This window comes from Variovorax nivicola (genome assembly GCF_051216475.1).
Classification (GTDB): domain Bacteria; phylum Pseudomonadota; class Gammaproteobacteria; order Burkholderiales; family Burkholderiaceae_C; genus Variovorax.
Genome location: NZ_JBPJZK010000002.1, coordinates 1 through 225,210, shown reverse-complemented (window position 1 = coordinate 225,210; position 225,210 = coordinate 1). Strand labels below are relative to the sequence as shown.

Sequence of the window (225,210 nt, the reverse complement as noted above, 5' to 3'; positions counted from 1 at the left end):
GTTCAGGCAAAGCTGGGATGTCAGCAGATCGCTCGAGCGCACGTTCCGGCAAAGCAGGTCCAGAAGCACCGGCATTTCATGCGTTCGCTGCAAGCGCAGGGTGAAGAGCCAACGCCGCATCGCATCTTCCAGTACCGGAGCATGCTGCTCGAGCGCATCGATGTTCCGCGCAAGGAATTCTTCGATGCTCTCCTTCAGGTCGCTCAGATCGGTTCGACGCACGCGGTAGGCAAAAGCCAGCGCAGGCAGCGCTGACGCCCAATGCGCAACGAAATCGTCGCGCATGAAAACGGCAAGGCCCTGCTTTGCGGCACGGCGCACTTCGAGAACCCAGTCGCCGGCACACACGAGCAGCACCGCGATGGCTCGCGGCTCTACACGGCGCACCAGTTCCACGACGGCCGCTTCTCGCTCGTAACCGTCTATCGAACGAGCAAGCGCCATCAATGCATTCGCATCCAGCGCCGAAGCCTCGGGGCCCTGCGCTGCGTCGATTTTGTTTTTCCACCATTTCATCGCTCTGTCCTTTTCCCGGTGCTCATCAGTTGCACCGCCTCCACCTGCCAGGGCGATGATCGCGCCCTGGCTCTATCCCTTCACGCAGACAACCTGCTTGAGTGTGTAAACCACCTCCACCAGGTCTTTCTGCGCATCCATCACCGCGTCGATGTCCTTGTAGGCCATCGGGATCTCGTCGATCACGTCGGCATCCTTTCGGCATTCGACGCCTTCGGTCGCGGCGATCTGGTCGGCCACGGTGTAGAGCTTCTTTGCCTTGGTACGGCTCATCTTTCGACCGGCGCCGTGGCTGCAGCTCATGAAGCTCTCGGGGTTTCCCTTTCCGCGCACGATGAAGCTCTTGGCGCCCATGCTGCCGGGGATGATCCCCAGCTCACCGGCCTTCGCGCTCACCGCGCCCTTGCGGGTGACGAGCACGTCTTCACCGAAGTGCGTTTCGCGGCTCACGTAGTTGTGGTGGCAGTTCACTGCTTCCACGTGCGCCTCGAAAGGCTTGGTGATGACCTTGCGCACGGCCGCGACCACGCGTTGCATCATCACTTCGCGGTTCGCACGCGCGAACTTCTGGGCCCAGCCCACCGCACGCACGTAGTCGCCGAAGTACTGGGCGCCTTCCTCGAAGTACGCCAGGTCCTGATCGGGCAGGTTGCGCTGGTGCAGCTCTGCATCTTTCTTCGCAAGCTCGATGAAGTGCGTACCGATGGCGTTACCCACGCCGCGCGAACCCGAGTGCAGCATGAACCACACGGAACCCGCTTCGTCCAGGCACACCTCGATGAAGTGGTTGCCCGTACCCAGCGTTCCCAGGTGCTTGTGGTTGTTGGTGTTCTTCAGGCGCGGGTAGTCTTCGCAGATCGCGTCGAACTCGTCCACCAGCGCGGCCCACGCCACGTCGGTTTCGTTCGGTGGCGTTTCCCACGAGCCCTTGTCGCGGCCCATGCGCTTGGGGTTCGAGCCGTGCGGAACGGCCTTCTCGATCGCGCCGCGCAGCGGGCCCAGGTTGTCGGGCAGGTCGTTGGCATGCAGCGTGGTCTTGCACGCCATCATTCCGCAACCGATATCCACGCCCACCGCGGCCGGGATGATGGCCTTGAAGGTCGGGATCACCGAACCCACGGTCGCACCGATGCCGTAGTGCACGTCGGGCATGGCTGCGATGTGCTTGAACACGATGGGCAGGCGCGCGGCGTTCTCAAGCTGCTTCTGCGCTTCGGGCTCCACGGGCACGCCGCGGGTCCACATCTTCACGGGCACGCCGTTTTCCACTTCGTGCAGGTTGTAGTGAGTCTTTTCGATGTTCATCATTTTTCTTTCTTCGGTTTCTTCATCAGCCAGCAACCACCTTCATGGTTGGTCGCCAGAGCCAGTTCACCGGGAACCAGCGATACAAATCCCTCGAGCAGGCGCGTGTCGGACTTTGTGCCGCACAGCCGCTCCACGAGTGCCGACAACGGCACGTCTTCCACACATGGCGCGCTGTGACCACACGCCAGCAGCACACCGTTCTTCACCTTGCGGCTGGCCGCATCACGCGCGGCCATCTCCACCATCGCCGGCCAGGCCATGCCATCCGGCATGCTGCCGAAGACATCTACTGGCCATGCACGCCAAGGCTGGATCTTCTGCCAGCCGGCGGCCTTGCTGGCCAGCAACTTGCTCCACCTTTCCGCATACAGGGGAGCGAAGCTCTCGAACATCGCTCGCAGCTGGTTGTATTGTTCTTCGCTCACGATCATTTTCTTTTTCTCCGATGCTTCAGTAGCTTGGTGGACACGGCGGGATTCGAACCCGCATCAATACGGCGACCATGGTTCTTGAGTCCGATGGCCCAGTCGACGATTGGAAACGCGCGCCAGTGACAGACCCGTCATCGGAGCCAGCACCTGCGTCCTCAAACCTTGCTCGTCAACCGACTTTCCCGCCGTACCTGGTCTTACCCAGGCTGCCTGCAATATCAACATTTTTGGCAGTGGCGCTCCCTTCTGTGCCTGCGTGCCCAAAACAAAAAGAGGTGACCAGGAGCGGCGGGTTGTGAACTGAGCTATCTGCCGAAACAGACCGGGACTCGGACCCGGGACCTTCATGGCCAAGACCATGACGCTCTTACCTATAAACCCGCCTGCATTCACCTCAAAATAAAAAAACAGCGACAAGAATCGACGAAACGGCGTGCTCTAACCACTGAGCTACGGTCTTCCGACCGGCGGGATTCGAACCCGCGACCACGAGATCAGGAGTCTGTAGTTCCGTCAGCATTCGCTGCAAAAAAGAGTGTGACAAGGATGGCAAGACGTAGACCACGCCGGAGACCGGCGCCGGGATTCGAACCCTGGTCACACCATATGTAGTCCTGCCTGCATTCGCACTTCAACCCTTTGCCCCCGTCCGGCGACTAACGATCGATGTGAGGAGAACATGGTTGGATGTACTCACATCTGCATTCGCCGGACGACGACATCAATTCAATCCCTGGGTGGTGCCGCGAGCTGAGCCCGCAGCACCCTCCTCACTTTCAGATCGAGGTTTCCTCGATCACACCCACCCAGTGGTCGGCGCCCAGACCACCCGCGGCATACACCGCCAGCAGCTTGAACACTTCGTCGCTGAAGCCGCCGATGTTCAGCACATCGTCGCGCTCCTGCGCCTGGGTGGTCGCATAGGGCTGGATATCGATGCAGACCATCCGGGCCTTCGGGTTGCGCTCCTTGAACGCCGCCCATTCCTGCATGGTCGCGGTACCGCGGCCACGTGCAGGGTCAGCCCACGATTCGTTGTCCGACACCAGCACCACCAGATCGGCTTGCGCCTTCTCGCGGTTCAGCAACGCCAGCGGCGCGCTGCACGAAGTACCGCCACCGCCCACCGCCGCCAGCTTGGCTGCGTTGGTCATCACCGAATCGCAAGGATTCAGCTGCAATGACACCACCTTCGTCTCGAAGGGCAGCACACGCGCATCCGCATTGCGGCGCAGCACGGCGGCAGCCACCAGTGCGGCCACGTCGATGCAGCGCACCGCGGTGGTCGCCGAGCCGCGGTGGCCCGTCACGGGTGAGCTCATCGAGCCCGACACGTCAGGGCACACCACCACGCGGCCCTCGAACACCGGCACGTTGGCCAGCGCGAGTTCCATCGCGTCCTGCAGCGCTTCCTTCACCACGTGCGGCACCTCGGCGCCGGTTGCGGTGTAGGCCGCCATCAACTGGTACGGCAGCACGCGGGCCTTGGCCACAGCCTGCGGGTCACGCAGCTTGGTGGCCACCGCTTCTGCGAGGCCCGGCAGTGCGAACACGCCATGGCGGGCAAAGGTGTTCAGGTTCTGACGCACCATCTGCCACGAACCGCGCTGCGCGATCTGCGCCCACGCCTGCGTATCCAGCTCCAGCGCAGTCAGCATCTGAAACGGCACATCGGGCACCTCTTGCGCACGGTCGCGCTTGAAGCGTTCGAAGGCCTGCGTCACCGGAGGCAGTGCCTCCAGCGCGTACGGACGATCGATCAACCATGCAAACCACGCGGCGCGCCAGGCTTCGGCGGGCTTCGGGTGAACCATCTTCACCACGTCGGCCAGCGACGGCGTGTTGCCCACCGAGGCGCTCAGCAGCTGCGCTTCAGTCGCCTCGAGCAGCCATTGCTGCACGAGCTTCTTCGGACGTGTACCAAGCGACTTGCGGCCCACTGCGCCGGAACGCAGCATCTGCACGAAGTTGCGCAGCATCTTGCCGTTGTCCACCACACGGGGGAACACCTTGGCGAGCAGCGACACGTCGCGCACCGCCAGCGTGGCGGCCAGCAGCGCCGGCATGTCCTTCATGTGGCCAGCGCGGCGGGCGTACACGGCCGTCTTGGCCACGAACACCGGATCGACCTCGCGGGCCAGGGCCAGCACGGCGTCGAGTTGATCCTGCGCTTGTGCGTAGAAGGTGTTGTTCAGGCAACCGGTGGCTGCGAGCTGCGCCAGTTGGTGCTTGGGCGACAGCGCGTAGGCAGCGCCACCGGCTTCGTTGCGGGCCGCGGCTTGCGGCTGCAGTGCGCCGCGCAGGGTCTGGAAGAGTTGCAGGTTGGCCATTTGATTGCTCCTTGCGAGGTTCTTTTTGTTCAGTCGTTTCTTGTGTGTGATCCTTATTGCAACGGGTGTGCCAACTCCTGCTTGCTTGACTCCAAATATTTCAAGCTGTTGATTTGATTGAACTTTTTTCATTTCAGGCGCAATCAATCTCAAAGGGCTCGGTAAATTTATCCACAGTTCTTATAATTTTTGCTAGTTAATTAGCCAATCAATGAAGAAAAGCATCGTCGTCATCGGCTTCCTCGGCACCCAACTCGATGCCGGCCAGGGCGCCGGCCGCTGGAACAAGTGGCGCCCCACCGTCTCGCTCGCGCAGCACGAAGACATGGTCGTCTCGCGCCTGGAGCTGCTCTACACGCTGCGGCACAAGGCGTTGGCGGAAGTGGTGAAGGCCGACATCGCCACCGTGTCGCCCGAGACCACCGTCAACCTCGTGCCGCTCGACCTCGCGGACCCATGGGATTTCGGCGAGGTCTACACGCGCCTGTACGACTGGGCGCGCGCCTACAGCTTCGACACCGAGCGCGAGCAGTACTGGACGCACATCACCACCGGCACGCACGTCGCGCAGATCTGCATGTTCCTGCTGTCCGAATCGCGCGTGGTGCCCGGCGTGCTGGCACAGACCTCGCCACCCAGGAAGCAGCGCGAAGGCGAGGCCGGCAAGTGCACGCTGATCGACCTCGACCTGTCGCGCTACGACGTGATCGCGCGGCGTTTCGATGCGGAGCAGCGCGATGCGGTCGCATTCCTGAAGAGCGGCATCGCCACGCGCAACGCGCGCTTCAATGCGCTGATCGACGAGATCGAGCGCGTGGCCGTGCGTTCACGCGCGCCGATCCTGCTGATCGGGCCGACGGGTGCGGGCAAGTCGTTCCTGGCGCGGCGCATGTTCGAGCTGAAGCAGGCGCGGCACCAGATGACGGGGCCGTTCGTGGAAGTGAACTGCGCGACGCTGCGTGGGGACGGGGCGGCGTCCACGCTGTTCGGGCACAAGAAGGGCTCGTTCACCGGAGCGGCAAGCGACCGCGCGGGCCTGCTGCGCACAGCGCATCAAGGCGCCCTTTTCCTCGACGAGATCGGCGAGCTCGGCCTCGACGAGCAGGCGATGCTGCTGAAGGCGATCGAAGAAAAGCGCTTCTTTCCGGTGGGCGCCGACAAGGAAGTGGAGAGCGACTTCCAACTGATCGCCGGCACCAACCGCGACCTGCGCAGCGATGTGGCCGAGGGGCGCTTTCGCGAAGACCTGTTCGCGCGGATCAACCTCTGGACCTACGACCTGCCCGGCCTCGCGCAGCGCCCCGAGGACATCGAGCCCAACGTCGATCACCTGCTGGCCATTCACGCGACAGAGAACCATCGCGTGGTGCGCTTCAACGCCGAGGCACGCGCAGCCTACCTGCGCTTTGCGCAGAGCGGCGAGGCCATCTGGAGTGGCAACTTCCGCGATCTGTCGGCGAGCGTGACGCGGCTGGCGACACTGGCCGATGGCGGACGCATTCCAGTGGCGCTGGTGGAGGCGGAGATTGCGCGGCTGCGATGGCTGTGGAAGCACCAGGGGCCGACGGCTGCCGCGAGCGGCGACGTCGATCTCGACGCGCTGCTCGGCGAAGAACGCGCAGCAGCGCTCGACCTGTTCGACCGCCTGCAGCTCGAAGCGGTAGTGCGCATCTGCCGGCAGTCGCGCAGCCTGTCCGATGCAGGCCGACAGCTCTTTCAGGCCTCGCGCGCGCAACGCAGCGTGGTGAACGATGCAGACAGGCTGCGCAAGTACCTCGTCAAGCACGGGCTCGACTGGGGCCAGATCGCCAACGCCTGAGCTATCCTCCGCCGCGATGGCCATCTCCGCATTCGCCGTGAAAGTCCCCGCAGCCGAAGCTCTTGTCGGGGATCTGCGCTGCCGCTACGACGCGACCGTGGCACTCGGCGTACCGGCGCACATCACGGTGCTCGTGCCTTTCATGGACCCTGCATCGATCACTCCGGAAGTGCTGGAGCGAGTGCGGCAGGCGCTGCATCAAACGCCTTCGTTTGCCTTCTCCCTGGCCAAGGTCGGACGCTTTCCGGAGACCGCCTACCTCGTACCGGAGCCGGCCGCGCCCTTCATCGAAATGACGTTGGCGCTCGTGGGGGCCTTCCCCGATTTCCCGCCGTATGGCGGCGAACACCAAGGCGTCATTCCGCATCTGACGGTGGCGCACGGCAACTCGCTCGACGCGGATGCTGCAGCGGCTGAACTGCGGATTCGCCTCCTCGCGTCTGGTGCCTTGCAAGCGACGTGCACCGAAGTCACGCTGATCGAAAACTCGTCCGGGCTCTGGCAAGACATGCATGTCTTCCGGCTGGCTCCAGCTTCCAACTGATCCATGCGCAACGTCCTCTTCATCTGCAGCCGCAACCAATGGCGCAGCCCGACCGCGGAACAACTATGGCGCCGGCACCCGCTGATTTCCGCACGCTCCGCCGGCACGAGCCCGAATGCGCGGCACAGGGTGTCCATCGACGACATCGAATGGGCCGACGTGATCCTAGTGATGGAAGAAAAACACAAGTCGCGGCTGGTGGCCGAGTTCACGCGGATGCTGGAAGGCAAGCCGATCCATGTGCTCGACATTCCGGATGAATACAAATACATGGACCCGGAGCTGGTCGAAGAACTTCAACGCTCGGTCGGGTCCATCCTCGAAATCGATTGAACCCATGTCAGAAATCTACATAAGCACAGACGTCGAATCCGACGGCCCCATCCCCGGCCCGAACTCGATGCTCAGCTTTGGCTCGGCCGCCTACACGGCCGACAAGCAACTCGTCTCTACCTTCAGCGCCAACCTGCACACCCTGCCCGGCGCCGAGGCCGACCCCAAGACCGCTGCCTGGTGGAAGACCCAGCCCGAGGCCTGGGCCGCTTGCCGCACCGACCTGCAAGACCCTGTCCACGCGATGAAGAACTACGTGAGCTGGCTCAAGGGCCTGCCCGCGCGGCCGGTGTTCGTCGCCTACCCGGCGGGCTTCGACTTTCTTTTTGTCTACTGGTACCTGATGCGCTTCGCGGGCGAGAGCCCATTCAGCCACTCGGCGCTCGACGTCAAATCGTTTGCCATGGCAATGCTCAAGCTCGACTACCGCGACAGCACCAAGCGCGCCATGCCGCGCCGCTGGTTCGACAAGCTGCCGCACACGCACGTCGCGCTGGACGACGCCATCGAGCAAGGCGCCCTCTTCTGCAACATGCTCGCGGAGAACCGCGCGGCCACCGCAGGCAGCAAGCAGACATGACGAACAGCGCTGTCCGCCGGTGGTGCAAGAAGCTGGCGCTGTGCACGCTGCCGCTCATGCTGGCGGGCTGCATGCAGTCGATGTTCTATTACCCCGACAGCGTGCGCTACGAAACACCCGATGTGCTGGGCCTGCGCTACGAGAGCGTGCAGTTCACCAGTGCCGACGGCACACGCCTGAGCGGCTGGTTCCTGCCCGCGGAGAACCGCCGGAACCCGAAGGAGGCCAAGGGCACGGTGGTGCACTTCCATGGCAACGCGCAGAACATGAGCACGCACTGGCGCTTCGTGGCCTGGCTGCCGAAGCAGGACTACAACGTGTTCGTGTTCGACTACCGCGGCTACGGCCAGTCTGAAGGCAAGCCGGAGCCCAAGGGAGTGTTCGAGGATTCCAACGCCGCGCTGAACTACGTGCGCTCGCGCAACGACATCGATCCCGAACGGCTGTTCGTCTTCGGGCAGAGCCTGGGTGGCACCAACGCCATTGCGGTGGTCGGTGCGGGCAACCGGGCCGGCGTGAGGGCGGCCGCCATCGAGTCGACCTTCTATTCCTACTCGTCGATTGCCAACGACAAGCTGTGGGGCGCGGGCCTGCTGGTGAGCGACGAGTACGCGGCGTCAAAGTACGTAGCGGCCGTGTCGCCCATTCCGCTGCTGCTGATCCACGGCACGGCCGACCAGGTGATTCCGCTTGCGCATTCGAAGCGCCTGCTGGCTGATGCGCGCGAGCCCAAGCGGTTGATCGAAGTGCCGGGCGCCAGCCACCTCGAGCCGATGACGGCCCTGCGGTACCGTGCCGCCTACCGCAAGGCGCTGACCGCGTTCTTCGAATCCGCGCAGCATCCGCTGCAGCAATGAAGACAGCCATGAAGCATTTCGACGAAGCCGCCACTCGCGCACCACTGAGCTTCGAGCGGCTTGTGCCCGCGCTGCGCGCGGCCTTCGCGGCCGGGGCGCAGGTGCCACCGCGCCATGTGCACGCCATCGAGACTGCGGCAAGCAGCGGCAGCAGCAAAGGCACCGTGCTCATCATGCCGGCGTGGAGCGATGCGGGTTTCCTGGGCATCAAGACCATCAACATCTTTCCCGGCAACAGCGCGCGCGGCCTGCCCGGGCTGCATGCGACCTATGTGCTGTACGACGCGCACACCGGCGTGCCGCTGGCGATGATGGACGGCAACGAGATCACCGCGCGCCGCACGGCCGCAGCGTCGGCACTCGGGGCCTCGTTTCTGGCGCGGCAGGACGCGCATCGGCTGCTGGTGCTGGGCACCGGCCGCATCGCGCGCATGCTGCCGGCCGCGCACGCGAGCGTGCGGCCCATCGACGAACTGTGGGTGTGGAACCACCGGGCCGAAGGCGCCGAAGCGCTGGCCGCGCAGTGGCGCGCCGAGGGCTGGAACGCGCGGGCCGTCACCGACCTGGAAGCGGCCGTGCGCCAGGCCGACATCGTGAGCTGCGCCACGCTGGCCACCGCGCCGCTGGTGCACGGTGAATGGCTGGCGCCGGGCTCGCACCTGGACCTGATCGGCAGCTTCACACCCGCGATGCGCGAGGCCGACGTGCAGTGCTTTGCAGGCGCGCAAACCTTCGTGGACACGGAAGAGGCACTGCAGAAATCCGGCGATCTGCTCGACGCGATGGCCGCCGGCACGCTGCGCGCGGAAGAGGTCCGGGGCACGCTGGCCACGCTGTGCCGCGCGGAGTGCCCGGGCCGCTCGACCAGCGAAGAACGCACCGTGTTCAAGGCCGTCGGCAGCGCCCTGGAAGACCTGACCGCCGCCACCCTCGTGTGGCAATCGAGAGACATGACCTAAGCCTTATGGCCTAGTTTCTGGCCGCCAAAGCCCCTTGAGGGCGGGTTTTTCCTACATCTCGATACGTCGTGTGGCCAATAGCGCACACGGCGCATCGCGGATATCGTGCTCCTCACACCATCGACTGGGGGGACCACGTCATGCTCAGCACCGACCACAAAGCCAACATCCTCCACAAGGCCGGATACACCGTGCCAGCCAGGCCGGGAAGTGCCGACAGCATCTACCAGACGGCCCAGTGCTGGGAGAAAGCGATCGACACGCTTTACGTGTCGTACTCCGCCAGCCGGGCCGCCAAGAGCCTGCGGGATGCGGAGGAAGCGCGCATGCTGGCCTTGCTGCAATTGCGCTCGACCAAGGCCTACGCCTGAGCGTTCACGCTGCCTGCTGGCGGTCGCGCAGGTAGGCAAGGATCAGTCTGACAAGTTCGCTTCTGAGCGCGGGCAAGCCCAGGTCGCCACGATGCGCCGCCGCGTGGACAACCCCTTCGACGGCAGATGAGAGCACGCGCGCTGCCGTCTCGTCGTCACCGGCGCCACCGCTCGTGTTCGCGGTCGTTGCGATCAGCACCCGATAGCGTCGCTGGTATTCCGCCTCGAACTCCGCATAGCTCGACCGTGCCACGAGCGGCACCTCGTCGAGCAAAACCCGGTGCAGCGCCTCATCGACCGAATGGGCGGCAATGACACCGTCGGCAAACCGCGCCACCCGCTGGTCGAGCGGAATGGCCTCGTTGTCATCCCCAGCGCTGGACAACGCCACGAGCACCTCGTCGAGATGGCGCTGCCGGATCGCCTCGGCAATCGCCAGCTTGTTCGGAAAGTACTGGTAGAGCGAACCGACGCTGACGCCCGCGACGGCCGCGATCTCGTTGGTCGTGAACCGCGCCCATCCACGGCGCGCCAGAACGCGAGTTGCGGCTTCGACGATCACGTCCACCGTGACGCGCGAACGCTGCTGGCGCGGCGCTTTGCGCATGGTCCTGCGCGGCGGGGGAATGCGAGTACCCAAGTTCGAGGCTCCACTCAAGAATAGGACCGCACGCTGGCGGCCATCCGATGAAACGCGAAACGTGCATTTCATGGTTCAAGGGGAGATTGTGATGAGTACGCAGACGCTTCTGACTTCGCTGTTTCAGTACAAGGCCTGGGCCGACGAAGGGCTGCTTGCGGGTTTGGCTGACATGGCCAGGCAAGGCCCGCCCGACGAATACCGCACGGCGCTTCGCGTCTTCAATCACGCCTGCATCGTCGACCGCATCTTCGTCGCGAATGTCCAGCGCATGACGCATGCCTACACCGCTACTGGTGCGCAAGAGCCGCCACTGCTGCAAACGTTGGCCGAATCAGTGAGGGAAACCGATCGCTGGTACGCCGACTACGTCGCACGCCTGAATCCGCAGGAACTTGCGGAAAGCATCGAGTTCACGTTCACCGACGGAAACCCGGGGCGGATGTCGCGCGAGGAAATGCTGGCCCACGTGGCGACCCATGCGGGCTATCACCGGGGCGAAGTCGGCCGCATCCTGACCCGGCTCACGGGCTCGTCGCCGCCCGACACCTTCACCGGCTATCTGCATCAGGCCGAGCCCGTGCGCCGCGCGCGGAGCAGTGCGTAGCGGCGGCGCTTTCGGAGCTTGCTTACTTGCCCTGTGCCGACTGCAGCACGGGGTTCTGCATGGTCGAGACGACCCGGCTGTTGACGCGCGAGCCGCCGGTCACGTTCTGGTCGGGCGCCGCGGCGGTGGCCATGGCTTCCTGATAGACCTGGGCCGGGTCGCGGCTGGACGTGAACGGATCGGCGCCGCGCGAGCCGCGCGTCACGTTCTGGTTGGGCGCGCTGGCGGTTTCGACGGCCTGCTTGTAGACGGCTTCAGGATCGGCCACGGACTTGAACGGATCGGCGCCACGCGAGCCGCGCGTGACGTTCTGGTCTGGCGCATGGGCGGCGGCAATGGCTTCGGCTTCGACGGCTTCGCGGGTGCGTTGCTGCGCGTTGGCGGAAGCAACTGCAAGCACGGTGAGCGCTGCAGCGAGGGCGAGTTGGGTGGTCTTCATGGTTCGGCCTTTTCTGTGAGTTGGCTGACTGTCTGGATGAGGTCGCCCCGGAGATGCGGGAAAACCCTGAGCGAGACTATTCAGGCGAAAAGGCAGGTCAATGACGACCCTGTGGCGCTGCACAGCTCTTTGGCGCGCTCTGCAATCTTTGCGAACTTCTGTTAACCGCATCGGCGCCTGCCCTCAACCAGACGCGCCCGTGATGGCGCGCGGCGTGCGCGCGACGCTCATCCGAGGCCGGTGCAGCGGAGTCACAGCCGGCTGCTACCCGCTGCGCACTCCTCCTTCGAATAATGCGGCGACGGCCGGCGGCACCCCAGCGCCAAGCCGCATTCCAACCTCATTCGAAGGAGACAAGAGATGGCTCGCAAGATCCTGATGCTCTGCGGCGACTACGCCGAAGACTACGAAACCATGGTGCCCTTCCAGACCCTGCTCGCCGTGGGCCACACGGTGCATGCCGTGGCGCCGGACAAGAAGGCCGGCGACTGGATTCACACCGCCATCCACGACTTCGAGGGCGCGCAGACCTACAGCGAGAAGCCGGGCCACCGCTTCACGCTGAACGCCAACTTCGCCGACGTTCGCCCCGAGGCCTACGACGCTCTCGTCATTCCCGGTGGCCGAGCACCTGAGTACCTGCGCATGAACAGCCGTGTAGTCGAGATCGCGCGGCACTTCCTGGCCACCGACAAGCCGCTGGCGGCGGTGTGCCACGGCGCGCAGTTGCTCGCGGCCACGGGGCTGCTCAAGGGCCGCAAGGTCTCCGCCTACCCGGCCTGCCAGGTCGAGGTGGAACTGGCGGGCGCCGAGTACATGGGCATTCCGGTCGACCAGGCCGTGACCGACCGCAACCTGGTCACCGCGCCAGCATGGCCGGCGGACCCGGCGTGGCTCTCGCAGTTCCTGGCGGTGCTGGGCACGCGCATCGAGCACTGAGCCGCCGGCTCGCTTCGGCAGATGGGCGGCGCTACAGTGCGTGCGTCGCCCAACCACCCCACGCCCCCTCAAGGAGACGGCCCATGTGCGAAGTCTTCATCAGTGCCGACCCGCAGAGCTACGACGCGCGCACGCGCTCGGTACGGCTGCACGGGGTCGTCACCAGCATCCGGCTCGAAAACCTGTTCTGGCAGGTGCTCGAAGAAATCGCGCAGCGCGACGGCATGGTCGTGGTGCAACTCATCGAGCGGCTCTACGACGAGCTGGTGGCTGCGCGCGGCGAGGTCGGCAACTTCGCGTCGTTCCTGCGGGTGAGCGCCTTGCGCTACGAGGCGTTGCTGGCGCAGGGGCGGATTCCGGCCGATACCTCGGTGGCCATTCGCTCGCTCGATGCGGAAACCGTGCTGCATGAGCTGCCGCAGGGGTGGGGAAGATCGACGCCTGCGCAGCCGCCCGACGAGACGCGCGTGCGCACGCTCCACGTGGCCGCGCGGCGGCGGGCTTAGCCGCCGCCCCGGCCCGCGACTGCACACAGCAGCGCGAGGCCTATCTGCCAGAACCGTACTGGCGGATGTAGATGCGCGTTCCCGCAGCCGGGTCAAACTGTTGCCAGGCCAGGACCGCGTTCCCCAGTTCGTTCATGCCGATGTCGGGCGTCTGGGCCGCTTCATCGCTGCTTTCCTGCAGCGCCTGCGCGCCCCAAGCTCCGGCCAGCGTGTGGCGGGCTGCATAGAGGTCGCCGGTCCCCGCGCCGTTGGCCTGGGTCCACGCTGCCAGCGCATTCGTCGCGTCATCCACGCCCAGCGCGGGCAGGCTCGTCAGCGCCTGTGAAGCTGCCGGCCGGACCACGGTGTCCGCACCGAATGCCGCGCCCGGCGCCGCCGTTGCGGCCATGAGCGCGTTGTCCAGCCGCCCCCAGCTCACCACGGCCGCACCGGCCGCGTTCATGCGCAGCACGGGTGTGCTCAGCAAGGCCTGCGTCGACATGAACGGCGCGCCCACGCGTGCGGTGCCGCCCTGCCAGGCGCCTCCCGAGAACCGCTTGAACCACACGGCACTCTCCCATTGGTTGCCGCCGCCGGGCAGGTCGACCTGGCCCCAGGCCAGCAGCGCATTGCCGCCGGCATCGATCGCCAGATCGTGCGCGCCGATCGACTGCGCGGTGCCGGCGTCGGGCACGAGTTCAGCCGCCGCGGCCCAGGTGCCGCCCGCATCGGCGCGATTGGTCCAGAGCGAGGCGCTGCTGCCGGTGGAGCGCTTCCACACGGCCAGCGATTCGCCCGAGCCCGCCACCACGACCGCGGGGTCGCCGTCCACGGTGCCCACGACCTCGTCGGTCTCGATCAGCGCGGCCGTGCCCCAGCCACCCGCCGGCGTGTAGCGATTGGCATAGATACTGAAGCGGGTGGCAGGACCGATCTGCGACCACACGGCGACGGCATTGCCGTTGGCGTCGATGCCCGCGCTCGCGAAGCCGACCGTGCCGCTGCCGGTTTCCAGCAGCGCCGGCGTGCCCCAGCCGGTCGATGGGTCGACTTGCAGCGCCCACAGGTCATAGCCCGTTACCGAGCTCAACTGCGTCCACACCACGACGGCACGGCCGCTCGGCTTGTCGATGGCGACACGGACGTCGCGCACCGCACCGCTGTTGGCCTCGAGGCGCTGCGGCGTGCTCCAGCCGCCGCCGGGTTGGTAGAGGCTGCCCCACAGCCTGTCCGTCAGCGAATTGACCTCGAGTTGACGCCACACGACCAGCGCGCGCCCTTGCGCATCGACCGCCACCTTCGGCAAGCTGGCTCCGGCGGCGGACAGCGTGACCGCATCGCCCCAGCCGACCACCGGCGGTGCGGCGACGAACGCGGCCGTGACGGTGAGCGCGGCGTCCACGCGCACGGTGCAGGTGCCGGCATTGCTGCTGCACGCGCCGCCCCAACTGCCGAGCACCTGCCCCGCCCCCGGCGTGGCCGTGAGCGTGACCTGCGTGCCCGATGCGAAGTCCGCGCCGCAGCTGTCGGCGCAGTCGATGCCCGCAGGCTGCGACGCGACACGACCGGCGCCGGTGATGCTCACGTCCATCCGATGCGTCACCGCAACGGGTGGCGGAAAGCCGATGGGTGGAAGCAAGCCGCCACCGGCCCCGCCGCCGCCGCCGCCCCCACAGGCCGTCAACAGGGCCAGGCTCCACACACAAGCCATCCATCGCCTGCAGGCGCTCTTCTTCGTCATAACTGCCATTCCTCGTTCGCTGACACCGGGGCCCGGCGCCTTCTGTGCTCGTTCAAGAGGGTCGGATCGTAGGAAGGAGGTTCGGCGCGGGCCATAGCACCATCGGGCACCTGCCCGATGGTGCTGTTTCCCGCAGTGCGGTGTTTGGCTAGGCTGGGGGTTCCAGTGCGGGTTCGCTCGCATCCCTGAACTTCCCGGCGTTGCATGACACCTTCACCCACCTCCCTCTTCTTCGCGCTTCTCGCTGCCACCGTCCTCGCGGGCGGGTGCGCATCGCATGCCGTGACCGACGACGCCATCGTCACCAACACCTCGCGTGCGTTGGGCCTGCCGCCCTCTGCGTTCACCATCTCGAACCGGGCCGACAGCGGCGTGCAAACGACCTTCCTGGCCAAGACCGACGGCGGCCGCACGTACAACTGCTACGTGGAAGGGTCGGTGTCGGTGGTGGGCCGGGTGGTCAGCGACGCCATCTGCCAGGAGATGCGCCAGAGCGATGCGCCCGCGTCCGCGCGTCGTTCCAATGCCAGGCCGGCGACCGGCACCGCACCAGCACCCGCTCCTGCCTGCAACGCGCTGCTGCGCGCCGCCGGTCGTTGCAACTGAGAACTGAGGCGCGGGCTCGCGCCACACCCACCGGTGTGGACAATGGCGCCCTACGAGGAGATGGCGCGGCCTGCCGGGCTCGCGCCGAGGATCACGGCACCATGAAACTCCTGCTTGTCGACGATCACCCGCTGTTCGGTGTCGGCTTTGCGCATGCACTGACGCACGCGCGGCCCGACTTCGAGGTGGAGACCGCCCTGTCGCTGGGGCAGGGCGTGGAACGCGCCTCGCAGTGCCCGCCTGACATCGTGCTGATCGACTACCGCCTGGGCGGCGAAGACGGCCTCGAAGGGCTGCGCCTGTTCGGCGCCCGGCACCCCCTCGTGTCCCGCCTGATGATCTCGGGCGACGAAGAACCGGCACTCGCCGCGCGCGCACGTGCCGCAGGCGCGGCCGGCTTCATCGGAAAGTCGCAGTCGGTGGCGCGCATCGCCGCCGCGCTGGACGAAGTGGCGGCGGGCGGCGAGGCTTTCGATGTGCTGCAGCCGCGCGCCGGCCTGCCTGCTTCCAACCTGACGCCGCGGCAGCTCGAAGTGCTGCTGCTGGTCGCCCAAGGCCGACAGAACAAACAGATCGCCGCCGAGCTGAACATCGCGGAACGCACGGTCAAGCTCCACATCACGGCCCTGCTCGACACCATGGACGCGCGCAACCGCACCCACCTGCTGGTGCAGGCGCGGCGCGCGGGGCTGATGCTGGATTTGCGATGAGGCTGGAGCCCTCCACTTCCGACTCTTTTTCTCCCGCGCAAGCGCCGCGCGCACGCGGCTTCATCGCCTCGCGCCTGTCCTTCTCGGATCTTCAGTTCCAGCAACTGGAGCAGATGATCCGCTCCACGCCCTGGGCGTGGATCCTGGCCGCCGCCGCGGGGTTTCTGTGCTACCTCGAATACAAGGACGGCGTGGACGGCCAGCGCGTGAAGGCATGGTTCGCCGTCTACTGCGTCATCGTCGCCGCGCGCATGGGCATTTGGCTGGCTTGGGCGTTGCGGCCGGGGCTTCGCGCGAACCTGCCGGCGATGGTGCTTCCCATCATGGCCACCAACCAGCTCATGGCCTTCTCGTTCGGTGTGCTGTGCGTGCTGCTGCAAAGCGACGGGCCGGCGCAGGCCGAGGCCATTCTTCACATCACCATGGTCACGGTCTCGCTGGGCGGAGCGATCCGGCTCTCCACGATGGGCCGAGCGGCCACTGTCTATGTGGTGCTCATTCTCGGGCCGCTGGTATTGCGCGACATCTGGTTCGGCGGCAGCTATCACGTGGCCATGGCGTCGATCGTGTCGCTCATCGGCGTCTACACGTTGCTCAGCGCCAGGGAGCTGTCCTCAGCGCTTCACGAGATCCAGGCGCAGCGCCGGCGCAATGCCGAACTGGTGATTGCGCTGAGTGCCGAAAACGAGCGCAGCAGCTCGGCCCGGCGAACAGCCGAAGAGGCCGTGGCCGCGCGCATGCGCTTCTTCGCCTCGGCCAACCACGATCTTCGGCAACCGCTCAATGCGATGGCATTGCTGGCGCAGACTGTGCACACCGTCAGCACCGAGCGCCGCGTGAAGGAGATGTCGGAGCAGTTGGTGGCCTGCGCCGACGGCATGACCGACGTGGTGGACGACCTGCTCGACATCACGCGCGCCGACGCCGGCTCGCTCAGCCCGCAGTGGTCGACCTTCGCCATCGACGAACTGCTGGCCGACTGCTGCCGGCCGCACCAGGCGGTGGCCGTCGCGAAGGGGCTGTGCTTCGAAATCTCCGCCGGCCATGTGGCCGTGCGCAGCGACCGGGCCTTGCTGGCCAGGGTGGTCACCAACCTGCTGGCGAATGCCATCCGCTACACGCGCGAGGGACAGGTGCGCATCAGCAGCCAAAAAATCGACGGCGACCGGTTGAAGCTGACCATCGAGGACACGGGCATCGGCATTTCTTCCGAGCATCTGCCGCACGTTTTCGAGGAGTTCTACCAGGTCGACAATCCGGCGCGCGACCGGCGGCTGGGCTACGGCCTGGGGCTGGCCACCGTCAAGCGGCTGAGCGAACTGCTGGACCTTCAGGTGACTGCCCGCTCGGTACAGGGGCAAGGCAGCGTGTTCGAACTTCATCTCCCCTTGGCCGATGCCGCCATGAGCGAACAGAGGGAGGATGTCGAGCGACCCGCCGCATCGTCATCGGCCACCCCATTGGCGGTGCGAATACTGGTGGTCGACGATGACCCGAGCTCGTTGCAGGCGCTTGACGGGCTGCTCGCTTCATGGGGAATGGACGTCCGATCCGCAAGCGATGTCGGGGGTGCACTGGACGTGCTCCACGCCGGCTTCAGGCCCCACGCGCTGGTGGTGGACTTGCGACTGGGGCCGCAAGTGAGCGGCATCCAGGCCATCGAGGATCTGCGGTCAGCACTGAACGAGGCCGAACTGCCCGCGTTGATCGTCACCGGCGATGTGGGAGGCGACTATCTGGATGCGGCGCGCGCGGCGGGGCTGCCGGTCATCGTGAAGCCGGTGCGGCCCTCCCAGCTTCGGGCGTTTCTGGGTCACATTCAGGCACTCGGTCGGCAAGGCGTTGCCGAGTGATGCCGCAAACAAAAGCGGCCCCGGCGCTTTCGCGGGGGACCGCATGGCGGTCAGATCGGCGCAGGCTGCCTGCGCAACCCGATCAATCCAGCGAAACGCTCGCCTTGCGGATCACGTCGGTGAACCGCTTCGTCTCGCTCGCCACGAACTCATCAAACTGCGGGCGCGTGGTCGGGAAGGGCTCATAGCCGAAGCTCTTGAACTTCTCCAGCACATCGGGCTCGGCCAGGCCCTTCTCGATGTCGCGCTTGATCTTCTCGGTGACCGATGCGGGCAGGCCCTTCGGCACCGCAATCGCATTCCACCCGATCACTTCGAAGCCCTTCGGACCACCTGACTCGGACACCGTCGGCACGTCGGGGAAGGCTGCCACGCGTTGCGGCGCGGCAGCCGCCAGGAAGCGCAGCTTGTTCGCGCGCTGCAGCGGGCCGGCCGTGGCGCTGCTGCCCAGTGCAAAGGCCAGCTCGCCCGTTGCCACGGACGTGTAGAGCTGCGTGGTCTCCTTGTAGATCACGTGTTCCATCTGCGTGCCAGTGGCCGACTCGAAGAGCTCGGAGCCCAGGTGCACCGGGTTGCCGACCGACCACGAACCGTAGTCGAGCTTGCCGGGGTTGGCCTTGGCGTCGGCGATCATGTCGCCCACAGTCTTGTACTTGCTGTTGGTGGCAACGGTGAAGAAGAAATACGTCTTGAACAGCGGCAGCAGCGCGTCGAAGTCCTTGGCCGAGTCGTACGGCAGCTTCTTGAACAGCGCGGGATACGCGGCCAGGTGCACGTTGTCGAGCACGATGATGTCGTGGCCGTCCTTGGCGCCGCGCTTGAAGGCGTCGATGGCGATGAAGCCGTTGCCGCCCGGGCGGTTCTCGACCACCACGGGCTGGCCCCAGGCGCGCGAGAGCTTGTCGGCCACCAGGCGCGCCACGCCGTCGGGGCCGCCGCCCACGGGGAACGGCGTGATGATGCGCACGGGCTTGCTGGGAAAGGCCTGCTGTGCCGGTGCCGTTGCAGGCAGCAGGGCTGCAGTTGCCAGCGCAAGCGCAGCCAGGCCGGCGCTGCGGCGCGTTGTCTTCGACGTGTGGTTCTTCATCCTCTGATCCTTTTCTCTCTGTCCTCTTGGGTTAAAAAAATGCCATCGGGCCGCTATATCTGCGGCTTCCGATGGCCTTGTCTTCTTGCTTCTCTGGTTATCTTTTTGTCGTCGTGTGTTCGCGGCGCGATCAGACGCGTTCGAGAATCACCGCAATGCCCTGCCCCACGCCGATGCACATAGTGCACAGCGCGTAGCGGCCGCCGCCCTTGTGCAGCTGGTTGACGGCGGTGGTGGCCAGACGCGCGCCGCTGGCGCCGAGCGGGTGGCCCAGCGCGATGGCGCCGCCGTTGATGTTGACGCGAGCGTCGTCGTCCTTCAGGCCCAGCAGGCGCAGCACGGCAAGGCCCTGGGCGGCGAAGGCTTCGTTGAGTTCGATGACGTCGATCTGGTCGATGGTGAGGCCGGTGAGCGCCAGCACCTTTTGCGTGGCGGGCGCGGGGCCGATGCCCATGATGCGCGGCGCGACACCGGCGGTGGCCATGCCGACCACGCGGGCGCGCGGCGTCAGACCGTGCTTCGCTGCGCTGGCTTCGTCGGCCAGCAGCAGTGCGCAGGCGCCGTCGTTCACGCCGCTGGCATTGCCGGCCGTCACGGTGCCGTCAGGGCGCACAACGCCCTTGAGCTTGGCGAGCGATTCGAGGCTGGTCTCGCGCGGATGCTCGTCCTTGTTGACGATGATCGCGTCGCCCTTCTTCTGCGGCACGCTCACAGGCACGATCTCGGCGTCGAAGAAGCCCGACTTCTGCGAGGCCACGGCGCGCAGCTGCGAGTTCAGCGCCATCAGGTCTTGCGCTTCGCGCTCGATCTTGTAGTCGGTGGCTACGTTCTCAGCCGTCTCGGGCATGGAGTCGACGCCGTACTGCGCCTTCATGAGCTTGTTGACGAAGCGCCAGCCGATGGTGGTGTCGTACACAGCGTTGTTGCGGCTGAAGGCGCTCTCGGCCTTGGGCATGACGAAGGGCGCGCGGCTCATGCTTTCAACGCCGCCGGCGATCATCAGGCCGGCTTCACCTGCACGGATGGCGCGTGCCGCGGTGCCCACGGCGTCAAGGCCCGAGCCGCACAGCCGATTGATGGTGCCGCCGCCGATTTCGAGCGGCAGGCCCGCCAGCAACGCCGACATGCGCGCCACATTGCGGTTGTCTTCGCCCGCCTGGTTGGCGCAGCCGTAGAGCACGTCGCTCACAGCCTGCCAGTCGACATTCTTGTTGCGTTCCATCAGCGCCTTGAGCGGCACGGCGCCCAGGTCGTCGGCGCGCACGCTGCTGAGCGAACCGCCGTAGCGGCCGAAGGGGGTGCGAACGGCGTCGCAGATGAAGGCTTGATTGGTCATGGAGCTGTCTCTCTTTGATTGCTTGAAAAAGGATCAGGCTGCGATCGGAAGTCCGACGAGCTTTTCGAGTTCTTCGCGGCTAAGGCCGTCGACGAGGTCGACCAGCTTCAGGCCCTGCGGCGTGCATTCGAGCGTGGCGAGGTCGGAGTACACGCGCTTGACGCAGGCGATGCCGGTCAGCGGATAGGTGCATTCCTTCACCAGCTTGCTCACGCCCTGCTTGGTCAGCAGATCCATCATGACCCACGTCTGCTTGGCACCGATGGCGAGGTCCATTGCGCCGCCGACTGCGGGAATGGCGTCTTTCTCGCCGGTGTGCCAGTTGGCGAGGTCGCCCGTGGCAGACACCTGGAACGCGCCGAGCACGCAGATGTCGAGGTGGCCGCCGCGCATCATCGCGAAGCTGTCGGAGTGGTGGAAGAACGAGCCGCCCGGCAGCAGCGTGACGGGCTGCTTGCCGGCGTTGATGAGGTCGTAGTCTTCTTCGCCGGCCTCGGGCGCGGGGCCCATGCCGAGGATGCCGTTCTCGCTCTGCAGGATGACCTCGCGGCCCTTGGGCAGGTGGTTGGCCACCAGCGTGGGCTGGCCGATGCCGAGGTTGACGACGGCGCCGTCGAAGATGTCCTGCGCCACGCGGGCGGCGAGCTGGTCCTTGGTGCGACGTGTGTACGTGGTGGTCATGGTCATGCTGCCTTCTTGAAGCCGCCGGCCTGCGTGGCGACGCGTTCGATGCGCACCACCTGGTGCACGAAGATGCCCGGGGTGACGATGGTCTCGGGGTCGAGGGTGCCGAGTTCGGCGATGTCGTGCACTGTGGCGATGGTCTTCTTCGAGGCCATGGCCATCACCGGACCGAAGTTGCGTGCGGCCTTGCGGTAGACCAGGTTGCCCCAGCGGTCGCCGCGCTCGGCCTTGATGAGCGCCACGTCGCCGTGGATGGGGTACTCGAGCACGTACTGCTTGCCGTCGATCTCGCGGGTCTCGCGGTTGCCCGCGAGCTGCGTGCCGTAGCCGGTGGGGCAGAAGAAGGCGCCGATGCCGGCGCCCGCGGCACGGATGCGCTCGGCCAGGTTGCCCTGGGGCACGAGCTCAAGCTCGAGTTTGCCGCTGCGGTAGAGCCCGTCGAACACCTGGCTGTCGGCCTGGCGCGGGAAGCTGCAGATGATCTTGCGCACGCGGCCGGCCTTGAGCAGCGCCGCGAGGCCGGTCTCGCCGTTGCCGGCGTTGTTGTTGACGACGGTGAGGTCCTTGGCGCCCTGCTCGACGAGGCCCTCGATGAGTTCGTTGGGAATGCCGGCGGTGCCGAAACCGCCGATGAGAACCGTGGCGCCGTCTGGGATGCCTGCCAGGGCATCGGCGACCGAGCGCGCGATCTTGTTGATCATGAAGCCTGTCTCCGGGAGTGAAGAAAAAAGAAAGCGAGGAAGGCGAAGAAACGAACCGCCTGAACACGCCGACTGATTCTGCGAACCGCCGATTTGTTCGTCTAAAGAACATTTGTTCGTATAATGAATTTTAGAGAGGATCGCGCACCATGGCAACCCGCCCCACACAACCCGATACACCCGCGCCCGGCGACAGCTACGTGCAGTCTTTTGCGCGGGGGCTGCAGGTGATCCGTTCGTTCAGCGCCAATGCACCGCACCAGACACTCAGCGAGGTGGCCGCCGGCAGCGGGCTGACGCGCGCGGGAGCACGGCGCATCCTGCTCACGCTGCAGACGCTCGGCTATGTGGTGACCGACGGCAAGCTCTTCACGCTCACGCCGCGCATCCTCGACCTGGGGTTTGCGTATCTCTCGTCCATGCCGATCTGGAACCGCGCGGAGCCGGTGATGGAAGCGCTGGTGCAGCAGGTGCAGGAGTCGTGCTCTGCCGCCGTGCTCGATGCGACGGACATCGTCTACGTGCTGCGCGTGCCGACGAAGAAAATCATGCACATCAATCTGGGTGTGGGCTCCCGCCTGCCGGCCTACTGCACGTCACTGGGCCGGCTGCTGCTGGCGGACCTCGATGACGACGAAGTGCGCGCGCGGCTCGAAGCCTCGAACATCGAGGCGCTCACGAAGCACACGTTGACCGACATCGACGCGCTCATGGCCAAGGTGGCGCAGGCACGCAAGCAGCAGTGGTGCCTGGTGAACCAGGAGCTCGAAGAAGGCCTGATCTCCGTGGCCGCACCCATCGTCGACCGGCAAGGGCGCATGGTGGCCGCGCTCAACATCAGCGGACAGGCGAACCGCACCAGTGCGAAGGCAATGCAGGAGACGATGCTGCCCGCGCTGCGCGAAGCGGCGGATCGGATTTCTCGAATGCTCTGATCGAATGGGTATTCATGGACACGTCACACCGGCTTTTTAGATTGCGCTTCGCACTAAAAACCATGGGAGGGTCCATTCATGTCCGTTCGCTTCGCCTCGTCCAACTTGCCGCGTCACTTGATGCTGGCAGTCGTTTCTTCTGCTGCCCTCGCCGCGTGCGGTGGCGGTAACGGAGGCGGCATCGCCTTACCTCCGGTGGCGGCAACGCCCGCTCCGGCGCCTGCGCCCGCACCTGCTCCGCAGCCACCGCAGGACAACACTGCAGGATTGCCTCACAAGCTGACCGGCTGGGCCTCCTTGGCCGATACATTCCGCTGGCCCGGCCCGACCACAGGCCAGTTCATCACCGCCGCGCTCGGCGTGACGCCGCCCTTCGTCGATGGTCAACCGCTCCCAGGGTTCTCGGCACTGCTGAAGAACGACGACGGCACCTGGACCGCCATGCCCGACAACGGCTACGGCAGCAAGGGCAACTCGGGCGATTTCGTGGTCGGCTTCTACAACGTCAGCATCGACTTCCGCACAGTGCCCAACGGCACGACGGTTCCCGGCACCATCAAGGTGAACAGCCACGTCAATTTCAACGACGCCAACGGCTTCCTGAAAGACGGCAAGGGCGTCGACCTGAAGATCACCGCCGACTACGCCAACTACCAGAAAGTCACGGACAACAAGCTCGTCGATAGCGGCACGCCCGTGGATTCGCGCATCGTCAGCGGCCGGCTGCTGACGGGCTTCGATCTCGACGTCGAGTCGATCGCCCGCGCGAAAGACGGCACCTACTTCGTGGGCGAGGAGTTCGGCCCCTACATCCTGCACTTCGACAAGAACGGCACGCTGATGGGCGACCCGGTGCCCCACCCGTTCCTGCGCAGCCCCTCCAACCCGCTGGTGATGAACGACGGCGCCACCGTGACCTCGCTCTCGAGCCGCGGCTTCGAGAGCCTGGCCTTCAACGGCGACAGCAGCCGCCTCTACGCGGTGCCCGAAGCGGCGCCTTCGCTGGCCTCGCTGCGGCCCGTGGCAGACGACGAGCGCTATCTGAACTTCTTCGAGTTCGATCCCGCCTCGATGCTCTACACCGGCAAGAACCCGGTCTACAAGAAGGATGGTCCCGCCAAGGACAACCAGATCGTGATCGGCGACATGACCAACGTCGGCGGCAACAAGTTCGTGCTGATCGAGCGCGACAGCCTGTTCGGCTCCAAGGCCGTGGTCAAGCGCCTGTACATGGTCGACCTCGACGTGAAAGACGCCGACGGCGTGCTGAAGAAGACGCTGCTGGTCGACCTGCTGAACATCTCCGACCCTACGGACATCGGCGGCCCGCTGGCCGGCGTGGTGGCCGGCAAGTTCAGCATGCCCTTCGATTCGGTCGAGAGCGTCGAGGTGGTGGACGACAACACGCTGGCCGTTGCGATCGACACCAACTTTCCGACGGAAGACGGCCGGGTTCCCGGCAAGCCGGACGACACGGAGGTCATCACGATCCGCTTCGACCAGGCGCTGTTCAAGCGCGTCGCGTCGAAGACGTAAAGAGAGCCGGGGCTCCCTCGGTCAACTCTCCGAGTGGATGCCCTTCATGATGATCACGCCGCCCAGGCGCGTGGTGTCGGCGCGCATGCGCTTGGCCAGCGTGTCGGGTGAGCCGGGCTGTGCCTGCCAGCCCGTCTTCAGCAACGCCTCGCTCACCTCGGGCGAGCTGATCACTTCGACCAGCGCGGCGTTGAGCTTGACGACGGCCGCGGGCTTCATGCCGGCGGGTGCGGCCAGCGCGGTCCAGATTTCGAGATCAGCGCCGCGCACGTCCGCGTCGCGAATGGTGGGCAGCTCGCTGGCCAATGGGCTGCGTTCGGGCGAGGTCACGCCAATGGCCTTGATCTTTCCCGACTTGATGTGCGGCAACGCGAGGCCGGGCGGCAGCAGCGCCAACTGGATCTCGTTGGCGAGCAGACCCGCAATGACCTGCGGGTTGCCCGTGTAGGGCTTGTGCTGCGCGGTGATGGCCGCGCGGCTCTTGATGAGTTCCATGCCCAGGTGGCCCACCGTGCCCACGCCCGGCGTGCCGTACTTGCCGCTACTGCCGAGGTTGCGCACCCACAGCAGTTGGTCGGCCGCGGTCTTGCCCGTGGCGCTGCCCGAGACCGCCAGCACCAGCGGCGCGGTGCCGATGAGGCCGACGGGCGCGAAGTCTTTCTCGGGGTCGAAAGGCAGCGCCGGGTTGAGCAGCTTGGCAATGGTGAGGTTGCCGTTGATCAACGCACCGATGGTGTGGTCGTCAGTGGCCTTGGCCACCAGATCGGCCACGGTGTTGCCGCTGGCGCCGGGCTTGTTCTCGACGACCACCGGCTGGCGCAGGATCTTCGAAAGAGGTTCTGCAATGGCGCGAGTCGCGAGGTCGGGCGATGCGCCAGCGGGAAAGCCCACGAGGATGTGGACGGGCTTGGTCGGCCAGGCGTCGGCACCGGCTGCCGGGCGCTGCTGGGCCCAGGAACCCGGTGCGAACAACGAAGTGGCAACGGCTGCAGCGCCGCCTTCGAGCAAGCGGCGTTTGGTGATCGTCAAGGGAGGCTCCAGAGCGATGAAAAGAAGTGGTGAAATGTCACCACTTTGTTTCAAACGTTACAGGATCATGCTGTATTGCGCAAGTCAGAAGGAGGTTTGCGCAGGGCCTTTTCCGCATCGGACGCGACAGCACTTCACCTTCGCGATGAAGCCCCTAGCAACCGCCGCTGCGTCGGAAAAAGCGACCAGCCCCAACGCTGCTGCGCATAACCCCACAACCCCTGCTTGAAGAACAGCGTGACGAGGATCGCCAGCAACCCCAGGCCCAGCAGGTACCAGGTGCCGTAGTCGCTCAGGAACTTGTTGAGCGCCCAGAAGATGAGCGCGCCCACCAGCGGCCCCTCGATGCGCCCGATACCGCCGATGACCACCATGAAGATGGCGAAAGCCGTCCAGTTGACGCTGAAGGCCGCATCGGGGCTGATGCGCAAGTTGCCCACGAAATACAGCGCACCCGCGAGCCCCGCGCCGAAGGCCGCAACCACGTACACCGCCAGCTTCATGCGCGCGACCGGAATGCCTTGCGACTCGGCCGCCACTTCGTTGTCTCGTATCGCCAGCAGCGCCAGGCCGCGCTTGCTGCGCAGGAACAGGTACACCAGCGCGATGGCCGCGACCACACAGGCCAGCGCCATCCAGTAGGTGGTGCTTTCGCGCGTGGCCTTCTCGATGCCGCGCAGCGCGGTCAGCGTGGTGCCCGAGCCGCCGCCCACCGCCGACACGTTCGCAAAGCTGAGTCGAAACACCTCCGCGATGACCCAGGTGCCGATGGCGAAGTAGCCGCCCGACAAACGAAACGCGACAAAGGAAACGGGTATGGCGATGAGCCCCGCCGCCAGCGCGCCCAGCGGTATCGCGATGAAAGGGTTGATGCCCGCGAAGTTGCCGAGCATCAGCATCACGTATCCGCCAAAGCCGAAGAAGGCCTGCTGCCCGATGCTCACCATGCCGCCATAGCCGGCAAGCAGGTTCCACATCATCGCGAAGATGAAGTAGCAGGCGATCTCGACGAACTCGCGCATCCAGCTCGACTCGCCCCACCACGGGAGGCTGGCGGCAACGAGCACGAGGGCGACGCCGACGAAGAGCGCGGCACGGCTCGCGGCGGTGGCGCGTTCGACGGCGATGAGAGGGGGAGGCATGTTTGTCATCCGCTTTATCCACGCGTCTTCGGAAAGAGCCCCTGCGGCCGCAGCACCAGCACGACGAGGAACACGATGTGCCCGAACCAGATGCCCCAGCCCGGATCGAGCCTGAAGCCGATCTGCTGCGTGATGCCGAGAATCATCGCGCCGGCCAGCGTGCCCCAGAAGGACCCCATGCCGCCGATGATCACGGCCTCGAACGCGAAGAGCAGCAGCAGCGGCCCGTCGGAAGGCGACACGGTCGTTCGCATGCCCTGCAGCGCGCCCGCAATGGCGATCAGCACGAATGCGATGGCCGTGGCAAGCGCGTAGACCTTCTTCGCGTTCAGCCCCATGAGCTCGGCGATCTCGCGGTCGTCGGACACCGCGCGAAACGACCGGCCCAACGCCGTGCGCGCAAAGAGCCACTGCAGCGCGCCCGTTGCAACGACCGCGATGGCCAGCACGATGAGCGGCAGCACGCCGAGCGACATCGCATCGCCCAGCGCAATGCCCTGCGTGTTGAGCCCGCCGGTCTCGATGGCGCGCGGATCGGCCGAGAACAGTTCGAGCAGCAGGTTTTGAATGACGATCGACAGGCCGAAGGTGACCACCAGCGAAGGCAGCGGGTCCTTGCCGAGCGTGCCGTTGAGCACGTAGCGCTGCAGCGCATAGCCGAAGCCGAAGGCCACCGGCAGCACCGCGAGCGCCACGAGCCAGGACATGGCATCGCCCGTGAGCGACACGCCCGCGATGACCGCGAACGCGCCGAGGATGATGAAGTCGCCCTGCGCCGTGTTGGTCAGCCGCATCACGCCGAACATCAGCGACTGGCCCAGCGCAAACAGCGTGTAGAGGCCACCGAGCAGAACGCCTTGAACGAGGGTTTCAAGCATGAGTAGCCTCGATGCCGAAGTAGGCCTGCGAGATCTGCTCGCGCGTGAGGTCGGCGGAATTGCCTTCGAGCGACACGCGGCCTTCCTGGAAGCAGTAGATGCGCTGCGAGACCTGCCGCGCCATGGTCACGTCCTGCTCGACAATGACCACGGTCATGCCCTCGCCGGTGATCGTCGGCATGGCGGCATAGATCTCTCGGATGACGATGGGCGCGAGGCCGAGAGACAGCTCGTCACACAGCAGCAGCTCGGGGTTGCTCATGAGCGCGCGGCCGAGCGCGACCATCTGCTGCTGACCGCCCGACAGCGAGGTGCCCGGCTGGTGCCGCTTCTCGGCGAGGATGGGAAACAGCGCGTACAGGCGCTGAAGGTTCCACGGCCCCTTGCGCGCAGCGGTGGCGCCCATGAGCAGGTTCTCCTCGACGCTGAGGCTGGGAAACAGGCGACGGCCTTCGGGAACCATGGCGAGGCCGCGGCGCACGATGTCACCGGGAGGCAGCCCACCGATGGGCTCACCCTTGAAGCTGATCGCTTCACGCGGCGCACGCACGAGGCCCGTGAGGCTCTTGAGGAAGGTCGACTTGCCCGCGCCGTTGGCCCCGATGATGGCAACGAGTTCGCCCCGGCTCAGCGAGAAGTCGATGCCGAACAAGGCCTGGGCGTCGCCGTAGAAGGCCTTGAGGGCGTGGGTGGAGAGCAGCGCGCTCATGCCTCCATCCCCATGTACACCCGCCGCACCTCCGGGTCGTTCATCACCACGCGCGGCGCCCCCTCCGCCAGCTTCTGCCCGAAGTTGATGACGAACAACCGGTCCGCCAGCGACAGCAGCGCATGCACCACGTGCTCGATCCAGATCATCGTCACGCCACGCGCCTTGATGCGCTTGAGCTCGCCGACCAGCACCGCCGCTTCGGGCTCCGTCAGCCCGCCCGCGATCTCGTCGAGCAGCAGCAACTGCGGCCGCGTCGCCAGTGCGCGCGCCAGCTCCAGCCGCTTGCGGTCGAGCAGGGTCAGCCCGCCCGCGGGCTTGTTCGCATGCGCCATCAGCCCCGTCTGCTCCAGCACCTCGTGCGCCGTCTGCCAGGCCTCGCGCTCGGTCTGCTGCCCGCCGAAGCAGGCGGCGGTCACGAGGTTCTCGAACACACTCATGTTTCCGAAAGGCTGCGGCACCTGGTAGCTGCGCCCGATGCCCGCGTGGCAGCGCTGGTGCGGCTTGAGCCGCGTCACGTCGCGGCCCGCGTATTCGACGCGCCCCGCATCGACGCGCACGTCGCCCGAGATCAGGTTGAACAGCGTGGTCTTCCCCGCGCCATTGGGCCCGAGGATGCCCAGCGTCTCGCCTTCGGTCACCGACAGCGTGATGTCGTCCGTGACCTTGAGCGCGCCGTAAGACTTGCTCACGGCATGCAGTGCCAGCAGCGTCATGTCAGAGCAGCCGCAGCTTGCCGCCGGTTGGAATGTTCGTTGCCGCCTCGTTGTTCACGATGGTCAGCTCCACCTTGTACTTCTTCCCCTTGCCCCACTGGCCGAGCACCAGCGGCGTCTTGCTGACGTTCTTGAACGGCCCCTGCCCGCCCCACTTCACCGGGCCGACCACCGAGTTGATCGACGTCGATGCCACGGCGTCGCGCACGTCCGAAGCCTTCAGCGACTTGGCGCGCCCGAGTGCGTTGGCAGCCACCTCGAAGAGTGCATGCGCGAAGCCGATGGGCTGCGTCCACTGCTTTTTCGCACCGGCTTCATAAGCATCGGCCAGCGCCTTCGCGCTCTGCTGTGTGAGGCTAGAGGTGAAGGGATGTGAAGGGCTCCACCACACCTCGGTCGAGAGGCCATCGCCAAGCTCACCCAGCGCCTCGATCGCACCGGGGAACAGCAGCGCCTTGCCGAGCGTGATGATCTTCGGCTTGAAGCCCTGCTGCCGCGCCTGCGTGAGAAAGGTCTTGGCGTCGGGCGGAATCACCACGCCCGTGACGATCTCGACGCCCTCTTTCTTGAAGGCCGCGATCTGCGCGCTGAAGTCCTGCGTGCCGTTCTGGAAGCGGCCGGGGTCGGTGAGCGTGAAACCCATCTGCGCGAGCGGCTTGGGGAAGCCCAGTTCCTTGTCGCCCCAGGCGTTGCCGTCGCCGTCGTTCGGAAACAGGCCGCCCACCTTCTTGTTGGTGGCAAGCGTCTTCCAGCCGTTGGTGAAGTTGGCGATGACGTCTTCGAGCCCCCAGAACATGTGGTACGTCCAGTTGAAGCCCTTCGCCGGGTCGCCCTTGCGGCCGAAGAACCAGGGCTGCCACGGCACCACGCTGGAGATGCAGGGCACCTCGTTGAGTTCGCACGCATCACTCACGGGGTTGGCGGTTTCGGGCGTGCCGGCGGTGAGCACCAGCGCAACCTTGTCCTTCAGGATCAGGTCGTTCGCCACCTCGCCCGCGCGGTTGGGATTCGACTGGCTGTCCTTCAGCACGATCTGCACCGCGTACTTCTTGCCGCCGACGCTGATGCCGTCCTTGAAGGCGGTCTTCATCTGGTCGATGACCCATTTGTCGGCCTCGCCGAAGGGCGCGAGCGGGCCGGTCTGCGGCGACACGTAGCCGATCTTCAGCGTGTCGGCCGCGAACACCAGCGGCGTCGCGCCCGAGGCCACCAGCGCGGCCGTGGCCTGCGTGAACTGTCTGCGATTGAATGTCATGGTTGTCTCCGTCTCTTGTGTTTTTGATGCCGCCCGATCAGGGGTCAGCGCGCGAAGTGCGGCGGTATCTGCGCGTCGACGTTCACCCACACGCTCTTGACCTGCGTGTATTCGCGCATCGCATCGAACCCCATCTCGCGGCCGTAGCCGCTCTGGCCGACGCCGCCGAAAGGCGAGCCGGGGTTCACGCGCTTGTAGCTGTTGATCCAGACCATGCCGGCGTGCAGGTCGCGCGCGACCTTGTGGGCGCGCTGCAGGTTGTTGGTCCACAGGCCGCTGCCGAGGCCGTAGTCAGTGCCGTTGGCGATCTGCATCGCTTCTTCGTCGCTCTTGAAGGTGAGCACGGTGACGAAGGGGCCGAACACCTCTTCCTGCGCGACGCGGTCCTTGTACGACTTCGCACGCATCACGGTCGGCTCGACGTAGCAGCCCTTGGCCAGATCCCCGCCGGGCGACTTGCCCCCCGCGAGCAGTTCGCCGCCTTCGCCCTGCGCCACTTCCACATAGCTCAGCACGCGTTCGCGATGCTGCGCGCTGGTGAGCGGGCCCATCTCCGTTGCCTCGTCGAGCGGGTTGCCGAGGCGGATCGACTTCGCAAGCGGAATGAACTGCTCGAGGAACGCATCGGCGATCTTCTCGTGCAGCATCAGCCGCGAGCCCGCGATGCAGGCCTGCCCCTGGTTATGGAAGATGGCCCACGCGCTGCCGTTGATGGCGGCCTGCAGGTTCGCATCTTCGAAGACGATGTTCGGCCCCTTGCCGCCGAGTTCGAGCTGCACCTTCTTCAGGTTGCCCGCGCTGGCCTGCACGATGCGCCGGCCCGTGGCGGTGCTGCCGGTGAAGGCGATCTTGGCGATCTCCGGATGCTCGGCGATGTACTGGCCCGCCACGCTGCCCAGCCCCGGCAGCATGTTGACCACGCCGGGCGGCAGGCCGGCCTCGGCCATCAGCTCGGCGATGCGCAGCGAACTGAGCGGCGTGATCTCCGCCGGCTTCATCACGATGCAATTGCCGGCCGCGAGCGCGGGTGCCATCTTCCAGCTGGTGAACATCAGCGGGAAGTTCCACGGCACCACCTGGCCGACGATGCCGACGGGCTCGCGCAGCGTGTAGTTGAGAAAGCCCTCTTCGACCGGAATGGTCTCGCCCTGGAACTTGTCGGCCATGCCGCCGAAGTAGCGGAAGCACGCCGCCGTGCGCGGCACATCGAGCCGTCGCGAATCGCGGATCGGGTGGCCGGTGTCGAGCGATTCGAGGCGCGCGAGTTCTTCGCCGTTGGCCTCGATGAGATCGGCGAGCTTCAGCAGGATGCGGCCGCGGTCGGCGGCGGCCATGCGGCTCCATCTGGGGAAAGCGCGCTTCGCCGCGGCGACAGCCTTGTCGACGTCGGCCCTGCCGGCCAGCGCGACGTGGGCGATGGGCGTGTTGTCGTGCGGGTTCAGCGTGGCGAGGGTCTCGCCGGATTCGGCGTCGACGAAACGGCCGTCGATGAAGAGCTGGTGGCGAATGGACAGTGCAGGCATGGTCGTTCCTCTCCCTCCCCCGCTGGGGGAGGGTTGGGTGGGGGCATCTTCAAAGGGGGCGCGGGCTCGCAGAGCCCCCACCCCTGCCCTCCCCCAGAGGGGGAGGGAGAAAGACAGTTCAGAACTGCACGGGAATCTCGGGCGACTCGCCCTTCTGAATCTCGAACACCAGGCTCGGCGACCCGTTCTCCCACACCAGCAGCATCGAGCGCTTGGGGCTGAAGCCCTGGTGGCGGCAGTAGGCGGGCATGGCGGCCATGTCGCCGGCCTTCATGATCACGCGGGCCATGGGCCTGCCGGTGTTCTTGTCGCCGCAGTCCCAGTGGATCTCGTCGGTCATCTGGAAGAACCACTCGACGCGGTCGTTGCCGTGGATGATCGGCAGGATGTGCTCCTCGGTCGTCGGGCACATGTAGCTGTGCTTCACCACCGAGGTGAAGCTCGGGTTCCACGTGACCTGCGAACGGCTCAGGAAGCCGAAGAGATTGAAGGCGTGCACCTCGTTCTCGAAGCCGGGCTCGGGGTGCAGCTCGGGCTGGCCCTGCGGCACGTCGGCAAAGGCGCGGTTGACGGGCGCACCGCGTTCGTCGCTGCGCAGGTCGAGGTCGCCCTTCAGGCCCACGCAGCGCTTGGCGAGTTCACGCGCCCTGGTGATCTTGGCGGTGTTGTTGCCGTTCTTGCGGCCGTAGGGCGAGCCGGTTTCCTGCGGCGCGGCGAAGGGGTCGAAGCTCTCGTTGGTCCAGTCGTCGAGCATGGCCTCGAAGGTGGCGCGGATCTGCGCGGTGGGGAAGTTCTCGAGCAGGTCGATGCCGGCGTCCTTCATGGTGCCGTTGAAGCTGCCGGCGTACAGGTCGACCGACTCGTAGTGGTTGACGGTGCCGAACACGTCGTCGAAGTTGACCCAGCCGTAGAAGAAGCCCCAGGCCACGTCGCGCATCAGCGCGCGCAGGTAGCTGCCGGCGTCCATGGTGTGGCTCATGGGGCGGCCGTCACGGGTCTTCCAGCCGATGTGCACGAAGTATTCGTCGCGGCGAAAGCTGAAGCTGCCGAGCGAAAAGTCCTTGTAGCCGAGCGTGGCGTCGGGCTGCGACGCGATCACCTTGGCGAGTTCTGCGGGGGCGTTCATGGTGTGTGGCTCCTGGGTTCGGGTGCGTTCAATGCACTCAGTGCGATTGGCAGATGTCGGCCCACTTTTCGATGGACAAGTCGCCCTTGCAGCTTTGCAGGACGATCACGCCCGGCTCGCCGGCGCTGCGGAACTGGTAGGCGGTGTTCTTCGGCAGCAGGCCCTGGTGGCCGCGCGAGAGCTTCATCCAGCCCATCTTCTTGCCCTTGGGCTCGCCCTTGACGAGCACGGCGCCGTTCTTTTCCTTGTCGGCAACGGTCTGCGCGGCGTCGAGCTGCACGAGATGCACCTCTACGTCGCCGTCCATCACCAGAGCGAACTCGTCGTGCGCACAGGTGTACCAGGGCGAAGCGCCTTCGGCGCGCAGCGTCTCCAGCACATAGATCTGGTTCTGGCCGAACACGACCTTCTCGTAGGGCTTGCTGATGCTCGCGATTTCGAAGCAGTTGGAAAACGCGTAATGGCGCACGTCGTCGTCGATGGGCTCGACGTGGCCCTTCTCGAAGTGCTTGAGTGAACCGAAGCGGGTCTTGTAGGCGGTCGCAGTGGTGGCTGTCATGGCTTGTCTCCTGTTGTCTCCAGTGATGGGTGAACTCTAGGAGTCAAGCGGCGGCACCGGTAGGGACCAGTTTGGAAGAGGATTATTCGGAGCTTCCGAACAATCGCAGGGGTTTACCCCCGTTCGGGCGCTATCCGCTCGAACGGCTGAACTCGATGAGCTCAGCAGGAATAAGGCCTCGCTCGATCAACGTGGCGTCCCACGGCGGCACGCGCGTGAAGCGGGTGGCGATGTGCTCGATGAACAGCCGCAGCTTCAGCGCATTGCGCGAGGTGCCCGCATACACCGCGCTCAGCGAAAACGACGACAGCTGGTGCTCGGCCAGCACCACGCGCAGTTCGCCGCGCGCAATGGCGTCACCCGCCACCAGCGTGGGCAGGCAGACGATGCCCGCATGCTCCAGCGCATATTCGCGCAGCAGGTGCACGCTGTTGGTCAGCAGCGCGGCGTTCAGGTAGATGGTGGTCTGCTCGCCTTCATGGTGAAAGGTCCATCGGTCGCGCGTGGGATAGCCCGAGTAGAGGCCCAGCTTGTGCCGGTGTAGGTCGCGCGGCGCAGCGGGCGTGCCGTGCGCTTCGAGGTACGCCGGCGTGGCGCAGAGCACCCGCCGCACCGGAAAGAGCGGCCGCGACACCAGCTCCTGCGAGGCCGCGGGAAAGATCTGCAGCGCGCAGTCGACGCCGGCCTTCACGGGGTCGGCCACCGCGTCGCTCACGATCAGCTCGAGGTGGATGTCGGGGTAGGTCGTCTGGAACTCGCGCAACAGCGTGGCGAAACGGCCCAGCACCATGCCGGTGAGTGCATGCACGCGCAGGATGCCTGAGGGCGTGCCGCGCGCGTCGCGCATCTGGTCGACGATGTCGTTGGCGCGGCCCACCAGCTCGGTGCAGTCGCGCAGAAAGGCCTGGCCCATGTCGCTGAGCCGCACCACGCGCGTGCTGCGGTGGAACAGCGGCGCGCCCAGAAACTCTTCGAGCTGCTTGACCCGCGTGGTGACGACCGAATTGGCCACGCGCAGCTGCCGCGCCGCTTCCGCAAAGCTCTGGGTCTGCGCGACGCGAACGAAAGTTTCAATGCTTTGGAGGCGGTCCACGGCGGCACTGTACTGCGGGGCCGGTCAGCGCGGGGCGCCACGGGACGTTGCGAGCAAGCCTAAAGGCCGCGAAAGACAGTTATCCCTGTGTCGGGGAGTTACGTGCCCCACTTACAATCCCTGCCGCATCACCCACCCCTACGAGGTCTTGTCCGCAATGCCCAAGAGCCCCCGGCCACGCGCCCGTTTCAGCTTCTCCCCCACCGTGCGCGCCCTGTTCCTGGCCGCAGCAACCTGTGGCGCCGTGCTTCCTGCGCTGGCCGCCATCGAGCATGAGGAGGTCGACAAGCTCATGCAGGCCGGCAAGCTCGACGAGGCGCTGACAAAAGCCGACGCCTTCCTCAAAGACAAGCCGCGCGATCCGCAGATGCGCTTCCTCAAGGGCGTGATCCAGCTCGACACCGGCAAGCGCAACGAGGCCATTGCCGCCTTCACGCAGCTCACGCTGGACGCGCCCGAACTGCCCGAGCCGTACAACAACCTCGCGGTGATCTACGCGAGCCAGAACCAGTTCGACAAGGCGCGCAGCGCGCTCGAAAGCGCCATTCGCACCAACCCCAGCTACGCCACCGCCCAGGAAAACCTCGGCGACGTGTATGCACGGCTGGCCAGTCAGGCCTACAGCAAGGCCCTGCAGCTCGACCAGAACAACACGGCCGTGCAACCCAAGCTGGCGGTGATCCGCACGCTCTTCACGCCGACGCCGCCGGGCGCCAAGCCAACGGCCCTGGTGGCCTCGGCAGCACCTGCTCCCGCGGCAAAGGCACCGGCTCCCGCGCCAGCCCCCGCTGCGCCGCCACCGCCAGTCAAGGTTGCTGCCGCTCCCGCACCGGTGGCCGCCGCGCCCAAGGCGCCCGAGGCAAAGGCACCCGAAGCAGCGCCGGCTCCAGCACCCGCACCGGCCCCCGCCGCCAGCGCCGCTTCCAATGCCGAAGTCGAATCCGCCGTACGCGCGTGGGCTTCGGCCTGGGCCAGCCAGGACATGGACCGCTACCTCGCGGCCTACGGCCCCGACTTCACGCCCACGGGCGGCCAGAGCCGCAAAGGCTGGGAAGAAGACCGCCGCGCCCGCATCGTCGGCAAGTCGAGCATCAGCGTGAACATCGAAAACCTCGCGATCAAAGTCGACGGACAGAACGCGACGGCCAAATTCCGCCAGATCTATCGCGCGGACAACCTCAACGTTTCGAGCCGCAAGACGCTGGACCTGCAGCGCTCCGGCAATCAATGGCACATTCGCAAGGAAAGCGTCGGCGGCTAGTGGCAGACATCGTCCGGCTCGGCCGGCTTCAGAATCCCCCGTTTCGTCTGCGCAGCGGACAACTGCTCGCAGCGCTGATGACCGCATCGGCGCTGATGCTGGCGGCGCCCGGTGCGGCGCTGGCGTCGAACAACAGCACCCACAAGGCAGGCAGCGCCAAGGCCGCTAGCGGCAGCACCAAGGCCAAGGCTGCGAGCAGCAGCCGTTCCGCCGCACGCGGTGCAACCGGCCGGTCTTCTTCCGCCAAGGAATCCCGCAGCGCCGCAGCCAAGGGCAAGAAGGGCGTGGCCGTTGCAGAGGCCCGAACAGCTGCCGCGACGGCAACAAGGCCCGCACGCAGGTCGGCATCCGCCACCTCCATCCAGGAAGCCAGCAACGCCGAAGCCCGCCTGATCGCAGTCTATGAAATGTTCGGCCGCGGCCAGGCCCGCCCCGCGCTGGCCAAGGCCCGCGACCTGGTGCGCGACTACCCGAACTTCCAGCTTGCGCAGCTCGTCTACGGCGACCTGCTCGCGGCACAAGTGCCCCCGTCGAATGCCCTGCCCGACACGACCAGCATCGCAAAGATGCGCGGCAACCCCGCCATGGCCGAGCTGCACGAGGAATCGAAGCGCCGCCTGCAGGCCCTGCGCGAGCGTCCGCCGGCCAACACCGTGCCGTCGCAATTCCTGACGCTGTCCACCCGCAGCCGCTACGCCATTGCCGTCGACGCCTCGCGCTCGCGGCTGTACCTGTTCGAGAACTCGGACAAGGGCCTGAAGCTCACGGCCGATTACTACATCTCGGTCGGCAAGTCGGGCACCGACAAGGTCACCGAGGGCGATGCGCGCACCCCGCTGGGCGTGTACTACATCACCAGCAGCCTCGATCCGAAGTCGCTGAAAGACTTCTACGGCGCGGGCGCCCTGCCCATCAATTACCCCAACCCGTACGACGTGCGGCGCGGCAAAACTGGCGGCGGCATCTGGCTGCACGGCACCCCGCCCCAGCAGTTCGCCCGGGCGCCGCTGGCAAGCGACGGCTGCGTGGTCATGGCAAACCCTGACCTGAAGCAGCTTTTGCGAAAAGTGCAAATTGGCGCCACCCCGGTGGTGACCGCGCGCAGCCTGCAATGGATTTCACAACCGCAGGCCGAAAAAGAAACCCAGTCAATTACAACCGCTATCAATGGCTGGAAAGATGCGCGAGCCAATGGAAATGAAGAGCAATTAAAGAAATTCTATTTGCCCGATTTCCAGCGCAGCAGCAAAAAATCCACCGAAGGAATTTCAGCTGTCGACGAAGAAGTGAAATACGCGCAGGGCAAGCGCGTGCAATTCAAGGACATGTCGTATCTCCACTGGCGGGACGGCGACGACACCATGATTGTTACCTTCGGCGAAGTGTTCGAAGGCGAGAAGAGCGGACGTTCCCGGCGCCAATACTGGTTACGCCAGGGTACCGACTGGAAGCTCTTTCACGAAGAAATCCTGGGCTGAGGCCCAGTCGAATCCCTCTCGGCGACGAGGTCACCCCCTCAAACCCGTGACTTTTTGCTCACGGGCTTGTGCTTTTTTCACTGTTACATCTACCCCTTTGGGGCCCCGTGCTACGTAACACGTAACGCATTTGTTCCCGTAACAGCCCCATTTCGCGCGTTCCCGGCGGCGTAACGTCCCATCCCCTCTTCATGGGAGGTGTCGTGCGCCCTACAGAGGGAAAAATCAGTCTCCTAACTTTCGACCAGCTGACCAGACCTTTCCTGGTTCGGGCTGGCAAGAGGCTGGCCGCTATCCTGCTATACCTCTTTTGGCTAGCACGCTCTGAGCGGAAGTCTTGCGGGTTTGCCTAGTTGATACACAGAGTTACGCTGTATAACATCCACCTCGCAAGCCTTTGTTAACACTTCCTGAAAGGGGAAATCATGCTTAGCTCTATTACTCGTTTTCTGCGCGACGAAGAAGGTGCAACCGCAATTGAATATGGAATTATTGCGGGGCTTATTTCTGTCGCGATCGTGGCTGTTTTGGCCGGAGACGACGGCCTGGGCAAACGACTGGCCAAGGTCTTCCAGGACATTACCGACAAGCTGACGACCACCGTCACGCCAAAGTAAATAGAAACAAGTGTCGGCATTGGCCTGTTTGCTCTGGTTGCTCTGTGTCGCTGTCTATGACTTCCGAAAGCGGCGTGTGCCCAACTGGCTGGTCCTGTCCGGAGCCATCGCGGCCCTGGCAGTCATCGGCTTCGAGGCACAGCCCTTCGGCGTCAGTTGGACAGCGGCACTCGCAGGCGCCGCATCGGGTTTCGGTTTCCTGTTGCTCTTTTATGCAATGGGTCTCATGGGAGCAGGCGACGTGAAATTCGCTGGCGCTCTCGGACTTTGGGTCGGCCTGTGGGCACTGGCGCCGATCTGGATTGGCGCGGGTCTGCTGGCCGGGGCGCATGGCGCACTCTGGTACGCCCTGCAGCGTTGGCCCGTCTCCCCACGGCTTGCCCTGATCCTGTCGGGCCAGCCCTCTTCAGCCGCCGGCAGCGCTTCGTCGAGCCGGGCCCGCTTCATTCCCTATGCGGCCTACCTTGCGCTGGCCACGGTGGCGTGGATGTTCTGGGGGAGACAGAGCTAGCAGACCGCTGCCTCTGTCCATGCAGGCCATTCATTCCTCACTTTTCATGATTGCTTGCCCTCATCCCTCAGTCCGCCGCCCATGATCAATCTCTCAAAAATCCTCGCAGCCGTCCTGGTGCTCCTGGCCATCGCATTGGGCGTCTATGCCTGGATGCTGAGCCGCCAGGCGCCCGCACCGGCAGTAGCGGCTACCGGCACTGCGGCCACTCCCACCAAGGCCCAGCAGGTGCTTGTCTACCCGGTCGTGGTGGCGGCCAAACCGCTGCCCGCGGGTCTGGCGATTCCGGCGGACGCGCTGCGCGTGGAACGGCTGACGATCAACCCCACCGGCGCCTTCCAGGACGTGACCGTCGCCGCTGGCCGCGTGCCGGTGCTCGACCTTGCCGAAGGCACGCCGGTGATGGAGAACCAGTTGGTCTCCGGCCTCGCACTGCGCATCGGCGAGGGTGAACGTGCCGTAGCAATCAAGGCCGACGAAGTCATGGGCGTGGGCAACAAGATCCAGCCCGGCGACTTCGTCGACGTCTTCATCATGCTCAAGTCGGACGGCAAGGATGTGGACCGCAGCCAGGCCCGCCTGCTGCTTGCACGCAAGCGCGTGCTGGCCTTCGGCAGTGCCTCCGTCGACGGGCTGCCTTCCAAGTCGCCTGACAAGGCGGCCGCGCAGCAGGCCCAGCGCAGCGAGCAGGCGCGCACGGCCGTGCTCGCCGTGCCCCTGGACGACGTGAACCGCCTGACCATCGGTGACGCCAGTGGCCGCCTGATGCTCGCCCTGCGCAACCCGACCGATCTGTCGGAGCCCGATCCGAAGCTCTTCGCCGAACTGCCCACGGCCCTGCAGCTGCCACCGCCCAAGACAGGCGAACCGCGCCGCGCACCGCTCGAAGGACTCGACCGCGCCCAGGCCGGCCTGACCGCCGCCGACCTCGTCACCGGCGGCAAGGGCCCCAGCGTCCGTCCGCAAGCAACCGAAGTCCGCACCGCCGCCGGCGCGCCCCGCGCCGCCGGTCCTGCGCGAGGCGGGCTCCAGGTCGAGGTCATTCGCGGCGAACGCAGTGAAACCGTGAACTACTGAGCACGCAGCCAGCCGACACCCGTCATCCAGGAAAAACAAATGCCCTACAAGCCTCGCGAGCAGTCGACCCGTGCCATTCGCAGCCCCATGAATGTCTCGTCGCGGCTGCTGCGCCCGTCCCTGATCGCCCTGTGCGCGATGGCTCAAACCGTCTGGCCGGTGGCATCGACGGCTGCGGATGCACAGCCGGTGCGCCCGCAGCTGCAACGCCCCCTGGTGCTGACCGCCGGCACGCAGCAAGAGCTGCTGATCGACAAGGGCATCGACCGGATGGCCATCGGCGACGAGGCGGTGGCCGGCGTCACCATCACGCGCAAGACACAGAATTCGCCGGGGGCACGGCTCATCGTGACAGGCAAGGCCGCGGGACGCACCTCGCTGATGGTCTGGGAAAAGGGCAACTCCGCAGCCACGACCTACATCGTCGAAGTGCGGCGCCGCACGTCCACGCTCGCGGGGTCGATGGACAGCATGCCCGCCCACCAGCAGGCACGCGAGACCGCACTGGCCAGCAGCGCCAGCGACAAGGCCGAGTTGATCGACCGCTCCGTCGTGAACGTGCGAAGCAACACCGTGCAGGTCGAAGTGAAGGTGGTGGAGTTCAACCGCAGCGTGCTCAAGCAGGCCGGCCTGAACATCTTCAGCACGCGCCCCAATTCGAATGGATTCAGCTTCGGCGTGTTCTCGCCCTCCTCGCTCGGATCCACGACGACCTTCGCGGCCAACGGGCAAATCAGCGGCGAGTACGCAAATCCCCTGGCACAGGCCTTCAGCCTCCTCTTCAACTTCAGCAAGGCCGGCATCGGTCTGAATGTGGGCTTCCTCGAAGGCAACGGCATGGCGCGCGTGCTCGCCGAGCCCACTCTGGTGGCGTTGTCGGGCCAGAGCGCGAGCTTCCTGGCCGGCGGCGAGTTGCCAATTCCAGTGCCACAAGGCCTGGGCACCACCAGCATCGAATACAAGCCCTTCGGCATCGGCCTCACGCTGACGCCCACGGTGCTGTCGAACGAACGCATCGTGCTGAAAGTCGCCCCCGAAGCCAGCGACCTCGACTACACAAATTCCCTGACCCTCAACGGTGTCGCCGTGCCGGCGATCACCACACGCCGTGCCGATACCACGGTGGAGCTGGGCGACGGCGAGAGCTTCATCATCGGCGGGCTCGTGAGCCGCACCACCACATCGAACGCCGACAAGGTGCCGCTGCTGGGCGACCTGCCGATCATTGGCACCTTCTTCAGCAAGACCAACTACAAGATGAACGAGAAGGAACTGGTGATCCTGGTCACGCCGCATCTGGTCAAGCCCATTGCGCGCGGCACCGACCTCACACCGTACCTGCCCGGCAGCGCCGAGCAGCGCGACGGCGCAGTGTGGCGCTCGTATTTCCTTGGCGGCGCAGTCGACACACCCGTGCCCGGCTTCTCCCGCTGACGGCAACAACGATGACCCGGAACATGCATCGCAGGCTGGCACCATGAACGCACCACGCGACAGCATCCCTGAAACAGGCAGCGAAACCTACCTGTTCGCTTCGAGCAACGGCGGCCACATCACCTGGCTGACCGATGCGCTCGGCACCCTCGGCTCCGTGGTGGTACTGCCCCCGGAAACGAAGTCGATCGACGAACGCATCGCCCTGCTGGGGCCGGTGGCGGTCTTCATCGACTTCTCGCCCGACCAGGCCGCCGCCGCCAACCAGCTCCACCAGCGCCTCAAGCGCGACTGGCCGACCCTGCCCGTGCTGGCCACCGGCGTCTCGGCCGAGCCCGCCGCCATGCTCTCTGCCCTGCGCGCGGGCGTGGACGACTTCATCGACATTGCCGCGCCTCCTTCAGATGCGGTGACCACGCTGCGCACGCTGCTGGAGCGGCGCAGCACGCTGCAGGGCGGCACGCGCGGCAGCACGCTGGCGCTGCTCGGCGCGCGCGCCGGTCTCGGCGTGACCACGCTGGCCACCAGCCTTGCCCTGACGCTGAACGACCAGCTCACACAGGCACCCGCGCGCCCGCCGGGCCGCAGCACGCGGCATGGCGTGGCACTGCTCGACCTGGGCCTGCCGGCGCGCGACGGCCTGCTCTACCTCGACACGCAAAGCGGCTTCAGCTTTGTCGACGGCGTGCGCAACCTGCGCCGGCTCGACCAGACGCTGCTGCACACCGCGCTCGCGCATCACACCAGCGGCGTGGCCATCCTGCCGCTGCCCGCGAGCCTGGCCCAGGTGCGCGAGATCTCGCATGCCGACTCGGTCGCACTCATCAAGCGCCTGGCCGACTTCTTCGATTTCCAGATCGCCGACCTCGGCGGCTTCTCGACCATCGACTTCATGGCGCAGACCGTGCGCGAGGCGCAGCAGGCCTGGGTCGTGTGCGACCAGAGCATCGGCGGCATCGTGTCCACGGCCAACATGCTCAAGGAGCTGCGCGCGCGCGGCGTCGAGACCGAACGCCTGTCGCTGGTGGTCAACAAGTTCGACGGCCACGTGGGCCTGTCGGCCAAGGACATCGCCGAGCGCCTCGAACTTCCGCTGCGGCATGTGCTGCCCGCGCGCAGCGCGCAATTGCTCGCCGCTGCCAGCCGCGGCGAGATGCTGGTGCGCACCGCGCGCAGCGACCCCTACGCGCAGGCCGTGACGGGACTCGCCCGCAGCCTGCACCAGGAATACATGTCTGCCACGGGCCAACCCCCGGCCAAGGATCCACGCTGGGTTGCGCTCATGTCGCAAGTTACCGGCCTCTGGAAGAGTTCACACGAAGGTTGAGCCCATGTCCACCGATATCGAATTTGCCGACGACGACCAGGCGTTCATCAACTCCCAGCAGTTCCAGGACATCAAGAGCTGGACGCATGACCACCTGCTCAGCCGCATCGAGGAGCTGGGCGCGGAGTTCGGCCGCTGGTCGCGCGCCTCGATCCAGCAGTTCGTCGAACTGGAGGTCGACAGCTTCGTGCGCCTGCGCCGCGTGCCGATCAACGACCGAGAGATGCAGCTCATCTCCGATGCGCTGACGAAGGAGCTCGCGGGCTTCGGCCCGCTGGAAGACCTGCTCAACGACCCGGCCGTTGAAGACATCCTGATCAACGGCTACCAGAACGTGTACGTGTCGCGCCACGGCATGCTGGAGCGCGAGACCGTGCGCTTCGCCGATGCCGAGCATGTGATGCGCATCGTGCGCCGCATCCTCGCGCCGCTGGGCCGCCGGCTCGACGAATCGAACCCGATGGTCGATGCGCGCCTGCCCGACGGCGGCCGCATCAACGTGATCATCGAGCCGCTGGCCATCGACGGCCTGTCGGTCTCGATCCGCAAGTTTCGCAAGGAGCCGCTCACGCCGGCCGACCTGGTGAAGCTCGGCACCTTCGACGCGGGCATGGCGCAGCTGCTTGAGATCGCGGTACGCGCGCGCTGCAACATCCTCGTGAGCGGCGGCACCAGCTCGGGCAAGACCTCGCTGCTGAACGCGCTCGCCAGCTTCATCCCGGCGCGCGAGCGCGTCATCACCATCGAGGACACGGCCGAACTTTCGCTCGGCACCAGCCACGTGGTGCGGCTCGAAAGCCGCCCCGGCGGCTTCGACGGCACAGGCGTGGTGTCGATCCGCGACCTGCTGCGCAACAGCCTGCGCATGCGGCCCGACCGCATCATCGTGGGCGAGGTGCGCGGTGCCGAAGTGATCGAGATGATGCAGGCCATGAACACCGGCCACGAAGGCTCGATGGGCACCATCCACGCCAGTTCGCCGCGCGAATGCCTGTACCGGCTCGAAATGCTCGCGGGCTTTGCCGGCTACCAGGGCAGCGAAGTGAGCCTGCGTCGGCAGATCGCCAACGCCATCGACTTCATCGTGCAGATCGGGCGCCTGTCCAGCGGCCAGCGCCGCATCATCTCGCTGAGCGAGGTCACGGGCGTCAACGACAACGTGGTGGCTATGCAGGAGCTGTACCGCTACGAACCGGTCGCATCGCCCGACGGCGAGGAGCGCGACCGCTGGGTGTCACTGGGCATCGCGCCGCATTCGCCCAAGATCACGCGCTTCCGCCAGTCGCTGCAGCGTGCGTCGCAGCATGGGGGAGACAACCGTGCGTGAAGTCTTGCTCGCGGTCGCCTGCGTCGCGCTGTTACTGGCAGCCGCCGGAGTGCTGCTGTGGCAATGGGCGAAGGGCCGGCAGGCGCGGCAGGCGACGGAGCGGCATCTGAATCAGCAGATTCTGGCCACCAGCACGGCCGCCGCGGCAACCGCCGTGCCGATGCCCCTGCGAGATCTCCCTGGCGAGGGTCTTGCCTCCAGCCTGACCACGGACCCGTGGTTCGACGGTGGGGCGGGGTCCGCCACGCCCGCTCGCACCGGTCTGCTCGAGCGCGCGGTCCCTGGGTGGATGGTGGGCGTGATCGAGCCGCGCACCATCGTCTTCGCGCTGATCGCCATCGTCGCCATCTGCCTGCTGGTCGGCGTTTTCGTCGGGTGGCTCGCGGCGCTGGGCGTGCTGTTTCTTCTGCTGCTGATGGCGAGCTTCGCCCTGTGGCTGCAACTGCAGAAGTTCCGCCGCAAGCTGATTCACCAGCTCCCCGGTTATATCGATGCCATGGTGCGCCTGATCACCATCGGCAACTCCACGCAAGCGGCTTTTCAGCTGGCGATTGCCACCACGCAAGCGCCGCTGCGCGGTCATCTGGATCGCTCGGCGGCCCTGGTGCGCGCGGGGGTGGACCTCGACCGCGCGCTGCACCAGACGGCGGACAACGTGCGCATCGAAGAGATGTACCTGCTTGCCTCCATTCTTGGCCTGGGCGTGCGCTATGGCGGCCGCGCCGACCTGCTGCTGGAGCGCGTTGGCAACTTCATGCGCGACCGCGAGCAGGCGGAGCAGGAGCTCAGCGCCCTGTCCTCGGAGACGCGCCTGTCAGCCTGGATCCTCGGCCTGCTGCCCGTGGGCGTGGGCGCCTTCCTGATCTTCACCAACCCCAGCTATTTCATGGGAATGTGGAACGACGGCACGGGCCGCATCCTGATCTTTTCGGCGGTGGGCCTGCAGCTGACGGGCGCTGCGCTGCTCTACCGGCTGGCGAGGCTGGCATGACGTTGACGCCCAATCAACTGGCCATCTTCAGCCTCGTGCTGCTGGCGCTGGGCCTGCTGGTCGGCGCCGGCGCGCTCGTCGCGGCCGAGCTGCGCCGCACGCGCAGCGGGCAGGTCATCGGCCGGGCCATCCGGCAGGCGGCCGTCGCGCCCGATCCGAAATCCGCCGTCGAAATCGCGGACCCCGATGCGCCGCCCAAGCCCGAGCTCGACCTGCCCTTCCACTGGCTGGACTCGCGGCTCGGCCGGGCGCTGGTGGCGGACGAAGACCGCAACCTCATCGACCAGTGCGGCCTTCGGTCGAAGCGGGCGCAGCTGGTCTTCCTGGTCACGCGGATCTCCCTCGCCTTCGCGCTCCCGCTGCTGGCCTATGTCTTCTGGAGCAGCGGGCACACGCGGAGCACCGTCACCATCGTTCTCACGGCGGCGGCGGCCGTCGGCTTCATGGCGCCCAAGTGGTTGCTCGGCCGCTTTGCCGCCAGCCGGCGCGAGCGCGCGGCCCGGGAGCTTCCCCTGTTCATCGACCTGCTGCGGCTGCTGCAGGGCGTGGGCCTGAGCCTGGACCAGAGCCTGCAGATCATGGCAACAGACTTCTCGCACGTGCTGCGCGTGCTGGGCTACGAACTGGGCATCGCCAATTCGCAATACAGCCAGGGCCGCACCCGCGAGCATTCGCTGCATCGCCTCGCGACGCTGCACAAGAACGAGAACATGCGCGGCCTCGTCTCGCTGCTGGTGCAGGTCGACCGGCACGGCGGCGCGGTGCAGGAACCGCTGCGCATATTCAGCGACCGGCTGCGCGAAAGCCGCCGCTCGGAGATGAAGGAGCGCATCGGAAAGATCACCGTGAAGATGACCGGCGTCATGGTGATCACGCTGCTGCCGGCGCTGGTCATCGTCACCGCGGGGCCGGGCTTCATCGCCATATTCCGTTCACTGGGAGCCATCGGCAAATGAAAACACTAGCTCTTCCCAAGCGCGCGGGCTCTGCCGTTCGCCTGCTGGCCTGCACCGCCGCTGCCATGGCCATCACCGGCTGCGGCGCGCTCAAGGACCAGTACGCAGCCGCTGCCGATGCGCAGCAGCGCGCGTCCGCCGAAGCTGCCGCCGACACCAAGGCCGGTGCCGCCGTCGACACCAAGGCAACCTACCTCAAGCTCGTCGAGCAGATGCAGAAGGAAGGCCTGTGGTTCGCATCGCTGGCGCACATCGATGCACTCGAACAGCGCTGGGGCGTGTCGCCCGAGTCCACCCGCATGCGCGCCGACGCCCTGCGCCAGACCGGCCAGGCCAACTTGAGCGAACAGGCCTACAAGCGCCTGCTGGGCACGCCGCTCGAAAGCGCCGGCTACCGTGGCCTCGGCCTGCTGGCAGGCGCGCGCGGCAGCTACCCCGAAGCCGTGCAGCTGTTGAAGCAGGCCCAGCGCCTGACACCGACCGACGCCCTGCTGCTCAGCGACCTGGGCTATGCCAACCTGCGCGCGGGACAGATCGCCGACGCCCGGCTGCCGCTGATGCAGGCGCTGCAGCTGCGCCCCGACAGTGCCCAGGCCCAGTCCAACCTCGCGCTCTACCTCGAAGTCACCGGCCAGAGCGAGCAGGCGAACAGCCTGATGGAAGCCAACCGCATGTCCCCCGCTGCGCGCGCAGCAGTGCGGGACGCTGCGCAGCAACTGCGCGCAGGCGGCGCGGTGCCCCTCGCGGCGACTGGCGCCATGCTGCCTCTTGTTGACGCAGTGCGCCCGCTTCCCAACACCACCACAGAGCTGGCGCGCGAAGACCTGGCGCCGCAGCAGCCTCCCCTGATGCTCAAGGCCTCGCGCTGGTCCGGCACCGGCGGCATCCGAACGGCCAGCCAGCGCAATCCGTCTACCGCGGATGCCGCGGTCTCCCTTTCGCCGAACTCGACCTCACAAGGCACCCCATGAGAAAAGCAAACGCCACCCGTCTCGCCGCGCTGTCCGCATTCGGCCTCGCCGTCGCGCTGATGGCCGCCACCCCCACGGCACTCGCGCAGCAGGCGGTATCGCCCAAGGCGCCGGAGCCAGCGGCCGCGCCAGTGCCCGTGCCGCCGCAGGGCCAGGAAGAAATGGCCGGGGCGGAAGAAGAGTTCGTGTACGGATCGCCGCAGGTGGGCGACGCCACGCAAGGCCTGCTCGCATGGCAGCGCAGCGGCGAGATCGCATCCGCCACGCCGCGGCCCATTGCCGGCGAGATCGCGAGTCGCAGCTACCAACGCTATCTGAAGAGCTTCGAGTTCCCGATTCCGGAAAGCATGGGCTCGATCGTCAAGCAGACGGCGGTCGGCGGCGGCGCTGCGCCGACGAAGTAGGCAGAGGCAGACACGCCAGGCATCGCCATGAACACCTATCGCCTTCGCACCCGAGCGCACGCCCAGCGCGGCGCTTACGCGGTCGAGTTCGCCATGGTGTTCCTGATCTCCTTCTCTTTGCTCTACGGAATCATCAGCTACGGCATGCTGTTCGCGTTTCGCCTGGGGCTGCAGAACGCGGCAGAAGACGGCGCGCGCGCGGCGCTGCGCTACCAGCCCACCCTGCCGGCACGCGCCACCCTGGCCCAGACCACTGCCACAACAAGCAGCAGCTGGATGCCGGCCACCGTGACGCGCAGCGTCAGCGCTACCGTGTGCGGGGTGGTCACCAACAACTGCGCCGCCCCCACTTGCGGCGCCACCTGGGACACCCGCTGCCAGATGGTCGTAACCGTCACGGCCACCAACCTGAAGCTCCTGCTACCGCCCTTTCCCAGTTTTGCCATGCCTGACCAGATCGTCGGCAAGGCCAGCATGCTTCTCGACGGGAGGGCGCCATGAGCACCGGGCGCCGTTCGAACGGCAGCAAGGGCGCGGCCATGCGTGGCCGGCAGCGCGGCGTGGCCGCCATCGAGTTCGCGATGGTCTTCCTCATTTTGTTCAGCGTGCTGTACGCGCTCGTGACCTTCGGGGCGGTGTTCTATCTGCAGCAGTCGGTCACGCGCGCGTCGGAAGAGGGAGCGCGGGCCGTGGGCCTGCTGACGCCGGCGCCGACGGCAGGCGACCAGCGGGTCAAGGACGCCGTGTACGACTCGCTGGCCAACTCGCTCGTGGTGCCCGCATCGGCCAACAGCAGCGTGGCGACACGGCGCAGCTGGATCGTCACCAACGTTCCGGTGGACGTGGCCCGCAGCAACCCGAGCGGCCCGGGGGCCTATATCCGCTATGACGTCACCGTGAGCTATCCGTACAGCGCGAACCAGCTGCTGCCGAAGATTCCACTGGTGGAGCAGTGGATGCCCACCCAACTCCAAAGCCGGACGAGCGCCGCGCTTCGATCGTCCTGAAGAGGACGCCATCGCCATGAACGCCGCATTCCGGAGCCACTCCCGCCGCACGCGATCCCGCGGGTCGGTCCTCATCAACACGGCCATCGCGATGAGCCTTGTGGTCATCACACTGATCGGCACCGAGATCGGCTTCATGTACTTCATGAAGCGGGAATTCCAGAAAACGGCGGACCTTGCCGCGCTGGCGGGTGCACAGCAGATCCGCGGCGGCTGCGCGGCCGCGATCACGGCCGCGCAACTGAACGCCAACGGCGCACCGGGCGGCTCGGCCGCCAACATGCCAGTGGGCCTCACACTGGCCGCGGGCGAGGTCCAGTGCGGCTACTGGGACAAGGACACGAGCTTCCAGACGCCCGCCGTCACGGGTCCGGCGAACGCGGTGCGCGTGGCCTTCCAGAAAGCGTCGCCCACGCTGCTGTCTTTCTTCACGGGCAACCGGCTCATCAGCGTCAGCGCCGTGGCAGCGCTCAGCGCGCCGCTCGCCGAGTTCTCCGTGGGCAGCAAGCTCGTCACCGTCAGCGGCGACTCGACGCTGGGGCGGCTCCTCAAGGGCATCGGGCTCGACCTGTCGGGCACCTCACTGGTGACCTACGATGGCCTCGCCCAGGCCAAGATCACGCCGGGCGGACTGCTGGCCGCACTGGGCATTCCGGTCTCCGCCGACATTGGCGTGGGCGAGTTGAACACGCTGCTCGCGGGCCGCTCCGTGGCGCTGGGCGACCTGCTCAACGCCATCGTGACGCTGGCGGGCCAGAACAGCCTGCTGAGCAGCAACATCGCGCTGCTCCAGGCCATCCAGACCAAGCTCGGGCTCAGCAACCTCATGGTGCAGCTGGGTTCGCTGGCCGACGGTCCCCGCGGCCTGTTCGCGCAGATCATCTCGCCTGGCGGCAGCGGAAGCGGCGCGCTGAACGTGGGCGTGAGCGCACTGGACCTGCTCTACACCTCGATTGGCGTGGCGACCTCGCAGCATGCTGTTGATGCGGGGCTCAACATCAACCTGCTGTCGCTGGCGAAGGTCACCACCAAGGTGACGGTGATCGAGCCGCCTTCGATAGCCATCGGCGGCATCGGCGCCAAGGCCTACAACGCGCAAGTTCGCACCTTCATCCACGTGACGACCGACGCCGGGCTGCTTGGTTCTCTGCTTGCGCCGCTACTGAAACTCGACCTCCCGATCGTGCTCGACGCGGTGACGGGTATCGGCACGCTGGTCGATATGTGCACGCCTGCGCTCCAGCAGCCGACCACCGGCAAGGATCGCGCGAAGTTCCAAGTGACCAGCAAGATCGCGAACGTATGTGTGGGGCAGATTGCGACGAGCGATCTGTTTTCCAAATCAACGGTCTGCAGCTATCCGACAACGCTGAAGGACATGGAGCTCATCAACGTGCTGGGGCTGCTCAGGGTGAACAACCACCTCGATCTAGGCGTGTTGCCCGGACCCAACTCCGAATTGACTCTTGCGGAAGGCGAGACTGGTACGACGCCAGTCAACAACCTGCAGGTGGGCACACTGGTATCGGACCTCCTGGCCCAGCTGACCAATCTCCTCTTCGGCAGCCAGACGCCGACGGGCACACCCACCAGTGCCCAGCTGGACAACCTGACCGCGCAGATCTGGAACAACACCGCAAGCATCTGCACGGCAAACACCACGGGCTGCTGGGGCCAGCGCTACGCCAGTGCCCTCAACACCATTCGCCAGAATTCGAACCAGAGCGGTCTGCTGACAGGCCTGCTGAACGGCGTTTTGGATCTCCTGACCGGCGTGCTGAATCCGTGCACCGGCCTGCTCGGACTGGGCGGCAGCGAAGCAGGCTGCAAGAACATGATCAAGGATGCGCTGTCAGCCAACAGCAGTGGAGCCGGCGGCGCCATCTCCAACGCGGTGTCGGTCCTGGCCGGCCTGCTCAAGCCGCTGCTCGACGCCATCGGCGCATCGGTCCTCACCCCTCTCCTGACAAACGTACTCGGCATCAACCTCGGCCAGGTCGACGTGAACCTGAAGTCGCTCGACTGCAAGGCCCTGCCCATGCTGGTGTATTGACGCTCCTCCCCGATGAATTCCCCCGCCTCCAACTTCGACGAACTCGACCTCTTTGTCTGGGAAGGCAAAGCCGACATCCTCGACCGCATCGCGCGGTGCATGGCGAGCTTCGACGTGGAGGTGATCCGGGCCGATGGCCTGCCGCCTCCGCCGCAGGATCGCGGTGCCGCGCTGCGTCCCTCGGTGGCGATCATCAGCGTCACGGTCATCGACAGCGGCGGGCTGGCGCATGCCACCGAGCTGCTGCAGGGCATGCCGGTGATCTGGGTTGCGGCGGGTTCGCGCGAGCGCGACTCGCGCACCTATCCGCCCGAGTACCTGCACGTGCTGCCGTACGACTTCACCTGCGCGGAGCTGCGCACGATGGTCGCGAAGCTGGTGCGGCAGTTGCGCGCGCGCGAGGTGGCGCCGCAGCCGCCCGATGTGCTGGTGGCGCACTCCGAAGCGATGAAGGCGCTGCTGGCCGAGGTGGGCGCTTTTGCCGACTGCGATCACAGCGTGCTGGTGCGCGGCGAAACGGGCGTGGGCAAGGAGCGCATTGCGCAGCAGTTGCACCTGGGGCACCAGCACTACAGCAAGGGCGCGTTCGTGGCGGTGAACTGCGGCGCGATTCCCGACGGGCTTTTCGAGTCGCTGTTCTTCGGCCACACCAAGGGCTCGTTCACGGGCGCGGTGCATGCGCATCGCGGCTACTTTGAGCAGGCCACGGGCGGCACGCTGTTCCTCGATGAAATCGGCGACCTGCCGCGCTACCAGCAGGTCAAGCTGCTGCGCGTGCTGGAAGACAGTGCGGTCACGCGGCTGGGCGCGACGGCGCCGGTGCGGGTCGACTTCCGGCTGGTGGCGGCCACCAACCGCAACCTGCGCGAGATGGTGGCGAGCGGCGAGTTCCGCGCCGACCTGTTCTACCGGCTCGCGGTGATCGAGCTGCACGTGCCCAGCCTCGAAGAGCGCGGCGAGGTCGACAAGATCGCGATCTTCAAGGCGCTGCTGACCAACGTGCTCGGCGACGAGCTCGAAACGCTCGGCGAAACGCCGCACTGGCTCAGCGACGCGGTGGCCGAGACCTACTTTCCGGGCAACGTGCGGCAGCTGCGCAATCTTGCGGAGCGCGTGGGCGTGATCGCTCGGCAACTGCACGCCTGGGACCAGAACCTGATTCAGCGCGCGATCGCGCTCACGCGCGGCACGCCCGCGCCGGCGATCTTCGCCGACCGCAATGGCATGGGCGGCGGCAGCAACGGCAATGGCGGCTCGCTCGACGGCAGCGCCGACCGCAAGGGCTGGAACAGCAGCGAGCGCAACCGCATCATCGCGGCGCTGGAGATCAACGACTGGAAACGCCAGGACACCGCGCAGCACCTGGGCATCAGCCGCAAGGTGCTGTGGGAGAAGATGCGCAAGTACCAGATCCTCGACGGCGAGCCAGGCATCCCCGAAGACGCCTGACCGACGACGGTCAACCTCAGGGCGTCGAAAGGCGCGGGGTCCTGCGCAGCGGCGGGTTCGCTCCCGCCGCGCCCATGCTGCGTTCTGCAACGGGCTCGCTCGCGCACGCCGTGTTGCTCGAAATGCACAGCGCAGCCAGCAGGCCATCTTCGGTCAGCACTTGCCGGCTGGGCGCGCCGAAGAGGCGGTCGATCCAGCCGTTGGTGCCTACCGGGTCGATGCGCAGTTCGCCGGTGGTGCGCGCCAGGCGCAGCTCGGAAATGCGCAGGTCGAACACGCCGTCGACGTAGTCGAACAGCAGCGTGTAGTAGTCGAGTTGCGCGTCGAGCACCTTGGGCAGGGTCTCGCGGCCGAACTCCATCAGGCGGCGGCGGCCGCGAAAGGCCTGGCCGGCGGTGCTGACGGCTTCCATCAGCTGCTTCTCTCGCTCGCGGCCGGAGACGGTGCGCGCCCACGACGCCGACGTGAGCTCGAACAGGTTGAGCTTCACGCCTTCGAGCTTGGCTTCCTGGTTGGCGACTTCGGCCAGTGCCGACTTCAGGCGCAGTTGCCGGTCGAAGCCGTTGCCGAAGTTCCAGTTGAGTTCGACGGCCGCGCGCGTCGGGTCTTGCGGCGACACGCCGCGCGGGTCCTTGCTCTTCACGAGCACGGCGTCGAGCGACGGATAGAGGCTCGCGTCCTGCTGGTCGGCCAGCGCCTTGGCGCGGTCGATGCGGCCCTGCGCCTCGGCGATCTCGGTGCTGCGCGACTCTGCACGGCGCAGCGCCTCTTCCTGCGAGCCGATGCGCCACTGCGCCGGCGCCGCGAGCACGGGCAGCGACTCGGGATTGGGCGAGAACTTGAAGTAGTTGCGGAATTTGGCGAGCGCCTCGTCGCGCTGCGCCTCGAAGTCGGACTCGCGCGCGGCCACCAGCGCGCGCCGCGAGGCCGCCATGTTCAGGTCGTTGTCGCCGCTCACGCCCAGCGCCACGCGGCGGGCCTCAGCCTTGGAGATTTCGGCTACAACCTCGGTGGCCTTGTGCGCAATCTGCTTCTTGAGATCGAAGCGCTGCACCTGCAGGTAGGCGGTGAGCGCATCCAGCACCACCTTTTGCGAGGTGGTGATGACAGCCTCGTCGTCCGCCTGGTTGCCCGCTTCGGCGGCGCGCTGCGCGGCGCTCATGGCACCGCCGTCGATCAGGCTCATGCGCGCCTCGGCGGTGAGCACGGTGTAGCTCTGCGTCTTGGCGTTTTCCGCGCCGCTGTTGTAGTTGCCGGACGAAGTGCCGAGCTTGAAGCGCGGGTAGCGCGCCTGCTTGGCCGCGTCCACGCTGTAGCTGCTGGTGTTGGCGGCCGCCTGCGCGGTCTGCACTTCGGGGTATTCCTGCGACAGCGTTATCAACGCCTGCTTCACCTGCTGGGTGTAGCTCGCGGCGCCGAGCGACGGCGGGGACAGGCGGCGCGCAAGCATGAGCGTGGCGCCCGCCTCTTGCTGTTGTTGTTGTTGCTGCTCTTGCGCAAAGGCGGCGGGCGGCAGCGCGAAGCTCGCGCACAACGCTGCGCAGACAGCGCCGGAGCCCATGCGGCGCAGGTCGACCGGTTTGCGGTACTTCATGGTTCGCGGAAGGCTTCGCGCCGCAGCTTGAGCACAGGTCGCAGGATGTACCAGATGAACGGGTCGGTGCCCACACGCAAGTCCACTTCGGACTCCATGCCGGCGGTGATGCGGTTCTCGTCGCGCCCCACGTGGGACTGCGACATGCTGATGAGCAGCCGGTAGTACGGCGCGCCGCTGGAAATGGCGGGGTCGCGGTCGGCGTCGGCCGCCACCAGCTTGACCTTGCCGTCGACCGCGCCGTAGCGCAGGTAGTCGTAGGCGGTGATCTTCACGCGCGCCTGCTGGCCCACTTCGATGAAGCCGCGGTCGTTGGGGTTGAGCCGCGCCTCGACCATGATCTCGTCCTCGTCGGGCACCACTTCGAGAATCGACTCGCCGGGCTTCACCACCCAGCCCGGGCTGGAGTTGCGCAGGCCCTTGACGATGCCATCCGACGGCGCCTTCACCACCGTGCGCGAACGTTGGGTGCGCGCACGCGCCAGGTCTTCGCTAAGGCTCGCGAACTGACGCTCGACCGTGGCCAGTTCGTCCGATGCGCGGCGGCGAAAGCGCCCTTCGGCCTCTGCCATCTTGGCCTGCGCCTCGGTGATGGAAGCGTTGGCTGAAATCACGCCCTGGCGCGCCACCGCGAGTTCGCTGCGCGCGCTCTCGGCCTGGCGCCGCTTCTCCAGCACCTCGACCTGGCCGACCAGCTTCTCGCTGAGCAGTTGCTCGGAGATTTCGAGTTCCTTCTGCGCCAGCACCAGCCGGTCGCTCAGGCCCTTGACCTTGGCCTGCTGCTCCAACTGCTTGCTGCGCGCCTGCTCCAGGCCCGACACAGCGCCGGCCATCACGCCGCGTTGTTCGAGCGCGCGCGCCTGGTAGGCGCCGGTCTCGCCTTCGAACACGGCTTCGTCGATGTCGGTGGCAAAAGATTCGCGCTTGAGCGGCTGGCCGCGGCTCTCGGCCATGAGGCGCACGCGGGTGGCCTGCGTGGCGGCATAGCGGGCCGTGAGTTCTTCAAGGTTGAGGCCGCTGCCGCCAAGGTCGATCTCGACCAGCGACTGGCCCTGCTTGACCTTGTCGCCTTCCTTCACCAGCACGTTGCTGACGATGCCGCCTTCCAAGTGCTGGATGGACTTGACGCGATCCGAGGGGATCACGCGGCCGGGTGCGACCACCACGGTTTCCATCGGGAAGCCAAGGCCGACCAGGGCCAGCACGCCGATCGCACCGCCGATGATCCACTGGCGCCGCCGCCCCTGCGGCGAGGTCTGGGCCGCGCGCTTCTCGTTCTCGTCCTGAAGAATCTGCGGCAAATCTGATTTCAAGTCGCGTCCCCGGTCACTCGTCATTCGTGTATCACGCCATCGAGCGGGAGGCCGCGGCCCCCGCTGCACCGTCTTCCGCATCGCCCAGCGCGACCAGCGGTTTCTTCACGCCGAACAGCTTCGGCACCATCACCGCGGCCGTGCCCTGTTCCACATTGCCCTGCCCCGTGACGTGATAGACCACGCTGGCGGCGGAGACGATGCGCAGCGAATGCGTGACCACCACCACGGTGCGCACCTTGGCCACCGCGAGCAGCGTGGCGAGCAGGTTGCGCTCGCTCTGAAAGTCGAGGTCGTTGCTGGGCTCGTCGAGCACCAGCACCGAGGGCTTGCGCAGGAAGCTCATGGCCAGCGCCAGCTTGCGCCGCTCGCCCACCGACACGCCGGTGCCGCCTTCGCCGACCATGGTGCGGTAGCCGTCGGGCAGCCGCGAGATGAAGTCGTGCGCGCCCGAGAGCTTGCAGGCCGCAACGATCTGCTCGTCGCTCTGGCCCGGGGCCGTGCGGCGCATCACGTCGATGAGCGAACCGCCAAACCAGTAGACCTCCTGCGAGAGATAGCTGATCCAGTGCGACAGCTCTTCGCGGCCGAACTGCGAGAGGTCGTACTCGCCGATGCTGACGATGCCGCGCGTGGGCGTGTACAGGCCCGACAGCAGCTTCACCAGTGTGGACTTGCCCGCGCCGTTGCGCCCGACGATCACGTGCAGCCCGCCCGGGCCGATGTCGAGGTCGACGTTTTCCAGCACCGGCTGCTGCGCGGTTTCGGTGAAGCTGAAGCTCACGTCCTTCAGGGTGATGCGGCCCAGTGGCTGCGGCAGCGTCATGCCCGTGGGCGGCTTCTCGACCGGTTCGCGCAGCACGGTTTCGAGCCGCTTGGCGGCTTCCTTGGCGGTGGCCAGCGAGCGCCAGTTCGACACCAGCCCCGCCACCGGCTGCAGCGCCTTCAGTGCCAGCATGTTCGATGCGACGAGGCCGCCCACCGTCATCCACTGCTCCATCACCGAGACCGCGCCCACGGTCACCACGACGACGGAGAACACGGTGAGCAGCACGGTGGTGCCGTCGCGCGCGGTTTCGATCTGGCCGTTCTTGCTGAAGCTCTCGGTGAGCCATGAGTTGTAGGTCTTGCGCCACATCTCGATGGTCGGCGCGTCGTTGGCCTGGGCCTTGAGGGTTTCGCGCGCGTTGCAGATCTCGGCGGTCACGCGCTCGAGGCCGCGGCCGCGCTGCACTTCCTCGACGCGGCCGGAGCGCACTTCGTCGGCCCACCACCACGCCAGGAAAGACATGATGGCCAGGAACAGCGCCACCACCGGCAGCACCGGCAGCGCGACGATGCCGATGACGATGAGCGCGAAGATGGCCATCGGCAGGTCGAAGATCGATTGCGCGAGTCCGCCGGTGACGGTGCCGCGCACCGAAGCCACGTCGCGAAAGTACAGGTGCCACACAGAAGCCGGCCGTGCTTCGAGCGCGCGCAGCGGGCGGCCCAGCATCGAGTTCAGCAGCGCGCCAGACACACCGTGGTCGATGATGGCGCCCGCGTTGCGCAGCAGCCGCGAGCGGCGCGTGCGCAGCCAGAACTCGATGCACAGGAAGAACAGGATGCCGCTGACCAACGCAGCAAGCGTCGAGGTGCCGCTGCGCGAGAGCACGCGGTCATACACCTGCAGCAGGAAGATCGAGGGCAGTAGCCCGAACAGGCTGATGGGCAACGAGCGCCACGCCGCGCTCTTCACGAGCGGATAGGCCGCTCGGAATGCGGCGTTCAAAGCGCCCGCATAGGGACTGGCGCCAGGTTCGTCTGGCGTGTCGGCAACCAACTGACTGGGCAAGAGGAACTTGATCATGGGAAAGAGCCGATCCGTCGTGCAATGACGCCTGCGTCATTATCAACTGTTACCCGGCTGTTACAAGGCAAAAATTCACTCGCCGTGCACATCAACACGACAGCTTTCGCCCCCCATGAACCGGCTCCGGTTGCGCGGCGCTTCCCTTAACCGCGCAACCGGCCGGACTCCCTGCTTTGGCCTCCCTGTTTGATTGGGGCAAACCCTCTGCAAACACCAATGCGATGTTGGCGCACAGCAGCATGCAAAGCACCCATGCGCACAGCAGTTGCAGCCAGCCCAGCCACCAGCGGCGCAACGGCTGCCGACGCAGCGGCGCCTCATGTTCGAAGGGCGAGTGCGCAAGTACGTTCCATCTCATGGCAGTGCTTTCAAAACCCGGGCCAACCGGGACAGGCCGACGCCCGCTGAACTCTTCGCCAGCACCCAGTCGCCGGGCTGCAGCAGGCTGCCGAGCGCAGTCGACAGATCGGACACGTCGACGAACCAGTGCGAGCGCACCTTGGTGCGAATGCGCGTGTGCAGCGCCCGCATCAGCGGGCCGCACAGCAGCACGCGGTCGGGTTGGGAAGCCAGCAGCTCGGCTTCAAGGTCGAGGTGGTGGCGTTGCGCGGCGGGGCCGAGCTCCTGCATGTCGCCGAGGATCGCCACGCGGCGCGACGGCTCGCAGGGCGCCTGCGACAGCAGCTCCAGCGCGGCGCGCATCGAGCTCGGGTTGGCGTCGTAGGTCTCGTCGATCAGCTTGAAGCTGCCGCCGCCGATGTGAATGGTGTGCAGCGCACCGCGCCCGCCCGGCGGCTCGAAATGCGCAAAGGGCTCGACCGCAGCGGCCAGCGGCAGGCGCATGGCCTGCAGGGCCGCGAGCGCTGCGATGGCGCTCGCGCCCATGTGGCGCCCCGGCGCATTGAGGCGCAGCTGAAAGGGCTCGCCCGCCACCATCGCCTGCACCTCGCCGTGGTCGAAGGCGAGCAGGCGCACATCGGCGTCCTTGTGCTCGCCGCAGGTCACGATCTGCAGTTGCTGCGCCATCGCCGCTTCGGCAAAGGTTGCGAACTCGGGCATGTCGCGGTTGAGCACCACGCTGTCGCCCGGCGCCATGGCCTGGAAGATCCGGCTGTCGAGCCGCGCGGCGGCCTCCGACGGGCCGCGGTGTTTCTGCGATGCGGCCGACAGCCCCGTCACCACCACCAGCGAAGGCCGCACCAACTGCGCCGACGCAGGCATGTGCGAGGTGCCCATCTCCAGCACCCAGTAGGCCGCGTGCCGCGGCATGCAGGTCATGTTCCAGGCAATGCCCGATGGCAGGCTGACGTTGCCCTCTGGCTGGCCGACCTCGCCCCACACGGTGAGTGCGCCGGCCAGCATGGCGGCGACGGTGCCGCTTGCCGCGCCGTTGGTCGCGCCGCTGCCGAGCACGCCGCACACGCGGCCGGTGAACTCGGCGCGCGCATGGTCGCCCAGCTCCAGCACGGCCTGCAGCACGTTCGGCACCTTGAGCACGGGCACGCGCTTGTCGAGGTGCGGCTTGGGGTCGGTGCACAGCACGGCTGCCGCCGGTTGCAGCACGCCCTTGAGCGTGACGGCGGCCAGCGGTGTCTTCGACGGCCGCGTCTGGTGGTCGAACACCACGCGGCCCTTGCGCATGAAAGAGCGCTGCGCCACGCCGGTGGCGCGCCAGCCGTCCTCGGGCTTGACGACCCATTCGCCACCGGTCACGCGCGCCATCTCGCTGGCGGTCCAGACGGCGCCGTCGTCGCGCGCGCCGCCCACGCCGGTGCTGCCGCCGCCGCCCGTGCCGGCCGCGCCGGGCGAGGCGCGCCGCTCCACCAGGTAGCGGTGGTAGGCGACGAAGCCCGACACGTACTGCTCCACATCGTCGATGCGCACGCGGAACGAGTGATGGCGGATGAAGAACGAGCCGACGATGGTCGACGGCCGGCGGAAATACATCGCCATCTCGGGCCAGAAGAAGCCGTTGAGCAGGTAGTGCGCGCGGTAGTCGAGCGCACGGTAGAACTTCTCGACGTCGAGCTCGTCGAGCAGGTGCCGCATCGCGGGCATGCCCTCGAGCCGCTGGAGCATCTGCTGCGCGGCCAGCATGAGTTCGAGCAGCGTCGGGAAGGTGGTCTTCCGGTCGAGCACGAAGTCGAGATACCCCGCCACGTTCTGCAGGCCGAAGCGAAAGTACTTCTCCTGCGGGCTCCAGTGCGTGAGCTCGTACACGCAGCAGCTGAGCCAGTGGTCGTGCGCCTGCCAGTGCTGGCTGGCAATGAAATGGTCAAAGGCCTTCTCGACCACGGCCAGCCATTGCGGATCGCGCGTGAGGGCATACAGGCGCATGAGGCCGTAGGCCGCTTCGCCGTCGTAGTAAATGATGCGCGAGGCCTGCTTGACCGTGAGGTCGGCCGCGTGCAGCACGTGGTTGAAGCGGCCGGTGGCCGGGTCTTGCAGCGAGGCAATGCCGAGCGCGAGCTTTTCCAGCAGCGGCAGCCAGCGGCGCGTGTCCGTCAGCTCGCAGTACTTCACCAGCGCGAGCACGCAGGCCGCGTTGCCGCCGAGCTTGATCTCGCCGCCGGTGTCGACCAGGAACGCCACCGCGCGCCCGTCCACCAGCGTGTAGTCGCGGATCAGCGAAGTCGTGAGATGGTCGAGCGAGCGGTCGATGGCCGCGCGCAGCGTTTCGTCGCGCGTGAGCTCCCACGCTTCGATCATTGCGTAGAGCGCGCTCGCATGGCGCATCGCGTCGTAGGTCGGAATGCGACGGTCGAAGCACGGGAAGTAGCCGTACACGAAGAGGCCGTCGCTCTGCACCTGGCGCGCGAGATACGACGAGCCGCTGCGCACGAGGTCGAGCACCGACTGCGGGTTCAGCGCCGGCAGTTGCCGGCGGCCCGCGTCGAGCCCCGTGCCGACCAGCTTGTGCACCACGCCGTCGGGCTGGCAGAACACGCCCACCGTGGCGAGCAGGTAGACCGGCTGGTCCGAGGGCATGTCCAGCGGCGGCGAACTCTGGAAACGCGCCTGGCCGTAGACCTCGAAGTTGCGCGCGTTCACCACCGAATGCGGAATGGTCGAATCGCCGCACAGCATGGCGTTGGCGTTGAGCTCCTGCTCGGTGAAGGCCAGCGCGAAGTCTTTGTCGAAGGCCAGGCCGAGGCGGAAGTAGTTGCGCTTGACGGCGGTGAGCTGGGTCTTGAACTGGGCCCAGTCCATCGGGCTCGCGCCCTCGACCCAGTCGATGCGCAGCCACGGCGACACGATGCCGCGCTCGCGCACCCAGCGCTCGGCATGCTCGGCGCCTTCGCGCCAGGCGGTCTCGAAATCGTCGGCCCGCGCGTGCACGACGTGTGCTCGCTGCGAGCCATCGCTCACGGAGAAGAACAGCGTGAACGCCGGGTACGGGGCAGGCAGCGCCGCGCACACCGACACCAGGCGTTCGTGGCAGGCGTGGAGCTGGTCTGGGAAGGACATCATTCGGCTCCGGACGAATGCGGGAGACCGGCCACGCCCGTCATCAGCTCTCGCCTTGATGACGTGTGCGCGGGCCGGAAACCGCCGTCGTCGAAGTCATCGCGGTGATCCGGTTCAGCGGTAGCTGAATTCGGCTCGGCGATTGAGCTGATAGCCCTCCTCGGTGGTTTCGAGCGATGCTGGTTTTTCCAGGCCCCAGCTGATGGCTTCGACGCGCTCGGCGGGTACGCCGAGCTGCGTGAGCGCGCGCTGTACCGAATCGGCACGGCGCTGGCCCAGCGCGAGGTTGTACTCGCGGCCGCCGCGCTGGTCGGTGTGGCCTTCGATCACGACCCGGCTCGCCGGCCGGTTGCGCAGGAAGCTCGCATGCGCCTCGACGATGTTGCGATCGCCCGGCCTGATGTTGTATTTGTCGAAGTCGAAGTAGACGATCTTCGGCACGCCGGCCGGTCCGTTCTGCACCGGTGGCGGCGGTGCCGGCTCCACCTTCGGCACCGCGGTTGCGGCCTTGTTCGAGTAGTAGTACGTCGCATCGTCGCGCCCTGCTTTCGGAGCTGCGCAACCCACGAGGGCTGCGCCGAGAGCGACGATGGTCAGTGTCCGGAAATTCTTTTTCATATCGGTCCTTTCGCGGGACAGGCCGGTGGTGGCCTGTCCCTGGTGCTGCAGCAGCTACTAGCTCCCTCGCCCCTCTTCCTTCTTTGTCTTTTCGTGATCAGCCCAGCAGACCGTGAAGGATGTTCGTCACGGGCGACACGGTGTGCTCGACCAGGCTGGTGATCGGGGTCACGACATCGGTCACCAGCGGGGTGACTGCATGTTCGACACCGTTCACCACGCTGCTGACAGCGTCTGCCACCGGAGCGGCCGCCGTCGTGGCACCGGCCAGGATGTCGGTCACCGGAGCCGTCACGTCGTGCACTGCGCTCGTCGCGTTCGAGACGATCGGCGCCACGGTGTCGGTCAGGCCGCTGGCGATCGAGGTCACCGGCTGCAGGATGTTGGCCACCGGGCTGTCGGCGCCGGTCAGGCCGCCGAGCAGGCCACCCACCAGGCCGTCCTGACCCAGGAGGCTGCCGACGAGACCGTCGCTACCGAGCAGGCCACCGACCAGGCCGTCATTGCCAAGCAGTCCGCCCACCAGGCCATCGCTGCCGAGCACGCCGCCGAGGAGGCCACCGGCGTCGCCACCAGTCACGCCGCCAAGCAGGCCACCCACCAGGCCGTCGTCGCCGAGGATGCCGCCGAGCAGGCCGCCGGTGTCGCCACCGGTCACACCGCCGAGCACGCCACCCAGCAGGCCGTCGTCACCGAGGATGCCGCCGAGCAGGCCGCCAGCGTCGCCACCGGTCACGCCGCCGAGCACACCACCCAGCAAGCCGTCGTCGCCGAGGATGCCGCCGAGCAAGCCGCCGTCGCCGCCGGTCACACCACCGAGTACGCCGCCCAGCAGGCCGTCGTCACCGAGGATGCCGCCGAGCAGGCCACCGTCGCCACCGGTCACACCGCCGAGCACGCCGCCCAGCAGACCGTCGTCACCGAGGATGCCGCCGAGCAGACCGCCGTCGCCGCCGGTCACACCGCCGAGTACGCCGCCAAGCAAGCCGTCGTCACCAAGGATGCCGCCGAGCAGGCCACCGTCACCGCCGAGTACGCCGCCCAGCAGACCGTCGTCGCCCAAGACGCCGCCGAGGAGACCACCGTCGCCACCGAGCAGACCGCCCAGCAAGCCGTCGTCACCCAGGACACCACCAAGGAGGCCGCCGTCGCCGCCGAGTACGCCGCCAAGCAGGCCGTCGTCACCCAGGACACCGCCGAGGAGACCACCGTCGCCACCGAGCACACCGCCCAGCAAGCCGTCGTCACCAAGAACACCACCAAGGAGGCCGCCGTCGCCGCCGAGTACGCCGCCAAGCAGACCATCGTCACCCAGCACGCCGCCGAGGAGACCACCGTCGCCGCCGAGGAGGCCGCCGTCACCGCCGAGTACGCCGCCCAGCAGACCGTCGTCGCCCAAGACGCCACCAAGGAGACCACCGTCGCCGCCGAGCACGCCGCTCAACAAGCCGTCGTCACCAAGGATGCCGCCGAGGAGACCGCCGTCGCCGCCGAGCACACCGCCCAGGAGGCCGTCGTCGCCCAAGACACCGCCGAGGAGACCGCCGTCGCCGCCGAGCAAACCGCCCAGCAGACCGTCGTCACCCAGGACGCCGCCGAGGAGACCACCGTCGCCACCGAGCACGCCGCCCAGCAAGCCGTCGTCGCCCAGAACACCGCCAAGGAGGCCACCGTCGCCGCCGAGCAGGCCACCCAGCAGGCCGTCGTCACCCAAGACACCGCCGAGGAGACCGCCGTCGCCGCCGAGCACGCCGCCCAGCAGACCGTCGTCACCCAGGACACCGCCAAGGAGACCACCGTCGCCACCGAGCAGACCGCCCAGCAGGCCGTCATCACCCAGGACGCCGCCGAGGAGGCCACCGTCACCGCCGAGCAAACCGCCCAGCAGGCCGTCGTCACCCAGGACTCCGCCAAGGAGACCGCCGTCGCCGCCGAGCAGGCCACCCAGCAGACCGTCATCGCCCAGGACTCCGCCAAGGAGACCGCCGTCGCCACCGAGCAGACCGCCCAGCAGGCCGTCGTCACCCAAGACACCGCCAAGCAGGCCGCCGTCACCACCGAGGACGCCGCCTAACAGGCCGTCGTCACCCAGCACCCCGCCGAGCAGGCCATCGCCCCCCAGCAGGTTGGCCACGCCGTCCGTCAGGTAGTCGACTTGAGCCGTGACACCGTTCAGCAGCGCGGCGGTCGTATTCGCGCCGAGCAGTTGATCTGTCAGCGGGCTCAGCAGGCCGCTCACGCCGCCCGCAACCTGGCCAACGAGGCCGTCGACCGGGTCGAGCACGTTGGGGTCGTTCTCCGTGAAGCTGGTGCCGAGCACCGGGCCCAGCAGGCCGTCGACCGTGTCGGTCAGGCCGTCCGCGACGCCGACAACCGGCCCGAGTACGTTGCCCAGGCCAAGCCCGCCCAGCAGGCCGGTGTTCAGGCCATCGACCAGGTTGCCGAGCACGCCGTCGGCCGGGTCGAGCAGCGCCGCGCCGGTGCCCGGGGTGCCGCCACCGCCGATGCCGTCCAGCAGGCCGCCGAGGAGACCGCCAACGAGGCCGTCTTCACCCAGCAGGCCGCCGACCAGTCCATCGTCGCTCAGCAGGCCACCAACGAGGCCATCCGGCCCGAGCAGGCCGCCAGCAAGGCCGTCGCCGCCGAGCACGCCGCCCAGCAGGCCATCGTCGCCCAGCAGACCACCCACCAGACCGTCGTCGCCGAGCAGGCCGCCCACGAGGCCGTCGCCGCCCAGCAGGCCGCCGACCAGACCGTCATCGCCCAGCACGCCGCCCAAGAGGCCATCGCCACCGAGCAGGCCACCCACCAGACCGTCGTCGCCCAGCAGGCCACCGAGCAGGCCGTCGTCGCCGAGCACACCGCCCAGCAGGCCGTCGCCACCCAGCACGCCACCCAGGAGGCCATCGCCGCCGAGCAGGCCGCCGACGAGGCCATCGTCACCCAGCAGACCGCCAAGCAGGCCGTCGTCGCCGAGCAGGCCACCTACAAGGCCGTCATCACCCAGCACGCCGCCAAGCAGTCCGCCGTCGCCGAGCAAGCCGCCCAGCGGGCCGTCGGAGATAAGGCCGGAGATCGCGCCGTCCTGGCCGAGCAGGCTGTCGACCAGGCCTCCGTGGCCCAGCAGTTCGCCGGTGAGGCCGCCGCTGCCGAGCAGACCCGAGAGGGCGCCGTCGCCGCCGAGCAGACCGCCCACGAGGCCGTCGTCGCCCAGAACGCCGCCCAGTACGCCGCCGTCGCCGAGCAGGCCACCCAGCAGGCCCTCTTCACCCAGCAGGCCGCCGACCAGGCTGCCCACCGCGCCTTCGCCGAGCAGGCCACCGACGATGCCGTCGTCGCCGAGCACGTTGCCCAGCAGGCCGCCCAGTGCGCCGTCTTCGCCCAGCAGGCCGCCGACGATGCCGTCTTCACCAAGCAGGCCGCCTACCAGGCCGTCTTCGGCCAGCAGGCCGGCCACCAGGCTGCCTTCGCCGAGCACGTTGTCGAGCACGCCGCCCAGCAGGCCGTCGTCGCCCACCAGCTGGTCGGTGAGGCCGCCGAGGCCAAGGGCGTCGGTCAGGCCGCTGATGATGCCGTGGTCACCGATCAGGTTGGTCAGGCCGTTGTCCAGCGCGTCGGTCAGGTAGTCGACCTGGCCCAGCACCGTGCCGAGGATGGCGGTGGTGGCACCGGCGCCCAGCAGGTTGTCGAGCGTCGGGCTCAGGGAGTCGCCCAGCAGGCCGGTCACGCTGCCGACAGTGTTGTCGATGGGATCGAACTGGTTGGGATCGTTCGGCGTGAACTCGCTGCCAAGCAGCGGAGCCAGCACGTCGTCGAGCGTGTCGGTCAGGCCGTCGACCACGTTGGTGACCGGCGTGAGCGAGTCGCCAAGGCCGAGCGCATTGCCGAGGCTGTCGGTGATGTGGCCGACGGCGCCGTCGCCTGGATCGAGGAGGTGGTCTGCGTCTGCGTCTGCGTCTGCGTCTGCGTCTGCATCGGCATCGGCATCTGCGTCGGCATCTGCATCTGCATCTGCATCTGCATCGGCATCGGCATCTGCGTCGGCATCTGCATCTGCGTCGGCATCGGCATCTGCGTCGGCATCGGCATCTGCGTCGGCATCGGCATCTGCGTCGGCATCTGCATCTGCATCTGCATCTGCATCGGCATCGGCGTCAGCGTCGGCGTCGGCATCAGCGTCGGCATCGGCATCGGCATCAGCGTCGGCATCCGCATCCGCATCCGCATCCGCATCCGCATCAGCATCAGCATCAGCGTCGGCATCGGCATCGGCATCGGCATCGGCATCGGCATCCGCATCCGCATCGGCGTCAGCATCGGCATCGGCATCACCGTCCGCATCCGCGTCGGCGTCGGCATCTGCGTCCGAGTCGGCATCCGCGTCGGAGTCGACCGGCGTGGTGGGCGTGGTCGGATTGCCCGTACCGACGAGCAGCGGAACAACGTTGTCGCTGCCGCCGCCACCGCCGCTGAGAGCGGCGCCAAGCGCTGCGGCGCCCAGGGCGCCGAGTGCGAATTCACCCAGCCCGATGCCGCTGCCGGCAGCGAGCTTCTTTGTCACGGCCAGGGCAGCGGCATCTGCGTCGCTGTCGGGCGGGGTCACTTGCAGGTCGCCCGAGGCGACATCCACATTCACTTGTTCGAGGCCGCCCGGCAGCTTGGTCGAGCCGATGGTGGCGTCGGTGCCGCCGGTGAACACACCGGCCAGCGGGGCCTTGTTGGTGGCCGATCCGGGGAAGAGAACATTGGCGTGGCCGTCCTGCGGAACGATCACGCGGTCGCCGGCCATCAGCGTCTGATTGCCATCGACGGGAATGCTGACACCGTCGCGCATCACTGCGACACCCGGCGTGGCATTCGATAATGTGCCGATGCTGGACGGGCCAGCAACTGCGGCGGGAGCCGCCGAACCCAGCGAGGCAGGAGCGCCTAGCGGAGTGACGGTGGCTTGGGCAAGGACCACAGGAGCAGCGCTGGCGGCTGCAAGTCCTTCGGTCGAATTGTTCGATGCTTGTGGAGCGGTCATGGCAGCCTCTGTGACAAAAGATGCCTACTAAGGGGCAACTAGCGTGCCGCTTTTTTCGCGCCCCATGCCAAAGCGGTCCAGAGCAATGCAACCTGTTGATTCGTATGGAAATTTTTCTTTAAATGGGGCTTCCACCGGGGTGTGGAAACAGCTCGTAAGAAGGTCATTTGGCGATTCGTTACGTAACGATGTAACGCCCTGTACCCGGAACATCCGACACATCCCGAGGTCCCCGAAGCCGCTTGCGAAGCGGCTCGCGCACACGGCCCCATCCTTCTTTTCTTCTGCTCTATCTATATATGTTCAATCCCTCCCAGGAAGACGTGCGCCGCTTCTTCTGCGACGTGTACGCCAAGCATCGGCAGGGCCTGCCGATGGAAGCGCTCGAGACCATCGCGGCCGGCTGGATCGACGAACACCCCGAGTACCACGAGGACCTTGCCGATGCCGATGCGGCGGTGGCGCGTGTCTACGACGGATCGAACGGGCGCGAGAACCCGTTCCTTCATCTGTCGATGCATCTGTCGATCAGCGAGCAGTGTTCCATCGACCAGCCGCGCGGCATCCGCCAGGCTGTCGAGCTGCTGGCCGCGCGCCGCGGCTCGCTGCTGCATGCGCATCACGAGGCGATGGACTGCCTGGGCCAGATGATGTGGGAGAGCCAGCGCGCGGGCCGGCCGCCGGATGGCGAGGGCTATGTGGCCTGCGTGCAGCGCCGGGCCACGAAAGACTAGTTAAGTCAGTTAGCTGCGGGAGGTTTTCCTGGGCCGTTGCGGCACCGCGCCCTGCTGCTTCGCAGCCTCGCGCAGCAACGCGGCCATGGCGCCGCGCAGCGCCGAGGGCTCGGCATCGCTGCGCTGCAGCAGCCCGACCGGCTCTTCAGTGCCGGCCGTCTCGATGCGCAGTCGCACGAGGCGCCCGTCCGCCAGCTCGCCGCGCGCGGCACCCAGCGGCGTGATCCACACCGCATCGGACACCGTCACCAACCCACGCGCCACCGCCACGTCGAGCGTCTGCAATGCATTGGCCGGCAGCACGAGGCCGCGCGCCGACAGGAAGCTCTCGGTGTTGTGGCGCGGGATCGTGCCCTCGCCGTACACCACCAGCGGATAGGCCAGCACAGCCTGCACCGACGCAGCCTTCTGCGCCAGCGGGTGGCCCGCGCGCACGGCAAACACCAGCGGCTCGGTGTACAGCAGCTCGAAGCTCAGGCCGCCCATCAGGCGCGGATCGCTCATGCGGCCGACCACCAGGTCGAGCTCGCCGGCGCGCAGTTCGTCGAGCAGCGTGGGGTTGGCGGCGCTCTTCACCACGATCTGCACCGAGGGCCGGCTGTCGCGCAGCCGTGCCAGCGCCACCGGCAGCAGCGCCGGCGCCACGCTCGGCAGCGCGCCGATGCGCAGCCGCTCGATACGCTCGCCCGTCATTGGCGCCACGGCCTGCGCGCTGGCGTCGAGCGCCTCGAGCACGCGCAGCGCATGCGCAAGCAACTGCTCGCCGGCGGCCGTGAGGCCCTGCACGCCGCGCCGGCCGGCCTTGCTGCGCTCGACCAGCCGCGTGCCGACGATCGCCTCCAGCTCGGAGAGCGTCTTGGACACCGCCGGCTGGCTCAGCGCCAGCCGTTCGGCCGCGCGCGCGAGGTGGCGCTCCTGCGCCACGGCAACGAGGCAGCGCAGGTGCCGCAACTGCACGTTGCGCACGAAGTCCTGGCGAAGATCGGCGGAGTCTTTCAATGCCTTCTGGTTATTGAGAACGGAGCAATCTTCAATTTACATCATCGGATGCCGCTTCTAAAGTGGCGGCTTCCGGATTCGTCCCACGACAGGAGACAACGTACATGTTGACCAAGACCAAGGGCCCCTCGCCCATCCTCACCCCGCGCGACTGGGAAGCCCACCCCAGCTACGTGTATCCCGGCTACAAGTCGACCGTGAAGCGCGGCCCGCAGAAGCCGCTGATTCCGCTGAAGGCCTCGCTCGGCGAGCTGCAGCAGCCGGTGTACGGCCACGACAGCATCGGCGAGCTCGACAACGACCTCACGCGCAACGCGCGCCGCAACGGCGAGCCGCTGGGCGAGCGCATGATCCTCACGGGCCAGGTGCTCGACGACCGCCGCCGCCCGGTGGCCAACACGCTGGTCGAGCTGTGGCAAGCCAACGCCGCCGGCCGCTACGTGCACAAGGTCGACCAGCACGACGCGCCGCTGGACCCCAACTTCCTGGGCGCAGGCCGCTGCCTGACCGACAGCGAAGGCCGCTACCGCTTCCTCACCATCAAGCCCGGCGCCTACCCCTGGGGCAACCACCCGAACGCCTGGCGCCCGCAGCACATTCACCTGTCGCTGTTCGGCCAGAGCTTCGCGAGCCGACTGGTCACGCAGATGTACTTCCCCGGCGACCCGCTGATGCAGTACGACCCGATGATCACCGGCACGCCCGAGCGCTACCGCAACCGGCTCATCGCCGACTTCAGCCTCGACATCACCGAGGAAGGCTACGCACTGGGCTACCAGTTCGACATCGTGCTGCGCGGCGCAGACGAAACGCCTTTCGAAAACCGCTGAGCCAGGAGACACACACCATGTTGATGACCGCACAGGAAGCCGACTTCGGCCAGACCCCTTCGCAGACCGTGGGCCCCTACTTCGCCTACGGCCTCACCGCCACGCAGTACGGCTACGACTTCGACCAACCCTTCGACGCCGTGCTGGCGCTCGACAAGGCCGCAGGCCAGCGCATCCGCCTCGAAGGCCGGGTGATCGATGGCGACGGCAACCCGATCAACGATGCGCTGGTCGAGATCAGCCAGCCCGACGGCGAAGGCCGCTATCCGCAGACGCCTGAAGAAGCGCGAGCCATCGGCTTTCGCGCCTTCGGTCGCGTCGGCACGGGCACCGCCGAAGGCAACCGCTTCGTGTTTCACACCGTGAAGCCCGGCGCCGAATCGCCCGGCGAAGCACCGCACATCAACCTGATCGTGCTGATGCGCGGCCTGCTGCTGCATGCGTTCACGCGCGCGTACTTCAGCGACGAAGCCGAAGCCAACGCGAAAGACGCAGTGCTGCAGAGCGTGCCGGCCGATCGCCGCCACACGCTGATCGCAGAGCGCGTGGAGCAAGGCGGCGCGGTGACGTATCGCTTCGACATCCGCATGCAGGGCACTGACGAGACTGCCTTCTTCGACGTCTGATCTCAGGGAAATCCCGGACGCAAAAAAGCCCGCTCGCAGCGGGCTTTTTTGTTATGGGCGAAGTGCTTATTCAGCGCCGTGGTGAATGCGCGATTCGGGCACCGTCTTCAGTTCACCGGGCAGCGAGCTGATGTAGCTGGCCAGCGTCTTGAGTTCGGCGTTGGTGAACTTCTTGTCTTCGACCTGCTGGCCCATCACCGCATTCGAGCGGCCAAGGTGCGGGTTGTTCTTCACGCGGTACGACTTGAGCGCGACGAACAGGTAGTCGGCATGCTGGCCGGCCAGCTTGGGCACGGTGCCGTCGTTCGGCGTGTTGAAGTTGGCACCGTGGCACTTGGTGCAGTTGTTGTCGGCGTTGCGGGTGACGAGCGCCTCGATGTTCGAGGGCGTGGCCTTGGCAAGCGTGGCCGGTGGTGCGCTGCCGTCCTTCAGACCCAACTGGCTGTAGTAAGCAGAGAGGTCGGCGATGTCCTGATCGGTGAGCGTGTCGGCAATGGCACGCATGGTGGGATGCTTGCGGTCGCCGCCCTTGTATGCGGTGAGCGCGGCCGTGATGTACGTGGCGCTCTGGCCGGCGATCATCGGCACCTTGTGGATCTCGGGGAAGCTGGCCTGGTAGCCAATGATGCCGTGGCAGCCCACGCACATCGCAACCTTCTTTGCTCCGTCCTGGGCCTTGCCAGTGACTTGCTGGGCTTCAGCCGAGACCGTCACGCAAGCGACAGCAAGGGCAAACATCGTGGTCAACAACTTGTTCATTTTGCGCGCACAATCTCGTGGAGAGTACAGTTTTTCGAATCAACATTCGATTATATGCAGGGGTCCCCTGGAACCCTGTGCAGGCCAACCCTGAGGCTGCACAACGCGTGTCGAGTGTGTTCTTTTCTCCACCCCAGCCTCCGTCTCACTCATCTCACTCATGAAATTCCAGGGCTCAGACAATTACGTCGCCACGCAAGACCTGATGCTCGCGGTCAATGCGGCCATCACTCTCAAGCGCCCGCTGCTCGTCAAGGGCGAGCCCGGCACGGGCAAGACCATGCTGGCCGAGGAAGTGGCCCAGTCGCTCGGCCTGCCGCTGCTGCAGTGGCACATCAAGTCGACCACCAAGGCGCAGCAGGGCCTGTATGAATACGACGCCGTGAGCCGCCTGCGCGACTCGCAGCTCAAAGACGTCGACGGCGGCGAGCGCGTCAAGGACATCCAGAACTACATCATCAAGGGCGTGCTCTGGCAGGCCTTCACGGCCGACCAGCCGGTGGCGTTGCTCATCGACGAAATCGACAAGGCCGACATCGAATTCCCGAACGACCTGCTGCGCGAAATCGACCGCATGGAGTTCTATTGCTACGAGACGCGCGAGCTCATCCGCGCCAAGCACCGCCCGGTGGTGTTCATCACCTCGAACAATGAGAAGGAGCTGCCCGACGCCTTTCTGCGCCGCTGCTTCTTCCACTACATCAAGTTCCCCGATGCCGAGACGATGAAGCACATCGTCGCCGTGCACTTCCCCGGCCTCAAGCAGGAGCTGCTCACCGCCGCAATGAAGACCTTCTACGACGTGCGCAACCTGCCCGGCCTGAAGAAGAAGCCCTCGACCTCCGAACTGCTCGACTGGCTCAAGCTGCTGGTGGCCGAAGACATTCCGCTCGAAGCGCTGCAGAGCAAGGACGACAAGGTCGCCGTACCACCGCTGGTGGGCGCGCTGCTCAAGAACGAACAGGACGTGACCTTGTTCGAGAAGCTCGTCTTCATGCAACGCAACAACCGATAGACGGGTGAGCCGATGAGCCAGACGCCGCATCCCACCGGGCAGTTGATGAAGCTGGGCATCGCCCAGGCAGTGCTGTTCGTGCTGGGTGCGCTGCTCGGCCGCGGGCTCGGGCTGCTGCTGGGCCTCGATGCCTTCGGCGCCGCCGGTTACGGCAACAAGGAAATCTTCGGGATCCTGCTGATCGGCCTGGGCGGCGGTGGCGGGGTGCAACTGGCGCGCGCCTGGTACGTGCGCAAGTATGGCGACCCCAAAGGCTGATGAGAACACAAGAGAGTTTGAAATGGCGTTCGTCGAACCCGTCACGCTGAAGGCCCGCGGCATCGCACTGGTGCCGCTGTCGCTGGCCCACGAAGAAGGCCTGCGCGCCGCAGCTGCCGACGGCGAGCTGTGGAAACTGCGCGTCACCTCCGTGCCCGAGCCACAGGACACACGCGCCTACATCGAGACTGCGCTGAAAACGGCTGACCGCTTCGCCTTCGCAGTGACCGACGAGGCCACCGGCACCGTGCTCGGCAGCACCAGCTTCCACGACATCCTGCCGGGCGTGAAGCGCGTGGAGATCGGCTACACGTGGTACGCCGCGCGCTGCCACCGCACGCACGTCAACACCACCTGCAAGCTGCTGATGCTCACGCACGCCTTCGACACGCTGGGCTGCAACGTGGTGGGCTGGCGCACCGACAACTTCAACTACGCCTCGCAGCGCGCCATCGAGCGCCTGGGCGCGAAGAAAGACGGCGTGATCCGCGGCCACGTGATGCGCCGCGACGGCACCATCCGCGACACCGTCATGTACAGCCTGCGCGCGGGCGAATGGCCCGAGGTGAAAGCCCAGCTGCTGTACCTGCTCGACAAGCCGCGCGGCTGAAACACAAGGAGCGCTCCATGCTCATCGACTTCTTCTACACGCTGCGCTCGGCCAAGCTGCCGGTGTCGGTCAAGGAATACCTCACGCTGCTCGAGGCCCTGCAGGCCGACGTGGTGGGGCCCAATTCCGACGGCGCCTACGGTATCGACGACTTCTACTACCTCTCGCGCACCGCGCTCGTGAAGGACGAGAAGCACTACGACAAGTTCGACCGCGCCTTCGCCGCCTACTTCAAGGGCGTCGAGATGCTGACCGACTTCACGAAGGAAGTGCCGCTCGACTGGCTCAAGAAGACGCTGGAGCGCGAGTTCACGGCTGAAGAGAAGGCCAAGATCGAGAAGATGGGCTGGGACGAGCTCATGGAAACGCTCAAGAAGCGCTTCGAGGAGCAGAAGGAGCGCCACGAGGGCGGCAGCAAGTGGATCGGCACCGGCGGCACCTCGCCCTTCGGCAACGGCGGCTACAACCCGCAGGGCATCCGCATCGGCGGCGCGGGCAAGAACAGGAGCGCCGTGAAGGTGTGGGACCAGCGCGCCTACAAGGACTACGACGACACGCAGGAGCTGGGTACGCGCAACATCAAGGTCGCGCTGCGCCGGCTGCGCAAGTTCGCGCGCGAAGGCCATGACGAAGAGCTGGACCTCGACGACACCATCCATTCGACCGCGGCCAACGCCGGCTTCCTCGACATCAAGATGCGGCCCGAGCGCCACAACAACGTCAAGGTGCTGCTGCTGATGGACGTGGGCGGCACGATGGACGAGCACATCCAGCGCGTCGAAGAACTGTTCTCGGCCGTGAAGACCGAGTTCAAGCACCTCGAATTCTTCTACTTCCACAACTGCGTGTACGACTTCATGTGGAAGAACAACAAGCGCCGCTTCTCCGAGAAGTTTGCGACCTGGGACATCCTGCGCAAGTACAACAAGGACTACAAGCTCATCTTCGTCGGCGACGCCACGATGAGCCCCTACGAGATATTGCAGCCCGGTGGCAGCGTCGAATACAACAACGAAGAGGCCGGCGCCGAGTGGATCCAGCGCCTGACACACACCTTTCCGAAGTTCGCGTGGATCAACCCTGAGCCGCAGGGCGTGTGGCAGTACCGCCAGAGCATCGCGGTGATGCAGCAGCTCATGTCGAACCGCATGTACCCCCTGACCCTGCGAGGCCTCGAAGAAGCGATGCGCATGCTGTCCAAGTAGGACGAAGCCATCTGTATCCGGACGCTTCAGGAACCGGCGAATCTTGCTGTCAGAATCCGCCCATGGTCAGGGTGGTTTCAGTTTCCTTGCCGGCGTGGTGGCCGGCTTTGCTTTTTTCCGGCGTCCTGCTCTTGCAAGGCTGCAGCCTGCTGCCGAAAAAAGAGGCCGCTGAAGACAATAAGCCAGTGGCCGGCCTCGTGCGCAGCGGCGCCGCAGCCGACAGCGCAACCACCAGGAACGACGACAAGGACGACGGCAAGGAAAAGGCCGACAAGCGCGACGCCTTCACCGTCGACGTGCGCGGCCCAGAGGCCGTGCGCGACTACCTCAAGCTGCACCTCGAAATCCAGCGCTACCGCGAACTCGACGACCTCGGCGCCACGGAAATCTCCCGCCTCATGGTGGCCGCCGAAGCCAATGCGCGCGAGCTGCTCGGCACCATGGGCTACTTCTCGCCCACGCTGACACTCGAACTCAACGAGACACCCGAAAGCACCAAGGCCCCGCGCGAGATCGTCATCACCGTCTCGCCCGGCGAGAGCACCAAGGTGAGCAACGTGCAGATCAGCTACGGTGGCCCGATCGCAAACGATGCCACCGCCGAGTCGCAGCGCGATTCGATCCGCACCAACTGGGCCCTGCGCGCCGGCCAGCCCTTCACCCAGCAGGCCTGGGACGATGCCAAGACCACCGCACTGCGCAGCCTCACCGCCAGGCGCTTTCCCACCGGCAGCATCGAGATCAGCCGCGCTGAAGTGGACGCCGACCGCAGCGAGGCCCGCCTCAGCGTCACCTACCAGTCGGGCCCGGCCTACAAGTTCGGCCCGCTCATGCTGCATGGCATCCAGCGCTACGACCCCGACGGCGCGCGCCGCATCGCGCGCCTGCCCAGCGGACAGGACTACGACCAGCAGAAGCTGCTCGATGCCCAGCAGCGCCTGGCCAGCAGCGGCTACTACGACTCGGTGTTCCTCACGCTCGACACCGAGAGCGGCAACCCGCTGGCCGCGCCCGTGATCGCGCAGCTGCGCGAGGCGCCGCTGCAGAAGGTGGTAATGGGCGTGGGCTTCACCACCGACAACGGCCCGCGCCTGTCGATCGACCACATCCACAACCAGATTCCGCTGCTGGGCTGGCGCTCCGTCTCGCGGCTGTCGGTCGACAACGACATCAAGTCGCTCGGCACCGAGTGGAAGGCGATTCCCGACGACCGGGGCTGGCAATGGTTCTCGGGCGCCGAGCTGAAGAGCGAGCAATCGGGCAGCTACGTGGTCGACAGCGGGCGCCTGCGCGGCGGGCGCAGCAAGTCGGGCGACCACATCGACCGCAGCTACTTCCTGCAGTACGACTATGCGCAGAACCGCGGCATCAACGCACCGCCCTCGGCCTCTGCCGTGACGGCCAACTGGGGCTGGACCGGTCGCTATTTCGACGACAACGCAGCGCCATCGCGCGGCTACGGCCTCGCGCTCGAAGTGGCCGCGGGCTACACGCTCACCGGCGAGCAGACGCCCTTCACGCGCACCTACGCGCGCTGGCTTGGCGTGCTGCCGCTGGGCTCGGCGGACGACAAAGAAGCGCGCGCGCGCCGCAGCCGCCTGCAGCTGCGCGTGGAGGCCGGCGCAGTGTCGGCCAAAGACAGCGCGCAGATCCCGTCCACGCTGATGTTCCTGACCGGCGGCGACACCACCGTGCGCGGCTACAGCTACAAGCAGATCGGCACCGTGCGCGCCGATGGCCAGACCGTTGCGGGCCGCTACCTCGGCGTGGCCAGCGTGGAGTGGCAGCGCCCCTTCGTCTACAACGGCAAGCTCACCGAATGGGAGAGCGTGGTATTCGCCGATGCCGGCGCCGTGGCCGACAAGCCCGGCGAGCTCAAGCCCAAGGTGGGCGTGGGCGTGGGCGCGCGCTGGCGCAGCCCCGTGGGACCGGTGCAGGCCGACCTGGCCTACGGCGTCGATACGAAGAAATTCCGCCTGCACTTCCGCCTCGGTTTCACTTTCTGATTTTTTTCTTGATGCAGACCGACGCCGATCCCACGCCAACGCCACCCATCTCCCGCCGCTCGCGCGCGCGGCGGGCGATGCGCGCCCTGGCCTGGACCGTGGCCGGCCTGCTGCTCGCCGTGGTGCTGCTGGTCGCGGGCGCGTGGTGGTGGCTGGGCTCGAACACTTCGCTTGCCTTCGCGATCGCTCAGGCGGCGCAACGGCTGCCGGCCGGGCAGACGCTCGAAAGCCGCGACGTGAGCGGCTCGCTGCGCACCGGCGGCCACATCGGCTGGCTCAAGTACCAGAGCGAGAGCATCGTCGTCGAAGTGAACGACGCCACCATCGGCTGGCAGCTAGCGCCGCTGCTGCAACGCAAGGTGCAGCTCGGCGAGGTGCACGCGAAGCAGGTACTCATCGAAAAGCGCGGCCCGCCCAGCGACAAGCCCACCGAGCCGCTCGAACAGCTCGCGCTGCCGATCGAGGTCGAGCTACCCTTCCGCATCGACGAACTGCGCTGGGCCGGTCCGCCCGTGCTGCAGGCGCTCAACCTCTCGGGCAGCTACAGCTACAAGGCCGCCGAGCATGTGCTCGAGGTCAAGGGCGTGGACATTGCCGACGGCCACTACAGCACCCGCGTGAAGCTGCAAGGCCCCGCGCCCATGGCCATCGACGCGTCGCTCGACGGCCGCGTGAAGGCACCTCTGGCCGAGGACCACAACATCGACGTGCTCGCCACCGCCACCGTGAAGGGCACGCTCGCCGGCACCGCCGCGCGGCTGCAGGTAGCAGCCGAATTGAAGCCGGCCGAAGAGAACGCCGACGCGCCGATGGAAGCCAGCCTGCAAGCGCAGATCGCGCCCTGGCTGCCCCAGCCGGTGATCGACGCGAAGGCCGACCTGCGCAACGTCGATGCGTCCAGTCTGTGGCCCGGCGCGCCCCAGACGCAGCTCACCGGCACGGTCGAACTGCAGCCCGACGCCGACACCGGCCCCGCCGCATGGAAGGCCTCGGCCGACATCCGCAACGCCGTGCCCGGCCCGTGGGACAAAGAGAAACTGCCGCTCGAACAGATGCAGGCCAAGGTCGGCTTCGACGGCACGAGCTGGACCGTTCCCGAAGCCACCGTGCGCGCGGGCGGCGGACGCATCGACGCGGCCGGCAAGTGGAGCCCCGCACCGTCGCCCTGGCAGGCGCAGGCCACCGCGCGCGGCGTGCGGCCCGGCGCGCTGTACAGCGAACTCTCCGGCGCGCCAGTCAGCGGGCAGCTCAAGGCCGAACAGAAGGAAAGCACCATCACCTTCGACGGTGCCTTGCGCGCAGAGGGCGGCGCCGGCAGCAAGGCCCTGCCCGGCTTCGCGCTCGACCGCGCGCTGGCCCAGGGCCAATGGAAAGACCAGGTGCTCGACCTGCGCACGCTGCGCATCGAGGCCCAGCGCGCCAGCGTCGACGGCCGCCTGCAGGTGCGCGTGGCCGAGCAGGCAGCCAGCGGCAAGCTCAACCTCGTGCTGCCGGGCGGCAGCGCGCAGGTCGATGGCCGCATCGCGCCCAGCGCAGGCGGCGGCGACATCAAGGTCAGCATCGACGACGCTGACACCGTGCAGCGCTGGGTGCAGGGCTTGCCTGAGCTGTCAGGCGTGTTCGGCAACGCCAGCGCCAAGGGCTCCGCGAAGCTCGACGCCAGCTGGCAAGGCGGCTGGCAGACCATCCAGCACCGACTTGAAAACCCCAACGCGCCCGCGCAGCGCGGCAGCGCCGAGCCCAGCCTCAAGGCCATGCTCGGTGTACCGCGACTCGACCTGAGCCTGCCCTCGGCCACGCCCGGCGGTACGACAACCGCCGTGCAACTGCGCGACCTGCGCGCCGACTTCGAAGGCAGCCTCGCGCAGGCCTCGCTCACGCTGAAGGGCGAAGCCGCCACCGGCACGCAGAAGTTCAACATCGACACCCGCGCCAGCGGCGGCATCGCAGGCGCCGGCCAATGGCGCGCGGCGCTTGCCAGCCTGAAGCTGCAGGCACAAGACAGCGCCCGCCCCGGCGACCCGTGGGTGCTGGAGCTGAGCCGCGAGGTCACGGCAACCATCCGCACCACCAGCGGCAACGCGCCCCGCCTCGACGTCGAAGCCTCCGCTGCCGCGGCCACCTTGCGCGGCCCGGTGCCCGGCACCGTGCGCATCGACTGGCAGCCGCTGCGCTTCAGCCAGAGCGGCGCGGCGCCCAACCGCGTGTTCCGCGTGCAATCGAAGGGCCAGTTGCAGGGCTTGCCGATGGCCTGGGCCGGCGCGTTCGGCGCCAACACCACGCTCGGCGAATACGGCATCAGCGGCGACCTGATGTTCAACGGCGACTGGGACATCGACGCCGGCGACACGCTGCGCGCCAAGGCCCGCATCGGGCGCCAGAGCGGCGACATCCGCGTGCAGGCCGGCGAGGCCGCGCTCGTCACGCGCATCACCAGCACCGGAACGGGCACTGCGAGCGAACGCACGATGAACTCCTCCTCCGGGAACGGCGACGCACCCAGCACGCCGGCCGGCCTGCGCCAGGCCGAGCTGCGGCTCGATGCCGAAGGCGACGCGGTGCACGCCGTTCTCGCGTGGGACAGCGAGCGCGCCGGCAAGATCGACGCCGACATCAACACCCGCGTGCAGCAGCGCGCCGGTGGCTGGCAGTGGGCACCCGACGCACCGCTGGGCGGCACCATCAAGGCCGCGCTGCCGAACCTCGGCGTGTGGTCGATGCTCGCGCCGCCGGGCTGGCGCATTGCCGGCACGCTCGACGCAGGCGCCACGCTGTCGGGCAACCGCGCCGTGCCGCGCTGGAACGGCACGCTGGGCGCCGACAAGCTCGCACTGCGCGCACCGGTCGAAGGGCTGGACCTGCGCGACGGCCGCCTGCGCGCCACGCTCAGCGGCGAGCGCATCGAGATCACCGAATTCACGCTCAAAGGCGGCACCGGCAGCTCCGCGCGCATCGCCGGCCAGAGCGGCAACCGCAGCACCTCGGCCAGCGAGGCCCGCAGCGACGGCGGCACCCTCTCGGCCAGCGGCGACCTCAGCTGGGGCCCCGCCAGCGGCACGGCCTCGGGCATCCGCATGGCCCTGCAGGGCCAGCTGCGCGCGTTGCGCGTGCTGGTGCGAACCGACAGGCAGGTCACGCTCTCGGGCGATGTGCAGGCGCGGCTCGACAACGGCCAGTTCAATGTGCGCGGCAAGCTCAAGACCGACCGCGCCGTCATCATCCTGCCCGACGAAACTGCGCCCAGCCTGGGCAGCGACGTCGTCGTGCGCTCCACCGCCAAGGACCGCGAGGCCACCGAAACGGCGCAGCGCGAATCCGCCCAGGCCGACGCACAGGCCGCCAAGCCGCAGACTGCCAAGCCGCCGGACATCGTCGTCAACTTCGACCTGGGCGACGACTTCGCGGTGCAGGGCCGCGGCATCACCACGCGGCTCGAAGGCAACCTGGAGATCCGCAGCACGAGGCTGAATGCTCCGCCGCGCATCACCGGCGAGGTGAAGACCGTGAAGGGCCAGTACCGCGCCTACGGCCAGCAGCTCGACGTGGAAACCGGCGTGGCGCGTTTCAACGGCCCCTTCGACAACCCGGCGCTGGACGTCCTGGCGATCCGCCCGAACCTGTCGCAGCGCGCGGGCGTGCAGATCACCGGCACCGCGCAATCGCCGCGCGTAAAGCTCTACTCGGAGCCCGCGCTGTCCGATGCCGAAACGCTGTCATGGGTGATCCTGGGCCGCGCGTCGGCCACCAGCGGCGGCGAATCTGCGCTGCTGCAGCAGGCCGCGCTGTCGCTGCTCGGCAAGATCGGCGGCGGTGGCACCGGCGGCAGCCTGGCCAGCCGCTTCGGCCTGGACGAACTCGGCTTCAAGGGGCCGGGCAGCGGCGGCGACCTGCGCGAGTCGGCGGTCACGCTGGGCAAGCGGCTCTCGAAAGATTTCTACATCACCTACGAACGCAGCATCGGCGGCACATTCGGCACGCTCTTCATCTTCTACGACCTGACGACGCGGCTCACGCTGCGCGGACAGGCGGGACAGACCAGCGGGCTCGACCTGATCTACACCGTGAAGTACGACTGAGCGCGGGTTGTCCCGCAGTGGCCGGACTTCGGTCTTGACCCGCTTGACCTGTTTCGCGCGCGCGTGATAAGAACCGTCTTCGCCTTCACCGAGGAGCGACGACGATGAAAAAAGATGGAGACAAGGGCGAGGGCCTTCAGAGCTTTCCGCAAGGCCCTCGGACATACGCCCCACCGGGGCTCTCGCGCATCGCGTTCATGCGCGGTGCGCTGCGCGGCGTGATCACGTTGATCGCCGTCATCGCGGCGGTGGCTTCCATACCGTACTGGGACGACATGCAGTTCCCGGTCACCAGCCTCGTGATCTACGTCGCGGGCATGGTGTTCGTCGCGATGCCGCTGTGCCTCTACTACGAGTCGCTGCTCATGGCGCAGCAGGCAGCAGCGTCGCCCGATGGCCGCGAATCGCTGATGCCACGATAGGCATCAGCAGCGGTGTCTTGCCGGCGTCGAAATCGCGTATCAGCTGGATGCGCATGCTCGGCGCCCAGAACGACTTCAGGTGCCCGGCAATCGCCTTCGTGGCGGCGCCGGCGTCGCTCGGCGATTGCGCCTGGAAGAAGGTGCCGATCTGATTGGCCATCTTGACCAGCTGTGCCGAATGATCGTGCTCCATGGGGCCTTCGAGAAAATGAGTTGTTTGTTGATGAAGCGTCAGCGCACGCGCTGCGGGTCCGCCGTGCGCAGCCGCTGCGGATGGCTGTAGACGCCCAGGTCCTGCTGCCGCACGAAGCCCACCAGCGTGAGGCCCGCGCGCTGCGCCGTGGCCACCGCGAACGAAGTCGGCGCAGACACCGCGGCGAGCAGCGGCGCGCCGGCCATCGCGGCCTTCTGCACCATCTCGAAACTCGCGCGGCTGGTCACGGCGATGAAGCCGATGGAGGCATCGACGTCATTGGCCGCGAGCGCGCCGACCAGCTTGTCGAGCGCGTTGTGGCGGCCCACGTCCTCGCGCAGCCACATCACTTCGCCTTCGGCCGAGCACCAGGCGGCCGCGTGCACGGCGCCGGTGGCTTCCTGCAAAGTCTGCTGCGATGGCAACTGCGACATCGCGCGGCCGATGGCCTCGCGGTCGAACTGCGCGGTGCCATCGCTGCGCAGCACCGGCAGTTCGCGCGAAACCTGCGTCAGGCTCTCGGTGCCGCACAGGCCGCAACCGGTGCGCCCGGCCATCGAACGGCGGCGCAGCTTGAGCCGCGCAAAGGCGGCGCTCGACACCTGCAGATGCACCGTGACGCCAAGCGCCGACGGCTCGGCTTCCACCGAGTAAAGCTCGTGCGCCGCATCGAGGATGCCTTCGCTGAGCGAAAAGCCGAGCGCGAAGTCTTCCAGGTCGAGCGGCGTCGCGAGCATCACCGCGTGCGAGATGCCGTTGTATTCGAGCGCCACGGGCACTTCCTCAGCCACCCAGTCCTGCACGTCGAACGGCCTCCCGCCGCGGACGCCGCGCACGGGCAGCAGCTGCGCGCCTTCGCAGAACTGGACGGCGTCGGTGACCAGGTTCATGCGGCAAACATCCTCACTTCGCCGGCACCGTCTCGCCGCCCTGCTGCGCCGATGCGGCCGCGAGCAAATCTTGCTGAGTCTGGTTGAAGCGGCTGTACTCCTGCTGCCAGGCGGAAGGCTGCATCACCGGCATCACCTGCACCGCCGTGACCTTGTACTCGGGGCAATTGGTGGCCCAGTCGGAGTTGTCGGTGGTGATGACGTTGGCGCCCGACTCCGGGAAGTGGAAGGTGGTGTAGACCACGCCCGGCTGCATGCGCTCGGACACCGTGGCGCGCAGCACCGTCTCGCCCGCGCGGCTCTGGATACCGACCCAGTCGCCGTCGCTCACGCCGCGCTCCTCGGCATCGTGCGGATGGATCTCCAGCCGGTCTTCGCTGTGCCACTGGTTGTTGTCGGTGCGGCGCGTCTGCGCGCCCACGTTGTACTGCGAGAGGATGCGCCCGGTGGTCAGCAGCAGCGGGAACTTGCGCGTGACCTTCTCGTCGGTCGCCACATACTGCGTGACGATGAACTTGCCCTTGCCGCGCACGAAGTGGTCGATGTGCATCGTGGGCGTGCCGTCGGGCGCCTCGTCGTTGCAGGGCCACTGGATGCTGCCGAGCTCGTCGATGCGCTTGTAGCTCACGCCGTGGAAGGTGGGCGTGAGCGCGGCGATCTCGTCCATGATTTCTTCCGGGCTCTTGTAGTCCATCGGATAGCCGAGGGCCTGCGCGAGCTTCACGGTCACTTCCCAGTCGGCATAGCCGGCCTTGGGCGGCATCACCTTGCGAACGCGCGAGATGCGGCGCTCGGCGTTGGTGAAGGTGCCATCCTTCTCCAGGAACGACGAGCCTGGCAGGAACACGTGCGCGTACTTGGCTGTTTCGTTGAGGAACATGTCCTGCACCACCACGCACTCCATGCCCATCATCGCGGCCGCCACGTGCTGCGTGTTCGGGTCGGACTGCACGATGTCCTCGCCTTCGCAGTACAGGCCCTTGAAACTGCCACCGATGGCGGCGTCGAACATGTTGGGAATGCGCAGGCCCGGCTCGGGGTTGATCTGCACGCCCCAGGCGGCCTCGAACGAGGCGCGCGTGGTGCTGTCAGACACATGGCGGTAGCCCGGCAGCTCATGCGGGAACGAGCCCATGTCGCAGGCACCCTGCACGTTGTTCTGGCCGCGCAGCGGATTCACGCCCACGCCTTCGCGCCCGACGTTGCCGGTGACCATCGCGAGGTTGGCGATGCCCATCACCGTGGTCGAACCCTGGCTGTGCTCGGTCACGCCCAGGCCGTAGTAGATGGCGCCATTGCCCGCCGTGGCGAACAGGCGCGCGGCGGCGCGCAGTTCGGCCGCTGGCACGCCGGTAGCGTTCTCGGTGGCTTCAGGCGACTGCTCCGGCTGCTCGACGTACGACTTCCATTCCTTGAACGAAGCCGTGTCGCAGCGCTCTGCAACGAAGTCATCGGCCATCAGCCCTTCAGTGACGATGACGTGCGCCAGCGCCGTCACCACGGCCACGTTGGTGCCGGGCTTGAGCTGCAGGTGGTGCGAAGCCTTGACGTGCGGCGACTTCACGATGTCGATGCGGCGCGGGTCGACCACGATCAGCTTCGCGCCCTGGCGCAGCCGCTTCTTCATGCGCGAGGCGAACACCGGGTGCCCGTCGGTCGGGTTGGCGCCGATCACCATGATGACGTCGGCCTTGTCGACCGACGCAAAGGTCTGCGTGCCAGCCGATTCGCCCAGCGTCTGCTTCAGGCCGTAGCCCGTGGGCGAGTGGCACACACGTGCGCAGGTATCGACGTTGTTGTTGCCGAAGGCAGCGCGCACCAGCTTCTGGACCAGGTAGGTTTCCTCGTTGGTGCAGCGCGACGAGGTGATGCCGCCGATCGAGTCCTTGCCGTACTTGGCCTGCAGGCGCTTGAACTCGCCCGCGGCGTAGTTGAGCGCGGTGTCCCAGCTCACCTCTTGCCACGGGTCGGTGATGTTCTTGCGGATCATCGGCTTGAGCATGCGGTCCTGGTGCGTCGCATAGCCCCAGGCGAAGCGGCCCTTGACGCAGGAGTGGCCTTCGTTGGCCTTGCCGTCTTTCCACGGCACCATGCGCACGACCTCGTTGCCTTTCATCTCGGCCTTGAAGGCGCAGCCCACGCCGCAGTAGGCGCAGGTGGTGATCACGCTGTGCTCGGGCTGGCCGAGCCAGATCACCGACTTTTCCTGCAGGGTGGCGGTGGGGCAGGCTTCGACGCAGGCGCCGCAGCTCACGCATTCCGAATCCATGAAGGCCTCGTCCTGGCCCGGCGACACACGCGACTCGAAGCCGCGACCGCTGATCGTCAGCGCGAAGGTGCCCTGCGTTTCCTCGCAGGCGCGCACGCAGCGGTTGCAGACGATGCACTTCGAGGGGTCGTAGCTGAAGTACGGGTTCGACTCGTCCTTCTCGCTCTTCAGGTGGTTGGCGCCGTCGAAGCCGTAGCGCACGTTGCGCAGGCCGGTGACGCCCGCCATGTCCTGCAGCTCGCAGTTGCCGTTGGCCGAGCAGGTGAGGCAGTCCAGCGGATGGTCGGAGATGTAGAGCTCCATCACGCCCTTGCGCAGGTCCTGCAGCTTGGGCGTCTGGGTGCGCACCTTCATGCCGGCTTCGGCCGGCGTGGTGCAAGAAGCCGGAAAGCCCTTGCGCCCCTCGATCTCGACCAGGCACAACCGGCAGGAGCCGAAGGGCTCCAGGCTGTCGGTGGCGCAGAGCTTGGGCACCTGGATGCCCGCATCCACCGCCGCGCGCATCAGCGAAGTGCCCGCGGGCACCGTGACTTCGTTGCCGTCGATCTCCAGCGTTACCTCGCGCGTGGATTCGCGCTTGGGGGTGCCGTAATCGGTTTCCTTGAGATGGTCCAACATGTCTTGCCTTGCTGCTTTCTGTGTTCGGTCCGCGGGCTCAGGCGGCCTTGCGGTCCGGCACGGTGATGCCGAAGTCCTGCGGGAAGTGGTCGAGTGCCGAGAGCACCGGGAACGGCGTCATGCCGCCCATGGCGCACAGCGAGCCGTGAACCATCGTGTTGCACAGGTCGCGCAGCAAAATCACCTGCTGCGGACGGTTCTGGTTGCTGCGGATCTTGTCGATGACCTCGACGCCGCGCGTCGATCCGATGCGGCAGGGCGTGCACTTGCCGCACGATTCGAGCGCGCAGAACTCCATCGCATAGCGCGCGAGCTTCGACAGGTCGGCCGTGTCGTCGTGCACCACGATGCCGCCGTGGCCCACCGTGCCGCCGACGGCCGCGTAGGCCTCGTAGTCGAGCGGCAGGTCCCATTGCGATTCGGGCAGGTATGCACCCAGCGGGCCGCCAACCTGCACCGCCTTGATCGGCCGGCCCGAGGCCGAGCCGCCGCCGTAGTCGTACAGCAGCTCGCGCAGCGTGACGCCGAAGGCCTTCTCGACCAGGCCGCCGTACTTGATGTTGCCGGCCAGCTGCATCGGCAGCGTGCCGCGCGAACGGCCGACGCCGTAGTCACGGTAGAAGGCCGCGCCGCGCGCCAGGATCAGCGGCACGCTGGCCAGCGTGATGACGTTGTTGATCAGCGTGGGCTGGCCGAACAGGCCCTCGATGGCCGGCAGCGGCGGCTTGGCGCGCACGATGCCGCGCTTGCCTTCGAGGCTCTCGAGCAGCGCCGTTTCTTCGCCGCACACATACGAGCCCGCGCCCTTGCGCACCGCGAGCGAGAAGCGCTTGCCCGAACGCAGGATGTTGTCGCCGAGGAAGCCCGCTGCTTCGGCAATGCGAATGGCTTCGTTCAGCGTCGCTATCGCGTGCGGGTATTCAGAGCGCACGTAGATGTAGCCCTGCGTCGCGCCAGTGGCGAGGCCGGCGATGGTCATGCCCTCGATCAGCATGAAGGGGTCGCCCTCCATCGTCATGCGGTCGGAGTAGGTGCCCGAGTCGCCCTCGTCGGCATTGCAGACGATGTACTTCTGCGCCGCAGCCGTGCCCAGCACCGTCTTCCACTTGATGCCGGCCGGAAAGGCCGCGCCGCCGCGACCGCGCAGGCCCGAGTCGAGCACCTGCTGCACGATCTCTTCGGGCGCGAGGGCCAGCGCGCGGCGCAGGCCTGCGAAGCCTTCATAGGCCTGGTAGTCGGTCAGCGACACCGGGTCGGTGATGCCCATGCGCGCGAAGGTCAGGCGCTCCTGCTTCTTCAGGTAGGGAATGTCTTCGGTCAGGCCGAGTGCGAGCGGGTGCTTGCCGCCGGTGAGAAAGCCGGCATCGAACAGGCCGGCCACGTCGTCGGGCGTCACCGGTCCGTAGGCGATGCGGCCACTCGGCGTGTTCACCTCGACCAGCGGTTCGAGCCAGAACATGCCGCGCGAACCGTTGCGCACGAGCTCGAGCATGAGGCCGCGCGCGGCGGCTTCCTTCGCGATGCATCGGGCCACACGGTCGGCGCCGGCTGCGAGTGCGGCCGAGTCGCGCGGCACATAGACGGTGATGGTGCTCATGCGCGGCCTCCACCGGTCTGCGCGACCAATGCATCGAAGCTCTTGGCGGTCATGCGCGCATGCGGCTGGTCGTCCAGCGTCATCGCGGGCGACGAGGCGCACAGGCCGAGGCAGAACGCAGGCTCCAGTGTGAAGGCGCCATCTTTCGAGGTGCCGTGCGCGTTGCACCCCAGGCGCAGTTCCGCGTGGGCGAGCAAGGCGTCAGCGCCCATCGCCTGGCAGGCCTCGGCGCGGCAGATCTGGATCACGTGGCGGCCCGCCGGCTCGGCACGGAAGTGGTGGTAGTAGGTGACGACGCCATGGACCTCTGCACGCGAGAGGTTCAGCGCATCGGCAATCACCGGCACCGTGTGCGCGGGGACGTAGCCCAGCGCGTCCTGCACGTCGTGCAGGATCGGCAGCAGCGCGCCGGGTTCGTCCGCATGCTGCAGCAGGCTGCGATGCACGGCGGCGAGTTCGTCTTCCTTGTCGGTAGGGCCGGAGGCCGGATGCGGTACCTCGTGCCCCTGCTGCGCTTGTTGTAGTTTCATGATCCCGTCCGATCTGGTCCGTTGCCGGCGCCGCTGCTGCATTGCTGTCTGCTTGCAAGCGGAGCTGTTTTCATCGTGGTTCTGTCACGGGACCAACGTCATGAAATTCGACGTGAATCCCGCGGCCATCCGCTTGAGGATCAATGTCGATGAATCGGGCGCCGGGGGCCTTGACGCAAGTCAATTTCCGCCGAAACAAGCACGGTGCCAATGCGCACAAACCCTGCGGGCGCGCAGGGTTTCAGGAGGGTGCGGAAAGGCCCTAGTGAGCGGAGGGACCGCCGCCGCCGCGCGCCCTGCGCAGCAGCGCTTCGGCCTCGGCGTCGTCGACCTCGCCCGTGACCTTCGCGGGCCTGCCCGCGATGCGCGAACGATCGGGAAAGACCTTGCCCTCGGTCAGCAGCGAGCCGGACTCGACGATGCACGCACGGCCGACCACCGAGCCGTTGAGCGCAATGGTGTGCTCGCCGACCACGGCGCCGTCGCCAACGGTGCAGCCGTGGAGCATCACGTGCGGCTCCACCGTCACGTCGTCGCCGATGGTCAGCGGATAGCCCGGGTCTGCATGCAGCATCACGCCCGCCTGCACATGGCTGCCGCGGCCGATGGTGATGGGCTCGTTGTCACCGCGCAGCACCGCATTCGCGCCGACGCGGCTGCCGGCTGCGAGCACGACCTGTCCGATCACGCTGGCGCTCTCGGCCACGCGGGCGCTGGCGTCGATGACCGGTTCATGCGCGTCAAGTCGGTAGATGGTCACTGCGGGCTCCTGTGCATCGGCGAAAAGCCCTGCCATCTTCATGGCAGGGCTGCGTGGGCGGAAGAAAGCCGGATGGTACCGGCTGACGGAAAGCCGATGGTCTGTTTATTCGGCGACGCGGCTCGCCTCGATGTGCTTGCGGCGCATCGGCCGCAACACGAACCACGCCATCAGTGCCGCGAGCGCATTGACCGCGCTGGCCACAATGAAGACCGCCTGCCAGCTGCCTGTTGCGGCCGCGAGCACGCTCGACAGCGGCACCAGCAGCGAGGCCGTGCCCTTCGCGGTGTAGAGCATGCCGGCGTTCGACGCCGCGTACTTTGAGCCGAAGGTGTCGGCACAGGTCGACGGGAACAGGCTGTAGATCTCGCCCCAGGCGAAGAACACGATGCCGGTCAAGATCACGAAGAGGATCGGGTTCTGGCCGTAGTGATAGAGCATCAGGATGCCGACCGACTCCATCGCGAAGGCGATGAACATGGTCTGCTCGCGGCCGATCTTGTCGGACACCCACCCGAAGAAGGGCCGCGTCAAGCCGTTGAGCACGCGGTCGATGGCGAGCGCGAAGGTCAGCGCGGGCAGCACCAGGCCCATGATGTTGACCGGCACGTCCATGATCTTGAAGTCTTTGGCGATAGGCGCGAGCTGTGCCGTAGCCATCAGGCCGCCGGCGGCCACCATCACGAACATCGCGTACATCACCCAGAACACGGGCGAGCGCAGCACCTCGGACGGCGCGTAGTCGCGGCCCGCCTGCTGCACGTTGCGGCTGTTCGATGCCTTGGAGTGGCTCGGTGCGCGGGTCAGCATCCATGCGAGCAGGAACACGATGAGTCCCTGCCCGATCCCAAAATACAGAAACGCCGATTCATAGCCGCTCGACTTGATCATCGCGGAGATCGGAATGATCGTGAGGGCCGAGCCGGCGCCAAAGCCCGCTGCGGTCATGCCCGCGGCAAGCCCCCGGCGATCGGGGAACCACTTGAGCGCATTGCCCACGCAGGTGCCGTAGACAGCACCGGCGCCGATACCGCCAACGGCCGCCGCGATGTACAGCAGCGGCAGCGAGTCGGCCACCGAGTTGAGCACCCAACCCAGGCCGCACAACACGCCACCCACCAGCACCACCGGACGCGGGCCGAAGCGGTCGACCAGGTAGCCTTCGATGGGCACGAGCCATGTCTCGGTGAGCACGAAGATGGTGAACGCGACCTGGATCGCGGCGCGGCTCCAGCCGTGCTTGTCTGCGATCGGATTGACGAAGAGCGTCCATCCGTACTGCAGGTTGGCGATCATCGCCATGCAGACGATGCCGATCAGCAACTGACCCCATCGGAACGCCTCGGACCGCGTCGCGGTGGCGCCATAGGTTTCGGACGGGGGGTACATCGCGGGGTTGGAACCCGCGGTCGTGGAGGTGGGCCGAGTCATGGAGTTGTCCTTGGTGTTTTGGTTTAAATCCGACAGGCTTCGAATACGGAGCAATCAGTCGAGCGATCGGTGCGCATCGAAAGGCGACGAGGTTTCCTTGGCATCGCTACACGGCATTGGGATCACCAGTTTTCTGCGCGTGAATGACTGTCGGACTGAGCGACTCAAAAACTCTTGACCTCAGTCAAGTTCACACGAATCGCGCCCTCGTGGGACCCCCGTGATATCCCTAGCACGAGGCCCCGTTGCGCGCGCACTTTGCGCGTGTCGATGCCGTTCGAAACACGCAGCGATGCGTGCACGCATCGCGCTGCATGCGATGTGCATCGCGCGATGCGGCGGCATTGCGACGGCATTGCGACGGCGTGGTGCGATGAAGAAAAAATCGCGGAAGTCTTCGCGCGAACTTTCGATGGCCCGTGCGATGGCCTTCATGAATTTGCGATGCGCGTTGCGCGCTCGCTCATGTGCTCCGGAAGCGCTCCTGCAGACGGGTTGCAGGCCTACGCAAGAACCTGTCTGTCTCCGAAAAAATTGACCTAGGTCAAGAAACGCGAAAATGGCGTTTGCTCTCGTCTAGGGTAAACCCTAAAATTCAGGGTAATCCCTTCAGTCTTTTAGATTCAATCTTCTTGGAGCCCTCAATGAGCCACACCACCCTGAATTCCAACGCCCTCCGCACCCCGGCCTCGTCGTCGACCGCCAACGACGCAATGCGCGAACTGTTCGCCGCAATGCCCATCGTGATCTTCTACAAGGCCGCACGCGCCGCGCTGATGCAACGCCGCAGGGCGGCCGTGCAGCGTTGAGCCGCCGCACCAGACCCCTCCTCCACAAAGAGCGCGCGCGAGTTACTCGCCGCGCTCTTTTTCTTTGTGGTTCCCGAACGGCACGATCTGCGAGATCAGCGACGGCCCGTCGCTCAGCAGAAAGTCCTTGAAGGCCTGCGCCACCGGCGGCAGGCGCTTGCTTCGGCGGTGCACCACGTACCAGTTGAGCATCAGCGGAAAGCCTTCGACGTCAAGCACGCAGAGGCTGCCAGCGCGCATCTCCTGGCTCACCGTGTGGGCCGACACAAAGCTCACGCCCATGCCCGCGATCACCGCCTGCTTGATGGTTTCGGTGCTGCGGATTTCCATCGCGATGTTGATGCCGCTCAGGTCGCCGCCAAAGCCGTCTTCCATCGAATGCCAGGTGTCCGAGGCTTTCTCGCGCACCACGAAGGGCTCGCGCATCAGCCGTGCCATCGGAATCTTCTTCACGCCCACCAGCGGATGCTTCGGCGCCGCGACGATCACGTAGGGGTGCGGCGCGAACGGCTGGTTGACGGTGTCCAGATCGGTCGGCGGCCGCACCATGATCGCAAGGTCCGTGAGGTTCTCTGCAATGTGGGTCAGCAGCCCCGCGCGGTTGTGCACCGTGAAGTTCAGCGTCACGCCCTGGTGGCGGCTCGCGAACTCGACCAGCAGGCGCGGAAAGAAATAATCACCCGCGCTGATCACGCCCACGTTGAGCTTGCCGCCCGAGACACCCTTGAACTGCATCATCGCGTTCTCGGCCGCCTCGAACTGCTGGATGATCGCGCGGCTGATCTGCAGCAGCTCGGTGCCCGCGGGCGTGAGGTAGATCTTCTTGCCGAACTGTTCGAACAGCGCATTGCCCGCGTGTTCCTCGAGCTTGCGCACCTGCGTGGAGACTGCGGGCTGCGTAAGGTGAAGCTCCTCGGCCGCGCGAGAAAAACTCAGCAGCCGCGCCACTGCCTCGAAGACTTTCAACTGGCGCAGGGTCGCATGCTTCATCGGAAAAGAGGGTGGCTGCAGTCGAGCGGCATCGTACAGCGCATCACCTGCGCTGGCGCCGCGCGCTCAGTCCGCTTCAGTCCGGTATCCGCGCGACGTGCAACAGGTTCGTCGTGCCCGATTGCCCGAAGGGCAGGCCCGCGACCACCACCACGTCGTCGCCCGCCTTCGCGAAGCCTTCGGCGCGTGCCGTGCGGCAGGCGCACTCGATCATCTCGGCCACGTCGTGCACGTCATCGACGAGCACCGCATGCACGCCCCACACCATCGCCATGCGACGCGCCGCGACGACGTCGGGCGTGAGGCTCAAGATGGGCACGGCCGGGCGCTCGCGCGCCGCGCGCAGGCTGGTGAAGCCCGAGGAGGTATACGTCACGGTGGCGGCCGGCGCGAGCAGCGCGGCCACCTGGCGCAGCGAGGCGCAGACCGCGTCTGCCGTGGTCGACAGCGCCGCATCGTGCGTGGCGTCGATGCCCGCGCGGTACGAAGGATCGGCTTCCACGCGCACGATGATGCGGTCCATCATCGCGACCGCTTCGAGCGGGTACTTGCCTGAAGCCGATTCGGCCGAGAGCATCACCGCATCGACGCCGTCGTAGATGGCGGTCGCAACGTCTGACACTTCGGCACGCGTGGGCACCGGCGAAGCGATCATCGATTCGAGCATCTGCGTCGCCACCACCACCGGCTTGCCGCCCTTGCGGCAGGCGCGCACGATCAAACGCTGCAGCTCTGGCACCTGCTCGGGCGGCAGCTCCACGCCAAGGTCGCCGCGCGCCACCATCAGGCCGTCGCACAGCGCGACGATCGCATCCAGGTGCTCGATGGCGGCGGGCTTCTCCAGCTTGGCCATGATCCAGGCGCGCGTGCCGATGATGGCGCGCGCCTCCTCGATGTCCTCGGGCCGCTGCACGAAGGAGAGCGCAACCCAGTCGACGCCCATCGACAGGCCGAAGTCGAGGTCGTCGCGGTCTTTCGGCGTCAGCGGCGATATCGGCAGCAGCACGCTCGGCACGTTGACGCCCTTGCGGTCAGAGATCGGCCCGCCGACCAACACCGTGGTCTCGGCGAAGTCGGCGCCGTGGCTGTCCACGCGCAGCCGCAGCTTGCCGTCGTCGAGCAGCAGCTCGGTGCCGTCCTGCAGCGCGGCAAAGATTTCCGGATGCGGCAGCGGCGCGCGGCGTGCACTGCCGCTGGTCTTGTCCATGTCGAGCCGGAAGCGCGCGCCCGCATCGAGCTGCGCGCGGCCGCCTTCGAAAGTGCCCAGCCGCAGCTTCGGTCCCTGCAGGTCGAGCAGGATGCCGATGGGTCGGTTGAATTCCTTCTCCAGGCGGCGGATGGTCTCCAGCCGCCGCGCGTGGTCGTGCTGCGTGCCGTGGCTGAAGTTGAGCCTGAACACGTCCACGCCACGCTCGAACAGCGCGCGGATGGCCGGCTCGTCGGTGGTGGCCGGGCCGAGCGTGGCGACGATCTTTGCGCTGCGTGTGCGTCTCATGCTGTCGTCATTTCATGGAGTTTGACGCGGCCGCGCTGGTCTTCCATGGTGCGCGCGAGCAGCTTGACCAGGCTGTAGACGGTGTCGATGTGCGGCGTCGGGGTTTCGGTGAGCCGGGCCAGTTCGACCACCGCGCCCACCAGTGCGTCGATCTCCGGTGCGCGCCCCGCTTCCACGTCTTGCAGCATCGATGTCTTGTGCTTGCCGACCTTCTCTGCGCCCGCAATGCGCTTTTCGAGCGTCACGCGGAATTCGATGCCGAGCTTGTGCGCAACAGCCTGGGCCTCGCGCATCATCGCGGCGGCGAGCTCGCGCGAAGGCGGGTACTGGCAGATGTCGACGAGCGTCGAATGCGAAAGGCTGCTGATCGGGTTGAAGGTCAGGTTGCCCCACAGCTTGAGCCAGATCTCCGAGCGGATGTTGTCGAGCACGGGCGCCTTGAAGCCGGCGCCGGTGAAGCAGGCAGAGACACGGTTGACGCGCTCGCTCGTAGAGCCGTCAAGCTCGCCGACCGGGAAGCGGTCGCCTTCGATGTGCTTGACCACACCGGGCGCGATCAGCTCCGACGCCGGGTACACCACGCAGCCGATCACGCGCTGCGCGGGGATCTTCGAGGCCACCAGCCCTGATGGGTCGACGCTGCGCACCGGCGTGCCCGCGAGCGCGCCGCCGTGCTGGTGGAAGTACCAGTACGGAATGCCGTTCTGCATGGTCACAACCACCGTGTCGGGCCCGAACAGCTTGGGCACGTCGTTGGCCACCGCCTCGACCTGGTGTGCCTTCATCGCGAGGACGACGATGTCCTGCGGGCCGGCTTCGTCATAGCGGTCGGTGGCCTTGACGTTGCGCGCAACCTGTTCCTCGCCTTCGGCCGAGATCAGCTTGATGCCGTTCTTGCCTATGGCATCGAGGTTGGCGCCGCGCACGATGAACGTCACGTCCTCGCCGGCCAGCGCGAGCTTCGCGCCGACCAGTCCGCCGATGGCGCCCGCGCCGATGATTGCAATCTTCATGTCGATCCCCAAGAGTTGAATTCGTTGCGCGACCCTTCGGCGATGTGTCAGCCGAAGCGGTTGCTGAGCTTGCCGATACCGTCGATCTCGATCTCCACGAGGCTGCCGGGCTTCATCGAGCCGACGCCGACCGAGGTGCCGCAGAGGATCACGTCGCCGCGGTGCAGCGTCATGTCCTGCGAGATGAGGCTCACGAGTTGCTGCACTGAAAAGCGCATGTCGCTTACGGGATAGTTCTGGCGCACCTCGCCGTTGAGCAGCGTGGTGACGGTGAGCGTCGCGGGGTCGAGGCCGGTGGCGACCACCGGGCCCATCGGGCAGAAGGTGTCGAAGCCCTTGGCGCGCACCCACTGCGCGAACGAGGCATCGCGGTTGAGGATGTCGGCCACGGTCACGTCGTTGGCGCAGGTGTAGCCGAACACATGATCGAGCGCATCGGCTTCCGACACGGCGGTGGCGGTCTTGCCGATCACGATGCCGAGCTCGCCCTCGAACACCACCTTGCCGTCGCACAGCGGCTTGCGGATGGGTGCGCCGGGCGCGAGGTAGGAGTTGGGCGTCTTCAACAGGTACAGCGGCTCGGCCGGCACCGGCAGGCTCAGCTTCGCGCCCAGTGCGTGGAAGTTGTTCCACAGCGCGATCACCTTGGTCGGCTCGGTGGGCGTGAGCAGCTGGAGGCCGGCCAGCGCAAACACGCGACCTGTGAGCTCGGAGCTGCCGAACATGTCGCCCTGCCGCTCGTGCACGGCATCGCCCTCCAGCGTGCCGAAGCCGATGCCACCGGCGTGCTCGAAGCGGACCCATTTCTTCTGCTGCTGTTCCATGTTGTTATCTGCTTTCTGGATTGATGAAAATTCTGGGCGGCCTGCCGTCGGTCAATCAGTCAGTCGAACGGGAGGTAGTCGGGGATGACGAGCGAGGCGAGCAGCTTTCCCATCTCGGCCGGATTGCGCGTCACGTGGATGCCGCATTCCTTCATCACCGCGAGCTTTTCCTCGGCGGTGCCACGGCCGCCGGAAATGATGGCGCCCGCATGGCCCATGCGCTTGCCGGGCGGCGCGCTGGCACCGGCGATGAAGCCGACCACGGGTTTGCTCATGTGGTCGCGTATCCAGCGCGCGCACTCCTCTTCGGCATCGCCGCCGATCTCGCCGACCATGATCACGGCGTCGGTGCGCGGGTCGTCGTTGAACATCTTCAGCACGTCGATGTGCCGCAGCCCGCCGACCGGGTCGCCACCGATGCCGACGACGGTCGACTGCCCGATGCCGAAACTCGCAAGCTGGCTCGCAGCCTCGTAGGTCAGCGTGCCCGAGCGCGACACCACGCCGATGCGGCCGCGCTGGTGGATGTGGCCCGGCATGATGCCGATCTTGATTTCGCCGGGCGTGATGAGCCCGGGGCAGTTGGGGCCGAGCAGCAGCGTCTTGCGGCCCTGCATGCGGTGGCGGGTGCGGATCATGTCGCGCACCGGGATGCCTTCGGTGATGCAGATGACGAGGTCGAGCTCGGCATCTACCGCCTCGTCAATTGCCGCTGCTGCGAAGGCTGGCGGAACATAGATCACTGAGACGGTGGCGCCTGTCTCGGCCTTTGCTTCTTTCACGGTGCCGAAGATCGGGATGCCGGCCATCGACTGGCCCCCCTTCAACGGATTCACGCCGGCGACGAAGCAGTGCTTGCCGTTGCCGTATTCGAGGCAGGACTGCGTGTGGAACTGGCCGGTCTTGCCGGTGATGCCCTGCGTGATGACGCGGGTGTGCTTGTTGATCAGGATGGACATTTCATTTGCTCCATCTTGGGGTTGCTTGGCTTCGGGGTGCGTGCGAATGACACCGGGTACTCCCCTCCGCGAATGTCCCCCGCCTTCGGCTCCTCCTTTATTTCGCTGCGGGGAGCACCCGATGCCATTCGCACATGGACGCGGCTGTTGTGCTGGCCGATCAACCACCGCTGCGAACAACGCTCACGTCGATGGGGTGCCTTGCGCAGCGAAATAAAGGAGGAGGCCGCAGGCCGGGGGACATTCGCGGAGCAAGGTACCCCGTCGGCGTGAGCGCGCCCCGAAAAACAGCGAATGAGGAAGCAGGCTTTCATACCTAGCGCATCCAGTTCCGAGCCGCACCGATGGCCCGCTGCGCAGCCTCGGCCATGTCGTCGGTGTTGATGATCGACAGTCCAGACTGCGCGAGGATGGTCCTTCCCAGGTCCTCGTTGGTGCCCTTCATGCGCACGATGAGCGGCACAGTGAGACCGGTCTCTCGCGCCGCAGTGACGACACCGTGCGCGATCACGTCGCACTTCATGATGCCGCCGAAGATGTTGACGAGCACTGCCTTGAGCTTCGGGTTGCGCAGCATCAGCTTGAAGGCCTCGGTCACCTTCTCGGCCGTTGCGCCGCCGCCTACGTCGAGAAAGTTTGCTGGCGAGCCGCCGTAGAGCTTGATTGCGTCCATCGTTGCCATCGCAAGGCCCGCACCGTTGACGAGGCAGCCGATGTCGCCGTCGAGCGCGATGTACGAAAGGTCGAACTTCGAGGCCTCGACCTCCACCGGATCTTCCTCATCGAAGTCGCGCATCGCGGCAATCTCGGGCTGGCGAAACAGCGCGTTGGCGTCGAAGTCGAACTTCGCGTCGAGCGCGATCACGCGGCCGTCGCGGGTCAGCACCAGCGGATTGATCTCGGCCAGCGAAGCGTCGCTGCCATCGAAGGCCTGGTAGAGGTTCTGCATGAACACGCGCGCCTGCACCACCGAGCGCTCGGAGATGCCGATGCGGCGCGCGATGCCGTCTGCATCGACAATCCGCAGGCCGGTGTCCGGGTCGATGAAGAGCTTGTGGATCTTCTCAGGCGTGCGCGCGGCCACCTCCTCGATGTCCATGCCGCCTTCGCTCGACGCCATCAGAGCCACGCGCTGCGAATTGCGGTCGACCACGAAACCGAGGTACAGCTCCTTGTCGATCTCGACGCTCTCTTCGACCAGCAGCTGCTTCACCACGCGGCCTTCGGGGCCGGTCTGCGGCGTCTTCAGCGTCATGCCGAGCATCTGGTCTGCGTGGCGCCGCACTTCGGCGACGGACCACGCGGGCTTCACGCCGCCGCCCTTGCCGCGGCCGCCCGCATGGATCTGCGCCTTGACCACCCAGGCCCGGCCACCGAGCCGGGTGGCGGCGTCTGCCGCCTCGTCGGGCGAGCGGCAGACGAATCCACGGGGTGTCGCCACGCCGTACTGGCGCAACACGTCCTTGCCCTGGTATTCGTGGATGTTCATGGTCGAAGCAGGCTGTTTATTTGCAAAGAATTTCAGGCGCCAAGCTCGACGCCGTGGCTTTCCGCCCAATTGAAATAGCTCGACGAAGCCATTTCCCGCTTTCTGTGCAATTCCTTTTTCTGCTCGATCGCTTCGGCCAGAAATTCGGCGTCGTAGGCCTTCAGCAGGTGCGGCTGATGGGTCTTCAGGTAATGGCCGATCCGCTCGTTGGCGCTCTGGTTCAGGCCCATCAGGCGGTCGTAGGTTTCGCCGTCCCAATGCCAGCGCAGTCCTAATTCGAAGAATGCTGCGTTATAGGCATTGCGCTCGATTTCGTCGCGCCAGTACTGAATGGGCGAATGGTTTTCCATGACCTTCTCCTTGAATGAATGCCGAATGGGTAAATCGGATGAAAAATCCCGGCGAGTTCAAAATGTAGAGTCGATGGACAATAAATAAAAATTAAATGAATTTATAAAAACCATTCGCTATGAGTTATGCATTGAAGGCGCCAAATCCACGCGCCCAAGGGCCTTCCGCGCCACCCGCAGGCAGCGCTTTCTTTTCAACTCACGATGGCAACGGGCCTGCGCCCGCCGCGCCTTCTCAGATCACGCGTTCGGCCCGCAATGTCTCCAGCTCGTCCGCGCCGTAGCCGAGCTGCCGCAGCACTTCCTCGGTGTGTTCACCGAGCAGCGGCGAACGCGTCACCACCGTCGGGCTGTCGGACATCTTGATGGGGTTGCCCACCGTCAGGTACTTGCCGCGCACCGGGTGGTCGACCTCGACGATGGTGCCGGTCTCGCGCAGCGATTCGTCCGCGGCGATCTCCTTCATCGAGAGGATCGGCCCGCAGGGAATGTCGTACTCGTTAAGGATGTCCATGGCCTCGAACTTGGTCTTGGTCATGGTCCATTGCTCGATGCGCGCGAAGATCGGCTTCAGGTGCAGCAGGCGCGCGGCCGGCGTGGCGTAGGCCTCGTCGTTGATCCAGCCCTCTTCGCCGATGACCTTGCACACCGCAGGCCACACTGCGGCCTGCGTGATGAAGTAGATGTATGCGTTGGGGTCGGTCTCCCAGCCCTTGCACTTGAGAATGGAACCGGGCTGGCCGCCGCCCGATGCATTGCCCGCGCGCGGCACCGCATCGCCGAACTTGCCGTCGGGGTACTGCGGGTACTCGTGCATGGTGCCGGTGCGCTCCAGACGCTGCTGGTCGCGCATCTTCACGCGGCACAGGTTGAGCACGGCGTCCTGCATGGGCGCGAGCACCTGCTGGCCGCGCCCGGTGCTGTTGCGCTGGAACAGCGCGGCAAGAATGCCGAGCGCCAGGTGCAGGCCGGTGCCGCTGTCGCCGATCTGCGCGCCGGTCACGAGCGGCGGACCGTCCTCGAAGCCGGTGGTCGATGCCGCACCGCCGGCGCACTGGGCCACGTTCTCGTAGACCTTGCAGTGCTCGTACTTGCCGGGGCCGAAGCCCTTGACCGAGGCCACGATCATGCGCGGGTTGAGCTTCTGGATGTGGGCCCAGGTAATGCCCATGCGGTCGAGCGCGCCGGGCGCGAAGTTCTCGACCAGCACGTCGCAGGTCTTGATCAGGCTGTCGAGAACTTCCTTGCCCTTGGGCTTCTTGGTGTCCAGCGTGATCGAGCGCTTGTTGTGGTTCAGCATCGTGAAGTAGAGGCTGTCCGCACCGGGAATGTCGCGCAGCTGGCCGCGCGTTGCGTCGCCTTCGCCTGCACGCTCGACCTTGATCACGTCGGCGCCGAACCAGGCCAGCAGTTGGGTGCAGGTGGGGCCGGACTGCACATGGGTGAAATCGAGGATTCGAACGCCCTCGAGTGCTTTGCTCATTGACTGTCTCCTTCTTTGATCATCGTGGCTTCGACTTCTACCAGACGGGCGCGCAATTTGCGCTCCTCGGCAAAGCGGACGGTCTCGTCGCGAACGATGGCAACGATGCCCGTGACCTCGTGATCGGCGGAGAACAGCATCGACACCGTGAAGGCAATCGACAGCGTGTGCCCGTCCTTGTGCAGCGCCGGTACGCGCAGCAGGTCGGCGCCGTACTTGGTGACGCCGGTTTCCATCGTCTTGTTGTAGCCGTCCCAGTGCCGCTGGCGTTGCCGCTGGGGAATGATCAGGTCGAGCGACTTGCCGAGCGCCTCGGCTTCGGTGAAGCCGAAGATGCGCTCGGCGGCGCGATTCCACAACGTGATCGCACCTGCCGCATCGCACACCATGATCGCGTCGCCGGCGCCTTCGACGAGCTGCTTGAAATCCAGGTTCGTTTGCATACGTGCCTCCCGGCGCTACCTGTCTACATGTCGTTCACTGCGCGGGGGGAGGCCCCCCCCTCGCGCAGGTCTGGGTCTGGCCTACACAGCCTTGGCTTCGCGCAGGTTGGAGATCTGGTCCTTGCTGTAGCCCAGCTCCGCCAGCACTTCTTCGGTGTGCTCGCCAAGCAGCGGCGAGCCGGTGATCTCGGGCTTGAGGTCCGAGAACTTGATCGGGCTGCCCACGGTGAAGTAGCTGCCACGCTCCTTGTGCGGCACTTCGACGATGGAGCCGCTGGCGCGCAGCGACGGGTCGTGCAGCAGTTCCTTCATCGTCAGCACCGGTGCGCAAGGGATGTCGAACTTGCGCAGGATGTCGACCGCCTCGAACTTGGTCTTGTCGGCCAGCCAGCCTTCGATGGTCGCGAAGATGTCGGTGATGTGCGGCTGGCGTGCCTTCGGGGTCGTGTAGTCGGGGTCGGTCTTCCACTCGGGCTTGCCGATGGCGTCGCAGATGGGAGCCCAGGCATGGCCCTGCACCGTGAAATAGATGTAGGCGTTCGGGTCGGTCTCCCAGCCCTTGCACTTGAGCACCCAGCCCGGCTGGCCGCCGCCGCCGGCATTGCCGCCGCGCGGCACCACGTCGCTGAAGGTGCCGTGCGGGTACTGGGGGTATTCCTCCAGGTAGCCGAGTTTGTCGAGGCGCAGCTGGTCGCGCATCTTCACGCGGCACAGGTTGAGCACCGCGTCCTGCATCGCGCAGGCCACGCGCTGGCCCTTGCCGGTCTGCTGGCGGCCGATGATGGCCGTGAGGATGCCGATGGCCAGGTGCATGCCGGTGTTGCTGTCGCCCAGGGCTGCAGCGCTCACGGTGGGCGGGCCGTCCCAGAAGCCGGTGGTGGAGGCGGCACCGCCGGCGCACTGCGCAACGTTCTCGTACACCTTCAGGTCGTCGTAGTGGTGGCCGTCGCTGAAGCCCTTGACCGAGGCGACGATCATCTTCGGGTTGAGTTCCTGGATGCGTTCCCAGGTGAAGCCCATGCGGTCGAGCGCGCCGGGGCCGAAGTTCTCGACCAGCACGTCGGATTCGCGGATCAGTTTTTCCAGCACGATCTTGCCTTCGGGCTGCTTGGTGTCCAGCGTCAGCGAGCGCTTGTTGCTGTTGAGCATGGTGAAGTACAGCGCGTCGACATCGGGAATGTCGCGCAGCTGCGAACGCGTGACGTCGCCTGCGCCGGGGCGCTCGACCTTGATCACGTCGGCGCCGAACCAGGCCAGCATCTGCGTGCAGGCGGGACCGGCTTGCACGTGCGTGAAGTCGATGATCTTGATGCCGCTGAGTGGTTTGTTGTTGCTGCTCATTTGGATATCTCCTTGAATGATGGAAATCGGGTTACTTCTTCTTCGCCGTGCTGGGGTTCAGGCTCGTGATGCGGCCGCTTTCGGTGCCTGCGGTCTCGTCGATGACGGCATTGATCAGGGTCGGCCGGCCTGAGGCGACGGCCTCGGCCAGGGCCTTCTGGAGTTCATCGGCCGTGGTGGCGTGCACGCCGACGCCACCGAAGGCTTCCATCAGCTTGTCGTAGCGCGCGTTCTTGACGAACACGGTGGGCGCCACGTCGGGTGTGCCGCTGGCGTTCACGTCGGTGCCGCGGTAGACGCCGTTGTTGTTGAAGACGATGACGCAAATGGGCAGGTTGTAGCGGCAGATGGTTTCCACCTCCATGCCGCTGAAGCCGAAGGCGCTGTCACCCTCGATGGCAATCACCGGCTTGCCGGTGACCACGGCCGCGGCCACCGAGAAGCCCATGCCGATGCCCATGATCCCCCAGGTGCCCACGTCGAGGCGCTTGCGCGGCTCGTACATGTCGACGATGCTGCGCGCGAAGTCCAGCGTGTTGGCGCCTTCGTTGACGACGATGGCATCGGGCCGCGCCTTCACCTGGTCGCGGATCACGCTGAGCGCGCTGTGGAAGTTCATCGGCGAGGGCCGTGCGGCCAGCGTGACGGCCATCTTCGACAGGTTCTTGTCCTTGCGCTCGGCAATCGCGCCAGTCCACTCGGCCGGGGGCTTGGCCCACTTGGCATCGATGCCGGCCAGCAGCGCGGCAACGCAGGAGCCGATGTCGCCGATCACGGGTGCTTCGATGGCAACGTTGCTGTCGATCTCGGTCGGCGCGATGTCGATTTGAATGAACTGCTTGGCGCCCTTTTCCTGCGCCCAGGTCTTGCCCTTGCCATGCGAGAGCAGCCAGTTCAGGCGCGCGCCGACCAGCAGCACGACGTCGGCTTCCTGCAGCACGTAGGAGCGCGCGGCCGCGGCCGACTGCACATGGGTGTCGGGCAGCAGGCCCTTGGCCATCGACATCGGCAGGTAGGGAATGCCGGTCTTCTCGACGAATGCGCGAATGTCGGCATCGGCCTGCGCATAGGCGGCACCCTTGCCGAGCAGGATCAGCGGGCGCTTTGCGCCCTTGAGCAGGTCGAGCGCGCGCTTGACGGCGTCGGGCGCGGGAATCTGGCGCGGAGCCGGGTCGACGACCTTGATGAGCGACTTCTTGCCGGCTGCTGCGTCCATGGTCTGCGCGAACAGCTTGGCGGGCAGGTCGAGGTACACACCGCCCGGACGGCCCGACAGCGCGGCACGGATGGCGCGCGCAATGCCCACGCCGATGTCTTCTGCGTGCAGCACGCGGAAGGCAGCCTTGCACAGCGGCTTGGCGATAGCGAGCTGGTCCATTTCCTCGTAGTCGCCTTGCTGCAGGTCGACGATCTCGCGCTCGCTGGAGCCGCTGATGAGGATCATCGGAAAGCAGTTGGTGGTGGCGTTGGCCAGCGCAGTCAGGCCGTTGAGGAAGCCGGGGGCCGACACGGTCAGGCAGATGCCGGGCTTTTGCGTGAGGAAGCCTGCAGCGGCTGCGGCGTTGCCGGCGTGCTGCTCGTGGCGGAACGAGATGACGCGCAGGCCTTCTGCCTGGGCCATGCGCGTGAGGTCGGTGATCGGGATGCCGGGCAGGCCGAAGATGGTGTCGATGTCGTTGAGCTTGAGCGCATCGATGACAAGATGAAAGCCGTCGATGGTCTCTGCGGCCGGCGTTTCTTCCGTCAAGCTCTTGAGGGAGCGAACCACAGGTTCGCCATCGGCATCGCGGGTTTTCACGGGCTTGAGGGCATCGTCCAGCGTGGTTGTTGCCTCTTTCTCTGTTCTGACTGAAGACATGTCTCTCCTTCTGCATGGGTGAATGGCCAAGGCCCGAGCCAAGACTATGATTCGGGCTCAAGCTTTCGGCCGTTGACCTCGGTCAACTTTCCCGAAAACGGCGCGCCCCGATGAATGGCGCCGGCAGCGAAAAAATCGAGCAAGACGGTGACCATGACGTTGTTGGAAAACCACCCGGAGAAAAACATCATTCGTGCCCAGCTCCGGCAGAACATCCTTCTCAAGGACCTGAGCGAAGCCGACCGCGCCGAACTGGAAACCCATCTCGTCATCGTGGACGGCAACAAGGGCGAGTTCCTGTTGCATCAGGGGGTGCGGGAGATGGAGCAATACTTCATCCTCGACGGCATCCTCAAGCGGGTGGTGAGCAACCCGGAGGGCAAGGAAATGATCCTTCGCTTTGCCGACGAGAACGACATGGAAACGAGCTACGCCGCGCTGCGGCTGGGCACGCCGACGCCCTACGGCATCGTCTGCGTGACGAAGGCGCGGGTTGCGAGCCTTCCGCTGAAGGAATGGATCGCCTTTCTGAACCGGCATGCGGAAACCAAGGAACTGTTCGAGTTCCTGGTGATGCGGGGCATGAGCGAGATCATGGCGCACACGATCACGCTGCATTTGCTCGATGCGGCAGGGCGCGTGCATCGGTTCATCCGAAAGCATCCGGAGCTTGAGGACCGGATTCCGAGCAAAGAGCTGGCTTCGTATCTGAATCTCTCAGCAGAAACCCTTAGTCGGCTGAGGAAGCGCGGGAAGATCTAGGCGCGGCTGAGGGATTGGTTCCCTCTCCCGCTTGCGGGAGAGGGTCAGGGTGAGGGTGCAGCGGCCTCGAGCGCAGCACTGCGGTGAGTTCTTGCGCCGTTCCCTCACCCCAGCCCTCTCCCGCAAGCGGGAGAGGGAGCAAATCGGGAATTCAGAGCCTCGCGCTCAGGTCTGCTTCGCCGAAGCAAAGCGCCTCGTGCTTGCCATCAACCTAAGCTGGTTGTGGACGCCACTGACGCCCGACACGCCCGCCGCAACCGCCTCGGCCTGCGACCGCTCGTCGGAATTGAGCACGATGCCGCGCAACATCACCTCACCCTGGTTCGCAGTGATCGTCACGTTGATGTCGCGCGTCGCCTCATGCTCCTTCAGCGCGGCGCGCACACGCGCTTCCAACGCCATGTTGGCGAGCAGCGCACGCGACGCGGGCGTTTCGGCGAACTCGGGGCGGTTCACCATCAGGCGGATCTGCTCGACACAGCTCTCGACGGACAGGCGGTCGGTGTTGAGTACCAGGTCGTAGAGCACCGGGTCACCCCAGGTCACGCCGAACTGCGAGTGCATGCGCGCGGCATGCGCCTGGTCGCTTCGGCGGATCTCGGCCTCGGCGAATTCGGCGTCGTCGGTTTCGAGGTCGCCCATCAGCCACTCGACGCGCTTCTTCAGCGAACGCGTGATGCGCACGCACACCACGTGTGGCACCGGCCGCAGCAGGCAGGTGGCGCCCCAGCCGCGCAGCACCACGTTGCCACGGTCGGCCAGCGCGAACAGCTCTTCGGCGGTGTAGAGCGCGACGCTGCGCGAGTCGGTGGTCAAGCGTTCTACCAGACCGGCCTTGCCGCCACGCAGCCGGCCGATCAGGCTCGTGGAGACCTGCATGCGGTCTGCCACGTGCTCGATGACTTCATGGCGCATCACGGCGAGGCCGAGGGTCTCGGCGAGCTTCAGCGAAACGTCTTTCGCGAGGGAACCCATCTCCTGGGTCAGTGCGATCACAGGCATGTCTTTGGCTCCTCGTTGTGTTTCAGTCCACCGGCCGTTCGACCGCGAACTCGTCGGGCTTCTTCGGCTTTCTGTTGAGCAGCGCCAGCGCCTTGGAGATCAGCGGCCAGAACAGCAGCACCAGTGCCAGCGTGGTGATGCCGCCGACCAGCGGGTTCGAGAACATCACCATCACGTCGCCCTGCGACACCAGCATGGCCTGGCGGAAGGAGTCTTCGGCCTTGTCGCCGAGCACCAGTGCAAGCACCAGCGGCGCGAGCGGAAAGTCGAGCTTCTTGAAGAGATAGCCCATCACGCCGAAGCCGAGCATGAACCAGATGTCGAGCATCGCGTTGTGCACGGTGTAGGCGCCGATCGCGCAGATCACGATGATCACCGGCGCGATGATCGAGAACGGAATGCGCAGGATCGACGCGAACAGCGGCACGGTGCTGAGCACCACGATCAGCCCGACGATGTTGCCGAGGTACATGCTGGCGATCAGGCCCCAGACGAAGTCTTTCTGCTCGACGAACAGCAGCGGGCCGGGCTGCAGGCCCCAGATCAGCAGGCCGCCCAGCAGCACGGCAGCGGTGGGCGAACCGGGGATGCCCAGCGCCAGCATCGGCAGCAGCGCGCTCGTGCCCGCTGCATGCGCGGCGGTCTCGGGTGCGACCACGCCTTCCATCTCTCCGGTGCCGAACTTGGCGCCCTTCTTCGACATCTTCTTGGCAAGGCCATAGCTCATGAACGAGGCCGGTGTCGCGCCGCCGGGCGTGATGCCCATCCAGATGCCGATGAGCGAGCTGCGGATGGAGGTCACCCAGTATTTGGGCAGCTGCTTCCACGTTTGCCACACGACCTTGGGATCGATCTTCGCGCTCTTGCCCGAGAACTTCAGGCCCTCTTCCATCGACAGGAGAATTTCGCCGATGCCGAACAGGCCGATCACCGCAATCAGGAAGTCGAAGCCGCGCATCAGCTCGGGCTGGCCGAAGGTCAGGCGCAGCTGGCCGGTGACGGTGTCCATGCCCACGCTCGCCAACGCAAAGCCCAGCGCCATCGACGCCAGGATCTTGAAGGGCGACCCTTTGCCCATGCCGACGAAGCTGCAGAAGGTCAGCAAGTACACCGCGAAGAATTCGGGCGAGCCGAACTTGAGCGCGAATTTGGCGACCAGCGGCGCGAGGAAGGTGATCATCACCACCGCGAGGAAGGCGCCCACGAACGACGAGGTGAAGGCCGTGGTCAGCGCCGCGCCGGCCTGCCCGTTCTGTGCCATCGGATAGCCGTCGAAGGTGGTGGCCACCGACCACGGCTCACCCGGTATGTTGAACAGGATCGAGGTGATGGCCCCGCCGAACAACGCGCCCCAGTAGATGCACGACAGCATGATGATGGCCGAGGTCGGCGACATCGTGAAGGTGAGCGGCAGCAGGATGGCCACGCCGTTGGCGCCGCCGAGGCCGGGCAGCACGCCGATCAACACGCCGAGGATGATGCCGACGAACATCAGGCCGATGTTCATCGGCGTGAGGATCACTGAAAAGCCCTGCATCAGGGCACTGATTTCTTCCATTTCGCTTGTGCTCCGTGAGTAGGTTCAGTAGCCGAGGAATCGAAGCGGATCGAGAGTGCCCTTGAACAGCGGCACCTTGAACCAGACCTCGAACATGAAGAAGAACAGCGTGTTCACGCCCAGCGCGGCAAGCACGCTCTTGAACCACGCGTACTTGCCCAGCACCACCATGAACAACGCGATGTAGATCGCCGAAGCCAGGTAGATGCCGAGGAAGGTGATCGCCAGCACGTAGACCGTGGCCGGCACCAGCACCGACAGCACGCGCTTGAGCTGCACCGAATCGACGAACACCGCGGTGTTGCGGTTCTTGCCGAGCAGTGCCTGGTAGAGGATGCCGGCGCCGGAGATCGTGATGATCACGCCGATGAAGAACGGAAAGTAGCCCGCGCCGGGGCCGTCGCTGGTCCAGCCCGCGCCCAGCTTGCGCGCCTCGAAGACCACCACCAGGCCGATCACCAGCAGCGCCAATGCCACCGCCGCTTCGACCAGGTGGGTGGAGATGCCCGAACGCGCCGGGCCCTCGGATGTTTCGTCGTGCTCCATGGAGCCCCCATCGTGGTTGTGTGTGAGAAAGAAAGAAGGGACGGATGCGGCTCGCCCGCAGTCCGTCAGGCCGCCGACGCTCCGGTGGCGCCGTGCGGCTCGTGCAGCCGTCGCGGCCTGCCGGCTACTTGTTGCTCGCGAGGAAGCCCGCGTCAGCCATCAGCGTGCGGTGCGTGGCCTCGGCCTCGGTGAGCCATTTCGCAAAAGCGTCGCCGGTCATGAAGGTCGGGTTGAAGGCGCCCTTCTCCATGTACTCCTTCCACTCCGGCGTGGCGGCCACCTTGACCAGCAGGTCCTTGTAGAACGCGAGTTGGTCGGGCGTCACGCCGGGTGGCATGAAGATGCCGCGCAGCATCGTGTACTTGGTCGGCACGCCCGCTTCCTTGCAGGTGGGGATGTCGTTCCACGACTGCGTGTCCGTGACCTTGGCCTTGAACGGCATGCGCTCGTCGTCGAACACGCACAGCGCGCGCAGCTTGCCAGCTCGCCACTGCGCCACCGCCTCGATCGGGTTGTTGACGGTCGAATTCACATGGCCGCCCACCAGTTGCACCGCCACCTCGCCACCGCCCTTGAACGGCACGTAGATGAACTTGGTGCCGGTGGCTTTCTCGAGCGCGACCGTGATGATCTGGTCTTCCTGCTTCGAGCCCGTGCCGGCCATCTTGAACTTGCTCGGCCCCGCGGTCTTCACCGCGGCGATGTACTCGCCGGCGTTCTTGTAGGGCTCGGCCGCGTTGGTCCACAGCACGAACTGGTCGAGCGCCAGCATGGCGACCGGCGTCATGTCTTTCCAGTTGAAGGGCACTCCGGTGGCCATCGGCGTGGTGAACAGGTTCGACAGCGAGATGACGATCTTGTGCGGATCGCCCTTGGCTTCCTTCACCGCCAGAAAGCCTTCGGCGCCCGCGCCGCCCGACTTGTTGACGACGATCAGCGGCTCCTTCATCAGCTTGTATTTGATGACGATGCCCTGCAGCAGGCGCCCCATCTGGTCGGCACCGCCGCCGGTGCCGGCGGGAATCACGAACTCCACCGGCTTGGTGGGTTCCCATGCGAGGGCGGGCGTGGTGGCTGCCAGCGCCAGAACGGTCGCGGCAACGACCTTCGTACGGCCCAGAACGAGCGAAGCGATCTTCTTCATCAGGTTGTCTCCTGTGTAGTGTTTCGCTCTTTTTTGTTCTTGGATCTGAGCAGAGATACGGACCGGCACGATGGTGCGCGCCACTGATTCACGCCGGCTTGATCGCGGTCAACTTTTCGAAGATTTCGTATTCGGGTTAGCCCGCGCTGGCGGCCCTGCGCGTCCTGTCATCCCGAAGCCTATAAAATCGCGGCGCGCAGCGGGCTCCAGCCTCCCTGCGCCTCAATCCGTCTTCGTAGTTCAATGGATAGAACGGGGTCCTCCTAAGACTCAGATACAGGTTCGATTCCTGTCGAAGGCACCAATAACCCGTTGATTTTCAACGGGTTATTTTTTAACCGGGACAGGACCGGGACAAAACCACGAACAGCGCGCATCAAAACAGCCGATTTCGGCCGTTAGCTGCTGAGACGTGGGCCCGAGCCACCGGCGCTTACAGGACTGGATTCTCTTTGGCGCACATTTCCTAGGAAAATGGCTCGCGCGTCAGCCCCAGCAGTCCTGATAATCTCGCGCGCGACCTACGGAACATCAAAAGGAACAAACGACTTCATGCCAACCGCAGTCTCTCTTTTCTCGGGTTGTGGCGGCTCTGACACGGGCCTTACCGAAGCCGGGTTTGATGTCGTCATGGCAAACGATATGCTTGCCTATGCAGCAGACGTCTATCGAGCGAACCTGCCTGAAACAGACTTCAAACGGTGCAATATTGAAGAAATAAAAAGCTTTCCAAAAGCAGATCTTTTGGCAGGCTGCTATCCGTGCCAAGGGTACAGCCAAGGAGGTGCTCGCGAGGCCAGTAGAGGTATTAATTATCTCTTCAGAGAATTTGGTCGTGCACTACGCGCAATAAAGCCTAAAGCGTTCATCGTTGAAAACGTATCAGGGCTGACTCGTGCAGACAATATTGCACTTTTTCAAATGCAGCTTCGGAATTTCAGACAAGCTGGCTATCGCGTGACTTGGAAGCTGCTCAATGCGGCCGATTTCGGGGTTGCACAAGAGCGTTTCAGGGTTCTTATCGTTGGCATCCGGAGCGACCAAGGACTTACCTACTCTTTTCCTGATTCAACTCACGGCGACGGCACCGGTACGCCATACGCAACAATTCGCGAAGCAATCAAAGGCCTTCCTGAATGGCCTGAAGGCGAATTCAACGACGAACCTTTTCACTGGTACTACCTTTCCAGGAATCGCCGCCGCGATTGGAATGAAGTCTCCAAAACAATCGTGAGCCGTGCTCGGCACATGCCCTTGCACCCTTCCAGCCCGGCGCTGATTTGCAAAGGACCAGATAAGTTCGAATTTGAAACCGATGCGCCTGCGCGGCGGTTCAGCTATCGCGAAGCGGCGAGACTCCAAGGTTTTAAAGGAGACCTAGTGTTCCCAGATTCTGCGGGGATGCACTCGCGCTACAAAGTAATCGGAAACGCCGTCCCCCCCCCCATGTTTCAGGCAGTAGCGGCCGCCTTGCCAGCCGTCTTTTGAGTGGGCAAATTGTCCCAAACAACCTTAGTCAGGCTGGGCAAACTCAAAGCCGCAGAAACAGTAGTGAAAGAATCTTCATGGGCCGCAGCGATTAGCGTAATTCTTGTTCTATCAAACGTGATGCCGGCCTGCTGATTGCAATAGGGGAAAATGTGCTGCCCACCGATATGAATGGGCACACTGAAGGCAGTTGTATATTTCGCGACGGTTACGGGGTTCAGCCATCTTTTAAGTTGCCCCTCGTTGATGTCGTTCAGTTTGGTATCCCAGTTATCGCCGCAGGCGCACTGTCCTAGCATGAATAGCTTCCCGGCCCGCTTATCGAGCATGGGAAGCCAAATCACGTAGTCCACTCCCTCATCTTTTACATCTGTATGTGGAGGATCATCTGCATTTCCGGGAGAAGGTTGCCATATCCATTCGCCACACAAGTCGAAGACAATCTTCGACAAGTCCTTGAACTTCACTGGACGCTCAGCGTGGTTGTGTGAGGGCCAACCCGTCCGGACAGCAAGCGCTGCATCGCCTAGGTAGGTCCTCGCCACCTCGGTTGCCAAGCGCTCGAAGCCTACTCCAACCTCGACAAAGGGCTTGACATTGATGCTGGGAACCAAGGAAGTCGCGAGACAAAACTCGTAAACCCCGCTATTGCTCTTCGCGTAAGTTATCCCACCGTCTTTCAGCCGAAAGGGATAAGCACTCCCCAAAAAGTATGCGCGCCTTTCCAATTCTGAATAGACTTCGCCTGCAGCAACTTCGATAGCCTCTTCCCGTTCGTTCCAAGAGGCGTCTGCATCAGAGGATGCATCATCGTCAACGGTGCCGGCTAGCTGGTCATCCTCGACACCTGAAGCGGCCGGCGCTGTCCCATTAAAAATTGCTTGCATCTCTGCTTGGTCGGCATTTTTGCCGCGGCGCCGCATCTCATTTCGGTCACTCCAACCCAGTCCGTCGTCCAGCATACAAAGTTATTAAACGAGTTTATTGATCAGCTCTTGCAATATCGATTTGGTCTGACTCAATTTTTCCAGCATTTTGAACGCCTCTGCTTTTGGAAGTCGCTGCCCACTGACGAGCGCGTCAGCGTTTATTAGTGAATCTAAAGCACTATTCACATAATCTGCAAACAGATCTCCAGCCGGTCTGGAAGCAAGATCAATGTCTCGAGCATTTTTCCCTTGGCGAAGCTGTGATCGTTTATCAGGGTCGCTAAGGGCCGAGGCAAGAAGTCCGATTTCTCTAGAGTCCGCAATCGCTGGATTTTTACTTTCACTTTTATCTCCAAGCAGATATCGCATCGTCTGCGCGGCATCATCCATTCTTGCTGCCGCAATCACCTTGGGCGTAGAGACCTTCCGCTCACCCAACGCCAGCCATTCACGAACACCAGAATTATCTAAAAGGGTGTACACCCACGAAAAAGGATATTCTGGATTGCTCCCACGTCCTTTTCGAACACTATTTCGGGTATCGTACTTTCCGCTGGCCGCTATTTGGTTAACAAAATAGTACCCCTCCAAGAGGCGTTCGATAGTTCCATTTTTGTCCCCAATAACCTCTACTATTTCACTCATTGTCATCTGTTTTGAATTGATGACATCCGCAATCCACTTAGCCTTCGCATACGAATCCCAAGGCTGAGACGCGACCAGATGTCGCACGCCCAGATATGGCAGCAAAGCCTCGTTCGTCGTTTTGGCATCGAAGACCCGTACTGGAACTTCGGTGTCGCTCGACCATTTGGACTTCGCCTTCTGCTGCCATAGTCCGATCCGCGTCGTTTGATTCGCGGCGCGGTCATCGCCTGCAAGGATCAGGCATGCAGCCAAGCGCCGATTTCCCTCGACGACTGTGTACCTGCCATCAGCTTTGGGCTGCACGATGAGAGGCTCGGCATCGAAAAAGCCGTTGATGCCCAACGAGGCCAGGAGATTGTCAACACCGAAGCTATCGACGATGTAGTCCAGCGAGGCCTTTTGAGAACTCATCGTCCCAGCTCGTTTTCCGAAGCGAGGATTGCTCTCGTCAAGATCGAGCACACGAAGCGGCAAGGTGACGGGTTGACCAGGTGGTGCGCTCTGCACAATCGCAGGTCCAGCACTCGGCGGATTCTTGGTCGGGGGAGATGTAGACACGTCGCTTCCTCTGAAATGCGCAGAGTGCTCAATACCGCAGCGGTAAGGGGACTCGGGCTATACGCGCATTGTGTCCTACTCGCGTTAGTTTGAAATCGACGACCGCCTCAGCTGGGATTCCAAACAACGTCTTCGGGTGTACCCCCCTTTGCGCTCGACAGCGAGGGGCACAGTCGGCCGCTACGTCCCTCGATGCACCCTGCTCGCCGGCATCTCGGGAACTCGCTCTGGCTGGATCGCGGCTAAGGCAGCCTGCGCCACCAGCGACCCTCGGACGAACTGGGACGAAACGTGGGACAAAACCCCAGAAAACGACTTACTTCGGTGGACCCGTTCGAGGGGAGGTCCGCCCGGTTGCGCTGCCAAAGTGAGCCGATTTCACTCGAAATCAGGTTCGATTCCTGTCGAAGGCACCAGCAAGCTTTTATTCAGATACCCGTCGCCGAAGCCTTCGGCGACTGCTGCGGCGGGCGCATTGGCCTTGCATGCGCCGGACCTGAAAGCAACCCGGCCACCCGCCATTGCGCGAGCACTCGTTACGGCCCGAGTGCGTAACAACGCTACGTAACAAGCGCCAAAGAGCGCCCGACCGGGGCCTCCCGTCGATCTGCATCGCAGGGCCGTCACGGCAAGAAACTCCATATAAATCAACAGCTTGCACGCTCGACGCTTCAGCGTCAGAGATATTGCAAGAAGGCGGCACACAAGTTGCCCCGTCAGAGAGTCCCACCACCGAGGAGACTGCCATGACGGATGCCAATGCATCGATTTCTTCGATCGCCGGAGGCGCCGACAACGGTGCTGCGCCGGTGGTCATCGCCCAGGCGACAGTGAAGCCGATTGCGCCCATGGGGACTGGCGCCGCCGCAGTTCAGCCTGCGGCGCCGGCCGGCATCGGGTCAATTTCGAACGCCACGCCCGGCACGGTCCTCATGCGCGACGGCGTCTCGATTCCCGTCGACGGCAACCAGGCGCTGATGGCCGGCGACCGCGTGATCGTTCCGCAGGACGGCCACGCCAACGTTCTCTTTCCCGGATCGGCCACCAACAAGGCACCGCTGGCCGGCATCTTCACGGGCGGCACCGACGCCACCATCAGCACGACCAAGCTGGCCAGCGGCCTCGAGCAGGTGAATGTGGACGTGGCCTCGGGCGACCTGGAAGTGACCTCGCCCGACAGCGACGCGGAAGCCGCGGCGCTTGCGGTGAGCAAGAAGACCGCTGCCGGCAGCGGCATCGGGCTGGGTGAATTCGCTCTCGGTGCACTGGGTGCCGTCGCGCTCGGCGCCGCGCTGAGCGGTGGTGGCGGCAGCGACGGTGGCGCGGTTCCTTTCTTCGTTCCGGGCGTTGGCGACAGCGATGCCGACGCAGATGCGGATGCAGATGCCGACTCGGATGCGGACGGTGATGCTGACGCTGACGCGGATGCAGACGCCGATGCGGACGCAGATGCCGATGCCGATACAGACGCTGATGCGGATGCAGACGCCGATGCAGATGCGGACGCTGATGCCGACGCGGATGCCGATGCCGACCACCTGCTCGATCCAGGCGACAGCCTCGCCGGCCATCTGCTCGGCTCCCTGGACAACGTTCTCGGCCTCGGAGGTGGCAGCGCCGCCGCGGCCAGAAGCGTCGCCGCCAGTTCATCCGGCACATTGGCATCGCTGATGCCCGTGGCCGACGGCCTCACGGATCTGGTGGACGACGTGCTCTCGCCGATCGCGGGCAACGAGTTCAGGCCCGACGATCCGAATGCGTTCGATCCGCTGGACAACACCGTCGACAACCTGGCCGTCAACATCGGCGGCGTGCTCACCCCCGTGGTGGACGGCCTGCTGGGCGACGGCCTGACGGACGCGCTCGTCGGGTCGCTGATCGGCCAGGTCGACTACCTGACGGATGCGTTGAGCAACATCCTCGAAAACGTGCTCGGCAGCGAAGGCCTGCTCGGCGGCGTGACCACCGGCCTTGGCATCGACGGCCTCGTGGACGAACTGGTCGGCACCGACGGCGTGGTCGGGCAGGTGCTCGAAGGCCTGCTGGGCGACGGCAGCCTGTTGGGCAGCGTGCTCGGCGAAGACGGCCTGGTCGGGCAACTGCTTGGCGATGACGGGCTCCTTGGCGGTCTGCTTGGAGGTGACGGCGGGCTGCTCGGTGGTGTCCTGGGTGATAACGGCCTGCTGGGCGGCCTGCTCGGCGGCGATGGTGGCTTGCTTGGCGGCGTACTGGGTGACGACGGTCTATTGGGCGGTCTGCTCGGCGGTGACGGTGGCTTGCTTGGCGGTGTCCTGGGTGACGACGGTCTGCTGGGCGGTCTGCTCGGCGGCGACGGCGGCTTGCTTGGCGGCGTGCTCGGCGGTGTTGACGGCCTCCTTGGCGACGATGGCCTGCTGGGCGGCGTGCTCGGCGGCGACGGCTCGCTCGCCGGCTTGCTGGGCAGCGAAGGCCTCACCGGCGGCCTGCTCAGCGGAGGCGGGCTGGTCGACAGCCTGCTCGGACCCGACGGCGTGGTCGGCGACCTGTTGAGCGAGACACCCCTGGGCGGTTTGCTCGGAGGAGATGGCGGCCTGCTCAGCGGCGTGCTGGGCGATAACGGCCTGCTGGGCGGCCTTCTCGGTGACGACGGCCTGTTGGGTGGCGTTCTGGCCGACGACGGCCTTCTCGGAGCCGAAGGCCCGCTCGGCAGCCTGTTGGGCGGCGACGGCGGCTTGCTCGGTGGCGTGCTGGGCGACGGTGGTCTGTTGAGCGGACTGCTCGGCGGCGACGGTGGCCTGCTTGGTGGTGTTCTGGGCGACGATGGCGTGCTGGGCGGACTGCTTGGCGGCGATGGCGGCCTTCTTGGTGGCGTGCTGGGTGGCGACGGTGGTCTCCTCGGCGGCGTCTTGGGCGAGGGCGGTCTGCTGGGCGGAGTGCTCGGTGGTGACGGCGGCCTCCTCGGCGGCGTCTTGGGTGACGACGGTCTGCTGGGTGGCGTACTCGGCGGCGACGGCGGTCTCCTCGGCGGCGTCCTGGGTGACGATGGTCTGCTGGGTGGTGTGCTCGGCGGCGACGGTGGCCTCCTCGGCGGCGTCTTGGGCGAGGGCGGTCTGCTGGGTGGTGTGCTCGGCGGCGACGACGGCCTCCTTGGCGGCGTACTCGGTGGCGGCAGTGGCAGCGGTGGCGGCCTGCTCGGTGGCGTTCTCGGCGAAGACGGCATCGTGGGCAACCTCCTGGGCAGCGACGGCCTGGTCGGCGGTCTGCTGGGCGCGGACGGTCTCGTCGGCAGTCTGCTCGGCGCGCTGGGCGGCGACGGCCCCGTGGCCAACGTCCTGCAGCCGGCGGGCGACGCAGTAGCTCCGGCAGTCGAGACCGCGGGCAGCACGGTCTCCCACGCCTCGGCTCCGGCGACGGACATCCTGGCCGGGGCCACGGGTGTCGTGGCGCCGGTGGTCGACACGGTGGCCAGCGTGGTCGAAGGCGCGGGCCATGCCGTCGGCTCGGGCCTGACCGAAGTGGTGACGCCGATCACCAGCCAGGTCGAGCAAACGGTGAACCACGTCGTGAGCCCGGTCACCAACATCCTGCACGGCCTGCTGGGCTGACTGTAGGCAAGCACCCACGCGCCCGGCCTGCCTTATCCCGCAGGCACGGGCCGCGCACACGGTCAAAGTAGAAGCCTGAAGTTCTTCGGGCAGGCAGCATTTGCCGAAGGGCTCTCGGTTCCTCCTCACGGCGCATTCCTGCGTCGTTAAGCGCTCCCTCGAGGAGCGCTTTTTTTGGCCTCGCCTTGCCTGGCGCAGGGGCAGTCAATTCCGCGTAACAAGGCATCGATCCAATGCAGCGCGGAAAGCCTCCCCCTCCCACATCGTCCCTCGCCGAATGCGACGGGAGAAACCGCTCCGTGACCACAGACCTCCACCCTCCCCGCTCCAGCAACATCCTCGGCCGCCGTCTGCTGGCCACTTTCTGCGTCGTCCTGCTGCTGACCCTTGCGGGGTCGGGCATCGGCATCTGGTCGCTGTCCAAGGTGGACGAGGCCACGCGCGAAGCCATCCAGCAGCACGGTGTTTCCGAGCGCCTGGTGGTGGACGCCTACCGCCTGCAGTCCATCAACGCCGAGCGCTACAAGGCCATGGCACTGAGCTCCGAACCCGAAGTCGGCGAGATCCTTTCAGCGGACATCCAGGCGACCGAGAAGAAGTACGGCGAACTGCTGCAGCAGGTGTCGCAGCGCCTGCAGAAGGACTCGGACCGCGCGCTGCTCGAACGGACCCAGGCCGCGGGCGAGAACTTCAAGGCTGCCGTCAAGGAGCTGATCGCGGCGCGCGACTCCGGCCTCACGGAGCGCATCCGCACGGTCTACGCGCAGCGCTTCCAGCCCGGCTCGACCGCGCTGCTGGAGGCCGTGTCGCAGCTCGCCCAATCGCAACGCGAGGCCATCGACGCAGCCGGCAGCCGCATCGAGGCGCTCAGCGCCTCGGCCCGGCTGGCCCTGGTGGTGTTCGGCGCAACCGCCCTGCTGCTCGGCGCGGTGCTGGCCCAGTGGCTGGTGCGCAGCATCAGCCGGCCGATCCGGGCGGCCAGCGAAACGGCCGGGCGCGTCGCCAGCCTGGACCTGCGCCAGGACATCGAAGGCCATTCGCGCGACGAAGCCGGACAGATGCTGCTGGCGCTGGGCGCGATGCAGGGCGCCTTGCGCGAGCTGGTGCTGCGGGTGCGCGAGTCGGTACAGAACGTGCGCGTGGCCGCCGGCGAAATCGCACACGGCAATTCGGACCTATCGGCGCGCACCGAAGACGCGGCGTCCAGCCTGCAGCAGACCGCTGCGGCGCTCGAGCAGGTGATGCGCAACGTCGAACAGTCGAGCTCCGCCGCGGGCCGCGCCGAGCAGATGGCCGGCGCTGCGGCGGCCGTGGCGGCACAAGGCGGCGAGGTGGTGTCGCAGGTGGTCGGCACCATGCAGGACATCCATCGCGCATCGCGCAAGGTGGCCGACATTACCGGCGTGATCGACGGCATCGCGTTCCAGACCAACATCCTCGCGCTCAACGCCGCCGTCGAAGCTGCGCGCGCCGGCGAGGCGGGCCGGGGCTTCGCGGTGGTCGCGTCGGAAGTGCGGCAGCTGGCCACGCGCTCGGCCACGGCCGCGCGCGAAATCAAGGGCCTGATCGACGACTCGGTGCGGCGCATCGAGGCCGGCACCGTGCTGGCCGACGGCGCGGGCCAGACCATGGGCCGCATCGTGGCCTCGATCGGGCAGGTCGCCGACACCGTGAGCGCGATCACGGCGGCAACGCAGTCGCAGACGCACGACATCGGGCAGATCAACGCCGCCGTCACGCGCCTGGACGAGATGACGCAGCAGAACTCCGCGCTGGTCGAGGAATCGGCCGCCGCATCGGAGGGCCTGCGCGACCAGGCACGCAGCCTCGACGCGCTGATCAGCCAGTTCGTGCTGCCCGGCGACGCCGTGCAGGCACCGAAGGCCGACGACACATGGCCGCGGGCGCAGCGGGATCTTCCCCGCGTGGTGCCGCTGGCTGAAGGCCGCCTGCTGCCGGCCTGAGTCCGCGCTTTTGCCTTAGCGGCGAATCAGGTCAGTGCGTCTCGCGGCGCAGCTGCTGCACGTCTTCATGCAGCGAGTGCGCCCAGTCGCGGCGGTCGCGGCCGTGCGGGTCCTGCGGCTCGCCGAAGCGCACGATGGCCAGCAGCGGCGGCGCGCGCAGCGTGTTCCACAGCGAGGCGGCGAGGCTGTCGTCGTCGATGTAGCGCGGTGCCTGGCTGGTCTCGCCGGTGGCGGCATCAGCAAAGCGCAGCGCGGCGGGCAGCACCGGGGCGCCAGAGGAAATGGCCGCCTGCAGCAGGTTGGCATGGAACGGCAGCAGGCCGCGGCCGTCGCTGGTCGTGCCTTCGGGGAACACGCCGATCAGGTCGCCGTTGCGCAGCGCCTCGGTCATGTGGTGCACCACACGCAGCGCGTCGCGGCGGCGTTCGCGCTCGATGTAGAGCGTGCCCGAGCCGTTGGAGAGTGTGCCGATCAGCGGCCAGTTCTTGACGTCCGACTTCGACACGAAGCGCACATGGCGTGCCGCATGAAGGCAGGTGATGTCGAGCCACGAAAGGTGGTTGCAGATGAGCAGCACCGGCCCCTCGGGCGGCGGCGTGCCCTGCACCTTGAGCGTGATGCCCATGATTTCGAGCATGCGCCTCGACCATGCCTGCACGCGCGCATTGCGCTCTGCCTGCTCGAGGCTGGGAAAGGTGAAGCGGATCGTCCACCAGCCGACCAGCGCATGCCCCACCGCGTGCAGCAGGCGCCAGCAGGCTTTCAACGAATGAACCATCGGGGCGTCGTTCTTTCTTTCGATCTGTCAGCCGTGCACGACCCGGCCCGCCACCAGCGTGTGGCGTGCGCGGCCCTGCATCGGATAGCCGGCGAACGGCGTGTGCTTGCCCTGGCTCTTGAGCGCATCGGGCAGCACCTGCCATTCGAGCCCGGGGTCGGCAATGCACAGGTCGGCCACGCCGCCTTCCACCAGGCGGCCGATGCCGGTGCCTGCGTCTTCGGCGGCCAGCAGGCGTGCCGGCGCGGAGGTGATGACCTCGATGGCGCGCGCCACGCCCGCGCCGCTGCGCTCGCCCCATTGCAGCGCGAGCGGCAGCAGCAGTTCGAGCCCGGTCGCGCCGGCTTCACTCTCTGCAAAGGGCAGCGTCTTGGCGTCGGCCTCGACCGGCGTGTGGTCGGACACCAGCGCGTCGATGGTGCCATCGGCCAGCGCGGCCGAGAGCGCCTCGCGGTCGCCCTGCTGGCGCAGCGGCGGGTTCAGGCGCGCGCGGCTGTCGAAGTAGCCGATGTCTGTGTCGACCAGGTGCAGCGAGTTGATGCTGACGTCGCAGGTCAGCGGCAGGCCTTGCGCCTTGGCTTCGCGCACCAGCGCCACGCCGCGCGCGCTGGAGATGCGGCACAGGTGCACTCGCGCGCCGGTGGCCTTCATCAGCTCGACGATGGTGAAGATGGCGATGGTCTCCGCCGACACGGGCACGCCCGCGAGGCCGAGCCGCGTGGCGAGCGGGCCGCTGGCCGCGACGCCCTTGCCGAGGTCGCGGTCTTGCGGGCGCAACCACACGGTGTAGCCGAATGTGCTGGCGTACGACAGCGCGCGCTGCAGCACTTGCGTGTCGGCCAGCGGCACGTCGGCCTGGCTGAAGCCGATGCAGCCGGCCTCGGTGAGTTCGGCCATCTCGGTCAGCACGCCGCCGGCGAGGTTGCGCGTGAGCGCACCGAGCGGAAACAGGCGCGCGCACTGCAGCTTCTCGGCGCGGAACTTCAGCATCTCGACCAGGCCAGGCTCGTCGAGCACGGGGTCGGTGTCGGGCGGGCACACGAGGCTGGTAACGCCGCCGGCGATGGCCGCGGCCATTTCGCTTTCGAGCATGCCTTCGTGTTCGTAGCCAGGCTCGCGCAGGCGCGCTGCGAGGTCGACGAGGCCGGGGGCAACGATGCAGCCCGTGGCGTCGATGGTGCGCTCGGCCTTGAAGCCGGCAGGGATGCTGCCGATGCCGGCGATCTTGCCGTCGACGATGGCGATGTCGGCCTTCCTGTCGGTGCCCGAAGCGGGGTCGACGACGCGGCCGTTGGTGATCAGTGTGTTCATGCTTCGTTACCTGCCACGATGCTCATCACCGCCATGCGAACCGCGATGCCGAAAGTGACCTGCGGGAGGATCACGCTCTGCTTGCCATCGACCACGGCGGAGTCGATCTCCACGCCGCGGTTGATGGGGCCCGGGTGCATCACGATGGCGTCGGGCTTGGCCAACTGCAGCTTCTCCGGCGTGAGGCCGAAGGTCTTGAAGAACTCCTGCGACGACGGCAGCAGCGCGCCGCTCATGCGCTCGTTCTGCAGGCGCAGCATGATGACGACGTCGCAGTCCTTGATGCCCTCTTCGAGCGTGTGGCACACGCGCACGCCCATGCCGGCCATGTCGCTCGGCACCAGCGTCTTCGGGCCGACCACGCGCACTTCGGCGCAGCCGAGCGTGGTGAGCGCATGAATGTCGGAGCGCGCCACGCGCGAATGCAGCACGTCGCCGACGATGGCGACTGTGAGGTTCGAGAAGTCTTTCTTGTAGTGGCGGATCGTGTACATGTCGAGCAGCCCCTGCGTCGGGTGCGCGTGACGGCCGTCGCCGGCGTTCACCACGTGCACGTGCGGCGCCACGTGCTGCGCGATCAGGTAGGGCGCGCCCGACTCGCTGTGGCGCACCACGAACAGGTCGGCCGCCATCGCGCTCAGGTTGGCGATGGTGTCGAGCAGCGACTCACCCTTGGTGGCCGAGGAACGCGCGATGTCGAGGTTGATGACGTCGGCGGACAGGCGCTTGGCCGCGATCTCGAAGGTGGTGCGGGTGCGGGTGCTGTTCTCGAAGAACAGGTTGAACACGCTCTTGCCGCGCAGCAGCGGCACCTTCTTCACCTCGCGGTCGCTCACGCTCGTGAAGTTGGCGGCGGTATCGAGGATGTGCGTGACGATGTCCTTGGGCAGGCCCTCGATCGACAGCAGGTGGATCAGCTCGCCGTTCTTGTTGAGTTGGGGGTTTCGCTTGTAGAGCATTAATTGCTTTCCTCCACCTTGAGGCTGAAGGCGCCGTCGGCGGCGCGGGCCAGGGCAAGCAGTTGAGTATTCGGCAGCGTGAGCGTGGTGGCGGCGAAGTCGGCGGCCACGGGCAGTTCGCGGCCACCGCGATCCACCAGCACCGCGAGGCGCACGCTGGCTGGGCGGCCGAAGTCGAACAGCTCGTTGAGCACCGCGCGGATGGTGCGGCCGGTGTAGAGCACGTCGTCGAGCAGCAGCACGTCTGTGCCGTTCACGTCGAAGGGCAGCACGGTCTGCGCGCTGGCCGCGAGGCCGCGGCGTGCGAAGTCATCACGGTGCATGGCCGACGAGATGATGCCGGGCGCGCCGGGCAGGCCCAGGTCTTTCTGGAGCCGCTCGACCAGCCAGGCGCCGCCGGAGGTGATGCCCACAAGCTTTGTCTCGGGACGCATCAGCGCCTTCACGCCGGCCAGCAGCTTCGTGTAGAGCGCTTCGGCATCGGGAATTGAACTCACGGGAGACTCCTCAAAAATTGCTCCAGGATGATGCAGGCCGAGGCGGCATCGGCATCGCGCGCGCCCGATGACAGGGCCTCGGTGGTGCTGTAACGCTCGTCGACCTCGAACACCTGAAGATTGAAACGGCCGCGCAGCTGGCGCGCGAACTTCTGCGCGCGGCGGGTGTTCTCGTGCGGGGCGCCGTCGGGGTGGTAGGGCACACCGATCACCAGCGCGTCAGGCTGCCATTCCTTGATGCGCGCCTCGACCAGCGCAAAGCGCGCGTCGCCTTCGGCCTTGATGGTGGGCTGCGGGGTGGCCGTCTGCAGCAGCCGGTTACCGCTGGCCACGCCCGTGCGCTTCAGGCCGAAGTCGAAGGCCAGGAAGGTCTGAAAATGGGCGGGAACAACGGCAGGTGCTGGGGACTGAGCGCTGTCAGACATCGCCGGTCCACTCACAGGGGGCCGCCGCGCAAGGCCGCCCGAAGCGGCCGGCCCGCCCCCGGTAGGGGGTAGGCGAAGCGACACGAAGTGCGCGCAGCCTGGGGGCGAGCCAAGTTCATCATGCGTGTCCGGCGTCCGGGGACAGCTTCCACGCTTCGAGGCCCAGCAGCAACAACGCCCTGTCGTAGCGCTGCTCGACCGGGGTGTCGAAGATCACGGCCGGGTCGGCGCCCACGGTGAGCCAGCTGTTCTCGGCCAGTTCCGATTCGAGCTGGCCTTCGCCCCAGGCCGCGTAGCCCAGCGAGACCAGCACCTTGCGCGGGCCCGCGCCGGTGGCCAGGGCCTCCAGCACGTCCTTGGAGGTGGTCATTTCGAGCCCGCCGGGGATGGTCATGGTCGAGGCGTAGACCGATTCCTCGGGCTTCTCGGCCTGGGTGAAGACCGGCTCGTGCAGCACGAAGCCGCGTTCGGTCTGCACCGGGCCGCCCTGGAAGACGGGGGCTTCGCCCAGCTCGGGGCGGGCCAGGTGGAGCTCGATTTTCTCGAACAGCACCTTGAGGTTGATGTCGCTGGGTTTGTTGATTACCAGGCCGAGCGCACCGCGCTCGCTGTGTTCGCAGAGGTACACGACGCTGCGGTTGAAAGTTTTGTCTTCCATCCCGGGCATCGCTATCAAAAAGTGATGCGTGAGGTTCATCGGGGCAGAATCGGCGGCCATATGCCCCCGATTTTACTGGCCGTTGACAAGACCTATCCCAAAGGGCTCATGTGGTTCCGCCGGGACCTCCGGGTGGACGACAACGCGGCCCTGTATCGCTCGCTGCGGGCCTGCCGCCAGGTGGTCTGCGTTTTTATCTTCGACAAGGCCATTCTCGACGCCCTGCCCACGGTCGACCGCCGGGTCGAATTCATCCGCGAATCGCTGGTGGAGCTCGAAGCCGAGCTGCGCGCGCTGGGCGGTGGGCTGATCGTGCGGCATGCGGCGGCGGTGCAGGAGATTCCGGCGCTGGCACGCGAGCTCGGCGCGCAGGCGGTGTTCGCCAACCGCGACGACGAGCCCGACGCGCTGGAGCGCGACGCCAAGGTGCTCGGCGCGCTGGCCAATGCCGGCGTGGCCTTCCACACCTACAAGGACTCGATCGTCTTCGACCGCGACGAGGTCATGACCAAGACCGACCAGCCCTACACGGTGTTCACGCCTTATAAGCGGGCCTGGCTGGCGAAGGTCGATGCGTTCTTCCTCAAGTCGTACCCGGTGCGCAGCCACGCCGACGCGCTGGCACCCTCGCCGCAGGCCTATGGGGAGCCGGTGCCGGCGCTGGGGGATATCGGCTTCGAGAAAAGCAACCTGTCGGCGCTGGAGATTCCCACCGGCACGCGCGGCGCGGGCCTGCTGTTCGAGGATTTCTTCGAGCGCATCGACCGCTACGGCGAGGCGCGCGACTTTCCGGCGGTGCGCGGGCCCAGCTACATGGGCGTGCACCTGCGCTTCGGCACGGTGTCGATCCGGCAGATGGCAAGCCTGGCGCACCAGCTCTCGCTGCAGGGCAACGCCGGGGCGACGACCTGGCTGAGCGAGCTGATCTGGCGCGAGTTCTACTTCCAGATCCTGGTGCACTTTCCGCACGTGCACAGGGGCGGCGAGTCGAAGAGCTTCCGGCCCGAGTACGACAAGATCGCCTGGCACCACGGCAAGCACGCCGACCAGCTGTTCGACGCCTGGTGCGAAGGCCGTACCGGCTACCCGCTGGTGGACGCGGCCATGCTGCAGATCAACCAGAGCGGCTACATGCACAACCGCCTGCGCATGGTGGTGGCGAGCTTCCTCTGCAAGGACCTGGGGCTGGACTGGCGGCGCGGCGAGGCCTACTTCGCGCTGCACCTGAACGACTTCGAGCTGGCGTCGAACAACGGCGGCTGGCAATGGGCCAGTTCGAGCGGCTGCGATGCGCAGCCCTACTTCCGCATCTTCAACCCGGTGACGCAGAGCGAACGCTTCGACCCCGAGGGCAAGTTCATCCGCCGCTACCTGCCGCAGCTGGCGGGGCTGTCGAACGCGGCGATCCATGCACCGTGGATGGCGTCGCCGGTGGAGCTGGAGGCGGCCGGCATCAAGCTGGGCGAGACGTACCCGAAGCCGGTGGTGGACCATGCCGAGGCGCGCGAGAAGACGTTGCAGCGCTACGGAGTGGCGCGGGCGAAGGCGCTGCAGAAATAGAAATAGAAAAAGAAAAGGGCCCGAAGGCCCTTTCCCTGATCGCTGCCAGAAAACCGCGCGTCAGGCGGCGGCAGCCAGCGTCGTCGACTCGCTCGTGTACGCACGCACCAGGCGCAGCAGTTCCTCTTCCGAGTACGGCTTGCCCAGGTAGTGGTTCACGCCCAGTGTGCGCGCGTAGTCGCGGTGCTTCTCGGCGATGCGCGAGGTGATCATGATGATCGGCAGCTCGGCCAGCGCGGCGTCGGCGCGGATGTTGCGGGCCAGGTCGAAGCCGTCCATGCGCGGCATCTCGATGTCCGACAGCACCACCGCCGGGCGTTCCTGCTGCAGCCGTTCGAGCGCCTGCAGGCCGTCGGCCGCGAGCGACACGCGATAGCCTTCGCGCTGCAGCAGACGCTGCGTGACGCGGCGCACGGTGATGGAGTCGTCCACTACCAGCACCAGTGGAACCTGCGGGGCCACCGGGGCCAGCACCGGCAACGGCTCCTGCGGCGCGCCCTGCCCGGCCGTGGCCGATGCGCCATGCGCCGGCGCCACCAGCGCGGCGGCCTGGCGCTCGCGCGCCTGTTCGCCGTGCACCGCGGCCAGCGCCACGGGGTTGTAGATCAGCGCGACCGCGCCCGAAGCCAGCACCGAGATGCCGGCCAGGCCGGGCAGCCGCGCGAGTTGCGGGCCGAGGTTCTTGACCACGACTTCCTGGTTGCCCAGCACTTCGTCCACGTGCAGAGCCACGCGCTGCGCGGCGCTTCGCACGACCACGATCGTGTTGTTCTTGGCGCCTGCATGCTCGCTGCGGGTCGAGGCCTGCAGCAGCGCGCCGGCCCAGTAGAACGGCACCTGTTCGTGGCCGAAGGGATGGCTGTTGTGCAGGTAGGCGGCCTCGAGGTCGGTTCCACCCACGCGCTGCACCAGTTCCACCAGGTTCGACGGCACGCCGACCGACACCTCGCCCGCGCGCAGCATCACCACGTGCGTCACGGCGGTGGTCAGCGGCAGCACCAGCTTGAAGATGGTGCCCTGGCCCGGGTTGCTGTGCGTTTCGATGCGGCCGCCGAGCGCCGCGATCTGCGCGCGCACCACGTCCATGCCGATACCGCGGCCGGCCAGTTCGGAAACTTGCCCCGCCGTCGAGAAGCCGGGCTTGAAGATCAGCTCGGTGGCTTCTTCGGCCGACAGCTCCTGGTCGTGGCCAAGCAGGCCGAGGGCGCGGGCGCGCTCGGCGATGCGCTTGTTGTCGAGGCCGGCGCCGTCGTCGCGGAAGCTCACCGAGACGTCGTTGCCTTCATGGTGCAGGTCGATGACGATCAGGCCGCTGGCGTCCTTGCCGGCCTTCTCGCGCACGGCCGAATCCTCGATGCCGTGGGCCACGCAGTTGCGCAGCAAGTGCTCGAAGGCGGGCGTCATGCGGTCCAGCACGCCGCGGTCCATTTCGATCGAGCCGCCGACGATGTCCAGGCGCACCTGCTTGCCGGTGTCCTTCGAGGCCTGGCGCACCACGCGATAGAGGCGGTCGGAGATGCCTTCGAACTCCACCATGCGCGTGCGCAGCAGGCCGCGCTGCAGTTCGCGCGTCTGGCGCGCCTGCACGCTGAGGTCGTCTTCCGTCGCCTGCACGGTCTTTTGCAGCGTGCGCTGCACGGTGGCCACGTCGTTCACCGACTCGGCCATCATGCGCGTGAGTTCCTGCACACGGGTGAAGCGGTCGAACTCCAGCGGGTCGAAGCCCTGCTGCGAGTCCTTGGCTTGCGCCAGGCGGGACTGCATCTGGCTTTCGGCCTGCACTTCGATGTCGCGCAGCTGCTGGCGCAGGCGGTCCAGGTTGCCCGTGAGGTCGGACAGCGAGCCGCGCAACTGGCCCAGTTCGGCCTCCAGGCGCGAACGCGTGATGATGACCTCGCCGGTCTGCGCGACCAGGCGGTCGAGCAGCTGGGTGCGAATGCGCACGGCCTGGCCCGTTGCGGCACGCAGGGGCGTGAGCAATGCGGGCGCTGGGCGCGGCTGCAGCGTCGTGGGTGCGGCCGGTGCGGCAGCGACGGATTCTTCGTCTTCCAGGCTCGCCACGGGGGCGGCGGTTTCGTCGTTCGCCGGCACGCCGGCTTCGGGCGCCACCTGCAGCAGTTGGGCAGCGGATGCGGTCGCGGTGGCCGCGGCCACGATCTGGGCCAGTTCGACCTGCGTGGCATCGTCGGCCGCGCGCAGCGCGTCGAAAGTGGCCTGCAGGGCGTCGAGGCGCGTCAGCAGTTTTTCGATGTCGGCCCGTTCCGCGCCCTGGGAGCCCAGGACTTCGATCTCGGACTCCATGCGGTGCGCGCGTTCGCCCAGGCGCATGGCGCCGGCCAATCGTGCGCTGCCCTTGAGCGTGTGCAACGTGCGCAGCACCGAGGCGCGCGGCGCGCTGTCGTCGGGGTGATGCGCCCACTGGCGCAGCGCTTCGCCGAGCTGGGGCAGCAGTTCGGCAGCCTCTTCCTCGAAGATCGGGAACAGGTCGACGTCGACCGCGTCGGCCAGGTCGATGGCGTCTTCGGAATCGTCCAGCGCCACGTCGGCAACGGATTCGCTGACCACCACCTGCTGCAGCGGCCGGACTTCGGCACGCATGGCAACTTCGGTCGGCATCGGCGAATTGGCAATGTCGCGCAGCGCCTGCAACGTGCCTTCGGCCGGATCGCGCAGGAAGCCAACGGCAAACTGGTGCAGCAGGCGGCGCAACTCGTCGGCCGCGGCCACCAGCACCATGCCCTGCTCACGCGTGCCGCTGCCCTGCATCTGCAGATGCTGCAGCGCGGCTTCGAACAGGCGGGCCATGCCCGACAGGCTGTGGAAGCCGACCGTGGCCGAGCTGCCGGCCAGCGAGTGGGCCAGCGCAACGGTCGAGTCGGGCAGGCGTTCGTGCGATTCGAGCGCCCACTCGCCGACGTCGGTGGCGAGCTGGCGCGACCACTCATCGGCCTCGTTGAGGTAGACGTTGTAGAGCTGGATGCCGATGCGCAGCGGGCCGATGACCTTGACCTGGTCTTCGGCGCTTTCCTGCGGTGCGACGGGCGCAGCCGCCACGACGGGTTCGGGCGCTTCTGCTTCTGTTTCTTTGTCGGCAACGAGGATCTGCGGTTCTTCGGGCACAGGGAGTGCTTCGAAGATGGGCACGACCACTTCGGCGACCGTTGGGGCGGGCAGTTCGGGCTCTGGCTCCGGCTCTGCTTCGGCCACCGGTTGCGGCTCGGGTGCGGCGACCGGCTCTTCTGGTTCTTCTTCGTGCAGCGGCAGTGCCGCTGCTTCGATGACTTCGGGCTCGGCAGCAACAACAGCAGCAGGCTGCACGGGCAGCGGTTCGGGCGCCCACTCCAGGTCGGGCAGGCCGGCCGTGGTCGGCACGGTGGCTTCGATCGATTCGATGGCAGGTGCGGGCGCTGCCGGCTCCGGCTCCACGGCCGCGGGCGTCTTCGCAGGGGGCGCCAGGAAATCGAACTCCTCGCCGCTCGGCAGGGCCATCAGCGGCGCGGGCTCGGTGGTCGACTTCGCTTCGAAATCGATGAAGTCGGTCGATGCGAAATCGTCGTCGGGCTCGGGCGTGGCAGCCTTCTCGGGCTCTTGCCAGGCCACGGTTTCGAACGGCATCTCGGGCGCCGCAACCGGTGCGGGTGCAGGCGCTTCCGAGGTGAGCGACAGATCCGGCAGATCGGGCAGTTGCAGGGGCGGCAGCTCTGCCGCCACCGGCGCCGCAACCTCGAGCGGTGCGGGCGCGGAGTGAGGTGCTTCAGCGGCGATGTGGCGCGCAGCGACCGCCAGGGCCTCCGCATCGGCCACGCGCACCGGCGGGGGCACGGGCTCGCCGGCCAGCAGCGCGTTGGCCACGCGGCTGAACGGTGCCGACTGCCAGCCGTGCGCGGAGCCCGAGGCGATGGCCTCGACCCACTGGCTGAAGTCCTTCATCGTGCGTTCGGTGGCCGACAGCAGTTCCGGCGTGGCGGCGCGCTGGTCGGCCAGCCAGGTGTTGAGCACCTGTTCGAGCGACCAGGCGGCGTCGCCGAAGTCGGTGAGGCCGACCATGCGCGAGCTGCCCTTGAGCGTGTGGAAGGCACGACGCAGGATCGTGAGTTCTTCGGTGTCGTCCGGGTAGCTGGCGAGTTCGGCGATGGCGGCCAGGCCGTTCTGCACCACCTCGCGGGCCTCGTCGAGGAAGATGTTCTGCAGGTCGTCTTCTTCGAGCTCGGTGACCTCGGTGTCGGGCAACGCGGACGGGCCGGAGATCTTGTTCGTCCAGCTGTCGGCCTTGCTGCTGAATTCCTCGATCGGCGAAACCTTGGCCTTGCGGTTGGGCGTGGCGAGCGCGGCGAGCTTCGAGGCGATCTGCGCGTCGACTTCCTCGATGCTGAGCACGGCTTGGGCGACCGGAGCCGGGCTCGGCGCGGCGCCGTCGGCAACCGCGCTGTCGGTGGCCTGGCGGCCCATCAGCGGCTTGAGTTCGCCGGCTTCGGCGTCGAACACGAACAGGCGCTTGGCCAGTGCGGGCTGGTAGCCCAGCATGTCGATCAGGAAGCCCAGCGCGCCGAGGTTGTTGCCCAGCGCGTCGAAGCCGGCCATTTCTTCGGCCGGCGAGGTGCTGACGAGCATCGCCTCGACGTCGTCGCGCATGCGCTGCACGGTGAGCGCGGCCTGGTCGAGGCCGAGCACGGAGAACACGCCGCGCATCTGCAGGAGCTGCGTCGGCACGGTGCGCAGCAGGCCCTTTTCGGCCGGGCGGCGGAAGTACTGGTCTAGCGATTTCTCGAGTTCGCTCAGGTGGCTGCGTAGCTCGTCGACCACGGTGCCCATGGTCTGGCGGTCGCTCACGCGGCGGTAGAGGTCTTCCATCCACGGCTCGAGCGGCTCGGAATGGCCGCCTGCGCGCACGCGTTCGATGCGGCCCGCGAGTTGCAACGTGCGGGAGGTGAGCTGCGGATCGCTCGGGTCCAGGTCTTCGAGTGCGGCCTCCAGGTAGAGCACCGAGGTGGCGACTTCCATCGCGAGTTCGGTGCCTGGGGCCTGGCCGGAGCTCACGGAGGCTTCGACCGAATGGGTCAGCGCCTGCACCATCGGCAGGCTCGGCGGGTGCAGCTTCTGCAGCGATTCACCGAGCTGCGCGAAGGTGTCGGCCACCTGGCGCGTGCGGGTGATGTCGCCGCCCGAAAGGCCCGACCACATTTCCTTGGCGGTCTCGATGCGCTTGCGGGCTTGTTGCAGCACCAGCGGATCGAAGCGGCCGAACTGTTCGACGGTGTAGTCGATGCGCTGTTCACCGGTGATGCCCCAGGCGCTGCGCACAGTGCGCAGCGTGGCGGCGTCGTCGCTGGCGGTGGGCACGGCCTGCGCGCAGAAGAACAGCAGGTCTTGCCCGAGGCGGTCGGACACGAGGCTGTCGCCGCGCGCGAGCGTGGCGTACTGCAGCAGCACGCGCGAGGCGGCGCGCTTGACGTAGGAGTCGGGCGTGATCAGCCCGGTGGCCAGGGCTTCGAAGAAGCCTGCGGCCAGGGTCCAGAAGCTGGCGACGCGGGGCAGCAGTGCACCGCGGCCGAGCCCCAGGCACAACGCATTCAGCCGCCGCGCGGCCTGCACGTCGCTAGTCTTGACGAGTTGCAGCACTTCGCGGTCGAGTTTCGAGCGCACGGCCGGGTCATAGGCGATGGCGGCCTGCGTCAGCGCAGGCTTGATCTCGACCCAGCGCCAGACGGTGCTCCACAGGTCGGCCGGGTGCACGCGCTCGTTGCCGACGAGCTCCAGCACGTCGCGGTATTGGGGAAACAGCGCCACCGACGACACGGGCTTGCCGGCCAGCAGGGCGTTGAGGAAATCGGTGACGGCGAAGCCGGCACGCTCGATCTTGACCACCGCGGCGTCGGTGCAGCGCTGCGGTTCGGCAATGAAGCCCTGCACCGCAAACTCGATGGCGCCGAGCACCAGCGCGGGTGAGGAATGCCCCACCATCTGCAGCGCGCCAACGGCCTGGTGCAGTTGCTGGCGGGCCATCTGCAACGGACCGGCCTCGGGCTCGGCTGCAGCGTCCACGTCGCGCACGAAGCGCCGCAGCGACTTGCTTACACCGTCGAGGGATTTCTGGATTTCTCCCAGCACCCAGGCCAGCGGCCCGAGGTCTTCGGTGGCCGGCACATTGCCGGCGAGGGGGGCCGTGGCAGGGGTTTGAATCGACACGTTGGGTGCTCGCCGTTCTTATCTATCTTGTGGGTCAGGCAATCTTGAAACGAGCCACCGAACGACGCAGTTCTTCGGCCATCTGCGACAGTTCGCGCACCTGCTGGGCGGTGGTGCGCGTACCTTCTCCGGTCTGTTCCGTCACGGCAAAAATGTGCTGGATGTTCGCAGCCACCACGTTGGCCGAATCGGCTTCGCGGGAGGCGGATTGCGAAATCTGCTCAATCAGGTCGGCAAGGCGGCGCGACACGCGGTCGATCTCGGACAGCGCGGTACCCGCGTTGTCGGACAGCTTGGCCCCTTCGACCACACCCTGCGTGGAGCGCTCCATGGCGCCCACGGCATCCTGCGTGTCGGTTTGAATGGCCTTCACCAGCGCCGAGATCTGGCGCGTGGCGTCTGCGGAGCGTTCGGCCAGTCGCTGAACTTCTTCCGCCACCACCGAGAAGCCTCGACCGGCTTCACCGGCCGATGCGGCCTGGATGGCGGCGTTCAGGGCCAGCACGTTCGTCTGTTCGGTAATGTCCGAGATCAGCTCGGTGATTTCGCCAATCTCTTGCGACGATTCACCAAGGCGCTTGATCCGCTTGGAGGTTTCCTGGATCTGGTCGCGGATGGAGTTCATACCGCCGATGGCGTTCTGCACGGCCTGCAGACCCGAGGATGCGGCCTGCAGCGACTGGCGCGCCACCGTGGCGGACTCTTGCGCCTGAGTGGACACGCCGTTGATTCGCTCGGCCATGGTCAGCACCGACTGGCCGGTTTCGCGAATTTCGCGCAGCTGTTCGGTCGAGGCGGCCAGCAGCTCGGTCGAGGTGCTTTCCACCTGCGACGTCGTCTGCGCCACGCGGGTAGCCGTGTTCTGCACGTTGCCCACCAGCAGTCGCAGTTCTTCCACCGTGTAGTTCACCGAGTCGGCGATAGCGCCGGTGATGTCCTCGGTCACGGTTGCTTCCTGCGTCAGGTCGCCTTCGGCCACTGTCTGCAGTTCGTTCATCAGCCGAAGAATGGCGGCCTGGTTGGCGTTGTTGACGCGGCCGGCTTCTTCGGACGTTTGCTCGGCCGCCAGACGTTCGCGTTCGGCGGTTGCGGCACGTTCGCGGCCTTCGCGCACCTGCACGAAACCGATGGCGCCGGCCAGAGCCAGAGCGGCCAGCGACAGCACGAACAGCAGCACGATGGTGCCGGCGCCCAGGCCGGTGCGTGCGGACAGCTTGTCCTGCAGGTCGCCGAGCGACTTACGCAGCGGCTCGCTGTCGGTCAGGATCGAGGCCTGCGCTTCGCGCGCCGCCACCAGACCCTGCAGGTTGCCCAGAATGGCCGAAGCCTGTGTGCGCATCTGCTCGTAGGTCTTCAGGATGGCTTCGAGCTGCTGGCGGGTCTGCGGGTCTTTCGAACCGGGGAAGCGCTGCTGCGCATTGCCATCGAGCAGGCCGCGGGTGGTTTCCTGGAAGGTGTTCAGGTCCTTGCCCAGCAGGAACACGGCGTCGGGGTTCACACCCTCGACCGTGAAGAACTCGTTGGTCGACTTGCCGATGCGCTGCGTCAGCATCACGAGCTGGCCGGCGGCCGAGATTTCAGGCAGCGTGGCGTTCTGCTGCATCTTCAGCGACGCGACGGTTTCCGTCATTTCGAGCAGCGTGGACGACTGCTGGTTGATGTCGCGCAGAGCGGCACCCACCTGCGTCAGGATCTGGCGCTGGGCCAGCACGGCCTTGGCGCTGGCGTCGGCGCGGGTGACGAGAGGATTGATCTTGTTCATCTCCTCGTCGTACTGGTTGCCCACGCGTTCCAGGCGCAACGAGTCGTCGCCGTTGGTCAGGCCCTGCACGCGGCGCGAAAGGTCGTCGGCGCTGTCCTTCACTTCGACGAACGCCGAGGCGCTGCCGACGAGGGCCTGCGAGATCGACTTGGCAAGACGCTGCGACTGCATCAGCGACTGGCCGGTGGCCGCCACCTGCTGCGCCAGGCGTTCCGCGCGAAGAATGGCGGAGCCGGCAACCAGCAACAGCAACAGCACCACGACGGCCAGCAAGATGGCCAGGATCCGCTGCTGCCTCGCCGGGTTGGAGCCCGCGCGGCCGCCGGTGGTGTCGGGCACCGCTTCGGCAACCGTGGCGCCCGGCTCGTTGGCGGCGTCGCCGCCGCCCGGCAGATCGAGCTCGCCGAAGCTGGTGTCCGTGGTCGCGGCACCTTTTCGGGCGAGGCGCACGGTTTTCTCGTCCGGAGCCTGGACGGTGTCGACATCGTCAAGCGATATCGTGGAACCGGAGCCATCGACGCGGGCCTTGTCGTTCCCGTTGGTCACGGGCAGTAATTTCTTGAACTTGTCGGCGATCGAGCTCACGGTCGGTCCTTCAGGTGGTTTCCGGTACGGCGTGCGGGAGCACTACGCACCAATACTCAAAAACTGGGGTTGCTGCGAAAGCGCTTGCAGGTTGACTTCCTGCCAGCGCTCCCCTGCTGCGTCGGTAAACAGATGCCCATGCCAGGCAGGTGCTTCTGCGCCCGGAGGCTCGGAAGCCGTGAAGGCCTCCGCACCCCGCAACCCCGCCAGTCGATCGACCAGCAATGCGCAGTTGACTTCGAGCAGCTCGTTGAAGGCAACGAGCCGCGACTGGATGCGCGCCACCTCGGTGGCGGCCAGCGCGACTGGAACGCCGGAGGCGAATGCCGACAGCTGCACGACGCCATAGAGGCCGCCGCGCAGGTTGGCAACGCCGAGGAACCACGGCTCCGTGTAGGGCACGGGCTGTGGCGGCGTCCAGGGAAAGATTTCGCCGGCGTGTCCCAGCGGAAAGAGGTATTTGCCCTCGCCCGCCTCGACCGCCAGCCACGTGGCGGCCACGCCCGTCGTGCGAGCGGCCTGCAGGCGGCTCGCCAGCCGGGACTGGAAGGCTCTCAGAGCATCGCGATTCGCCATGGACTCGGCAGGCTTTCGCTCAGTTCAGCGCGCTGATCTTGGACATCAGGTCGGCTGCGTTGACCGGCTTCACGATGTAGTCGCGTGCGCCTTGGCGCATGCCCCAGACGCGGTCGGTTTCCTGGTTCTTGCTGGTGCACAGGATGATCGGGATCGCCGCGTACTTCGGGTCGCGGGCGATGGCGCGCGTGAGCTGGAAGCCGTTCTGGCCGGGCATCACGACGTCCATGAGGATCAGGTCGGGATGGTCTTCTTCCAGGCGGCGCATGGCGTCGTCGGCATTTTCGGCCGTCTTGACGGCAAAGCCGTTCTTCTGGAGGAGGTCGGTCAGGAACACCAGTTCCGTCTTGGAGTCGTCGACGACGAGGATTTTGCGAATAGGCATTACTGCACTTCCTGTTGAACGATGCCAAACTGCTGCACGGCCTGCAGCAGCTGGTCTTTGGTGAAAGGCTTGGTCAGGTAGTCTTGCGATCCGACCATACGGCCGCGGGCCTTGTCGAATACACCGTCTTTCGAAGACAGCATGACGACCGGAACGTTGGAAAAATGGGCGTTGCGCTTGATGATGGCGCAGGTCTGGTAGCCGTCGAGCCGCGGCATCAGGATGTCGCAGAAAATCAGATGCGGCTTGTGGTCGTTAACCTTGGAGAGCGCGTCGAAGCCGTCTTCCGCGAGAAGAACCTCGTGCCCACCCTGCTTCAGAAAAATCTCGGCACTGCGCCGGATGGTATTGCTGTCGTCGATGACTAGCACCTTGTAACCTGATCCATTCGGGCCCATTGCAAACGCTCCTGCTCAAGAGACTTGGAAGCCCGCCGCGCCGAACATCGACGCAGACCGCGTAGCTCTATCTATGCCATGCTTTCAGATTTCAACCATTTCGAAGTCTTCCTTGCGCGCACCGCACTCAGGACAGGTCCAGTTCATCGGGACATCGGCCCAGGCCGTGCCTGCCGCGATGCCATCTTCCGGTACACCAACCGCTTCGTCATAGATCCACCCACAAATCAGGCACATCCAAGTTTTCGTATTCATCGGAGCTTAAAGTCCTTGTTCATTAAATGCAACGAGTGTATCTATGCGTATCTCACTGGCAGACGGTAAACGTCGCGCCTATGCCACCATCCAGGGGATTCCGCCCGGCGTATGACCATCTACTTACTTCCAGCAGACAAAACCCGCAAACCGGGCGATCTTAACGACCCCTCGCAGGATGAAGGCGAGCTGGCCGAACGCGACCTGAATCCCCCCTGCGTGCTGGTCTTCAACGCCAGCGACCCCAGCGGTGCGGGCGGGCTGGGCGCCGATGCCCTGGCCATGGCGTCGGTGGGCGCACACGTCCTGCCCGTCGTCACAGGCGCCTACGCCAGGGACACGGCCGAGATTTTCGACCACTTTCCCTTCGACGAGGAAGCCATCGCCGAGCAGGCGCGCGCCATCCTGGAGGACGTGGAAGTCCAGTTGATCAAGGTGGGCTTTGCCGGCACCCCCGAGGCCCTGAGCACCATCGCCGAGACCGCCGCCGACTATCCCGAAGTGCCCGTGGTGGCCTACATGCCCAACCTGTCATGGTGGGACGAGAACCTGATCGAGCCCTATCTGGACGCTTTTCGGGAGCTGGTTTTGCCCCAGACAACGGTGTTGGTTGGAAACCACAGTACTCTGTGGCGCTGGCTGCTTCCGGACTGGAACGGCGAGCGTCCGCCCGGCGCGCGCGACATTGCCAAGGCCGCCGGCGAGTTCGGCGTGCCCTACACGCTGGTCACCGGCATGGTGCTGCCCGAGCAGTTCATCGACAACGTGCTGGCCTCGCCGCAGTCGGTGCTGGCCAGCGAGAAGTACGAACGGCTCGAAGCCGTCTTCGCCGGCGCCGGCGACACCCTGTCGGCCGCGCTGGCCGCCCTGCTGGCGAGCGGCACCGACCTCGTGGCCGCGACCACCGAGGCGCTGGCCTACATGGACCGCTGCCTCGACGCGGGCTTCCGCCCCGGCATGGGCCACGTGCTGCCCGACCGCCTGTTCTGGGCCGAGCCCGAGGACGACGAAGACGATGAAGACCCGGACGCCGCACCCGACTTCGCCCTCCCCCCACACGACACCCGACACTGATGACTGACCGCAACGACATTCTTTTCGAGCGCGCCCGCGCCGTGATCCCCGGGGGCGTCAACTCGCCCGTGCGCGCCTTCAAGGCCGTGGGCGGCACGCCCCGCTTCATCCAGCGCGCGCAGGGCGCCTACTTCTGGGACGCCAACGACAAGCGCTACATCGACTACATCGGCTCCTGGGGTCCGATGATCCTGGGCCACGGCCACCCTGCCGTGGTCGAAGCGGTGCAGAAGGCCGTGCTCGAAGGCTTCTCGTACGGCGCGCCGACCGAGCGCGAAATCGAACTGGCCGAGGCCATCCTCGCGCTGGTGCCGTCGATGGAGATGGTGCGGCTCGTGAGTTCCGGCACCGAAGCCGCCATGAGTGCATTGCGCCTGGCGCGCGGCGCCACCGGTCGCAAGAGCATCGTCAAGTTCGAGGGCTGCTACCACGGCCACGCCGACGCACTGCTGGTAAAGGCTGGCTCCGGCCTCGCCACCTTCGGCAACCCGACTTCGGCCGGCGTGCCGCCCGAGGTGGTGCAGCACACCATCGTGCTCGAGTACAACAACCTGCAGCAGCTCGAAGAAGCCTTCGCCCTGCATGGCAGCGACATCGCCTGCCTGATGATCGAAGCCATTGCCGGCAACATGAACTTCGTGCGCGCCACGCCCGAGTTCGCCAAGCGCTGCCGCGAGCTCTGCACGCAGCACGGCGCCCTGCTGATCTTCGATGAAGTGATGACCGGCTTTCGCGTGGGTCTGCACGGCGCACAGGGCGTGCTGGGCATCAAGCCCGACCTCACGGTGCTCGGCAAGGTCATCGGCGGCGGCATGCCGCTGGCGGCCTTCGGTGGCCCGCGCGCGATCATGGAGCAGCTCGCGCCGCTGGGCCCGGTCTACCAGGCCGGCACGCTGTCGGGCAATCCGGTGGCCACGGCTTGCGGTCTTGCCACGCTGAAGGAAATTGCAAAGCCCGGCTTCTACGAAGCGCTCGGCAAGAAAACGCGCACGCTGGTCGATGGCCTGAAGGCCGCCGCCGCGGCCGAAGGCAAGCCCTTCAATGCCGACAGCGAAGGCGGCATGTTCGGCTTCTTCCTGATGAAAGACCTGCCGCAAAACTATGCCACCGTGATGACAACCGACAACGCGAAATTCAATGCGTTGTTTCATGGTTTGCTGGATCGCGGCGTGTATATTGCCCCCGCGCTTTACGAAGCAGGCTTCGTGAGCGCAGCCCACAGCGACGACGACATCGCCGCCGCCATCGAAGCTGCAAGACAAATCTTCAGGACGCCCTAGCCCATGAACTCCCTGCGCACGTTGCCGGTCCTGAGCATCGCTCTTCTCGTTCCCGGCCTGGCGTCAGCGCAGGAGTCCTTCGATCCGAAGAACATCTGGATCAACCCGGGCTTCTATTCGGCGCACTTCGACAGCGGCAAGGGCCTCGAAAACGTCAACCAGGGGCTGGGCTTCGAGTACCCGCTGAACGACACCTTCCGGGTCACCGCGGGCACCTTCCGCAACAGCGATCGCCGGCAGTCGAACTACGTGGGCCTGTACGCGCTGCCCTTCGAGTTCTACGGCGTGAAGTTCGGCGCCGTGGTCGGCGGCTTCGACGGCTACCCGAACTACCGCAACGGCAACTGGTTCCCCGCCATCCTTCCGGTGGCTGCCATCGAAGGCAAGAACTGGGGCCTCAACATTGCCTACGTGCCGACCATCAAGAACCGGCTGTACGGCGCGATCACCTTCCAGCTGAAGTACCGGTTCGGCAACCACGAGTAAGTCTCGCGGCCGCCGAACCCTGTGTTCCGCCGATCAGTGGCGGAAGTGGCGTACGCCCGACAACACCATCACCACGCCGCGCTCATCGGCGGCATCGATCACTTCCTGGTCGCGCATCGAGCCGCCCGGCTGAATAACGCAACTCGCGCCCGCATCGACCACCACGTCGAGGCCGTCGCGGAACGGGAAGAATGCGTCGCTGGCCACTGCGGTGTCTTTCAGCGACAGGCCGGCGTGCTCGGCCTTGATGCTGGCGATGCGCGCCGAATCGAGGCGGCTCATCTGGCCCGCGCCCACGCCCATGGTCATGCCGTTGGCGCAGAACACGATCGCGTTGCTCTTCACATACTTCGCGACCTTCCACGCGAACAGCAGGTCTTGCAGCTGCTGCGGCGTGGGTTGCTTCTTGCTGACCACCTTGAGGTCGCTGGCCGCGAGTTCATGGTTATCGGCGGTCTGGATCAGCAGGCCCGAGCCGACGCGCTTGACATCCATCGCATTGCGGCCGTTGTCCCGGTCGCTGGTGCCGCCCTTGGGCAGTGCAATTTCGAGCACGCGCACATTGAGCTTGGCCTTGGTGGCCTGGAACACTTCGAGCGCCTCGGGTGTGTAGCCCGGCGCCATCAGCACTTCGACGAACTGCTTGGCAATCTCTTGCGCGGTGGCGCCGTCGACCGGGCGGTTGAAGGCGATGATGCCGCCGAAGGCCGAGGTCGGATCGGTCTTGAAGGCCTTGCCGTAAGCCTCGGCCGCGTCCTTGCCGATGGCCACGCCGCAGGGGTTGGCGTGCTTGACGATCACGCAGGCCGGCACATCGAAGCTCTTCACGCATTCCCACGCCGCATCGGCATCGGCGATGTTGTTGTAGCTCAGCTCCTTGCCCTGCAGCTGCTTCGCCGACACGAGCGAACCGGGCGCCGGATGCAGGTCGCGGTAGAACGCGGCCTGCTGGTGCGGGTTCTCGCCGTAGCGCAGGTCCTGCACTTTCACGAAGCGGCCGTTGCTCTGCGCGGGGAAGAGCGAGCGCTTGGGCGCAGGCTGGCCGATGCTGGCGTCGAAGTCGATGGCCGAGAGGTAGTCGCTGATCGCGCCGTCGTAGTCGGCGATGCGGTTGAACGCGGCCACCGAGAACGCGAACTTGGTCTTGTCGCTGAGCTTGCCATCGGCCTTCAGCTCGGCGAGCGCCACGGCGTACTGCGATGCGTCGGTGAGCACGCCCACGTCCTTCCAGTTCTTGGCCGCGCTGCGCACCATGGCCGGGCCGCCGATGTCGATGTTCTCGATCGCGTCTTCGAGCGTGCAGCCGGGCTTGGCCACGGTGGCTTCGAACGGATAGAGATTGACGATCAGCAAGTCGATGGTGTCGATGCCGTGTTCCTTGATGGCCGCCACGTGCGCGGGCAGGTCGCGGCGCGCGAGCAGGCCGCCGTGAATCTTCGGGTGCAGCGTCTTCACGCGGCCATCGAGCATCTCCGGAAAGCCGGTGTGGTCGGCAACTTCGGTGACGGGCAGGCCGGCATCGGCCAGCAGCTTGGCGGTGCCGCCGGTGGACAGCAGCTTGATGCCCAACGCATGCAGCGCCTGGGCGAATTCGAGAATGCCGGTCTTGTCGGAAACGGAGATGAGTGCGGTCTGGGCCATTGGATATGCCGTGGAGTTATTTCAAAAGTTTGTGTTCAACGAGCTTCTTGCGAAGCGTGTTGCGATTCAGGCCCAACCATTGCGCGGCCTTGGATTGATTGCCTTCTGCGCGCGTCATCACGACGTCGAGCAGGGGTTTCTCGACCACACGCACGAGCATTTCGTACATGCCGTCGGGTTCGGTGCCACGCAGATCGCGAAAGTAGCTGTCCAGACTGGTGCGCACGCAGTCCTCGATATGTTTCTTGCTCATTGCTTCTTCTCTTTTTCTCAATCGACGGCGCAAGCCGCCTCCTCTTCACCTGGCGACGCCTCTTCGTCCGCCAGATGCTGCACGGGCATGCGGTCCATGCGGTCCGCCAACCCGTCGAAATAGTCGCCGACCGCGCGCAGCTGCTCGGCACAGTCCTCTATGGTGTTCATGCGTGCGCGGAACGCTTCGCCATCGGGCAGCGTGCGCACGTACCAGCCGATGTGCTTGCGCGCCGTGCGCACACCGCTGTAATCGCCGTAGAGCGCATAGTGCTCCACGAGGTGGTCGAGCAGCAAGCGGCGAACTTCCGCAACCAGCGGTGGCGCGCGGTGCGTGCCGGTTTCCAGGAAGTGCGCGATCTCGCGAAAGATCCACGGGCGGCCCTGCGCTGCGCGGCCGATCATCACCGCGTCGGCGCCGGTGGCCGCAAGCACGTCGCGTGCCTTCTCGGGTGAACGGATGTCGCCGTTGGCCACCACCGGCACGCGCACCGCGGCCTTCACGGCGGCGATGGTGTCGTACTCGGCAAAGCCCTTGTAGCCCTGCTCGCGCGTGCGGCCGTGCACCGTGAGCATCTGCACGCCGGCCGATTCGAAATCGCGCGCGAGCTTCACCGCGTTGCGGTGCTCCTGGCTCCAGCCGGTGCGCATCTTGAGCGTGACCGGCACGCCGAAGGGCTGCGCGGCATCGACTACCGCCTGCACGATTTCAAGCGCCAGCGGCTCGTCGCGCATCAGCGCAGAACCCGCCCACTTGTTGCAGACCTTCTTGGCCGGGCAGCCCATGTTGATGTCGATGATCTGCGCACCACGCTCGATGTTGTAGACCGTGGCCTCGGCCATCATGGCCGCATCGGTGCCTGCGATCTGCACCGCAATGGGGCCCGGTTCGCCATCATGGTTCGCACGGCGCGATGTCTTGAGCGTGCCCCAGAGTTCCTTGCGCGACGTGACCATCTCGCTGACCGCGTAGCCGGCGCCGAGTTCGCGGCACAGCATGCGGAAGGGCCGGTCCGTCACGCCGGCCATGGGCGCGACGAACAGGCGGTTTTCCAGCGTGTGGGTGCCGATCTGCAAGGTCATTGGAAAGAGGAGCGTGCGCGTTCGGCTGCTGAAAAATGAGGCACGATTGTAGCCACGCTGCATTTCAGCGACTGAAACGATTTGCGCCCTGGGTACCCGTACAAACACCGGTGCATTCCGGGGCTTTCTCACGTGGGGTTGCGAAGCACGCGCTGCCTATACTGCGCCGACCTTATGCAAGCCTGGCTCGACTCCCTCATGGCGCTGCTGGCGCTGCCGCAGTACGGTCTCTCGACCTTGTTCGTGGCGGCGTTCGTCTCCGCGACGCTACTGCCGGTGGGCTCCGAGCCCTTTCTTTTCGGGCTGCTCAAGCTCAACCCCGAGATGTTCTGGCCAGCCATCGCGGTGGCGACCATAGGCAACACGCTGGGTGGCGCAGTCGACTGGTGGATGGGCTACGGCGCGCACAAGGTGGCCGACAAATACTCGCACTCGAAACATCATGTGCGCGTTCTGGGCTGGCTGGAGCGGCTCGGCCCGAAGGCCTGCCTGCTGAGCTGGCTGCCGCTGGTGGGCGACCCGCTGTGCGCGGTCGCGGGTTGGCTCAAGCTGCCGTTCTGGCCATGCGTTGCCTACATGGCCGTGGGCAAGTTTCTGCGCTACATCACCATGACGGTGGCGCTGCTGCAGATCTTCTGATCAGTTCAACAAGGCGTAGGGGCCGCCGCGTTCGAGCGCGCGCTTGTACGCGGGACGCGCGTGGATGCGCTCCAGGTACGCCATCAGCTTCGGCCGCTTCGCATCGAGCCCGCCGCGCGCCTGCGCGGCTTCGACCACGAAGCTCATCTGGATGTCCGCGCCCGTGAACTCATCGCCGGCGAACCATTCGCTCTTGCCGAGTTCGGCTTCCATGTAGCTCAGGTGGCTCGCGATGTTCGGGTTGATGAACGCCGACTTCGCCTTGGCCGAAATGGCCTTGGCGATCGGCTTCGCGAAGAAGGGCATCTTGCTCGTCTCGATGCGATCGAACACCAGTTTGAGCAGCAACGGCGACATCGCCGTGCCTTCGGCGAAGTGCAGCCAGTAGCGGAAGCGCAGCGCATCCGGCGAACCCGCCGCAGGCGCGAGGCGGCCGTGGCCGTGGCGCTCGATGAGCGTCTCGATGATCGCGCCTGACTCCGCCAGCGTGAGCCCGTCATCCGTCGTTACCACCGGTGACTTGCCCAGCGGATGAATGGCCCGCAGCGAAGCGGGCGCCAGACTGGTTTGCGGATCGCGCTGGTAGTGGACGATCTCGTACGGCAGTTCGAGTTCTTCGAGCAGCCAGAGCACACGCTGCGAGCGCGAGTTGTTGAGGTGGTGAACGGTGAGCATGAAGGCGGGCCTTGTGGAGGAGAAATCGGGCGCGCGGAGTCTACCCAACAACAGCCTCGAAACCCACGAAGCTCTTTTCGTGAGACACCGAGGAACCGGCTCCGCCGGGCCTCAGGTGTCGCCCCCGGCAGGGGGAAGGCGAAGCGACACGAAGTGCGCGCAGCCTGGGGGCGAGCCTTTTTACGAACTGAACAGGAAGTTCATCACGTCGCCATCCTTCACGACGTATTCCTTGCCTTCCGAACGCATCTTCCCCGCGTCCTTCGCGCCCTGCTCGCCCTTGAAGGCGATGTAGTCCTCGAACGCGATGGTCTGGGCGCGGATGTAGCCCTTCTCGAAGTCGCCGTGGATCACGCCGGCAGCCTGCGGGCCGGTGTCGCCGATGTGGATGGTCCAGGCGCGCACTTCCTTCACGCCGGCGGTGAAGTAGGTCTGCAGGCCCAGCAGCTTGAAGGCCGCGCGAATCAGGCGGTTCAGGCCGGGCTCTTCCTGGCCGATCTCGGCAAGGAACATCTTCTTGTCTTCGTCGTCCATCTCGGCCAGGTCGGCTTCGATCTTGGCGCAGATGGCGACCACGGGCGCGCCCTGCTTGGCGGCGTATTCGCGCAGGCGATCGAGATACGGGTTGTTCTCGAAGCCGTCTTCCGCCACGTTGCCCACGAACATCGCGGGCTTGGCGGTGATGAGCGTGAAGCTCTTGACCAGCGGCACCTCCTCCTTGGTGAAGTCGAGCGCGCGCACTGGCGTGTTCTCGTTCAGCGCGGCCTGGCAGCGCTCGAGCAGGCCGACCAGCTTCTGCGCTTCCTTGTCGCCCGAGCGGGCGACCTTGGTGTGACGGTGCAGCGCCTTCTCGACCGTGGCGAGGTCGGCCAGGCAGAGTTCAGTCTGGATCACTTCGATGTCGGAGATCGGGTCGACCTTGCCGGCCACGTGGATCACGTTCTCGTCGTCGAAGCAGCGCACCACGTTGACGGTGGCGTCGGTCTCGCGGATGTGCGCCAGAAACTTGTTGCCCAGGCCTTCACCGGTGCTGGCACCGGCCACCAGGCCGGCGATGTCGACGAACTCAACGATGGCGGGCACCACGCGCTCGGGCTTGACGATCTCGCTCAGTTGCGCGAGCCGAGGATCGGGCACTTCCACCACGCCCACGTTGGGCTCGATGGTGCAGAACGGATAGTTTTCCGCCGCGATGCCGGCCTTGGTCAACGCATTGAAAAGGGTGGATTTACCGACGTTGGGCAGGCCGACGATGCCGCATTGCAAACTCATGGGAGGTCCTCTTGGGTAACCCGCGATTTTAGGCGAGCATGGTTGCAGGCCCGTCCGGCAGGTCTTCGAGCCCGCATTTGCTTGCTCAAAACCTCAGGGTTAGCACCGACTGGCAAACGTTTGCGCAAACGTTTCCCTCAGCTAACATCGGAGCCCCCGGCAAAGACCGGCGCACCGTTCTGATCAACCACCTCAGGAGACATTCACCATGAAGTTCACCCGCCGTACCCTGCAAAGCGCTGCCGCACTCACGCTCCTGGGCGCCATGGCCGGAACGCCCGCCTTCGCCCAGGACAAGCCCAAGGTCGCGCTGGTCATGAAGTCGCTGGCCAACGAGTTCTTCCGCACCATGGAAGACGGCGCCAAGGCGCACCAGAAGGCCAATGCCGCCCAATACACGCTGGTGGCCAACGGCATCAAGGACGAGACCGACACCGCCGCCCAGATCAAGATGGTTGAGCAGATGGTGGCGCAGAAGATCAACGCGCTGGTCATCGCGCCGGCCGATTCGAAGGCGCTGGTGCCGGTCATCAAGGCGGCCATCGACAAGGGCATCCTGGTGGTCAACATCGACAACCAGCTCGACGGCGCCGCGCTCAAGGAAAAGGGCATCCTGGTGCCCTTCGTCGGTCCCGACAACCGCGCCGGCGCCAAGCTGGTGGGCGACGCGCTCGCCAAGGAGCTGAAGGCAGGCGACAAGGTCGGCATCATCGAAGGCGTGTCGACCACCTTCAATGCGCAGCAGCGCACGCTGGGTTATCAAGACGCCATGAAGGCCGCCGGCGTGACGGTGGTGGGCGTGCAGTCCGGCCAGTGGGAAATCGACAAGGGCAACACGGTGGCCGCCGGCATGATGCGCGAGCACCCCGACCTGAAGGCCCTGCTCGCCGGCAACGACAGCATGGCGCTGGGCGCCGTGGCTGCGGTCAAGGCCGCTGGCAAGACCGGCAAGGTGCTGGTGGTGGGCTACGACAACATCGGCGCCATCAAGCCGATGCTGAAGGACGGCCGCGTGCTCGCCACGGCCGACCAGTTCGCAGCCAAGCAGGCCGTGTTCGGCATCGAGACCGCGCTGAAGGCCATCGCCGACAAGAAGAAGCAGTCGGAGATGCCCGCCGAAGTGAAGACCGACGTGGTGCTGGTCACCAAAGACTCGAAGTAAGTAAGCAACCAGAAAGAGCAGACGTTGACAGCATCCGCCGCCATGAATCTCACAACGGCCATGCCCGTGCTCTCGCTGAGCGCCATGGGCAAGGACTATGCGGCGCCGGTGCTTGACGACGTCTCGCTCGTGCTCAATGCCGGTGAAGTGCTGGCCCTCACGGGCGAGAACGGCGCCGGCAAGAGCACGCTGTCGAAAATCATCTGCGGCCTGGTGCAGCCCACGCGCGGCCAGATGCTGCTCGACGGCCAGCCCTTTGCGCCCGGCTCGCGCCGCGACGCCGAGCGGCTGGGCGTGCGCATGGTCATGCAGGAGCTCGGCCTCGTCACCACGCTGTCGGTGGCCGAGAACCTGCTGCTCGACCGGCTGCCCAACAAGACCGGCTGGATCCGCCGCAGCAAGCTGCACGAGCTGGCCGCGCGCCAGCTCGCCAAGATCGGCATGGAGAACATCGACCCGGCCACGCCTGTGGCGCGGCTGGGCATCGGCCAGCAGCAGATGGTGGAGATCGCGCGCAACCTGCAGGACGACACGCGCGTGCTGGTGCTCGACGAGCCCACCGCCATGCTCACCCCGCGCGAAACCTCGCACCTGTTCGAGCAGATCGAGCTGCTGCAGGCGCGTGGCGTAGCCATCGTTTACGTGTCGCACCGCCTCGAAGAACTGCAACGCATCGCCGACCGCGTAGCGGTGCTGCGCGACGGCCGGCTAGTGGACGTGCGCGCCATGGCCGGCGTGCGCGAATCCGAACTGGTGCAGCGCATGGTCGGCCGCGCGGTGCACGAGCATGAAGGCCGCGACCGCCGCGTGGCCGGCCCCGTGCTGCTGAGCGCGCGCGGCATCGGCCGGGCGCAGGTCGTGCGCGACGTCGACATCGACCTGCGTGCGGGCGAAGTCATGGGCCTGGCCGGCCTGGTCGGCTCCGGCCGGACCGAACTGGTGCGGCTGCTGTTCGGCGCCGACCGCGCCGACCGAGGCGAGATCACCCTCTATGAAAACGGCCAGCCCACGAAGCACGCGCGCAAGGGCTGGCGCTCGCCGATGCAGGCCATCCGCGCGGGCATTGGCCTCGTCACGGAAGACCGCAAGTCGCAAGGCCTGCTGCTGACGCAATCGATCCGCGTCAACGCCACGCTGAGCGACCTGGGCGCTATCTCGCACGCCGGCTGGCTGCAGCGCGCCAAGGAGCGCAGCATTGCGCAGAAGCTGGTGGAGTTGCTGCGCATCCGCTCGCGCAGCATCGAACAACCGGTGGCCACGCTCAGCGGCGGCAACCAGCAGAAGGTGGTGTTCGCGCGCTGGCTGCATCGCGAATGCAAGGTGCTGCTGCTCGACGAACCCACGCGCGGCGTGGACGTGGGCGCGCGCGCCGACCTGTACGCCGAACTCGACCGCATGACCGACGCCGGCAAGGCGCTGCTGATGGTGTCGAGCGACCTGCGCGAACTGATGGCCATGTGCGACCGCATCGGCGTGATGAGCGCCGGCCGGCTGGTCGCGGTGTTCGAGCGCGGCGAGTGGACCGAACAATCGCTGCTGGCCGCAGCATTCAGCGACGCGACAGGACGCGCCGCCAGCCCGCCGACGGTATCCCCCGTTTCCGATTCGACCCCGGTCACCGCCGACACACAATGAACGCCGAAGCCGCCACCAAACAAAACCCACCGTCCTCGCCCTCCGCACTCAAGGGCCAGCTCGGCACCTACCTGGGCCTGACGGTCGTGCTCGTGGGCATGATCGCGCTCTTCGGCTCGCTGAGCGAGTACTTCCTGACGCGCGAGACCTTCGTCTCCATCGCGAACGAGATTCCCGCGCTGGCCGTGATGGCGGTCGGCATGACCTTCGTGCTGATCATCGCGGGCATCGATCTTTCAGTCGGCTCGGTGCTGGCGCTGAGCGCGGCCGTCACGGCGGCGGCCATCCTCGAATGGAAGCTCTCGGTGCCAGTGGCCGCGGTGCTCGGCCTCGTCACCGGGCTCATCTGCGGCACGGTCACGGGCGCGGTGTCGGTCGCATGGCGGCTGCCGAGCTTCATCGTCTCGCTGGGCATGCTCGAAGCGGTGCGCGGCGGCGCCTACCTCGTGACCGACTCGCGCACGCAGTACGTGGGCGACGCCATCTCGGGCCTGGCCGCGCCGTGGATCGGCGGCATCTCGGCCGCTTTCGTGCTGGCGGTGGTGCTGGTGGTCGTCGGGCAGATGGTGCTCACGCGCACGGTGTTCGGCCGCCACGTGGTGGGCATCGGCACCAATGAAGAAGCGATGCGCCTGGCGGGCGTCGACCCGCGCCCCATTCGCATCATCGTGTTCGCCGTTACCGGGCTGCTGGCCGGGCTCGCGGGGCTGATGCAATCGGCGCGCCTCGAAGCGGCCGACCCGAATGCCGGCGTCGGCATCGAGCTGCAGGTGATCGCGGCGGTGGTCATCGGCGGCACCAGCCTCATGGGCGGGCGCGGCTCGGTGATCAACACCTTCTTCGGTGTGCTGATCATCGCGGTGCTCGAAGCCGGCCTTGCGCAGGTTGGCGCGAGCGAGCCGAGCAAACGCATCATCACCGGCGCCGTGATCGTGGTCGCGGTGATCATCGACACGCTGCGCCAGCGCCGCGCCGACCGCCGCCTGGCCTGACGACGACAGCATCCCGCCCCACCAGGAACAGGAAAAGCAATGGCCACCATCAAGGACGTCGCACTCAAGGCGGATGTGTCCGTCACCACCGTGTCGCACGTGGTCAACGACACCCGCCACGTGAGCGCCAAGGTGCGCGAGCGCGTGGAGCTCGCCATTCGCGAGCTGGGCTACGTGCCCAACGCGATGGCGCGCAGCCTGAAGAGCAACACCACATCGACGCTGGGCATGCTGATTCCCAACAGCTCGAACCCCTATTTCGCCGAGATCGTGCGCATCGTGGAAGACCGCTGCTTCGGCGCAGGCTACACGCTGGTGCTGTGCAACACCGACGACGAGCCCCACCGACAGAGCGTCTACCTGCAGGTGCTGGCCGAACGCCGCATCGACGGGCTGATCGTGGTGTCGACCGGCGCGGGCGACGACGACTCCCTCATGAAGCAGCTGCGCGGCCTGCGCATGCCGACCGTGCTGGTCGACCGCGAGATCGCCGACCCGGCCTGCGACCTGGTGGAAACCGCGCACATGCAGGGCGGCCTGCTCGCGGTGCGGCACCTGCTGTCGCTGGGCCACAAGCGCATCGCATGCATCGGCGGGCCGGTGGGCGTGATGCCGAGCGAGCAGCGCATCGAGGGCTGGCGCATGGCGCTGGCCGAGACCGGCGCAACGCCCGACATCGCGAATGCCGAAGCTCTGCTGTGGCGCGGCGGCTTCACGAGCCAGGGCGGCTACGAGGCGATGCATGCCATTCTGCGCACCGAGCGCAAGCCCTCGGCCGTGTTCGTCTGCAACGACCTGATGGCCATCGGCGCGCTGCGTGCCGCGCATGAAAGCGGCGTGCGGGTGCCCGACGAACTCTCGATCGTCGGCTTCGACGACATCGAACTCTCAGCCTACACAAGCCCCCCGCTCACCACCGTGGCGCAGCCCAAGGAGCGCATCGGCGCGCTGGCGGTCGACATGCTGCTCGAGCGCGTCGGCGGCAAGCGTCGCGATGCACGCAAGGTGGTGCTGCAGCCCGAGCTGCGCGTGCGCGCCTCGACCGCGCGGCACGCGAGCTTCCGCGAGCCCACCGCACCTGTCGCAAGCGAAACGCCTTCAACGGAAACCCGAAAGTCCCGCACCCCGTGAGCCTGAAGCCTTCTTCTTCCACCAGTTCCTCCCAGGCACCGCGCATCGTGGTGCTCGGCAGCCTCAACATGGACCTGGTGTTGCGCGTGCCGCACGCGCCGGCCGCGGGCGAAACCCTGCTGGGCCATTCGATCGCCAACATTCCCGGCGGCAAGGGCGCCAACCAGGCCGTGAGCTGTGCGCGCGAGGGCGGCCAGGTACAAATGATCGGCTGCGTTGGCGACGACGCGCACGGCCAATCGCTGCGTCAGGCATTGGAGCGCGATGGCATCGACACCGCCGCGCTGCGCACCGTGGCGGGCGAGCCGACCGGCACGGCGCTGATCCTCGTGGAGGACAGCGGCCAGAACCGCATCGTGATGATTCCCGGCGCCAACGCCCGGGTCGAGATCGACGAAGCCGCGCTGAAGCAGCAGGTGCAGGGCGCGGCCTTCCTCGTGACGCAGTTCGAGACGCCGATGGACCAGGTCGCGCGCGCCATCGCGGTGGCGCATGGCGCGGGCTGCAAGGTGCTGCTCAACCCGTCGCCGGTGCAGGCGATAGCTGAACCGCTGTGGCCGCAGATCGACACGCTGGTCGTCAACGAGATCGAGGCGCAAACGCTGTGCGGCCAGTCCGCCGACAGCCCACAGGAAGCGGCCCAGGCCGGCCAGGCCCTGCGCGCCAAGGGCATTGCGCGCGTGGTCGTCACGCTCGGCGCGCGCGGCGCCGTGGCAGTCGACGCCGACGGCGCGCGCCACCATCCCGCGCCGAAGGTGCAGGCAGTCGACACCACGGCCGCTGGCGACACCTTCCTGGGTGCGCTCGCAGTCGCGCTGGGCGAAGGCCAGTCCTTCGATGAAGCCGTGCGCCTGGGCATCCGCGCTGCCGCGCTGTGCATCCAGCAGCCCGGCGCCCAACCCTCCATTCCGCAGCGCGACGCCGTGCTGCGCAGCCCCCTGCCTCCCGACTGGATCACGCTGTGAAACGCTCTCCCCTGCTGCACGCCGAACTGTCCCATGTGATCGCCTCGCTGGGCCATGGCGACATGCTCGTGCTCGGCGACGCCGGCCTGCCGATTCCCGACGGCCCGCGCCGCATCGACCTCGCAGTGGCGCGCGGCGTGCCGCAGCTCACCGACGTGCTGCAGGCCGTGCTGTCGGAAATGCAGGTGGAAGGCATCGTGGTGGCCGACGAAGCGCTGGATGGCGATGCGAAGAAGCTGCCGGGCTGGTATCCGCAGTCGCTGGGCATCGCGCCGCAGACTGTGTCGCATGAAGAGTTCAAGCGCCGCAGCGCAAAGGCTCGTGCCATCGTGCGCACGGGCGAATGCACGCCCTACGCCAACATCATCCTGATCGCCGGCGTGAAGTTCTGAAGCGCCGACCCGGCGCCGGTCTTCATTCGAACTTGTAGTTCGCGCCCACCGCCTGCCCGACCTTGAGCACGTGCTCCACGCCCTGGATCACGATGCAGTTCATGCCGAAGGTGATGCCGCCATCCACGCGCGCGTCGGCGCGGTAGGTGCGCAGCGTGTCGCCGACCTCGGGGCTGCTGAGGGCTGTGGCCGGATCGATATCGGGAATAGGGCAGCGCGTGCAGGGCTTGACGGGGCGCAGCTCGGCTTCGCCTTCGCCGGTCGTGATGTGCAGCGCATCGACCCGGTCTTCGTCGTGCGACTCGATGCCCGCCAGCACGATGTTGGGACGGAAGCGCTCGATGCCCACTGCCCCGTGGCCTTGCGCCGCGAGGCGTTCGTTGAGTTCGGCCAACGAGCCTTCGCTCGCCACCAGCAGCGCGTAGCCGTCGGCGAACTGGGTCTGCGCCTCGACGCCGTCGGTCCACTTCATGCTCGACAGGCGCTTGTGCTCGGGGTCGAAGCGCACGAGGCGCAGGGTCTGCGGCTTGCCGGGCTCGGAGAGAAAGTCGCTGAACCACTGCGCAGCGATGTCGCCCATGTCGTAGGCAGCCACGTCGTCCTTCCACACGCGCACCCGCACCGGCTTCTCGACCCGGTCGAAGGCCAGGTGCAGCGCCAGCATGCCGGGGGCGCGCAGCACCACTTCCATGAGCTTCATCTGCGGCTTGATGAGCGCCATGCGCGGCAGTTGCCGCTGGGAGACGAACTCGCCCTGGGCATCGACCACCATCCAGGCCCGGTCGAACTCCAGGCCGGTCTCGGTCAGCAGCATTTCGGGAAGCTCGACCCCGGCGCAGGACTTGACCGGGTAGACGAACAGGCGCGCGATGGTGGCTTCGAGGTCGAAAGCGGGCTGGGACACGGTGGGGTTCCTTGGAATTCGGTCGCAATTGTCCCGCAGCTTTCAAAAATACCCGGCTTCTTCCAGGGATACCGCGGAACCGGCTTTGCCGGGCCGCTGGTATCGCCCCCGCGAGGGGGTGGGCGAAGCGACACGAAGTGCGCGCAGCCTGGGGGCGGGCGTAGTCCATACAATCCTTTGATGGCCCTCCCCCCTGAAGTTTGCATTCGCGGCGCCGGCATTGTTGGCCGTACGCTGGCCCTGCTGCTCGCGCGCGAGCGTGTGCGCGTCGCGCTGGTGGTGCCGCCGGCCACGCAGGGCAAGGAAGACATCCGCGCCTACGCGCTCAACACCGCCTCCCGCACGCTGCTCGAATCGCTGCGCGCCTGGCCCGATGCGGCCCATGCCACGGCCGTGCGCGAAATGCTCGTGCATGGCGACGAGGGCGGGCGGGTGCAGTTCAGCGCCGCGCGCCAGAAGGTCGACGCGCTGGCCTGGATCGTCGACGTGCCCGCACTCGAACAGCAACTGGCCGACGCGGTGCGCTTCCAGCCCCTGATCGAAGTGGTGACCGAGCCGGTGGCCGCCCCGCTCACCGTGGTGTGCGAAGGCAAGGCCAGCACCACGCGCGAAGCCCTTGGCGTGAGCTACGAAGTTACGCGCTATCCGCAGCACGCGATCGCGGCGCGCCTGGAGGCCGAGCAGTCGCACGACGGCATCGCGCGCCAATGGTTCAACGACAAGGGCGAAGTGCTCGCGCTTCTGCCGCTCGGCGGAACGCACGGCAAGACGGTTGCGCTGGTGTGGTCGGTCGACCAGTTGCGCGCGCCCGAACTGCTCGCGCAGGGCAACGACGAATTCAACGCCGCCATCACCGAAGCCAGCCACAACGCGCTCGGCGCGCTCAAGCTCACGAGCGAGCGCGGCGCCTGGCCGCTGGCCCGCGCCATTGCCGACCGCTGGACCGGTGCCATGCCCGGACAGCCGACTCGCTCCTGGGCACTGGCGGGCGACGCCGCCCACACGGTGCATCCGCTGGCCGGCCAGGGCCTGAACCTGGGCCTGGCCGATGCAGCCGCGCTGGCCGACGTGATCAAGAACCGCGACTACTGGCGCAGCGTGGGCGACGCACGCCTGCTGCGCCGCTATGAACGCGCCCGCCGCGCCGACGTGCTGCAGATGAGCCTCGCGACCGACGGGCTGCAGCAGCTTTTCGCGCACAACCTGGGCCCGCTTCCTGCATTGCGCAACTGGGGCATGCGCGGCTTCGACCGCACTCGCCTCGTCAAGCGCTGGATCACGGCGCAAGCGATGGGTCTGAAGGCCTGACGCGCCCCGCACCTCTTTTAGAACCGAACCAACGGATCTCCCGATGACACTCGTACGCAACCTCCTACTCGCCGCCTGCACGCTGGGCGCGGTCGTGGCCGCCACAGCCGGCGAAGCCGAGATCCGCAAGAACCTGCCCGCGCGCATTCCGCAGTTCCCAGCCATCGACGAAGTGTCGAAGTCGCCGATTCCGGGCCTCTACGAAGTGCGCGTGAACGGCTCGCAGATCTTCTACACCGACGAGCAGGGCAACTACCTCATTCAGGGCAACCTGATCGACGTGAAGTCGCGCAAGAACCTGACCGAAGAGCGCGTGGAAAAGCTCAGCGCCGTCGCCTTCGACCAGCTGCCGCTGAAGGACTCGATCAAGATCGTGCGCGGCAACGGCAAGCGCAAGCTCGCGGTGTTCGAAGACCCGAACTGCGGCTACTGCAAGCGCTTCGAGAAGGACATGAAGACGGTCGACAACGTCACCGTGTACCTGTTCCTGTACCCGGTGCTCGGCCCTGATTCGAACATCAAGTCGCGCGACATCTGGTGCAGCAAGGACAAGGGCAAGGCCTGGGGCGACTGGATGGAATCGAGCACCCGGCCCACCACCGCGCCCAACGGCTGCGACGTGACCGCGCTGCAGCGCAACGTCGAGTTCGGCCGCAAGTACAACATTACAGGCACGCCCACGCTGATCTTCAGCGACGGCACCCGCACGCCAGGCGCCATTCCCGCAGAGCAGGTCGAGAAGCAACTCGCCGCTTCGTCCAGCTGATGGCGACGAAAGCCGTTTCGCGGCGCGCCGCCGCTGTCGCCGCACCCGTGGCGGGCGTGCGCTATCGCGTCGAATGCGCGGACCTGCACGCGCATCTCTTCAGCGTGACGCTCACCATCGACGCGCCCGCCGCGCAGCAGCACGTGTCGCTGCCGGTGTGGATTCCGGGCAGCTACCTGGTCCGCGAATTCGCCAAGAATCTGCAGGGCCTGCGCGCCACGCAGGGCCGCCGCAAGCCGGCGCTGATGCAGCTCGACAAATGCAGCTGGCTGGTCGAATGCACGCCCGGCCAGCCGCTGGTGCTGCACTATCAGGTCTGCGCGTACGACAACTCAGTGCGCACCGCCTGGCTCGACGCCGAGCGCGGCTTCTTCAACGGCACCAGCGTGTGCCTGCGCGTTGAAGGCCAGACCGAGGCGCCGCATGCGCTGGAGATCGTCGCGCCCACGCTGGCCGACGACGCCGCGCGCTGGTCGTGCGCCACCGCACTCGTGCCGCTGAAGGCCGACAAGCACGGCTTCGGCAGCTACCAGGCCTCGGGCTACGACGAGCTGGCCGACAGCCCGGTCGAGCTGGGCGCCTTCTGGAGCGCCGAGTTCGAAGCCTGCGGCGTGCCGCACCGCTTCGTGGTTGCCGGCGCCGCGGCCTCGTTCGACGGCGAAAAACTGATCGCCGACACCAAGGCGATTTGCGAAGCCGAGATGCGCTTCTGGCACGGCGACAAGGTCGGCAAGCGCGGCGGGCCGAAGCCGCCGATCGACCGCTACGTGTTCATGCTCAATGCGGTTGACGACGGCTACGGCGGGCTCGAACACCGCCATTCCACCGCGCTGATCTGCAACCGCCGCGACCTGCCCCAGCGCGGCGAGAAGAAGAAACAGCCCGATGGCTACACCACGCTGATGGGCCTCATCAGCCACGAGTACTTCCACACCTGGAACGTCAAGCGCATGCGGCCGGCCGAGTTCGCGCGCTACGACTACAGCCAGGAGAACTACACGCAGCTGCTGTGGTTCTTCGAGGGCTTCACCAGCTACTACGACGACCTGCTGCTGCGGCGTGCCGGGCGCATCGACGACGCAGCCTACCTGCGCCTGCTGAACAAGACCATCAACCAGGTCATGCAGACGCCAGGCCGGCTGGTGCAGCCGGTGGCCGACGCGAGCTTCGACGCCTGGGTCAAGTACTACCGCCAGGACGAGCAGACGCCCAACAGCACGGTGAGCTACTACACCAAGGGCGCGCTGGTGGCACTGTGCTTCGACCTCACGCTGCGCCATGAAGGCAAGGGCTCGCTCGACGACGTGATGCGCCACCTGTGGACGCACAGCGGCGGCGGGCCGATCGGCGAGGCCGACATTGCCGCGGCGCTCGAGACCGTGAGTGGCCGTTCGTACGCAGCGGAGCTGGCGCGCTGGGTGCATTCGACCGAGGAGCTTCCGCTCGCGCAGTTGCTGCGCGCGCACGGCGTGGCCACGCTCGAAGACCCGTCGCAGCAGGCGCAGGCGCTCGGCCTGCGCGTGGCCGAGGCCAATGGCAGCGTGCAGGTGAAGGTGGTGTTGCGCGGCGGCGCGGCCGAGAAAGCCGGCTTCTCCGCGAACGACGAGTGGATCGGCATCGAGCTGCCCGCTGTCGGCAAGAAGAGCCAGCAGCAGCCTGCGCAGGCCTGGCGCATCGCCAAGCTCGACGACCTCGCTCTGTACCTGGGCGATGCGACGAAGTGCACGGCCATCGTGGCACGCGACCGCAAGCTGATCAGGCTGCCGTTGGCGCTGCCCGTCGGCGTGACCACCTGGCGCCTGTTCTCGCACGACGCCACGAAGGTGGCTGGCTGGTTGGCCGGCTAGGCGTTTTCCGCCGCGGCGGGGTTTCGCACGAACAGCATCGGCTGCGGCTCGCCCACCAGCACGCAGGGCTTGCCGGTGCGCCGGCAGTGGTCTTGCACACGCCAGTAGGCGCCGTGGCTCACGCAGCCGGTCTGGCAGATCACGAGGTCGGCCGCGCGCAGGCTGGCTTCGAGCGCGGGATCGTCCGCGTCATCGCCGCCGTCGTGATGTAAATAACGGCCGCCGGCAATCTCGACCAGCTGGCGCGCGAGCGAGGGCGCTTCTTCTTCATGGCCGACGCACAGCACGGCCTTCTCGCGCAGATCGGCGGGCGCCTGCGGCTCGGGCGGCATCATCAGATGGCGCTTGCTGCCCGGCGACAGCAGCGCGCTCAGCCGCTTCGGCAGTGCACCGCCCGCGGCGGCACGCACCGCAAGCTCTTCGCGCACGATGGCAATGGCCGAGTCGCGCGCCACCAGCGCGCCACGCAAACGCACGATCTGCGCTTCCAGCCTTTCGACGAGCGCGGCCTGCTCGACCAGCAGGCGCGAGCAGCGCTCCTGCACGCGGGCATAGGCCCGCAGCAACACGGCATGTTCTTGCATCGGGAACTCCATGGCAGGCATTCTAGATGAGAACAATTCTCAACTAAAGGCCGCGCGGCGTTCAGTGGGAAACCGACTTGGAAAACACGTTCACCACCACCACGCCCGCGATGATCAGCGCCAGCCCCGCAATGGCCGGCCCGTCGAGCTTCTGCCCGAACCACAGCCAGCCCACCAGCGAGATCAGCACGATGCCCACGCCGGACCAGATCGCATAGGCGATGCCCGTCGGGATCGTGCGCAGCGTGAGCGAGAGAAAGAAGAACGCGATCACATAGCCCACCACAGAGGCCAGCGTGGGCCACAGCCGGGTGAAGCCTTCGGAGCCCTTGAGGAAACTGGTGGCGATCACTTCGGCCACGATGGCGACGAACAGGTAGGCGTAGTTGGAAGTCATGGCGGGCACTCTATGGGAACTCGCAATGCCCCGCCACCCGCGCCGGCCATGCTGGGTATAGTGAAGCGCGTTTTTCCCCCTCTTCCCCCGTTCCCCCCGGAGACACCATGAGCTACGAAAACATCGAAGTGCGGACCGAAGCAGGCAAGGTCGGCATCATCACCCTCAACCGCCCGAAGGCCCTGAATGCGTTGAACGACGCGCTCATGACCGAACTGGGCCAGGCCCTCAAGGCCTTCGATGCGGACGACGCCATCGGCTGCATCATCCTCACGGGCAGCGAACGCGCCTTCGCGGCCGGCGCCGACATCGCCGCGATGGCCAAGTACAGCTTCATCGACACCTACAAGGGCGACTACATCACGCGCAACTGGGAAACCATCCGCTCGATCCGCAAGCCCGTGATCGGCGCCGTGGCCGGCTTCGCGCTGGGCGGCGGCTGCGAGCTGGCGATGATGTGCGACTTCATCATCGCGGCCGACAACGCGAAGTTCGGCCAGCCCGAAATCAAGATCGGCGTGATCCCCGGTGCCGGCGGCACGCAGCGCCTGCCGCGCGCAGTGGGCAAGAGCAAGGCCATGGACATGGTGCTCACGGCCCGCATGATGGACGCGGCCGAAGCCGAGCGCGCCGGCCTCGTGAGCCGCGTGGTGCCCTTCGAAAAGCTCGCCGACGAGGCGCTGGGCGCGGCGCTGATCATCTGCGGCTACTCGCAGATATCGGTGATGGCGGCGAAGGAATCGGTCAACCGCGCCTTCGAAAGCGGCCTGAGCGACGGCGTGATGTTCGAGCGCCGTCTGTTCCACGCGCTGTTCGCCACGGTCGACCAGAAGGAAGGCATGGACGCCTTCCTCAACAAGCGCGCGCCGGATTTCAAGAACGCCTGATCGATCCGATCAGCGCGTCAGCAGAGAACGCAGCGCGTCGAGCGCCTGGGCCGGTGGCGTGCCGACCAGTGCTGCGCCGCCGGGCTGCGATGTCCAGCGCACCTGGCCGCCGGCGATTTCCAGCACGGCGACCAGCGCATTGCCCCGATACAGCTCGAGCCGCGCCTCGACCGGTGCGGCCAGCGGTTCATCGGGCGCCGTGGCCGAACGCGCCACGGTGCTCACGAGAGCCGGCAGGCCTTCGATGTCGCCGCGCTCGTGGCGCACGCTGGAGCCTGAACGCGTGAAGTTGAAGGACGTCCATCGCTCCAGCGCGGAGAAGGACGTTGCCGCGCTCCGAGGCCTTGTTATGGCCTTGGCGGCAGCGCCCGGCGCGGTCGAACTCAGTCCGCCGGAAAGTTCGGCGCTGTCCTGGTTCGCGGGCGCGGCGGCTGGTGGCGGTGGCGCTGCCGGCGCGGGAGCTGCTGCTGCAAAGGCGCTTCGCCGTTCGTTTTCCACGCGAGCTTCGCGGCGTTCATCGCGCAAGACGGGTGCGGGTGCGGATTGCTCGGCCACGATGGCAGGCGGCGTCGAAGGTGCGACCGGCTCGGCGGGCGCAACGGACGCAGGGGCCGCCTGCTTGAGAGATGGCTTCGGCGCAGCACGCTGGAGAGCATCTGCGCTCGCCGCATCGGCGGCCTTCTCCTTCTTGATGGAAGAAGAATCGCGCGGAGCCTTCGCGCGTTGCTCGGCGGCGGGCGCTGCAGGCGCTTGCGCAACGACTGGTGGCGGTGCCGCGGCTGCTGCCGGCGCTTCCGCTGGAGGCGCAGCCTCCGCGGACGATTGCGCCGGAGCCGGTGCAGGCGGCGCCACTGGAGCCGGCGCTTGCGCAGTCGCCCCGCCCACGCGCGCTTCGCCATCGAGCCGCGCATCGGGCACAGGCTCGCGATGCCACAGCACCGCCACGAAACCAGCCACCAGCACCGTCGCGAAAGCCGCGTTCCACGGCATGCGCGCACGCGGCTCTCCGCCGCCGCCGAAGAGGCGTCGCCACCACGGCGCAGCGCTCGTGCTGTTGGCGGCAGGGCGCGCGACCACCGACGCGGGAGCCAAGTTGTGCGCCATCTTCAGGATCGCGTCGCGCGTGCGCGGATCGGGCCTGGCCTCGCTGTCGGGTGCGTGGTCCAGCGCGCGGCGCAACGCCGGGTCGCGTAGATCGCCGCCGTTGTCGTCGTCGAATTCGGTGTTGTTGCCGCTCATGCCCGTTGCTCCAGCACCGACAGATAGCGCTCCATGCAGCCGCGCAGTTTTTGCAAGCCGTAGCGCAGCCGGCTGCGCACAGTCTCGAAACCGATCTCCAGGCTCGCGGCCAACGCCTCGACGGTCAGGCCGTCTTCATGGTGCAGCAGGAACGCGGCACGCTGATCGGCCGGCAGTTCGTCAAGGCAGGCCAGCAGTCGACGGCCCGCGGCACGCCAGAACGCCAGCTCTTCGGCCGACGGATGCGCCGCCGCATCGACTGCGCCACGCACGCCGCGGTCGAGCGTGGGCATGGGTTCGCTGTCATCGTCTGAGTGCGCATCTAGCGTCACTTCGCGCCCGCTCACGCGCAACCGGTCCATCGCCAGGTTGTGCGCGATGGTGAAGGCCCAGGTGCGCCACGTCGCGCCCTGCGGCGAGAAGCTGTCGCGCGCCGAGATGATCCGCACCCAAGTGTCCTGGAACACCTCGTCGGCCTGCGCCACGAGCCGCGCGCCCAGCAGCCGTTTGACGAAGCGGAACAGTCCGCCTTCGTGGCGCGCGTAGAGCACGTCGAACGCGGCGGCGTCACCCTGCGCGTAGGCCAGCATCAACTGGTCGTCGGGCATGGCCTGGCGCTCGGGGGCGTTCTTGGCGGAAGGGGCGCGAGGAAGCGCGGACATCTAAGGATTTTCACCCCAGCTTGTACGGGCGGCGGACCGCGCCGGGGTTCGGGGCGGCAAAAAAAGTCGACGAGGCTCAACCCCGCTGGCGGTGGCCGGCCGTATCAGCCTGCACCCAACAACCCGGAGTGCTTTCATGACCCAAGCTTTCGTTCCCCGGTTTCGCCGCCCGCTCGTCGTGCTGCTTTGCGCCCAACTGCTCCTGACCGCCTGTGGCGCCACCGAGCCCCCTGCCGTTGCCGGCGCCACGCGCTGGCCCACGCCCGCGCCCGACAGCCGCTTGCAGGTGGCGCAGACGGTGCCGAACTTCGAGGCGCCGTCGGCCACGCATTGCGCGAGGCCAGTCCAGACCTACGAGACGCCGGGCATGGCGCGCGTTTCCGAAGCCCGGCGCGAGCCCGCGGGCGCCGACGCGATGAAGGACTACAGCCTGCGCCGGCCCGGCTCGCCGTCGGTCTCGGCTGCTAAATCAATGCCGGCACCCGCCGCCGAGCCCCTTGCCAGCGCCATCGCGGAAGCTGCCGCACCCGCCGCGCCGCGCGTGAGCGGCGGCCTCCAGCCACCGGCCCAGGCTCCGCGCCCCGCCAACGAGCCCGTCACCGCCGGCATGGTCGACGACAACGCCGACTTCAGCGAATACCTGGCCTTCCGCGGCCGTACCCAGGTCGTCCACCGCGAGCGCGACATCGGCGCGCGCTATCTGCTCCAGGTGCGCGATGCACGCGGCACGGTCGTGCCCGATGCCGAAGTGGCCGTGCAGGCCGCGAACGGCGCCGCCATGTGGGCCCGCACCGACGCGGGCGGGCGCGCCTGGCTGCATCCGAACGCCTTCGACAAGGCACAGAGCGCGGTGTACGAAGTCACCGTGCGCAAGAACGGCCGCCAGAGCACCGCCTTCCTGCAGCGCGGCCAGAAGAACGCCGTCGATGTCGTGCTCGACGGCAGGCCCGGCGCTGTGCCCGCGCGCGCCGGGCTCGACCTGGTCTTCCTGATCGACGCCACCGGCTCGATGGACGACGAGATCGCGAAGCTCAAGACCACGCTGCGCACCATCGCCGACCAGGTAGCAAGGCTGCCGAGCCGCCCGGACACCTGCTTCGGCCTGGTGGCGTACCGCGACCGCACCGACGATTTCATCGTGCGCCGCCACAATTTCACCAATGACTTGAACGCCTTCCAGGGCGTGCTCGATGCGCTGCGCGCCGCGGGCGGCGGCGACTACCCCGAGGCGATGAACGAGGCCCTGAACGAAACCGTCCACAAGCTCAGCTGGCGCGGCAACGGCACCACCCGCCTCGTGGTGCTGCTGGCCGACGCCCCGCCCCACCTCGACTACGGCGGCCCGCAATACGACGACGACATGGTCGCCGCGCTGGGCAAGGGCATCAAGGTGTTCAGCGTGGGGGCGTCGGGGCTCGACAAGCAGGGCGAATACATCCAGCGCCAGATCGCGCAATACACCAGCGGGCGCTTCGTGTTCCTGACCTACAAAGAGGCGATGAACCCCGCGAGCGGCCCGGGAACGCAGACCGTGCACGACGTCGGCAACTACTCGGTGCAGACGCTGGACAAGCTGATCGTGCGGCTCGTTTCCGAGGAATTGGGCAAGTTGCCCGCAGGTGGTTGAACTGGGCCCTCAGCCTGGGCTATAATTTTGGGCTCGGTGCAAATCAGCACTGACGGCTCTTTAGCTCAGTCGGTTAGAGCGATGGAATCATAATCCACAGGTCCGCGGTTCGAGTCCGTGAAGAGCCACCAACACTACTTTTGCGGTTGTCCGCTCAAGTCAAAAAGCCCTAAGTAAATCAACTACTTAGGGCTTTTTTCATTGCGCCTTGATGCCATGGGAGTGCATCGGCATCCGTGATTGTTTGCTATTGCTGTAATTGTTCCGGGGTGTCGAATTTTCTAGACTCCGATCGATTTACGAGGCATCAGCCATGCGATCGAGCCAGTCGACTTTCTTTGCTCGTTCACGGTCTGTTGGCTTTCGCCGCCTGGCTCGCGGGGTTGTCCTGACGGGCCTGCTGGCCGCTCTGGCTTCCTGTGGCGGTGGCTCGGGCAGCGGCGAGGGTTTCGTTCCGAGCCTTCCCGTCTCGGTCTCGTCTCCTTCACCCGCAACGACCTACGCCATCGGCGGTAGCGTCTCTGGCCTGGCCGGCACGGGTCTGGTCCTGCAGAACAACGCGAGCGACGACCTGGCCGTGAACGCCAATGGCGGGTTCAGCTTTCCGGTGCCTGTGGCCAGCGGTGCCAGCTATGTCGTCAGCGTGAAGACCCAGCCGTCCGGGCCAGCCCAGACCTGCGCGGTAAGCAACGGCAGCGGCACGGCGGTGGGCGAAGTGACCGGCGTGACGGTGGCATGTTCGACGCCACAGCCCCAGGTCTCGACACTGGCGGGCTCCGACGCCCCGGGCTCGAACAACGGCACCGGCACTGCAGCGTCGTTCAACCGTCCCGCAGCCTTGACCGTGGACGTCAGCGGCAATGTCTATGTGGCCGACGACGTCAACAAGCTGATCCGCAAGATCACCCCGGCGGGCGTTGTCTCGACGCTGGCGGGCTCCGGAGCCGCAGGCATGGCCGACGGCCCCGCCGCCATCGCGTCGTTCTTCGGTCCCTCAGCCATAGCCGTGGACAACGCCAGCGGCAATGTTTATGTGGGCGACGACAACAAGGTCCGCAAGATCACGCCAGCGGGCGTTGTCTCGACGTTCGCGGGCGGAAATCCAGACTGGGTAAACGGCACCGGCACCGCCGCGGGGTTCAACGGTGCCACAGGCTTTGCCGTGGACGCCAGCGGCAATATCTATGTGGCTGACCAGTACAGCAGCCTGATCCGCAAGATCACCCCAGCGGCCGTTGTCACGACATTCGCGGGTTCCGGAAACTACGGCTCGGCCAACGGCCCCGCCAGCACCGCATCGTTCAGATATCCCACAGGCGTGGCCGTGGACACCAGCGGCAATGTCTATGTGGCCGACAGCAACAACAACATGATCCGCAAGATCACCCCGGCGGGCATTGTCTCCACGCTGGCGGGCTCCGGAGCCGCGGGGTCGGCCAACGGCATCGGCGTCGCCGCGTCGTTCAACCGTCCCCAGGGCGTGGCCGTGGACGCCAGCGGCAATGTCTATGTGGCCGACGGCGGCAATGTCTTGTCGCCCAACGAGGGAAACAACCTGATCCGCAAGATCACCCCGGCGGGCGTTGTCTCGACGCTGGCGGGCTCCGGAGCAATGGGATCGGCCGACGGCCCTGGCCCTGACGCGTCGTTCCACACACCCCGCGGCGTGGCCGTGGACGTCAGCGGCAATGTCTACGTGGCCGACTATTGGAACTACAAGGTTCGCAAAATCACACCTGTGGCTGGCCGATAATCCGCGCCGATGCCCGCGCCTTCCCTCGCCACACCGAACCGGTCCGCCGCCCGCGCGGGCTTGCGGCGTCCGGGCGTGGGCCTGATCCGCTGGGTGCTGCTGTGGTTCGCGCTGTCACTCGGCGTGGCCATCGCTTCTCCAGTCGTGCATCCGCAGACCGTGGAGCTGGTCTGCTCGAACGCCGGCTCGGTGAAAGCCATAGTGCACACCGACGACGGCGCACAAGAGATGGGCGCGGGCCACATGGACTGCCCGCTGTGCGTGCTCAACGGCGCTCCACCCGAGACGACGCCCACCGTCGAGCTGCCCGTGCTCATGCCGCTGGCCCGTGCAGTCCAGCCGATTCCGTCCGCGCACATCGCCGCGGTCACCGCAGCGCCCTTGCCGGCACGCGGGCCTCCTTCGCTCTCCTGACGCTTCTTCTTCAGTTCTTGCGCGCGTGATGCATGCGGCCTCCAGGCGAGGCTTACTCGTCGCGTGCATTCCTGCAATGAATCCGTCGGCGCCCGCATCGGTGCCGCAGAGAGCTTTTTCAATGATCCACACACCCCATCCAACAAGGCGATTCCTGTTGCTGTCCGCCGGCAGCCTCGCCACGCTCACGACCCTCGCGGGCTGCGACAAGGTGCTCCCCGCCAGCTTCAACGGCATCGACATCACCGGCGCCCAATACGCGCAGGACTTCCGCTTGACCGACGCGGACGGCCATGAACGCACGCTGGCCGACTACAAGGGCAAGGCCGTGATGATGTTCTTCGGCTTCACCCAGTGCCCCGACGTGTGCCCCACAGCACTCGTGCGCGCGGCAGAAATCAAGCGACTGCTCGGTGCCGACGGCGAGCGCCTTCAGGTGATCTTCGTCACCGTCGACCCCGAGCGCGATTCGCCAGTCGTGCTCAAGGCCTACACGCAGGCCTTCGACCCCAGCTTCATCGGCCTCTACGGCGACATGCAGCGAACCAGCGAGACCGCGAAAGACTTCAAGGTGTTCTACAAGAAGGTGCCCACGGGTTCGTCGTACACCATGGACCACTCGGCCTTCAGCTACGTGTTCGACCCGAAGGGAAAGATCCGCCTCGTGCTGCGCCACGAGCAGAGCGCGGAAGAATGCGCGCAAGACCTCCGCCAGATCCTCCAAACCGCATCCGCCTGACTTCCATCGTTTCAACCTCAGGAGATTTCATTCATGAAGAAAACCATCGCACGCACCCTCCTCATCGCCACCGCCGCGTTGCTCGCCGCGCAAGCCCACGCCCAGGTCACCGTCAAGGACGCATGGGTGCGCGCCACCGTGCCGCAACAGAAGGCCACCGGCGCGTTCATGCAGCTCAGCGCCGCGAAAGATACGAAGCTGGTCTCGGCCAGCTCGCCCGTCACGCCCGTGGTCGAAGTCCACGAAATGGCCATGCAGGACAACGTGATGCGCATGCGCCAGATTCCCGCGCTCGACCTGCCCGCGGGCAAGACCGTCGAGCTCAAGCCCGGCGGCTATCACGTGATGCTGCTCGACCTCAAGCAGCAGGTGAAGGAAGGCGACACCGTGCCGCTCACGCTGGTGTTCGAGGGCAAGGACGGCAAGCGCGAATCGGTCGAGGTGAAGGCGCCGGTGCGGGCGCTGAATGCTTCAGCACAGCCTGCGGGGCATGGCGGCCACAAGCACTGAACGACGACGCACACCGGAGCGATGCCGTCACCAACAGTCGGAGGCGGTCCCTGTTCCGCTATTGCTCTGCGTACCCAGTTGGTCGACGGTGTACGTGCCGCACAAGGTGTCGCTGGCTTGCACGCCCACCGGCGTGGCGGTAGCGGTGAATGCCGTCGCGGAAGACGCTGTCACCTTGAGTTGGTAGAACGCCGTACCGCTCGTCAGCACGTCGATCGGAAAGGTGCCGCCGTAGCCGAGGTTGGCCGCCGTACCGGCGTAGGCGTTGTTCATGGTGAAGAAGCGCTCTTCGCGCGTCGCCAGGTCCAGCAGCGCGGTCTTGGCATCCGTGCGGCGCGACTTCTGTACCTGCTTCAGGTACGACGGGTATGCAATGGCAGCCAGGATCGCCACGATGGCCACCACGATCATCACTTCGATCAGTGTGAAGCCGGCACCGGCGCGCTGGCTGCCTCGGAGGGGTTGGATTCTTTTCATGACGATCAGCGCAGCTGGACCCACGTGAGCCGGCCGCCCTTGCCGTTGGCCGCCGGATTGATCTTGGTGACGACGCCTGTGCCGCCTGTGGTCTGCTGCACGAGGTAAGGCCACTTGTTCGCCGTGACGATCGAAGGCGTACCAGTCGCGCTCAGGCCGATGCCGCTCACGACGCCGCCGTTGTACGCGACGAAGTTGCCGTTCTGGTCTCCGAAGAACGACGCGTTGGGCGCACCGCCGCTGTCCAGTGACACGGCCATCGTGTAGCCCGCCGCCGGCTGCGTGTCGCAGGTCAACGCCTGAGACACTGCGGGAATGGTGGTGTTCACCAGGAACATGCCGTAGGCCGTGGTCGGGTTGTAGATCACCTGCTCGTTGCCGGTGGCGGGCAGCGGCAGCGTCCAGCCGAACTGCGTGTTGGCGCTGGCGCCGCCCTTGCAACTGCTCGAGCCTTTCCAGCAGACCTTGTTGGTGCTGAGCGTGCGGTAGCCCGAGATGGAGCCGCTGCCCGGCGCGGTGGCCGTGATGCTCTGCGTCTGCAGCGTGGTGGTGTCGACGGTCTGCGGCGCGGCGAGCGAAGCGTACTGGGCCGACGCCCCGCCCTTCGCGTTCCACGCGCTCATGTTCCAGTCCCACACGCCGTACAGGGCCTGCGCACCGGGCGCATAGCTGGCGGAGCTGGTCTGCGTCTGCGGAAACTGCTGGCCCGTGCCGAAGCTCACGACCACACCGGACTGCCCGGAGGGGCCGATGCCCTGCACCGACGACACAGTCACCCGCGTGGTGATCGGCTGGCCGGCGGCGGTCTTGAAGATGGGCGCTGACGAAGCCGTCCACAACGCCGGGTCGGAGCTGGTCAGGTCGAAGCGCCATACATTGCCCAGCGCATCGCCGGCATACGCGTAGTCGGTCACGTGGTCGCCGTCGAGGTCGGCCGACGCAACGTATGCAATGCCGTTGCGCGCGGTGATGGTGGTGCCGCTCTTGGTGGGCCCAGCGCCGGTGTCGATGAAGCGGAAGCTGGTGGCTCCAGTGGCCGGATCGACCAGCATCGCGAACAGGCCCGCCGTGCCGGTGCTGCTGTTCAATCCGTTGCCGAACAGCGCGGCCCACTGGCCGTTGTGCAGGCGCCGGATGATCGGCGTGCCGTAGGTGCTGCCCAGGTTGTTGCCGCAGGTCGCGTTGCCCACGCAGGTGATGGCACCCGTGCCCGTGCCCGAGGTCCATTCGCCGCGCACCAGCGAGTTCGCGTTGCTCTCGGAAAACTGCGTCGGGTCGGTCACGTCCAGCGCGTAGATCACGCCGCCGCCTACCGTCGTCTTGTCACCGATCGGGCCCGTGGCGCTGCCCCCGGGGCCGGTGCCGCCCACCAGCCACGTGTGCCATGCGCCGTTGTAGTACAGGTCGCCAGTGCCGGGCGTGGCGTCGGTGTAGAGGTTGTGCGAATACTGCGTCGAGCTGAAGTCCAGCGCCGGCGTGGTGGAGTGGATCATCTTCATGATCGCCGCCGGCATGTACGCCAGCACCTCGTTGCCGTCGTTCGTGGCGTTCACGAAGTTGCTGCTCGCGTCGTAGGTGCCGCTGCGAAAGCCGTGCAAGAAACCGTCGTTGGCGCCGATGTACACCACGTTCTGGCGGCCGCCCTGCGCGGTGGCACCGCTCGAACCGGCAAAGGCCGCATAGCTGCCCGCGGTTTCGGGCGCGGTGGCGGAGGGGTGCAGCACATCGCTCCACGGTCCCGTGTACGGCAGCGACGGCGGGCCGACCCAGGTCGGGCTCGAATCGATGATGTCACCGAGCACCCCGGTGCGCGTGCGCAACGTGCCGCCGGTGCTGGCCAGCTCGTTGCTCCGGTCGCCGCGCAGATAGCGCAGCCGGATGTCCGACTGGCTCGCATCGCCCGCGCTCAGGGCGGTCTGCTGCGCGGTGGTCAGGTTGGTCCATTGAAATGGAATGCCTGCCGTTCCGTTCCAGCTCAGCATGGCCCGGCTGCCCGGCGTCTGTGCCGTGTTGGTGCCCTTGGTGGCCTGGCAGGTGCCGCCAGTCAGCACGCAGCTGGCATCCCAGTTCGCGATCGGGTTGATCGAGACGATGCCCGTGGTCGGGTCGCTCACCAGATCCTGTGCGGTCATTTCCCCCCATGAGTTGGTGGGGTGGTAGTAGGCCAGGTACACCTGCGTGCCAGCCTCCACGCGCGCCGACTGCTGCACGTTGGTGCCCGCCGAGCTGCTCGACTGGTTGACTGGTGCCGCCTTGAAGCAGGTGATCTCGTGCACGTTGCTCGAGCCGCCGGTACCGGCTGAAAAGCCGAAGCGGAACGACGAGGGCAACGGCCCGTTCGAAGCCGTGATCGACTGCTTGCTGATCACCGTCTGCGAGGCGCCGCCATTGACGCTGTACGACAGGCTCAGCAGGCCGTCCTGCGTGACCTGCAGGCCGTAGGTGATCGGCGTCGCACTGCCACGCAGCGGCTTGTTCACGCCCTGCTGGTTGGAGATGGAGACGCCCGAGGGCAGGTCGCTGTACGCGGTGCCGTTGAGCAGCAGGGGGTAGTCGAGCAGCGAGGTCGAGGTGGCGTTGCCGCTGGGCCCCGTGGTGGTGGTCGTGCAATTCGCTCCCTTCCTGTTGCAGGTCGTGGTGGTGGTGATGCTGTAGTCCATCACCTTGCCGGACTTGCACGTGGCCTTGACCGCGGCGATCTGCTGGTCACCAGTGAGCGCCGACGGATAGTGTGTCGGGTCGAGCGCATGCAGCGATGCCCAGGTGATGTCGCCCGCGCCTCGCGCGCTGATGCGGCCCGCCTTGAAGCCCGGCCCCGTGCTCGTGTTGTCGCCGGGGTTGGAAAAGTTGCCGTACTCGTCGATGCCGATGCCGAGGTAGCCACCCACCACGCCCTCGTACTGGCTGTTCACGTTGGAACAGCTGTAGCCCAGGCTGCCGCCGAGGCCACCGACCGAAGGGTCTTTCGAGCCGTCCGCCAGGAAGAAGCTGATGCCATCGGCACCAGTGCCGTTGTCGCCGTCGCCGCCGTAGGTGACGGTGGTGAAGGTCACCTGCAGGCCTTCGTTGGTCGGGAAGGTGAAGTTCGACACCACCGCACCGGTCTGGTTGTCGCCATTCGAACCGCCCTTCGTGGTGTCGCCGTTGGTCAGGCGCAGCGCGCCGGAACCCACGGCGTCGGGCAGGCGCCCCGTGGTGCCGCCCACGAGCAACGAATTCTTGCCTGTGTAATAGGTCAATTTGCCGATACACGCCGGAATGGACCCGGTGTCGTTGCCTGCCGTGAGGCAGGCACCGTTGAGCGCCTTCCAGTCATAGGACGACGACGTGCCCGTGAGCGTGTCGCTGATGATCAGCTGCGCATGCGCCACCCAGGGCGCACCGGCGAGCACGCACAGCAGCGCGCCCAGGAATTTCCGCGAACGTTTCATGCCCGTCTTCCCTCAAGGTTGGTCGAGCGGCTTGTTGCCGCCAGTGACCTGGTAGGTGCTCTGCACCACGGCCGCCGCAGTGGTGCTGCCGCCGTACCCGAAAGCCGAGACCTGGTAGAGCAGCGACTTGCCGTCCGGAGACAGCCCGAGGTAACCGATGCTCAGACCCGGCTTGGCGTTGTAGTTGATGTCGCCGCTGGCCGCGACGCCGCCGCCCGCGGCCACCGTCATGTTGGGTGGCAGGTAGTCGGCACGCGCCGACCAGGGCAAGGTGGCGGGCTTGGCCAGCATGTTCGAACACACCTGCATCTGCGCCAGCGTGTTGGCGTTGAGCACGCCCGAGCAGGCCGTGCCCGTGCTGCCGTTGCCCTGACTCAGCCACCACTCGCCGTACTGCAGTGCGCTTTGCGCGGCTTCCACCGCACGCTCTTTCTCGCGCGTGTTGCCGGCAATGCGCTCCTGCAGGTTGAAGCTGCGGAACATGCTGACGGAGAGCACCGTCAGTACGATGAGAAACAGCATCGCCACGATCAGCACGAAGCCCCGCTCGCGCGAGCGAGCGAGCGGCAACGACGCAGCGAATGGCGAAAAAGAAAGCGGCGTGCGCGCGAGCATGCTCATGTCTTGTTCATCAGGTTGACGACCTGCGTCCAGGCGACGCTGGCGGGCTGGCCCGGCTGGGCGGCGAAGGGGTTGGCCAGCGTGACGGTGATGCGTGCCGTGCGCACCTGCGGCCACCATGAATGCGAGGTCACGGCGGCGGCGTCGAGGTACTGCAGCGCGGTGCCGTCGCCCGCGGTGTCGGTGGCATAGAGAACCTTGAGCGAGGTCACGCCGCCGACCAGCGGCGTGGTCGTCGTGCCTCCGTCGGTGGAACACAGCAGTTCGTTGGCCGCACTGACCGTGAAGGTGTTCATCACCAGCTTGTTGGCGCCCGAGGCGGCCGGGTTCACGTTGCCCAGGCAATCCATCAGGCCGTCGCCGCTGGCCGTGACGTAGCGTGAAGTAATGGTGTCGCTCGCACCCGAACTGCCGGTCAGCCCCACCACGCCTTGCCCCGCCGCGAAGCTGCCATAGCCGGCCCCTGTCGCTGCCGGCAGGTCGGTGGCGGGTGTGTTCACCAGCGGGTCGGGGTAGTAGCCCGCGGCCTGCACCGTGGTTGTCAGCACCGTGAGCACCAGCCGCTCGTTGTCCTGCAATTGCGACAGCTGGTCCTGCGAGGTGAAGGCCTGCTTCATGTTCAGGAACAACGCGCCCAGCCCGGCCAGCAGGAACAGGCCGATGAGAAGCGCGACCATCAGTTCGACCAGCCCGAGGCCGCGTTGGGCGTGCTCGCGGTCCTGGCGGCGCGAGCGCTTCATCGGGGAAAGCGTGTGGCGGTTCATGGTTCGACGTAGAGGCTGTATTGCAGGGTCGAGGCGGTCTGCGCGGCGCCGAGCGCGGCGGCCGTCGTGCGGTTGACCGCGATGTACTTCTCGGACCAGTTCAGGTTGATCACGCAGCTGATCGGCGTACCGATGGCCGTGGTGCACTGGATGGTTGCCGCGTACGAAGGAAAGCGCGCATTCATGCCGGCCATCCATGTCTGCAGGTCGTAGGCCGCCAGTTGCGCGGGCGTGCAGGTCGCAGTGGCCGCAGGACTGCAATCGACCGTCGCGCTCAGGATGCCCGAGGCGTCCGTCACCGTGGTGCCCGTGGCGCTCACGCTGGCCGGCGCGGTGCCTGCTGCCCAGAAGCCGCGGTTGCCGTGCATGGCTTCCGCAAGGCTGGAGGCCTGCAGCGCAATCAGCGCGCGCGCACGCGAGTTCTGCGTGTTCGACAACGCCGCGGCCTGCATCTTCGACAGCCCGATGAGCCCGAGCGACACGATCACCAGCGCCACCAGAACTTCCAGCAGCGAGAAGCCCGATGAGCCCAGTGAGCCCGAGGTGCGGTGCAAGGTCGCGGTCTTCATGCGCATGCTCCCTTGCCGCCTTGCAGCACCGTCTCATGTCCCACCCTGTTGATGGATACGCAGCGCGTGGCCGCCGCGTTCACCGGTTCCGTGCGCAGTGCCAGCAGGATCGACGCGGTGGGGCTCGCCACCGGCAGGTTGGCGAAGCCATCGCGGCTGAAGGTCACCGCGGTGATCGAAGGTGCCGCGGAAAATGTGTCGCCGCCTGACCAGGCCGGTCGCTTGCGCAACACGATGTCGCCGGTGGTCACCGTGCCCGAGCCGTCCAGATCGGAGAACACGATCCACCCGCTCTGCCAGGTATTCGCCCCGAGGCAGCTCGTGCCGTTCGACGAGGCGCACACACTCACCGGCACGCCCTGCTTGATCGCTTCGGAGCGCGCAAACTCCAGGTCACCGGTGAAAGCGTTCACCTCCGCGCTCACGCGATTGCTCTGGATCAGGCTGACGAACGAAGGCGTGGCGAGCATGGTCAGGATGGCGACGAGCGCGATCACAACCATCAACTCGATGAGCGTGAAACCGGTCTGCTGGCGATGCGACAAATTCATGGACCATCCGCTTGCGTGGGCTCCGCAGGCGCCAGGACGGGCGGTGCGGGATCTCAATCAGACGTAACAATTGTTTCCAATCGCTCTGACGAACCACTGACCGGGTGGAAGGTTTTGCCGACGAACGGCTACGCACGCCGGTCCAACGGTTTTGCCAACAAGAAAAGATTCGCCTACGCGCAGACTGCCCAGGAGTTGGCGGCCCCGCCAACGCAGCCATTCCTGAAACCCCAGAACCTAGCCAGAGGAAATACCCTGTTTCGGTGATGGCGCTCCACCGGCCGTCCTACAAGAATTGTTGACAAATATTCACAATTCACACCCTTCCCGACCAACACCCTCACGGGCTGGATTGGTCCCGGGGCGCATGAGTTGTCCAGGAAGTCGGGGGGCGTTCTTGCTGCCCCTGCTTTGGCTGGACGGCATGACGCGGCATTGACGGCCGGGGAAAACGTAGACAGGGGATCTTCGGTGCCGCTCAGTTACCTTCTCCAGTTGGAACATGCTCGCCTGCCAATGCACGTGACGGACCCGCAGGACGTGCGACGCGTCTCCGTCCTGAAAGCAACCGGCCTGATCGAGGCAGCCATCGACCCGGCTTTCGACACCGGGGGCAGCTACAGGCTGGCGCAGGCGGCGCTGGTGGTCTGCATCACCGACGAGGGGCACGCCGAGATCGACAACCTGCGCGGCCGCAACGGCAGCACTGACGCACCACCGAAGCCGGCCCGCACGGGCATCGAACCGCTCCACTACCTGCGCATGATCGAGCGTTCGACATTCCCGCTTCGCGTGGACGACGCGCAGGAGATCAACTGCATCGAGGCGCTGAAGCAGGCCGGGTTCGTCGATGCCGCGATCAGCCCGGTGCTGGCGTGGAAGGACAGCAGCGAGCCACAGGAACTGGCAGTGATCCGGCGCATCACGCCGTTCGGGCGGGCTCAGCTGGCGCGGGGCACCAGATAGTTTCGCGGTGTCCAGTTATAGGAGGGAGTCGACGCCGACCGCCCCCCTTATTTGTATACATACGCGCCCACCCTATGCCTTTCGACCTCCCCCATCGAAGGGCTGCCTATTCAACAGGCAACGTGGTGGGAAGCCACGCCAATCCTCGCTTCGCCTCTGCGCCTCCACCCACAACTCACAGAGTTGTCCACAGAAATATCGAACAAGTCATCAAACCGTCAAACAGATGTCGTTGCAACGTAACCTTTGAACTGCTCGCGCAGCTTGGTCTTGAGCAACTTGCCGGTGGCTGTATGCGGCAGCGTGTCGACGAAAGCCACGTCTTCCGGTAGCCACCACTTCACGACGCGCTGCGCAAGGAAAGTGAGCAGTTCCTCGCGCGTCACCTCCGCGCCCGCACGCTTCACCACGATGAGCAGCGGACGCTCCTGCCACTTCGGATGCGCGATGCCGATCACCGCTGCTTCGGCCACGGCCGGGTGCATGCTCGCCGCGTTCTCGAGGTCGATGGAAGAAATCCATTCGCCGCCCGACTTGATGACGTCTTTCGCGCGGTCGACCAGTTGCACGTAGCCGTCTTCGTCGATGTTGGCGACGTCGCCTGTCGGAAAAAAGCCCTCGGCGTCGAGCACCGGGCCGCCCTCGCTCTTGAAGTAGCCGCTCGCAATCCATGGGCCGCGCACGTGCAGATGGCCGAAGGCCTTGCCGTCGTGCGGCCGGCGCTGGCCGTCCTCGCCGACGATCTTCAGTTCCACACCCCACACGCCGCGGCCCTGGCGCATCTTCACGCGCATCTGTTCTTCCTTCGGCATCGACAGGTGCTTGGGCAGCAGGTTGCCGATCACGCCGATGGGGCTGGTCTCGGTCATGCCCCAGCCCTGCACGAAGTCGGCGCCGAAGTCGCGCTCGAAGCGTTCGATCATGCTGCGCGGCGTGGCCGCGCCACCCACGCCGATGCGCTTGAGGCCGATGGCGCGCGTGTCGATTTCGGGGTGCGCATCGAAGTACTGGAACAGCATCAGCCAGATGGTGGGCACGGCCTGCGAGAAGCCGACCTTCTCGTCGCGCATCAGCTCGTACAGGCTTTGTCCGTCCATGTGCGGGCCGGGCATGACCAGCTTCATGCCGGTCATCGCGGCCGCGTAGGGCATGCCCCATGCGTTGGCGTGGAACATGGGCACCGCGAGCAGCAGCGTCATCTGCGAGTTGACGCCGAAGGTGTCGGGCGCGCACTCCATCAGCGAGTGCAGCACCGTGGAGCGATGCGAATACAGCACGCCCTTCGGGTTGCCGGTGGTGCCCGAGGTGTAGCAAAGCGACGAGGCGGTGCGCTCGTCGAACTCTGGCCAAGCGTAGGTCTCGCTTTGCGCGCCGATGAGTTCGTCGTAGCACAGTAGGTTAGGCACATCGATGGCCGGCATGTGCGCGCGGTCGGTCATGGCGATGAAGGCGCGCACCGACTTCAGGCCGGGCGCGAGCTTCTCGACCAGCGGAGCGAAATTTGCATCGAAGAACAGCACCTTGTCTTCGGCGTGGTTGACGATGTAGTCGATCTGCTCCGGAAAGAGCCGCGGGTTCACGGTGTGCAGCACCGCGCCCGAACCCGACACGCCGAAGTACAGCGCCAGGTGGCGATACGTGTTCCACGCGAGCGTGCCCACGCGGTCGCCGGGTTCGATGCCAAGCGTCTTCAGCGCGTTGGCCACCTGCTTGGCGCGGCGCTGTATCTCCGCGTAGTTGGTGCGGTGCACCGGCCCCTCCACCGTACGGCCCACGACTTCGGCGTGCGGGTGGAAGGTCGCTGCGTGGTCGATGAGCGACGAGATCAGCAGCGGGCGGTCTTGCATCAATCCGAACATGTTTTGTCTCCTGTACGCTGGGGCGATGCTAGGCAGCCGCCACTCAGCGCCGCATCGTCGGAACAGACGATTGAGGTCGTTCGAGGGTTGCCCCTAGCATGGCCCTTCAAGAGGACTTTTGCATGAACGTTCAGGACGCCATCGCCACCCGCCGCTCGGTGCGCGAATTTCTCGACACGCCGGTGCCCGGCGATGTCATCCGCCGCGTCGTCGAGCAGGCGCTGCGCGCGCCTTCGGGCGGCAACCTGCAGCCGTGGCATCTGCATGTGGTGGGCGGAGAAAAACTCACCGAGCTCAAGGCGATCATGCGCACGCGCGTGCAAGAGGCGCCCACCGGCGAAGGCAGCGAGTACGACATCTACCCGCGCGAGCTTGTCGCGCCGTACCGCGACCGCCGCTTCGCCGTGGGCGAGGCGATGTATGCGCGCCTGGGCATTCCGCGCGAAGACAAGGCCGCGCGCCGCGAATGGTTTGCGCGCAACTACCAGTTCTTCGGCGCGCCGCTCGCGCTGTTCTGCAGCGTCGACCGCCGCATGGGCCCACCGCAGTGGTCCGACCTGGGAATGATGCTGCAGAACGTGATGCTGCTGCTGCGCGGCGAAGGGCTCGACAGCTGCCCGCAGGAGTGCTGGGCGATCTACCCGCAGACCATCGGCCGCTTCATCGCGCTGCCGCCCGAGCGCATGCTGTTCACGGGCATGTCCATCGGCTATGCCGACCGCAGCCGGCCGCTCGATGCGCTGGTGACCGAGCGCGCGCCGCTGGCCGAGGTGGCCGAGTTCGTCGGCATCTGAATCCAGCGGGGAACGAATCGTGCTTGATGATGCGGCATGCTCATCGCACAGATCTCCGACCCCCACATCCGCCCAGCCGGCCAGCTCTACCAGGGCGTGGCCGATTCGAACCGCATGTTCGAGGAAGCCATCGACCACGTGCACGCGCTCGACCGTAAGCCCGACCTGCTGCTGCTGACCGGCGACCTCGTCGACGAAGGCCAGCCCGAGGAATACGCGCAGGTGCGGCGCCTGCTCGCGAAGCTGACGATTCCGTACCTCGTGATTCCCGGCAACCACGACCACCGCGAGAACTTTCGTGCAGCCTTCGCGGACCATGCGTACCTGCCGGCCGAAGGCGCGCTGCACTACTGCATCGACGACCACCCAGTGCGCATCGTGGCGCTGGACTCGTGCATTCCCGGTCTTCATCACGGCGGCATCGATGCGCAAGGATTGGAGTGGCTGCAGCGCACGCTCGAAGCCGACCGCATCAAGCCGACACTGCTGATGCTGCATCACCCGCCCTTCATGAGCGGCATTCCCTACATGGATACGTACCGCTACATGGACACGGCGCCGCTCGAAGCCATTGTGCGCAGCGCCCCCAACATCGAGCTGGTGCTGTGCGGCCACGTGCACCGCACCATGCTGCGGCGCTGGGCGGGGACGGTCGTGTGTTCGTGCCCGAGCAGCACGACCGAGATCGCGCTGCAGCTGGCCGCGGGTGCAGCACCGGCCTCCTACATGGGCCGGCCGGGCTGCATGCTGCACCTGTGGAACGAAGCACACGGCATGGTGAGCCATGTGAGCCACATCGGGAAGATGGAAGGGCCTTACCCGTTTGCATGAGGCAGAAGCTCAGGAACTCTTCAGGCAAGGCGGACAGAATCCCGCCATTCAACGAGGAGATGTGATGCAAGAGCACCCCTACTGGTTTCCCGCCAAACGCTACGGCTGGGGTTGGGGCCTGCCCACATGCTGGCAAGGCTGGGTGGTGGCGGCCGTGTACGTTGTGCTGCTGGTGACGGCGGTGTGGTCCATCCACCCCGGGCAGGAACCCCTGCTGTTCTTCACGGCCGTCGCAAGCCTGACCATCGCGTTTGCCGCAGTCTGCTGGATCAAGGGCGAGCCGCCGCGCTGGCGCTGGGGCGACGAGTAATCGGCGGCTGTCCAATCATGCGCGCGCGCAGAATGCCGCCATGCCCCAGGAACGCACCCTCCTCTACGCCGGACACGAGTTCACCGTGGAGCACGTGCGCTCCCACACGCATCAGGGGCCCGAATGGAGCAGGCCCTACACGCTGGAATCGCGGCGCATCATCTTCCCGGTAGGCCGCACAGTGCTCGATGTGCGCTCAGGCGACGGCACCTGGCTGGTCGACGGACTGACCGCCATGCAGTTCTGCGACGCCATGGTCTATCAGCTGCGGCCGGTGGCGCACGCGGCCCGGCACAGCATGGTCGTGAGCCGGCACCGGCCGTCTCGCGCCGATGCAGCACCTGTGTTCTGCCTCCTGTCGCCACGGTCGCTGTACCGGGTTCATGCGGCGCAGCAGCAACTGCGCGCAGGCGATGCCGGTGCAAGTGCCATCGCTTCACTGGTCGATGAACTTGGCATGTCGCGCCGGCAGTTGCCATTGACGGGCGCAGTCATGCGCGCGAAGCGGCTGCTCGCGGAAACCGCCGACCGGAACGCGAAGCTTTCGATGCACGAAGTGGCCGATGCGGTCTCGCGCTCGCCGTTCCATCTGGCGCGCAGCTTCCGGCAGCAGACTGGCCTCAGCCTTCATCAGTACCGCCAGCATCTTCGGCTCGCAGCAGCCATGGAGCGGCTCGTCGATGGCGACAGCGACCTCGCGGGCATCGCGCACGATTTCGGCTATTGCAGCCAGAGCCACCTGGGCGCGGTGTTCCGCCGCGAAGTGGGCGTGACGCTGGGCGAAGCCCGCCGCATGCTCGTCGGCAGCGCACGAATTTGATAGCCGCCGCGCGGCGCGGTCGCGAGACTCGCCGCGATGATGGATCGCAATCTCTCCGCCGGCCTGCTCGCCGCGCTGGCCGCAGCCTTCATCGGCAGCGCCTGGCAACTCGTCTCGCGCCACGGCGTGACCACCACGCTCGGGCCGATGGAGCTGGCGCTGATGCGCTACGGCATTCCCGCACTGCTGCTCGCGCCGCTTTGGTTCGGCAGCAAGCGCATCGCACCGAAGGCCTCGCTGCTGGTGCTCGCGCTGCTCGTCATCGGCGGCGGCCTGCCCTTCGGGCTGCTGGTGCTGGCCGGCGCGCAATGGGCGCCCGCGAGCCACATGGGCATCTTCATGGCGGGCAGCCTGCCGCTCTTCACAGCCATCGGCGCGTGGCTTCACAAGGGGCACAAGGTCGAGGGCCTCAGGCTTGTTGGGCTGGCCTGCATCGCCATCGGCATGGCGCTGTTCGCTGCGGGGAGCTTTCGCGGCGGCTCGCTCGACTGGCGTGGTGATCTGCTCTTTCTTGCGGCGGCCATGTTGTGGGCCGTGCACTCTCTCGCGTTCGCGCACTGCGGGCTCACGCCGTGGCAGGGCGCGGCGTTCGTGAACGGATGGTCGGCGCTGCTGCTGTTGCCTGTGCTGTCGATCGCCGGCGCGCCGCGATTGCTGCTCAGCGCGCCATGGTCCGATGTCGCGCTGCAGGCCACGACGCAAGGCGTGGCCGCGGGAGTGCTCGGGCTGGTGGTCTACATGGTGGCCGTCTCGCGGCTCGGCGCGCCTCGCGCGTCGCTCTCGGCAGCGCTGGTGCCGGTGCTGACCACGCTGGGCGCGGCGGTCTGGATGAACGAGCCTGTGACCGGTGCGGTGCTTCTGGCCCTGGCGCTGGTGGTGCCGGGAATCGTGCTGGCGAGCGGCGCGGTGCGGCGCTGACAACAACCCTCAGGCCGCAGCAATCACCTGATCCCGCCCCATCGCCTTCGCGCGATACAGCGCGGCATCGGCCAGCGCCAGCACATCGTCAACGCCTGTGCTACCCGTGCCGCTCTCGCTGGCCGCCACGCCGATGCTCACCGCCATCGAGCCGACAGCGGCCATCGGTGAATCGGCCGGGAACGGCTCGTCGATGTTCTGCTTGAGGCGCGCGGCGATCTCCATCGCCTCGGTCTTGCCAACATCGGGCAGCAGCACCACGAATTCTTCGCCGCCATAACGCCCGAGCAGGCCCTTGTCGCCGATGGCGCGCTGCATGCGGCCGACGGCCTCGCGCAGCACCGCGTCGCCCATCTGGTGGCCGAAGCGGTCGTTGATGTCCTTGAAGTGGTCCAGGTCCACCATCAGCAGCGCCATGCGCCGACGGCCCGAGGCGAACACGGCGCCGCAGGCGTCCAGCAGCGCACGCCGGTTGAGCGCGCCGGTAAGCGGGTCGCGCGTGGCCAGGTATTCGAACTCGGTGTGCACCCGGTCTGTGGCCATGAGGATGACGGCGATGGACAGTAGCAGCACGGTGAACGAGTACATGCTGATGTAGAGCGCCTGGATCCACGTCCCGTCCATCAGGCTGCTGCCCGCGAGCCCCGCCACTGCCGACACGAAACGCAGGCCGGCCACCAGCGCCTGCGCCAGCAGCAGGCCGATCATCAGCTGCTTGCCGAACACCCGGCCCTTGTGGCGCATGTACAGCTGGGCGTGGAAGAAGAACAGCGCCGACACCGCCAGGGTAATGAGCAGCAGGCGGGTCTCGAAGTCGGGCTTCACGCTGCTGAACCAGAACATGGCCAGCGCCAGGAAACCGTTCAACAGCGTCCAGCCCCGGGTGTCGCGGCGCCCGAGCAAGAATTTCTGGCTGCCCGCGTAGTACAGGATGCAAGCCTGGTACAGCACGAAGTTGGCGACGACGATCGTGAGGAAGTCCGGAAAGAAGCCGCGCGCTGCAAACAGCATGGTGCTCACGAACGCCATGAGCGGCGCCTGGGACCACTCGTCCAGCCCCTTGATAGTGGGCGGGTAGCTGCGCCGCATGAAGAACAGCACGAGCGCCATCACGGCGCCCATGACCCCGGCCAGCAGGATGACGGAGCGGGGATCGAGGATGGATGGCGACGGGCCCATGGGGGCCGATTATGTTGGCATCGGCAATCCCCGCCAGGAGCGCGGGCGCGCCGCGCTCAGAGCCGCTCGACGATGGTCACGTTGGCCATGCCGCCGCCTTCGCACATGGTCTGCAGGCCGTAGCGCTTGCCGCGCTGGCCGAGCGCGTGGACCAGCGTGGTCATCAGCTTGGTGCCCGAGGCGCCCAGCGGGTGGCCCAGCGCGATGGCGCCGCCGTTCACGTTCAGCCGGGCCGGGTCGGCGCCCAGCGTCTGCAGCCAGGCCAGCGGCACCGGTGCAAAGGCCTCGTTGACTTCGTACAGGTCGATGTCCTCGATCTTCATGCCCGCCTTCTTCAGTGCGCGCTGCGTGGCGGGCAGCGGCGCCTCCAGCATGATCACCGGGTCGTGCCCCATCACGCTCATGTGATGGATGCGTGCGAGCGGCTTCACGCCCAGCGTCTTCAGGCCGCGCTCGTTCACAACCATCAGGCCGCTCGCGCCGTCGCAGATCTGGCTGGCGGTGGCGGCCGTGCAGCGCCCGCCTTCGGCAATGAGCTTGACGGCCGCGATGCTCTCCAGCGTGGCGTCGTAGCGAATGCCCTCGTCAGTGGTGTGCAGCTCGCCGGGCTCCGTGCCGTCGGCCATGCGCACCGCAATCGGCACGATCTCGCGTTCGAAAAGGCCGGCCTGGGTGGCGGCAATGGCGCGCCTGTGGCTTTCGAGCGCGTAGCGGTCGAGCTCGTCCTTCTCGATGCCGTAGTTCTTCGCGATCATCTCGGCGCCGGTGAACTGACTGAACTGCACGTCGGGATAACGCTGCGCCATGAGCGGGCTCACGTAGAAGCCCAGGCCGTTCTTCAGCGGCAGCGTGACGGGCATGCCCATCGGCACGCGCGTCATGCTTTCAACGCCGGCGGCGATGACGATGTCCATGCTGCCCGACATCACGGCCTGCGCCGCGAAATGCAGCGCCTGCTGCGAAGAGCCGCACTGGCGGTCGACCGACGTGGCCGGCACCGATTCGGGCAGCTTCGACGCCAGCACCGCGTTGCGCGCGATGTTGGAAGACTGCTCGCCGGCCTGGTCGACGCAACCCATGATGACGTCCTCGACCAGTGCCGGGTCGGCATCGGTGCGTTCCACCAGGGCGTTGAGCACCTGCGCGGCGAGGTCGGCCGGGTGCCAGCCGGCGAGGCGGCCGTTGCGGCGGCCTCCGGCGGTGCGTGCGGCGGCGACGATGAATGCTTCGGGCATGGAAATTCTCCGGTTGCGTGATCACAGTACGGCAGATCGGAGCATTGTTGATGCCGCGCCGCGGCGCGGCGTCGTCGGAACGGACGGTTTTGGGTACCCCTACTTCGCGGGCAATGACGCCGAGGTCGGAATCCAGACCTCGATGGTGCGATTGCTCGGCTTGAGTCGGGGGGACAGCTGTTCCACGAGCCAATTGGGGTAGCCCACCTCGCGAAGCAGCGCGTAGGCGCAACCGATCGACGCCTTGTCGTGATAGCGCACCGTGGGCTGGCTCACCTGCCTCGGCGGCGGGAGGTTGTTCTTGCGCGCCGACTCCGTGACGTCTTCGATCGGCGGCACGCTGGCGCCTATTTGCTGCCAACGCTCACGATAGGTACGTACGCTGTCTCTCTGGCTGCCGTCGTAAATCTGGATGTAGACCCTCTCGCCCTTGCAGGACTCGCTCCTCGCGGCCTCGCTGCCAGGCGTCGCAGCGGGAGCGACTGGCGCTGGTGGTGCAACAGAAGGCGACGATGCGGCAGGTGCGGGCGACGACGCAGCTGGTGCTGGTGGAATCGCGGCAGGAGAAACCGCCGGCGGCGGGGCCCCGGCTGGCGTCGCCTCTACCTTGGGACATGCGCGTCGCGCGCCAAGGTCGTTCGATTCCGACGCTCCTGCATCCTTCCCGGACGGTGAAGCGCTCTGATCGTCGGCCTCTCCGTAATCCGCCAGATACCGATTGCGGGCTTTAAGCAATTCGGCGCGGAATGGGCTGCAAAGGTGCATGCCATCGAGCGGCGCCGCGGCCGAATAGTCATAGCCCCAATAGCGCGGCAGCGGCTCCTTGGAAGTCTTGCCCGGCTCCTGTTTGAGGCAGACGGCAAGCCTGCTCTGCGCCTCCGGATGCTCTGCCTCCACAAGCCCCTTGCAAGCGCGAGAAAAGACATAGGGCACCACCTTGCGGCACTCGCTGAGGGTGTCCGCGTAGATGCGCCTGGCCAGCTCGGAGCGCTTGAACCAATCCACCTCGCCGACCGGGCACAGCGTGTCCGCGGTCTTGAGGAGTTCGCTGGCCAGCGCCTCGAGCTGGGGAGCGACCTGCGTCGGCCTGGCATTCGCAGGAAGAGCCGCAGGCAGCTTGCTCCAGAGATCGCTCAGTTCATCGAGCGCCTTGCGCTCCCTGTCCACGCGGCTGGCGCTCCCCACCTTCACACTGTCGATCGCCTGCCACGCGGACACACCCAGCGTCGCCGCCGCGCCCAACCCGATCGACGCGCCCACCGCCGTAGCGCCCACGCTGCCGATGATGCGCCCGCGCGCCGTTTTTTCGTCGCCGTTCAGCGCAGCGCTCGACAGAGCCACCGAGCAGTCGTCCGGCACGAAATGCGCTGGCTCGTTCTTGACGCAGTCCGCGCGCAGAGCTTCGATGAATGCCGGGCTCAGGTCATGCGCCAGGACCTGCCCGAGCCGGAAGTAGCTCTCCCATTGCGCCTCCGAGAAGAACTGGTCGGCGGTCGTTTCCTGGGGAAAGGTTGGCGCCGCCCGCTTGAAGTTCTGAAGATCGATGGGCAGGCCCTTGCACATGTTCGGCTTGACGATCAGCAGGATTCCGCGCTCGCGCTTGAGCTTCGGCCCCACCTCCACAACCCCGTCCCTGTCGGAGTAGTTGATCCGGGCCACTGCCAGGCAGGCATTGCTCGCGTTCGAGGCCAGCTCCTGCAGCGAGCCAAATGCGTGCAGCGCACCGTAGAAGCCCGAGGGCTCCGACGCCAGCCCGCGCGGAACCTCGCCCGGCAGTGCCCGCCGGGGCCGCAGGAACTCGATGTCGGCCTGCAAGTCGATGCGCGCCTTGCGCACCAGGTTTTCGACATCGCCAAAGGTGTAGTCGGGGTCGGCTCCGCAATCCACTACGACGATGACTTCCGCGCGCTCCGAGAGCAACGCGTAGGCGCCGGTGTTCTCGAAATGCCCGCCATCGGTCATGAACCAGTCGCGGCCTTCCTTGCCCTCGAAGATCGCCAGCGTCTCGCGCATCAGGCCCCACGACTTGGTCAGGAAATCCGACCAATGCTTCTTGTCTTTCTCCGGCTGGCGCCACCAGTAGCCCAGCCGCACGCCCGCGAACACGAGCAGTGCAGCCACCCCGCCGCGCGTGAGCTTGCCCAGGCCCGGTGCCACGGCGGCACCCGACACCGCCATCCAGCTGCCGAGCGTCATCGGCGTGTCGCTGCCTTTCAGCTCTTTCCACTCTTCCTGCCCCACCCGCATGAAGCCGCCCGATGCCACGGTCAACGACAGGCCACGGCGGTCCTGGTTGAAGAGCTGCCCCCTCGGGTCCTTGGTCTGGTTGAGGCACACATTGAGCAGGTGGACCGGCCCTCCAGGGGCCTGCGGCTTGTAGTGCGCAAGATCGGCGTCATCGTCCGCAACGATGGTGTTGACCGAAGCGGTGTCCAGGTTTGGCGGGAACACGGCCGGCACGGAGTCCAACGCCCCCAGAACCCCGTACGCGCCCTGCGCCGAAGGCTGGCCGAAACGCTGCGCGTTGGCCGCACCCAGATAGCTGCGGATCAGCCGTGCCCGGTAGAAGGCATGCAGCGACGAGAGGTTCAGGAACGCCGGCGTCTTGCCCGTGAACCAGAGATAGCTCACGGCCGGCACCAGCAGCAGCCCCCAGATGCGCCATGCATCGGAAAACGCCAGGTCCTGGCGCGGCACGAACAGCCCGCCCAGCACGGCCTTGTACACCAGCGACACCCACCACGCGAACAGCAGGAAGGCCATCACATAGCCCAGCAGATGCGCAATGGCCATGAGGCCCTTCGACGTCGACCGCCCCGGCACCAGGCTCGACGCCAGCGGCAGCACCGCACGCAACACTGCCGCTGCCATCGCGAGATAAATGCCCGCGCTCGCCAGCCCGATCTGCTGGAACGCCACATGCCACGCGAGCCGGTCGGCCAGGCCGACCGCCAGCACGACGATCAGCACACGAAAACTGATGGCGAGCTTGTTCGTCAAGAGGTTCCGCGCCTTGTCGGACTGCGGCTGGTGGGTGCCGCGGTCTTCGGACTCCGTCAACACGCCATCCGCCATGCGCACGGCAAAGAACCAGACGGCGATCAGCACGCCGAAACCGCCCCAGAGAAAGTTCCTGAGATCGTCGCCGGTCTCGCTACGGATATCTCCGAATTTCAGGCCCAGCCCGAGCAGCAGGGCACTCGCGACCAGCGCGCCCAGGCAGATCCTCCAGACATTGCCGTTCTTGCGCGTGGCCGCCACCCACGGCACCGCCCAATAAGCCGACGTATGGACCAGCACGAAAGCCCCTATCACCGGCAGCGCCAGCCAGACCACCGGGGTCCACGACGGCAGCCACTCGGCCAGCCACTGGAAGTAGCCCGCAATGCCGGGCAGGTACCCCACTTCCGCCATGCCCCACCAGACCACCAGATTCACAAAGGCCAGCGCGAGCCCGGCCAGCACGGACACCAGGCCCAGCTCCACGTGCACGCCGAGCAGATTGCGCAGGTACAGCGCCACCGCGAAGGTGCGGTCGAGCGGCCCGCGGGGAATCAGGTAGCGGCCGTTGGCGCGCAGCCACCAGATGAACCAGCTCGACCCGGCCTTTCCGACTTCGTCCTGGATGCGCTCGAGGTCCGCGCGATTGCGCGCCCGGCTGAAGAGCCGCCCGAGCATGGAGGCTGCATAGCCGCCGCCCGACACCGAGGACATCAGGTCGAAGCGCAGCAACGCCCCTCGCCGCGCGAGCGCGCTGAAGACGCCGAGGCAGAAGGTTGCGCTGCGAATGCCCCCACCCGAAAGCGCGAGCCCCCACTTGCGTTCCGCCCCCTCCAAGGCGGGATCACCCAGCGCGGCACGGCGCTTGGTCACCTCTTCGTCGATAGCGCTCATCGAATTCCCCTCCAGTGACACCTGGTACGGCCGATGCGTCGCCCGACCGTGCTGCCTCTGGCTGCGAATTCAATCGGAAGGTGCGCGCCTGCGCATCCCCCATTAGAGGTATGTCCGTGCGCGAGCGTGCGGAGGGTCGAACCGCTCAGCGCGGCGCCATGCGGATAGCGCCGTCGAGCCGCACGCTTTCGCCGTTGAAATAGCCGTTGGTGATCATCAGCTCCGCCAGCGTCGCGTATTCCGCCGGGTTGCCCAGCCGTTTCGGAAACGGCACCGACGCCGCCAACGCGGCCTTCACGTTGTCGGGCGCGCCCTGCAGCAGCGGCGTGTCGAAGATGCCCGGCAGGATGGTGTTCACGCGGATGCCCTCGCTCATGAGGTCGCGCGCAATCGGCAGCGTCATGCCGACGATGCCTGCCTTCGACGCGGTATAGGCCGCCTGGCCCATCTGGCCATCCTGCGCCGCCACCGAGGCGGTGTTGACGATGGCGCCGCGCTCGCCGTCCTGCAGCATGTCGAGCGTGAGCATGCCGGCCGCCGACTTGGCAATGCAGCGGAAGGTGCCGACCAGGTTGATCTGGATGATGCGGTCGAAATTAGCGAGCGGAAAGTGCTTGATCTCGCCCGTGGCCTTGTCGCGGCTCGCGGTCTTCACCGCGTTGCCGGTGCCGGCGCAGTTGACGAGCACGCGCTCTTGCCCATGCGCCGCGCGTGCCTTGGCGAAGGCCGCGTCGACCTGTTCTTCGGAGGTGACGTCGACCTTGCAGAAGACGCCGCCCAGTTCTTTCGCCAGGGCCTCGCCCTGCTCGGCGTTGAGGTCGAACAGCGCGACCTTCACGCCGTGGCTGGCGAGGCGGCGCGCGGTGGCGGCGCCAAGCCCCGAGGCGCCGCCGGTGACGACGGCTGCAATGCTGGAATCGAGTTGCATCTGCTGGTGTCCTTCAGGTGTCTTGACGGGTTTGTCCACAGCCAGTTTAGGAAGCAGAATCAGCCGCACACATCGTCGGAAACGACGGGATTTCAGCAGCACCGCATGCAGTCCCCCACACCCCGGATTCTCGAAACCAAGCTCAACCCCCCGGCCTTCGTTGCCACGCAGGTGCTGCGCACCGCGATCAGCGAGGAGACCGCCTCGGCAGCCGTGAAGCTGGTGCTCGTGCGAGCGCCGGCCGGCTTCGGCAAGACGACGGCCATGGCGCAGATCCGCGAGCGCATGGAGGCGCAAGGCATCGCCACCGCATGGCTCACGCTGGACCGCGCCGACAACGACGTCTCGCGCTTTCTCGCCTGCCTGGCCGAGGCCGTGCAGCGCCTGGGCGTGGAAGAGCCACTCGCCAATGCGCCCTTCGATGCTGTGGCCGCGCTGGCCGCGCACGACTCGCCCTTCACGCTGTTTCTCGACGATTTCGAACGGGTGCAGGAGCCGGCCGTGCTGGGGCTGGTACGCGAAATCATCGAGCACCTGCCGCGGCGCGGGCAGATCGTGATCGGCTCGCGCAGCCTGCCCGACCTGAGCCTGGGGCGACTGCGCGCGCGCGGCCAACTGATGGAGATCGACACCGACCGCCTTCGCTTCAGCCTGGAAGAAACCAGCGCCTTCTTCAGCCTGCGCCAGGCGCAGGCAGCCCAGGCAACCCAGGCGTTGCCGGCCGACATGCTGTCGCAGCTGCACCGCAAGACCGAAGGCTGGGTGGCCGCGATCTGGCTTGCGTCGATGGCGCTGGAGCGGCATGGCACCGCAAGCGGTTTTGTCGAACGCTTCTCAGGCTCCGACCGCGCCGTGGCCGACTACCTGGCCGAAGACGTGCTCGCGCACCAGCCGCAGGAGATACGCGACTTTCTGCTGCGCACCAGCATCCTGCGGCAGCTCGACGCCTCGGTGTGCCAGGCGCTTTGCCCGCGCGTGGACTGCGCGGCCATCCTTGAACAGCTGGCCGCGTCGAACCTGTTCGTCACGCCCGTGAGCGGCGACGGCGATGCATGGCGCTATCACAGCCTGTTTGCCGACTTCCTGCGCGCGCAACTGGCGCGCGAGCAACCCGGCGAGCTGGAGCGCCTGCACCTCGCGGCCGCGGGCTGGTACGAAGCGCACGACCGCCCCGTGCCCGCCATCGACCATGCCATCGAAGGCGGCGACCATCCGTATGCGCTGACCCTGCTCGACAGCTACGCGGCGCAGTTCCTCGAACAGGGCCGCATGCGCATGCTGGCGCGCTGGTTCTCGGCCATTCCTGAACACCAGCTGCGCGAACACCCGTTCCTGCAACCCATCTCGCTGTGGGCCACCTGCTTCACGCACGGCCCGTGGGACGCGATGCGGCAGCTGGAGCAGTCGGGCTGCCTCGACAGCCCCATTGCCGAAGTGCGCGCCAGCGCCCACACGCTCGTGCCCCTGCTGCTGGCCATGCAAGACCGGCACGACGAGGCCTACGAAGCCGGCCGCCCGAGCCTGGCACGCCTGCCCACCGGCCTGGCCTTTGCCGACAGCGTGCTGCTCAACGCCATGTCCCACATCCTGGCCGTGCGCGGCGACCAGCAGGAGGCGCGGCGCCTGCTCGACGTGGCTCGGCGCGAGCAGGGCAACAGCACCTTCAATCGCATGTACACCGAGTCGCTGGCGGGCCTGTTCGACCTGCATGAAGGCCGGCTGCGACAGGCCACCGCGCGGCTGCGCATGGCGGTCGATTCGACGCATGCGGTGTCGTACAACCACAGCCACGGCAATGCATGGGCCGGCGTGCTGTACGCAGGCGCCGTGTACGAGACCAACCAGCTCGTGCAGGCCGAGCACCTGCTGAACGTGTACCTGCCGCTGGCGCGCGACGTGGGCCTGCCCGACCACATGATCCTGAGCCACGTGATGCGCTCTCGGCTCGCCTTCCATGCGGGCGACATCGACGCGGCCTTCCAGGCCCTGACCGAGCTCGAATACCTGGGCCACCACCGCCAGTTGCCGCGCGTGGTGGCGGGCGCCAAGCTGGAACGCTCGCGCATGCTGCTGCTGCAGGGCAACGGGCCCGCATCGCACGACGAACTGCTGCGCGCCGACGACCCCGCGCTGTGGGAACGCGAGCAGCGGCAGCGCCTTCCGGCGCACGACTTGGACTACCTCGCGCTGGCCAAGGCACGCTGGGAGATCGCCTTCGGCGACGCACGCGGCGCGCTGGGCGTGCTCGACGCGGAGTTGCACGCCGCGTTGGCCTCGGCCCGCAACCGGCGCGTGCTCAAGCTCAAGGTGCTGCGCGCGCTGGCACTGCAGCGTGTGGGCGACGTGGCCGCCGCTGTCGATGAATTCGGCGAAGTGCTGCAGACGGCGAGCCAGGAAGGGTTCATGCGGCTGATCCTCGACGAAGGGCCGGCCGTGGGAATGCTGGTGCATCGGTATGCGGCGGCGCAGCATGAGAGCGCGCGCAGCGGCAGCACCAACGACCCGATCCTGGCGGACCATCTGCAGCGGCTGCTGCAAGCCGTGGGACCGGCGGCAACAGGCGAAGCAGAGGCGCCGGCCGGTGACGCCATGAAGGAGCCGCTGACGCGCAAGGAAATCCGCGTGCTGCAGTTGCTTGCCGAGGGCTACTCGAACAACGCAATGGCGGAGAAGCTGTTCGTGTCGGACAGCACGGTGCGCACGCACCTGCGCAACATCAACATGAAGCTGGACGCAAAGAGCCGGACGCAGGCGGTGGCAATCGCGCGCAGGCTCGGGGTGATCAGGTAGCAGCCTGCCTCGGCCCTCGATGTAGAACTTTGTTATTCAGCAGTGACTTCGGCAGTCACGATTACTACGGATTCCGGTGATACCCCGGCCGCCTCGCAATCCCTAGCATCCCTCTCAGGAACCGCGCCTTCCGAATGCTGCGGTACCGCAAGCAACAGAGAGCGACGCAAGCCGAAGCCACCATGCCCAAAGGTATTCCCAACCCCGCCGCCATGTATGGCATCTACCCTCGTGCCTGGGGCTTCGAGGTGTCGATCGTGCGCAATGGCACGCGCTACTACAAGCAGTTCGGCCGCGCCAGCTACGGCGGCGAAGAGCAGGCGCTGCTGCAGGCGCAGGACTGGCGCGACGGCGTGGTGCGCAGCGTGCCACCAGTGCCGCGGCGCACCCGGGCCGAGAAGCTGCGGATCAACAACACCACCGGCGTGTCCGGCGTGTTCTGCCAGGTCGCCTCGGGCGGCAGGGTGCGTGCCTGGGTCGCCAAGACCTATATCGGACAGGACGAGATCCTGCGCACCGACTTTCCCGTGAATCTGGTGGGCGAGGCCGCGCAGGCGCTGGCCATCGAGGAGCGCGAGCGGCAGCTGGAGCGCATGGCCGGGCTGGCGAAGCTGCATCCGGCTGAGGAAACGATCCGCAAGAGCCCGCCGGCCAGCCACTCCGAACTGCTGGCACCCAAGCGCTCGAAGTCCGAGATCAGGCGCAGCACCAATTCCAGCGGCGTGAGCGGTGTGCATTTCAAGGCGCCCAATCCGGGCCACCCGGGTTATTGGCTCGCCATTACCTACACCGCGGGCAAGGGCAGTGTGAGCAAGGCTTTCTCCATCAAGGAGCACGGGCCCGAGAAGGCCAAGCTGCTGGCCATCGAGGAGCGCGAGCGCCAGCTCGAGCAGAAGCTGGTGTCGGGCACCGCCCCCGCCAACGACTCGCTCACCATTTCCTTCCGGCAGGGCGCCCAGCAAGGCGCTCGCCAGCACGGCATGGCCACCGCCGAGGCGAGGCCGCCGCAGTGAAAGTGCCGTCTCCCGGAACCGGCCTCGTTCGCGTGAGGGCCGGTGAAAACGCACGCCCTGTCCCCGACATTGCCCCGGGCATGACCGCTTCCGCGGAATCGTCATGGCGCTTGAGCCAAAATAGCTGCGAAATGCGCGCGCCGATGAGCGACGAGCGAATCGGGGAGCCCATCAGACTCAGCAAAACTGAGTGCAAAAGCAGCAGCATCACGTCGAGAATGCCCAAAGGTATCCCCAACCCGGCAGCCATGTACGGCATCTACTCCAGGTCCTGGGGTTTCGAGGTTTCCATAGTTCGCAACGGCGTTCGCCATCACAGGCTGTTCGGCAAGGCCAGCTACGGCGGCGCGGAACAGGCCCTGCTCCACGCGCAGGACTGGCGCGACTTCATCGTTCGCAGCGTACCGCCGCAGGCGCGCCGCGAACGGGCCGAGAAACACCGCACCAACAACAGCACCGGCGTGCCGGGCGTGTTCCACCATCTCGCACCGGGCGGCCGGGTGCGGGCGTGGATGGCCAAGACCTACATCGCACCCGACGAAATTCTTCGCACCGACTTCTCCGTCGCGGATCTGGGCGACGACGCGCAGGCGCTGGCGATCCAGGAGCGCGCGCAGCAGCTCAAGCGCATGACGGGCTTGGCGCGCATACACCCGGCCGAGGAGGCGATCCGCATGGGGCTGTCGGCCCATCCGCCCGGGCCGCGCACGGCCAAGCGCTCCAAATCGGAAATCACCCGGCGCAACAACACCAGCGGTGTGAGCGGCGTTCACTTCAAGACGCCCAACCCCAGCCATCCCGGCTATTGGCTGGCCATTACCTACAGCACGGGCAAGGGCAGCGTGAGCAAGGCGTTCTCGGTGAAGGTGCACGGCGCCGAAATGGCCAAGAGCCTGGCCATCGCCGAGCGGGCAAGCCAGCTCGGCGAGAAGCTGCGTTCCGAGGAAGAAGCCGCAACCCAGGCGACAGAGCCAGCCTCGCAGCGCAAGCCGCGCGCACGGGCGGCGGCATCCAGCGCCAAGCGGAACAACGGATGAGGGCCCCGCACGAAACCGGCTTCGCCGAAGCGGCGAAGCCCGAAAGCTGCTGCGTGCGCGGAGCGGCCCACCCATGACGCACAAGCAGCTCCACCAGTTGCTGCGCGTGGCCTCGCACCTGCTGGACCAGGCCGCAGCGGATGTGCGGGCCACCGGCCTCGACCCCGTGGACGAGAACATCCAGCGCATCGGCCGCGCACTGATCGAGGTGATCGAAGTGCAGCGGCAGATCTACGCCGCGCAGCCTGAACTGCAGCCCAAGTCGCTGGCCGCGTCGGCGCGCGAGAACGATGCCAACCGGCTCTTCACCCAGTTCACGCTGGAAGCGCTGGAGCTGGAAGACGCGGGCCACACCGACGCGGCGCGCGAGAAGTACACGCAGTTCATCGGCCTCTCGCCGTCGTACCCCCACCGCGAGATTGCGCGGGCGGAGATCCGGCGGTTGTCGTGACTGAACACGCCAAGGCTCACAGCGCCCTGGCGATCACTTCCTTCATGATCTCGTTGGTGCCGCCGTAGATGCGCTGCACCCGGGCGTCGGCGTACATGCGCGCCACCATGTACTCGTTCATGAAGCCGTAGCCGCCGAAGAGCTGCAGGCACTCGTCGATCACGCGGCCCTGCGCCTCCGAGCCCCAGAGCTTGGCCATCGAGGCGGTGGCGGTGTCGAGCTTGCCGGCCACGAGGTCTTCCACGCAGCGGTCGATGAAAGCGCGGCCCACCTTGATCTGCGTGGCGATCTCGGCCAGCTTGAACTTCGTGTTCTGGAACTCGGCAATCGGCTTGCCGAAGGCCTTGCGGTCGCGCACGTAGTCGAGCGTGGCCTGGTAGGCGCCTTCCATGGTGGCCAGCGCACTCAGGCCGATGATGGTGCGCTCGTAAGGCAGATCACTCATGAGCTGGAAGAAGCCCTGCCCTTCCACACCGCCCAGCAAAGCATCGGCGCTCACACGCACGTCGTCGAAGAAGAGCTCGGAGGTGTCCTGCGCCTTCATGCCGATCTTGTCGAGCACGCGGCCCACGCGAAAGCCCTTGCAGCCCTCGGTCTCGACGATGAGGATCGACGTGCCCTTGGCGCCCTGCGTGGGATCGGTCTTGCACACCACCAGCACCACGCCAGCGAGGTAGCCATTGGTGATGAAGGTCTTGGAGCCGTTGATGAGGTAGCCGCCGTCCTTCCCATCCTTCGTCTTCTCGGCGCGGGTGCGCACGCCCTGCAGGTCGGAGCCCGCGCCGGGCTCCGTCATGGCGATGGCGCCCACCAGCTCGCCGCGCGCCATGCGCGGCAGGTAATGGAGCTTCTGCGCCTCGGTGCCGTGGTTGAGGAAGTAGTGCGCCACGATGGCGTGCACCGAAGTCGCCATGCCGGTGAGGGCGCGGCGCGACATCTCTTCGTAGACCACGGCTTCGTGGCGGAAGTCGCCACCCGCGCCGCCGTATTCCTCGGGAATGTCGGCGCACAGCAGGCCGAGGGCACCGGCCTTGCGCCACACCTCGTGCCCCACGTGGCCGCGCTTGCGGGCCTCCTCGTCGTACGGGAGCACTTCGGTCTCGACGAAGCGCACCACGTTGTCGCGGTACAGCTCCAGGTCTTCGTCGCTCCAGGAGCGGCGGAAATCGATGGGCATGTTGTCTTCCTTTGTTGTCTTGCGGTCTTGAGGGGGAGGTCAGCCGCCGCGGGCCATGGCGATGGCATCCGCCGCCACGCCCCAGCGGCACAGCACGGTGGAGCCGTCGTCGCGCGCAACGGCCGGCGGCACCACGGGCGCGGTGCGGCTGAAGCGCGGCGCGGGCGCGGGCTGCACCACGCCGCCCACGTTGGCGAAGGTGCCGCGCGCCACGTTGTGCGGGTGCTCCGGGGCCTCGTCCCAGTCGAGCACGGGCGCGAAACAGGCGTCACTGCCTTCGAGCAGCACGCACCACTCGTCGCGCGTGCGGGTGCGGAACACGTCGGCCATGCGCAGCTTGAGCAGCGGCCAGCGGTCGGCGTCCATCTGCGCGTCGAAGGTGGTGTCGTCGGCGATGCCGCAGCGCTCGCGCATGAGCGCGTAGAACTGCGGCTCGATGGCGCCCACGGCCACGTACTTGCCGTCGGCGCAGGCGTAGGTGTCGTAGAAGTGCGCGCCGCCGTCGAGCATGTTTTCGCCGCGCTGGTTGCTCCACTGGCCGGCCGACTTGAAGCCGTACATCATGGCCGACAGCAGCGCCGCGCCATCGGTCATGGCTGCATCGACCACCTGGCCCTGGCCCGAGTTCTTCGCCTCGTGCAGCGCGGCGAGGATGCCGAAGGCCAGCAGCATCGCGCCGCCGCCGAAGTCGCCCACGTAGTTCAGCGGCGGCACCGGCGGCTCGCCCGCACGGCCGATGGCGTGCAGCGCGCCGCTGATGGCGATGTAGTTGATGTCGTGTCCTGCCGCGTGCGCCAGCGGCCCGTGCTGGCCCCAGCCGGTCATGCGGCCATAGACCAGGCGCGGGTTGCGCGCATGGCATTCGGCGGGGCCGAGGCCCAGGCGCTCCATCACGCCGGGGCGAAAGCCCTCGATGAGCACGTCGGCTTTCTCGATGGCGTCGAGCACGCGTTGCGCCGCGCCTTCCGCGCGCAGGTCGACCTGCAGCGTGCTGCGCCCGCGCGCGAGGATGTCGTGCGGCGCGGTGCGCGTGCCGGGGCGCTCGATGCGGACAACCTCCGCGCCCATGTCGGCGAACAGCATCGCGCAGAAGGGCCCGGGGCCGATGCCCGCCATCTCGATCACCCGAAGGCCTTGCAGTGGACCTGCCATGGTCTGTCTCCTGTGTGTGGAGGCATCTTGGCGCGAGGGCGGCGGGGCTGCATCGTCCAAAGCGACGAATGCGGGCCGCTATATCTACATTGCCATCTACGTTGCGGCGGCGCGCAGCTTCGCCACGCGGCGCAGGTGCCACGATGGCGGGCCGAACTGGCCCTCGATGAGCGTGGCGCGGCGCACGTAGTGGCCGACCGCCAGTTCCTCCGTCATGCCCATGCCGCCGTGCAGTTGCACCGCGCCCTGCCCCACGGCCCTGCAGGCCTTGGCGGCGGCGACCTTGGCGGAAGACACCGCGCGGGCTCGTTCGTCATCGCCGGCCGTGTCGATGTGCTCGCCGACGCTCGCGGTGAGCGCCGCTGCCTGCTCCAGCGCCATGTGCATGTCGGCCAGCCGGTGCTGCAGCACCTGGAAGCTGGAGATCGGCACGCCGAACTGCTTGCGCTGGCGCACGTAGTCGAGTGTGTCGCGCATCAGGCGGCGCATGACGCCGATGGATTCGGCGCAGATGGCGAGCGTGGCTTCGTCGAGCGCACGCTCGATCTGCGGCAGCGCGCTGCCTTCGGCACCGAGCAGTGCATCAGCGGGCAAGCGGACGCTGTCGAAGGCGATGTCGGCGGCGCGGCCACCGTCGTGGGTGGGGTAGGCGCGCAGGCGCACGCCGGCTGTTTCCTTGGGCACGACGAGCAGCGAAAGCCCGGCGCCGCTGCGCGCGCTCACGATGAAGTGGCTGGCCCACGGCGCGGCGTGCACCACGGCCTTGCGGCCATTCAGGCGAAAGCCGTTTCCGTCACGCGCGAGTTCGGTCTGCACGTCCGCGCGGTCATGCCGGCTCTGCGGCTCGCCGTGCGCGAATGCGAGCACGGCCTGCCCCGTGACGATGCGCTTCAGCAGCGCATCGGCCTGCGCGCCGGGGTGGCGCTGCAGCAGGCCCGCGCCGATCACCATCGTCGACAGATACGGCTCGGCAGCGAGCGCGCCGCCCAGTGTTTCCATCATCGCGAGGTGCGCGGCCATGCCGCCGCCGAGACCGCCTTGCGACTCGGGAAGCGCCGCGCCCAGCAGGTCGAGCTCGCTGGCCAGGCCCTGCCAGAACGGCGGAGGCGCATCGTCAGCCTTGCGCAGCGCGTACAGCCGCTGCTCGAAGCCGTGGTTGTCGTCGAGGTAGCGCGCGAGGCTGTCGCGCAGCATCGCGAGGGTGTCGTCGCGTTCGGTGAGGGTGCTCATGGACAGGCCTCAGTTCGCGAGCAGATGCGCCGCGACGATGTTGCGCTGCACTTCGTTGGAGCCCGCGTAGATGGAAGCCGCGCGGTCGTTGAGGTAGGCCGACATCGAGAACACGGCGTCTTCGGGAATCGGCAGCTCGCCCGAATGCAGGCCGTCGTCCAGCGGCAGGTCGGCGGCGGCGTAGTGGGCGGCGATTTCCACGCCGAGCTCGGTCAGCCGCTGGCGCAGCTCGGAGCCGAGCACCTTGCCCATCGATGGGCGGATGCCCGGCTGCTCACCGCGAGCCTGCGCGCGCAGCGATTGCAGTTCGGTGGCTTCGAGGGCGTCGATGGCGCACTCGGCTTCGGCGAGGCGCAAGGCCATGTCGTCGGCTTCGTGCGCATCGCCGCCGGAAGCTGCAAAGGCTGCATCCGCCGCGGCGCTCAGCCGGCGCAGGCGCGCGCGCAGCATCGGCGCCCATGCGCCGCCGCGCTCATGCTGCAGCAGGTATTTGGCGATGGTCCAGCCCTGGTTCTCCTCGCCGATGAGTCCGTCGGCCGGCACGCGCACGTCGTCGAAGAACACCTGGTTCAGCTCGTGGTCGCCCGAGATGCTGATGATCGGCCGGATGGTGATGCCCGGAGCGGGAATGTCGAAGCACAGAAAGCTGATGCCCTGCTGCGGCTTGCCGCCCGAGGTGGTGCGCACGAGGCAGAACATGCGGTTGGCGTACTGCGCGTGGGTGGTCCAGATCTTGGTGCCGTTGATGACGTAGTGATCTCCGTCGCGTACCGCCTTGCACTGCAGCGAGGCCAGGTCGGAGCCCGACTGCGGCTCCGAGTAGCCCTGGCACCAGTAGTCCTCGCCCGAGCGGATGCCGGGCAGCCACGTGCGCTTCTGCGCCTCGGTGCCGAAGGCGATGATCACCGGCGCGACCATGCCCGGGCCCATGGGTGCGCGCGGCGGCGCATCGGCGGCTGCAAGCTCGGCCGCGAAGATGTAGTGCTGCATCGGCGTCCAGCCGGTACCGCCGTGCTCGACCGGCCAGTGCGGCACGCTCCAGCCGCGCTTGGCAAGAACGCGGTGCCAGCGGTTGCCGTATTCGTAGTCGGTGAAGATGCCGGAGCAGCGCCGGCCCGCCGCGCGCAGTTCGGGCGTCAGCTCACGCGCCAGGAAATCTCGAACCTCGTCGCGGAATGCGGTCTCCGCCGCCGTGAGTGCCCAGGCCATGGTGTTTGTCGTCTCCTGTCGAAGAAATGCACCGGCCGAGTGTGATGCCCGCGGGGGCGTGCGGCATCGTCGGATCGGACGAACGTGGCCGCGTGTGGCATGGCACCCGGAAAGTTACGGCTTTCCGTGGACTTTTGTTTTCATTCGGGATAATCCGATACGTCGGCGTTCCGGTTCCTGCTCCAATGCGTGCGGGAGTTGTTCCGGGCGCCCGAGAACGCGCCGCCCTCGAAGGAGCACCGCAGTGAATCCTGTTATTCCCGGCTTCCCGCACAGCAGCGTCGAACGGCTGTGCGACTACGAACTGCCGGAACCGCCCGCCACCCTTTTCCAGAATCCACTGGAACCCGACGGCCCCGAGAACCTCGCGTTGGACTGGTGGCTATGGATGGACGAGGTGGGCAAGAGCATGCTTCGGCATTACGACGCCTGGCGCGAGCAGCTCGGCCATACGACGAACGACCCCGGCCGCAAGGGCTGACCGGCCTGCTCGGACAGGCTCAGGCGGCGACGGCTTCGCGCTGCGGCGTAGCCTTTGTCGGCACGGGCATGTGCTGCGCCCAGTCGATGATTTCCAGCGTGCCGTCGGCATGCTCGGCCAGCGCCGTCAGGCTCTCGACCCAGTCGCCGTCGTTGCAGTAGAGGATGCCGTCGATGTCGCGCATCTCGGCATGGTGGATGTGGCCGCAGACCACGCCCTGTGCGCCGCGCTTGCGGGCTTCGCGGGCCACGGCCACTTCGAAGTCGCCCACGTAGCTCACCGCGCGCTTGACCTTGCCCTTGAGGTACTTGGACAGCGACCAGTACGGCAGCCCCATGCGCGCGCGCAGCGAGTTGAGGTGGCGGTTGAGCTTGAGCGTGAACTCGTAGAGCGAATCGCCCACGTAGGCGAGCCACTTGGCGCACTGGATGACGCCATCGAACAGGTCGCCGTGGATGATCCAGAGCTTGCGGCCGTCGGCCGTCTCGTGGATCCACTCTTCGGCCACGTCGATGCCGCCGAAGTTGTGATGCAGGTACTTGCGGGCGAACTCATCGTGGTTGCCCGGAATGAAGATCACGCGCGTGCCCTTGCGCGCCTTGCGCAGCAGCTTCTGGATCACGTCGTTGTGCGCCTGCGGCCAGTACCAGTGGCGCTTGAGCTGCCAGCCGTCGATGATGTCGCCGACCAGGAACAGGGTCTCGCACTCGGTGTGCTTGAGGAAGTCGAGCAGTGCACGCGCCTGGCAGCCGGGTGTGCCCAGGTGCAGGTCGGAGATCCAGAGGGTGCGGAATTGCAGGGGTGGACGCACGCGATCTTCGTCCTCGGGGTCGAGGGCCCGGGTCGCGGTGTCGTGCCATGCACGAAGGAAGGCGTCGTCGCGTTGCATGGACGGGTAGGCTCCCACTGCCGCATGACCATACGATGGCACCTCCGTGACATCCCGATGACTTATGGCCCGACGGCAACGCCACAATCGCGCGATGCGCCCCGGCCAGATCATCGTTCTCGCAACTCCCGTTTTCTTCCTGCTCATCGCGATTGAATTCGCGGTCGGTCGCGTGCGCGCACGACGCGGCACGGGGCACGACACCTACCGCCTCGCCGACGCCGTGAACAGCATCGGCCTGGGCATGCTGAGCCAGATCAGCGCGGTGCTCACGGGGCTGCTGCGCATCGGCATCTACACGGCCGTGTATTCGGCGATGGCGCTGTTTCCGCAGGAGGCCGCGCGCGACTTCTGGACGACGTGGTACGGCTGGCTGCTGGCGCTGGTGTTCTACGACTTCTGCTACTACTGGCTGCACCGCATGGGCCACGAGTCGGCCATCCTGTGGGCGGCGCACGTGGTGCATCACCAGAGCCAGCACTACAACCTGTCGACCGCGCTGCGGCAGACCTCGAGCGGCGCGCTGCTGGGTTGGGTGTTCTACCTGCCGATGGCGGTGGCGGGCGTGCCGCCGCTGGTGTTCGGCGTGGTGGCGCTGGTCGATCTGCTCTACCAGTTCTAGGTGCACACCGAGCAGGTGGGCAAGCTGGGCTGGTTCGACCACTGGTTCTGCTCGCCCTCGAACCACCGCGTGCACCACGCGGTGAACGACAACTACCTCGACCGCAACTACGGCGGCATCCTGATCGTGTGGGACCGCATGTTCGGCAGCTTCCGCAAGGAAGACGAGCGCTGCGTGTACGGCACGCGCGGCGAGCTGCGCAGCTGGGACCCGCTGTGGGCCAACGCCGAGGTGTACTGGGGGCTGGCGAAGGATTCATGGCACGCGCGCAGCTGGGCCGACAAGCTGCGCGTGTGGTTCAAGCCGCCGGGCTGGCGACCGGCCGACGTGGCGGCGCGGTTTCCGAAGCCGGCCTTCGACATTTCGAAGGTGACGCGCTACGAACCGGCGGTGAGCCGGGGCGTGCAGTGGTTCGCTGGCGCGCAGTTCGTGCTGATGCTGGCGGGGGTCGCGCGCTTTCTGTGGGTGTCCGACGGCATGCCGCTGCCGCAGGCCGCCATCTGGCTGGCCGCGCTGACGGCGAGCCTGTGGGCCATTGGCGGTGTGCTGCAGGGGCGGTTGTCCATAACCGAAGTGCTGTTGATCGAGGCAGCGGCCCTGGCCACGGCGAGCGCGGCGCTGGGCATTGGCTGGCTGCACATCGTCTTCAAGCCGCTGGCGCTGTCGATCGCAATCTTCCTCGCGGCGCGACGGGCGATGGCGGCGGGCGCCGTGACGACTTTCGACGGACTGCTGCTGACGGGCCTGGTGGCATCGCTGGCAGGCGACGTACTGCTGATGGGGCCGGCCAAGCTGTTCGTGCCCGGGCTCGTGTGCTTCCTGCTCGCGCACCTGGCGTACATCGCGCTGTTCCGCATCGGGGTCGGCCTGTTCCCGCGCCGCGGCGCGCTGGCGGCGACGCTGCTGATCGGTGCGGGGATGTACGCGTTTCTCTGGCAAGGCGGGCTACCCGTCGCCCTGCGGGTGCCGGTCGGCGTCTATGTGATCGTGATCGCCTGCATGGCGGCGCAGGCCATCGGACGGGCCGCCGTGCTGCGCAGTGCGGACCCGACAGCGCTGTGGGTGGCGGTGGGCGCCTGCTTCTTCATGCTGAGCGATTCGCTGCTGGCAACGGACCGGTTCGTGTCACCGCTGCCGCTGGCGGCGCTGTGGGTGCTGGCTACTTACTACGCGGCGCAGATTCTGATCGTGCGCCACACGCGGCCTGCAGGAAGGACAAGGAGCTAATCGACGCAGCGCTGGATTTCCACCGTGGAGTGGCGAATCTCCTCGTGCATCGAGAAGCACGCCCGCACCTCGTCGGCCGTCAGCACCGGCGAGTGCGTCACCACCGTGAGCGCACAGGCGTACGCACCGCGCCCCACGCGCCACACGTGCAGATCGGCCACGCGGGTTTCCGAATCGGCCAGCGTCGTCTCGACACCTTCGCGGATCTCTTGCGTTACCGGGTGATCCATCTCGCGGTCGAGCAGCACCTTGCCGGTTTCCTTCAGCAGCCCCTTGGCCCAGACCGCCACCAGCACCGCGCCGACGATGCCCATCGCCGGATCGAGCCAGGCCCAGCCGTAGAACCAGCCGCCCAGCAGCGCCGCAATGGCCAGCACCGAGGTGGCGGCGTCGGCCACGACGTGCATGTAGGCCGAGCGCAGGTTCAGGTCGTGACCGTGATCGTCATGCGCGTGGTGATCGTCGTGTCCATGGGCGTGCCCGTGGTCATGCCCGTGATGATGGTGATGCGCACCACCCAGCAGCCGCGCACAGACGAGGTTGACCACCAGCCCCAGCACCGCGACCGAGATGGCTTCAGGGTAGTGAATGGCCGAGGGCGACCACAGCCGCTCCAGCGAGCCCACCACCATCAGCGCCGCGATGCCCAGCAGCACCAGCGCACTGGCGAAACCGCCGAGCACTTCGATCTTCCAGGTGCCGAAGGCAAAGCGCGGGTCGCGCGCGTAGCGCCGTGCGGCCGCATAGGCGAAGGCGCTCAGGCCGATGGCCAGCGCGTGCGAGCTCATGTGCCAACCATCGGCCAGCAACGCCATCGAGTTGAACCACCAGCCGGCGCCGATCTCGACGACCATCATCGCGGCGGTGATCCACATCACGAGGCGCGTGCTGCGCTCGGCGGAGGCGGTGTCAGCGCCGAAATGGTGGTCGTGCTGCCAGGCGCTCAGGTCATGGGTGTGCATGTGTCTTCAGGCTCCAAAGAGGTCTTGTCCGTCGGAACGGCTCGAAGGCGGCGTCACGCCCAGGTGCCGGTACGCCGCCAGCGTGGCGATGCGCCCGCGTGGCGTGCGCTGCAGGTAGCCCTGCTGGATGAGGTAGGGCTCGATCACGTCCTCGATGGTGTCGCGCTCCTCGCCGATGCTGGCCGCCACGTTGTCGAGGCCCACCGGGCCGCCGTCGAAACGGTGGATCACGGCCTCGAGCAGCTTGCGGTCCATCAGGTCGAAGCCCTGCGGATCGACGTCGAGCATGGCCAGTGCCTTGTGCGCGATATCGACGGTGATGCGGCCGTCGCCCTTCACATCGGCGTAGTCGCGCACGCGGCGCAGCAGGCGGTTGGCAATGCGGGGCGTGCCGCGCGAGCGGCGGGCGATCTCGAAGCCGCCGGCCGCGTCGGTCTCGACCTTGAGCAAGCGGGCGCTGCGGGTCACGATCAGCGCCAGCTCTTCGGGCGTGTAGAACTCCAGCCGCGCGACGATGCCAAAGCGGTCGCGCAGCGGGTTGGTCAGCATGCCGGCGCGGGTGGTGGCGCCCACCAGCGTGAAGGGCTGCAGGTCGAGCTTGATGCTGCGCGCCGCGGGGCCCTCGCCGATCATGATGTCGATCTGGTAGTCCTCCAGCGCGGGGTACAGGATTTCCTCGACGACCGGACTCAGGCGGTGGATCTCGTCGATGAAGAGCACGTCGTTCGGCTCCAGGTTGGTCAGGAGCGCCGCCAGGTCCTTGGGCTTTTCGAGCACGGGGCCGGAGGTCTGGCGCAGGTTGACGCCCAGCTCGGCCGCGATGATGTGCGACAGCGTGGTCTTGCCCAAGCCCGGCGGGCCGAACAGCAGCACGTGGTCGAGCGCCTCTTTGCGCTTGCGCGCGGCGCCGATGAAGATTTCGAGCTGCTCGCGCACCTTGGCCTGGCCGACGTACTCGTCGAGCAGCTTGGGGCGCAAGGCCCGTTCGATCGCCTCTTCGTTGGGCGATGCGGGGGCTGCGGACACCACGCGTTGGGGGGCGGGCGCGAAGTCGTCTGTCTGGATGGTCATGGGAGGGGGTTTTGCGTTTGCGAGTTTAGTCCGAGCGCTGCGCCGGGCCGCCCCAAGCAAGCGAGCGGCCCCCTCGGGGGGCAGCGAGGACACGAAGTGCCGAGCGTGGGGGCCATTCTTCACTGGCAGAATGCTCCGGCCATATAACAAACGAGGGGAAGCCAGCACGTGTCGATCTACGAACTGAAGCCGCGTTTCCAGGCCCTGCTGCGGCCGCTGGTGGTCCGCCTGCATGCGATGGGCGTCACCGCCAACCAGGTCACGATGGCGGCATGCGTCGTTTCGGTCGCACTCGGGCTCTGGCTCTTCTTCGCGGCGCCCTCGCTCGCGGCCTTAGGGCTCATTCCTTTGTGGATGTTCCTTCGCATGGCCTTCAACGCCATCGACGGCATGCTGGCGCGCGAGCACAACCAGCAGAGCAAGATGGGCGCTTTTCTCAACGAACTGACCGACGTGGTCTCCGACGCGGCGCTGTACCTGCCCTTTGCGCTGGTGCTGCCTTTCAGCGGCTTCTGGGTCGGCACGGTGATCGTGCTGGCCGGGTTGAGCGAGTTCGCCGGCGCTCTGGGCCCCACGGTGGGCGCCTCGCGCCGCTACGACGGCCCGCTGGGCAAGAGCGACCGGGCCTTCGTGTTCGGCGCGCTCGGCCTCTACGTGGCGCTGGGCCTGCCGCTGCCGGGCTGGACGGCCTGGCTGATGCCGCTGCTGGCGGCGCTGGTGGCCTGGACCACCGTCAACCGCATCCGCTGCGCGCTGGCTGAAGCCGACGCCGCCGGCCGCCACTGAACAAGCTCCTACAAGATTTCACAGGGATTCAATGAACGACACCACCCCACGCGCTCCGAACGAACTGCACTTCCAGACGCACGACGGCGAATCGCTTTTCTACCGCCACTGGCCGGCCACCGGTGCCACGCGGCGCGGCGCCATCGTGCTGTTCCATCGCGGCCATGAGCACGGTGCGCGCATGGCGCACCTGGTCGACGAGCTGAACCTGCCCGAGTTCGACTTCTTCGCCTGGGACGCCCGCGGCCATGGCCGCTCGCCCGGGCAGCGCGGCTACAGCCCGAGCTTCGGTACCTCGGTGCGCGACGTGCAGACATTCGTGCAGCACATCGGAACGGCGCACGGCGTGGCCGAGCAGGACATCCACGTGGTCGCGCAGAGCGTGGGCGCGGTGCTGATCTCCACCTGGGCGCACGACTACGCACCCAAGGTGCGCGGGCTCACGCTCGCCTCGCCGGCCTTCAAGGTCAAGCTCTACGTGCCGTTCGCACGCGCCGGGCTCGGGCTGATGCACAAGATGCGCGGCCTGTTCTTCGTCAACAGCTACGTGAAGGCGAAGTTCCTCACGCACGACCCGGAGCGCATCGCCAGCTACGAGAGCGATCCGCTGATCTCGCGGCCCATCGCGGTCAACATCCTGCTGGGTTTGTACGAAGCCGCCGACCGTGTGGTGGCCGACGCCAACGCGATCACGCTGCCGGTGCAGCTGCTCATTTCGGGCGCCGACTGGGTGGTGCACCACAAGCCGCAGCACCAGTTCTTCGAGCGGCTGGGCAGCGCGGTCAAGACCAAGACGGAATTGCCGGGCTTCTTCCACGACACCCTGGGCGAGAAAGACCGCGCGCCAGCCGTGGCGCAGATCCGCGAATTCATCCTGCAGCGCTTCGACGAACCGGCCGTGCCAGTGGACCGCCGCGAGGCGCACCTGAGCGGCGACACGGCTGACGAGTCGCGTGCGCTGGCCGAGCCGCTGTCGCCCCTGTCGCCGCGCGGCGCCTACTGGGCCATGACCCGCGCGAGCCTGAAGCTGGGCGGCACGATGTCCGAAGGCATCAAGCTCGGCCACGCCACCGGCTTCGACTCGGGCAGCACGCTCGACTACGTGTACCGCAACCATCCGCAGGGCAGCTCGGCCATCGGCCGCTCCATCGACAAGACGTACCTGGACTCGATCGGCTGGCGCGGCATCCGCCAGCGCAAGATCCACGTCGAGGAGCTGCTGCGCATCGCAATGGAGCGCCTGGCCGACATGCACCGCGAGGTGCGCGTGATGGACATCGCCGCCGGCCATGGCCGCTACGTGCTCGACGCGGTGCTGGCCAGCCCCATCAAGGCCAGTTCCATCTTGCTGCGCGACTACAGCGACATCAACGTGCGTGACGGCCGGGCGCTCATCGCCGAGAAGGGCCTGGAAGACGTCGCGCAGTTCGTGCAGGCCGACGCCTTCGACCGCATGAGCCTCGCGAGCGTATTGCCGCGGCCCACGTTGGCCGTGGTGTCGGGCCTGTACGAGCTGTTCCCCGACAACGAGATGGTGCGCCGCTCGCTCGCGGGCGTGGGCGACGCGGTGGAAGACCGCGGCTACCTCGTCTACACCGGCCAGCCCTGGCACCCGCAGCTCGAGATGATCGCGCGCGCCCTCACCAGCCACCGCCAGGGCGAGGCCTGGGTGATGCGACGCCGCACCCAGTACGAGATGGACCAGCTGGTGGAAGAAGCGGGCTTCCGCAAGATCGACCAGCGGGTCGACGAGTGGGGCATCTTCACGGTGTCGCTGGCAGTGCGCGTCACGCAATGACCGCCTGGCTGGCACAACGGCCCTGGAAGCGCGCCGCTGCATGGCTGGTGTTTCTGGGGCCGCTGTTCTATGCGACCTACGGCTTCGCCAACTGGTGGGCGACCACGCGGGCGAACGTGCCGTCGATGGCGTTCGAGTGGGAACGGCAGGTGCCGTTCTGGCCGTGGACGATCTTTCCGTACTGGACGATCAACGTCTTCTACGCGCTGTCGCTGTTCTTGGCGCGCAGCCGGCACACGCTGGACCGGCATGCGCTGCGGCTGGTGACGGCCACGCTCATCGCCTGCAGCTGCTTCATTCTCTGGCCGCTGCATTTCAGCTTCGGGCAGCCGCCGGTCAACGGGGCGCCGGCCTTTCTGTTCAACGCGCTGCGCGGGTTCGACCAGCCGTTCAACCAGGCGCCGTCGCTGCACATCGCGCTGGCCGTGATCCTGTGGGACTGGTATCGGCAGTTCATCCGGCCCCTCTGGGCTCGGCTGGTGCTGCACGTGTGGGCCTTCGCCATCTGCGCGTCGGTGCTCACGACGTGGCAGCACCACTTCATCGACATTCCGACTGGCGCGCTGCTCGGCCTGTTCTGCGTGTGGCTGTGGCCACTGGAGCGCGTGGTGTCGATGCCGCGCGCGTGGCACATCACCCGCGACCCGCAGCGCTGGAAGCTGGCGGGCTTCTATGCAGTGGGCGCGGCGCTGTTCCTGGCGGCCGCGCTGTACGGCGGCGGCGTCGTGCTGTGGCTCGCATGGCCGTCCGCGTCGCTCGCGCTGGTGGCGTTGAACTACATCGGCTTCGGCGCACGCGGCTTCCAGATGGACGGCCACGGCCACATGGGCTGGGCGGCGCGCTGGATGCTGGCGCCCTACCGGCTCTGCGCCGCCGCAAACGCCTGGCTCTGGACGCGCAGGCTCCCCGCCTCGGTCGAAGTGGTGCCGGGCCTGCGGCTGGGCCGCCGGCCGACGCATGCCGAATGGCTGGCCGCCGGTCAGCCCCGGCTGGTGAGCCTGTGCGCCGAGCTGCAGATGCCGGCCGGCGTGGCGCATGCGCGCTGCGTGCCGTTGCTCGACCTGACGGTGCCGCCCACCATGCGCCTGCAGCGCGCGGCCGCCGTCATCGAAGGCCAGCGCCGGAATGCGGACGGTGCCACAGTGTGGGTCTGCTGCGCGCTCGGCTTCTCGCGCAGCGCTGCGGCGGTGATCGCCTGGCTGGGCCGCTACGGCCCGGCCGGAGGCGTCGCCCAGGCCGAAGACACGGTGCGCCGCGCACGGCCGCAGATCGTGCTGCGGGGTGCCTGGCGGGTGTCGCTGGAGCCGTTCAAACCTTTGCCGGAGGTACCGCCCCATGACCGATGACAATGACCGAACCACCTGCGCCGCGCTGGCCGGCCTGCTGCGCGCCATTGCGCTGCTGGCCCTCTGGGGCTTCGCGCTCACCTGCATCTCAGCGCTGGTGCTCGCGCTGACGCTGCGCTCGCTCTCGACCACGGCAACCATGAGCTTCGGCGCGGTCGTGATCCTCGGCGCGCTGGAGCGCTACTTCGCATTCCGGCTGCGCTTCGACGAGGCGCTGTTCGACGGCCTCGCGCGCAACACCGTCGCTTCGCTGGATGCGCTCGACAAGGCGCTCGCCGCCCTCGGGCTGCGCGAGCCGCCGTCGTCGTCGCAGCACACCACCACGCGCCCGCTCGACGACCGCGTGCAGGGCACCCGCCAGCTCATGCAGCGCCACGCCATCGTCGTGGCCTGCCAGAGCGCCTTGTTCCTCCTTGCCTTGATGACACAGGACCTCTCTTGACCGAAGAAGACAACAAGAACAACGACAAGCCAGAAAGCACCGTGCTGCGGCGCGGGCTCGCCATCGTGGCGGGCAAGCTGATCATCGGCGCGGCCGGGCTGCTGACCGGGGTGCGCGCCATCTGGTCGGGCACCACGCCGAAGGCCGAGCAGACGCTGTACTTCGCCAACCACACCAGCCACGGCGACTTCGTGCTGCTGTGGGCCACGCTGCCACCCGACCTGCGCGCGCTCACACGGCCGGTGGCCGGGCAGGACTACTGGATGGCCTCGAAGACGCGCCAGTTCATCGGCGCCGACGTGTTCAATGCGCTGATGATCCGCCGCGACGGCTCGGGCCAGGGCGAGAACCCGGTCGAGCAAATGAAGGAGGCGCTGGATGGCGGCGACTCGCTCATCATGTTCCCCGAGGGCACGCGCAACACGGGCGACGAGATCCTGCTGCCGCTGAAGAGCGGGCTCTTCCACCTGGCGCGCGCCTGTCCCAACGTGCGGCTGGTGCCGGTGTGGATCGAGAACCTGAAACGCGTGCTGCCCAAGGGCACGCTGGTGCCGATTCCGCTGGCCTGCACAGTGCGCTACGGCGCGCCGATCTCGCTGGCCGAGGGGGAAGACAAGAACACCTTCATCGCTCGCGCGCGCACGGCGATGCTCGACCTGCGGCCCGAATACGACCGCATCGAACAACAAAACGAACAAAGCAACGGAGGGAGCGCCTCGTGATCGAACTCTCTCCCTTCGCATGGACCACGCTCAAGCTCTTCGGCGGCGTGGCCGGCGTGCTGATATTGGCCTCGGCCATCGGCGCGCTACTCAAGTGGCGCGTGGCGCACGGCCAGCCGCATTCGGTGATCGACAACCTCAACTCGCGCGTCAACGCGTGGTGGGTGATGGTGGCGGTCATCGGCATTGCCTTCGCCTTCGGCAAGGGCGGCGTGATCGTGTTGTTCTATTTGATCTCGTTCTATGCGCTGCGCGAGTTCATCAGCCTGGCCTACACGCGGCGCGGCGACCACGCGCCGATCGCGCTGGCTTTCTACCTCGCGCTGCCAGGGCAGTATTTCCTGATCTGGATCGACTGGTACGGGCTCTACGCGATCTACATCCCGGTCTATGCCTTCCTGCTGCTGCCTATCCTGGCGGCGGTCGGCGGCGACACACGCCGCTTCCTGGAGCGCACCTCGAAGATCCAGTGGGGGCTGATGGTGTGCGTGTTCTGCATCAGCCACGTGCCGGCGCTGCTCACGCTGCAGATTCCCGGCTTCGAGGGTCGCAACCTGCTGCTGATCGCGTTCCTGGTGATCGTGGTGCAGGGCAGCGACGTGCTGCAGTACGTGTGGGGCAAGCTCTTCGGCAAGCACAAGGTGGCGCCGGAGCTGTCGCCCTCCAAGACCTGGGAAGGCCTGATCGGCGGCGTGGCGAGCGCCACCGCGCTGGGCGCGGCGCTGTACTGGGCCACGCCGTTCAACCCGTGGCAGGCGGCGCTGATGGCGCTCACGATCTGCCTGATGGGTTTCTTCGGCGGCCTCGTGATGTCGGCCATCAAGCGCGACCGCGGCGTGAAGGACTGGGGCTCGATGATCGAAGGCCATGGCGGCATGCTCGATCGACTGGATTCGGTGATCTTCGCGGCGCCCATCTACTTCCACGCGCTGCGCTACTGGTGGGTGCCATGAGCACGAAGACGACCGAACGTATTCCGCACGACACGCCAGTCGAGTGCACCAACGCCGCGTCGTGGACGCGCTGGCTCAAGCGCCACCACGCTACAGCCGCCGGCGTGTGGCTGCGCATTGCGAAGAAGGACAGCGGCATCGCCTCCATCGACCACCCCGCCGCACTCGAGGAAGCACTGTGCTACGGCTGGATCGACGGCCAGCGCAAGAGCGAGGACGCGCAGTATTTCCTACAGCGCTTCACGCCGCGCACCAAGCGCAGCATCTGGTCGCAGATCAACCGTACCAAGGTGCTGAAGCTCATCGACGAAGGCCGCATGCAGCCGGCCGGACTGGCCGAGATCGAGCGCGCGAAGGCCGATGGTCGCTGGGACGCGGCCTACGCAGCCGCGAGCGTGGCGACAGTGCCGCCCGATCTGCAGGCGGCGCTGGATGCGAACAAGAAAGCCGCAAAGTTCTTCGCGACGCTGAATGCGCAGAACCGCTACGCTGTGCTGTTCCGCACCCAGGGCGCGAAGAAGCCCGAGACCCGGGCGCGCCGCATAGAGAAGTTCGTGGAGATGCTGGCGAAGGGCGAGAAAATTCATCCCTGAGCGGCGAGAGTTTCGTCCCGGGGTGCGGGCCGATCAACCAGTGCGCTGAACGATCACGTCGATGGTGTGCTCTGCGCAGCGAAATAAAGGAGGAGGCCGCAGGCCGGGGGACATTCGCGGAGCAGAGCACACCGTCGGCGTGAGCGCGCCCCGAACCACCCTTACTTCGCGAGCGACTTGAGAGCCATCTTGATGCCTTCGCTCACCGTCGCATCCTTCGGCAGCGCCTTCAGCGCGAGAGCAGCCTCCTTGTCGCTGTACCCCAGCGCGACCAGCGCCTGAAGAATGTCCGCCTGCGCATCGGAAGCCGCATGCGCCGGCAGGCCGATGTCAGCGCCCAGCTTGCCCTTGAGTTCCAGCAACAGCCGCTCGGCAGTCTTCTTGCCAATGCCCGGAATCTTCACGAGCCGCCCGAGTTCCTGCGTCGTGATCGCCTGCGAAAGCTCGCCCACGCTCATGCCCGACAGCAGGCCCAGCGCGGTGCGCGGCCCCACGCCGGTGATCTTGATGAGCTGGCGAAAGGCCGCCCGCTCCTCGGCGGTGCCGAAGCCGTAGAGAATCTGCGCGTCCTCGCGCACGACGAAGTGCGTGAGCAGCGAGACCTTCGCGCCGAGGTTCGGCAGGTTGTAGAACGTGCTCATCGGCACGTCGACCTCATAGCCGACTCCGTTGCAGTCCACAACCACCTGCGGTGGGTTGCGTTCGGCCAGCGTGCCAGTCAGTTTGCCTATCATGGGTGCCCTTTTTCCTTGAAATGTCCGGCGTGATTCTGCGACACACCTTTACCCCCCTGAACAATTCGCGCCTCGGCCACCTGTGCGGACCTCTGGACGCCCACCTGCGCCGCATCGAGGAAGCGCTGGGCGTGAAGATCGCGCACCGCCACGAACAGTTCAAGGTCGACGGCCCCAAGGCCTCCGCGCAGCGCGCAATGGACGTGCTGCAAGCGCTGTACGAAATTGCCCAACGCCCTATCGACGCCGCCGTGGTGCAGCTCACGCTGGCCGGCGACGGCGGAATGCTCGAGGGCGACGACGACATCGCGATGCTGGTCACCCGTCGCACCGACCTGCGCGCGCGCACGCCCACGCAGGCGGTGTACCTCGACAACATCGCCAAGCACGACATCACCTTCGGCATCGGTCCGGCCGGCACCGGCAAGACGTATCTCGCTGTGGCCTGCGCGGTCGATGCGCTGGAGCGCGCCGCCGTGCAGCGCATCGTGCTGACGCGGCCCGCGGTGGAAGCGGGCGAGCGGCTGGGCTTTCTGCCGGGCGACCTGACGCAGAAGGTCGACCCGTACCTGCGCCCCCTATACGACGCGCTGTACGACCTGATGGGCTACGAGAAGGTGCAGAAGGCCTTCGAGCGCAACGCGCTGGAGATCGCGCCGCTGGCCTTCATGCGCGGGCGCACGCTGAACAACGCCTTCGTGATCCTCGACGAGGCGCAGAACACCACGCCCGAGCAGATGAAGATGTTCCTCACGCGCATCGGCTTCGGCGCGCGCGCGGTGGTGACGGGCGACGTGAGCCAGATCGATCTGCCCAAGCAGCAGTTGAGCGGGCTGATCGACGCCGAACGCGTGCTCAAGCGCGTAAACGGCATCGCCATGACGCACTTCACGAGCGTGGACGTGGTTCGCCATCCGTTGGTGGCGAAGATCGTCGATGCCTACGACGGCCAGCGCAAGCGCGCCGGAGCCCACTGAGATGGCCGCATCCGCACTTCCCGCACTTTCGCTCTCGCTGCAGTTCGGCCGCTTCAAGGGCGTGGAGCGCCATCGCGTCGCGCTGCCGCGCCACAGCGTGACGCGCTGGATTCGTCATGCGCTGGACATCGACGGCGAGATCACCGTGCGCATCGTCGACGCCGACGAAGGTCAGCGCCTGAACCGCGAGTTTCGCGGCAAGGACTACGCGACCAACGTGCTGACCTTCGACTACGCGCAAAGCCCGCTGGTGATGGCCGACCTGGTGCTGTGCGCGCCGGTGGTGGCGCGCGAGGCGAAGGAAAACCGCAAGACGCTGGCCGATCACTACGCGCACCTGCTGGTGCACGGGACGCTGCATGCGCAGGGCTGGGACCACGAGACCAGCGAGGCCGATGCCGATGAGATGGAGGCTTACGAGATAGAGATTCTTGCGGGGCTGGGCATTCGCAGCCCGTACGGCAAATAGACCGCAGCCTCCGCGCTGCTACGCCGTCATCTGCAGCGGGATGGTGACGGGCCCGTCGTTCAGCAGGTGCACCTGCATGTCCGCGCCGAATTCGCCGGTGGCCACCACCGGATGCGCTGCACGCGCCTGCGCCACGAAGTATTCGTAGAGCCGGCGGCCTTCGTCGGGCGGCGCTGCCTGGGTGAAGCTGGGGCGGTTGCCGCCGCTCGCGTCGGCCGCCAGCGTGAACTGGCTCACCACCAGCAGGCCACCGCCGATGTCCTGCACGCTGCGGTTCATCTTGCCGGCATCGTCCGAGAAGATGCGCAGCTTGAGGATCTTGGCGAGCATGCGGTCGGCGAGCGCATCGATGTCACCGCGCTCCGCGCACAGCAGCACGAGCAGGCCCGCGTCGATGGCGCCGACGGTGCGGCCGGCAATGTCGACGCGCGCATTTGCCACGCGTTGGAGAACAGCTTTCATAAGGCGTGATGCTCACCGGCCTGGGTGGCGCGGGCTTCCATGGTCAGGGGCAGGAGCTGGATCGTCACGCGCAGGCCAGGCACGGCATCCATCAGGGCCTGCTCCAATTGGTCGCGCATGTTGGCGGCGTGCTGCAGGGTCCAGTCGCCGGGCACGTGCATATGCAGGTCGGCAAAGCGGCGCTGGCCGGCGCTGCGGGTCACCATGTCGTCGAAACGCAGTCGCGTGCCTTCGGGCATGCGGGCGGCAAAGGCGTCGAGGGTGGCGCGCACGGTGGCGAGGGTTTCGGGGTCGAGGGCTTCGTCCATCAGGCCCTGCGACGAGCGCCACACCAGCTTGACGCCCTCGCGCACGATGTTGAGCGCCACGCCGATGGCCAGCAGCGGGTCGAGCCAGAGCCAGCCGCTGAGCTGCACGCCGACGATGCCGATCACCACGGCGGCGGAAGTCCACACGTCGGTCATCAGATGGCGGCCGTCGGCCTCCAGCGCGATCGAACGGTGCGTGCGTGCCGCGCGGAAGAGCACGAAAGCCAGCCCCGCGTTGAAGCCCGAGCTGAGCACCGACAGTGCCAGGCCCCAGCCCAGCTGCTCCAGCGGTTGCGGCGACAGCAGGCGCTGGATGGACACCCAGAGGATCGCAATGGCCGCGCCAACGATCAGGATGCCTTCGAAGCCCGAGGAAAAGTACTCGGCCTTGTGGTGGCCGTAGGGATGGTCGTCGTCAGCCGGCCGCTCGGCGATGGTCACCATGGCCAGCGCGAACATGGCGCTCGCCAAGTTCACGAAGGATTCCATGGCGTCCGAGATCAGGCCCATCGAATTCGTCATGTAGCCGGCCAGGCCCTTGAGCACGATCGTGATCAAAGCCACGGCAACAGACACGCGCAGCAGCGTCTTGGGGGTCAACGTCATGCAAAAACCATGGGAATTGGGCAGAAGGCAACGCAAAAAGCGGTAAAAGGCCGCAAGAACTGCCTGAATTATCGGCTCCGTGTCTACATGTAACGCCTTCGCATTAATAATTTGCGACCAACGCGAAACAGTCCTTCGCAGAGAGCCCAGATGATGAAAAACCTCGTGATCGCCTTGGGCGGCCTCGCCATTGTGGCCTCGGCCGCGCTGGCACAAGCCCAGACGCCGTCGGCCGCTCCCGTGGCGGCGCCACCTGCCGCAGCCGCGTCCGCACCCACTGCTGCTACCGCCGCGCCAGCCGCCAAGGCGGATCCCCAGGCGGGCTTCGTGAAGTTCGTGCGCGGCAACGTGCAACTGCTCAACGGCGCCGGCACCACCCGTGCCGCAAGCCCCGGCGACGCGCTGGGCGCAGTGGACCGCATCGTGACCGGCCCCGACTCCTCGGCCTCCGTGGTGCTGCGCGACGACACGACGCTGGTGGTCGGCCCTTCGTCGCGGCTCGACCTGAAGGAATTCCACTTCGACGGCACGACGCACGAAGGCGGCATGCTGGTCTCGTTGCTGCGAGGCTCCATGCGCATGATCACCGGCCTGATCGGCAAGACCAACCCCGACGCGGTGCGTGTCGAGACGCAGACGGCCACCATCGGCATTCGCGGCACCGACTTCATCGTGCAAGCCGACGGCCAGCCATGATGAAGACCCTCAAACCCCAACAGTCCCGCCTCGCATTCCTTCTTCCGGCCACGCTGGCCGCCTTGCTGCTGGCCGCATGCTCGACGCCGGGCACGCGGGTGGTGCTGCTGCCGCAGGCAGACGGCAAGCCATCGGCAGTGGTGGTGCGCGCCAAGGACGGAGAAGAAGTGCTTTCCACTCCCTACCAGCGCGCCACGACCGCAGTGGGTGCAAAGGGCGCACCAGTGGTAGACCAGGCCGATCCGGCCAAGGTGCAGGCAGAGAACAAGCCGCTGTTCGACATGCGCCCGCCTCCGCCGCAGCGCTACACGGTGTATTTCGAGCTCGGCGGCACCACGTTGACGCCGGCTTCGCAGCAGATCATGACCGAGGCGCTGGCTGCGGCGTTGGCGCGCAGCGGCGGCGACATCGTGGTCACGGGCCACACCGACACCAAGGGCAGTGGTGAACAGAACGACCAGCTGTCACGTCGCCGGGCACAGGAAGTGGTTCAGCTTTTCGTGGAGCGCCAGTTCCCGGCCAACCGCATCGAGGCCGTGGGCCGCGGCGAGCGCGACCTGGCCGTTCCGACTGCCGACGAGGTGGACGAGCCGCGGAACCGGCGCGTCACTATCGAGGTTCGCTGAAAAACCCTCAGCTCAGGGTCACGCGGGCGAATTTGCGCTTGCCGACCTGCACCACGTAGCTGCCTGCGGGCAGCTTCAGCGCCTTGTCGCTGACCACGGCCGAATCGATCCGCACGCCGCCACCGTCGATCAGGCGGTTGCCCTCCCCGGCCGAAGACGCGAGGTTCGCCTGCTTGAGCAACTGGGCGATGCCCAGCGGAGCACCCGACAGCGACACCTCCGGAATCTCGTCCGGCACCCCGCCCTTGCTGCGGTTGATGAAGTCCTGCTCGGCCGCATCCGCCGCCGCCGCGCTGTGGAAGCGCGTGGTGATTTCCTTGGCCAGCGCGACCTTGGCGTCTTTCGGGTTGCGACCGCCCTCGATCTCGGCCTTCAGCGCCGCAATCTGCTCGAGCGACTGGAAGCTCAGCAGCGTGTACCAGCGCCACATCAGGTCATCGGAAATCGACAGCACCTTGGCGAACATGGTGTTGGCGTCTTCGCTGATGCCGATGTAGTTGTTCTTGCTTTTCGACATCTTTTCGACGCCGTCGAGCCCCTCCAGCAGCGGCATAGTGAGTATGCACTGCGGTTCCTGGCCGTATTCCTGCTGGAGATGGCGACCGACGAGCAGGTTGAACTTCTGGTCGGTGCCGCCCAGCTCCAGGTCGCTCTTGAGCGCGACCGAGTCGTAACCCTGCATCAGCGGGTAGAGGAATTCGTGCACCGAGATCGACTGGCCGGACTTAAACCGCTTGTTGAAGTCGTCGCGCTCCATCATCCGGGCCACCGTGTACTTGGCGGCGAGCTGGATCATGCCGCGGGCGCCCAAAGGGTCGCTCCACTCGGAGTTGTAGCGGACTTCGGCGATATCGACGTTCAGCACCAGGCGCAACTGGTCGAAGTAGGTCGCCGCATTGGCCTCGATCTGCTCGCGGGTCAGCGGCGGCCGGGTGCTGTTGCGCCCGGAAGGGTCGCCAATGGTGGTGGTGAAGTCGCCGATCAGCGGGATCACCGTGTGGCCCAGGTCTTGCAACTGGCGCATCTTGTTGAAAACCACCGTGTGACCCAGATGAATATCCGGCGCCGTCGGGTCAAGGCCGAATTTGATGCGCAGGGGGGTCCCGGTGGCTTCGGAGCGCTGGAGCTTGCGCACCCACTCGTCCTGCGGCAGCAGCTCGTCAGCGCCGCGGAGGGATATTTCTAGCGCGCGTCCTACACTATTTGAGAGGCTCATGGATGTAACAGATTCGGCCTTTACGGGCTTTTTTAGCTGACTTTTGGGGTGCCGAAGCTATACTCAGCCCGACTTTTCAAGCGCCGAATTCTAAGCGGCGCTTTTTTCCGCACCGTCTGCTGCCGCCCTGAACGTTACTGGGCCTTGCAGCACGGATTTGCAGAACCTGAGCTGGAATTCACAGTTTGATCAACGGCATTCTTGCCGCCGAGGAGCTACTTGCTTCTCGCGTGGCCTATACATTCCGGACGTACCCCAAGCAGATCACCGCGGTCATTGCTGCCGCGCTGCTGAGCGCCGGCACCCTCGCGGTGGCATCGCTCGGTCCTGACGCATCCGACCTCCCGGTCCACCAGATCCTCGAAGCCACGGCGCCCGTCTCGTTCGCCGACCAGAGCGAATCGCTCGAAAACTTCAGCTTCACCCTGTTCCGCACCGACGTCACCCGTTCGAGCGACACGGCCGAGGCCCTTATGAAGCGCCTGGGCATCTCCGACCCAGCCGCCACCGCCTTCGTGCGCGGCAGCGTGGAAGCCCGCAATGCGCTGTTCTCGCGCGCCGGCCGCACCGTGACGGCCGAGGCCACGCAAGAAAACCAACTCAAGAAGCTCAGCGCCCGCTGGATTCCCGACGGCGACGGCGGCTTCAAGCGCTTCGTCATCGAACGCACGCCCACCGGCTTTGCCGGCGTGACCGAGCGCGACATGCTCACGCCGGGCACGCGCCTGGCAAGCGGCACCATCCGCACCTCGCTGTTCGCCGCCACCGACGACTCGCGCATTCCCGACGCGGTGGCGAGCCAGCTGGCCGACATCTTCGCGGGCGACGTCGACGTGCGCGCGCTGCGCAAGGGCGACCGCTTCGCTGTGGTGTACGAAACCTTCGAAGCCGACGGGCAGGCGTTGCGCAGCGGCCGTGTGCTGTCGGCCGAATTCGAGAACAACGGCAAGATTCACCAGGCTGTCTGGTTCCAGCCCCCGGGCGCCGGCCAGAAGGGCAGTTACTACCGCCCGAACGGCGACAGCCTGCGCAAGGCCTACCTGGCGACGCCGGTCGAGTTCTCGCGCGTGTCCAGCGGTTTCGCGATGCGCATGCACCCGATCCTGAACAGCTGGCGCCAGCACAACGGCATCGACTACGCAGCGCCCACGGGCACCTCGGTGCGTTCGGTCGGCGACGGCACGGTCGATTTCGCGGGCACGCAGAACGGCTACGGCAACATCGTCATCATCAATCACCGCAACAACCAGCAAACGGCGTACGCGCACCTGAGCCGTATCGACGTCAAGGCAGGCCAGGCAGTGAGCCAGGGCCAGACGGTCGGCGCGGTGGGCTCCACCGGCTGGGCTACCGGCCCGCACCTGCACTTCGAATTCCGCGTGGGCGGCGTCTATCAAGACCCGGCCTCCATCGCACAGGAGGGCGGCGCGCCGATCACCGCCGCCATGCGCCCGGCCTTCGAACGCGTTGCCGTGGGCGCGCGCACCGAGCTGGCGGCTGCTTTCTCGGTCATCCAAGCCAGCGCCGACTGATTCCGTCGCGCGGCCGGCTTCTCCAGCCTTGATCCAAAGATGGCCGCCGAACTTTTCATCGGCCTGATGTCGGGCACCTCGCTCGATGGCGTCGACGGCGTGCTCGCCGACTTTTCCGGTGGCCGCATCGCGGTGCAGGCCTACGCCACGGCGCAGTTTCCCGTGGCTTTGCGCGGCGAACTGCTCGCGCTGAACACTCCCGGCGACAACGAACTGCATCGTGCGGCACTGGCCGGCAACGGGCTGGCGCGTGCGTATGCCGGTGTCGTCGCCCTGTTGCTGGCGGACAGCGGCACCAATGCCAAGGCAGTCACCGCCATCGGCGCGCACGGCCAGACCGTGCGCCACCGGCCGCTCGAGTTCGACGAGACCGGCTACACCCTGCAAGTCAACAACCCCTCGCTGCTGGCTGAGCTGACCGGCATCGACGTGGTTGGCGATTTCCGCAGCCGCGACCTTGCGGCCGGCGGCCAGGGTGCGCCGCTGGTGCCGGCCTTTCATCGCGCGCTGTTCGCTCGGGCCGGCGAGACGGTCGCGGTGCTGAACATTGGCGGCATTTCCAACCTGAGCCTACTGCCGGCCACGAATACGACTGGCGGCGCCACCGTGCTCGGCTTCGACTGCGGCCCTGGCAATGCGCTGATGGATCACTGGTGCCAGACCTACCAGGGCCAACCCTTCGACCGTGGCGGCCAATGGGCGGCCAGCGGGCAGGTGCTGCCCGGCCTGCTCGCGCAACTGCTGGCGGACCCGTACTTCGCCAAGACGCCGCCGAAGAGCACCGGGCGCGACCTGTTCAACGCGACCTGGCTCGCAGCGCAGCTCGGCACCACGGCGATGGCACCTGCCGATGTGCAAGCGACACTGGCCGAATTGACCGCGCAGGTCTGTGCGACGGACGTGAAGAGCTATGGAAAAGATAGCAAACTGCTGATCGTCTGCGGTGGCGGCGCCCTGAACGACCACCTGCTCGACCGCCTGCGCGCCCTGCTGCCCGGCATAACCGTGGCGGCTTCGACCGATCACGGCCTGCCGCCCCAGCAAGTCGAGGCGGCGGCGTTTGCATGGCTTGCCCGCGCCACCGTCCGACGCGAGGCCGGCAATCTGGCCAGCGTGACTGGCGCGCGCGGGGCACGGGTGCTCGGCGCGATCTATCCCGCCTGATTGGCCCCATCAGCCCTGGCCGGAAACCTCCGGCTGCGCGGGGTGCGGCGCCCGCACTTCTGAAGGCAGATGCCAGAAGATCATCGCTGAAGCCACTGTGATCAGCCCCATACTCGCAAAAGTGGCCTGAAAGGCATCCAGCGTGTGCGCAGGCGTCTCGGTGCCGAAGATGCCGTTGTAGCCCGCCAGCACGGCACCCGCAGCGGCCACGCCCAGGCTCATTGCCAGCATCTGCACCATCGACAACAGGCTGTTGCCGCTGCTGGCCATGCTGCCGTCCAGGTCCTTCAGCGTGATCGTGTTCATTGCGGTGAACTGCAGCGAATTGACCGCGCCGAAAGCCAGCAGCTGCAGCACATGCAGCGCCATCGGCTGGCCCGGCGCCGTCAGCCCGAAGCTGGCCATGGTGCAGCCCACGAGCATGGTGTTGACCACCAGCACCCTGCGGTAGCCGTGGCGCGTGATCAGCGGCGTGGCGAAGCGCTTCATGGCCATACCGGCCAGCGCGATCGGCAGCATCATCAGCCCGGCACGCACCGGCGTATAGCCCATGGACACCTGCAGCAGCAGCGGCACCAGGAAAGGCATGCAACTACTGCCCAACCGCGAGAACAGATTGCCGATCAGGCCAATGCTGAGCGTCGGCACATGAAACAGCGACGGCGCGAACAGAGGCTCGGGCGTGCGCGAAGCGCGCAGCCAATAGGCGACGATGCTCGCGAAGCCGAAGATCAGCACGACCATCACGCCGCCCTGGCGCAGGCCCACGCCGTCGAGCGAGAGCGAAATCGCCACCATGCCGAAGGCCAGCATCGCGTAGCCCACGCTGTCGAAGCGTTTCTGCACCACGCCGCGCAGGTCGGGCATGTACTTGAGCGTGGCGATGCAGCCCAGCAGCCCCACGGGCACGTTGATCAGGAAGATCCAGTGCCACGAGGCGTACTGCACCAGCCAGCCGCCCAGCGTGGGGCCCAGCAAGGGCCCTATGAGGCCCGGAATGGCGACAAAGCTCATCGCCTGCAGGAACTCCCCACGCGGCACCGTGCGCAGCAGCGCAAGGCGCCCCACGGGCAGCAGCAGCGCACCGCCCAGGCCCTGCACCACCCGCGCAGCCACCAGCTGGCCCAGCCCGTGCGAGAGCGCGCACAGCACCGATCCGGCGGCAAACAGCACGATGGCCGAGAAGAAGATGCGCCGCGTGCCGAAGCGGTCGGCAATCCAGCCCGAGGCGGGAATCAGCATCGCCATGGTGAGCGCGTAAGCCACCACCACCGACTGCATGCGCAGCGGGCTCTCGCCGAGGCTCGCGGCCATCGCCGGCAACGCGGTGTTGATGATGGTGGCATCGAGCGTCTGCATGAAGAAGCCGACGGCGACGAGCCACAGCAGGCTCTTGCGGACGGGATTGACGGCGACGGCTTCAGCCTCGGAGTTCATAGGCAGCGAAAGAGAAACAGGAACGAAAAAGCCGCCCGGAGGCGGCTTATTGGGGAAGCTGGGTCAGCAGCATCCGGGCATCAGGCCGAGAAGCTCGATCCGCAGCCGCAGGTACTGGTGGCGTTCGGGTTCTTGATCACGAACTGGGCGCCTTGCAGGTCTTCCTTGTAGTCGATCTCGGCGCCGACCAGGTACTGGTAGCTCATGGCGTCGATCAGCAGCGACACACCGTTCTTGGTCATGGTGGTGTCGTCTTCGTTGGTGATTTCATCGAAGGTGAAACCGTACTGGAAGCCGGAGCAGCCGCCACCCTGCACGAACACGCGCAGCTTCAGGTCGGGATTGCCTTCCTCGGCGATCAGGTCGGCCACCTTGGCGGCCGCGCTGTCGGTGAAGACGATCGGCTCGGGCATCTGGGTCTGGATGTTTTCGGCAACGGCGCTCATGGGGGGATAACTCCTTGGGGGCCGGACATGCGGCCAATGGAACGAATGCTACTGCAATGCCGCATTCTCGGCAGGCTGGGTGTGGCGTGCACCCCAATGCAAGTGGGGTTGGAGGCCCTTCCACCAAGAGGGCTTCCAATGAAAAAGCCGCCCGAAGGCGGCTTCTCTTGTTCGCAGCGAACAGTGGATCAGCGCTTGCTGAACTGCTTGCGACGACGGGCGGAGTGCAGACCGACCTTCTTACGTTCGACTTCACGTGCATCGCGCGTCACGAAGCCGGCTTGGCTCAGGACGGGCTTGAGCGACGCGTCGTAGTCGATCAGCGCACGGGTGATGCCGTGGCGCGTGGCGCCGGCTTGACCCGATTCGCCGCCACCGTTCACGTTCACCATCACGTCGAAAGCTTCGAGGTTGTTGGTCAGCGCGAGGGGCTGCTTGGCAATCATGATCGAGGTTTCGCGGCCGAAGAACTCTTGGATGTCCTTGCCGTTGACCGTGATCTTGCCGGTGCCTTTTTTCAGAAACACGCGGGCGACGCTCGATTTGCGACGGCCGGTGCCATTGTTCCATTCACCAATCATTCTCAAGGCTCCTTACAGTTCCAGCACTTTGGGCTGTTGGGCGGTATGCGGGTGCTCAGCGCCACCGTACACCTTGAGTTTCTTGATCATCGCGTAACCGAGCGGGCCCTTGGGCAGCATGCCCTTGACAGCCTTTTCCAGGGCGCGGCCCGGGTGCTTGGATTGCATGTCGCGGAAGTTCGTCGCCGTGATACCGCCCGGGTAGCCCGAGTGACGGTAGTACACCTTGTCGATCGACTTGGCGCCGGTGACGCGCAGTTGCGCGGCGTTGATGATGACGATGAAGTCACCGGTATCGACGTGAGGCGTGTAAATGGCCTTGTGTTTGCCGCGCAAACGGAGAGCAACTTCGCTGGCTACTCGTCCGAGGACCTTGTCGGTCGCGTCAATCACAAACCACTCGTGCGTCACGTCAGCGGGCTTGGCGCTGAACGTTTTGGTCATGAGTTTTCTCTTGAAAAGAGGGTTTGGCGGGCCCTTTTCCACGGTCGGCGTTCCTCTGACGGGAATCTCTTAGGTGGGAAGGTAGTCTTCGCCGCGGGGCCACAAAAACGCTGCGAAGCCCGCGATTATATAAAGAATGGCCCTGTGCTGGCAAATTCGCATATGTGCGGCCCAACACCGTTACCATCCTCCCCCTATGTTCAGTTACCGCCACGCCTTCCATGCCGGCAACCACGCCGACGTGCTCAAGCACACGGTGCTGATTGCCACGCTCGACCATCTGCTTGAAAAAGAGGCAGCCCTCACGGTCGTCGACACCCATGCCGGCGCCGGCCTGTATCGGCTCGACGGCGACTATGCCGGCACCAGCGGCGAAGCGGCCGACGGCATCCTGCGCCTTCTTTCAGACAAGAAAGAGCCCACAACACCCGCCCCCATAGCGAAGTCTGCTAGCAAAAAGGTAGCGCCCGAAGCCGAAGCCCCACTGGCCGACGCTATCGTCCGCTACCTGAGCGTGATCCACGACTTCAACCCCAAGGGCGGCGCCCGCGTCTACCCCGGTTCGCCGTTCATCGTGCAGCACCTGCTGCGCGACCACGACAAGCTCAAGCTGTTCGAACTGCACCCAACCGACGCCCGCACGCTGGACGCCAACATTGCCCAGCTCGAAGCCGGCCGCCAGATCGCGGTGCTGCGCGAAGACGGCTTCGGCAGCGCCACCAAGTTCCTGCCGCCGCCGTCGCGCCGCGCGCTGGTGCTGATGGACCCCAGCTACGAGATGAAGACCGACTACGGCCGCGTGCTCGATTTCGCGGCCGAGGCGCTCAAGCGCTTTGCCACCGGCACCTACGCGATCTGGTATCCGATCATTCCGCGCCCCGAGGCGCACGACCTGCCGCGCCGACTCAAGACGATGGCGACCAAGGCCGGCAAGTCGTGGCTGCACGCCACGCTGACGGTCAAGTCCAGCAAGATCACGACAGACGCATCGGGCGAAACGCACCGGCCGGGGCTGCCGGCCAGCGGCATGTTCCTGATCAATCCGCCGTACACGCTGAAGCCGCTGCTGGCGGAAGCGCTGCCGCAGTTGGTGGAGCGCCTGGCGCAAGACCGGCACGCCGCTTTCTCGCTCGATTCGGGCGGCTGAGCCCCGCCTTTTCGTTTCTTATTTACGGCGACGGGGCGGCACGACCACCTTGCGCCGCGCGAGCACCGGCGACTTGGCTCGCTGCTGCACGGCCGCAGCCGCCACTGGCGCCGACGCATCGCCAGCCTCCACCGGCAAACCGCCGCAACGCATCCCTTCACGGTCGACGATCGACAGCGCCACCTGCTTGATGCCCAGGCCCGTCAGGCCGATGCGGTCGGCCGCCGCACGGCTCAGGTCGATCACACGGCCCGCCGCATAAGGTCCGCGATCGTTGATGCGCACCAACACCTCGCTGCCGTTGACGAGGCTGCGCACGCACACGCGCGTGTTGAAAGGCAGGGTCTTGTGGGCCGCCGTCAGGGCGGTCATGTCGAAACGCTCGCCGCTGGCGGTCTTGCGCTGATGAAACTGGATGCCGTACCAGGAGGCGCCGCCGCGCTCGAAGATTTCGCGCGGCCCGTCGTCGCCGGGCACGCCGTCGTCCGGCGTCTGTTCGCCCGCGCCGGACACCGCGAGGTCATAGCGCACCGACGGCACGCTCGAACGCGGCGCCGCGCCCGGCGGCACCGCAATGGCGCGGGGCAAGGGCAGCAGCTTCGCCGCCCCGCCTTCGGCGTCCGTGGCCGGCGGCATGGCGCAACCGACGAGCACGCAGGTCGCGGCGACCAGGACTGCACGAAGCCCTGCGCGCCCTCTCAATCGAGGCGCTCCAGTACAGCCAGCGTGGCCGCCGACTGGTTCATCGTGTAGAAGTGCAGCGCCGGGGCGCCACCGTCGCGCAGGCGCGCGCACAGGTCGGTCACCACGTCGAGGCCGAAGGCCTTGATCGACGCCGTGTCGTCGCCGAAGCTTTGCAGACGCAGGCGGATCCAGCGCGGAATCTCGGCGCCGCAGGCGTCAGAGAAGCGCATGAGCTGCGTCGAGCTCGTGATCGGCATGATGCCCGGCACGACCGGCGTGTCGAGCCCCAGCCTGCGCACGTCGTCGACGAAGCGAAAATAGGCCTCGGGGCTGAAGAAGTACTGCGTGATCGCCGAGTCGGCACCCGCCTTCACCTTCGCGGCAAAGGCCTGCAGATCAGCTTCGGGCGAACGGGCCTGCGGATGGATCTCGGGGTAGCAGGCCACCTCGATGTGAAAGTCGCGGCCGGTCTCTTCGCGGATGAAGGCGACGAGGTCGCTTGCATACAGAAACTCGCCACCGATGCCGTAGCCGCTCGGCAGGTCGCCGCGCAGGGCCACCAGGCGCTTGACGCCCATGGCCTTCAGCTCGGCGAGCTGCTCGCGCACCGTGGCGCGCGTGGCGCCGATGCACGAGAAGTGACTCGCGGCGTCCACGCCTTCGGACAGGATCTCCTGCACCGCACCGAAGGTGCCCTGGTGCGTGGAGCCGCCCGCGCCATACGTGACCGAGCAGAACTGCGGCTTGCGCACATACAGCTGCTGGCGCACAGCGCGCAGCTTGACCGCGCCTTCAGGCGTCTTGGTCGGAAAGAATTCGAAACTCAGCGGAAGGCGCACCTGCGTCTCCTTAGGAACCGTCGTTCGCGTCCTGGACGGCACGAACGGCATGAATGAAAAACTCGCGGTTGCCGTCGCCTCCGGCGATCGGGCTGTCGAACCACTGCAGCACCCGAAGGCCGAGCGCCTCGCAGGCGTCGTGCAGGCGCTTCTCGACCACCGCATACATCGACTCGTCGCGCACGATGCCGCCCTTGCCGACCTGGCCCGGCTGCAGTTCGAACTGCGGCTTGACCAGCATCAGCAGGCGCCCGTCGTCGGCCAGGAATTCGACCACCGCCGGCAGCACCAGCGTGAGCGAAATGAACGACAGGTCGCCAACGATCAGGTCGAAGCGCGACTCGCCTTCTTCTTCCAGATCATCGGGCGACAGCGCACGCGCATTGACGCCCTCGATGGCGACCACGCGTTCGTCCTCGCGCAGCCGCGCATGCAACTGCCCGTGGCCGACATCGACGCCAACCACCTTCGCAGCACCGCGCTGCAGCAGGCAATCGGTAAACCCGCCGGTCGACTGGCCCACGTCGAGGCACAGCTTGCCGGAGGGATCGATGCCGCTCTCGGCCAGCGCGCCTTCGAGCTTCAGTCCGCCGCGCGACACGTAGCGCGCCTCGGCCGCATCGACCAGATCGAGCTCGGCCGATTCGGGCACGTCGTCTTTGTTCTTGACGACTGAGCGCCACGCGTCGCTCGTGCCCGCGTCGCGCCAGCGCAAGCCGCCGGCAATGAGCCGCACGGCCTGCGAACGCGACGCGGCCAGGCCGCGCTCCACCAACAGTTGATCAGCGCGCATCCGTTGTCGATCAGTAGCGGTACGTGTCCGGCTTGTACGGACCGTTCTTGCTCACGCCGATGTAGGCGGCCTGCGCGTCGGTCAGCTCGGTGAGCATGGCGCCGACCTTCTTCAGGTGCAGGCGCGCGACCTTCTCGTCGAGGTGCTTGGGCAGCACGTAGACCTTGCCGGCTTGGTAGGCGTCGGGCTTGGTGAACAGCTCGATCTGGGCGATGGTCTGGTTCGCGAACGAAGACGACATCACGAAGCTCGGGTGGCCCGTGCCGCAGCCCAGGTTCACGAGGCGGCCCTTGGCCAGCAGGATGATCTTCTTGCCGTCCGGGAAGGTGATGTGGTCGACCTGCGGCTTGATCTCTTCCCATTCGTACTTCTCGATCGAAGCAACGTCGATCTCGTTGTCGAAGTGGCCGATGTTGCAGACGATGGCCTGGTCCTTCATCTTGGCCATCGTGTCGTGCGTGATGACGTCCTTGTTGCCGGTGGTCGTCACGAAGATGTCGGCCTTGTCGGCGGCATATTCCATCGTCACGACCTTGTAGCCTTCCATCGCGGCCTGCAGGGCGTTGATCGGGTCGATCTCGGTCACCCACACTTGCGCCGACAGTGCGCGCAGTGCCTGTGCCGAGCCCTTGCCCACGTCGCCGTAGCCGGCCACGCAGGCCACCTTGCCGGCGATCATCACGTCGGTGGCGCGCTTGATGCCGTCTACCAGCGATTCGCGGCAGCCGTACAGGTTGTCGAACTTGCTCTTGGTGACCGAGTCGTTCACGTTGATGGCGCGGAACAGCAGCGTGCCCTTGGCGCTCATCTCGTTCAGGCGATGCACGCCGGTGGTCGTTTCTTCCGTCACGCCGATGATCTCGGCCGACTTGCGGGTGTACCAGGTCGAATCGACGGCCAGCTTGGCCTTGATGGCGGCGAAGAGAATGCGCTCTTCCTCGCTGCCCGGATTGGCGAGCACGCCCAGGTCCTTTTCGGCGCGCTGGCCCAGGTGCATCAGCAGCGTGGCGTCGCCGCCATCGTCCAGGATCATGTTCGGGCCTTCGCCCTTCGAGTCCTTGGGGCCGAAGTCGAAAATGGCGTGGGTGTAGTCCCAGTAGTCCTTCAGCGACTCGCCCTTGATGGCAAACACCGGCGTGCCGGCGGCGGCGATGGCGGCTGCGGCGTGGTCCTGCGTCGAGAAGATGTTGCACGAGGCCCAGCGCACGGTCGCGCCCAGGGCTTGCAGCGTCTCGATCAGCACGGCCGTTTGAATGGTCATGTGCAGCGAGCCGGTGATGCGCGCGCCTTTTAGCGCCTGGCCCTTCGAGAACTCTTCGCGGATGGCCATCAGGCCGGGCATCTCGGTTTCCGCGATCTTGATTTCCTTGCGGCCCCAGGCGGCGAGGGACAAGTCGGCGATCGCCTGGTCGGCGGTCGAAACGGGGGTGGGCTTGAGAACAGCGCTCATGGGAACTCCAACAAAACTGGTTTGAAAGATGCCGCTGCGTACGGGGAACGGACTCACCGCAAGAACAGCGGGTGAGCGTGGTTGCGATGTGTGGTCCGAGCCTCACGCCTGACGGCGCTGCAACGCTCCTCGGAACGGCGGATTGTAGACGGGGCGACAGCCTGCGCCAATGCTCGGGGCTTGGCTGACATTTGTCACCCTCAACGTGACATTGACCTCTGGTTACGATTTCTGCGGGTTTGGTTCAGCAGCCAACCGGCCTGTTGTCGAGCCTATCTGAAAACAAAAGGGCACAAAAATGAGGATAACGAGGAATCTCGCGAGTTGGTGCATGGTCGCCTTGCTGGCGGCTTGCGGGGGAGGAGGCGGCGGCTCCGGCGGCCTTTCGCTGTCGTCGGGCGGCAGCAGCAAGCCGGAGGTCGCGGCCGGCAAGACACTGGGCGTGGACGCGCGCAACGGCAGCTATCGCGTCTACGCGGCCAATGGCACGCAACAGCAGCTGGCGGTCGATTTCGACGCCGGCAGCTACACGATGACGGACAACCTTGGCCTGGCCGAGTCCGGCACTTTCAGCGAAGACTTCACCGAACCCGGCACCTACGTCTTTGCCAGCAGCCGCATCACGACCGCGGCCAATACGTCGCGCTTCCGGGTGACGACGGACGCCATCGTCGGTGCCTTCCCGTTCCAGACCGCGTACTCGAGCCCCGCCACGTATGCCGCGCAGCCCTTCGTGGCCGCGCGCGACTTCGTGGCCACCGCGGCGCTGCTGGACGGCACCTACAACCGCTTCAGCGTCACGCGCAGCCCCGGCAGCGTGCAGGACTCGACGATCCTGTCGATGCGCCTGTCGGGCAGCGGCACCGTGCTGGAGATCTGCAACGACGCGATCGTCTACAAGATCGACCTCTGTCCCGCTTCGTCGAAGCGCACGTACGCGGTCGCGGCCGGCACCGACGACATCTGGGTCGGCACAAACGTGGCCAACTCCGCTGACGTCGCCAACTTCCGCGTTGCGCGCATCGGCGGCCAGAACGTCTACCTTGCCGGAGGCGTCAGCACCACGCCGGCGGTGCAGTTCCTGCGCATCGGCCTGCCCGAGTCGTCGAGCTGGCCCGCCACCCGCGGCGTCGGCGCATCGACCACGGGCAGCTGGGGCAGCAACCTGATCGACACCACGAACTCGGTACGCACGGCCACCAGCACGGACGGCACCTACGGCAGCCTGACGATGCCGGTGGACAGCACCGCCTACACGAACCAGCCCCAGGGCATCCGTGGCGTCAACCCGAGCGGCGCGAGCAAGTACTTCGCGATGCAGGGCGGCGCGCTTTCGGTGCTGGTCGGCTCGCGCAACCCGAGCACGCAGGGCTACATCCAGATCAACCTGATCGACACCGGCACCGCGCCCGATGCGCGCAACGGCCGCTACAAGGTCTACGCCACCAATGGCACGCGGCAGACGCTGGCGCTGAACCTGGACAGCAAGCGCTACGAGATGACCGACGAGACCGGCACCGTCGCCTCGGGCAGCTTCGCCGAAGACACGGCGGAGGCCGGCAGCTTCGTCTTCGACAGCAGCCGCATCACGAGCCCGGTGAACACGGCGCGCTTCCGCCTCGCGACGGACACGGTGGTCGGATCGTTCCCGTTCGCGGTCGCGCAGGTCACGCCGGTGAGCTATGGCGTGCGGCCTTTCGTGGCATCGCGTGCGCTGGTGAAGACGCAGGCTGCGCTGGACGGCACCTACAACCGGCTGGGCGTCAACCTGACGGCCACCACCGGCGATTCGTCGATCACGCAGATCCAGATCGCCAACGGCGGCGCCACGCTCTACCTGTGCAACGACAACACGATCTACCGCATCGACAACTGCCCGGCGGCCTCCCTGCGGACCTACACCGTGTCGGCCGGCCCGACCGTCGACACCTGGCACATCGTGAGCGTGACCAATCCGTCGGACAACGGCAACTTCGGGATCGCGCGCATCGGCGGCGAGAACGTCTACCTCGGGGCTGGCGTCAATTCCTCGACGCCCACGATCTCGCAGTTCCGCATCGGCCTGCCGGAGCGCGCGACCTGGCCCACCATCGCCGCGCGCGGCGGCGCCGCCAACGGCAGCTGGGGAAGCACGGCCATCGACGCTTCCAGCTATGCACGTATGCAGGCGCTCCCCGATGGCACAACGGCCACGCTCAATGCAACGCTGGGCTCCATGGGCACGATCGGTCCGCTCAACATGCGCGCCGCAACGTTCGGCGGCACCGCGTTCCACTTCGCGAGCCAGAGCAGCAAGCTCTTCGCGATGGTCGGCTCGCGCAACCCGGCCACGGCCGGCGCGCTTGAAATCGACCTGATCGACTGACGCTCCAGGCTCTTCGTAAAAAGGCCGCACACCGCATCGCGCGGTGTGCGGCCTTTTTTCTTGCTCATTCAGGCCTAAGTCGGCGGCCTGCACGATTTGCCGCCGCGACGTACATTGGCCGGCCCTCCATCAGCCACCACATCCCATGCCAATTTTTCCATCCAGAGCCCTGCTCGCCGCCACCGCCCTTTGCCTGACCGCCGCCGTGCTGCCAACCGCCGCATCGGCGCAAAGCTCCGACACCGTACGCATCCGCGGCACCATCGTGCGCGTCGATGCCAACACCCTCGTCGTGCAGGACCGCGGCGGCGAAGTCGTCTCGCTCGCGCGCCCGGCCGACCTGGCCGTGTCCGAGGTCTACCGCATCAAGCTGTCCGACATCAAGCGCGGCAGCTTCATCGGTACCGCCGCCATGCCGCAGGCCGACGGCACGCAGAAGGCGCTCGAAGTGGTGGTGTTCCCCGAAGCCGCGCGCGGCACCGGCGAAGGCCATCGCCCATGGGACCTGCTGCCCCAGAGCACCATGACCAACGCCACGGTCGCCGACCTGGCCGCGGCGCCGAAGTCGGTGCGCGGCGGCCAGCAGCTGCGGCTGACCTACAAGGGCGGTGAGAAAACCGTCATCGTGCCGCCCGACGTGCCCGTGGTCACCTTCCGTCCCGGCACCGACGCGCTGCTGGTGCCCGGCGCCCACGTGCTGGTCAACGCGCAGGAAAAGAACGGCACGCCCACGGCGCTGCGCGTCACGGCCGGCCGCAACGGCTTCGCGCCGCCGATGTAAGAAGAAGCCCGGCACCCAAGGGAAATCCCGCAGGCATTTTTGTCGCTGCGGCGACCTCCGGTGCATCTGTGCGGCGTATCGTGGCGAGGGACTTTTGCCGCCAGGCTGGTCCCTGCCATCCAACCGTTCACCGTCACAGGAGATTCCGCACCATGGCCACTGCCAAGAAAGCCGCCGCCAAGAAGACCACTGCCAGCAGCAGCACCGCCAGCGCGAAGAAGGCGATGCCGACCGCCGCGGACATGCTCAATCCGCTGAAGGGCATGGCCGACAAGCTGCAGAACCTCAACCTGACCGGCGGCGCCGGCAAGCTGCTGGAGAGCGGCCGCAAGGACCTGGCGGCGCTGATGCAGGCCAACGAGAAGTCCTACCAGGGCCTGCAGACCGTCGTGCAGCGGCAGACCGAGATGATCAAGAGCGCGATTGCCGAATGGCAGACCGCCGCCAAAGAGATGCCGGGCAAGGACCCGAAGGAAAACCTGGCCAAGCTCGACGAACTCGGCCGCCAGTCTTTCCAGCGCGCCATCGACGACATCAAGGAGCTGGCCAACCTCGCCGCCAAGTCGCAGGCCGACGCCTTCGACGTGGTGCGCCAGCGCATCCAGGCCAACGTGGACGAAGTAACGAAGCTGCTGCAGCGCAAGTAACAAGCCGGGCGCCGCAGCCATGACCGCAGTCCCGCCCCGCGTCGAGCGGCGCAGCAGCGCCAATGGCATCGAGCTCGCCTGGGACAGCTTCGGCGACGCCAATGCGCCGCCGCTGCTGCTGGTCATGGGCCTCGGCGCGCAGATGGTCGCGTGGGACGACGCGTTCTGCGCCCGGCTCGCCGAAGCCGGCGGGCACCGCGTGATCCGCTTCGACAACCGCGACATCGGCCATTCGACGCACCTCTCGCACCTCGGCGTGCCCGACATCCAGGCGCTGATGGCGCAGGCGATGGCGGGCCGGCCGCTGCGAACGCCCTACAACCTGCGCGACATGGCGGCCGACTGCGTCGGGCTGCTCGACGCGCTCGGCATCGCGCGTGCCCACATCGTGGGCGCCTCGATGGGCGGCGCCATCGGGCAGGAGCTGTGCGTTCACCATCCGCATCGCATGCTGTCGTTCACCAGCATCATGTCGACCACCGGCGCTCCGGGCCTGCCGCCACCCACGCCCGAGGCAATGGCCGTGCTGTTCACGCCTTCGCCGACCACCTTCGAGGCCTACCTGCCGCACTACGCCAAGGTGTGGCGCGTGCTGCGCGGCCCGTCCGACTTTCCGCTCGACGAGGCGCGCGACGCCGAAAAGGCCCAGCTCGTGTTCCTGCGCGGACTCAACCCGGCCGGCGTGGCGCGGCAGCTCGCGGCCATCCTGGCCTCGGGCAATCGCAAACCCGCGCTGCGCGACGTGCGCGTGCCCACGCTGGTGATCCACGGCGACGCCGATCCGCTGGTGCCGGTGGCCTGCGGCGTGGACGTGGCCGATGCCATTCCGGGCGCGCAGCTGCTGCGCATTCCGCGCATGGGCCACGCACTGCCCATTCCGATGTGGCCGCAGATCGTCGATGCCATTGCCGCGCACACGGCGCACACGGCGCACACGACGCGACACTCGAACACCTGAGACGACAACGACAAACAAGGGAGCACCAGCCATGAACAAGTTCTCCCCGCTCGACCCGATGGCGATGTGGCGCGAGCTCACTGCCCAGTGGGAAAAGAGCACCAACGAATTCGCCAACGAAGCCATGTCCTCGGACCCGTTCCGCCAGGGCATGCACGGCGGCATGAACGCCTCGCTCACCGCGCAGAAAGCGCTGGGCGACGTGATGGCGCGCTACCTGACGCTGCTGAACCTGCCCACGCGCGCCGACCTCCAGGTGCTGGGCGAGCAACTGCAACGCATCGACGACCATCTCGCGCGCATCGCCCGCGCGGTGGAAGGCGGTGCCGGCCCCGCGCCGACCGCGCAAGCCGCTGCGCCGAAGCCGCGACGCACGCGCCAGCCGCCGAGCCCGCCGCCGGCCGCAACGGCGAAGCCGGCCCGCACGCGCAAGCCAGCAGCAGGAAAGCGCCCCACATGACCACCGCCCTCGATGCCTTCGCCCTGCCCGACATCGGCGCAGAGATCGAGCGCGCGATCCAGCGAAACATCAAGGGCCTGGACTTCCTCACCTCGGCCACGCCCACCGTCGGCCAGACGCCGAAGGACGAGATCCATCGGCACGGCACGCTGAGCCTGTACCACTACCGCCCGATGGTCGACGAGATCTACCGCGTGCCGGTGCTGATCGTCATGGCAACCACCAACCGCGGCTACATCCTCGACCTTGCGCCGGGCCAGAGCATGGTCGAGCACCTGCTGCTGCAGGGCTACGACGTCTACATGATGGACTGGAACGCGCCGCGCCCCGACGAGAAGCGCCTGCGCATCGAGGACTACGTGCTCGACTTCATCCCCGACTCGCTGCGGCGCGTGCAGGAGCGCTCGGGCGAGGAAGACGTCACGCTCATCGGGTACTGCATGGGCGGTGTGCTCTCCACGCTCTATGCGGCGCTGCACCCCGGCGGGCCCATGAAGAACCTCGCGCTCTTCACCACGCCGATCGACTTCAGCCACATGAAGATGTTCCACGCCTGGTCGGACAAGCGCTACTTCGACGTCGACCGGCTGGTCGACACCGTGGGCAACGTGCCACCCGAGATGCTGTTCGCCTCCTTCGACATGCTGCGCCCGGCAGGCCGCAGCGCGGGCGTAGTGCAGCTGTGGGACAACATGGACAACGACGAGTTCGTCAAGTCGTACCGCATGTTCGACCGCTGGGGCACCGACATGCTGCCGCTGGCCGGCGAGTATTTCCGCCAGACCGTGAAGGAGCTCATGTGGGGCAACAAGCTGCACAAGGGCGAATTGACGCTCGGCGGGCGCAAGGTGCTGCTGAAGAACATCAAGGTGCCGGTGCTGCACGCTCTCGCGCAGCACGACCACATCGTCCCCTACGAAGCGGGGCAGCCGCTGATCGCCGGCATCGGCTCGGCCGACAAGGAAGAAGTGGTGCTCAAGGGCGGCCACGTCAGCCTTGCCGCCGGCCCCAACGCAGTGCGCAGGCTGTGGCCCAAACTCGACGAATGGCTTGGAGTGCGATCGACATGACCATCACCGCCGTTTCCGATTCTTTTTCGCGGACCTATCCGCGCACCGTGACGAGCAGCGAAGGCAACATCGTCCTGCGCCTGATGACCGCGGACGACGCGCCCGCCGTGCTGGCCTTTGCACAGGCACTGCCCGCGCACGACCTGCTCTTCTTGCCGCGCGACATCACCCAGCCCAAGGTGATGAACGCCTGGGTCCGTGCCATCGAGCGCGGCGACATCGACAGCGTGCTTGCGGTGCGCGACGCCGCGGTGCTCGGCTGCGCGGCGGTGATCCGCGATCCGCACTCGTGGTCCAGCCACGTGGCCGAGCTGCGCGTGCTGGCCGCGCCCGAGCAGCGCGGCAGCGGCCTGGGCCAGCGGCTTGCACGGGAGGCCTGCGCGCTGGCCATCGAACGCGGAGCGGAAAAGCTCGTCGCCCGTATGACCGTCGACCAACGCAGCGCCATCGCCGTCTTCCAGGCCCTGGGCTTCCGCCCCGAGGCGCTGCTGAGCAAGCACGTGAAAGACTGGCAAGGCGTGACGCACGACCTCGTGGTGCTGAGCCACGACGTGGCGCGGTTCGAGGCGCAGATGCGGGCGTATGGGATGACGGAGGCGTTCTAGGGGATTTCTGCGTCTTCCAGTCTTGCCCCGGCCAGATCCTTGGGCGAGAGTTGCGGGCTGACGCCGGTATCCGGCCACGCGATCGCCAGCCCGGGGTCGTTCCATGCGATGCAGCGCTCGTGTGCCGGCGCGTAGTAGTCGGTGGTCTTGTAGAGAAACTCCGCCGTATCGCTCAGCACTAGGAAACCATGCGCAAACCCTGCGGGCACCCACAGTTGCTTGTGATTGTCCTCCGTCAGTTCGACGCCTACCCATTGGCCGAACGTCGACGACGACTTGCGAATGTCGACCGCCACATCAAACACCGCACCCCTCACCACGCGCACCAACTTGCCTTGCGGCTGTTGAACTTGGTAGTGCAGGCCTCTCAGCACGCCCTTGACCGAGCGCGAATGATTGTCCTGCACGAAATCGACATGCTTGCCCACGGCCTCGTCGAACGCCTTCTGGTTGAAGCTCTCGAAGAAGAAGCCGCGTGCGTCGCCGAAGACCCTGGGCTCGATCACCAGCACGTCGGGAATGGCTGTTGGGGTGGCCTTCATGAGCGAACCTCTTCAGCCAACAAGTGACTCAGGTACTTGCCATAGCCGTTCTTCTGCAGCGGTGCGGCCAGTCTGGCGAGCACTTCGCTGTCGATGTATCCGTTGCGCCATGCGATTTCTTCAGGGCAAGCGATCTTCAGCCCCTGCCGATGCTCCAGCGTCGCGATGAACTGCCCCGCCTCCAACAGGCTGTCGTGCGTGCCTGTATCCAGCCATGCGTAGCCGCGCTGCATGATCTGCACA

205 protein-coding genes, 2 tRNA genes, 2 pseudogenes and 1 riboswitch (1 of these 210 only partly in view) are annotated in these 225,210 nt (G+C 66.6%); of the genes and pseudogenes, 101 read left to right on the top strand and 108 right to left on the bottom strand.

Annotated features, from left to right (window positions below):
- The 4 genes from ACSFBF_RS09565 to ACSFBF_RS09550 form a co-directional block, all read right to left on the bottom strand.
- On the bottom strand, positions 1-516 hold the 5' portion of the coding sequence (locus ACSFBF_RS09565) for a hypothetical protein (protein ID WP_435466311.1). 852 nt of this gene lie to the left of the window's left edge; the window shows 516 of its 1,368 coding nt (coding positions 1-516); its start codon is at positions 514-516; its stop codon lies off the left edge, out of view.
- A 72-nt stretch (positions 517-588) separates the two neighbouring features.
- A complete protein-coding gene (locus tag ACSFBF_RS09560) occupies positions 589-1,821 on the bottom strand; it encodes an RtcB family protein (RefSeq protein WP_435466309.1) in 1,233 nt (410 codons plus the stop codon).
- Positions 1,821-2,249 carry a hypothetical protein gene (locus tag ACSFBF_RS09555; RefSeq protein WP_435466307.1) on the bottom strand — a complete coding sequence of 143 codons (429 nt, stop codon included), beginning with the start codon at positions 2,247-2,249 and terminating at the stop codon, positions 1,821-1,823. Before ACSFBF_RS09555 ends, ACSFBF_RS09560 begins: the two co-directional genes overlap by 1 nt.
- A gap of 782 nt (positions 2,250-3,031) precedes the next feature.
- A complete protein-coding gene (locus tag ACSFBF_RS09550) occupies positions 3,032-4,585 on the bottom strand; it encodes a vWA domain-containing protein (protein WP_435466305.1) in 1,554 nt (517 codons plus the stop codon).
- A gap of 211 nt (positions 4,586-4,796) precedes the next feature.
- Here ACSFBF_RS09550 and rtcR point away from each other — a divergent pair, with 211 nt between their 5' ends.
- From rtcR to ACSFBF_RS09515, 7 genes are all read left to right on the top strand, one after another.
- On the top strand, positions 4,797-6,404 hold the full coding sequence (gene rtcR, locus ACSFBF_RS09545) for an RNA repair transcriptional activator RtcR (protein ID WP_435466303.1): 1,608 nt from the start codon (positions 4,797-4,799) through the stop codon (positions 6,402-6,404).
- Between the two features lie 16 nt (positions 6,405-6,420).
- Positions 6,421-6,948 (top strand): 2'-5' RNA ligase family protein, encoded by a 528-nt coding sequence (locus ACSFBF_RS09540; RefSeq protein ID WP_435466301.1) that lies wholly within the window; start codon positions 6,421-6,423, stop codon positions 6,946-6,948.
- 3 nt (positions 6,949-6,951) lie between these two features.
- Complete coding sequence (locus ACSFBF_RS09535; RefSeq protein ID WP_435466299.1) at positions 6,952-7,281, top strand: low molecular weight protein tyrosine phosphatase family protein; 330 nt, start codon at positions 6,952-6,954, stop codon at positions 7,279-7,281.
- Between the two features lie 4 nt (positions 7,282-7,285).
- Positions 7,286-7,861 carry a 3'-5' exonuclease family protein gene (locus tag ACSFBF_RS09530; protein WP_435466297.1) on the top strand — a complete coding sequence of 192 codons (576 nt, stop codon included), beginning with the start codon at positions 7,286-7,288 and terminating at the stop codon, positions 7,859-7,861.
- Positions 7,858-8,718 carry an alpha/beta hydrolase gene (locus tag ACSFBF_RS09525; protein ID WP_435466295.1) on the top strand — a complete coding sequence of 287 codons (861 nt, stop codon included), beginning with the start codon at positions 7,858-7,860 and terminating at the stop codon, positions 8,716-8,718. The genes ACSFBF_RS09530 and ACSFBF_RS09525 overlap by 4 nt, the downstream gene beginning before the upstream one ends.
- Positions 8,719-8,726: 8 nt before the next feature.
- A complete protein-coding gene (gene lhpI, locus ACSFBF_RS09520) occupies positions 8,727-9,677 on the top strand; it encodes a bifunctional Delta(1)-pyrroline-2-carboxylate/Delta(1)-piperideine-2-carboxylate reductase (RefSeq protein WP_435466293.1) in 951 nt (316 codons plus the stop codon).
- Positions 9,678-9,817: 140 nt separating this feature from the next.
- Entirely contained in the window at positions 9,818-10,048 is a 231-nt protein-coding gene (locus ACSFBF_RS09515; RefSeq protein ID WP_435466291.1) for a hypothetical protein, read from the top strand.
- Positions 10,049-10,052: 4 nt separating this feature from the next.
- On the opposite strand, the gene ACSFBF_RS09510 is transcribed toward ACSFBF_RS09515, so the two are convergent.
- On the bottom strand, positions 10,053-10,655 hold the full coding sequence (locus ACSFBF_RS09510; RefSeq protein ID WP_435466289.1) for a TetR/AcrR family transcriptional regulator: 603 nt from the start codon (positions 10,653-10,655) through the stop codon (positions 10,053-10,055).
- Between the two features lie 124 nt (positions 10,656-10,779).
- Here ACSFBF_RS09510 and ACSFBF_RS09505 point away from each other — a divergent pair, with 124 nt between their 5' ends.
- Positions 10,780-11,295: a DinB family protein gene (locus ACSFBF_RS09505; RefSeq protein WP_435466287.1), complete on the top strand. Its 516-nt coding sequence runs from the start codon at positions 10,780-10,782 to the stop codon at positions 11,293-11,295.
- A gap of 22 nt (positions 11,296-11,317) precedes the next feature.
- On the opposite strand, the gene ACSFBF_RS09500 is transcribed toward ACSFBF_RS09505, so the two are convergent.
- Positions 11,318-11,734 carry a hypothetical protein gene (locus ACSFBF_RS09500; protein ID WP_435466285.1) on the bottom strand — a complete coding sequence of 139 codons (417 nt, stop codon included), beginning with the start codon at positions 11,732-11,734 and terminating at the stop codon, positions 11,318-11,320.
- A gap of 360 nt (positions 11,735-12,094) precedes the next feature.
- On the opposite strand from ACSFBF_RS09500, the gene ACSFBF_RS09495 reads away from it, so the two are divergent.
- Positions 12,095-12,673, top strand: coding sequence for a DJ-1/PfpI family protein (locus tag ACSFBF_RS09495; RefSeq protein ID WP_435466283.1), 579 nt, complete (start codon positions 12,095-12,097; stop codon positions 12,671-12,673).
- 83 nt (positions 12,674-12,756) lie between these two features.
- The gene (locus ACSFBF_RS09490; RefSeq protein ID WP_435466281.1) at positions 12,757-13,179 is read left to right on the top strand and encodes a ribbon-helix-helix domain-containing protein; all 423 of its coding nucleotides are present in this window, start codon (positions 12,757-12,759) and stop codon (positions 13,177-13,179) included.
- 40 nt (positions 13,180-13,219) lie between these two features.
- Here ACSFBF_RS09490 and ACSFBF_RS09485 read toward each other — a convergent pair whose 3' ends face one another.
- Positions 13,220-14,899, bottom strand: a complete 1,680-nt coding sequence (locus ACSFBF_RS09485; RefSeq protein ID WP_435466279.1) for an InlB B-repeat-containing protein — start codon at positions 14,897-14,899, stop codon at positions 13,220-13,222.
- Positions 14,900-15,103: 204 nt separating this feature from the next.
- On the opposite strand from ACSFBF_RS09485, the gene ACSFBF_RS09480 reads away from it, so the two are divergent.
- The 3 genes from ACSFBF_RS09480 (at position 15,104) to ACSFBF_RS09470 (ending at position 18,068) form a co-directional block, all read left to right on the top strand.
- Positions 15,104-15,505, top strand: coding sequence for a hypothetical protein (locus ACSFBF_RS09480; protein ID WP_435466277.1), 402 nt, complete (start codon positions 15,104-15,106; stop codon positions 15,503-15,505).
- Positions 15,506-15,606: 101 nt separating this feature from the next.
- Positions 15,607-16,215 (top strand): response regulator transcription factor, encoded by a 609-nt coding sequence (locus tag ACSFBF_RS09475; RefSeq protein WP_258352985.1) that lies wholly within the window; start codon positions 15,607-15,609, stop codon positions 16,213-16,215.
- Positions 16,212-18,068 carry an ATP-binding response regulator gene (locus tag ACSFBF_RS09470; protein ID WP_435466275.1) on the top strand — a complete coding sequence of 619 codons (1,857 nt, stop codon included), beginning with the start codon at positions 16,212-16,214 and terminating at the stop codon, positions 18,066-18,068. Before ACSFBF_RS09475 ends, ACSFBF_RS09470 begins: the two co-directional genes overlap by 4 nt.
- An 82-nt stretch (positions 18,069-18,150) precedes the next feature.
- Here ACSFBF_RS09470 and ACSFBF_RS09465 read toward each other — a convergent pair whose 3' ends face one another.
- From ACSFBF_RS09465 to ACSFBF_RS09450, 4 genes are all read right to left on the bottom strand, one after another.
- Positions 18,151-19,155, bottom strand: coding sequence for a Bug family tripartite tricarboxylate transporter substrate binding protein (locus tag ACSFBF_RS09465; protein ID WP_435466273.1), 1,005 nt, complete (start codon positions 19,153-19,155; stop codon positions 18,151-18,153).
- Between the two features lie 130 nt (positions 19,156-19,285).
- The gene (gene pcaF / locus ACSFBF_RS09460) at positions 19,286-20,491 is read right to left on the bottom strand and encodes a 3-oxoadipyl-CoA thiolase (protein WP_435466271.1); all 1,206 of its coding nucleotides are present in this window, start codon (positions 20,489-20,491) and stop codon (positions 19,286-19,288) included.
- A 33-nt stretch (positions 20,492-20,524) separates the two neighbouring features.
- Positions 20,525-21,178, bottom strand: a complete 654-nt coding sequence (locus ACSFBF_RS09455; RefSeq protein ID WP_130421487.1) for a 3-oxoacid CoA-transferase subunit B — start codon at positions 21,176-21,178, stop codon at positions 20,525-20,527.
- Positions 21,175-21,876, bottom strand: coding sequence for a 3-oxoacid CoA-transferase subunit A (locus tag ACSFBF_RS09450; RefSeq protein ID WP_093057570.1), 702 nt, complete (start codon positions 21,874-21,876; stop codon positions 21,175-21,177). Before ACSFBF_RS09450 ends, ACSFBF_RS09455 begins: the two co-directional genes overlap by 4 nt.
- A gap of 149 nt (positions 21,877-22,025) precedes the next feature.
- Here ACSFBF_RS09450 and ACSFBF_RS09445 point away from each other — a divergent pair, with 149 nt between their 5' ends.
- Both ACSFBF_RS09445 and ACSFBF_RS09440 read left to right on the top strand, forming a co-directional pair.
- Positions 22,026-22,811 (top strand): IclR family transcriptional regulator domain-containing protein, encoded by a 786-nt coding sequence (locus ACSFBF_RS09445; RefSeq protein ID WP_435466268.1) that lies wholly within the window; start codon positions 22,026-22,028, stop codon positions 22,809-22,811.
- 78 nt (positions 22,812-22,889) lie between these two features.
- Complete coding sequence (locus ACSFBF_RS09440) at positions 22,890-24,347, top strand: esterase-like activity of phytase family protein (RefSeq protein WP_435466266.1); 1,458 nt, start codon at positions 22,890-22,892, stop codon at positions 24,345-24,347.
- 21 nt (positions 24,348-24,368) lie between these two features.
- Here the strand turns inward: ACSFBF_RS09440 and ACSFBF_RS09435 are convergent, their stop codons facing one another.
- From ACSFBF_RS09435 to ACSFBF_RS09390, 10 genes are all read right to left on the bottom strand, one after another.
- On the bottom strand, positions 24,369-25,376 hold the full coding sequence (locus tag ACSFBF_RS09435) for a Bug family tripartite tricarboxylate transporter substrate binding protein (RefSeq protein ID WP_435466264.1): 1,008 nt from the start codon (positions 25,374-25,376) through the stop codon (positions 24,369-24,371).
- A 134-nt stretch (positions 25,377-25,510) separates the two neighbouring features.
- Positions 25,511-26,518: a branched-chain amino acid ABC transporter permease gene (locus tag ACSFBF_RS09430; protein ID WP_435466262.1), complete on the bottom strand. Its 1,008-nt coding sequence runs from the start codon at positions 26,516-26,518 to the stop codon at positions 25,511-25,513.
- Positions 26,519-26,532: 14 nt separating this feature from the next.
- Entirely contained in the window at positions 26,533-27,396 is an 864-nt protein-coding gene (locus ACSFBF_RS09425) for a branched-chain amino acid ABC transporter permease (protein ID WP_435466260.1), read from the bottom strand.
- Positions 27,389-28,105, bottom strand: a complete 717-nt coding sequence (locus ACSFBF_RS09420; RefSeq protein ID WP_435466258.1) for an ABC transporter ATP-binding protein — start codon at positions 28,103-28,105, stop codon at positions 27,389-27,391. Before ACSFBF_RS09420 ends, ACSFBF_RS09425 begins: the two co-directional genes overlap by 8 nt.
- The gene (locus ACSFBF_RS09415) at positions 28,102-28,821 is read right to left on the bottom strand and encodes an ABC transporter ATP-binding protein (protein WP_435466256.1); all 720 of its coding nucleotides are present in this window, start codon (positions 28,819-28,821) and stop codon (positions 28,102-28,104) included. The genes ACSFBF_RS09420 and ACSFBF_RS09415 overlap by 4 nt, the downstream gene beginning before the upstream one ends.
- A gap of 1 nt (position 28,822) precedes the next feature.
- Positions 28,823-30,076: an ABC transporter substrate-binding protein gene (locus tag ACSFBF_RS09410; protein WP_435466254.1), complete on the bottom strand. Its 1,254-nt coding sequence runs from the start codon at positions 30,074-30,076 to the stop codon at positions 28,823-28,825.
- Between the two features lie 44 nt (positions 30,077-30,120).
- Positions 30,121-31,584 carry an aldehyde dehydrogenase family protein gene (locus ACSFBF_RS09405; protein WP_435467393.1) on the bottom strand — a complete coding sequence of 488 codons (1,464 nt, stop codon included), beginning with the start codon at positions 31,582-31,584 and terminating at the stop codon, positions 30,121-30,123.
- Positions 31,585-31,717: 133 nt separating this feature from the next.
- Complete coding sequence (locus tag ACSFBF_RS09400; protein WP_435466253.1) at positions 31,718-32,725, bottom strand: hydroxyquinol 1,2-dioxygenase; 1,008 nt, start codon at positions 32,723-32,725, stop codon at positions 31,718-31,720.
- Positions 32,726-32,762: 37 nt separating this feature from the next.
- Positions 32,763-33,284, bottom strand: a complete 522-nt coding sequence (locus tag ACSFBF_RS09395) for a cupin domain-containing protein (RefSeq protein WP_435466251.1) — start codon at positions 33,282-33,284, stop codon at positions 32,763-32,765.
- Between the two features lie 130 nt (positions 33,285-33,414).
- Positions 33,415-34,377: a LysR family transcriptional regulator gene (locus ACSFBF_RS09390; RefSeq protein ID WP_093057559.1), complete on the bottom strand. Its 963-nt coding sequence runs from the start codon at positions 34,375-34,377 to the stop codon at positions 33,415-33,417.
- 157 nt (positions 34,378-34,534) lie between these two features.
- On the opposite strand from ACSFBF_RS09390, the gene ACSFBF_RS09385 reads away from it, so the two are divergent.
- Positions 34,535-35,638 carry a YybH family protein gene (locus ACSFBF_RS09385; protein ID WP_435466248.1) on the top strand — a complete coding sequence of 368 codons (1,104 nt, stop codon included), beginning with the start codon at positions 34,535-34,537 and terminating at the stop codon, positions 35,636-35,638.
- 28 nt (positions 35,639-35,666) lie between these two features.
- Here the strand turns inward: ACSFBF_RS09385 and ACSFBF_RS09380 are convergent, their stop codons facing one another.
- Positions 35,667-35,909, bottom strand: coding sequence for a hypothetical protein (locus tag ACSFBF_RS09380; RefSeq protein ID WP_435466246.1), 243 nt, complete (start codon positions 35,907-35,909; stop codon positions 35,667-35,669).
- Positions 35,910-35,922: 13 nt separating this feature from the next.
- Between ACSFBF_RS09380 and ACSFBF_RS09375 the strand changes: the two genes are divergently transcribed.
- From ACSFBF_RS09375 to ACSFBF_RS09305, 15 genes are all read left to right on the top strand, one after another.
- Positions 35,923-37,116, top strand: a complete 1,194-nt coding sequence (locus ACSFBF_RS09375) for a L,D-transpeptidase family protein (protein WP_435466244.1) — start codon at positions 35,923-35,925, stop codon at positions 37,114-37,116.
- Positions 37,117-37,541: 425 nt separating this feature from the next.
- Positions 37,542-37,733: a Flp family type IVb pilin gene (locus tag ACSFBF_RS09370; RefSeq protein ID WP_435466242.1), complete on the top strand. Its 192-nt coding sequence runs from the start codon at positions 37,542-37,544 to the stop codon at positions 37,731-37,733.
- A 10-nt stretch (positions 37,734-37,743) separates the two neighbouring features.
- The gene (locus ACSFBF_RS09365) at positions 37,744-38,244 is read left to right on the top strand and encodes an A24 family peptidase (protein ID WP_435466240.1); all 501 of its coding nucleotides are present in this window, start codon (positions 37,744-37,746) and stop codon (positions 38,242-38,244) included.
- An 81-nt stretch (positions 38,245-38,325) separates the two neighbouring features.
- A complete protein-coding gene (gene cpaB / locus ACSFBF_RS09360) occupies positions 38,326-39,321 on the top strand; it encodes a Flp pilus assembly protein CpaB (protein WP_435466238.1) in 996 nt (331 codons plus the stop codon).
- Positions 39,322-39,360: 39 nt separating this feature from the next.
- Complete coding sequence (locus tag ACSFBF_RS09355) at positions 39,361-40,755, top strand: type II and III secretion system protein family protein (protein ID WP_435466233.1); 1,395 nt, start codon at positions 39,361-39,363, stop codon at positions 40,753-40,755.
- 43 nt (positions 40,756-40,798) lie between these two features.
- Positions 40,799-42,082, top strand: a complete 1,284-nt coding sequence (locus tag ACSFBF_RS09350; RefSeq protein ID WP_435466231.1) for a CpaE/TadZ family protein — start codon at positions 40,799-40,801, stop codon at positions 42,080-42,082.
- A gap of 4 nt (positions 42,083-42,086) precedes the next feature.
- Positions 42,087-43,409 carry a TadA family conjugal transfer-associated ATPase gene (locus ACSFBF_RS09345; protein WP_093079695.1) on the top strand — a complete coding sequence of 441 codons (1,323 nt, stop codon included), beginning with the start codon at positions 42,087-42,089 and terminating at the stop codon, positions 43,407-43,409.
- Complete coding sequence (locus ACSFBF_RS09340) at positions 43,402-44,400, top strand: type II secretion system F family protein (protein ID WP_435466229.1); 999 nt, start codon at positions 43,402-43,404, stop codon at positions 44,398-44,400. Before ACSFBF_RS09345 ends, ACSFBF_RS09340 begins: the two co-directional genes overlap by 8 nt.
- Positions 44,397-45,356 carry a type II secretion system F family protein gene (locus ACSFBF_RS09335; RefSeq protein WP_435466227.1) on the top strand — a complete coding sequence of 320 codons (960 nt, stop codon included), beginning with the start codon at positions 44,397-44,399 and terminating at the stop codon, positions 45,354-45,356. Before ACSFBF_RS09340 ends, ACSFBF_RS09335 begins: the two co-directional genes overlap by 4 nt.
- Positions 45,353-46,327, top strand: coding sequence for a tetratricopeptide repeat protein (locus ACSFBF_RS09330; protein ID WP_435466225.1), 975 nt, complete (start codon positions 45,353-45,355; stop codon positions 46,325-46,327). The genes ACSFBF_RS09335 and ACSFBF_RS09330 overlap by 4 nt, the downstream gene beginning before the upstream one ends.
- Complete coding sequence (locus tag ACSFBF_RS09325) at positions 46,324-46,731, top strand: DUF3613 domain-containing protein (protein ID WP_435466223.1); 408 nt, start codon at positions 46,324-46,326, stop codon at positions 46,729-46,731. The genes ACSFBF_RS09330 and ACSFBF_RS09325 overlap by 4 nt, the downstream gene beginning before the upstream one ends.
- Before the next feature lie 27 nt (positions 46,732-46,758).
- On the top strand, positions 46,759-47,232 hold the full coding sequence (locus ACSFBF_RS09320; protein ID WP_258352959.1) for a TadE/TadG family type IV pilus assembly protein: 474 nt from the start codon (positions 46,759-46,761) through the stop codon (positions 47,230-47,232).
- Positions 47,229-47,738: a TadE/TadG family type IV pilus assembly protein gene (locus tag ACSFBF_RS09315; protein WP_435466222.1), complete on the top strand. Its 510-nt coding sequence runs from the start codon at positions 47,229-47,231 to the stop codon at positions 47,736-47,738. Before ACSFBF_RS09320 ends, ACSFBF_RS09315 begins: the two co-directional genes overlap by 4 nt.
- A gap of 16 nt (positions 47,739-47,754) precedes the next feature.
- Positions 47,755-49,791: a TadG family pilus assembly protein gene (locus ACSFBF_RS09310; protein WP_435466220.1), complete on the top strand. Its 2,037-nt coding sequence runs from the start codon at positions 47,755-47,757 to the stop codon at positions 49,789-49,791.
- Positions 49,792-49,803: 12 nt separating this feature from the next.
- The gene (locus ACSFBF_RS09305) at positions 49,804-51,240 is read left to right on the top strand and encodes a sigma 54-interacting transcriptional regulator (protein WP_435466218.1); all 1,437 of its coding nucleotides are present in this window, start codon (positions 49,804-49,806) and stop codon (positions 51,238-51,240) included.
- Between the two features lie 16 nt (positions 51,241-51,256).
- Here the strand turns inward: ACSFBF_RS09305 and ACSFBF_RS09300 are convergent, their stop codons facing one another.
- The 6 genes from ACSFBF_RS09300 to ACSFBF_RS09275 all read right to left on the bottom strand — a co-directional run bounded on the left by ACSFBF_RS09300 (position 51,257) and on the right by ACSFBF_RS09275 (position 65,114).
- Positions 51,257-52,834, bottom strand: coding sequence for a TolC family protein (locus ACSFBF_RS09300; protein ID WP_435466216.1), 1,578 nt, complete (start codon positions 52,832-52,834; stop codon positions 51,257-51,259).
- Complete coding sequence (locus ACSFBF_RS09295) at positions 52,831-54,147, bottom strand: HlyD family type I secretion periplasmic adaptor subunit (RefSeq protein WP_435466214.1); 1,317 nt, start codon at positions 54,145-54,147, stop codon at positions 52,831-52,833. Before ACSFBF_RS09295 ends, ACSFBF_RS09300 begins: the two co-directional genes overlap by 4 nt.
- Before the next feature lie 31 nt (positions 54,148-54,178).
- Positions 54,179-55,999 carry a peptidase domain-containing ABC transporter gene (locus ACSFBF_RS09290; RefSeq protein WP_435466212.1) on the bottom strand — a complete coding sequence of 607 codons (1,821 nt, stop codon included), beginning with the start codon at positions 55,997-55,999 and terminating at the stop codon, positions 54,179-54,181.
- Between the two features lie 357 nt (positions 56,000-56,356).
- Positions 56,357-59,473: a glutamate ligase domain-containing protein gene (locus ACSFBF_RS09285; protein WP_435466210.1), complete on the bottom strand. Its 3,117-nt coding sequence runs from the start codon at positions 59,471-59,473 to the stop codon at positions 56,357-56,359.
- Positions 59,474-59,584: 111 nt separating this feature from the next.
- On the bottom strand, positions 59,585-60,088 hold the full coding sequence (gene pal, locus ACSFBF_RS09280) for a peptidoglycan-associated lipoprotein Pal (protein ID WP_435466208.1): 504 nt from the start codon (positions 60,086-60,088) through the stop codon (positions 59,585-59,587).
- 97 nt (positions 60,089-60,185) lie between these two features.
- Complete coding sequence (locus tag ACSFBF_RS09275; RefSeq protein WP_435466206.1) at positions 60,186-65,114, bottom strand: hypothetical protein; 4,929 nt, start codon at positions 65,112-65,114, stop codon at positions 60,186-60,188.
- A gap of 299 nt (positions 65,115-65,413) precedes the next feature.
- Here ACSFBF_RS09275 and ACSFBF_RS09270 point away from each other — a divergent pair, with 299 nt between their 5' ends.
- On the top strand, positions 65,414-65,848 hold the full coding sequence (locus tag ACSFBF_RS09270; RefSeq protein ID WP_007838777.1) for a DUF1841 family protein: 435 nt from the start codon (positions 65,414-65,416) through the stop codon (positions 65,846-65,848).
- Positions 65,849-65,857: 9 nt separating this feature from the next.
- Here the strand turns inward: ACSFBF_RS09270 and ACSFBF_RS09265 are convergent, their stop codons facing one another.
- Positions 65,858-66,847 carry a LysR substrate-binding domain-containing protein gene (locus ACSFBF_RS09265; RefSeq protein WP_435466204.1) on the bottom strand — a complete coding sequence of 330 codons (990 nt, stop codon included), beginning with the start codon at positions 66,845-66,847 and terminating at the stop codon, positions 65,858-65,860.
- Positions 66,848-66,951: 104 nt separating this feature from the next.
- Here ACSFBF_RS09265 and pcaH point away from each other — a divergent pair, with 104 nt between their 5' ends.
- Together pcaH and pcaG are read left to right on the top strand one after the other, a co-directional pair.
- On the top strand, positions 66,952-67,677 hold the full coding sequence (pcaH, locus tag ACSFBF_RS09260) for a protocatechuate 3,4-dioxygenase subunit beta (RefSeq protein WP_435466202.1): 726 nt from the start codon (positions 66,952-66,954) through the stop codon (positions 67,675-67,677).
- Positions 67,678-67,694: 17 nt separating this feature from the next.
- A complete protein-coding gene (pcaG, locus tag ACSFBF_RS09255) occupies positions 67,695-68,303 on the top strand; it encodes a protocatechuate 3,4-dioxygenase subunit alpha (protein ID WP_435466200.1) in 609 nt (202 codons plus the stop codon).
- A gap of 66 nt (positions 68,304-68,369) precedes the next feature.
- Here the strand turns inward: pcaG and ACSFBF_RS09250 are convergent, their stop codons facing one another.
- Complete coding sequence (locus tag ACSFBF_RS09250) at positions 68,370-69,062, bottom strand: c-type cytochrome (RefSeq protein WP_435466198.1); 693 nt, start codon at positions 69,060-69,062, stop codon at positions 68,370-68,372.
- A gap of 160 nt (positions 69,063-69,222) precedes the next feature.
- Between ACSFBF_RS09250 and ACSFBF_RS09245 the strand changes: the two genes are divergently transcribed.
- The 7 genes from ACSFBF_RS09245 to ACSFBF_RS09215 all read left to right on the top strand — a co-directional run bounded on the left by ACSFBF_RS09245 (position 69,223) and on the right by ACSFBF_RS09215 (position 78,654).
- Positions 69,223-70,077, top strand: a complete 855-nt coding sequence (locus ACSFBF_RS09245) for an AAA family ATPase (protein WP_093057534.1) — start codon at positions 69,223-69,225, stop codon at positions 70,075-70,077.
- Between the two features lie 12 nt (positions 70,078-70,089).
- Positions 70,090-70,335 carry a hypothetical protein gene (locus ACSFBF_RS09240; RefSeq protein WP_093057533.1) on the top strand — a complete coding sequence of 82 codons (246 nt, stop codon included), beginning with the start codon at positions 70,090-70,092 and terminating at the stop codon, positions 70,333-70,335.
- A gap of 22 nt (positions 70,336-70,357) precedes the next feature.
- Positions 70,358-70,945 (top strand): GNAT family N-acetyltransferase, encoded by a 588-nt coding sequence (locus tag ACSFBF_RS09235; protein WP_435466195.1) that lies wholly within the window; start codon positions 70,358-70,360, stop codon positions 70,943-70,945.
- A 17-nt stretch (positions 70,946-70,962) separates the two neighbouring features.
- Positions 70,963-72,150, top strand: coding sequence for a vWA domain-containing protein (locus ACSFBF_RS09230; protein ID WP_339092446.1), 1,188 nt, complete (start codon positions 70,963-70,965; stop codon positions 72,148-72,150).
- Positions 72,151-72,212: 62 nt separating this feature from the next.
- Positions 72,213-74,156, top strand: a complete 1,944-nt coding sequence (locus tag ACSFBF_RS09225; protein WP_435466193.1) for an autotransporter assembly complex protein TamA — start codon at positions 72,213-72,215, stop codon at positions 74,154-74,156.
- 11 nt (positions 74,157-74,167) lie between these two features.
- Positions 74,168-78,232 (top strand): translocation/assembly module TamB domain-containing protein, encoded by a 4,065-nt coding sequence (locus ACSFBF_RS09220; protein ID WP_435467390.1) that lies wholly within the window; start codon positions 74,168-74,170, stop codon positions 78,230-78,232.
- A gap of 104 nt (positions 78,233-78,336) precedes the next feature.
- Positions 78,337-78,654 (top strand): hypothetical protein, encoded by a 318-nt coding sequence (locus tag ACSFBF_RS09215; protein ID WP_435466191.1) that lies wholly within the window; start codon positions 78,337-78,339, stop codon positions 78,652-78,654.
- Here ACSFBF_RS09215 and ACSFBF_RS09210 read toward each other — a convergent pair.
- The 7 genes from ACSFBF_RS09210 to oxlT all read right to left on the bottom strand — a co-directional run bounded on the left by ACSFBF_RS09210 (position 78,596) and on the right by oxlT (position 86,900).
- Positions 78,596-78,847 (bottom strand): formate dehydrogenase subunit delta, encoded by a 252-nt coding sequence (locus tag ACSFBF_RS09210; protein ID WP_435466189.1) that lies wholly within the window; start codon positions 78,845-78,847, stop codon positions 78,596-78,598. The genes ACSFBF_RS09215 and ACSFBF_RS09210 overlap by 59 nt on opposite strands.
- Before the next feature lie 38 nt (positions 78,848-78,885).
- On the bottom strand, positions 78,886-79,737 hold the full coding sequence (gene fdhD, locus ACSFBF_RS09205) for a formate dehydrogenase accessory sulfurtransferase FdhD (RefSeq protein ID WP_435466187.1): 852 nt from the start codon (positions 79,735-79,737) through the stop codon (positions 78,886-78,888).
- A 13-nt stretch (positions 79,738-79,750) separates the two neighbouring features.
- A complete protein-coding gene (gene fdhF, locus ACSFBF_RS09200; protein ID WP_435466185.1) occupies positions 79,751-82,624 on the bottom strand; it encodes a formate dehydrogenase subunit alpha in 2,874 nt (957 codons plus the stop codon).
- Between the two features lie 37 nt (positions 82,625-82,661).
- Entirely contained in the window at positions 82,662-84,221 is a 1,560-nt protein-coding gene (locus ACSFBF_RS09195) for a formate dehydrogenase beta subunit (RefSeq protein ID WP_435466183.1), read from the bottom strand.
- On the bottom strand, positions 84,218-84,751 hold the full coding sequence (locus tag ACSFBF_RS09190) for a formate dehydrogenase subunit gamma (RefSeq protein ID WP_435466181.1): 534 nt from the start codon (positions 84,749-84,751) through the stop codon (positions 84,218-84,220). The genes ACSFBF_RS09195 and ACSFBF_RS09190 overlap by 4 nt, the downstream gene beginning before the upstream one ends.
- Positions 84,752-85,013: 262 nt before the next feature.
- Complete coding sequence (locus ACSFBF_RS09185) at positions 85,014-85,511, bottom strand: gamma carbonic anhydrase family protein (protein WP_435466179.1); 498 nt, start codon at positions 85,509-85,511, stop codon at positions 85,014-85,016.
- A gap of 105 nt (positions 85,512-85,616) precedes the next feature.
- Positions 85,617-86,900: an oxalate/formate MFS antiporter gene (gene oxlT, locus ACSFBF_RS09180; RefSeq protein ID WP_435467388.1), complete on the bottom strand. Its 1,284-nt coding sequence runs from the start codon at positions 86,898-86,900 to the stop codon at positions 85,617-85,619.
- A gap of 686 nt (positions 86,901-87,586) precedes the next feature.
- Here oxlT and ACSFBF_RS09175 point away from each other — a divergent pair.
- Complete coding sequence (locus tag ACSFBF_RS09175; RefSeq protein WP_435466177.1) at positions 87,587-87,751, top strand: hypothetical protein; 165 nt, start codon at positions 87,587-87,589, stop codon at positions 87,749-87,751.
- 42 nt (positions 87,752-87,793) lie between these two features.
- Here the strand turns inward: ACSFBF_RS09175 and ACSFBF_RS09170 are convergent, their stop codons facing one another.
- The 11 genes from ACSFBF_RS09170 to oxc form a co-directional block, all read right to left on the bottom strand.
- Positions 87,794-88,741, bottom strand: a complete 948-nt coding sequence (locus ACSFBF_RS09170; RefSeq protein WP_435466175.1) for a LysR family transcriptional regulator — start codon at positions 88,739-88,741, stop codon at positions 87,794-87,796.
- A gap of 76 nt (positions 88,742-88,817) precedes the next feature.
- Positions 88,818-90,236 (bottom strand): pyruvate kinase, encoded by a 1,419-nt coding sequence (gene pyk, locus ACSFBF_RS09165; protein WP_435466173.1) that lies wholly within the window; start codon positions 90,234-90,236, stop codon positions 88,818-88,820.
- Positions 90,233-91,249, bottom strand: a complete 1,017-nt coding sequence (locus ACSFBF_RS09160; protein WP_435466171.1) for a 2-dehydropantoate 2-reductase — start codon at positions 91,247-91,249, stop codon at positions 90,233-90,235. The genes pyk and ACSFBF_RS09160 overlap by 4 nt, the downstream gene beginning before the upstream one ends.
- A 47-nt stretch (positions 91,250-91,296) precedes the next feature.
- Positions 91,297-92,073 carry a fumarylacetoacetate hydrolase family protein gene (locus tag ACSFBF_RS09155; RefSeq protein WP_435466169.1) on the bottom strand — a complete coding sequence of 259 codons (777 nt, stop codon included), beginning with the start codon at positions 92,071-92,073 and terminating at the stop codon, positions 91,297-91,299.
- A gap of 59 nt (positions 92,074-92,132) precedes the next feature.
- A complete protein-coding gene (sucD, locus tag ACSFBF_RS09150; RefSeq protein ID WP_435466167.1) occupies positions 92,133-93,032 on the bottom strand; it encodes a succinate--CoA ligase subunit alpha in 900 nt (299 codons plus the stop codon).
- A 316-nt stretch (positions 93,033-93,348) separates the two neighbouring features.
- Entirely contained in the window at positions 93,349-94,521 is a 1,173-nt protein-coding gene (sucC, locus tag ACSFBF_RS09145; protein WP_435466166.1) for an ADP-forming succinate--CoA ligase subunit beta, read from the bottom strand.
- Between the two features lie 32 nt (positions 94,522-94,553).
- Positions 94,554-94,871, bottom strand: coding sequence for an HAD family hydrolase (locus ACSFBF_RS09140; RefSeq protein ID WP_435459143.1), 318 nt, complete (start codon positions 94,869-94,871; stop codon positions 94,554-94,556).
- 235 nt (positions 94,872-95,106) lie between these two features.
- Positions 95,107-96,354 carry a formyl-CoA transferase gene (gene frc, locus ACSFBF_RS09135; protein WP_093057514.1) on the bottom strand — a complete coding sequence of 416 codons (1,248 nt, stop codon included), beginning with the start codon at positions 96,352-96,354 and terminating at the stop codon, positions 95,107-95,109.
- Positions 96,351-96,797, bottom strand: a complete 447-nt coding sequence (locus ACSFBF_RS09130; RefSeq protein WP_435466163.1) for a PAS domain-containing protein — start codon at positions 96,795-96,797, stop codon at positions 96,351-96,353. Before ACSFBF_RS09130 ends, frc (ACSFBF_RS09135) begins: the two co-directional genes overlap by 4 nt.
- Before the next feature lie 81 nt (positions 96,798-96,878).
- Positions 96,879-98,138, bottom strand: a complete 1,260-nt coding sequence (frc, locus tag ACSFBF_RS09125; RefSeq protein WP_435466161.1) for a formyl-CoA transferase — start codon at positions 98,136-98,138, stop codon at positions 96,879-96,881.
- 31 nt (positions 98,139-98,169) lie between these two features.
- Positions 98,170-99,996 (bottom strand): oxalyl-CoA decarboxylase, encoded by a 1,827-nt coding sequence (oxc, locus tag ACSFBF_RS09120; protein ID WP_435466159.1) that lies wholly within the window; start codon positions 99,994-99,996, stop codon positions 98,170-98,172.
- A gap of 153 nt (positions 99,997-100,149) precedes the next feature.
- Here oxc and ACSFBF_RS09115 point away from each other — a divergent pair, with 153 nt between their 5' ends.
- Positions 100,150-100,758 (top strand): Crp/Fnr family transcriptional regulator, encoded by a 609-nt coding sequence (locus ACSFBF_RS09115; protein WP_093057638.1) that lies wholly within the window; start codon positions 100,150-100,152, stop codon positions 100,756-100,758.
- Positions 100,759-100,923: 165 nt separating this feature from the next.
- Here ACSFBF_RS09115 and ACSFBF_RS09110 read toward each other — a convergent pair whose 3' ends face one another.
- The 4 genes from ACSFBF_RS09110 to ACSFBF_RS09095 all read right to left on the bottom strand — a co-directional run bounded on the left by ACSFBF_RS09110 (position 100,924) and on the right by ACSFBF_RS09095 (position 105,008).
- Complete coding sequence (locus ACSFBF_RS09110; RefSeq protein ID WP_435466157.1) at positions 100,924-101,760, bottom strand: cytidylate kinase family protein; 837 nt, start codon at positions 101,758-101,760, stop codon at positions 100,924-100,926.
- Positions 101,761-101,782: 22 nt separating this feature from the next.
- Entirely contained in the window at positions 101,783-103,318 is a 1,536-nt protein-coding gene (locus ACSFBF_RS09105; RefSeq protein ID WP_093057509.1) for a tripartite tricarboxylate transporter permease, read from the bottom strand.
- Positions 103,319-103,342: 24 nt separating this feature from the next.
- Complete coding sequence (locus tag ACSFBF_RS09100; protein ID WP_435466155.1) at positions 103,343-103,864, bottom strand: tripartite tricarboxylate transporter TctB family protein; 522 nt, start codon at positions 103,862-103,864, stop codon at positions 103,343-103,345.
- 124 nt (positions 103,865-103,988) lie between these two features.
- Entirely contained in the window at positions 103,989-105,008 is a 1,020-nt protein-coding gene (locus ACSFBF_RS09095) for a Bug family tripartite tricarboxylate transporter substrate binding protein (protein ID WP_435466153.1), read from the bottom strand.
- Between the two features lie 229 nt (positions 105,009-105,237).
- Between ACSFBF_RS09095 and ACSFBF_RS09090 the strand changes: the two genes are divergently transcribed.
- Positions 105,238-105,312: transfer RNA gene (locus ACSFBF_RS09090), tRNA-Arg, on the top strand.
- Positions 105,313-105,560: 248 nt separating this feature from the next.
- Positions 105,561-106,496, top strand: a complete 936-nt coding sequence (locus ACSFBF_RS09085) for a DNA cytosine methyltransferase (protein ID WP_435466151.1) — start codon at positions 105,561-105,563, stop codon at positions 106,494-106,496.
- Here ACSFBF_RS09085 and ACSFBF_RS09080 read toward each other — a convergent pair.
- A complete protein-coding gene (locus tag ACSFBF_RS09080) occupies positions 106,460-107,458 on the bottom strand; it encodes a hypothetical protein (protein WP_435466149.1) in 999 nt (332 codons plus the stop codon). The two genes, ACSFBF_RS09085 and ACSFBF_RS09080, sit on opposite strands and share 37 nt — an antisense overlap.
- Before the next feature lie 9 nt (positions 107,459-107,467).
- Positions 107,468-108,631: a ParB N-terminal domain-containing protein gene (locus ACSFBF_RS09075; RefSeq protein ID WP_435466147.1), complete on the bottom strand. Its 1,164-nt coding sequence runs from the start codon at positions 108,629-108,631 to the stop codon at positions 107,468-107,470.
- 746 nt (positions 108,632-109,377) lie between these two features.
- On the opposite strand from ACSFBF_RS09075, the gene ACSFBF_RS09070 reads away from it, so the two are divergent.
- Positions 109,378-112,215, top strand: a complete 2,838-nt coding sequence (locus ACSFBF_RS09070; protein ID WP_435466145.1) for a hypothetical protein — start codon at positions 109,378-109,380, stop codon at positions 112,213-112,215.
- Positions 112,216-112,514: 299 nt separating this feature from the next.
- Positions 112,515-114,179 carry a methyl-accepting chemotaxis protein gene (locus ACSFBF_RS09065; protein WP_435466143.1) on the top strand — a complete coding sequence of 555 codons (1,665 nt, stop codon included), beginning with the start codon at positions 112,515-112,517 and terminating at the stop codon, positions 114,177-114,179.
- Between the two features lie 31 nt (positions 114,180-114,210).
- Here the strand turns inward: ACSFBF_RS09065 and ACSFBF_RS09060 are convergent, their stop codons facing one another.
- The 6 genes from ACSFBF_RS09060 to ACSFBF_RS09035 form a co-directional block, all read right to left on the bottom strand.
- Positions 114,211-114,957: a lysophospholipid acyltransferase family protein gene (locus tag ACSFBF_RS09060; RefSeq protein ID WP_435466141.1), complete on the bottom strand. Its 747-nt coding sequence runs from the start codon at positions 114,955-114,957 to the stop codon at positions 114,211-114,213.
- A 27-nt stretch (positions 114,958-114,984) separates the two neighbouring features.
- Positions 114,985-116,268 (bottom strand): dihydroorotase, encoded by a 1,284-nt coding sequence (locus tag ACSFBF_RS09055; protein ID WP_435466139.1) that lies wholly within the window; start codon positions 116,266-116,268, stop codon positions 114,985-114,987.
- The gene (locus tag ACSFBF_RS09050) at positions 116,265-117,227 is read right to left on the bottom strand and encodes an aspartate carbamoyltransferase catalytic subunit (protein ID WP_093056625.1); all 963 of its coding nucleotides are present in this window, start codon (positions 117,225-117,227) and stop codon (positions 116,265-116,267) included. The genes ACSFBF_RS09055 and ACSFBF_RS09050 overlap by 4 nt, the downstream gene beginning before the upstream one ends.
- On the bottom strand, positions 117,227-117,724 hold the full coding sequence (pyrR, locus tag ACSFBF_RS09045) for a bifunctional pyr operon transcriptional regulator/uracil phosphoribosyltransferase PyrR (protein WP_435466136.1): 498 nt from the start codon (positions 117,722-117,724) through the stop codon (positions 117,227-117,229). The genes ACSFBF_RS09050 and pyrR overlap by 1 nt, the downstream gene beginning before the upstream one ends.
- Positions 117,721-118,149 (bottom strand): Holliday junction resolvase RuvX, encoded by a 429-nt coding sequence (gene ruvX / locus ACSFBF_RS09040; RefSeq protein WP_435466134.1) that lies wholly within the window; start codon positions 118,147-118,149, stop codon positions 117,721-117,723. The genes pyrR and ruvX overlap by 4 nt, the downstream gene beginning before the upstream one ends.
- A 118-nt stretch (positions 118,150-118,267) precedes the next feature.
- On the bottom strand, positions 118,268-118,867 hold the full coding sequence (locus ACSFBF_RS09035) for a YqgE/AlgH family protein (RefSeq protein ID WP_435466132.1): 600 nt from the start codon (positions 118,865-118,867) through the stop codon (positions 118,268-118,270).
- Here ACSFBF_RS09035 and ACSFBF_RS09030 point away from each other — a divergent pair, their 5' ends adjacent.
- Positions 118,868-120,367, top strand: a complete 1,500-nt coding sequence (locus ACSFBF_RS09030; RefSeq protein ID WP_435466130.1) for a cryptochrome/photolyase family protein — start codon at positions 118,868-118,870, stop codon at positions 120,365-120,367.
- Positions 120,368-120,427: 60 nt separating this feature from the next.
- Here the strand turns inward: ACSFBF_RS09030 and ACSFBF_RS09025 are convergent, their stop codons facing one another.
- The 6 genes from ACSFBF_RS09025 to ACSFBF_RS09000 form a co-directional block, all read right to left on the bottom strand.
- Positions 120,428-126,553, bottom strand: coding sequence for a hybrid sensor histidine kinase/response regulator (locus ACSFBF_RS09025; protein ID WP_435466128.1), 6,126 nt, complete (start codon positions 126,551-126,553; stop codon positions 120,428-120,430).
- Between the two features lie 34 nt (positions 126,554-126,587).
- On the bottom strand, positions 126,588-128,900 hold the full coding sequence (locus ACSFBF_RS09020) for a methyl-accepting chemotaxis protein (RefSeq protein ID WP_435466126.1): 2,313 nt from the start codon (positions 128,898-128,900) through the stop codon (positions 126,588-126,590).
- 42 nt (positions 128,901-128,942) lie between these two features.
- Complete coding sequence (locus ACSFBF_RS09015) at positions 128,943-129,476, bottom strand: chemotaxis protein CheW (RefSeq protein ID WP_435466124.1); 534 nt, start codon at positions 129,474-129,476, stop codon at positions 128,943-128,945.
- A 19-nt stretch (positions 129,477-129,495) separates the two neighbouring features.
- On the bottom strand, positions 129,496-129,861 hold the full coding sequence (locus tag ACSFBF_RS09010) for a response regulator (RefSeq protein ID WP_093056632.1): 366 nt from the start codon (positions 129,859-129,861) through the stop codon (positions 129,496-129,498).
- Complete coding sequence (locus ACSFBF_RS09005; RefSeq protein ID WP_021012487.1) at positions 129,861-130,259, bottom strand: response regulator; 399 nt, start codon at positions 130,257-130,259, stop codon at positions 129,861-129,863. The genes ACSFBF_RS09010 and ACSFBF_RS09005 overlap by 1 nt, the downstream gene beginning before the upstream one ends.
- An 84-nt stretch (positions 130,260-130,343) precedes the next feature.
- On the bottom strand, positions 130,344-130,514 hold the full coding sequence (locus ACSFBF_RS09000) for a rubredoxin (RefSeq protein WP_007838397.1): 171 nt from the start codon (positions 130,512-130,514) through the stop codon (positions 130,344-130,346).
- Positions 130,515-130,625: 111 nt separating this feature from the next.
- Here ACSFBF_RS09000 and thiD point away from each other — a divergent pair, with 111 nt between their 5' ends.
- From thiD to ACSFBF_RS08985, 3 genes are read left to right on the top strand one after another with little or no spacing between them, the layout of a single operon-like run.
- The gene (gene thiD / locus ACSFBF_RS08995) at positions 130,626-131,588 is read left to right on the top strand and encodes a bifunctional hydroxymethylpyrimidine kinase/phosphomethylpyrimidine kinase (RefSeq protein WP_435466122.1); all 963 of its coding nucleotides are present in this window, start codon (positions 130,626-130,628) and stop codon (positions 131,586-131,588) included.
- A complete protein-coding gene (gene hemL, locus ACSFBF_RS08990; RefSeq protein ID WP_435466120.1) occupies positions 131,588-132,868 on the top strand; it encodes a glutamate-1-semialdehyde 2,1-aminomutase in 1,281 nt (426 codons plus the stop codon). Before thiD ends, hemL begins: the two co-directional genes overlap by 1 nt.
- Before the next feature lie 3 nt (positions 132,869-132,871).
- The gene (locus ACSFBF_RS08985) at positions 132,872-133,354 is read left to right on the top strand and encodes a hypothetical protein (protein ID WP_435466118.1); all 483 of its coding nucleotides are present in this window, start codon (positions 132,872-132,874) and stop codon (positions 133,352-133,354) included.
- Between the two features lie 33 nt (positions 133,355-133,387).
- On the opposite strand, the gene purH is transcribed toward ACSFBF_RS08985, so the two are convergent.
- Genes purH through dusB form a run of 3 tightly spaced genes read right to left on the bottom strand, consistent with a single transcriptional unit; the run spans position 133,388 to position 136,330 of the window.
- On the bottom strand, positions 133,388-134,995 hold the full coding sequence (gene purH / locus ACSFBF_RS08980; RefSeq protein ID WP_435466116.1) for a bifunctional phosphoribosylaminoimidazolecarboxamide formyltransferase/IMP cyclohydrolase: 1,608 nt from the start codon (positions 134,993-134,995) through the stop codon (positions 133,388-133,390).
- 16 nt (positions 134,996-135,011) lie between these two features.
- A complete protein-coding gene (locus ACSFBF_RS08975; protein WP_007838304.1) occupies positions 135,012-135,248 on the bottom strand; it encodes a Fis family transcriptional regulator in 237 nt (78 codons plus the stop codon).
- A gap of 17 nt (positions 135,249-135,265) precedes the next feature.
- Positions 135,266-136,330, bottom strand: coding sequence for a tRNA dihydrouridine synthase DusB (gene dusB / locus ACSFBF_RS08970; protein WP_093056637.1), 1,065 nt, complete (start codon positions 136,328-136,330; stop codon positions 135,266-135,268).
- A gap of 174 nt (positions 136,331-136,504) precedes the next feature.
- Here dusB and ACSFBF_RS08965 point away from each other — a divergent pair, with 174 nt between their 5' ends.
- Positions 136,505-136,969, top strand: a complete 465-nt coding sequence (locus tag ACSFBF_RS08965; protein ID WP_435466113.1) for a YqaA family protein — start codon at positions 136,505-136,507, stop codon at positions 136,967-136,969.
- Here ACSFBF_RS08965 and ACSFBF_RS08960 read toward each other — a convergent pair whose 3' ends face one another.
- Both ACSFBF_RS08960 and ychF read right to left on the bottom strand, forming a co-directional pair.
- Complete coding sequence (locus ACSFBF_RS08960) at positions 136,970-137,644, bottom strand: glutathione S-transferase (protein WP_435466111.1); 675 nt, start codon at positions 137,642-137,644, stop codon at positions 136,970-136,972. It abuts the gene before it with no gap.
- A 180-nt stretch (positions 137,645-137,824) separates the two neighbouring features.
- Complete coding sequence (ychF, locus tag ACSFBF_RS08955) at positions 137,825-138,916, bottom strand: redox-regulated ATPase YchF (protein ID WP_435466109.1); 1,092 nt, start codon at positions 138,914-138,916, stop codon at positions 137,825-137,827.
- A 208-nt stretch (positions 138,917-139,124) separates the two neighbouring features.
- Here ychF and ACSFBF_RS08950 point away from each other — a divergent pair, with 208 nt between their 5' ends.
- The 6 genes from ACSFBF_RS08950 to rbsD are packed head-to-tail and all read left to right on the top strand — an operon-like array spanning position 139,125 to position 145,193.
- On the top strand, positions 139,125-140,078 hold the full coding sequence (locus ACSFBF_RS08950) for a sugar ABC transporter substrate-binding protein (RefSeq protein WP_435466107.1): 954 nt from the start codon (positions 139,125-139,127) through the stop codon (positions 140,076-140,078).
- A gap of 42 nt (positions 140,079-140,120) precedes the next feature.
- Positions 140,121-141,713: a sugar ABC transporter ATP-binding protein gene (locus ACSFBF_RS08945; protein ID WP_435466105.1), complete on the top strand. Its 1,593-nt coding sequence runs from the start codon at positions 140,121-140,123 to the stop codon at positions 141,711-141,713.
- Positions 141,710-142,705: an ABC transporter permease gene (locus tag ACSFBF_RS08940; RefSeq protein WP_435466103.1), complete on the top strand. Its 996-nt coding sequence runs from the start codon at positions 141,710-141,712 to the stop codon at positions 142,703-142,705. The genes ACSFBF_RS08945 and ACSFBF_RS08940 overlap by 4 nt, the downstream gene beginning before the upstream one ends.
- Positions 142,706-142,744: 39 nt before the next feature.
- The gene (locus ACSFBF_RS08935; RefSeq protein ID WP_435466101.1) at positions 142,745-143,836 is read left to right on the top strand and encodes a LacI family DNA-binding transcriptional regulator; all 1,092 of its coding nucleotides are present in this window, start codon (positions 142,745-142,747) and stop codon (positions 143,834-143,836) included.
- The gene (rbsK, locus tag ACSFBF_RS08930; RefSeq protein WP_435466099.1) at positions 143,833-144,801 is read left to right on the top strand and encodes a ribokinase; all 969 of its coding nucleotides are present in this window, start codon (positions 143,833-143,835) and stop codon (positions 144,799-144,801) included. Before ACSFBF_RS08935 ends, rbsK begins: the two co-directional genes overlap by 4 nt.
- On the top strand, positions 144,798-145,193 hold the full coding sequence (gene rbsD, locus ACSFBF_RS08925) for a D-ribose pyranase (RefSeq protein ID WP_435466097.1): 396 nt from the start codon (positions 144,798-144,800) through the stop codon (positions 145,191-145,193). The genes rbsK and rbsD overlap by 4 nt, the downstream gene beginning before the upstream one ends.
- A 22-nt stretch (positions 145,194-145,215) precedes the next feature.
- Here rbsD and ACSFBF_RS08920 read toward each other — a convergent pair whose 3' ends face one another.
- Positions 145,216-146,097, bottom strand: a complete 882-nt coding sequence (locus tag ACSFBF_RS08920; protein WP_435466095.1) for an MOSC domain-containing protein — start codon at positions 146,095-146,097, stop codon at positions 145,216-145,218.
- A gap of 180 nt (positions 146,098-146,277) precedes the next feature.
- Between ACSFBF_RS08920 and ACSFBF_RS08915 the strand changes: the two genes are divergently transcribed.
- From ACSFBF_RS08915 to ACSFBF_RS08905, 3 genes are read left to right on the top strand one after another with little or no spacing between them, the layout of a single operon-like run.
- Positions 146,278-147,405: an FAD-dependent monooxygenase gene (locus ACSFBF_RS08915; protein WP_435466093.1), complete on the top strand. Its 1,128-nt coding sequence runs from the start codon at positions 146,278-146,280 to the stop codon at positions 147,403-147,405.
- A gap of 43 nt (positions 147,406-147,448) precedes the next feature.
- A complete protein-coding gene (locus tag ACSFBF_RS08910) occupies positions 147,449-148,171 on the top strand; it encodes a DsbC family protein (RefSeq protein WP_435466091.1) in 723 nt (240 codons plus the stop codon).
- Positions 148,171-150,018, top strand: coding sequence for a M61 family metallopeptidase (locus ACSFBF_RS08905; protein ID WP_435466089.1), 1,848 nt, complete (start codon positions 148,171-148,173; stop codon positions 150,016-150,018). Before ACSFBF_RS08910 ends, ACSFBF_RS08905 begins: the two co-directional genes overlap by 1 nt.
- Here ACSFBF_RS08905 and ACSFBF_RS08900 read toward each other — a convergent pair.
- Positions 150,015-150,602, bottom strand: coding sequence for a DUF2325 domain-containing protein (locus ACSFBF_RS08900; RefSeq protein ID WP_435466087.1), 588 nt, complete (start codon positions 150,600-150,602; stop codon positions 150,015-150,017). The two genes, ACSFBF_RS08905 and ACSFBF_RS08900, sit on opposite strands and share 4 nt — an antisense overlap.
- A gap of 61 nt (positions 150,603-150,663) precedes the next feature.
- Complete coding sequence (locus tag ACSFBF_RS08895) at positions 150,664-150,999, bottom strand: SMR family transporter (protein WP_435466085.1); 336 nt, start codon at positions 150,997-150,999, stop codon at positions 150,664-150,666.
- A gap of 107 nt (positions 151,000-151,106) precedes the next feature.
- Between ACSFBF_RS08895 and ACSFBF_RS08890 the strand changes: the two genes are divergently transcribed.
- On the top strand, positions 151,107-151,886 hold the full coding sequence (locus ACSFBF_RS08890) for an enoyl-CoA hydratase (protein ID WP_093078457.1): 780 nt from the start codon (positions 151,107-151,109) through the stop codon (positions 151,884-151,886).
- A gap of 9 nt (positions 151,887-151,895) precedes the next feature.
- Here the strand turns inward: ACSFBF_RS08890 and ACSFBF_RS08885 are convergent, their stop codons facing one another.
- Together ACSFBF_RS08885 and ACSFBF_RS08880 are read right to left on the bottom strand one after the other, a co-directional pair.
- Entirely contained in the window at positions 151,896-153,125 is a 1,230-nt protein-coding gene (locus ACSFBF_RS08885) for a hypothetical protein (RefSeq protein ID WP_435466083.1), read from the bottom strand.
- Positions 153,122-153,787, bottom strand: a complete 666-nt coding sequence (locus ACSFBF_RS08880) for a sigma-70 family RNA polymerase sigma factor (RefSeq protein ID WP_435466081.1) — start codon at positions 153,785-153,787, stop codon at positions 153,122-153,124. Before ACSFBF_RS08880 ends, ACSFBF_RS08885 begins: the two co-directional genes overlap by 4 nt.
- A gap of 136 nt (positions 153,788-153,923) precedes the next feature.
- Here ACSFBF_RS08880 and ACSFBF_RS08875 point away from each other — a divergent pair, with 136 nt between their 5' ends.
- From ACSFBF_RS08875 to ACSFBF_RS08850, 6 genes are all read left to right on the top strand, one after another.
- The gene (locus ACSFBF_RS08875; protein ID WP_435466079.1) at positions 153,924-155,414 is read left to right on the top strand and encodes a VWA domain-containing protein; all 1,491 of its coding nucleotides are present in this window, start codon (positions 153,924-153,926) and stop codon (positions 155,412-155,414) included.
- A gap of 54 nt (positions 155,415-155,468) precedes the next feature.
- Positions 155,469-155,545: transfer RNA gene (locus ACSFBF_RS08870), tRNA-Met, on the top strand.
- 182 nt (positions 155,546-155,727) lie between these two features.
- Positions 155,728-157,167, top strand: a complete 1,440-nt coding sequence (locus ACSFBF_RS08865; protein ID WP_435466077.1) for an NHL repeat-containing protein — start codon at positions 155,728-155,730, stop codon at positions 157,165-157,167.
- Positions 157,168-157,176: 9 nt separating this feature from the next.
- Complete coding sequence (locus ACSFBF_RS08860; RefSeq protein WP_435466075.1) at positions 157,177-157,581, top strand: DUF2946 family protein; 405 nt, start codon at positions 157,177-157,179, stop codon at positions 157,579-157,581.
- A 121-nt stretch (positions 157,582-157,702) separates the two neighbouring features.
- Positions 157,703-158,320 carry an SCO family protein gene (locus tag ACSFBF_RS08855; RefSeq protein ID WP_435466074.1) on the top strand — a complete coding sequence of 206 codons (618 nt, stop codon included), beginning with the start codon at positions 157,703-157,705 and terminating at the stop codon, positions 158,318-158,320.
- Positions 158,321-158,353: 33 nt separating this feature from the next.
- Complete coding sequence (locus tag ACSFBF_RS08850) at positions 158,354-158,830, top strand: copper chaperone PCu(A)C (RefSeq protein WP_435466072.1); 477 nt, start codon at positions 158,354-158,356, stop codon at positions 158,828-158,830.
- Between the two features lie 27 nt (positions 158,831-158,857).
- Here the strand turns inward: ACSFBF_RS08850 and ACSFBF_RS08845 are convergent, their stop codons facing one another.
- The 6 genes from ACSFBF_RS08845 to ACSFBF_RS08820 are packed head-to-tail and all read right to left on the bottom strand — an operon-like array spanning position 158,858 to position 165,243.
- Complete coding sequence (locus ACSFBF_RS08845; protein WP_435466070.1) at positions 158,858-159,307, bottom strand: type IV pilin protein; 450 nt, start codon at positions 159,305-159,307, stop codon at positions 158,858-158,860.
- Positions 159,308-159,312: 5 nt separating this feature from the next.
- Positions 159,313-162,738, bottom strand: coding sequence for a PilC/PilY family type IV pilus protein (locus ACSFBF_RS08840; protein ID WP_435466068.1), 3,426 nt, complete (start codon positions 162,736-162,738; stop codon positions 159,313-159,315).
- Positions 162,739-162,750: 12 nt separating this feature from the next.
- Positions 162,751-163,353: a pilus assembly PilX family protein gene (locus ACSFBF_RS08835; RefSeq protein ID WP_435467386.1), complete on the bottom strand. Its 603-nt coding sequence runs from the start codon at positions 163,351-163,353 to the stop codon at positions 162,751-162,753.
- A gap of 2 nt (positions 163,354-163,355) precedes the next feature.
- Positions 163,356-164,123 carry a PilW family protein gene (locus ACSFBF_RS08830; protein ID WP_435466066.1) on the bottom strand — a complete coding sequence of 256 codons (768 nt, stop codon included), beginning with the start codon at positions 164,121-164,123 and terminating at the stop codon, positions 163,356-163,358.
- Positions 164,120-164,692: a type IV pilus modification protein PilV gene (gene pilV / locus ACSFBF_RS08825; protein ID WP_435466064.1), complete on the bottom strand. Its 573-nt coding sequence runs from the start codon at positions 164,690-164,692 to the stop codon at positions 164,120-164,122. The genes ACSFBF_RS08830 and pilV overlap by 4 nt, the downstream gene beginning before the upstream one ends.
- Complete coding sequence (locus tag ACSFBF_RS08820) at positions 164,689-165,243, bottom strand: GspH/FimT family pseudopilin (protein WP_435466062.1); 555 nt, start codon at positions 165,241-165,243, stop codon at positions 164,689-164,691. Before ACSFBF_RS08820 ends, pilV begins: the two co-directional genes overlap by 4 nt.
- A gap of 495 nt (positions 165,244-165,738) precedes the next feature.
- Here ACSFBF_RS08820 and ACSFBF_RS08815 point away from each other — a divergent pair, with 495 nt between their 5' ends.
- Positions 165,739-166,209, top strand: coding sequence for a hypothetical protein (locus ACSFBF_RS08815; RefSeq protein ID WP_435466060.1), 471 nt, complete (start codon positions 165,739-165,741; stop codon positions 166,207-166,209).
- A 218-nt stretch (positions 166,210-166,427) separates the two neighbouring features.
- Here the strand turns inward: ACSFBF_RS08815 and ACSFBF_RS08810 are convergent, their stop codons facing one another.
- A complete protein-coding gene (locus ACSFBF_RS08810) occupies positions 166,428-168,068 on the bottom strand; it encodes a 3-(methylthio)propionyl-CoA ligase (protein WP_435466058.1) in 1,641 nt (546 codons plus the stop codon).
- A 122-nt stretch (positions 168,069-168,190) separates the two neighbouring features.
- On the opposite strand from ACSFBF_RS08810, the gene ACSFBF_RS08805 reads away from it, so the two are divergent.
- The 5 genes from ACSFBF_RS08805 to ACSFBF_RS08785 all read left to right on the top strand — a co-directional run bounded on the left by ACSFBF_RS08805 (position 168,191) and on the right by ACSFBF_RS08785 (position 171,741).
- Positions 168,191-168,862, top strand: a complete 672-nt coding sequence (locus ACSFBF_RS08805) for a nitroreductase (protein ID WP_435466056.1) — start codon at positions 168,191-168,193, stop codon at positions 168,860-168,862.
- Positions 168,863-168,898: 36 nt separating this feature from the next.
- On the top strand, positions 168,899-169,693 hold the full coding sequence (locus ACSFBF_RS08800; protein WP_435466054.1) for a phosphodiesterase: 795 nt from the start codon (positions 168,899-168,901) through the stop codon (positions 169,691-169,693).
- Positions 169,694-169,757: 64 nt separating this feature from the next.
- Positions 169,758-170,003 carry a hypothetical protein gene (locus ACSFBF_RS08795; protein WP_435466052.1) on the top strand — a complete coding sequence of 82 codons (246 nt, stop codon included), beginning with the start codon at positions 169,758-169,760 and terminating at the stop codon, positions 170,001-170,003.
- Between the two features lie 40 nt (positions 170,004-170,043).
- Positions 170,044-170,823, top strand: a complete 780-nt coding sequence (locus ACSFBF_RS08790; protein WP_435466050.1) for a helix-turn-helix domain-containing protein — start codon at positions 170,044-170,046, stop codon at positions 170,821-170,823.
- Between the two features lie 36 nt (positions 170,824-170,859).
- Positions 170,860-171,741: a DMT family transporter gene (locus tag ACSFBF_RS08785; RefSeq protein WP_435466048.1), complete on the top strand. Its 882-nt coding sequence runs from the start codon at positions 170,860-170,862 to the stop codon at positions 171,739-171,741.
- 9 nt (positions 171,742-171,750) lie between these two features.
- Here ACSFBF_RS08785 and ACSFBF_RS08780 read toward each other — a convergent pair whose 3' ends face one another.
- From ACSFBF_RS08780 to ACSFBF_RS08765, 4 genes are all read right to left on the bottom strand, one after another.
- The gene (locus ACSFBF_RS08780; protein WP_435466046.1) at positions 171,751-172,920 is read right to left on the bottom strand and encodes a GGDEF domain-containing protein; all 1,170 of its coding nucleotides are present in this window, start codon (positions 172,918-172,920) and stop codon (positions 171,751-171,753) included.
- A gap of 56 nt (positions 172,921-172,976) precedes the next feature.
- Positions 172,977-174,155: an acetyl-CoA C-acetyltransferase gene (locus ACSFBF_RS08775; RefSeq protein WP_435466044.1), complete on the bottom strand. Its 1,179-nt coding sequence runs from the start codon at positions 174,153-174,155 to the stop codon at positions 172,977-172,979.
- Positions 174,156-174,254: 99 nt separating this feature from the next.
- Positions 174,255-178,049, bottom strand: a complete 3,795-nt coding sequence (locus ACSFBF_RS08770) for a patatin-like phospholipase family protein (RefSeq protein WP_435466042.1) — start codon at positions 178,047-178,049, stop codon at positions 174,255-174,257.
- A gap of 145 nt (positions 178,050-178,194) precedes the next feature.
- A complete protein-coding gene (locus tag ACSFBF_RS08765; protein ID WP_093056669.1) occupies positions 178,195-178,977 on the bottom strand; it encodes an SDR family NAD(P)-dependent oxidoreductase in 783 nt (260 codons plus the stop codon).
- A 105-nt stretch (positions 178,978-179,082) separates the two neighbouring features.
- On the opposite strand from ACSFBF_RS08765, the gene ACSFBF_RS08760 reads away from it, so the two are divergent.
- From ACSFBF_RS08760 to ACSFBF_RS08745, 4 genes are all read left to right on the top strand, one after another.
- Complete coding sequence (locus tag ACSFBF_RS08760; RefSeq protein WP_435466040.1) at positions 179,083-181,767, top strand: winged helix-turn-helix domain-containing protein; 2,685 nt, start codon at positions 179,083-179,085, stop codon at positions 181,765-181,767.
- Positions 181,768-181,949: 182 nt separating this feature from the next.
- Positions 181,950-182,780 carry an AP2 domain-containing protein gene (locus tag ACSFBF_RS08755; RefSeq protein WP_435466038.1) on the top strand — a complete coding sequence of 277 codons (831 nt, stop codon included), beginning with the start codon at positions 181,950-181,952 and terminating at the stop codon, positions 182,778-182,780.
- 218 nt (positions 182,781-182,998) lie between these two features.
- The gene (locus ACSFBF_RS08750; RefSeq protein ID WP_435466036.1) at positions 182,999-183,817 is read left to right on the top strand and encodes an AP2 domain-containing protein; all 819 of its coding nucleotides are present in this window, start codon (positions 182,999-183,001) and stop codon (positions 183,815-183,817) included.
- A gap of 73 nt (positions 183,818-183,890) precedes the next feature.
- On the top strand, positions 183,891-184,268 hold the full coding sequence (locus ACSFBF_RS08745; protein ID WP_435459091.1) for a hypothetical protein: 378 nt from the start codon (positions 183,891-183,893) through the stop codon (positions 184,266-184,268).
- Positions 184,269-184,284: 16 nt separating this feature from the next.
- Here ACSFBF_RS08745 and ACSFBF_RS08740 read toward each other — a convergent pair whose 3' ends face one another.
- From ACSFBF_RS08740 to ACSFBF_RS08725, 4 genes are all read right to left on the bottom strand, one after another.
- Positions 184,285-185,445: an acyl-CoA dehydrogenase family protein gene (locus ACSFBF_RS08740; protein WP_435466034.1), complete on the bottom strand. Its 1,161-nt coding sequence runs from the start codon at positions 185,443-185,445 to the stop codon at positions 184,285-184,287.
- A gap of 39 nt (positions 185,446-185,484) precedes the next feature.
- Positions 185,485-186,597 (bottom strand): CaiB/BaiF CoA transferase family protein, encoded by a 1,113-nt coding sequence (locus ACSFBF_RS08735; RefSeq protein WP_435466032.1) that lies wholly within the window; start codon positions 186,595-186,597, stop codon positions 185,485-185,487.
- A gap of 96 nt (positions 186,598-186,693) precedes the next feature.
- Positions 186,694-187,827, bottom strand: a complete 1,134-nt coding sequence (locus ACSFBF_RS08730; protein ID WP_435466030.1) for an acyl-CoA dehydrogenase family protein — start codon at positions 187,825-187,827, stop codon at positions 186,694-186,696.
- 9 nt (positions 187,828-187,836) lie between these two features.
- The gene (locus tag ACSFBF_RS08725; protein ID WP_435466028.1) at positions 187,837-189,036 is read right to left on the bottom strand and encodes an acyl-CoA dehydrogenase family protein; all 1,200 of its coding nucleotides are present in this window, start codon (positions 189,034-189,036) and stop codon (positions 187,837-187,839) included.
- Positions 189,037-189,280: 244 nt separating this feature from the next.
- Between ACSFBF_RS08725 and ACSFBF_RS08720 the strand changes: the two genes are divergently transcribed.
- Positions 189,281-189,517 (top strand): hypothetical protein, encoded by a 237-nt coding sequence (locus ACSFBF_RS08720; RefSeq protein WP_435466026.1) that lies wholly within the window; start codon positions 189,281-189,283, stop codon positions 189,515-189,517.
- Between the two features lie 19 nt (positions 189,518-189,536).
- On the opposite strand, the gene ACSFBF_RS08715 is transcribed toward ACSFBF_RS08720, so the two are convergent.
- Positions 189,537-190,406: a UDP-2,3-diacylglucosamine diphosphatase gene (locus ACSFBF_RS08715; RefSeq protein WP_435466024.1), complete on the bottom strand. Its 870-nt coding sequence runs from the start codon at positions 190,404-190,406 to the stop codon at positions 189,537-189,539.
- A gap of 94 nt (positions 190,407-190,500) precedes the next feature.
- Between ACSFBF_RS08715 and ACSFBF_RS08710 the strand changes: the two are divergent.
- Positions 190,501-192,255, top strand: a pseudogene (locus ACSFBF_RS08710) (lysoplasmalogenase family protein).
- Here the strand turns inward: ACSFBF_RS08710 and dmeF are convergent.
- Positions 192,252-193,217: a CDF family Co(II)/Ni(II) efflux transporter DmeF gene (dmeF, locus tag ACSFBF_RS08705; RefSeq protein WP_435466022.1), complete on the bottom strand. Its 966-nt coding sequence runs from the start codon at positions 193,215-193,217 to the stop codon at positions 192,252-192,254. The pseudogene ACSFBF_RS08710 and the gene dmeF sit on opposite strands and share 4 nt — an antisense overlap.
- A gap of 6 nt (positions 193,218-193,223) precedes the next feature.
- A complete protein-coding gene (gene ruvB, locus ACSFBF_RS08700; RefSeq protein ID WP_435466020.1) occupies positions 193,224-194,288 on the bottom strand; it encodes a Holliday junction branch migration DNA helicase RuvB in 1,065 nt (354 codons plus the stop codon).
- Positions 194,289-194,456: 168 nt separating this feature from the next.
- Between ruvB and ACSFBF_RS08695 the strand changes: the two genes are divergently transcribed.
- From ACSFBF_RS08695 to ACSFBF_RS08665, 7 genes are read left to right on the top strand one after another with little or no spacing between them, the layout of a single operon-like run.
- Complete coding sequence (locus tag ACSFBF_RS08695) at positions 194,457-195,074, top strand: CDP-alcohol phosphatidyltransferase family protein (RefSeq protein WP_435466018.1); 618 nt, start codon at positions 194,457-194,459, stop codon at positions 195,072-195,074.
- A 31-nt stretch (positions 195,075-195,105) separates the two neighbouring features.
- Positions 195,106-196,872, top strand: a complete 1,767-nt coding sequence (locus ACSFBF_RS08690) for a bifunctional alpha/beta hydrolase/class I SAM-dependent methyltransferase (protein ID WP_435466016.1) — start codon at positions 195,106-195,108, stop codon at positions 196,870-196,872.
- Positions 196,869-198,218, top strand: a complete 1,350-nt coding sequence (locus ACSFBF_RS08685) for a phosphatase PAP2/dual specificity phosphatase family protein (RefSeq protein WP_435466014.1) — start codon at positions 196,869-196,871, stop codon at positions 198,216-198,218. Before ACSFBF_RS08690 ends, ACSFBF_RS08685 begins: the two co-directional genes overlap by 4 nt.
- The gene (locus ACSFBF_RS08680; RefSeq protein WP_435466012.1) at positions 198,208-198,660 is read left to right on the top strand and encodes a hypothetical protein; all 453 of its coding nucleotides are present in this window, start codon (positions 198,208-198,210) and stop codon (positions 198,658-198,660) included. Before ACSFBF_RS08685 ends, ACSFBF_RS08680 begins: the two co-directional genes overlap by 11 nt.
- Positions 198,657-199,382, top strand: a complete 726-nt coding sequence (locus ACSFBF_RS08675) for a lysophospholipid acyltransferase family protein (protein ID WP_435466010.1) — start codon at positions 198,657-198,659, stop codon at positions 199,380-199,382. The genes ACSFBF_RS08680 and ACSFBF_RS08675 overlap by 4 nt, the downstream gene beginning before the upstream one ends.
- Complete coding sequence (locus ACSFBF_RS08670) at positions 199,379-200,335, top strand: phosphatidate cytidylyltransferase (RefSeq protein WP_435466008.1); 957 nt, start codon at positions 199,379-199,381, stop codon at positions 200,333-200,335. Before ACSFBF_RS08675 ends, ACSFBF_RS08670 begins: the two co-directional genes overlap by 4 nt.
- Positions 200,332-200,928 carry a YdeI/OmpD-associated family protein gene (locus tag ACSFBF_RS08665; protein WP_435466006.1) on the top strand — a complete coding sequence of 199 codons (597 nt, stop codon included), beginning with the start codon at positions 200,332-200,334 and terminating at the stop codon, positions 200,926-200,928. The genes ACSFBF_RS08670 and ACSFBF_RS08665 overlap by 4 nt, the downstream gene beginning before the upstream one ends.
- Before the next feature lie 161 nt (positions 200,929-201,089).
- Here ACSFBF_RS08665 and ruvA read toward each other — a convergent pair whose 3' ends face one another.
- Entirely contained in the window at positions 201,090-201,662 is a 573-nt protein-coding gene (gene ruvA / locus ACSFBF_RS08660) for a Holliday junction branch migration protein RuvA (RefSeq protein ID WP_258352837.1), read from the bottom strand.
- A gap of 20 nt (positions 201,663-201,682) precedes the next feature.
- On the opposite strand from ruvA, the gene ACSFBF_RS08655 reads away from it, so the two are divergent.
- Together ACSFBF_RS08655 and ybeY are read left to right on the top strand one after the other, a co-directional pair.
- On the top strand, positions 201,683-202,639 hold the full coding sequence (locus ACSFBF_RS08655; RefSeq protein WP_435466003.1) for a PhoH family protein: 957 nt from the start codon (positions 201,683-201,685) through the stop codon (positions 202,637-202,639).
- A 1-nt stretch (position 202,640) separates the two neighbouring features.
- Positions 202,641-203,108 carry an rRNA maturation RNase YbeY gene (gene ybeY / locus ACSFBF_RS08650; protein ID WP_435466001.1) on the top strand — a complete coding sequence of 156 codons (468 nt, stop codon included), beginning with the start codon at positions 202,641-202,643 and terminating at the stop codon, positions 203,106-203,108.
- Between the two features lie 18 nt (positions 203,109-203,126).
- On the opposite strand, the gene dtd is transcribed toward ybeY, so the two are convergent.
- Both dtd and ACSFBF_RS08640 read right to left on the bottom strand, forming a co-directional pair.
- A complete protein-coding gene (gene dtd, locus ACSFBF_RS08645; protein ID WP_435465999.1) occupies positions 203,127-203,570 on the bottom strand; it encodes a D-aminoacyl-tRNA deacylase in 444 nt (147 codons plus the stop codon).
- Positions 203,567-204,484 (bottom strand): cation diffusion facilitator family transporter, encoded by a 918-nt coding sequence (locus ACSFBF_RS08640; RefSeq protein ID WP_435465997.1) that lies wholly within the window; start codon positions 204,482-204,484, stop codon positions 203,567-203,569. Before ACSFBF_RS08640 ends, dtd begins: the two co-directional genes overlap by 4 nt.
- A 150-nt stretch (positions 204,485-204,634) precedes the next feature.
- Here ACSFBF_RS08640 and ACSFBF_RS08635 point away from each other — a divergent pair, with 150 nt between their 5' ends.
- Positions 204,635-205,180, top strand: a complete 546-nt coding sequence (locus tag ACSFBF_RS08635; RefSeq protein WP_435465995.1) for a FecR family protein — start codon at positions 204,635-204,637, stop codon at positions 205,178-205,180.
- The gene (locus tag ACSFBF_RS08630) at positions 205,180-205,806 is read left to right on the top strand and encodes an OmpA family protein (RefSeq protein ID WP_435467384.1); all 627 of its coding nucleotides are present in this window, start codon (positions 205,180-205,182) and stop codon (positions 205,804-205,806) included. Before ACSFBF_RS08635 ends, ACSFBF_RS08630 begins: the two co-directional genes overlap by 1 nt.
- A gap of 7 nt (positions 205,807-205,813) precedes the next feature.
- Here the strand turns inward: ACSFBF_RS08630 and tyrS are convergent, their stop codons facing one another.
- Positions 205,814-207,022: a tyrosine--tRNA ligase gene (tyrS, locus tag ACSFBF_RS08625; RefSeq protein WP_435465993.1), complete on the bottom strand. Its 1,209-nt coding sequence runs from the start codon at positions 207,020-207,022 to the stop codon at positions 205,814-205,816.
- 185 nt (positions 207,023-207,207) lie between these two features.
- Between tyrS and ACSFBF_RS08620 the strand changes: the two genes are divergently transcribed.
- Together ACSFBF_RS08620 and ACSFBF_RS08615 are read left to right on the top strand one after the other, a co-directional pair.
- Positions 207,208-208,554, top strand: a complete 1,347-nt coding sequence (locus tag ACSFBF_RS08620; RefSeq protein ID WP_435465991.1) for a peptidoglycan DD-metalloendopeptidase family protein — start codon at positions 207,208-207,210, stop codon at positions 208,552-208,554.
- 39 nt (positions 208,555-208,593) lie between these two features.
- Positions 208,594-209,718 (top strand): anhydro-N-acetylmuramic acid kinase, encoded by a 1,125-nt coding sequence (locus ACSFBF_RS08615; RefSeq protein WP_435465989.1) that lies wholly within the window; start codon positions 208,594-208,596, stop codon positions 209,716-209,718.
- 9 nt (positions 209,719-209,727) lie between these two features.
- Here ACSFBF_RS08615 and mdtD read toward each other — a convergent pair whose 3' ends face one another.
- The 4 genes from mdtD to rplM all read right to left on the bottom strand — a co-directional run bounded on the left by mdtD (position 209,728) and on the right by rplM (position 212,626).
- Positions 209,728-211,155, bottom strand: coding sequence for a multidrug transporter subunit MdtD (gene mdtD, locus ACSFBF_RS08610; protein ID WP_435465987.1), 1,428 nt, complete (start codon positions 211,153-211,155; stop codon positions 209,728-209,730).
- Between the two features lie 80 nt (positions 211,156-211,235).
- Complete coding sequence (gene erpA, locus ACSFBF_RS08605; protein ID WP_007827949.1) at positions 211,236-211,601, bottom strand: iron-sulfur cluster insertion protein ErpA; 366 nt, start codon at positions 211,599-211,601, stop codon at positions 211,236-211,238.
- 188 nt (positions 211,602-211,789) lie between these two features.
- The gene (gene rpsI, locus ACSFBF_RS08600) at positions 211,790-212,182 is read right to left on the bottom strand and encodes a 30S ribosomal protein S9 (RefSeq protein WP_093056698.1); all 393 of its coding nucleotides are present in this window, start codon (positions 212,180-212,182) and stop codon (positions 211,790-211,792) included.
- A gap of 12 nt (positions 212,183-212,194) precedes the next feature.
- Positions 212,195-212,626: a 50S ribosomal protein L13 gene (rplM, locus tag ACSFBF_RS08595; protein WP_028259766.1), complete on the bottom strand. Its 432-nt coding sequence runs from the start codon at positions 212,624-212,626 to the stop codon at positions 212,195-212,197.
- 196 nt (positions 212,627-212,822) lie between these two features.
- Between rplM and ACSFBF_RS08590 the strand changes: the two genes are divergently transcribed.
- Positions 212,823-213,773, top strand: a complete 951-nt coding sequence (locus ACSFBF_RS08590; RefSeq protein ID WP_435465984.1) for a 23S rRNA (adenine(2030)-N(6))-methyltransferase RlmJ — start codon at positions 212,823-212,825, stop codon at positions 213,771-213,773.
- An 18-nt stretch (positions 213,774-213,791) separates the two neighbouring features.
- On the opposite strand, the gene ACSFBF_RS08585 is transcribed toward ACSFBF_RS08590, so the two are convergent.
- The 4 genes from ACSFBF_RS08585 to ahcY all read right to left on the bottom strand — a co-directional run bounded on the left by ACSFBF_RS08585 (position 213,792) and on the right by ahcY (position 217,539).
- Entirely contained in the window at positions 213,792-214,409 is a 618-nt protein-coding gene (locus ACSFBF_RS08585; protein WP_435465982.1) for a septal ring lytic transglycosylase RlpA family protein, read from the bottom strand.
- Positions 214,410-214,471: 62 nt separating this feature from the next.
- Positions 214,472-215,296, bottom strand: a complete 825-nt coding sequence (gene metF / locus ACSFBF_RS08580; RefSeq protein ID WP_435465980.1) for a methylenetetrahydrofolate reductase [NAD(P)H] — start codon at positions 215,294-215,296, stop codon at positions 214,472-214,474.
- A gap of 10 nt (positions 215,297-215,306) precedes the next feature.
- A complete protein-coding gene (locus ACSFBF_RS08575; protein ID WP_435465978.1) occupies positions 215,307-216,089 on the bottom strand; it encodes a TlyA family RNA methyltransferase in 783 nt (260 codons plus the stop codon).
- 10 nt (positions 216,090-216,099) lie between these two features.
- On the bottom strand, positions 216,100-217,539 hold the full coding sequence (ahcY, locus tag ACSFBF_RS08570) for an adenosylhomocysteinase (protein ID WP_435465976.1): 1,440 nt from the start codon (positions 217,537-217,539) through the stop codon (positions 216,100-216,102).
- Between the two features lie 66 nt (positions 217,540-217,605).
- Positions 217,606-217,676: riboswitch (S-adenosyl-L-homocysteine riboswitch) on the bottom strand.
- Positions 217,677-217,870: 194 nt separating this feature from the next.
- On the opposite strand from ahcY, the gene ACSFBF_RS08565 reads away from it, so the two are divergent.
- The 7 genes from ACSFBF_RS08565 (at position 217,871) to ACSFBF_RS08535 (ending at position 224,425) form a co-directional block, all read left to right on the top strand.
- Positions 217,871-219,904: a hypothetical protein gene (locus ACSFBF_RS08565; RefSeq protein ID WP_435465974.1), complete on the top strand. Its 2,034-nt coding sequence runs from the start codon at positions 217,871-217,873 to the stop codon at positions 219,902-219,904.
- Between the two features lie 145 nt (positions 219,905-220,049).
- The gene (locus tag ACSFBF_RS08560) at positions 220,050-220,685 is read left to right on the top strand and encodes a single stranded DNA-binding domain-containing protein (RefSeq protein WP_435465972.1); all 636 of its coding nucleotides are present in this window, start codon (positions 220,050-220,052) and stop codon (positions 220,683-220,685) included.
- Between the two features lie 152 nt (positions 220,686-220,837).
- Positions 220,838-221,332, top strand: a complete 495-nt coding sequence (phaP, locus tag ACSFBF_RS08555) for a TIGR01841 family phasin (protein WP_435465970.1) — start codon at positions 220,838-220,840, stop codon at positions 221,330-221,332.
- A 19-nt stretch (positions 221,333-221,351) separates the two neighbouring features.
- Positions 221,352-222,290 carry an alpha/beta fold hydrolase gene (locus tag ACSFBF_RS08550; protein WP_435465968.1) on the top strand — a complete coding sequence of 313 codons (939 nt, stop codon included), beginning with the start codon at positions 221,352-221,354 and terminating at the stop codon, positions 222,288-222,290.
- A 31-nt stretch (positions 222,291-222,321) separates the two neighbouring features.
- Positions 222,322-222,750 (top strand): hypothetical protein, encoded by a 429-nt coding sequence (locus tag ACSFBF_RS08545; protein WP_435465966.1) that lies wholly within the window; start codon positions 222,322-222,324, stop codon positions 222,748-222,750.
- Positions 222,747-223,820, top strand: a complete 1,074-nt coding sequence (locus tag ACSFBF_RS08540; protein WP_435465964.1) for an alpha/beta fold hydrolase — start codon at positions 222,747-222,749, stop codon at positions 223,818-223,820. The genes ACSFBF_RS08545 and ACSFBF_RS08540 overlap by 4 nt, the downstream gene beginning before the upstream one ends.
- Positions 223,817-224,425, top strand: a complete 609-nt coding sequence (locus tag ACSFBF_RS08535) for a GNAT family N-acetyltransferase (protein ID WP_435465962.1) — start codon at positions 223,817-223,819, stop codon at positions 224,423-224,425. Before ACSFBF_RS08540 ends, ACSFBF_RS08535 begins: the two co-directional genes overlap by 4 nt.
- Here the strand turns inward: ACSFBF_RS08535 and rfbC are convergent.
- Entirely contained in the window at positions 224,422-224,967 is a 546-nt protein-coding gene (gene rfbC / locus ACSFBF_RS08530) for a dTDP-4-dehydrorhamnose 3,5-epimerase (RefSeq protein ID WP_435465960.1), read from the bottom strand. The two genes, ACSFBF_RS08535 and rfbC, sit on opposite strands and share 4 nt — an antisense overlap.
- Positions 224,964-225,210: pseudogene (locus ACSFBF_RS08525) on the bottom strand (glucose-1-phosphate thymidylyltransferase RfbA); the annotation flags it as partial. The pseudogene ACSFBF_RS08525 and the gene rfbC, both read right to left, overlap by 4 nt.

Excerpts from the sequence above, each read along its gene's own strand:
- ACSFBF_RS09560 (WP_435466309.1), bottom strand. The coding sequence starts at position 1,821 with ATGAACATCGAAAAGACTCACTACAACCTGCACGAAGTGGAAAACGGC.
- ACSFBF_RS09550 (WP_435466305.1), bottom strand. The coding sequence starts at position 4,585 with ATGGCCAACCTGCAACTCTTCCAGACCCTGCGCGGCGCACTGCAGCCG.
- rtcR (WP_435466303.1), top strand. The coding sequence starts at position 4,797 with ATGAAGAAAAGCATCGTCGTCATCGGCTTCCTCGGCACCCAACTCGAT.
- ACSFBF_RS09540 (WP_435466301.1), top strand. The coding sequence starts at position 6,421 with ATGGCCATCTCCGCATTCGCCGTGAAAGTCCCCGCAGCCGAAGCTCTT.
- ACSFBF_RS09535 (WP_435466299.1), top strand. The coding sequence starts at position 6,952 with ATGCGCAACGTCCTCTTCATCTGCAGCCGCAACCAATGGCGCAGCCCG.
- ACSFBF_RS09530 (WP_435466297.1), top strand. The coding sequence starts at position 7,286 with ATGTCAGAAATCTACATAAGCACAGACGTCGAATCCGACGGCCCCATC.
- ACSFBF_RS09525 (WP_435466295.1), top strand. The coding sequence starts at position 7,858 with ATGACGAACAGCGCTGTCCGCCGGTGGTGCAAGAAGCTGGCGCTGTGC.
- lhpI (WP_435466293.1), top strand. The coding sequence starts at position 8,727 with ATGAAGCATTTCGACGAAGCCGCCACTCGCGCACCACTGAGCTTCGAG.
- ACSFBF_RS09515 (WP_435466291.1), top strand. The coding sequence starts at position 9,818 with ATGCTCAGCACCGACCACAAAGCCAACATCCTCCACAAGGCCGGATAC.
- ACSFBF_RS09510 (WP_435466289.1), bottom strand. The coding sequence starts at position 10,655 with ATGCGCAAAGCGCCGCGCCAGCAGCGTTCGCGCGTCACGGTGGACGTG.
- ACSFBF_RS09505 (WP_435466287.1), top strand. The coding sequence starts at position 10,780 with ATGAGTACGCAGACGCTTCTGACTTCGCTGTTTCAGTACAAGGCCTGG.
- ACSFBF_RS09500 (WP_435466285.1), bottom strand. The coding sequence starts at position 11,734 with ATGAAGACCACCCAACTCGCCCTCGCTGCAGCGCTCACCGTGCTTGCA.
- ACSFBF_RS09495 (WP_435466283.1), top strand. The coding sequence starts at position 12,095 with ATGGCTCGCAAGATCCTGATGCTCTGCGGCGACTACGCCGAAGACTAC.
- ACSFBF_RS09490 (WP_435466281.1), top strand. The coding sequence starts at position 12,757 with ATGTGCGAAGTCTTCATCAGTGCCGACCCGCAGAGCTACGACGCGCGC.
- ACSFBF_RS09485 (WP_435466279.1), bottom strand. The coding sequence starts at position 14,899 with ATGACGAAGAAGAGCGCCTGCAGGCGATGGATGGCTTGTGTGTGGAGC.
- ACSFBF_RS09480 (WP_435466277.1), top strand. The coding sequence starts at position 15,104 with ATGACACCTTCACCCACCTCCCTCTTCTTCGCGCTTCTCGCTGCCACC.
- ACSFBF_RS09475 (WP_258352985.1), top strand. The coding sequence starts at position 15,607 with ATGAAACTCCTGCTTGTCGACGATCACCCGCTGTTCGGTGTCGGCTTT.
- ACSFBF_RS09470 (WP_435466275.1), top strand. The coding sequence starts at position 16,212 with ATGAGGCTGGAGCCCTCCACTTCCGACTCTTTTTCTCCCGCGCAAGCG.
- ACSFBF_RS09465 (WP_435466273.1), bottom strand. The coding sequence starts at position 19,155 with ATGAAGAACCACACGTCGAAGACAACGCGCCGCAGCGCCGGCCTGGCT.
- pcaF (WP_435466271.1), bottom strand. The coding sequence starts at position 20,491 with ATGACCAATCAAGCCTTCATCTGCGACGCCGTTCGCACCCCCTTCGGC.
- ACSFBF_RS09455 (WP_130421487.1), bottom strand. The coding sequence starts at position 21,178 with ATGACCATGACCACCACGTACACACGTCGCACCAAGGACCAGCTCGCC.
- ACSFBF_RS09450 (WP_093057570.1), bottom strand. The coding sequence starts at position 21,876 with ATGATCAACAAGATCGCGCGCTCGGTCGCCGATGCCCTGGCAGGCATC.
- ACSFBF_RS09445 (WP_435466268.1), top strand. The coding sequence starts at position 22,026 with ATGGCAACCCGCCCCACACAACCCGATACACCCGCGCCCGGCGACAGC.
- ACSFBF_RS09440 (WP_435466266.1), top strand. The coding sequence starts at position 22,890 with ATGTCCGTTCGCTTCGCCTCGTCCAACTTGCCGCGTCACTTGATGCTG.
- ACSFBF_RS09430 (WP_435466262.1), bottom strand. The coding sequence starts at position 26,518 with ATGCCTCCCCCTCTCATCGCCGTCGAACGCGCCACCGCCGCGAGCCGT.
- ACSFBF_RS09425 (WP_435466260.1), bottom strand. The coding sequence starts at position 27,396 with ATGCTTGAAACCCTCGTTCAAGGCGTTCTGCTCGGTGGCCTCTACACG.
- ACSFBF_RS09420 (WP_435466258.1), bottom strand. The coding sequence starts at position 28,105 with ATGAGCGCGCTGCTCTCCACCCACGCCCTCAAGGCCTTCTACGGCGAC.
- ACSFBF_RS09415 (WP_435466256.1), bottom strand. The coding sequence starts at position 28,821 with ATGACGCTGCTGGCACTGCATGCCGTGAGCAAGTCTTACGGCGCGCTC.
- ACSFBF_RS09410 (WP_435466254.1), bottom strand. The coding sequence starts at position 30,076 with ATGACATTCAATCGCAGACAGTTCACGCAGGCCACGGCCGCGCTGGTG.
- ACSFBF_RS09400 (WP_435466253.1), bottom strand. The coding sequence starts at position 32,725 with ATGAACGCCCCCGCAGAACTCGCCAAGGTGATCGCGTCGCAGCCCGAC.
- ACSFBF_RS09395 (WP_435466251.1), bottom strand. The coding sequence starts at position 33,284 with ATGACAGCCACCACTGCGACCGCCTACAAGACCCGCTTCGGTTCACTC.
- ACSFBF_RS09385 (WP_435466248.1), top strand. The coding sequence starts at position 34,535 with ATGCCCAAGAGCCCCCGGCCACGCGCCCGTTTCAGCTTCTCCCCCACC.
- ACSFBF_RS09370 (WP_435466242.1), top strand. The coding sequence starts at position 37,542 with ATGCTTAGCTCTATTACTCGTTTTCTGCGCGACGAAGAAGGTGCAACC.
- cpaB (WP_435466238.1), top strand. The coding sequence starts at position 38,326 with ATGATCAATCTCTCAAAAATCCTCGCAGCCGTCCTGGTGCTCCTGGCC.
- ACSFBF_RS09355 (WP_435466233.1), top strand. The coding sequence starts at position 39,361 with ATGCCCTACAAGCCTCGCGAGCAGTCGACCCGTGCCATTCGCAGCCCC.
- ACSFBF_RS09350 (WP_435466231.1), top strand. The coding sequence starts at position 40,799 with ATGAACGCACCACGCGACAGCATCCCTGAAACAGGCAGCGAAACCTAC.
- ACSFBF_RS09345 (WP_093079695.1), top strand. The coding sequence starts at position 42,087 with ATGTCCACCGATATCGAATTTGCCGACGACGACCAGGCGTTCATCAAC.
- ACSFBF_RS09335 (WP_435466227.1), top strand. The coding sequence starts at position 44,397 with ATGACGTTGACGCCCAATCAACTGGCCATCTTCAGCCTCGTGCTGCTG.
- ACSFBF_RS09330 (WP_435466225.1), top strand. The coding sequence starts at position 45,353 with ATGAAAACACTAGCTCTTCCCAAGCGCGCGGGCTCTGCCGTTCGCCTG.
- ACSFBF_RS09325 (WP_435466223.1), top strand. The coding sequence starts at position 46,324 with ATGAGAAAAGCAAACGCCACCCGTCTCGCCGCGCTGTCCGCATTCGGC.
- ACSFBF_RS09320 (WP_258352959.1), top strand. The coding sequence starts at position 46,759 with ATGAACACCTATCGCCTTCGCACCCGAGCGCACGCCCAGCGCGGCGCT.
- ACSFBF_RS09315 (WP_435466222.1), top strand. The coding sequence starts at position 47,229 with ATGAGCACCGGGCGCCGTTCGAACGGCAGCAAGGGCGCGGCCATGCGT.
- ACSFBF_RS09310 (WP_435466220.1), top strand. The coding sequence starts at position 47,755 with ATGAACGCCGCATTCCGGAGCCACTCCCGCCGCACGCGATCCCGCGGG.
- ACSFBF_RS09305 (WP_435466218.1), top strand. The coding sequence starts at position 49,804 with ATGAATTCCCCCGCCTCCAACTTCGACGAACTCGACCTCTTTGTCTGG.
- ACSFBF_RS09300 (WP_435466216.1), bottom strand. The coding sequence starts at position 52,834 with ATGAAGTACCGCAAACCGGTCGACCTGCGCCGCATGGGCTCCGGCGCT.
- ACSFBF_RS09290 (WP_435466212.1), bottom strand. The coding sequence starts at position 55,999 with ATGATCAAGTTCCTCTTGCCCAGTCAGTTGGTTGCCGACACGCCAGAC.
- ACSFBF_RS09285 (WP_435466210.1), bottom strand. The coding sequence starts at position 59,473 with ATGATGTCCTTCCCAGACCAGCTCCACGCCTGCCACGAACGCCTGGTG.
- pal (WP_435466208.1), bottom strand. The coding sequence starts at position 60,088 with ATGAAAAAGAATTTCCGGACACTGACCATCGTCGCTCTCGGCGCAGCC.
- ACSFBF_RS09275 (WP_435466206.1), bottom strand. The coding sequence starts at position 65,114 with ATGACCGCTCCACAAGCATCGAACAATTCGACCGAAGGACTTGCAGCC.
- ACSFBF_RS09270 (WP_007838777.1), top strand. The coding sequence starts at position 65,414 with ATGTTCAATCCCTCCCAGGAAGACGTGCGCCGCTTCTTCTGCGACGTG.
- pcaH (WP_435466202.1), top strand. The coding sequence starts at position 66,952 with ATGTTGACCAAGACCAAGGGCCCCTCGCCCATCCTCACCCCGCGCGAC.
- pcaG (WP_435466200.1), top strand. The coding sequence starts at position 67,695 with ATGTTGATGACCGCACAGGAAGCCGACTTCGGCCAGACCCCTTCGCAG.
- ACSFBF_RS09250 (WP_435466198.1), bottom strand. The coding sequence starts at position 69,062 with ATGAACAAGTTGTTGACCACGATGTTTGCCCTTGCTGTCGCTTGCGTG.
- ACSFBF_RS09245 (WP_093057534.1), top strand. The coding sequence starts at position 69,223 with ATGAAATTCCAGGGCTCAGACAATTACGTCGCCACGCAAGACCTGATG.
- ACSFBF_RS09240 (WP_093057533.1), top strand. The coding sequence starts at position 70,090 with ATGAGCCAGACGCCGCATCCCACCGGGCAGTTGATGAAGCTGGGCATC.
- ACSFBF_RS09235 (WP_435466195.1), top strand. The coding sequence starts at position 70,358 with ATGGCGTTCGTCGAACCCGTCACGCTGAAGGCCCGCGGCATCGCACTG.
- ACSFBF_RS09230 (WP_339092446.1), top strand. The coding sequence starts at position 70,963 with ATGCTCATCGACTTCTTCTACACGCTGCGCTCGGCCAAGCTGCCGGTG.
- ACSFBF_RS09225 (WP_435466193.1), top strand. The coding sequence starts at position 72,213 with ATGGTCAGGGTGGTTTCAGTTTCCTTGCCGGCGTGGTGGCCGGCTTTG.
- ACSFBF_RS09220 (WP_435467390.1), top strand. The coding sequence starts at position 74,168 with ATGCAGACCGACGCCGATCCCACGCCAACGCCACCCATCTCCCGCCGC.
- ACSFBF_RS09215 (WP_435466191.1), top strand. The coding sequence starts at position 78,337 with ATGAAAAAAGATGGAGACAAGGGCGAGGGCCTTCAGAGCTTTCCGCAA.
- ACSFBF_RS09210 (WP_435466189.1), bottom strand. The coding sequence starts at position 78,847 with ATGGAGCACGATCATTCGGCACAGCTGGTCAAGATGGCCAATCAGATC.
- fdhD (WP_435466187.1), bottom strand. The coding sequence starts at position 79,737 with ATGAACCTGGTCACCGACGCCGTCCAGTTCTGCGAAGGCGCGCAGCTG.
- fdhF (WP_435466185.1), bottom strand. The coding sequence starts at position 82,624 with ATGTTGGACCATCTCAAGGAAACCGATTACGGCACCCCCAAGCGCGAA.
- ACSFBF_RS09195 (WP_435466183.1), bottom strand. The coding sequence starts at position 84,221 with ATGAGCACCATCACCGTCTATGTGCCGCGCGACTCGGCCGCACTCGCA.
- ACSFBF_RS09190 (WP_435466181.1), bottom strand. The coding sequence starts at position 84,751 with ATGAAACTACAACAAGCGCAGCAGGGGCACGAGGTACCGCATCCGGCC.
- oxlT (WP_435467388.1), bottom strand. The coding sequence starts at position 86,900 with ATGTACCCCCCGTCCGAAACCTATGGCGCCACCGCGACGCGGTCCGAG.
- ACSFBF_RS09175 (WP_435466177.1), top strand. The coding sequence starts at position 87,587 with ATGAGCCACACCACCCTGAATTCCAACGCCCTCCGCACCCCGGCCTCG.
- ACSFBF_RS09170 (WP_435466175.1), bottom strand. The coding sequence starts at position 88,741 with ATGAAGCATGCGACCCTGCGCCAGTTGAAAGTCTTCGAGGCAGTGGCG.
- pyk (WP_435466173.1), bottom strand. The coding sequence starts at position 90,236 with ATGAGACGCACACGCAGCGCAAAGATCGTCGCCACGCTCGGCCCGGCC.
- ACSFBF_RS09160 (WP_435466171.1), bottom strand. The coding sequence starts at position 91,249 with ATGAAGATTGCAATCATCGGCGCGGGCGCCATCGGCGGACTGGTCGGC.
- ACSFBF_RS09155 (WP_435466169.1), bottom strand. The coding sequence starts at position 92,073 with ATGGAACAGCAGCAGAAGAAATGGGTCCGCTTCGAGCACGCCGGTGGC.
- sucD (WP_435466167.1), bottom strand. The coding sequence starts at position 93,032 with ATGTCCATCCTGATCAACAAGCACACCCGCGTCATCACGCAGGGCATC.
- sucC (WP_435466166.1), bottom strand. The coding sequence starts at position 94,521 with ATGAACATCCACGAATACCAGGGCAAGGACGTGTTGCGCCAGTACGGC.
- ACSFBF_RS09140 (WP_435459143.1), bottom strand. The coding sequence starts at position 94,871 with ATGGAAAACCATTCGCCCATTCAGTACTGGCGCGACGAAATCGAGCGC.
- frc (WP_093057514.1), bottom strand. The coding sequence starts at position 96,354 with ATGAGCAAAGCACTCGAGGGCGTTCGAATCCTCGATTTCACCCATGTG.
- ACSFBF_RS09130 (WP_435466163.1), bottom strand. The coding sequence starts at position 96,797 with ATGCAAACGAACCTGGATTTCAAGCAGCTCGTCGAAGGCGCCGGCGAC.
- frc (WP_435466161.1), bottom strand. The coding sequence starts at position 98,138 with ATGAGCAGCAACAACAAACCACTCAGCGGCATCAAGATCATCGACTTC.
- oxc (WP_435466159.1), bottom strand. The coding sequence starts at position 99,996 with ATGTCTTCAGTCAGAACAGAGAAAGAGGCAACAACCACGCTGGACGAT.
- ACSFBF_RS09115 (WP_093057638.1), top strand. The coding sequence starts at position 100,150 with ATGACGTTGTTGGAAAACCACCCGGAGAAAAACATCATTCGTGCCCAG.
- ACSFBF_RS09110 (WP_435466157.1), bottom strand. The coding sequence starts at position 101,760 with ATGCCTGTGATCGCACTGACCCAGGAGATGGGTTCCCTCGCGAAAGAC.
- ACSFBF_RS09105 (WP_093057509.1), bottom strand. The coding sequence starts at position 103,318 with ATGGAAGAAATCAGTGCCCTGATGCAGGGCTTTTCAGTGATCCTCACG.
- ACSFBF_RS09100 (WP_435466155.1), bottom strand. The coding sequence starts at position 103,864 with ATGGAGCACGACGAAACATCCGAGGGCCCGGCGCGTTCGGGCATCTCC.
- ACSFBF_RS09095 (WP_435466153.1), bottom strand. The coding sequence starts at position 105,008 with ATGAAGAAGATCGCTTCGCTCGTTCTGGGCCGTACGAAGGTCGTTGCC.
- ACSFBF_RS09085 (WP_435466151.1), top strand. The coding sequence starts at position 105,561 with ATGCCAACCGCAGTCTCTCTTTTCTCGGGTTGTGGCGGCTCTGACACG.
- ACSFBF_RS09080 (WP_435466149.1), bottom strand. The coding sequence starts at position 107,458 with ATGCTGGACGACGGACTGGGTTGGAGTGACCGAAATGAGATGCGGCGC.
- ACSFBF_RS09070 (WP_435466145.1), top strand. The coding sequence starts at position 109,378 with ATGACGGATGCCAATGCATCGATTTCTTCGATCGCCGGAGGCGCCGAC.
- ACSFBF_RS09060 (WP_435466141.1), bottom strand. The coding sequence starts at position 114,957 with ATGGTTCATTCGTTGAAAGCCTGCTGGCGCCTGCTGCACGCGGTGGGG.
- ACSFBF_RS09055 (WP_435466139.1), bottom strand. The coding sequence starts at position 116,268 with ATGAACACACTGATCACCAACGGCCGCGTCGTCGACCCCGCTTCGGGC.
- ACSFBF_RS09050 (WP_093056625.1), bottom strand. The coding sequence starts at position 117,227 with ATGCTCTACAAGCGAAACCCCCAACTCAACAAGAACGGCGAGCTGATC.
- ruvX (WP_435466134.1), bottom strand. The coding sequence starts at position 118,149 with ATGTCTGACAGCGCTCAGTCCCCAGCACCTGCCGTTGTTCCCGCCCAT.
- ACSFBF_RS09035 (WP_435466132.1), bottom strand. The coding sequence starts at position 118,867 with ATGGCCGCCGATTCTGCCCCGATGAACCTCACGCATCACTTTTTGATA.
- ACSFBF_RS09030 (WP_435466130.1), top strand. The coding sequence starts at position 118,868 with ATGCCCCCGATTTTACTGGCCGTTGACAAGACCTATCCCAAAGGGCTC.
- ACSFBF_RS09015 (WP_435466124.1), bottom strand. The coding sequence starts at position 129,476 with ATGGCGAATCGCGATGCTCTGAGAGCCTTCCAGTCCCGGCTGGCGAGC.
- ACSFBF_RS09010 (WP_093056632.1), bottom strand. The coding sequence starts at position 129,861 with ATGCCTATTCGCAAAATCCTCGTCGTCGACGACTCCAAGACGGAACTG.
- ACSFBF_RS09005 (WP_021012487.1), bottom strand. The coding sequence starts at position 130,259 with ATGGGCCCGAATGGATCAGGTTACAAGGTGCTAGTCATCGACGACAGC.
- ACSFBF_RS09000 (WP_007838397.1), bottom strand. The coding sequence starts at position 130,514 with ATGAATACGAAAACTTGGATGTGCCTGATTTGTGGGTGGATCTATGAC.
- thiD (WP_435466122.1), top strand. The coding sequence starts at position 130,626 with ATGACCATCTACTTACTTCCAGCAGACAAAACCCGCAAACCGGGCGAT.
- hemL (WP_435466120.1), top strand. The coding sequence starts at position 131,588 with ATGACTGACCGCAACGACATTCTTTTCGAGCGCGCCCGCGCCGTGATC.
- ACSFBF_RS08985 (WP_435466118.1), top strand. The coding sequence starts at position 132,872 with ATGAACTCCCTGCGCACGTTGCCGGTCCTGAGCATCGCTCTTCTCGTT.
- purH (WP_435466116.1), bottom strand. The coding sequence starts at position 134,995 with ATGGCCCAGACCGCACTCATCTCCGTTTCCGACAAGACCGGCATTCTC.
- ACSFBF_RS08975 (WP_007838304.1), bottom strand. The coding sequence starts at position 135,248 with ATGAGCAAGAAACATATCGAGGACTGCGTGCGCACCAGTCTGGACAGC.
- dusB (WP_093056637.1), bottom strand. The coding sequence starts at position 136,330 with ATGACCTTGCAGATCGGCACCCACACGCTGGAAAACCGCCTGTTCGTC.
- ACSFBF_RS08965 (WP_435466113.1), top strand. The coding sequence starts at position 136,505 with ATGCAAGCCTGGCTCGACTCCCTCATGGCGCTGCTGGCGCTGCCGCAG.
- ACSFBF_RS08960 (WP_435466111.1), bottom strand. The coding sequence starts at position 137,644 with ATGCTCACCGTTCACCACCTCAACAACTCGCGCTCGCAGCGTGTGCTC.
- ychF (WP_435466109.1), bottom strand. The coding sequence starts at position 138,916 with ATGAGTTTGCAATGCGGCATCGTCGGCCTGCCCAACGTCGGTAAATCC.
- ACSFBF_RS08950 (WP_435466107.1), top strand. The coding sequence starts at position 139,125 with ATGAAGTTCACCCGCCGTACCCTGCAAAGCGCTGCCGCACTCACGCTC.
- ACSFBF_RS08945 (WP_435466105.1), top strand. The coding sequence starts at position 140,121 with ATGAATCTCACAACGGCCATGCCCGTGCTCTCGCTGAGCGCCATGGGC.
- ACSFBF_RS08940 (WP_435466103.1), top strand. The coding sequence starts at position 141,710 with ATGAACGCCGAAGCCGCCACCAAACAAAACCCACCGTCCTCGCCCTCC.
- ACSFBF_RS08935 (WP_435466101.1), top strand. The coding sequence starts at position 142,745 with ATGGCCACCATCAAGGACGTCGCACTCAAGGCGGATGTGTCCGTCACC.
- ACSFBF_RS08915 (WP_435466093.1), top strand. The coding sequence starts at position 146,278 with ATGGCCCTCCCCCCTGAAGTTTGCATTCGCGGCGCCGGCATTGTTGGC.
- ACSFBF_RS08910 (WP_435466091.1), top strand. The coding sequence starts at position 147,449 with ATGACACTCGTACGCAACCTCCTACTCGCCGCCTGCACGCTGGGCGCG.
- ACSFBF_RS08905 (WP_435466089.1), top strand. The coding sequence starts at position 148,171 with ATGGCGACGAAAGCCGTTTCGCGGCGCGCCGCCGCTGTCGCCGCACCC.
- ACSFBF_RS08900 (WP_435466087.1), bottom strand. The coding sequence starts at position 150,602 with ATGCAAGAACATGCCGTGTTGCTGCGGGCCTATGCCCGCGTGCAGGAG.
- ACSFBF_RS08895 (WP_435466085.1), bottom strand. The coding sequence starts at position 150,999 with ATGACTTCCAACTACGCCTACCTGTTCGTCGCCATCGTGGCCGAAGTG.
- ACSFBF_RS08890 (WP_093078457.1), top strand. The coding sequence starts at position 151,107 with ATGAGCTACGAAAACATCGAAGTGCGGACCGAAGCAGGCAAGGTCGGC.
- ACSFBF_RS08885 (WP_435466083.1), bottom strand. The coding sequence starts at position 153,125 with ATGAGCGGCAACAACACCGAATTCGACGACGACAACGGCGGCGATCTA.
- ACSFBF_RS08880 (WP_435466081.1), bottom strand. The coding sequence starts at position 153,787 with ATGTCCGCGCTTCCTCGCGCCCCTTCCGCCAAGAACGCCCCCGAGCGC.
- ACSFBF_RS08875 (WP_435466079.1), top strand. The coding sequence starts at position 153,924 with ATGACCCAAGCTTTCGTTCCCCGGTTTCGCCGCCCGCTCGTCGTGCTG.
- ACSFBF_RS08865 (WP_435466077.1), top strand. The coding sequence starts at position 155,728 with ATGCGATCGAGCCAGTCGACTTTCTTTGCTCGTTCACGGTCTGTTGGC.
- ACSFBF_RS08860 (WP_435466075.1), top strand. The coding sequence starts at position 157,177 with ATGCCCGCGCCTTCCCTCGCCACACCGAACCGGTCCGCCGCCCGCGCG.
- ACSFBF_RS08855 (WP_435466074.1), top strand. The coding sequence starts at position 157,703 with ATGATCCACACACCCCATCCAACAAGGCGATTCCTGTTGCTGTCCGCC.
- ACSFBF_RS08850 (WP_435466072.1), top strand. The coding sequence starts at position 158,354 with ATGAAGAAAACCATCGCACGCACCCTCCTCATCGCCACCGCCGCGTTG.
- ACSFBF_RS08845 (WP_435466070.1), bottom strand. The coding sequence starts at position 159,307 with ATGAAAAGAATCCAACCCCTCCGAGGCAGCCAGCGCGCCGGTGCCGGC.
- ACSFBF_RS08840 (WP_435466068.1), bottom strand. The coding sequence starts at position 162,738 with ATGAAACGTTCGCGGAAATTCCTGGGCGCGCTGCTGTGCGTGCTCGCC.
- ACSFBF_RS08835 (WP_435467386.1), bottom strand. The coding sequence starts at position 163,353 with ATGCTCGCGCGCACGCCGCTTTCTTTTTCGCCATTCGCTGCGTCGTTG.
- ACSFBF_RS08830 (WP_435466066.1), bottom strand. The coding sequence starts at position 164,123 with ATGAACCGCCACACGCTTTCCCCGATGAAGCGCTCGCGCCGCCAGGAC.
- pilV (WP_435466064.1), bottom strand. The coding sequence starts at position 164,692 with ATGAAGACCGCGACCTTGCACCGCACCTCGGGCTCACTGGGCTCATCG.
- ACSFBF_RS08820 (WP_435466062.1), bottom strand. The coding sequence starts at position 165,243 with ATGAATTTGTCGCATCGCCAGCAGACCGGTTTCACGCTCATCGAGTTG.
- ACSFBF_RS08810 (WP_435466058.1), bottom strand. The coding sequence starts at position 168,068 with ATGTTCGGATTGATGCAAGACCGCCCGCTGCTGATCTCGTCGCTCATC.
- ACSFBF_RS08805 (WP_435466056.1), top strand. The coding sequence starts at position 168,191 with ATGAACGTTCAGGACGCCATCGCCACCCGCCGCTCGGTGCGCGAATTT.
- ACSFBF_RS08800 (WP_435466054.1), top strand. The coding sequence starts at position 168,899 with ATGCTCATCGCACAGATCTCCGACCCCCACATCCGCCCAGCCGGCCAG.
- ACSFBF_RS08795 (WP_435466052.1), top strand. The coding sequence starts at position 169,758 with ATGCAAGAGCACCCCTACTGGTTTCCCGCCAAACGCTACGGCTGGGGT.
- ACSFBF_RS08790 (WP_435466050.1), top strand. The coding sequence starts at position 170,044 with ATGCCCCAGGAACGCACCCTCCTCTACGCCGGACACGAGTTCACCGTG.
- ACSFBF_RS08785 (WP_435466048.1), top strand. The coding sequence starts at position 170,860 with ATGATGGATCGCAATCTCTCCGCCGGCCTGCTCGCCGCGCTGGCCGCA.
- ACSFBF_RS08780 (WP_435466046.1), bottom strand. The coding sequence starts at position 172,920 with ATGGGCCCGTCGCCATCCATCCTCGATCCCCGCTCCGTCATCCTGCTG.
- ACSFBF_RS08775 (WP_435466044.1), bottom strand. The coding sequence starts at position 174,155 with ATGCCCGAAGCATTCATCGTCGCCGCCGCACGCACCGCCGGAGGCCGC.
- ACSFBF_RS08770 (WP_435466042.1), bottom strand. The coding sequence starts at position 178,049 with ATGAGCGCTATCGACGAAGAGGTGACCAAGCGCCGTGCCGCGCTGGGT.
- ACSFBF_RS08765 (WP_093056669.1), bottom strand. The coding sequence starts at position 178,977 with ATGCAACTCGATTCCAGCATTGCAGCCGTCGTCACCGGCGGCGCCTCG.
- ACSFBF_RS08760 (WP_435466040.1), top strand. The coding sequence starts at position 179,083 with ATGCAGTCCCCCACACCCCGGATTCTCGAAACCAAGCTCAACCCCCCG.
- ACSFBF_RS08755 (WP_435466038.1), top strand. The coding sequence starts at position 181,950 with ATGCCCAAAGGTATTCCCAACCCCGCCGCCATGTATGGCATCTACCCT.
- ACSFBF_RS08750 (WP_435466036.1), top strand. The coding sequence starts at position 182,999 with ATGCCCAAAGGTATCCCCAACCCGGCAGCCATGTACGGCATCTACTCC.
- ACSFBF_RS08745 (WP_435459091.1), top strand. The coding sequence starts at position 183,891 with ATGACGCACAAGCAGCTCCACCAGTTGCTGCGCGTGGCCTCGCACCTG.
- ACSFBF_RS08740 (WP_435466034.1), bottom strand. The coding sequence starts at position 185,445 with ATGCCCATCGATTTCCGCCGCTCCTGGAGCGACGAAGACCTGGAGCTG.
- ACSFBF_RS08735 (WP_435466032.1), bottom strand. The coding sequence starts at position 186,597 with ATGGCAGGTCCACTGCAAGGCCTTCGGGTGATCGAGATGGCGGGCATC.
- ACSFBF_RS08730 (WP_435466030.1), bottom strand. The coding sequence starts at position 187,827 with ATGAGCACCCTCACCGAACGCGACGACACCCTCGCGATGCTGCGCGAC.
- ACSFBF_RS08725 (WP_435466028.1), bottom strand. The coding sequence starts at position 189,036 with ATGGCCTGGGCACTCACGGCGGCGGAGACCGCATTCCGCGACGAGGTT.
- ACSFBF_RS08715 (WP_435466024.1), bottom strand. The coding sequence starts at position 190,406 with ATGCAACGCGACGACGCCTTCCTTCGTGCATGGCACGACACCGCGACC.
- dmeF (WP_435466022.1), bottom strand. The coding sequence starts at position 193,217 with ATGCACACCCATGACCTGAGCGCCTGGCAGCACGACCACCATTTCGGC.
- ruvB (WP_435466020.1), bottom strand. The coding sequence starts at position 194,288 with ATGACCATCCAGACAGACGACTTCGCGCCCGCCCCCCAACGCGTGGTG.
- ACSFBF_RS08690 (WP_435466016.1), top strand. The coding sequence starts at position 195,106 with ATGAACGACACCACCCCACGCGCTCCGAACGAACTGCACTTCCAGACG.
- ACSFBF_RS08685 (WP_435466014.1), top strand. The coding sequence starts at position 196,869 with ATGACCGCCTGGCTGGCACAACGGCCCTGGAAGCGCGCCGCTGCATGG.
- ACSFBF_RS08680 (WP_435466012.1), top strand. The coding sequence starts at position 198,208 with ATGACCGATGACAATGACCGAACCACCTGCGCCGCGCTGGCCGGCCTG.
- ACSFBF_RS08665 (WP_435466006.1), top strand. The coding sequence starts at position 200,332 with ATGAGCACGAAGACGACCGAACGTATTCCGCACGACACGCCAGTCGAG.
- ruvA (WP_258352837.1), bottom strand. The coding sequence starts at position 201,662 with ATGATAGGCAAACTGACTGGCACGCTGGCCGAACGCAACCCACCGCAG.
- ACSFBF_RS08655 (WP_435466003.1), top strand. The coding sequence starts at position 201,683 with ATGTCCGGCGTGATTCTGCGACACACCTTTACCCCCCTGAACAATTCG.
- ybeY (WP_435466001.1), top strand. The coding sequence starts at position 202,641 with ATGGCCGCATCCGCACTTCCCGCACTTTCGCTCTCGCTGCAGTTCGGC.
- dtd (WP_435465999.1), bottom strand. The coding sequence starts at position 203,570 with ATGAAAGCTGTTCTCCAACGCGTGGCAAATGCGCGCGTCGACATTGCC.
- ACSFBF_RS08640 (WP_435465997.1), bottom strand. The coding sequence starts at position 204,484 with ATGACGTTGACCCCCAAGACGCTGCTGCGCGTGTCTGTTGCCGTGGCT.
- ACSFBF_RS08635 (WP_435465995.1), top strand. The coding sequence starts at position 204,635 with ATGATGAAAAACCTCGTGATCGCCTTGGGCGGCCTCGCCATTGTGGCC.
- ACSFBF_RS08630 (WP_435467384.1), top strand. The coding sequence starts at position 205,180 with ATGAAGACCCTCAAACCCCAACAGTCCCGCCTCGCATTCCTTCTTCCG.
- tyrS (WP_435465993.1), bottom strand. The coding sequence starts at position 207,022 with ATGAGCCTCTCAAATAGTGTAGGACGCGCGCTAGAAATATCCCTCCGC.
- ACSFBF_RS08615 (WP_435465989.1), top strand. The coding sequence starts at position 208,594 with ATGGCCGCCGAACTTTTCATCGGCCTGATGTCGGGCACCTCGCTCGAT.
- mdtD (WP_435465987.1), bottom strand. The coding sequence starts at position 211,155 with ATGAACTCCGAGGCTGAAGCCGTCGCCGTCAATCCCGTCCGCAAGAGC.
- erpA (WP_007827949.1), bottom strand. The coding sequence starts at position 211,601 with ATGAGCGCCGTTGCCGAAAACATCCAGACCCAGATGCCCGAGCCGATC.
- rpsI (WP_093056698.1), bottom strand. The coding sequence starts at position 212,182 with ATGATTGGTGAATGGAACAATGGCACCGGCCGTCGCAAATCGAGCGTC.
- rplM (WP_028259766.1), bottom strand. The coding sequence starts at position 212,626 with ATGACCAAAACGTTCAGCGCCAAGCCCGCTGACGTGACGCACGAGTGG.
- ACSFBF_RS08590 (WP_435465984.1), top strand. The coding sequence starts at position 212,823 with ATGTTCAGTTACCGCCACGCCTTCCATGCCGGCAACCACGCCGACGTG.
- ACSFBF_RS08585 (WP_435465982.1), bottom strand. The coding sequence starts at position 214,409 with ATGCCGCCGGCCACGGACGCCGAAGGCGGGGCGGCGAAGCTGCTGCCC.
- ACSFBF_RS08575 (WP_435465978.1), bottom strand. The coding sequence starts at position 216,089 with ATGCGCGCTGATCAACTGTTGGTGGAGCGCGGCCTGGCCGCGTCGCGT.
- ahcY (WP_435465976.1), bottom strand. The coding sequence starts at position 217,539 with ATGAGCGCTGTTCTCAAGCCCACCCCCGTTTCGACCGCCGACCAGGCG.
- ACSFBF_RS08565 (WP_435465974.1), top strand. The coding sequence starts at position 217,871 with ATGGTCGCCTTGCTGGCGGCTTGCGGGGGAGGAGGCGGCGGCTCCGGC.
- ACSFBF_RS08560 (WP_435465972.1), top strand. The coding sequence starts at position 220,050 with ATGCCAATTTTTCCATCCAGAGCCCTGCTCGCCGCCACCGCCCTTTGC.
- phaP (WP_435465970.1), top strand. The coding sequence starts at position 220,838 with ATGGCCACTGCCAAGAAAGCCGCCGCCAAGAAGACCACTGCCAGCAGC.
- ACSFBF_RS08550 (WP_435465968.1), top strand. The coding sequence starts at position 221,352 with ATGACCGCAGTCCCGCCCCGCGTCGAGCGGCGCAGCAGCGCCAATGGC.
- ACSFBF_RS08545 (WP_435465966.1), top strand. The coding sequence starts at position 222,322 with ATGAACAAGTTCTCCCCGCTCGACCCGATGGCGATGTGGCGCGAGCTC.
- ACSFBF_RS08540 (WP_435465964.1), top strand. The coding sequence starts at position 222,747 with ATGACCACCGCCCTCGATGCCTTCGCCCTGCCCGACATCGGCGCAGAG.
- ACSFBF_RS08535 (WP_435465962.1), top strand. The coding sequence starts at position 223,817 with ATGACCATCACCGCCGTTTCCGATTCTTTTTCGCGGACCTATCCGCGC.
- rfbC (WP_435465960.1), bottom strand. The coding sequence starts at position 224,967 with ATGAAGGCCACCCCAACAGCCATTCCCGACGTGCTGGTGATCGAGCCC.